General features: G+C 58.7%; 203 protein-coding genes and 11 pseudogenes (2 of these 214 only partly in view). 100 read left to right on the top strand and 114 right to left on the bottom strand.

From position 1 onward, the window contains the following. Positions 1-428, bottom strand: a pseudogene (locus tag ATY80_RS01625) (IS110 family transposase); it reaches 733 nt to the left of the window's first position. A gap of 78 nt (positions 429-506) precedes the next feature. Then, positions 507-749: pseudogene (locus tag ATY80_RS01620) on the bottom strand (transposase); the annotation flags it as partial. 306 nt (positions 750-1,055) lie between these two features. Here ATY80_RS01620 and ATY80_RS01615 point away from each other — a divergent pair. Continuing rightward, positions 1,056-2,405 carry a hypothetical protein gene (locus ATY80_RS01615; protein WP_088690745.1) on the top strand — a complete coding sequence of 450 codons (1,350 nt, stop codon included), beginning with the start codon at positions 1,056-1,058 and terminating at the stop codon, positions 2,403-2,405. A 481-nt stretch (positions 2,406-2,886) separates the two neighbouring features. Here the strand turns inward: ATY80_RS01615 and ATY80_RS01610 are convergent, their stop codons facing one another. From ATY80_RS01610 to ATY80_RS01570, 9 genes are all read right to left on the bottom strand, one after another. Then, complete coding sequence (locus ATY80_RS01610; protein ID WP_088690744.1) at positions 2,887-3,093, bottom strand: hypothetical protein; 207 nt, start codon at positions 3,091-3,093, stop codon at positions 2,887-2,889. 716 nt (positions 3,094-3,809) lie between these two features. Beyond that, positions 3,810-4,577, bottom strand: coding sequence for a fumarylacetoacetate hydrolase family protein (locus tag ATY80_RS01605; protein WP_088690743.1), 768 nt, complete (start codon positions 4,575-4,577; stop codon positions 3,810-3,812). Between the two features lie 80 nt (positions 4,578-4,657). Beyond that, positions 4,658-6,034: an FGGY-family carbohydrate kinase gene (locus ATY80_RS01600; RefSeq protein WP_088690742.1), complete on the bottom strand. Its 1,377-nt coding sequence runs from the start codon at positions 6,032-6,034 to the stop codon at positions 4,658-4,660. Further along, positions 6,031-6,351 carry an L-rhamnose mutarotase gene (gene rhaM / locus ATY80_RS01595; protein ID WP_088690741.1) on the bottom strand — a complete coding sequence of 107 codons (321 nt, stop codon included), beginning with the start codon at positions 6,349-6,351 and terminating at the stop codon, positions 6,031-6,033. The genes ATY80_RS01600 and rhaM overlap by 4 nt, the downstream gene beginning before the upstream one ends. Then, a complete protein-coding gene (locus ATY80_RS01590; protein ID WP_088690740.1) occupies positions 6,348-7,361 on the bottom strand; it encodes an ABC transporter permease in 1,014 nt (337 codons plus the stop codon). The genes rhaM and ATY80_RS01590 overlap by 4 nt, the downstream gene beginning before the upstream one ends. Next, a complete protein-coding gene (locus ATY80_RS01585; RefSeq protein WP_088691457.1) occupies positions 7,358-8,359 on the bottom strand; it encodes an ABC transporter permease in 1,002 nt (333 codons plus the stop codon). The genes ATY80_RS01590 and ATY80_RS01585 overlap by 4 nt, the downstream gene beginning before the upstream one ends. Positions 8,360-8,369: 10 nt before the next feature. Next, positions 8,370-9,905, bottom strand: a complete 1,536-nt coding sequence (locus tag ATY80_RS01580; protein WP_088691458.1) for a sugar ABC transporter ATP-binding protein — start codon at positions 9,903-9,905, stop codon at positions 8,370-8,372. Between the two features lie 73 nt (positions 9,906-9,978). Further along, entirely contained in the window at positions 9,979-10,974 is a 996-nt protein-coding gene (gene rhaS / locus ATY80_RS01575; RefSeq protein ID WP_088690739.1) for a rhamnose ABC transporter substrate-binding protein, read from the bottom strand. Positions 10,975-11,025: 51 nt separating this feature from the next. Then, positions 11,026-11,835 (bottom strand): DeoR/GlpR family DNA-binding transcription regulator, encoded by an 810-nt coding sequence (locus ATY80_RS01570; protein WP_088690738.1) that lies wholly within the window; start codon positions 11,833-11,835, stop codon positions 11,026-11,028. A 201-nt stretch (positions 11,836-12,036) separates the two neighbouring features. Between ATY80_RS01570 and ATY80_RS01565 the strand changes: the two genes are divergently transcribed. Continuing rightward, the gene (locus tag ATY80_RS01565; RefSeq protein ID WP_088690737.1) at positions 12,037-14,133 is read left to right on the top strand and encodes a bifunctional rhamnulose-1-phosphate aldolase/short-chain dehydrogenase; all 2,097 of its coding nucleotides are present in this window, start codon (positions 12,037-12,039) and stop codon (positions 14,131-14,133) included. Positions 14,134-14,197: 64 nt separating this feature from the next. Next, a complete protein-coding gene (gene rhaI / locus ATY80_RS01560; protein ID WP_088690736.1) occupies positions 14,198-15,490 on the top strand; it encodes an L-rhamnose catabolism isomerase in 1,293 nt (430 codons plus the stop codon). 65 nt (positions 15,491-15,555) lie between these two features. Here rhaI and ATY80_RS01555 read toward each other — a convergent pair whose 3' ends face one another. Further along, positions 15,556-16,014, bottom strand: a complete 459-nt coding sequence (locus ATY80_RS01555; protein ID WP_088690735.1) for a carboxymuconolactone decarboxylase family protein — start codon at positions 16,012-16,014, stop codon at positions 15,556-15,558. A gap of 112 nt (positions 16,015-16,126) precedes the next feature. Between ATY80_RS01555 and ATY80_RS01550 the strand changes: the two genes are divergently transcribed. Continuing rightward, entirely contained in the window at positions 16,127-17,005 is an 879-nt protein-coding gene (locus ATY80_RS01550; protein ID WP_088690734.1) for a sigma-70 family RNA polymerase sigma factor, read from the top strand. A 71-nt stretch (positions 17,006-17,076) separates the two neighbouring features. Here ATY80_RS01550 and ATY80_RS01545 read toward each other — a convergent pair whose 3' ends face one another. Next, on the bottom strand, positions 17,077-17,283 hold the full coding sequence (locus ATY80_RS01545; protein ID WP_088690733.1) for a hypothetical protein: 207 nt from the start codon (positions 17,281-17,283) through the stop codon (positions 17,077-17,079). Positions 17,284-17,410: 127 nt separating this feature from the next. Here ATY80_RS01545 and ATY80_RS01540 point away from each other — a divergent pair, with 127 nt between their 5' ends. Then, on the top strand, positions 17,411-18,034 hold the full coding sequence (locus ATY80_RS01540) for a TetR/AcrR family transcriptional regulator (protein WP_088690732.1): 624 nt from the start codon (positions 17,411-17,413) through the stop codon (positions 18,032-18,034). A gap of 195 nt (positions 18,035-18,229) precedes the next feature. Here the strand turns inward: ATY80_RS01540 and ATY80_RS01530 are convergent, their stop codons facing one another. Beyond that, entirely contained in the window at positions 18,230-18,664 is a 435-nt protein-coding gene (locus ATY80_RS01530) for a DUF1810 domain-containing protein (RefSeq protein WP_088690730.1), read from the bottom strand. 70 nt (positions 18,665-18,734) lie between these two features. Continuing rightward, positions 18,735-19,043 carry a hypothetical protein gene (locus ATY80_RS01525; protein WP_088690729.1) on the bottom strand — a complete coding sequence of 103 codons (309 nt, stop codon included), beginning with the start codon at positions 19,041-19,043 and terminating at the stop codon, positions 18,735-18,737. Between the two features lie 223 nt (positions 19,044-19,266). On the opposite strand from ATY80_RS01525, the gene ATY80_RS01520 reads away from it, so the two are divergent. Genes ATY80_RS01520 through ATY80_RS01510 form a run of 3 tightly spaced genes read left to right on the top strand, consistent with a single transcriptional unit; the run spans position 19,267 to position 22,345 of the window. Then, on the top strand, positions 19,267-20,637 hold the full coding sequence (locus ATY80_RS01520; RefSeq protein ID WP_088690728.1) for an amidase: 1,371 nt from the start codon (positions 19,267-19,269) through the stop codon (positions 20,635-20,637). Positions 20,638-20,668: 31 nt separating this feature from the next. Beyond that, a complete protein-coding gene (locus ATY80_RS01515; protein WP_088690727.1) occupies positions 20,669-21,532 on the top strand; it encodes a TIM barrel protein in 864 nt (287 codons plus the stop codon). An 18-nt stretch (positions 21,533-21,550) separates the two neighbouring features. Then, positions 21,551-22,345 carry an aldolase/citrate lyase family protein gene (locus tag ATY80_RS01510; RefSeq protein ID WP_088690726.1) on the top strand — a complete coding sequence of 265 codons (795 nt, stop codon included), beginning with the start codon at positions 21,551-21,553 and terminating at the stop codon, positions 22,343-22,345. A gap of 1 nt (position 22,346) precedes the next feature. Here ATY80_RS01510 and ATY80_RS01505 read toward each other — a convergent pair whose 3' ends face one another. Both ATY80_RS01505 and ATY80_RS01500 read right to left on the bottom strand, forming a co-directional pair. Then, the gene (locus ATY80_RS01505) at positions 22,347-23,018 is read right to left on the bottom strand and encodes a hypothetical protein (RefSeq protein ID WP_088690725.1); all 672 of its coding nucleotides are present in this window, start codon (positions 23,016-23,018) and stop codon (positions 22,347-22,349) included. 98 nt (positions 23,019-23,116) lie between these two features. Continuing rightward, the gene (locus ATY80_RS01500; RefSeq protein ID WP_088690724.1) at positions 23,117-23,410 is read right to left on the bottom strand and encodes a hypothetical protein; all 294 of its coding nucleotides are present in this window, start codon (positions 23,408-23,410) and stop codon (positions 23,117-23,119) included. A 202-nt stretch (positions 23,411-23,612) separates the two neighbouring features. Between ATY80_RS01500 and ATY80_RS01495 the strand changes: the two genes are divergently transcribed. Beyond that, positions 23,613-23,897 (top strand): acylphosphatase, encoded by a 285-nt coding sequence (locus tag ATY80_RS01495; RefSeq protein ID WP_088691456.1) that lies wholly within the window; start codon positions 23,613-23,615, stop codon positions 23,895-23,897. 25 nt (positions 23,898-23,922) lie between these two features. On the opposite strand, the gene ATY80_RS01490 is transcribed toward ATY80_RS01495, so the two are convergent. From ATY80_RS01490 to ATY80_RS01480, 3 genes are all read right to left on the bottom strand, one after another. Beyond that, on the bottom strand, positions 23,923-25,725 hold the full coding sequence (locus tag ATY80_RS01490; RefSeq protein WP_088690723.1) for a PAS domain-containing sensor histidine kinase: 1,803 nt from the start codon (positions 25,723-25,725) through the stop codon (positions 23,923-23,925). Between the two features lie 118 nt (positions 25,726-25,843). Continuing rightward, positions 25,844-26,521 carry a dimethylsulfonioproprionate lyase family protein gene (locus ATY80_RS01485; RefSeq protein ID WP_088691455.1) on the bottom strand — a complete coding sequence of 226 codons (678 nt, stop codon included), beginning with the start codon at positions 26,519-26,521 and terminating at the stop codon, positions 25,844-25,846. 167 nt (positions 26,522-26,688) lie between these two features. After that, positions 26,689-28,023 (bottom strand): aspartate aminotransferase family protein, encoded by a 1,335-nt coding sequence (locus ATY80_RS01480; protein WP_088690722.1) that lies wholly within the window; start codon positions 28,021-28,023, stop codon positions 26,689-26,691. Positions 28,024-28,164: 141 nt separating this feature from the next. On the opposite strand from ATY80_RS01480, the gene ATY80_RS01475 reads away from it, so the two are divergent. Next, entirely contained in the window at positions 28,165-28,713 is a 549-nt protein-coding gene (locus tag ATY80_RS01475; RefSeq protein ID WP_088690721.1) for a cupin domain-containing protein, read from the top strand. On the opposite strand, the gene ATY80_RS01470 is transcribed toward ATY80_RS01475, so the two are convergent. Continuing rightward, positions 28,710-29,489, bottom strand: a complete 780-nt coding sequence (locus ATY80_RS01470) for a pyrroline-5-carboxylate reductase (protein WP_189637061.1) — start codon at positions 29,487-29,489, stop codon at positions 28,710-28,712. The two genes, ATY80_RS01475 and ATY80_RS01470, sit on opposite strands and share 4 nt — an antisense overlap. A 279-nt stretch (positions 29,490-29,768) precedes the next feature. On the opposite strand from ATY80_RS01470, the gene ATY80_RS01465 reads away from it, so the two are divergent. From ATY80_RS01465 to ATY80_RS01455, 3 genes are all read left to right on the top strand, one after another. Next, on the top strand, positions 29,769-30,347 hold the full coding sequence (locus ATY80_RS01465) for a DedA family protein (RefSeq protein ID WP_088690719.1): 579 nt from the start codon (positions 29,769-29,771) through the stop codon (positions 30,345-30,347). 215 nt (positions 30,348-30,562) lie between these two features. After that, positions 30,563-31,873 carry a hemolysin family protein gene (locus ATY80_RS01460; protein WP_088690718.1) on the top strand — a complete coding sequence of 437 codons (1,311 nt, stop codon included), beginning with the start codon at positions 30,563-30,565 and terminating at the stop codon, positions 31,871-31,873. A gap of 79 nt (positions 31,874-31,952) precedes the next feature. After that, entirely contained in the window at positions 31,953-32,237 is a 285-nt protein-coding gene (locus tag ATY80_RS01455) for a DUF1236 domain-containing protein (protein WP_088691454.1), read from the top strand. A 402-nt stretch (positions 32,238-32,639) separates the two neighbouring features. Here ATY80_RS01455 and ATY80_RS29330 read toward each other — a convergent pair whose 3' ends face one another. Then, positions 32,640-32,993 (bottom strand): iron chelate uptake ABC transporter family permease subunit, encoded by a 354-nt coding sequence (locus tag ATY80_RS29330; RefSeq protein ID WP_245306731.1) that lies wholly within the window; start codon positions 32,991-32,993, stop codon positions 32,640-32,642. 358 nt (positions 32,994-33,351) lie between these two features. Between ATY80_RS29330 and ATY80_RS01445 the strand changes: the two genes are divergently transcribed. After that, positions 33,352-33,693, top strand: coding sequence for a DUF6665 family protein (locus tag ATY80_RS01445; protein WP_088690717.1), 342 nt, complete (start codon positions 33,352-33,354; stop codon positions 33,691-33,693). On the opposite strand, the gene ATY80_RS01440 is transcribed toward ATY80_RS01445, so the two are convergent. From ATY80_RS01440 to ATY80_RS01410, 7 genes are all read right to left on the bottom strand, one after another. After that, positions 33,670-34,503, bottom strand: a complete 834-nt coding sequence (locus ATY80_RS01440; RefSeq protein WP_088690716.1) for a ThiF family adenylyltransferase — start codon at positions 34,501-34,503, stop codon at positions 33,670-33,672. The two genes, ATY80_RS01445 and ATY80_RS01440, sit on opposite strands and share 24 nt — an antisense overlap. Before the next feature lies 1 nt (position 34,504). Next, the gene (locus ATY80_RS01435) at positions 34,505-35,563 is read right to left on the bottom strand and encodes a Gfo/Idh/MocA family oxidoreductase (RefSeq protein WP_088691453.1); all 1,059 of its coding nucleotides are present in this window, start codon (positions 35,561-35,563) and stop codon (positions 34,505-34,507) included. Positions 35,564-35,597: 34 nt separating this feature from the next. Next, complete coding sequence (locus ATY80_RS01430) at positions 35,598-36,362, bottom strand: amino acid ABC transporter ATP-binding protein (protein WP_088690715.1); 765 nt, start codon at positions 36,360-36,362, stop codon at positions 35,598-35,600. A gap of 31 nt (positions 36,363-36,393) precedes the next feature. Further along, a complete protein-coding gene (locus ATY80_RS01425) occupies positions 36,394-37,035 on the bottom strand; it encodes an amino acid ABC transporter permease (protein WP_088690714.1) in 642 nt (213 codons plus the stop codon). Positions 37,036-37,044: 9 nt separating this feature from the next. Beyond that, positions 37,045-37,713, bottom strand: coding sequence for an amino acid ABC transporter permease (locus ATY80_RS01420; protein ID WP_088690713.1), 669 nt, complete (start codon positions 37,711-37,713; stop codon positions 37,045-37,047). An 11-nt stretch (positions 37,714-37,724) separates the two neighbouring features. After that, entirely contained in the window at positions 37,725-38,168 is a 444-nt protein-coding gene (locus ATY80_RS01415) for a type II 3-dehydroquinate dehydratase (protein WP_088690712.1), read from the bottom strand. Between the two features lie 105 nt (positions 38,169-38,273). Next, positions 38,274-39,104 (bottom strand): transporter substrate-binding domain-containing protein, encoded by an 831-nt coding sequence (locus tag ATY80_RS01410; protein WP_088690711.1) that lies wholly within the window; start codon positions 39,102-39,104, stop codon positions 38,274-38,276. A 242-nt stretch (positions 39,105-39,346) separates the two neighbouring features. Here ATY80_RS01410 and ATY80_RS01405 point away from each other — a divergent pair, with 242 nt between their 5' ends. Further along, positions 39,347-41,236 carry a sugar phosphate isomerase/epimerase and 4-hydroxyphenylpyruvate domain-containing protein gene (locus tag ATY80_RS01405; protein WP_088690710.1) on the top strand — a complete coding sequence of 630 codons (1,890 nt, stop codon included), beginning with the start codon at positions 39,347-39,349 and terminating at the stop codon, positions 41,234-41,236. A gap of 10 nt (positions 41,237-41,246) precedes the next feature. Here ATY80_RS01405 and ATY80_RS01400 read toward each other — a convergent pair whose 3' ends face one another. The 12 genes from ATY80_RS01400 to ATY80_RS01345 form a co-directional block, all read right to left on the bottom strand. Then, positions 41,247-41,921, bottom strand: a complete 675-nt coding sequence (locus tag ATY80_RS01400) for a GntR family transcriptional regulator (protein WP_088690709.1) — start codon at positions 41,919-41,921, stop codon at positions 41,247-41,249. A 42-nt stretch (positions 41,922-41,963) separates the two neighbouring features. Continuing rightward, positions 41,964-42,650, bottom strand: a complete 687-nt coding sequence (locus ATY80_RS01395) for a GntR family transcriptional regulator (RefSeq protein ID WP_088690708.1) — start codon at positions 42,648-42,650, stop codon at positions 41,964-41,966. 314 nt (positions 42,651-42,964) lie between these two features. Further along, complete coding sequence (locus ATY80_RS01390) at positions 42,965-43,192, bottom strand: hypothetical protein (RefSeq protein WP_088690707.1); 228 nt, start codon at positions 43,190-43,192, stop codon at positions 42,965-42,967. Between the two features lie 169 nt (positions 43,193-43,361). Beyond that, entirely contained in the window at positions 43,362-44,753 is a 1,392-nt protein-coding gene (locus ATY80_RS01385; protein ID WP_088690706.1) for a glycosyltransferase family 4 protein, read from the bottom strand. Further along, complete coding sequence (locus tag ATY80_RS01380) at positions 44,750-47,002, bottom strand: hypothetical protein (RefSeq protein WP_088690705.1); 2,253 nt, start codon at positions 47,000-47,002, stop codon at positions 44,750-44,752. Before ATY80_RS01380 ends, ATY80_RS01385 begins: the two co-directional genes overlap by 4 nt. Before the next feature lie 16 nt (positions 47,003-47,018). Continuing rightward, positions 47,019-47,750, bottom strand: a complete 732-nt coding sequence (locus ATY80_RS01375) for a hypothetical protein (RefSeq protein ID WP_088690704.1) — start codon at positions 47,748-47,750, stop codon at positions 47,019-47,021. An 8-nt stretch (positions 47,751-47,758) separates the two neighbouring features. After that, on the bottom strand, positions 47,759-49,009 hold the full coding sequence (locus ATY80_RS01370) for a glycosyltransferase family 4 protein (RefSeq protein ID WP_088690703.1): 1,251 nt from the start codon (positions 49,007-49,009) through the stop codon (positions 47,759-47,761). Then, positions 49,006-49,845 (bottom strand): class I SAM-dependent methyltransferase, encoded by an 840-nt coding sequence (locus tag ATY80_RS01365; protein ID WP_088690702.1) that lies wholly within the window; start codon positions 49,843-49,845, stop codon positions 49,006-49,008. The genes ATY80_RS01370 and ATY80_RS01365 overlap by 4 nt, the downstream gene beginning before the upstream one ends. Further along, positions 49,842-52,097 (bottom strand): glycosyltransferase family 2 protein, encoded by a 2,256-nt coding sequence (locus ATY80_RS01360; RefSeq protein ID WP_088690701.1) that lies wholly within the window; start codon positions 52,095-52,097, stop codon positions 49,842-49,844. The genes ATY80_RS01365 and ATY80_RS01360 overlap by 4 nt, the downstream gene beginning before the upstream one ends. A 65-nt stretch (positions 52,098-52,162) precedes the next feature. Next, a complete protein-coding gene (locus ATY80_RS01355; RefSeq protein WP_088690700.1) occupies positions 52,163-52,822 on the bottom strand; it encodes a calcium-binding protein in 660 nt (219 codons plus the stop codon). A gap of 272 nt (positions 52,823-53,094) precedes the next feature. Further along, positions 53,095-54,495 (bottom strand): HlyD family type I secretion periplasmic adaptor subunit, encoded by a 1,401-nt coding sequence (locus ATY80_RS01350; protein ID WP_088690699.1) that lies wholly within the window; start codon positions 54,493-54,495, stop codon positions 53,095-53,097. Next, entirely contained in the window at positions 54,492-56,252 is a 1,761-nt protein-coding gene (locus ATY80_RS01345; RefSeq protein WP_088690698.1) for a type I secretion system permease/ATPase, read from the bottom strand. The genes ATY80_RS01350 and ATY80_RS01345 overlap by 4 nt, the downstream gene beginning before the upstream one ends. A 196-nt stretch (positions 56,253-56,448) precedes the next feature. Between ATY80_RS01345 and ATY80_RS01340 the strand changes: the two genes are divergently transcribed. From ATY80_RS01340 to ATY80_RS01310, 7 genes are all read left to right on the top strand, one after another. Next, positions 56,449-57,021, top strand: coding sequence for a MarR family transcriptional regulator (locus ATY80_RS01340; RefSeq protein WP_088690697.1), 573 nt, complete (start codon positions 56,449-56,451; stop codon positions 57,019-57,021). Between the two features lie 44 nt (positions 57,022-57,065). Continuing rightward, positions 57,066-58,301, top strand: a complete 1,236-nt coding sequence (locus ATY80_RS01335) for a glycosyltransferase family 4 protein (RefSeq protein ID WP_088690696.1) — start codon at positions 57,066-57,068, stop codon at positions 58,299-58,301. A gap of 206 nt (positions 58,302-58,507) precedes the next feature. After that, entirely contained in the window at positions 58,508-59,980 is a 1,473-nt protein-coding gene (locus ATY80_RS01330) for a DUF6212 domain-containing protein (protein ID WP_088690695.1), read from the top strand. Beyond that, positions 59,967-62,645, top strand: coding sequence for a glycosyltransferase (locus tag ATY80_RS01325; protein ID WP_088690694.1), 2,679 nt, complete (start codon positions 59,967-59,969; stop codon positions 62,643-62,645). Before ATY80_RS01330 ends, ATY80_RS01325 begins: the two co-directional genes overlap by 14 nt. Before the next feature lie 38 nt (positions 62,646-62,683). Further along, positions 62,684-63,862, top strand: coding sequence for a polysaccharide pyruvyl transferase family protein (locus ATY80_RS01320; protein WP_088690693.1), 1,179 nt, complete (start codon positions 62,684-62,686; stop codon positions 63,860-63,862). A 36-nt stretch (positions 63,863-63,898) separates the two neighbouring features. Further along, the gene (locus tag ATY80_RS01315) at positions 63,899-65,071 is read left to right on the top strand and encodes a polysaccharide pyruvyl transferase family protein (RefSeq protein ID WP_088690692.1); all 1,173 of its coding nucleotides are present in this window, start codon (positions 63,899-63,901) and stop codon (positions 65,069-65,071) included. A gap of 22 nt (positions 65,072-65,093) precedes the next feature. After that, complete coding sequence (locus tag ATY80_RS01310; RefSeq protein ID WP_245306730.1) at positions 65,094-66,215, top strand: glycoside hydrolase; 1,122 nt, start codon at positions 65,094-65,096, stop codon at positions 66,213-66,215. 343 nt (positions 66,216-66,558) lie between these two features. Here ATY80_RS01310 and ATY80_RS01305 read toward each other — a convergent pair whose 3' ends face one another. The 3 genes from ATY80_RS01305 to ATY80_RS01295 form a co-directional block, all read right to left on the bottom strand. Continuing rightward, positions 66,559-67,230 (bottom strand): GGDEF domain-containing protein, encoded by a 672-nt coding sequence (locus tag ATY80_RS01305; protein ID WP_245306729.1) that lies wholly within the window; start codon positions 67,228-67,230, stop codon positions 66,559-66,561. A gap of 438 nt (positions 67,231-67,668) precedes the next feature. Next, positions 67,669-68,856 (bottom strand): mannonate dehydratase, encoded by a 1,188-nt coding sequence (uxuA, locus tag ATY80_RS01300; protein WP_088690689.1) that lies wholly within the window; start codon positions 68,854-68,856, stop codon positions 67,669-67,671. A 41-nt stretch (positions 68,857-68,897) separates the two neighbouring features. Continuing rightward, a complete protein-coding gene (locus ATY80_RS01295) occupies positions 68,898-69,620 on the bottom strand; it encodes a GntR family transcriptional regulator (RefSeq protein WP_088690688.1) in 723 nt (240 codons plus the stop codon). A 204-nt stretch (positions 69,621-69,824) separates the two neighbouring features. On the opposite strand from ATY80_RS01295, the gene ATY80_RS01290 reads away from it, so the two are divergent. The 4 genes from ATY80_RS01290 to ATY80_RS01275 all read left to right on the top strand — a co-directional run bounded on the left by ATY80_RS01290 (position 69,825) and on the right by ATY80_RS01275 (position 73,877). Next, positions 69,825-71,000 carry an extracellular solute-binding protein gene (locus ATY80_RS01290; RefSeq protein ID WP_088690687.1) on the top strand — a complete coding sequence of 392 codons (1,176 nt, stop codon included), beginning with the start codon at positions 69,825-69,827 and terminating at the stop codon, positions 70,998-71,000. Positions 71,001-71,068: 68 nt separating this feature from the next. Beyond that, the gene (locus ATY80_RS01285) at positions 71,069-72,157 is read left to right on the top strand and encodes an ABC transporter ATP-binding protein (protein ID WP_088690686.1); all 1,089 of its coding nucleotides are present in this window, start codon (positions 71,069-71,071) and stop codon (positions 72,155-72,157) included. After that, the gene (locus tag ATY80_RS01280; RefSeq protein WP_088690685.1) at positions 72,154-73,032 is read left to right on the top strand and encodes an ABC transporter permease subunit; all 879 of its coding nucleotides are present in this window, start codon (positions 72,154-72,156) and stop codon (positions 73,030-73,032) included. Before ATY80_RS01285 ends, ATY80_RS01280 begins: the two co-directional genes overlap by 4 nt. A 2-nt stretch (positions 73,033-73,034) precedes the next feature. Continuing rightward, positions 73,035-73,877 carry an ABC transporter permease subunit gene (locus tag ATY80_RS01275; protein ID WP_088690684.1) on the top strand — a complete coding sequence of 281 codons (843 nt, stop codon included), beginning with the start codon at positions 73,035-73,037 and terminating at the stop codon, positions 73,875-73,877. Between the two features lie 58 nt (positions 73,878-73,935). On the opposite strand, the gene ATY80_RS01270 is transcribed toward ATY80_RS01275, so the two are convergent. After that, the gene (locus ATY80_RS01270) at positions 73,936-74,187 is read right to left on the bottom strand and encodes a YMGG-like glycine zipper-containing protein (protein WP_088690683.1); all 252 of its coding nucleotides are present in this window, start codon (positions 74,185-74,187) and stop codon (positions 73,936-73,938) included. Positions 74,188-74,416: 229 nt separating this feature from the next. Here ATY80_RS01270 and pepT point away from each other — a divergent pair, with 229 nt between their 5' ends. Further along, positions 74,417-75,649, top strand: a complete 1,233-nt coding sequence (gene pepT, locus ATY80_RS01265; RefSeq protein ID WP_088690682.1) for a peptidase T — start codon at positions 74,417-74,419, stop codon at positions 75,647-75,649. A gap of 20 nt (positions 75,650-75,669) precedes the next feature. Here the strand turns inward: pepT and ATY80_RS01260 are convergent, their stop codons facing one another. The 4 genes from ATY80_RS01260 to ATY80_RS01245 all read right to left on the bottom strand — a co-directional run bounded on the left by ATY80_RS01260 (position 75,670) and on the right by ATY80_RS01245 (position 79,887). Then, a complete protein-coding gene (locus ATY80_RS01260; RefSeq protein WP_088691452.1) occupies positions 75,670-76,122 on the bottom strand; it encodes a helix-turn-helix transcriptional regulator in 453 nt (150 codons plus the stop codon). 187 nt (positions 76,123-76,309) lie between these two features. Next, positions 76,310-76,582, bottom strand: coding sequence for a hypothetical protein (locus tag ATY80_RS01255; RefSeq protein WP_088691451.1), 273 nt, complete (start codon positions 76,580-76,582; stop codon positions 76,310-76,312). Between the two features lie 114 nt (positions 76,583-76,696). Next, positions 76,697-77,857, bottom strand: coding sequence for a fumarylacetoacetate hydrolase family protein (locus tag ATY80_RS01250; protein ID WP_088690681.1), 1,161 nt, complete (start codon positions 77,855-77,857; stop codon positions 76,697-76,699). 194 nt (positions 77,858-78,051) lie between these two features. Continuing rightward, positions 78,052-79,887, bottom strand: a complete 1,836-nt coding sequence (locus ATY80_RS01245) for an IlvD/Edd family dehydratase (RefSeq protein WP_088691450.1) — start codon at positions 79,885-79,887, stop codon at positions 78,052-78,054. A 115-nt stretch (positions 79,888-80,002) separates the two neighbouring features. Between ATY80_RS01245 and ATY80_RS01240 the strand changes: the two genes are divergently transcribed. Then, a complete protein-coding gene (locus tag ATY80_RS01240) occupies positions 80,003-80,911 on the top strand; it encodes a LysR family transcriptional regulator (RefSeq protein ID WP_088690680.1) in 909 nt (302 codons plus the stop codon). 17 nt (positions 80,912-80,928) lie between these two features. Here ATY80_RS01240 and ATY80_RS01235 read toward each other — a convergent pair whose 3' ends face one another. After that, on the bottom strand, positions 80,929-81,837 hold the full coding sequence (locus ATY80_RS01235) for a helix-turn-helix domain-containing protein (protein WP_088690679.1): 909 nt from the start codon (positions 81,835-81,837) through the stop codon (positions 80,929-80,931). Between the two features lie 86 nt (positions 81,838-81,923). Here ATY80_RS01235 and ATY80_RS01230 point away from each other — a divergent pair, with 86 nt between their 5' ends. The 6 genes from ATY80_RS01230 (at position 81,924) to ATY80_RS01205 (ending at position 88,628) form a co-directional block, all read left to right on the top strand. Next, on the top strand, positions 81,924-83,201 hold the full coding sequence (locus tag ATY80_RS01230; protein WP_088690678.1) for an extracellular solute-binding protein: 1,278 nt from the start codon (positions 81,924-81,926) through the stop codon (positions 83,199-83,201). Between the two features lie 76 nt (positions 83,202-83,277). Continuing rightward, the gene (locus ATY80_RS01225; RefSeq protein WP_088690677.1) at positions 83,278-84,138 is read left to right on the top strand and encodes a sugar ABC transporter permease; all 861 of its coding nucleotides are present in this window, start codon (positions 83,278-83,280) and stop codon (positions 84,136-84,138) included. Continuing rightward, positions 84,135-84,971, top strand: coding sequence for a carbohydrate ABC transporter permease (locus tag ATY80_RS01220; RefSeq protein ID WP_088690676.1), 837 nt, complete (start codon positions 84,135-84,137; stop codon positions 84,969-84,971). The genes ATY80_RS01225 and ATY80_RS01220 overlap by 4 nt, the downstream gene beginning before the upstream one ends. A gap of 15 nt (positions 84,972-84,986) precedes the next feature. Further along, positions 84,987-86,072 (top strand): sn-glycerol-3-phosphate ABC transporter ATP-binding protein UgpC, encoded by a 1,086-nt coding sequence (gene ugpC / locus ATY80_RS01215; RefSeq protein WP_088690675.1) that lies wholly within the window; start codon positions 84,987-84,989, stop codon positions 86,070-86,072. Positions 86,073-86,116: 44 nt separating this feature from the next. Beyond that, the gene (locus ATY80_RS01210) at positions 86,117-88,120 is read left to right on the top strand and encodes an aldo/keto reductase (RefSeq protein WP_088690674.1); all 2,004 of its coding nucleotides are present in this window, start codon (positions 86,117-86,119) and stop codon (positions 88,118-88,120) included. Positions 88,121-88,289: 169 nt separating this feature from the next. Beyond that, on the top strand, positions 88,290-88,628 hold the full coding sequence (locus ATY80_RS01205) for a DUF2147 domain-containing protein (protein WP_088690673.1): 339 nt from the start codon (positions 88,290-88,292) through the stop codon (positions 88,626-88,628). A gap of 37 nt (positions 88,629-88,665) precedes the next feature. On the opposite strand, the gene ATY80_RS01200 is transcribed toward ATY80_RS01205, so the two are convergent. Next, entirely contained in the window at positions 88,666-88,977 is a 312-nt protein-coding gene (locus tag ATY80_RS01200) for a hypothetical protein (protein ID WP_088690672.1), read from the bottom strand. 222 nt (positions 88,978-89,199) lie between these two features. Between ATY80_RS01200 and ATY80_RS29325 the strand changes: the two genes are divergently transcribed. Together ATY80_RS29325 and ATY80_RS01190 are read left to right on the top strand one after the other, a co-directional pair. After that, positions 89,200-89,391: a hypothetical protein gene (locus tag ATY80_RS29325; RefSeq protein WP_088690671.1), complete on the top strand. Its 192-nt coding sequence runs from the start codon at positions 89,200-89,202 to the stop codon at positions 89,389-89,391. 394 nt (positions 89,392-89,785) lie between these two features. Next, the gene (locus ATY80_RS01190) at positions 89,786-92,713 is read left to right on the top strand and encodes an ATP-binding protein (RefSeq protein ID WP_088690670.1); all 2,928 of its coding nucleotides are present in this window, start codon (positions 89,786-89,788) and stop codon (positions 92,711-92,713) included. Between the two features lie 455 nt (positions 92,714-93,168). On the opposite strand, the gene ATY80_RS01185 is transcribed toward ATY80_RS01190, so the two are convergent. After that, entirely contained in the window at positions 93,169-94,425 is a 1,257-nt protein-coding gene (locus tag ATY80_RS01185; protein WP_088690669.1) for an arsenic transporter, read from the bottom strand. 379 nt (positions 94,426-94,804) lie between these two features. On the opposite strand from ATY80_RS01185, the gene ATY80_RS29320 reads away from it, so the two are divergent. Together ATY80_RS29320 and ATY80_RS30100 are read left to right on the top strand one after the other, a co-directional pair. Next, on the top strand, positions 94,805-95,053 hold the full coding sequence (locus ATY80_RS29320; protein WP_245306728.1) for a hypothetical protein: 249 nt from the start codon (positions 94,805-94,807) through the stop codon (positions 95,051-95,053). 116 nt (positions 95,054-95,169) lie between these two features. Continuing rightward, complete coding sequence (locus ATY80_RS30100) at positions 95,170-95,559, top strand: Fic family protein (RefSeq protein ID WP_348626625.1); 390 nt, start codon at positions 95,170-95,172, stop codon at positions 95,557-95,559. 330 nt (positions 95,560-95,889) lie between these two features. Here ATY80_RS30100 and ATY80_RS01175 read toward each other — a convergent pair whose 3' ends face one another. After that, positions 95,890-96,303, bottom strand: coding sequence for a hypothetical protein (locus tag ATY80_RS01175; RefSeq protein ID WP_245306727.1), 414 nt, complete (start codon positions 96,301-96,303; stop codon positions 95,890-95,892). A gap of 1,227 nt (positions 96,304-97,530) precedes the next feature. On the opposite strand from ATY80_RS01175, the gene ATY80_RS01170 reads away from it, so the two are divergent. From ATY80_RS01170 to ATY80_RS01160, 3 genes are read left to right on the top strand one after another with little or no spacing between them, the layout of a single operon-like run. Beyond that, a complete protein-coding gene (locus tag ATY80_RS01170) occupies positions 97,531-98,541 on the top strand; it encodes a Gfo/Idh/MocA family oxidoreductase (protein WP_088690667.1) in 1,011 nt (336 codons plus the stop codon). A gap of 10 nt (positions 98,542-98,551) precedes the next feature. Beyond that, positions 98,552-99,649 (top strand): Gfo/Idh/MocA family oxidoreductase, encoded by a 1,098-nt coding sequence (locus tag ATY80_RS01165; protein ID WP_088690666.1) that lies wholly within the window; start codon positions 98,552-98,554, stop codon positions 99,647-99,649. Positions 99,650-99,677: 28 nt separating this feature from the next. Further along, positions 99,678-99,926: a VOC family protein gene (locus tag ATY80_RS01160; protein ID WP_189637060.1), complete on the top strand. Its 249-nt coding sequence runs from the start codon at positions 99,678-99,680 to the stop codon at positions 99,924-99,926. Between the two features lie 59 nt (positions 99,927-99,985). Here the strand turns inward: ATY80_RS01160 and ATY80_RS30095 are convergent. Then, a pseudogene (locus tag ATY80_RS30095) lies at positions 99,986-100,772 on the bottom strand (transposase); the annotation flags it as partial. 556 nt (positions 100,773-101,328) lie between these two features. Between ATY80_RS30095 and ATY80_RS01150 the strand changes: the two are divergent. From ATY80_RS01150 to ATY80_RS01140, 3 genes are all read left to right on the top strand, one after another. After that, positions 101,329-102,768 (top strand): DUF1254 domain-containing protein, encoded by a 1,440-nt coding sequence (locus ATY80_RS01150; protein ID WP_088690665.1) that lies wholly within the window; start codon positions 101,329-101,331, stop codon positions 102,766-102,768. 123 nt (positions 102,769-102,891) lie between these two features. Next, positions 102,892-104,412 (top strand): DUF1254 domain-containing protein, encoded by a 1,521-nt coding sequence (locus tag ATY80_RS01145; protein ID WP_088690664.1) that lies wholly within the window; start codon positions 102,892-102,894, stop codon positions 104,410-104,412. 312 nt (positions 104,413-104,724) lie between these two features. Further along, the gene (locus ATY80_RS01140; RefSeq protein ID WP_088690663.1) at positions 104,725-105,198 is read left to right on the top strand and encodes a DUF992 domain-containing protein; all 474 of its coding nucleotides are present in this window, start codon (positions 104,725-104,727) and stop codon (positions 105,196-105,198) included. 444 nt (positions 105,199-105,642) lie between these two features. Here ATY80_RS01140 and ATY80_RS29310 read toward each other — a convergent pair. Both ATY80_RS29310 and ATY80_RS01130 read right to left on the bottom strand, forming a co-directional pair. Beyond that, positions 105,643-105,836 (bottom strand): annotated as a pseudogene (locus tag ATY80_RS29310) (hypothetical protein); the annotation flags it as partial. Between the two features lie 200 nt (positions 105,837-106,036). Next, on the bottom strand, positions 106,037-107,011 hold the full coding sequence (locus ATY80_RS01130) for a lysylphosphatidylglycerol synthase domain-containing protein (protein WP_088690662.1): 975 nt from the start codon (positions 107,009-107,011) through the stop codon (positions 106,037-106,039). Positions 107,012-107,557: 546 nt separating this feature from the next. Here ATY80_RS01130 and ATY80_RS01125 point away from each other — a divergent pair. Together ATY80_RS01125 and ATY80_RS01120 are read left to right on the top strand one after the other, a co-directional pair. Further along, positions 107,558-109,204: an arylsulfatase gene (locus ATY80_RS01125; RefSeq protein ID WP_088690661.1), complete on the top strand. Its 1,647-nt coding sequence runs from the start codon at positions 107,558-107,560 to the stop codon at positions 109,202-109,204. A gap of 53 nt (positions 109,205-109,257) precedes the next feature. Further along, positions 109,258-109,584, top strand: coding sequence for a DUF2721 domain-containing protein (locus ATY80_RS01120; RefSeq protein ID WP_245306726.1), 327 nt, complete (start codon positions 109,258-109,260; stop codon positions 109,582-109,584). A gap of 43 nt (positions 109,585-109,627) precedes the next feature. Here ATY80_RS01120 and ATY80_RS01115 read toward each other — a convergent pair whose 3' ends face one another. The 5 genes and pseudogenes from ATY80_RS01115 to ATY80_RS01095 all read right to left on the bottom strand — a co-directional run bounded on the left by ATY80_RS01115 (position 109,628) and on the right by ATY80_RS01095 (position 116,327). Further along, on the bottom strand, positions 109,628-110,416 hold the full coding sequence (locus ATY80_RS01115; RefSeq protein WP_088690659.1) for a hypothetical protein: 789 nt from the start codon (positions 110,414-110,416) through the stop codon (positions 109,628-109,630). Between the two features lie 88 nt (positions 110,417-110,504). Continuing rightward, entirely contained in the window at positions 110,505-112,793 is a 2,289-nt protein-coding gene (locus tag ATY80_RS01110) for a multiheme c-type cytochrome (protein ID WP_088690658.1), read from the bottom strand. A 63-nt stretch (positions 112,794-112,856) separates the two neighbouring features. Further along, positions 112,857-113,472: pseudogene (locus ATY80_RS01105) on the bottom strand (hypothetical protein). A gap of 107 nt (positions 113,473-113,579) precedes the next feature. Next, positions 113,580-114,599 (bottom strand): HAD family hydrolase, encoded by a 1,020-nt coding sequence (locus ATY80_RS01100; RefSeq protein WP_088690657.1) that lies wholly within the window; start codon positions 114,597-114,599, stop codon positions 113,580-113,582. A gap of 60 nt (positions 114,600-114,659) precedes the next feature. Further along, positions 114,660-116,327, bottom strand: a complete 1,668-nt coding sequence (locus ATY80_RS01095; protein WP_088690656.1) for an arylsulfatase — start codon at positions 116,325-116,327, stop codon at positions 114,660-114,662. Positions 116,328-116,608: 281 nt separating this feature from the next. On the opposite strand from ATY80_RS01095, the gene ATY80_RS01090 reads away from it, so the two are divergent. From ATY80_RS01090 to ATY80_RS01080, 3 genes are all read left to right on the top strand, one after another. Continuing rightward, complete coding sequence (locus ATY80_RS01090; RefSeq protein WP_088690655.1) at positions 116,609-118,501, top strand: sensor histidine kinase; 1,893 nt, start codon at positions 116,609-116,611, stop codon at positions 118,499-118,501. Next, complete coding sequence (locus tag ATY80_RS01085; protein ID WP_088690654.1) at positions 118,498-119,127, top strand: response regulator; 630 nt, start codon at positions 118,498-118,500, stop codon at positions 119,125-119,127. The genes ATY80_RS01090 and ATY80_RS01085 overlap by 4 nt, the downstream gene beginning before the upstream one ends. A gap of 90 nt (positions 119,128-119,217) precedes the next feature. Next, positions 119,218-119,589 (top strand): response regulator, encoded by a 372-nt coding sequence (locus ATY80_RS01080; RefSeq protein ID WP_088690653.1) that lies wholly within the window; start codon positions 119,218-119,220, stop codon positions 119,587-119,589. A 231-nt stretch (positions 119,590-119,820) separates the two neighbouring features. On the opposite strand, the gene ATY80_RS01075 is transcribed toward ATY80_RS01080, so the two are convergent. From ATY80_RS01075 to ATY80_RS01045, 7 genes are all read right to left on the bottom strand, one after another. Next, complete coding sequence (locus tag ATY80_RS01075) at positions 119,821-120,159, bottom strand: DUF2147 domain-containing protein (RefSeq protein ID WP_088690652.1); 339 nt, start codon at positions 120,157-120,159, stop codon at positions 119,821-119,823. 29 nt (positions 120,160-120,188) lie between these two features. Further along, positions 120,189-120,563: a hypothetical protein gene (locus ATY80_RS01070; protein ID WP_141105531.1), complete on the bottom strand. Its 375-nt coding sequence runs from the start codon at positions 120,561-120,563 to the stop codon at positions 120,189-120,191. Positions 120,564-120,707: 144 nt separating this feature from the next. Further along, positions 120,708-121,106 carry a hypothetical protein gene (locus ATY80_RS01065; protein WP_088690650.1) on the bottom strand — a complete coding sequence of 133 codons (399 nt, stop codon included), beginning with the start codon at positions 121,104-121,106 and terminating at the stop codon, positions 120,708-120,710. Between the two features lie 53 nt (positions 121,107-121,159). After that, on the bottom strand, positions 121,160-121,963 hold the full coding sequence (locus ATY80_RS01060) for a hypothetical protein (RefSeq protein WP_088690649.1): 804 nt from the start codon (positions 121,961-121,963) through the stop codon (positions 121,160-121,162). 46 nt (positions 121,964-122,009) lie between these two features. After that, positions 122,010-122,798, bottom strand: a complete 789-nt coding sequence (locus ATY80_RS01055) for a hypothetical protein (RefSeq protein WP_088691449.1) — start codon at positions 122,796-122,798, stop codon at positions 122,010-122,012. 117 nt (positions 122,799-122,915) lie between these two features. Next, the gene (locus ATY80_RS01050; RefSeq protein ID WP_245306760.1) at positions 122,916-124,178 is read right to left on the bottom strand and encodes an alpha/beta hydrolase; all 1,263 of its coding nucleotides are present in this window, start codon (positions 124,176-124,178) and stop codon (positions 122,916-122,918) included. Positions 124,179-124,353: 175 nt separating this feature from the next. Beyond that, positions 124,354-126,165 (bottom strand): adenylate cyclase, encoded by a 1,812-nt coding sequence (locus tag ATY80_RS01045; RefSeq protein WP_088690648.1) that lies wholly within the window; start codon positions 126,163-126,165, stop codon positions 124,354-124,356. A 589-nt stretch (positions 126,166-126,754) separates the two neighbouring features. Here ATY80_RS01045 and ATY80_RS01040 point away from each other — a divergent pair. The 12 genes from ATY80_RS01040 (at position 126,755) to ATY80_RS00985 (ending at position 137,439) form a co-directional block, all read left to right on the top strand. Continuing rightward, entirely contained in the window at positions 126,755-128,977 is a 2,223-nt protein-coding gene (locus ATY80_RS01040) for a DUF3604 domain-containing protein (RefSeq protein ID WP_088690647.1), read from the top strand. An 80-nt stretch (positions 128,978-129,057) separates the two neighbouring features. Continuing rightward, the gene (locus tag ATY80_RS01035) at positions 129,058-130,233 is read left to right on the top strand and encodes a hypothetical protein (protein WP_088690646.1); all 1,176 of its coding nucleotides are present in this window, start codon (positions 129,058-129,060) and stop codon (positions 130,231-130,233) included. A 14-nt stretch (positions 130,234-130,247) separates the two neighbouring features. Then, entirely contained in the window at positions 130,248-131,192 is a 945-nt protein-coding gene (locus tag ATY80_RS01030; protein ID WP_088690645.1) for a peptidylprolyl isomerase, read from the top strand. After that, positions 131,189-132,223: a HupE/UreJ family protein gene (locus ATY80_RS01025; RefSeq protein WP_088690644.1), complete on the top strand. Its 1,035-nt coding sequence runs from the start codon at positions 131,189-131,191 to the stop codon at positions 132,221-132,223. Before ATY80_RS01030 ends, ATY80_RS01025 begins: the two co-directional genes overlap by 4 nt. After that, positions 132,220-132,819, top strand: coding sequence for a HupE/UreJ family protein (locus ATY80_RS01020; protein ID WP_088690643.1), 600 nt, complete (start codon positions 132,220-132,222; stop codon positions 132,817-132,819). The genes ATY80_RS01025 and ATY80_RS01020 overlap by 4 nt, the downstream gene beginning before the upstream one ends. Continuing rightward, complete coding sequence (locus tag ATY80_RS01015) at positions 132,816-133,427, top strand: HupE/UreJ family protein (protein WP_088690642.1); 612 nt, start codon at positions 132,816-132,818, stop codon at positions 133,425-133,427. The genes ATY80_RS01020 and ATY80_RS01015 overlap by 4 nt, the downstream gene beginning before the upstream one ends. A gap of 119 nt (positions 133,428-133,546) precedes the next feature. After that, a complete protein-coding gene (locus tag ATY80_RS01010; RefSeq protein ID WP_088690641.1) occupies positions 133,547-133,816 on the top strand; it encodes a hypothetical protein in 270 nt (89 codons plus the stop codon). A gap of 59 nt (positions 133,817-133,875) precedes the next feature. Then, entirely contained in the window at positions 133,876-134,304 is a 429-nt protein-coding gene (locus ATY80_RS01005) for a cysteine rich repeat-containing protein (protein WP_088690640.1), read from the top strand. A 25-nt stretch (positions 134,305-134,329) separates the two neighbouring features. Further along, positions 134,330-134,899: an OmpA family protein gene (locus ATY80_RS01000; protein ID WP_088691447.1), complete on the top strand. Its 570-nt coding sequence runs from the start codon at positions 134,330-134,332 to the stop codon at positions 134,897-134,899. A 33-nt stretch (positions 134,900-134,932) separates the two neighbouring features. After that, positions 134,933-135,625, top strand: a complete 693-nt coding sequence (locus ATY80_RS00995) for a hypothetical protein (RefSeq protein WP_088690639.1) — start codon at positions 134,933-134,935, stop codon at positions 135,623-135,625. A gap of 92 nt (positions 135,626-135,717) precedes the next feature. After that, positions 135,718-136,209, top strand: a complete 492-nt coding sequence (locus ATY80_RS00990) for an ion channel (protein ID WP_088690638.1) — start codon at positions 135,718-135,720, stop codon at positions 136,207-136,209. Between the two features lie 228 nt (positions 136,210-136,437). Then, entirely contained in the window at positions 136,438-137,439 is a 1,002-nt protein-coding gene (locus ATY80_RS00985) for a LacI family DNA-binding transcriptional regulator (RefSeq protein WP_088690637.1), read from the top strand. Between the two features lie 384 nt (positions 137,440-137,823). Here the strand turns inward: ATY80_RS00985 and ATY80_RS00980 are convergent, their stop codons facing one another. After that, entirely contained in the window at positions 137,824-138,741 is a 918-nt protein-coding gene (locus tag ATY80_RS00980) for an isoaspartyl peptidase/L-asparaginase (protein WP_088691446.1), read from the bottom strand. Between the two features lie 540 nt (positions 138,742-139,281). Between ATY80_RS00980 and ATY80_RS00975 the strand changes: the two genes are divergently transcribed. Continuing rightward, positions 139,282-139,845, top strand: coding sequence for a hypothetical protein (locus ATY80_RS00975; RefSeq protein WP_088690636.1), 564 nt, complete (start codon positions 139,282-139,284; stop codon positions 139,843-139,845). A gap of 251 nt (positions 139,846-140,096) precedes the next feature. On the opposite strand, the gene ATY80_RS00965 is transcribed toward ATY80_RS00975, so the two are convergent. From ATY80_RS00965 to ATY80_RS00950, 3 genes are all read right to left on the bottom strand, one after another. After that, on the bottom strand, positions 140,097-140,438 hold the full coding sequence (locus tag ATY80_RS00965) for a hypothetical protein (protein WP_245306725.1): 342 nt from the start codon (positions 140,436-140,438) through the stop codon (positions 140,097-140,099). Between the two features lie 347 nt (positions 140,439-140,785). Next, positions 140,786-141,112 (bottom strand): hypothetical protein, encoded by a 327-nt coding sequence (locus ATY80_RS00960; RefSeq protein WP_088690634.1) that lies wholly within the window; start codon positions 141,110-141,112, stop codon positions 140,786-140,788. A gap of 822 nt (positions 141,113-141,934) precedes the next feature. Continuing rightward, the gene (locus tag ATY80_RS00950; RefSeq protein ID WP_088690632.1) at positions 141,935-142,300 is read right to left on the bottom strand and encodes a VOC family protein; all 366 of its coding nucleotides are present in this window, start codon (positions 142,298-142,300) and stop codon (positions 141,935-141,937) included. A gap of 656 nt (positions 142,301-142,956) precedes the next feature. Between ATY80_RS00950 and ATY80_RS00945 the strand changes: the two genes are divergently transcribed. From ATY80_RS00945 to ATY80_RS00935, 3 genes are all read left to right on the top strand, one after another. Continuing rightward, positions 142,957-143,220 carry a hypothetical protein gene (locus tag ATY80_RS00945; RefSeq protein ID WP_088690631.1) on the top strand — a complete coding sequence of 88 codons (264 nt, stop codon included), beginning with the start codon at positions 142,957-142,959 and terminating at the stop codon, positions 143,218-143,220. Positions 143,221-143,681: 461 nt separating this feature from the next. After that, positions 143,682-144,062 carry a hypothetical protein gene (locus tag ATY80_RS00940; protein WP_088690630.1) on the top strand — a complete coding sequence of 127 codons (381 nt, stop codon included), beginning with the start codon at positions 143,682-143,684 and terminating at the stop codon, positions 144,060-144,062. Between the two features lie 1,106 nt (positions 144,063-145,168). Then, positions 145,169-145,846 carry a helix-turn-helix transcriptional regulator gene (locus ATY80_RS00935; protein ID WP_088690629.1) on the top strand — a complete coding sequence of 226 codons (678 nt, stop codon included), beginning with the start codon at positions 145,169-145,171 and terminating at the stop codon, positions 145,844-145,846. A 36-nt stretch (positions 145,847-145,882) separates the two neighbouring features. Here ATY80_RS00935 and ATY80_RS29300 read toward each other — a convergent pair whose 3' ends face one another. From ATY80_RS29300 to ATY80_RS00910, 4 genes are all read right to left on the bottom strand, one after another. Further along, positions 145,883-147,670: a flagellin gene (locus ATY80_RS29300; protein WP_280950654.1), complete on the bottom strand. Its 1,788-nt coding sequence runs from the start codon at positions 147,668-147,670 to the stop codon at positions 145,883-145,885. A 199-nt stretch (positions 147,671-147,869) separates the two neighbouring features. Next, positions 147,870-148,040: a hypothetical protein gene (locus ATY80_RS00920; protein WP_245306724.1), complete on the bottom strand. Its 171-nt coding sequence runs from the start codon at positions 148,038-148,040 to the stop codon at positions 147,870-147,872. A 412-nt stretch (positions 148,041-148,452) separates the two neighbouring features. Further along, entirely contained in the window at positions 148,453-148,809 is a 357-nt protein-coding gene (locus ATY80_RS29290) for a hypothetical protein (RefSeq protein ID WP_245306723.1), read from the bottom strand. Positions 148,810-149,236: 427 nt separating this feature from the next. After that, a complete protein-coding gene (locus ATY80_RS00910; RefSeq protein WP_245306722.1) occupies positions 149,237-150,679 on the bottom strand; it encodes an FAD/NAD(P)-binding protein in 1,443 nt (480 codons plus the stop codon). A gap of 267 nt (positions 150,680-150,946) precedes the next feature. On the opposite strand from ATY80_RS00910, the gene ATY80_RS00905 reads away from it, so the two are divergent. From ATY80_RS00905 to ATY80_RS00895, 3 genes are all read left to right on the top strand, one after another. Continuing rightward, positions 150,947-151,780, top strand: coding sequence for a MetQ/NlpA family lipoprotein (locus ATY80_RS00905; protein ID WP_088690627.1), 834 nt, complete (start codon positions 150,947-150,949; stop codon positions 151,778-151,780). Between the two features lie 92 nt (positions 151,781-151,872). After that, entirely contained in the window at positions 151,873-152,958 is a 1,086-nt protein-coding gene (locus tag ATY80_RS00900) for a methionine ABC transporter ATP-binding protein (protein ID WP_088690626.1), read from the top strand. Continuing rightward, complete coding sequence (locus ATY80_RS00895) at positions 152,939-153,592, top strand: methionine ABC transporter permease (RefSeq protein WP_088690625.1); 654 nt, start codon at positions 152,939-152,941, stop codon at positions 153,590-153,592. Before ATY80_RS00900 ends, ATY80_RS00895 begins: the two co-directional genes overlap by 20 nt. Here ATY80_RS00895 and ATY80_RS00890 read toward each other — a convergent pair. The 5 genes and pseudogenes from ATY80_RS00890 to ATY80_RS00870 all read right to left on the bottom strand — a co-directional run bounded on the left by ATY80_RS00890 (position 153,593) and on the right by ATY80_RS00870 (position 158,508). Continuing rightward, positions 153,593-154,927: pseudogene (locus ATY80_RS00890) on the bottom strand (LLM class flavin-dependent oxidoreductase). A gap of 63 nt (positions 154,928-154,990) precedes the next feature. Then, positions 154,991-155,845 carry an ABC transporter permease subunit gene (locus ATY80_RS00885; RefSeq protein WP_088690624.1) on the bottom strand — a complete coding sequence of 285 codons (855 nt, stop codon included), beginning with the start codon at positions 155,843-155,845 and terminating at the stop codon, positions 154,991-154,993. Beyond that, on the bottom strand, positions 155,842-156,633 hold the full coding sequence (locus ATY80_RS00880; RefSeq protein ID WP_088690623.1) for an ABC transporter ATP-binding protein: 792 nt from the start codon (positions 156,631-156,633) through the stop codon (positions 155,842-155,844). Before ATY80_RS00880 ends, ATY80_RS00885 begins: the two co-directional genes overlap by 4 nt. A gap of 75 nt (positions 156,634-156,708) precedes the next feature. Continuing rightward, positions 156,709-157,722 carry a taurine ABC transporter substrate-binding protein gene (gene tauA, locus ATY80_RS00875; protein ID WP_088690622.1) on the bottom strand — a complete coding sequence of 338 codons (1,014 nt, stop codon included), beginning with the start codon at positions 157,720-157,722 and terminating at the stop codon, positions 156,709-156,711. A gap of 201 nt (positions 157,723-157,923) precedes the next feature. Further along, positions 157,924-158,508: a HutD family protein gene (locus tag ATY80_RS00870; protein ID WP_088690621.1), complete on the bottom strand. Its 585-nt coding sequence runs from the start codon at positions 158,506-158,508 to the stop codon at positions 157,924-157,926. Positions 158,509-158,575: 67 nt separating this feature from the next. Between ATY80_RS00870 and ATY80_RS00865 the strand changes: the two genes are divergently transcribed. Further along, positions 158,576-158,845 (top strand): type II toxin-antitoxin system prevent-host-death family antitoxin, encoded by a 270-nt coding sequence (locus tag ATY80_RS00865; protein ID WP_088690620.1) that lies wholly within the window; start codon positions 158,576-158,578, stop codon positions 158,843-158,845. Next, entirely contained in the window at positions 158,787-159,296 is a 510-nt protein-coding gene (locus ATY80_RS29285; protein ID WP_348626622.1) for a type II toxin-antitoxin system VapC family toxin, read from the top strand. The genes ATY80_RS00865 and ATY80_RS29285 overlap by 59 nt, the downstream gene beginning before the upstream one ends. On the opposite strand, the gene hutU is transcribed toward ATY80_RS29285, so the two are convergent. From hutU to hutI, 4 genes are read right to left on the bottom strand one after another with little or no spacing between them, the layout of a single operon-like run. Further along, positions 159,230-160,918: a urocanate hydratase gene (gene hutU / locus ATY80_RS00855; RefSeq protein ID WP_088690619.1), complete on the bottom strand. Its 1,689-nt coding sequence runs from the start codon at positions 160,916-160,918 to the stop codon at positions 159,230-159,232. The two genes, ATY80_RS29285 and hutU, sit on opposite strands and share 67 nt — an antisense overlap. Positions 160,919-160,942: 24 nt before the next feature. Then, on the bottom strand, positions 160,943-161,743 hold the full coding sequence (gene hutG, locus ATY80_RS00850) for an N-formylglutamate deformylase (RefSeq protein WP_088690618.1): 801 nt from the start codon (positions 161,741-161,743) through the stop codon (positions 160,943-160,945). 1 nt (position 161,744) lies between these two features. Continuing rightward, on the bottom strand, positions 161,745-163,280 hold the full coding sequence (gene hutH, locus ATY80_RS00845; protein WP_088690617.1) for a histidine ammonia-lyase: 1,536 nt from the start codon (positions 163,278-163,280) through the stop codon (positions 161,745-161,747). Next, positions 163,277-164,539: an imidazolonepropionase gene (gene hutI / locus ATY80_RS00840; RefSeq protein ID WP_088690616.1), complete on the bottom strand. Its 1,263-nt coding sequence runs from the start codon at positions 164,537-164,539 to the stop codon at positions 163,277-163,279. The genes hutH and hutI overlap by 4 nt, the downstream gene beginning before the upstream one ends. A 120-nt stretch (positions 164,540-164,659) precedes the next feature. Here hutI and ATY80_RS00835 point away from each other — a divergent pair, with 120 nt between their 5' ends. Together ATY80_RS00835 and hutC are read left to right on the top strand one after the other, a co-directional pair. Then, positions 164,660-166,021 carry a formimidoylglutamate deiminase gene (locus tag ATY80_RS00835; RefSeq protein ID WP_088690615.1) on the top strand — a complete coding sequence of 454 codons (1,362 nt, stop codon included), beginning with the start codon at positions 164,660-164,662 and terminating at the stop codon, positions 166,019-166,021. A 57-nt stretch (positions 166,022-166,078) separates the two neighbouring features. Further along, on the top strand, positions 166,079-166,801 hold the full coding sequence (gene hutC, locus ATY80_RS00830) for a histidine utilization repressor (RefSeq protein ID WP_088690614.1): 723 nt from the start codon (positions 166,079-166,081) through the stop codon (positions 166,799-166,801). Positions 166,802-167,213: 412 nt separating this feature from the next. Here hutC and ATY80_RS00825 read toward each other — a convergent pair whose 3' ends face one another. Both ATY80_RS00825 and ATY80_RS00820 read right to left on the bottom strand, forming a co-directional pair. After that, on the bottom strand, positions 167,214-167,435 hold the full coding sequence (locus ATY80_RS00825; RefSeq protein ID WP_088690613.1) for a hypothetical protein: 222 nt from the start codon (positions 167,433-167,435) through the stop codon (positions 167,214-167,216). A gap of 351 nt (positions 167,436-167,786) precedes the next feature. Further along, positions 167,787-169,754 (bottom strand): EAL domain-containing protein, encoded by a 1,968-nt coding sequence (locus ATY80_RS00820; protein WP_189637059.1) that lies wholly within the window; start codon positions 169,752-169,754, stop codon positions 167,787-167,789. A gap of 312 nt (positions 169,755-170,066) precedes the next feature. Here ATY80_RS00820 and ATY80_RS00815 point away from each other — a divergent pair, with 312 nt between their 5' ends. Both ATY80_RS00815 and ATY80_RS00805 read left to right on the top strand, forming a co-directional pair. After that, complete coding sequence (locus ATY80_RS00815) at positions 170,067-171,650, top strand: Na+/H+ antiporter (RefSeq protein ID WP_088690612.1); 1,584 nt, start codon at positions 170,067-170,069, stop codon at positions 171,648-171,650. A gap of 611 nt (positions 171,651-172,261) precedes the next feature. After that, positions 172,262-172,450 carry a hypothetical protein gene (locus tag ATY80_RS00805; RefSeq protein ID WP_088690610.1) on the top strand — a complete coding sequence of 63 codons (189 nt, stop codon included), beginning with the start codon at positions 172,262-172,264 and terminating at the stop codon, positions 172,448-172,450. 1,051 nt (positions 172,451-173,501) lie between these two features. Here the strand turns inward: ATY80_RS00805 and ATY80_RS28830 are convergent. Both ATY80_RS28830 and ATY80_RS28825 read right to left on the bottom strand, forming a co-directional pair. Then, a complete protein-coding gene (locus tag ATY80_RS28830) occupies positions 173,502-173,795 on the bottom strand; it encodes a hypothetical protein (RefSeq protein ID WP_189637058.1) in 294 nt (97 codons plus the stop codon). A 97-nt stretch (positions 173,796-173,892) separates the two neighbouring features. Then, a complete protein-coding gene (locus ATY80_RS28825) occupies positions 173,893-174,288 on the bottom strand; it encodes a hypothetical protein (protein WP_189637057.1) in 396 nt (131 codons plus the stop codon). On the opposite strand from ATY80_RS28825, the pseudogene ATY80_RS00795 reads away from it, so the two are divergent. Further along, positions 174,288-175,033, top strand: a pseudogene (locus ATY80_RS00795) (phosphoglycerate mutase family protein). The gene ATY80_RS28825 and the pseudogene ATY80_RS00795 overlap by 1 nt on opposite strands. Positions 175,034-175,083: 50 nt before the next feature. Here ATY80_RS00795 and ATY80_RS00790 read toward each other — a convergent pair. Next, positions 175,084-175,419: a hypothetical protein gene (locus tag ATY80_RS00790; protein WP_088690609.1), complete on the bottom strand. Its 336-nt coding sequence runs from the start codon at positions 175,417-175,419 to the stop codon at positions 175,084-175,086. 325 nt (positions 175,420-175,744) lie between these two features. Between ATY80_RS00790 and ATY80_RS00785 the strand changes: the two genes are divergently transcribed. After that, positions 175,745-176,461, top strand: a complete 717-nt coding sequence (locus ATY80_RS00785) for a DUF899 family protein (RefSeq protein ID WP_088690608.1) — start codon at positions 175,745-175,747, stop codon at positions 176,459-176,461. A gap of 39 nt (positions 176,462-176,500) precedes the next feature. On the opposite strand, the gene ATY80_RS00780 is transcribed toward ATY80_RS00785, so the two are convergent. Continuing rightward, positions 176,501-177,391, bottom strand: a complete 891-nt coding sequence (locus tag ATY80_RS00780; protein ID WP_088690607.1) for an AraC family transcriptional regulator — start codon at positions 177,389-177,391, stop codon at positions 176,501-176,503. 202 nt (positions 177,392-177,593) lie between these two features. Here ATY80_RS00780 and ATY80_RS00775 point away from each other — a divergent pair, with 202 nt between their 5' ends. The 7 genes from ATY80_RS00775 to ATY80_RS00745 all read left to right on the top strand — a co-directional run bounded on the left by ATY80_RS00775 (position 177,594) and on the right by ATY80_RS00745 (position 188,124). Further along, positions 177,594-179,060, top strand: coding sequence for an alpha-glucosidase/alpha-galactosidase (locus ATY80_RS00775; protein WP_088691442.1), 1,467 nt, complete (start codon positions 177,594-177,596; stop codon positions 179,058-179,060). A 121-nt stretch (positions 179,061-179,181) separates the two neighbouring features. Next, positions 179,182-181,269 carry an ABC transporter substrate-binding protein gene (locus tag ATY80_RS00770; RefSeq protein WP_088690606.1) on the top strand — a complete coding sequence of 696 codons (2,088 nt, stop codon included), beginning with the start codon at positions 179,182-179,184 and terminating at the stop codon, positions 181,267-181,269. Between the two features lie 112 nt (positions 181,270-181,381). Then, the gene (locus ATY80_RS00765) at positions 181,382-182,389 is read left to right on the top strand and encodes an ABC transporter permease (RefSeq protein ID WP_088690605.1); all 1,008 of its coding nucleotides are present in this window, start codon (positions 181,382-181,384) and stop codon (positions 182,387-182,389) included. A gap of 1 nt (position 182,390) precedes the next feature. Next, positions 182,391-183,521 (top strand): ABC transporter permease, encoded by a 1,131-nt coding sequence (locus ATY80_RS00760; RefSeq protein ID WP_088690604.1) that lies wholly within the window; start codon positions 182,391-182,393, stop codon positions 183,519-183,521. A 10-nt stretch (positions 183,522-183,531) separates the two neighbouring features. Next, positions 183,532-185,199, top strand: coding sequence for an ABC transporter ATP-binding protein (locus ATY80_RS00755; RefSeq protein ID WP_088691441.1), 1,668 nt, complete (start codon positions 183,532-183,534; stop codon positions 185,197-185,199). Positions 185,200-185,220: 21 nt separating this feature from the next. Continuing rightward, positions 185,221-186,591 (top strand): alpha-glucosidase/alpha-galactosidase, encoded by a 1,371-nt coding sequence (locus tag ATY80_RS00750; protein ID WP_088690603.1) that lies wholly within the window; start codon positions 185,221-185,223, stop codon positions 186,589-186,591. A 603-nt stretch (positions 186,592-187,194) separates the two neighbouring features. After that, on the top strand, positions 187,195-188,124 hold the full coding sequence (locus ATY80_RS00745; RefSeq protein ID WP_088691440.1) for a zincin-like metallopeptidase domain-containing protein: 930 nt from the start codon (positions 187,195-187,197) through the stop codon (positions 188,122-188,124). A gap of 176 nt (positions 188,125-188,300) precedes the next feature. Here the strand turns inward: ATY80_RS00745 and ATY80_RS29280 are convergent. Beyond that, positions 188,301-188,576, bottom strand: a pseudogene (locus ATY80_RS29280) (dihydrofolate reductase); the annotation flags it as partial. 270 nt (positions 188,577-188,846) lie between these two features. Here ATY80_RS29280 and ATY80_RS00735 point away from each other — a divergent pair. Further along, positions 188,847-190,166: a TadE/TadG family type IV pilus assembly protein gene (locus ATY80_RS00735; RefSeq protein ID WP_088690602.1), complete on the top strand. Its 1,320-nt coding sequence runs from the start codon at positions 188,847-188,849 to the stop codon at positions 190,164-190,166. A gap of 145 nt (positions 190,167-190,311) precedes the next feature. Here the strand turns inward: ATY80_RS00735 and ATY80_RS00730 are convergent. After that, positions 190,312-190,689: pseudogene (locus ATY80_RS00730) on the bottom strand (transporter); the annotation flags it as partial. 246 nt (positions 190,690-190,935) lie between these two features. On the opposite strand from ATY80_RS00730, the gene ATY80_RS00725 reads away from it, so the two are divergent. The 7 genes from ATY80_RS00725 to ATY80_RS00695 all read left to right on the top strand — a co-directional run bounded on the left by ATY80_RS00725 (position 190,936) and on the right by ATY80_RS00695 (position 199,443). Next, positions 190,936-191,862, top strand: a complete 927-nt coding sequence (locus ATY80_RS00725) for a cation transporter (protein WP_088690601.1) — start codon at positions 190,936-190,938, stop codon at positions 191,860-191,862. Positions 191,863-192,354: 492 nt separating this feature from the next. Then, positions 192,355-193,281 (top strand): helix-turn-helix domain-containing protein, encoded by a 927-nt coding sequence (locus tag ATY80_RS00720; protein ID WP_088690600.1) that lies wholly within the window; start codon positions 192,355-192,357, stop codon positions 193,279-193,281. Between the two features lie 106 nt (positions 193,282-193,387). Beyond that, positions 193,388-194,899 (top strand): alpha-N-arabinofuranosidase, encoded by a 1,512-nt coding sequence (locus ATY80_RS00715; RefSeq protein WP_088690599.1) that lies wholly within the window; start codon positions 193,388-193,390, stop codon positions 194,897-194,899. Between the two features lie 245 nt (positions 194,900-195,144). Further along, positions 195,145-196,245, top strand: a complete 1,101-nt coding sequence (ugpC, locus tag ATY80_RS00710) for a sn-glycerol-3-phosphate ABC transporter ATP-binding protein UgpC (RefSeq protein WP_088690598.1) — start codon at positions 195,145-195,147, stop codon at positions 196,243-196,245. Continuing rightward, on the top strand, positions 196,238-197,173 hold the full coding sequence (locus tag ATY80_RS00705) for a sugar ABC transporter permease (RefSeq protein ID WP_088690597.1): 936 nt from the start codon (positions 196,238-196,240) through the stop codon (positions 197,171-197,173). Before ugpC (ATY80_RS00710) ends, ATY80_RS00705 begins: the two co-directional genes overlap by 8 nt. Continuing rightward, positions 197,170-198,021 (top strand): carbohydrate ABC transporter permease, encoded by an 852-nt coding sequence (locus tag ATY80_RS00700; protein WP_088690596.1) that lies wholly within the window; start codon positions 197,170-197,172, stop codon positions 198,019-198,021. The genes ATY80_RS00705 and ATY80_RS00700 overlap by 4 nt, the downstream gene beginning before the upstream one ends. A 96-nt stretch (positions 198,022-198,117) precedes the next feature. Continuing rightward, a complete protein-coding gene (locus tag ATY80_RS00695) occupies positions 198,118-199,443 on the top strand; it encodes an extracellular solute-binding protein (RefSeq protein WP_088690595.1) in 1,326 nt (441 codons plus the stop codon). A gap of 339 nt (positions 199,444-199,782) precedes the next feature. Here ATY80_RS00695 and ATY80_RS00690 read toward each other — a convergent pair whose 3' ends face one another. The 6 genes from ATY80_RS00690 to ATY80_RS00665 form a co-directional block, all read right to left on the bottom strand. After that, positions 199,783-200,985, bottom strand: a complete 1,203-nt coding sequence (locus tag ATY80_RS00690; protein ID WP_088691439.1) for an MFS transporter — start codon at positions 200,983-200,985, stop codon at positions 199,783-199,785. A gap of 89 nt (positions 200,986-201,074) precedes the next feature. Continuing rightward, positions 201,075-202,511, bottom strand: a complete 1,437-nt coding sequence (locus ATY80_RS00685) for a M81 family metallopeptidase (protein WP_088690594.1) — start codon at positions 202,509-202,511, stop codon at positions 201,075-201,077. 8 nt (positions 202,512-202,519) lie between these two features. Further along, entirely contained in the window at positions 202,520-204,439 is a 1,920-nt protein-coding gene (locus ATY80_RS00680; protein WP_088690593.1) for a family 20 glycosylhydrolase, read from the bottom strand. A gap of 26 nt (positions 204,440-204,465) precedes the next feature. Continuing rightward, on the bottom strand, positions 204,466-205,242 hold the full coding sequence (locus ATY80_RS00675; protein ID WP_088690592.1) for an SDR family oxidoreductase: 777 nt from the start codon (positions 205,240-205,242) through the stop codon (positions 204,466-204,468). Between the two features lie 22 nt (positions 205,243-205,264). Continuing rightward, positions 205,265-206,128, bottom strand: a complete 864-nt coding sequence (locus tag ATY80_RS00670; RefSeq protein ID WP_088690591.1) for a MurR/RpiR family transcriptional regulator — start codon at positions 206,126-206,128, stop codon at positions 205,265-205,267. A gap of 19 nt (positions 206,129-206,147) precedes the next feature. Continuing rightward, positions 206,148-206,537, bottom strand: a complete 390-nt coding sequence (locus ATY80_RS00665; protein WP_088690590.1) for a RidA family protein — start codon at positions 206,535-206,537, stop codon at positions 206,148-206,150. Between the two features lie 112 nt (positions 206,538-206,649). On the opposite strand from ATY80_RS00665, the gene ATY80_RS00660 reads away from it, so the two are divergent. From ATY80_RS00660 to ATY80_RS00640, 4 genes are all read left to right on the top strand, one after another. Continuing rightward, positions 206,650-207,135: a hypothetical protein gene (locus ATY80_RS00660; protein ID WP_088690589.1), complete on the top strand. Its 486-nt coding sequence runs from the start codon at positions 206,650-206,652 to the stop codon at positions 207,133-207,135. 23 nt (positions 207,136-207,158) lie between these two features. Beyond that, the gene (locus ATY80_RS00655) at positions 207,159-208,619 is read left to right on the top strand and encodes a M81 family metallopeptidase (RefSeq protein WP_088690588.1); all 1,461 of its coding nucleotides are present in this window, start codon (positions 207,159-207,161) and stop codon (positions 208,617-208,619) included. Positions 208,620-208,635: 16 nt separating this feature from the next. Continuing rightward, positions 208,636-209,736, top strand: a complete 1,101-nt coding sequence (locus tag ATY80_RS00650; protein ID WP_088690587.1) for a D-TA family PLP-dependent enzyme — start codon at positions 208,636-208,638, stop codon at positions 209,734-209,736. Between the two features lie 562 nt (positions 209,737-210,298). Further along, the gene (locus ATY80_RS00640) at positions 210,299-210,595 is read left to right on the top strand and encodes a hypothetical protein (RefSeq protein WP_088691438.1); all 297 of its coding nucleotides are present in this window, start codon (positions 210,299-210,301) and stop codon (positions 210,593-210,595) included. Between the two features lie 28 nt (positions 210,596-210,623). On the opposite strand, the gene ugpC (ATY80_RS00635) is transcribed toward ATY80_RS00640, so the two are convergent. From ugpC (ATY80_RS00635) to scpA, 6 genes are all read right to left on the bottom strand, one after another. Next, positions 210,624-211,757, bottom strand: coding sequence for a sn-glycerol-3-phosphate ABC transporter ATP-binding protein UgpC (gene ugpC / locus ATY80_RS00635; RefSeq protein WP_088690585.1), 1,134 nt, complete (start codon positions 211,755-211,757; stop codon positions 210,624-210,626). Between the two features lie 94 nt (positions 211,758-211,851). Then, positions 211,852-213,081 (bottom strand): ABC transporter substrate-binding protein, encoded by a 1,230-nt coding sequence (locus tag ATY80_RS00630; protein WP_088690584.1) that lies wholly within the window; start codon positions 213,079-213,081, stop codon positions 211,852-211,854. Positions 213,082-213,113: 32 nt separating this feature from the next. Beyond that, positions 213,114-213,974 carry a carbohydrate ABC transporter permease gene (locus tag ATY80_RS00625; RefSeq protein ID WP_088690583.1) on the bottom strand — a complete coding sequence of 287 codons (861 nt, stop codon included), beginning with the start codon at positions 213,972-213,974 and terminating at the stop codon, positions 213,114-213,116. After that, positions 213,971-214,855 (bottom strand): sugar ABC transporter permease, encoded by an 885-nt coding sequence (locus ATY80_RS00620; RefSeq protein ID WP_088690582.1) that lies wholly within the window; start codon positions 214,853-214,855, stop codon positions 213,971-213,973. The genes ATY80_RS00625 and ATY80_RS00620 overlap by 4 nt, the downstream gene beginning before the upstream one ends. A gap of 13 nt (positions 214,856-214,868) precedes the next feature. Further along, positions 214,869-216,026 (bottom strand): Gfo/Idh/MocA family oxidoreductase, encoded by a 1,158-nt coding sequence (locus tag ATY80_RS00615; RefSeq protein WP_088690581.1) that lies wholly within the window; start codon positions 216,024-216,026, stop codon positions 214,869-214,871. A gap of 236 nt (positions 216,027-216,262) precedes the next feature. Then, a complete protein-coding gene (gene scpA, locus ATY80_RS00610; RefSeq protein ID WP_088690580.1) occupies positions 216,263-218,401 on the bottom strand; it encodes a methylmalonyl-CoA mutase in 2,139 nt (712 codons plus the stop codon). 278 nt (positions 218,402-218,679) lie between these two features. Between scpA and ATY80_RS00605 the strand changes: the two genes are divergently transcribed. Continuing rightward, entirely contained in the window at positions 218,680-219,063 is a 384-nt protein-coding gene (locus tag ATY80_RS00605) for a hypothetical protein (RefSeq protein WP_141105530.1), read from the top strand. Positions 219,064-219,101: 38 nt separating this feature from the next. Here ATY80_RS00605 and ATY80_RS00600 read toward each other — a convergent pair whose 3' ends face one another. After that, positions 219,102-220,538, bottom strand: a complete 1,437-nt coding sequence (locus ATY80_RS00600) for a DUF1254 domain-containing protein (protein WP_088690578.1) — start codon at positions 220,536-220,538, stop codon at positions 219,102-219,104. A gap of 542 nt (positions 220,539-221,080) precedes the next feature. Here ATY80_RS00600 and ATY80_RS00595 point away from each other — a divergent pair. Beyond that, complete coding sequence (locus tag ATY80_RS00595) at positions 221,081-222,106, top strand: hydroxyacid dehydrogenase (RefSeq protein ID WP_088690577.1); 1,026 nt, start codon at positions 221,081-221,083, stop codon at positions 222,104-222,106. Positions 222,107-222,215: 109 nt separating this feature from the next. Here ATY80_RS00595 and ATY80_RS00590 read toward each other — a convergent pair whose 3' ends face one another. From ATY80_RS00590 to ATY80_RS00575, 4 genes are all read right to left on the bottom strand, one after another. Continuing rightward, on the bottom strand, positions 222,216-222,512 hold the full coding sequence (locus ATY80_RS00590) for a hypothetical protein (protein WP_088690576.1): 297 nt from the start codon (positions 222,510-222,512) through the stop codon (positions 222,216-222,218). Positions 222,513-222,711: 199 nt separating this feature from the next. Continuing rightward, positions 222,712-223,632: an ABC transporter ATP-binding protein gene (locus tag ATY80_RS00585; protein ID WP_245306757.1), complete on the bottom strand. Its 921-nt coding sequence runs from the start codon at positions 223,630-223,632 to the stop codon at positions 222,712-222,714. Between the two features lie 113 nt (positions 223,633-223,745). Beyond that, positions 223,746-224,057, bottom strand: coding sequence for a DUF5335 family protein (locus ATY80_RS00580; RefSeq protein ID WP_088690574.1), 312 nt, complete (start codon positions 224,055-224,057; stop codon positions 223,746-223,748). A gap of 190 nt (positions 224,058-224,247) precedes the next feature. Beyond that, entirely contained in the window at positions 224,248-224,769 is a 522-nt protein-coding gene (locus ATY80_RS00575; RefSeq protein ID WP_088691437.1) for an Hsp20/alpha crystallin family protein, read from the bottom strand. Between the two features lie 371 nt (positions 224,770-225,140). Here ATY80_RS00575 and ATY80_RS00570 point away from each other — a divergent pair, with 371 nt between their 5' ends. Further along, positions 225,141-225,599 (top strand): pyridoxamine 5'-phosphate oxidase family protein, encoded by a 459-nt coding sequence (locus ATY80_RS00570; protein WP_088691436.1) that lies wholly within the window; start codon positions 225,141-225,143, stop codon positions 225,597-225,599. A 470-nt stretch (positions 225,600-226,069) separates the two neighbouring features. Here the strand turns inward: ATY80_RS00570 and ATY80_RS00560 are convergent, their stop codons facing one another. After that, the gene (locus ATY80_RS00560) at positions 226,070-226,966 is read right to left on the bottom strand and encodes an alpha/beta hydrolase (RefSeq protein WP_088691435.1); all 897 of its coding nucleotides are present in this window, start codon (positions 226,964-226,966) and stop codon (positions 226,070-226,072) included. Positions 226,967-227,506: 540 nt separating this feature from the next. Between ATY80_RS00560 and ATY80_RS28480 the strand changes: the two are divergent. Continuing rightward, positions 227,507-227,641: pseudogene (locus tag ATY80_RS28480) on the top strand (transposase); the annotation flags it as partial. 212 nt (positions 227,642-227,853) lie between these two features. Here the strand turns inward: ATY80_RS28480 and ATY80_RS00555 are convergent. Together ATY80_RS00555 and ATY80_RS00550 are read right to left on the bottom strand one after the other, a co-directional pair. Further along, the gene (locus tag ATY80_RS00555; protein WP_088690572.1) at positions 227,854-228,855 is read right to left on the bottom strand and encodes an NADP-dependent oxidoreductase; all 1,002 of its coding nucleotides are present in this window, start codon (positions 228,853-228,855) and stop codon (positions 227,854-227,856) included. Between the two features lie 62 nt (positions 228,856-228,917). Further along, positions 228,918-229,733 (bottom strand): oxidoreductase, encoded by an 816-nt coding sequence (locus tag ATY80_RS00550; protein ID WP_088691434.1) that lies wholly within the window; start codon positions 229,731-229,733, stop codon positions 228,918-228,920. Between the two features lie 89 nt (positions 229,734-229,822). On the opposite strand from ATY80_RS00550, the gene ATY80_RS00545 reads away from it, so the two are divergent. Beyond that, positions 229,823-230,254: a helix-turn-helix domain-containing protein gene (locus ATY80_RS00545; RefSeq protein ID WP_088690571.1), complete on the top strand. Its 432-nt coding sequence runs from the start codon at positions 229,823-229,825 to the stop codon at positions 230,252-230,254. Positions 230,255-230,344: 90 nt separating this feature from the next. Here ATY80_RS00545 and ATY80_RS00540 read toward each other — a convergent pair. Continuing rightward, positions 230,345-230,686 (bottom strand): annotated as a pseudogene (locus ATY80_RS00540) (Ku protein) (its annotated part continues 216 nt past the right edge of the window); the annotation flags it as partial.

Below are 230,686 nucleotides of genomic sequence, written 5' to 3'. Positions count from 1 at the left end.
CGCGGCTCACCCCTCTTATAGGCGAGCAGCGCGCGCACCAACGCCTCGCCGTCGATCTTATCGGTCTTGGCCCTGCGCCGCCGGCGCGAGGTTGCAATCGATGCCGGATCGACGACATGACTTTCGATCCCCTCGGCCCGCAGCACGCGGTGGATCCAGAAGCCGTCGAGCCCGGCCTCCTGGATGGCGATGATCGGATAACACCGCCCGGTCCGCGCCTGGGCCTTCCTGTTGAGTTCGGCAAACCGCGCCAGCATGCCGGCGACATCGCCGGCCGCCACCGCATGCTTGGACATCTTCTCGCCGCCACCCGGCGACAGCGAGGTGATCAGCCATTTCGACCGGCTGAGTTCCAATGAGACGAAAATTGCGCCAAGATCGGTATGGATAGCGTTCGGCGTTTCGGGTCGTTCAGCTGCAACGGGCATGCTCGGCCTCCAGGGTACGGTGTTTCACTTAGCAACCTCACTTTGCCACAGCGCAGGTCGCTATCCACCCCATAGGATCTTGATGCGGTTCTCCATGTCGCCGCGCGCGCAGTAGAGATCCTCGTAGAGCGTCTGTGCCGCCCAGCGCTCTGGCTTCAGGGAGGTGACGATAAAGCGCGGATTGGCCCCCAGTGTGGTCCACTCAGCCTTGGCCACGACCCGCCGTCGGCGTGTCCAACTGTCCTTGGTCGACCACAGGAAGTCGCGGAAGACGCGAGCCGCCTGGGCGCTTGCCTGGGATAACAGGCGTGCTTCCTCCAAAGGGATGCACAACCATACCGCCCACGCTTTAGCCTGTCTATCAGACAACAAAGTGCCTGATGGTCTACAAGCTACTCAAGCAACAAGATTTTGCCGCCCGCGCCAGGAACGTGCCGTGCTACCCGACACTTGCCACTGATCTCCGGCGAGGCTTTTGCTTCATTCGCTGAGAAATCCTAGAGGAAACCTCCAAGTGGCGCGGAAAAGGAAATCATTGATACATTAGGGATGCGGCATATAATGATGAGAATTGGGTTTGCGACGTGAACCTGGTGCAGGCGCAACGTCGGCGGCGGAGGGGTGTTTATGTATCTGCCCTCTAAGGGTATTATAGCCCTTTTTCTTCTTCTTCTCTCTTCGATGATGATCCCGGCCGCGCAAACGAGCAAAACCGGCTCTGTCAGCGGTAAAGATTTCGACCAGGCGGCGGCCGATCAAGCCAGCCGATATCTGCGGGACGGGCGCCAGACATTCCGATACGACACGTTCGGTAGCGAGGATTTTTGGGGCGGCAAACTGAAACTTCATGATGCGATCGCCGGCGAGAAGCTCGGCGGTACGGGACCAGGCCTCAGCCCCAAGAAGGCTCTGGAGCTTGGCCTGAAAGTTGATCTCAACGCTATCCCAAAGGATGTTGCAGCAGCGCTCGGTAAAAGCGAAGTCGATCTCGCCGATCCGGCTAGTACGCTTCTTCTGCTGAAGGCCAACGCCGTTGTTGGCTTGACCGGGTTCTTTGACAAAGACGGAAAGACACTGACGTCGGTCGGCATCCAGTGTGCAGTGTGCCATTCGACGGTCGACGACGCTTATGCCCCCGGCATCGGCCATCGGCTGGATGGCTGGCCTAACCGCGACCTGAATATCGGTGCGATCGTTGCGCTGGCGCCCGACCTGACGGCGCTAACCGAGATGCTGAAGCTGTCGGAAGCGGACGTGAGGAAGGCGGTGGAGGCCTGGGGCCCCGGCAAATTCGACGCCGAACTCAATCTCGATGGAAAGGCGTTCCGACCAGACGGCAAGACGTCAGCCACGCTTAATCCCCCCGCATTCGGACTAGCGGGCGTAAACAACCATACCTGGACCGGGGCCTGGGGTTCCATAAGCTACTGGAACGCGTATGTTGGTAATCTTGAAATGCATGGTAAGGGTGCATTCTACGATCCGCGTCTGGACGACGCCGAAAAGTATCCGGTCGCTGCCAGGACAAAGCAAGGCCACAAGCAGGACGCAGAAGACCGGATTACCGCCAAACTGCCGGCGCTTCACTTCTACCAGCTCTCGCTGCCAACTCCACGGCCACCAGATGGAACATTCGACAGCGACGCGGCAGACAAGGGAAAAACACTTTTCAATGACAAGGCCAAGTGTGCCACCTGTCATGTGCCGCCGCTCTTCACGGAGCCTGGCTGGAACCTGCATACGGCGGAAGAGATTGGGATTGACGATTTCCAGGCGAAGCGATCGCCGGACGGGCGTTACCGGACAGCGCCGCTGAGAGCCCTTTGGAGTCTGGACAAGGTCCACAAGGGCGGCTTTTACCACGATGGCCGGTTCGCCACACTCGATGCCGTCGTTGAGCACTACAATGATCATTTGAAGCTGAATCTAAGCGCCGAGGAAAAAAGCGACCTCATCGAGTACTTGAAGTCGATCTAACTCTGCCGTGTCCTGGGTGGCTTCTATACGGCCATATGGGGGATGGAGAAACATCAAGAGGACCGTTGTGGCGAGGCACTGGACCGCAGCCTGCCGAACACGGGCTTGAAACTCGCCCGGGCCGGCTCGGCCGTCTTAAGTTGCGTCGGCAATGTCAGGCATTGATATGTTTCCGAGGTCGTCAAACCCTTCATGCGTTCGGACGAAAACGACTCTGCCTGGTTGCAACCGCGCTTGATGCTGTCGAGTTCTAAAAATGAGCCTGGCGACTTCGTTCACGATGGATGCCACCGCCCCTACCGAAATTTTCGGATTCCTAACGTGCCAACCAGCCGCGCCTGGAAAAAGGTTACGCTAGATGGAAATGGATATGAAGGTGCGGGTCGCAGAGGCGCAACTGGTGTTCACCCACTACCCTAAATTTGAATTTTCGAAGTTAGCCGAATTCAAAAGAGATCCGCGGGTCCCCAGTTAGATTCGATCAGAGAGTTGAAAGCAGCTCCCGCAGTTGATGAGGTCTACCGACACCGAATTCAAACCACGTGACCAGCTCGCGCGCCGCCTCCTGAGTTTCCGAGTCCAAAATGCCGAAATGGCGGCTCTCGCACCATTCCTTGAGCAAACCATCCAGCATCTTTAGATCATTTGAAGACAATGCGCGTTTTTGCGAGGCCACTTTGTGTGACATTCGATTTCCCCCAAAAAATCATACATTTACCGGCTCCTGATCCGGTGTACATGACCTTAGACTAATGTTTCTCTCTCGGAAATACACTTTGACATGCTTTAGGATGCCGATCGTGTATGTGCCTATTTTGATGGGGAAATTTCTGTTGCGTCAGCGCCGTCGGAATCGGTCGCCTCAGTATGGATCGCAACGGCGAGGGCACAAAGCCCAGTTGGACGATCAGCCGGGCCGACGCAAGCCGCACTTCGAGACCCGGGCGACGACTTGTGTCGGCCGGAAAGCGCCACTGGCGCGGAAATTACGTCTCCTGGCTACGGCTATCCCCACGACCTGGCTTGGCTGGCGAGCAAAATATGGACGACGACAAGCGCCATGAGCGGAAGTGTCAACCCCGGGTAACTCATTCATGCTTGGGATGACGACAGCACCGCGCCTGTATGATAGAAAAACGTCCGAGAGCTGCGATTACGACCTGATCGTTATTCGATCCGCGCCCGGCCGTCTTTCTACAACGACATGACGTCCTCCGGTTCAATACTCGGTAATCAACCTGCGACTCGGATCATCGAATCCGACCGACTCCCAAGCTATCCGAAGGCACGGTGGACGTCGAGGTCGACAACGGCTTCTAGTGGATGGAGGTCTGCTCGATCTCGAACTTAATCCGGAGGCAGATGTGGCTTTGGCACATTTTTTGTGGCTCCCTACACACTCACTCAGACGAGGATCAGGCGGAGAGGAGCAGCATTGCCAAAAGCAATTTCAAGATGCCCAGGCGTGACGAGTTCGATGGCGCCACAAAGCGTGCCTGTCGTGATGAGGGCGCCGGCTCTCAGCGACGTGTTCGGCCGCAAACCATCGTTGGCGTAGTCCAAGAGCCACGTCAGCACATCACCCTTCGGATGCTGGGCTGGTGCGTCGAAGATCGGCTGGCCGTTAAAAGTCACCTTGAGCGGCGTGCCGCCTGCGCTATCGAGGACCGGCTTTTCCACACGAGGACCAAGCACATATCCGCTGTTTCCGAGCCGATCGGCCAGGAAGAGCAGGAACGAGATCCTGCCGCTCTCCTCGACAGCGCTTGCGAGAAGTTCCGCGCCGAGATGAACGGCGTCGACCGCATCAACGATGTCGGCGCGGCTGTAGCTGCCGTCGCGACGGATCGGCAGGTCGCGACCAAGGCGCACAGCGATTTCTGCCTCGAACCTGGTGCCGCGCTGCCAGGGAATGCGTGCCCCCGAATCCGCCTGCACAAAGGGATGCAGCGGTGCCGTCACCGCCTGCCCATCGGGCGAGACGGTCACTTTCCAGGCGTTGCTTTCGATCGCCTCATCGGCGACGAGAAAATTCTGCGCGTCCATAGCATGCCTAAGATCGGCAGGTAGCGCAAAATCCGCCGTCGGCGCCTGGCTGCGTGAACGGCGAAGACCGTGCAGCTTTGCAGCAAGCGCGCGTGGATCAAAGGGGGCGGCGGCTGAAGCTGCCATGAGGTCTCCTCCATTTGGCTTTGAGTGGCGAGCCTATCGCGAACGGGAAGCCGGGGCGAGGGGGTCTGATGGAAAGACGGTTATGCTACCGGGGCATGCCAAGCCTTGCGGTAGGTTTCGAGCCCCGGTATCGCGCTCGGCAGCACCTTTCGCTCGGTGCCGGAAGGCGGCTTGATCCCGGTCAAGAGCGCAGCACCCTGGCTCGTGCCAGTCGATCCGGGGATGGCGATGACATCGCGGCATGTCAAGGCGGCCAGCACCATCAGGTAGGTATCGTTGAGCGCAAACGGCCCTTCGACGATGATCGGGCCTTGCGCGCCGATCAGATCGAGGCAGGCCTGGTTCATCAATGCCAGATAGAGACACAGCACCGCATACCGCTCGGTTCCACTCGCGCCCTGTGCGTTGATCCAGCGCGCGCTTTTGCCGGGAAACGGTCCGGAGCCGGAGACAACGTTCGGAAGCAGCATCATGCCTTTTTCGACGACACGCTCGATTGCTGAGGCAATCTCTTGCGTTTCAACCTGCCCAATTTCACCCGAGATCGTTTCAAATTCGCGTCCACCCATGAACCGGGATGAAGGGACAGCACGGCCATAGGCGTCCACATTGGCAAGTGTGTCGCGCCTGGGATCAAGATGGCCGAGATTTCCGCCGACCCCGAAATTGACCACCCATGTGCCTGTCGAGACCACCGCGAAGGGTGCTATGCGATCAATCAGATGCGGCAGAAGTGATGCATTGGAATCGTGAATGCCACAATAAACAGGGACGTCCCTGGCAAGGCCGATCACTTCTGCAATATGAGGCAGAACTGGCCCGAGCGGATCGAAGGCCGAGCGGATCGGCGCCATCAGATTGCGAATAGCAAGCGTATCGACAAGCGAGGAATAACAGCTCTCACGCGGGTTCCAGAGGTCGGTATGGCAGCCGAGAGAGGTGACTTCATTCGACGCGACACCGGTCAGCCGTGCCGTCCAGTATTGGGGATAGGTGACGATCGTTGCCACCTTGGCAAAGTCTTTGGGAAAGGCGCACTTCTGATAGTGCAGCTGCGCACCGATGTTCAGCCCCATCATCTGATGCGGCGAAAAGGTTTCTTCGAAGGGGGGGCGCAGCCGCCTATAGGCCTCTGAGATGTCGGCGGGATATTCATGCTCGTAATCGAGGACCGGCATGGCCAAATTGCCGGCCTCGTCGAGAAGTGCCGCCGAGGCTCCATGCGTTGTGATCGAGATGGCGTCAAAGCCCGGCTCTTTGGCGAAGGAGCCAAGGGCGTTCAGCGTAAAGGACCAGAGCTTGTCGATATCGTAGTGTGGATATGGGCCGTCCGTGAGGACCCTATTTGGGGTTTTTGCAACCGCGACCTCCTCCCCGGTCGCGCCGTCGAGGACCACCACCTTGGCATTGGTCTTGCCGATATCCAAAACGGCGATGCGTCTTAAGTTCGATATCATGGCAGATGGAAGACAGTGACGAGATCGCTCTGGACAGGAGAATTATCCGGGTTCGTTGCCATGATGTCGGCCATGTACGCCCACCACTTCTTCATGACAGGATGATCGGGCAGCCTCGCCATCGTATGATCGCCGCGACGCGTCAGGACGCCAAAAAGCGTATTCGTTTCGCGGTCGAGATGGATCGAATAATCGCTGGCGCCGGATTGATGCAGCAGTTCGACAAGTTCCGGCCAGATTTCGTCATGCCGCTTCCTGTACTCGGCTTCCATGCCGGGATTGAGCGTCATCTTGAAGGCGTGCTTTTCCTGTATCATTTGGAACTCATGGCTTTGATGCGGCGGGCGATGATCGGGATCGCGATGGTGATGATCAAAAGCAGGCCGATGAAGATCGACATGACGATGCCGGGGACATTCAGCAAGCCGAGACCGAAGGTGACAAGGCCCATGACGAAGGCGGCAATGACGACACCGCCGATCTTGCCCGAACCGCCGAGGATTGAGACACCCCCGAGCACGACCATGGTGACGACCTCAAGTTCCCAGCCCTGGGCAATCGAGGGACGGGTAGAGCCTAGCCGCGAGGTCAGGCAGACGGCGGCAACGCCGCTCATGACGCCGGTCAGCACGAAGAGAATGAATTTCACGCGCTCGACGGGGATGCCGGAAAAGCGGGCGGCGAAATCGTTATTGCCGATCGTGTAGACCTGACGGCCGAAGTTCGTGGCATGCAGCAGGATCGCAAAGGCGATCGCCAGCACGATGAAGAGCACGAATTCGAATGAGAAGACCCACAAGACATAGCCCTGGCCGAAGAAGGCGAAACTTTCCGGATAGCCACCATAGGCCTGATCGCCGAGAACGATATAGGAAATCCCGCGGAACAGGCTCATCGTGCCGATCGTCACGACAATCGACGGCAGCTTCATGACAGAGACGAGAAAACCGTTGAACATGCCGCACACCAGCCCGACCCCGATGCCGATGCCGACGAGGCCGGGTGCCCCGACACCGACCTGTGCGGCCGCTCCCATTGCGGTGGAGGCCAGCGCAATAATGGCGGCAACCGAAAGGTCGATTTCGCCGGCAATGACGAGCAGCGCCATGGCAAAGGCGATCATCGCCTTTTCCGTGAAGTTGAAGGTCGCGTCCGACAGGTTCCATGCATCCAGGAAGTAGGGGGATGCCACTGAATTGAAAATGAAGATCAGGACGGCCACACCGAAGAGCAGAACTTCCCAGCTTGACATGACGCGCTTGAACGGTGTGCCGAGGCGATCGGGAATGACGCGCTTTTCGCTCGGGGTGGAAACGGCGGTACTCATGCTGCCACCTCTGCCGGGATCTCTGCGGCGGCCTTGTCGCGCAAGATGATGCGGCCGCGATTGCGCTCGCGTCGTGCGTTGAAGACGACGGCGAGAATGATGACGGTGCCCGAAATCGCCAACTGCGTGAACGGAGAGATGCCGATGACGGGAAGCGCATTCTTGATGACGCCCAGGAACAGGGCGCCAAGCACCGTGCCGACGACCGACCCGACGCCGCCGGCAATGGAGATGCCGCCAATGACGCAGGCGGCAACGCTGTCGAGTTCGAAGCCGTTGGCGATATCGACATAGGCGACCGCATAGCGCGATACCCAGAGATAGCTTGCAAGGCCGGCGAGAGCGCCAGAGAGAACGAAGGCGAGGAACTTCGTCCAGCCGACATCGATGCCGGCATAGACGGCTGCCGTCGGATTGCCGCCTGCGGCATAGGTCGAGCGGCCAAACTGTGTGTACTTCAGGAGCATGTAGATCAAGGCGACGACGATGATCGCGGCCCAACTGAGAACCGGCATGCCAAGGACAACGGTACGTGGAACGTTGAGGAACGTCGGCGTCATCTGATGCGCGTTGACCCATTCGCCACCCGACAGCACGAAGGCCATGCCGCGATAGATGGTGAGCGTACCGAGCGTGACGACGATCGGCGGAATTTCAAGCGCCCACACGAGGAAACCATTGATCGCGCCGAGACAGGCGCCGATCAGGACAGCCGCAAGGATGAGCAGGATGAGCGGCAGGCCGGGGTAGGCGGCATTCATCATTGCAATGGCCATGCCTGTAAAGGCAAGATTTGCGGCAACCGACAAGTCGATCGACTTGGTGAGAACGACCGTCATCTGCGCCAGCGCAAGGATGATAAGGATCGACGTATCGTTGAAGATTGCAGCGAGGTTGCCGGGCGTTGCGAAATCCTGGGCTCTTGTCGAGAAGACCGCCACCATGACCGCGATGATGACGAAGAGCAGCGTTTCGCGTTTTTTCAGGAGTCTGGACATTCCGATTACCTCAAGCATTGCCGGTCGCAGCGCGAACCAGCGTTTCCGGCTTCAGATCCTTGCGTTCGAAGAGACCGGCAACCAGCCCCTCCTTCATCACCAGGACGCGGTCTGACATTCCGATGATCTCCGGCAGTTCCGACGAGATCATGATGATCGACAGGCCCTCGGCGGCAAGCTCGCTGATAAAGCCGTGCACTGCGGCCTTGGAGCCGATGTCGATGCCCTTGGTCGGTTCATCGAGAATGATCACCTTGGGCAATGTTGCCAGCCATTTGCCGATCACCACCTTCTGCTGGTTGCCGCCCGACAGCGTTCCGACGGGAACCGAGAGTGCTGCGGCGCGCAGATCCAGCCGTTCGGCATATTTTCGGGCGAGCGCAAATTCGTTGGCCGCCTTCAAAAAACCCTTGCGCGAGGTGCGCGCCAGCGATGGCAGCGTCATGTTCTGGTAAATCGGCATGGGCAGCGCCAGGCCGTGACGACCGCGCTCTTCTGGCACATAGACGATGCCGGCGCGAATAGCGTCAAACGGCGAGCGGACCGCAAGCGACCGTCCCTCAAGCTTCAGCGTGCCGGACGCAGGCCTGGTGATGCCGAACAGCGACTGGCAGAGTTCGGAGCGACCCGCCCCGATGAGCCCGTAGATACCGAGGATTTCGCCCTTGCGGAGGATAAAGGAGATGTCGCGAAACTCGGTCTGGTGACAGTATCGTTCGACTTCGAGGACCGGGCCGCCGATTGCCACGTCGATTTTCGGAAACACGTTCTCGACGTCCCGGCCGACCATCAGCCGGACGATCTCGTCTTGCGGCGTCTGCTTGAGTTGGCCGTGGCCAACAGCACGACCGTCGCGGAACACCACGAAGTTGTCGGCAATCTCATAGAGCTCGTCGAACTTGTGGCTGATGAACAGGATCGCTTTACCCTGTGCCTTCAGGCCCTCGACAATCCGGAAAAGGTCATCGATCTCCTTGCGCGACAGCGCTGCTGTCGGCTCGTCCATGATGACGATGCGGGCTTCGATGGAGAGCGCACGGGCAATGGCGACGAGATGGCGCTGAGCAATCGAAAGATCCTTCAAGCGGATCGTCGGATCGATATTGCTTTCAAGCGAATGCAGCAATTCCTTCGAGCGACTGTTCATCAATTTCCAGTCGATCGTTCTAAACTTCGTGCGCGGCGCGTGGCCGAGAAAAATATTTTCCGCAACCGTCAGCTCGTCGAACAGGACGGTTTCCTGATGGATGGCGGTAACGCCCACATCGATGGCGGCCTGCGCATTGGCGAAAGCCGTTGGCTTGCCATCGACGATAATCTCGCCCTCGATGGGTCGGTAGATTCCGGTCAGGATCTTGACGAGCGTCGATTTGCCGGCGCCGTTTTCGCCGATCAGCGCGGTGACCTTGCCAGGATAGAGCGCGATGCTGACGTTATCGAGCGCCTTCACGCCGGGGAAGATCTGCGAAATACCACGCATCTCGAGAATTGCGGGTGCGTCATCCGCCTTGGCGCTCGCGACGGGCTGTTGAAGGGCAGTGTTCATCAGCATCTACCAGTGTTCAATTGGAAGGGCCCGGCGGCATGTGCCGCCGGGTTTTGCTTGCATGGGCGAGGCCTTAGAAGACCTTCGAGAACTGGTCGATGTTCGAGGCATTGTAGACGAAGGGATCGGCCATTGCGGCTTCGCCGTTTTCGCCAATCTTGATCTTGCCCATACGGCCAGCTTCGATCTCCGTGCCCGGCTTGCCGGTCGCGTCACCCTTGACGAGGTGATAGGCGATCTGCGTTGCCGAGTAGCCGAGGTCGATCGGGTTCCAGATGGCAAATTCCTTCGTCGCACCCGACTTGATCGCGCCGGCCATTTCTGACGGCAGGCCGAGGCCAGTCACGTAGACCTTGCCGACGAGGCCCTTGTCTTCAACAACCTTGGAAGCGGCCAGAACGCCGACCGTCGTCGGAGCGACGATAACCTTGACGTTCGGATTCGACTTCAGCAGGCCTTCGGCCTCACGGTAGGACTTGTCCGAAAGGTCGTCGCCGTAAACGGTGGTTACCAGATTGAGCCCGGGGAAGTCCTTGAGCTGCTTCTTCATCTGGTCGATCCAGATGTTCTGGTTCGTGGACGTTGTCGTGGCCGACAGGATCGCAAAGTCGCCCTTGCCGCCGTCGAGGTGATCCTTGGCGAGTGTCAGGCACATCTTGCCGATCAGCTCGTTGGACGACGGGTTCAACTGCAGGATGCGGCCATCCTTATTAACGCCGGAATCCCAGGAGATGACCTTGATGCCGCGCTGCTTGGCTTTCTTCAGAGCCGGAACGACTGCATCTGGATCGTTGGCGGAAATGGCGATTGCGTCAACCCCCTGAGCGATCAGCGAGTTGATGACTTCGATCTGGCCTTCTGCCGTCGTCGACGTCGGGCCGGTGTAGATTACTTCCACGCCGCCGAGTTCCTTGGCTGCTTCCTGCGCGCCCTTGTTGGCGGCTTCGAAGAAGCCGTTGCCAAGCGATTTCACAACGAGACCGATCTTGACATCCTTGGCGCTTGCAGCGCCTGCCATCAAGGCGACGGCAAAGGCGACGCCCACTGCCAATGTCTTTACGAGTTTCATGCTTTCATCCTCCCACGTTGATAAGACTTGACTACATCCTGACGGCGCCACTCAGGCGACCGACGAGGAATCCTCCTTCGCTTGCGAGACCGCGCTCGCAATGACGAGCTTGATGCCCGCATCTTCGATCATTCGCACGCTGCCCTCGGCAATGCCGTCGTCCGTGATAACAGTCGAAACGCGGTCGAGCGGGCACAGAATAAGGCTCGACCGGCGGTGAAACTTGCTGGAATCGACCATGACGACGAGTTCATCGGCCTGGTGCATCAGCTTCTGCTCGCTTTGAATGATCTGCGCATCGGCTTCCATGACACCGAGTGGCCCGACGCCCTGTGCGCCGATAAAGAAGCGGCGGGCATAGAAATTGCGGATCGCATCATTGTCGAAGGGCGACAGGATCAGGCTCTGCTCGCGGTAGATGACGCCACCGGGCACCGTCACCGTGTTCTTCGAGTGCTTCACCAGGTGCTCGGCGATCGCAAAAGAGTTGGTCATCACCTGCATGCGATGGGCGGCCATATAGTGCACCATCTGGAACGTCGTCGTCCCGCCATTGATGATGATGGCATCGCCAGGATCGCATAGATCGACGGCTGCCCGCGCGATTGACCGCTTTTTATCGATGTTGACCGATTCCGAAACCCGGAAGGGGCGTCCGGCGAGATTTCCAAGCTGCGGCGGATGCACGGCTTCGGCGCCCCCGCGCACGCGGCGGATCTTTCCCTGCACGTGAAGGGCCGCGATATCCCGCCGGATCGTCGCCTCGGAAGCCTCGGTCAACTCGGAAATATCCTGGATCGTGACGACTGACTTTTCCTGAACGGCGCTCAGTATGATGCGATGGCGTTCGCGTTCGTGCATGGGGTTCCTCCTGGCTTGCTTATTTCGCAGTTGTGAGAATGTGTCAATCAAAAACGATCATAAAATTTCATATTGCGCTGCAGCATAATCGAATTTGATCGTTTTCGATTGACAATGTCTATTTTGATGAGCGATACCGTCACCGCAAAGGGGCGCTGGAGTTCGTTCGCGCCTCCGGAAAATTTTACATGGGAGGATGACATGGCGGCAACCGTCCGGCTTCTTGATAATCGTTGGGACGAAGAATACGCGGCAGCCCTCGATGAGCCTGGCAAGCTTCTGTATCGCTCGAATCTGCTTGGCGCCGACAAGCGCATCACCAACTATGGCGGCGGCAACACCTCTGCCAAGGTGATGGAAACCGATCCTCTGACCGGCGAGACGGTCAAGGTTCTCTGGGTCAAGGGTTCGGGCGGCGACGTCGGTACCATCAAGCTCGACGGTTTTGCGACCCTTTACCAGGATAAGCTGGATTCGCTGAAGAGTATTTACAAAGGTGTCGAGGACGAAGACCGCATGGTCGGCTTCCTGCCGCACTGCACCTACAACCTCAACAGCCGCGCCGCCTCGATCGATACGCCGCTCCATGGTTTCGTGCCTTTCACCCATGTCGACCACATGCATCCGGATGCCATCATCGCGATTGCTGCCTCCAAGAACTCCAAGGAGCTGACGAAAGAGATCTTCGGCAACGAGATCGGCTGGCTGCCGTGGCGTCGCCCGGGCTTCCAGCTTGGTCTTGATCTCGAAGCCTTCGTCAAGGCGAACCCGCATTCGAAGGGCGTTGTCCTCGAAAGCCACGGTCTCTTTACCTGGGCAAACGATGCCAGATCCTGCTATGAGCTGACGCTCGAGATCATCAACAAGGCGATTGTCTGGTTTGCGCAAAAGACTGAAGGCAAGACGATCTTCGGTGGTGCTGCTGCCCAGAGCCTGCCGGTTGAGCAACGCCGCGCCATTGCAGCCCGCCTGATGCCTGAAATACGTGGCCGGATCGGCAAGACGGAGCGCAAGCTCGGTCATTTCGACGATCAGGACGCCGTGCTTGAATTCGTCAATTCGAAGAACCTGCAGCCCCTTGGCGCGCTCGGCACCAGCTGCCCGGATCATTTCCTGCGCACCAAGATCCGCCCGCTGATCGTCGACTTCGATCCGGCAAAGCCTGACGTTGACGCGATCGTGGCCGGTCTCGACAAGGCACTGGAAGACTACCGCGCCGATTACGCCCGCTACTACAACGACTGCAAGCATGCCAATTCGCCCGCCATGCGCGACGCGAACCCGGTCATCTTCCTTGTTCCTGGCGTCGGCATGTTGTCGTTTGCCCGTGACAAGGCCACGGCCCGCATTGCCAGCGAGTTCTATGTCAACGCCATCAACGTCATGCGCGGTGCTTCGACGGTCTCCGAATATCAGGGCCTGCCCGAGCAGGAAGCCTTCGACATCGAATACTGGCTGCTCGAGGAAGCCAAGCTCCAGCGTTTGCCAAGGCCCAAGAGCCTTGCTGGCAAGGTTGCCTTCGTGACCGGGGGCGCTGGCGGCATCGGCCGCGCAACGGCTGCCCGTCTGATCGGCGAGGGTGCTTGCGTGGTTCTGGCCGACATCGACCAGGACGCGCTTGATAGCACGACGGCCGATTTTTCCAAGCAGTTCGGCGCAGATGCCGTTTACGGCGTCAAGCTCGATGTGACCAAGGAAGACGCGGTGATTTCGTCCTTCGCGGAAGCCTGCGTCGAATTCGGCGGCGTCGACATCCTGGTGTCCAACGCGGGTATCGCATCGTCTGCTCCGATCGAAAGCACTGAGCTTTCGATGTGGAACAAGAACATCGACATCCTGACGACCGGCTACTTCCTGGTGTCGCGCGAAGCCTTCCGCCTCTTCCGCAGGCAGAACCTCGGCGGCAACGTCGTGTTCGTTGCGTCCAAGAACGGTCTGGCCTCCTCGCCGAACGCTGCCGCCTATTGCACGGCCAAGGCCGCGGAAATCCATCTGGCGCGTTGCCTCGCACTGGAAGGCGCAGAAGCCGGCATTCGCGTCAATACCGTCAACCCGGACGCCGTTCTTCGCGGGTCAAAGATCTGGAGCGGCGAGTGGCGCGAACAGCGCGCGGCCTCGTCGAAGATCGAGATCAACGAGCTGGAGGAACATTATCGCAAGCGCTCCATGCTCAAGCTCAATGTCTTCCCGGAAGACATTGCCGAAGCAATATACTTCCTGGCGTCCGATCTTTCCGCCAAGTCCACCGGCAATATCATCAATGTCGATGCCGGCAACGCGCAGAGCTTCCCGCGCTGAATTAAGCCAAGGCGGCGGGCGCAATCGCCCGCCGTGCCCATTTCCACATTCTCGGGAGGAATTCATGGCCGAGTCCAAAATCGCGCAGGATGTCATTGCGCAGGAAAACGATGCGCGCGCGGAGACGCTGACGTCCGATTACGAAGCGCTTGGCGCAAATCTTTCTCGTCGCGGCATCGACATCGAGGCGATAACAAGAAAGGTATCGGAATTCTTCATCGCCGTTCCCTCGTGGGGCGTCGGCACAGGCGGCACACGCTTTGCCCGCTTCCCCGGTGCTGGTGAACCACGCGGCATTTTCGACAAGCTGGACGACTGCGCCGTGATCAACGAACTGACGCGGGCAACGCCGAATGTTTCGCTGCATATTCCCTGGGACAAGGCTGACGCCAAGGAGCTGAAGGCAAAGGCCGACGCGCTTGGCCTCGGCTTCGATGCGATGAACTCCAACACCTTCTCCGATGCGCCGGGACAGAAGCATTCCTACAAGTATGGTTCGCTGAGCCACACCGATGCGGCGACGCGTGCACAAGCGGTCGACCACAACGTCGAATGCATCGAGATCGGCAAGGCGATCGGTTCCAAGGCGCTGACCGTATGGGTCGGCGACGGCTCAAACTTCCCCGGCCAGAGCAGCTTTACGAAGGCTTTCGAGCGCTATCTCGCCTCCATGGCCGATATATACAAGGCACTGCCGGATGACTGGAAGCTGTTTTCCGAACACAAGATGTATGAGCCGGCCTTCTATTCTACGGTCGTGCAGGACTGGGGCACCAACTACCTGATTGCCCAGACGCTTGGCCCCAAGGCGCAGTGTTTGGTCGACCTTGGTCATCATGCGCCGAACACCAATATCGAAATGATCGTTGCCCGCCTGATCCAGTTCGGCAAGCTCGGCGGCTTCCATTTCAATGACTCCAAATACGGTGACGACGACCTCGATGCTGGCGCGATCGAGCCTTATCGCCTGTTCCTGGTCTTCAACGAGCTCGTCGATGCCGACGAGCGCGGCGTCAACGACTTCAACCCCGCTCATATGATCGACCAGTCGCACAATGTCACCGATCCGATCGAAAGCCTGATCAACAGTGCCAACGAAATTCGCCGCGCCTATGCGCAGGCCCTCCTTGTCGACCGCAAGGCACTGGCCGGCTATCAGGACGAAAACGACGCGCTGATGGCGAGCGAAACCCTGAAGCGCGCTTACCGCTTGGACGTCGAGCCGATTCTCGCGGAAGCGCGCCGCCGTGCCGGTGGTGCGATCGATCCGGTCGCCACCTACCGCAAAAGCGGCTATCGCGGGAAGGTTGCCGCCTTGCGCCCGGCTTCGTCTGCCGGCGGTGGCGGCATCATCTGATCCTCAAGCTTTTCACAAGGCTTTTTGTCGGACCGCCATCGACACGAGGGCGGTCCGATACCGTTTTACGGCTTCCACTCCCCGGCGATCTGCCGGGTAGCGATGTTCAGACGGTTCCAGACATTGATGTTGGCGATGGCGATGACGAGGGCTGCCAGGCTCTTGCCGCTGAAATGCCGCGTGGCTTCGTCCCAGATGTCGTCGGGTACGGGGTCTGCACGATCGCTGACGCGGGTCACCGCCTCAGTCAGTGCAAGGGCTGCACGTTCGGCCGGCGTGAAGTATGGCGTGTCGCGCCAGGCACTGACGGCAAACAGCCGTTCATCGGTTTCGCCGGCCTTCTTGGCGATGCGCGGATGGCCGTCGATGCAGACGCTGCAGCCATTGATCTGGCTGGCACGCAGATTGACGAGTTCCAAAAGAATCGGCGACAGGCCCGATTTGGCCGGTATCGTCCCGAGTACGTGGAGCGCCTGCATCGCTTCTGGAACGACGAGGGCTGGATTTCCCATTCTTGCTTGCATCACATGTCTCCTTGCGGTCTTTCTCCAGACTGACGCTGCCGGTCGTGCTTTGTCACATCAGCCGGGTTTCGTCCGTCATGGAGTTGACGAAACAGGCTGGAGGAATGTGACAATGATCGAGAAGAACTGGGTGACGGGAGAATTTGAAGCGAACAGGGCGCATCTTAGCGCCGTCGCCTATCGCATGCTTGGTTCCCGCGCAGAGGCCGACGATGCCGTTCAGGAGGCCTGGCTTCGGCTCGGCCGTTCGGATGCTGAGACGATCGACAATGTCGGCGGCTGGTTGACAACTGTCGTGGCACGCATCTGCCTGGATATGCTGCGTTCAAGAAAGACGAGGCGGGAAGAGCCATTTGATCTCCCCGTTCATGAGCGCGTCGCCGGCCCCTCCGGGGCGGTCGATCCGGAGCGGGAGGTGGCCTTTGCCGACTCCGTCGGGCTGGCGCTCCTGGTCGTCCTTGAGAGGTTGGCGCCCGCCGAGCGCGTCGCCTTCGTGCTGCACGATATGTTCGATCTGCCTTTCGACGACATCGCGCCGATCATTCGCCGCTCATCGGCGGCAACTCGCCAGCTCGCAAGCCGCGCCCGCCGCCGGGTGCAGGGCAGGACAGATGTGCCGGAGGCGGACGCCGCGCGAAAGAAGCAGATCGTCAACGCGTTCCTGGCGGCTTCGCGCCTCGGCGACATCAAGGCGCTGCTCTCGATCCTCGATCCGCAGGTCGTCTTCACCCCTGATGCTGCGGCAATGCAGTATAATCCTTCTGTTCGCGAGCTTCGCGGGGCAGATGCCGTTGCAGACACTTTCAAGGGACGTGCCCAGGCAGCACAGCCAGCAATGATCGATAAGGAATTCGGGCTCGTGGTCGCAGTCGAAGGACAACTGCGCGTCGTCCTGCTTCTTACCTTCGATGGGGAAAAGATTGCTGCGATCGATGCTCTCGCCGACCCCGAATATCTCGGCAACTTGAAGTATGACCTGCTTTGCGAGTAGGCGCCTCAAACGAAAAGAGCCGCCGCTTGATCAGCGACGGTTCTCACAGGGGCAGGGAAGCACCCGAAACGTCAGCAATAGCTGCACATGGCAGCTGGGTTGGAGATCGCGTTCATAAATTTGCCCACTGGAGAGACCCGCTGTTCGCGCTTCTTGGCGGCGGTCTCGAGGAGACGTCTGAAATCGTCGAGTTTCACACCGTCGGCGCGCAGTACCATGGCGATCAGGGGGTCGCGAAGGGCTTCGGCGATGGTCAGGTCTTGTCTGGTCTTGCTCATGGTTTGCCTCCTTTCGTGGGCTGTAGCCCGTGTTCCATTCCGACCGCGCCAGTCAACGACGTTGACTTCCGCGAGGAGTGGTGTTACCGGTAAGTAACAATGCATTTGTTACCGATCGGTCACATGGATGTCAAGGACCTTGTCCGCAAAAAAATCAGAATCGTTGAGCCTGCATTCTCCCGCAAATACTGACGAGAAAATCCCGCCACGGGAGCGCATCGTCTCGACCGCCGCCGAGCTTTTTCGTGAGCACGGCATTCGCGGCATTGGCGTGGATGCGATCGCGGATGCCGCGCTTACCAACAAGATGACGCTCTACCGCCATTTCGGCTCCAAGGACGAATTGGTCTGCGAGACGCTGCGCCGTGCTTCGGAGAAGGCCGAGGCGATCTGGCGTGATCTTGAGACGGCCCATCCAGACGACCCGAAGGGGCAGCTCAGGGCATGGATCGAAGCGCGCACGCAAAGCCTTTGCGGCGAGCATGTTGGCTGTGATCTCGCCAACGCAGCCATCGAGCTGAAGGGTGAGGGGCATCCGGCCTACGGCGTGATCGAACGCCACAAGGCAGAGCAACGCGACAGGCTGGAAGCGCTCTGTCTTGCCGCCGGTGCGCGCGAAGCAAAGCTGTTGGCCGATACGCTGACACTTCTTCTGGAGGGCGCTCGCGTCACACGCCAAGCCATGGGCAACGACACCTGTTGCAATCATTTCTCCAAGGCCTGCAACGCTGCCATCACTGCTTTTGCATGATGGCATCGGTTGACCGCGTAAGCCAAAACTCCCTTCATCGTCTTTATGCCAAGCGTGCCGAACTTCAGCTCAAGCGTGAGCCCCTCGAGGCACGCGGTTATTTCGGTGACGAAGGGATCGGCACCGATCAGCAAGCGGGAGCGCGGATCAATGAGATCTCAACCGCGCCGAGACGCCGCAGCGCCCGAGCGCCGGCTACTTGGCATTGAGAAGCTGGATGGTACGATTGTCGAATTCTCCGTGATAGAGCCGGTCAATCACCTTGTGAAACGGCGATCCGTGTTCGCTGATCGCCGCAAAGAGCGTCATGGAAGAGCGCAGCTTGATATCATCAGGAGAGCCAAAGACGTCGTGTGCGGATTTGCCCTTAATGGCAAGAACGGCATCGACACAGCGCAGCAGCCTGCTGCCTAAAACGCGATCTGCAAGATAGGCTGCGGCCTCTTCCGCTGAGCGGATGGCGTATTTTTCTGCCATCAACGAGGAGCCGAGGCCGGCGATCTGAGGGAAAATGAACCACATCCAATGGGAGCGCTTGTGTCCGTCTTTCAATTCTGAGAGCGCCTTCTCATAGGTGCCCTTCTGCGCCTCTTTAAAACGCTCCAGACTGTAATCGATCTCATCGGGCATCGACAATTCTCCCCTTGCGCATAACTATATCGCGGCGCAGGGTTGTCCATGCCCGGTCGTGGCAGATCCCTCAGCAGGATCTGTCCGGATAGGGGCTGTGCTCACGGCAATAATCGACCGCGGGCAACGAGTCGGAGATCGAACCAACGGTCGCCTTGTCCAGGCCCGATGCCATCGGTGCTGTAAAATGCACCGTGAGCCCCGCAGCGCCAAGAAGCGTGAAGGCCGCAAGGACAATGAGGCGTTCTGATATGGAAGGTTTGTGGGAATTCACATGCTCGGCATATTCGCGTTCACCCGTGCCCTTCAACACGTGATCCGTCGCGCTGTGGTGCACCGCCTCGCCACGCGCCGTGTTCCAACTCTCGCCTTTTGTCATTTTGTTTGCTCCTACACTGATGCGTGCACCGGCATATCGCCGTCCTCAGGCCGGCAAACAACACGCAAAGGCCATGTGTGTTTTCGCAAGCTCCGATGGAAGACCGGATACACAAACGCTGTGTTCATAAAATCGAACCAATCGGTTTGATTTGACTTTAAGGGCTTGGCTCGCCGCGGAAATTCGGCTTAGTTCGGAAGGTCAGTCAGAGTGTGGATACCCCATGACGAAAACATTTGGCGCAATGTCCGTCGCGCAGCTTTCCGGTCTCATTCAAACGGCAGCTGTCGATCCGATCGAGGTGACGGAAGCGGTGATCGAGAGCATTGAAGCATATGCCGATCGGGCGGTGTTCACGACTATTTTGAAGGCTCGCGCCAGAGACGAAGCGAAAGCCTCGTCGAAACGACTGAAGGAGGGTCGCTCGCGCGGCATGCTGGATGGCGTGCCAATTGCCTGGAAGGACCTTTTCGATATCAAAAATCGGATCACGACGGCCGGCTCGAGCGTTCTGGCAAGTGGTAAGGCGGCTGAGGCAGATGCGGCAGTCGTGGCAACGCTGAAGCAAGCGGGCATGGTCTCGATTGGCTGTACCAATATGAGCGAATTTGCCTTCTCCGGGCTCGGCATCAATCCGCACTACGCGACACCGCACAACCCGCTGAGCAGCGATGTTCCAAGAATTCCAGGCGGTTCGTCTTCCGGTGCCGGCGTTGCGGTGGCCGCCGGCCTCGTTCCGGTGGCGATGGGGACGGATACTGGAGGCTCGGTGCGCATCCCTGCCGCCTTCAACGGCATTGTCGGATACAAGGCTACCCGCGGCCGCTACCCGATGGCGGGCGTCTACCCGCTGGCGAAAAGCCTGGACTCGCTTGGACCGCTCTCAAGAACCGTTCAGGATGCTGTTTGGGTCGACGCCGGAATGCGCGGCGCAGCGTTGCCTTCAATTGTCGCCCGTCCGCTCAAGGGGCTCGATATCGTGATCCCCGAAAACGTCGTGTTCGATGGAGCAGAAGCCGGCGTCCTCGCAGCTTTCGAGACAGCGGTTGATTGGCTCGCAGCCGAGGGCGCATCGATCAGCCGGATCAAGATCCCGGCTTTCGATGAAATCCTGGCGCTCATGGCGACACAGGGGGCCATGGTCACAGCAGAAGCTTTTGCGCTTCACCGTGAACGGCTGGCTTCGCCCCGAGCCGCCGAGATGGATCACCGGGTCGTGATGCGCATAAGACTCGGCGAAAAAACAACGCTTTCGAACTATCTTGCGATCCTCGCGGCGCGTGAAGCCTTGATTGCCGACGTCGAGCGCCTTGTGGGCGAAAGCCTTGTTGCCTTTCCGACCGTTGCTCATGTGGCGCCGCCAATTTCGCCCCTTGAAGCCGACGACGATTTGTTTTTCGCAACCAACGGCAAGACGCTACGCAATACCATGCTTGGCAATTTCCTCGATTGGTGCGGCATATCGATCCCCTGTGGAACGGGAGATGCCAACATGCCGGCGGGCTTCCTGCTTTCTGCTGTGGGCAAGCGCGACGAAGCGCTCCTCAGTGCGGCGCTTTCGGCTGAGGAGGTTATCCGCGGAGAGTTCATTTGAGACGGTCGTTTTTGCGCCTGGGGAGGAGAACATGACTGTAGGCGATTTGGAAGGTGGGCGTTTTGCTGTTTCGACGTGGTCGCTGCATCGGCTGCTAGGGGCTGTCTATCCCTATAGCCCGGATCCGGACAAGAGTGCCGCGCCCAAGGAACCATATGGACCGGGGCGCTGCCTGCTGACCGAGATACCGGCACAACTTTCCAAGCGGGGCATCGGGCGGCTGGAGATATGCTCGTTTCATCTGCCAAGCCTCCAACCAGCCTATCTCGCTGAGATGCGTGGCGCCCTCCAGGAGGCTGATATTCTGCTGCAGACGCTGCTTGTCGAAGATGGGGATCCAAGCCATCCAGAAACCTGCGAGCGCGATATTCGCTGGATCGCCAGCTGGATTGCGATCGCCCAAGCGCTTGGCGCCAGGAACATGCGGGTGATTGCCGGCAAGCAGGCGCCCACGGCAGACAACCTTGAGCGATCAGCGGACCATCTTGGCTGGCTTGCGAAGCAGGCTGACAATAGCGGCATTCGTGTCGTCACCGAAAATTGGTTCGATCTTCTGGCTTTCCCCAAACAGACGAACTGGCTGCTCGATACTTTGGAAGGGAAAGTTGGTCTAAATGGCGATCTTGGCAATTGGGCTGCGCCAGAAAAATATGCAGGGCTTTGCGACATCATGCGTCGTGCGGAACTCTGCCACGCCAAGGCCCACTTCACCGGATCGGGGCTCGACAGGCAAGACTATCGCAAATGCCTGGAAGCGTGCCGCTCCGCAGGCTACGGCGGACCCTTTACCTTGATTTACGATTCGCCATTCTTTGCCGAGGAGTGGGATGGCATCCTGCTTGAAAAGTCATTCATCGAAGACTTTCATCAAGAAAGGCAGCGCGCGGCTGGCTGAACCACAAAAGGAGATAGCATGAGTGGCGCAACGACGATCGACGACCTCGCAGGGCGGATCCGAAGCGGAAAGGGCGGGTTGATATCCGCGTGGATCGGCATTGCCGATCCGCTTTTCGTTAATCATTTGGCGCAAGAGGCTTTTGATGCCATCGTGCTGGATATGCAGCACGGTGTCTGGGATATCGGATCGGCCGCCATTGGCGTCGGTCAGGGCAGGCTCGCCGGCAAGGCCGTGCTCGCCCGAATACCGGTCGGCGATTTCGCATCCGCATCGCGGCTTCTCGATGCAGGCGCGTCGGGCATCATTGCGCCGATGATCAACTCGGTGTCGGACGCTGAGGCTTTCGCGAAAGCGACAAAATATCCGCCAATCGGCGAGCGCAGCTGGGGCCCGACACTGGCGATGAATCATACCGGGCTTTGCGCGGCAGAATATCTCGCGAACGCCAACGAAAAGACGGTGGCGATTGCCATGATCGAGACCCGTGCCGCCCTTGAAGGTGCGGACGAAATCATGCGGATAGATGGCATAGATGGCATCTTTGTCGGCCCATCCGATCTGTCGATCGCACTGTCGGCTGGCGCGAAAGTGGCGCCTGACACGGCCGAGGTTGACGGTGTTCTCAAGCATCTGATAGCCCGTTGCCGGGCGCACAGCAAATTCGCCTGCGTTTTTGGCAGCAATGGTGAGCGGGCAGGCGAACTGTTGAAGATGGGTTTTGATCTCGTCATCGCCGGAGCCGACACACAGCAGCTGCGGTCCGGTGCTGCCAGTGCGATCGCCGCCGCACGGCGAGTTCAGGCAGGCTGATCTATTTGATGGCCAGCCAGATGACATGACGCGCGCCGCCGCGCTTGCCGTTGGCGCGCACACTGACAGCCTCGACGGCAAAGCCGCAGTCACAAAGCCGCCGGGTGAAGGATGCGTCCGGTCCAGATGACCAGACGGCGAGAACGCCTCCGGGTCGAAGCGCATTGCGCGCGGCGCGCAGGCCGGCGAAATCATAGAGACGATCGTTGGAGGAGCGGGTAAGGCCGTCGGGACCATTGTCCACGTCGAGCAAGATGGCGTCGAAATGGGCCTTGCTTCGACCTACCAGTTCGCCAACGTCGCCCTCATGGATGGCAACGCGGGGATCGTCGAGACAGCCTTGGAACACTTGCGACATCGGGCCGCGGGCCCATTGCACAACGGCTGGAACCAGTTCGGCAACGATGATTAAGCCATCGTCTGGCAAAACGGACAGGGCAGCGCGAAGTGTGAAGCCCATGCCGAGGCCGCCGATCAGTATCCTGGGGCGTGTATGTTCCTTGATCCTGTCTTGCGAAAGCGTTGCGAGCGCTTCCTCAGAGCCGCTCAGGCGGCTGTTCATAAGCTCGTTCGAGCCGAGCATGATCGAGAATTCATTGCCTCTCTGCTTGAGACGCAATTCACCATTTTCACCAGGAATGGCGGCGCTATCGAGTTGGATCCAGGGGAGCATGTCTGTCCGTGCCTTTCGTTACACGTACCCCCTAGCACAGGCAAAACACCCCGCGAACCGCCAATTCGCTGGCGCGGGGTGCGTCATGCCGGTCTCCTTCAATTGTTGCGGCACGCCTGATTTGTGAGCGTGTTGGTCCGGCCGCGCGCTGCTGCGCGCTGGTCCTCGGGGCAACCTGTCCATTGGATCGAACGGGAAGTCGAACTGGTGGCGCCAAAGTCGATCGGGATAGAGAGCCCTCCACCACCGGTTCCATCGCTGTCGGGCGCGGTCCCAAGTGGCGGCGAACCGTCAAATCGGCCGCTGCTGTCCATCCCCATACTTGCTTGCGCAAAGGCTGAACCGACGAAACTGACGAGGAGCACTGAAGTCACTGCGATAAGCCTGCGCATGATCGAGATCCCTTCAAGTTGAAGCACTTATCAATGTAGCGCATCGTTCGCTGCGGTCCAGCGGTCGGTGCCTTGCGGGCATAAAAAATTCAGCAATTTGGAGCGATGCAGATCAGGGCGACCTACTGCGGCGTGAAAGCCATGCTTGAATTCTTTCCGGATGCGCCAGATTGCTGGAAAGGCAGGTGCACAGGAGGCACGCATGGACGACGATCCCAAGGCGATGCTGGTGCGGATATCCGGGCGGGTTCAGGGCGTCAGCTTTCGTGTCTGGACACGGGCGAGGGCTGAAGCGCTCGGCCTGGCGGGTTGGGTTCGAAATGAAGACGATGGCTCCGTGAGCGCTCTCATCGCCGGTCAGGATGCGGCTGTTTCAGCGATGTTGAAGGAGTTCTGGCAAGGACCACCCGGCGCCTCTGTCGTTGCTGTCGAGGTGCACGCGGCATCGTTAAATACCGTACCCGCGGGATTCCAAATCACCGCATAGGCATGGCGGCGGGCCGCCAAGGAGATCACGGCAGAGACAAGACCGAGCGATCATAATCCGATCCAGCGCCGACGGGGGCGTCGACAACGCAGATCACGCCGGTCTGATCATAGGTGATCTTCACCTCGCCTTTCAATTCGGCTGCCAGGAGGTCTTCGATCAGGCGCGAACCGAAACCTTTGCGCGAGGGCTCGGTAATCTTCGGTCCCCCCGTTTCGCGCCATTCCAGTCCCAACCTCACAGGCTCACCTCTCGTTAAGGACCATGCGATTGAAACCCGGCCTTCCGGCACCGACAACGCTCCATACTTTGCGGCGTTCGTCGCCAGTTCATGCAGTGCCAGCGAAATTGACACAACGGCGCGCGGCGCAAGTTGAATGCTCGGCCCCGAGATCATAAATCTGTCCTGTTGGTGAGGCGACAGCGCTTGTCTGACGACCGTTTCCAGCTCTGCCTGCTCCCAATTGCCATGCGTCAGAAGGTCATGCGCTCTCGACATCAGGGCGAGACGTGCCTCGAATGCGTCTACGCCTGCTCTGTTGGCTTTCTCGCGCCCGAGCGTCTGTCGCGCGATCGCCATCACGGTTGCGAGCACGTTCTTCACGCGATGATTGAGTTCGCCGACCAGAACGCTTTGAAGCCGTTCGGCCTCCTTTCGAGCGCTGATGTCGTGCGCTATTTTCGAGGCTCCGACGATCCTGCCATAAGCGTCGAAAATCGGTGAAACGCTGAGCAGCACGTCGACCAGGCGACCATCCTTGCGCCGCCGCTTGGTCTCGAAGGGATCAACTCTTAGACCGGCGCTGACCTGCCGGATGATTGCCGGCTCCTCTTCAATCCGGTCATCGGGAACGAGCAATACCACGGAGTGGCCGATCGCTTCTTCGGCCGAATAGCCGTAGAGCTTTTCGGCTCCGCTGTTCCAGCTCGAAATCCTCATGTTCAGATCCGTACTGAGAATGGCGTCGTCGGACGAGGCGATGATCGCGGCAAGACGACGCTCAACCTCCTGGGCACGCTTGCGTTCCGTGATATCGACGACGACGGCGGCAGCCTGGCGGAGGTCGCCATTCGTGTCGCGCATCGGAGAGACCGAATTTGCTACCCAGACCAAGCTACCGTCCTTGCGAACGTAGCGCTTTTCGATCTCAAAGCTCTGTCCGGCGTCAAGCATTGTCCTGAAGGCACGAGCGTAGTCGTCGAGATCCTTGGGAAACGTGATGTCCTGTACCCGCATCTTTAAGAGCTCGGCTTCCGAGTAGCCGCTGATTTCGCAGAAACGTCTGTTGACGAGCAGGAATCTTCCCGCCAGATCCGACTGACCGATTCCCGCTGCCGACTGCGAAAAGATTGCGCGAAACCGCTCCTCGCTGTCGCGCAGTGCTGTTTCGGACTTCACGCGCTCCGTCGTTTCGCAGACGATGCAGAACACTCCGCGAACCTTGCCGACCTCGTCCCTGATCGGCGAATAGGAAATATCGAAGTAGACGGTCTCCGGATAGCCGTGCCGCTCGATATAAAACGGTCGGTCCTTTGCGACCATCGTTTCACCATGATCGAGGACACGCCGTAGGAGCGGTTTCAAATCACTCCACAATTCGCTCCAATTTTCGCGCGCGGGGCGGCCGAGGGCCTGAGGATGCTTGCTCCCGATGGTGGTGGCATAGGCATCGTTGTAAAAGGCAACGAAATCCTTGCCCCAGAAGATGACGATCTGAGCTTGGGACGGCAGCATGATGTCGATGGCTGATTTCAGACAGAGCGGCCATGAAGACGGCGGACCAAGGCCGCTTGCTTGCCAGCCTTCACCATAAATGCGATCGGCCATCTCGCCAGATCCGGGATTTTTATCGCTGCCGCGCAGGAGTTTGTCCTCTCTAGAATGGCCTTTGCCATTCAAAGATTTGGCGCGCAAACGTCAATAGGCAAATCAGCGAGGCGATCGGCTATCTTTCAACGTGGCACCAGGCGGCCAGAAGAGGTCGCGCAGTGCACCGCATCGCCACGGTGTGGCCCGCTTCATTGAAGAAAATGGAGCCTATGGAAGCGCGCTGCCATCCCTTGTCGTCACAGGAAAACTCGCAGTCGGATAGTGCCAGAAAAACGCGAGAGCGATACTGGATGTGATCCGGGAAACGACTGTAGGGCGCCATGATCGTCAGGCCGAGAGCGACGTCGTCCCGCTCCTCTATGCCTGAAATGCCCGCCACTACCGCATGCGCATGGGTATGCTCTATGTTGATGCTGGCAAACGGGCCGGTCTTGCTCGCAACCCATTCCAGGCTCTTGGCAACGTCGCCGATGGCGGCAGCCACTTCTGCGAAAGGCTCACCTTTGGAGGCGAGACTGCGCAGTGCAAACTGCAACTGCGGTCCCAATGGCACGGGCGTGGCGGGCTTTGTCGCGATCGCACCTGGCTCCTGCAGCTGGTGAAAGACCTTCCCGGCAACGAATTTTTCCATCAAGGGAGCCGCATCGGACAACATGATGTTGCCCAACGCACCGATCAGGCGCTGCACGGCGGCAGGCCTGCGCGCGCGGCTCACGCGATAATCGCTGCTGGCAGCCCTCGTTCCACGATGCAGAAGGAGATCTGCTTCCCGTCTCAACCGGGGTTTCGACATCGATATGGAAAACTCCTTGATCACACGCAGGGATCCTTATCCCGGCGGGATCAAAAAGCAAACTGTTCGAGGACCTTTTGCGGCGGTGGTGGAACTCTTCGTTGACCAAATCCCGTCGTTTCTGTCTGGCTGTTGGTCGCCAAACAGAAACGCTTGCAACATGGCCGCTAAGCCGCGCGCTTCAGGGCATCCGCCACAATGGCGACGGCCCTGTCGATTTCGTCCGTCTCAATGATCAGGGGCGGCGAAAGCGCGATAATATCGCCAGTTACCCGGATCAGCAGCCCTTTCCTGAAGCAGTCCACGAAGATGTCATAGGCGCGTGTTCCTGGTGCGCCCTCGCGTGGCGCAAGCTCGATCGCGCCGACGAGCCCGAGGTTGCGAATATCGGCGACATGCGGTAGCCCCTTCAGGGAGTGAAGAGCATCCTGCCATCTGTCGGCCAGGGATGCGGCGCGCGTCAAGAGGCCTTCCTCCTCATAGATTTCCAATGTCGCAATGCCGGCGGCACTAGCGACCGGGTGGCCGGAGTAGGTGTAGCCGTGGAAGAGCTCGATCTGGTTTTCTGGCCCGGCCATCAATGCGTCGTAGATGCTTCGGCTCGCAAAGACTGCTCCCATCGGAATCGCGCCATTCGTCAGGCCCTTGGCTGTGGTGACGAGATCGGGAATAACGCCGAAATAGTCGGTGGCGAATGGCGTGCCCAGCCGGCCAAAACCGGTGATGACCTCGTCAAAGATCAGGACAATGCCATGCTTGTCGGCGATCGCGCGCAGGCGCTCAAGATATCCTTTTGGCGGCAGGATGACACCTGCCGATCCGGACATCGGCTCAACGATGACGGCGGCGATTGTTTCGGCGCCGTGCAAGCCGACGAGGCGCTCCAGATCGTCTGCGAGCTCGACGCCATGCTGAGGCAGCCCCTGCGAGAAGCCGTTTTTCTCGATGTCGAGGGTATGGCGCATATGGTCTGCGGGAATCTGCGGAAACACGCGACGGTTGTTGACAAGCCCGCCGACAGAGATGCCGCCGAAGCCGACGCCGTGATAGCCCTTCTCGCGGCCGATGATGCGTGTACGCGTGCCCTGACCAATGGCGCGCTGATAGGCGATCGCAATCTTTAAGGCTGTATCGACCGATTCCGAACCGGAGCCGGTGAAGAACACACGATCAAGTTTTGCGGAAGGTCCGCCTGGCGCGATCTTTGCGAGCTTTTCGGCGAAGTCGAAGGCGACCGGATGGCCCATCTGAAATGTTGGAGCAAAGTCCAACGCCTGTAATTGGCGGGCAACGGCGTCCGCGATGCGTTTGCGGCCATGGCCGGCATTGACGCACCAAAGGCCAGCCGTACCGTCCAGTACCTTGTTGCCGTCGATGTCGGTGTAATACATGCCTTCAGCCGAGGCCAGGAGCCGAGGGGTGGCCTTGAACTGGCGGTTTGCCGTAAACGGCATCCAGAAATTATCGAGGGAAGGCCGGTTGGAAATGCTGATCTGGTCCACCACTGTCGTCTCCGTTTTTTCATGGCGACATGTTCAGTGATTTCCGTCAGGGAACAAGTCCTTTTCTGATTGCCCGTAAGCACTTGAAATTTAGAAACCTGAGCGGAATATGTTTAGTATTTGCAACAGGTGAAACGCGCTATGTCCGTCGATATCGGCAACCGCCTTCGTCATCTCCGGATGACGCATAATCTCTCGCAACGAGAACTGGCCAAGCGCGCCGGCGTCACGAACTCGACGATCTCGCTGATCGAGTCGAATTCTTCCAATCCCTCCGTCGGGGCACTGAAGCGTATCCTCGACGGCATTCCCATCGGTCTGGCGGAATTCTTCGCCTTCGAACCGGAACGGCCAAGAAAGGCATTCTATGCGGCCGAGGAGCTCGTCGAGATCGGCAAAGGGGCAATCTCCTACCGCCAGGTTGGAGACAGCCTGTTCGGCCGGAGCTTGCAGATCCTGAAGGAATGCTATCAGCCGGGCTCCGACACCGGCAAGGTTCCGCTCGTGCACGAAGGAGAAGAGGGAGGAATTGTCCTTTCCGGGCGACTCGAGGTGACTGTCGACGACGAGCGGCGGATCCTTGGACCGGGAGATGCCTATTACTTCGAAAGCCGAAGGCCGCATCGCTTCCGCTGCGTTGGACCTGTTGCCTGCGAGGTCATCAGTGCCTGCACGCCGCCGACCTTTTAGGCGCCCTTTATCCTTGTCAGGACCCGGTCTAGCGCCAGGGTCAGGGCATCTGGCCCGCCGTTTTCATGAAAGTCGGCCATAACCTGTTCGTTCAGGCCGCCTGTTGTCGCAAACTGGCCGCTGAGCGCTTCGAGCGGAATCGTGTTGGAACGCAACGCCGTCTGCGAAAGACTCGCAAAAAGTGGTGCGATGTAGTCGCGTCCCTTGCCTTTGGCGAGCCCTTGCTCCTCCAGCCACGCCGCCGAGACGTCCATGATTTTGAGGACGGTGGACATCAATGAACTCGCCGCAGCCAAAAGGTCGTACTCCTTTCTGGTCTCGCATTCGACAGCCGTGCCAAGAAGCGAAAAGAGTGCCGAAACGTCGGCGTCCGGCGGAAATATGGCGGTCACTCCTTCACGATCCTTAACGAAAGGCAGTGGTATTGCCTGGACGAGATGAACATCTGCCGCGATCCATTCAAGCAGCGTGCGGCGGTTAATTGCGGCAATGACACTGAGAACGGATTGCCCCTCTTTGAACGTCAGTCCGCTCACAACCTCCTTTGCAATCTGTGGGCGCACGGCCAGGACAATCATCTCGCTCGCGTCGATGACGGCCTGGTTGTCGGATGCAATTGCAACCTCCGCAAAGTCATCAGCCAGCCGCTGCGCAATCTCGGCGTTACGGGGCGAAATCGTTGCCCGTGAGACCGCGGCAGGCTTGCTTAGCAGGCCTCTGACCATGGCGTCTGTGATGGTTCCAGTTCCGATGAAGCCGATTTTGTCTACAGGCACGCGGTTTCTCCTCACCAAGCATTTGAACGCAGCCGAATTTGCGCTTGTTCTCCACATTCGCGATAGCGCTGCGCAATATGGGCTGCAAGGCAATCTCACCGTCAAAGGTGCATGAGCCAACGCATTCCAGGTCGTTGCGAGCGTGTCGTTGGCACTGGCGTCTAGCATAATCGAAACAACTTGGCCGGGACCGAGTTATCGATAGTGTGCTCGTTACGCTTGCCCCCGGCACACATTTCAGGGCAGGTTGCGAAGTGTTCGCCACCGGAGGTCAGACATTTGCTGGAAAGACTGATTGGTGAATATGGCCTGCTTGCGGTTTTTCTCGGAGCTGCGGTGGAAGGCGAAACGGCCGCGTTTTTGGGTGGGGTTTTTGCCCATCGGCAACTCATTCCATATTGGCAGGTCGCGCTGGCTGCAAGCCTTGGATCGTTTGCCGCAGATCAGTCCTTTTTTCTGGCCGGTCGCTACGCCACGAACTGGTTTTATGTTCAGCGGCTGCTTGGATCGGAACCAATTGCGAGGGTGACGCAGTTCCTCGAAGTCTATCCGACAAGCTTCATTCTCGCCTTTCGCTTCATCTATGGCATCCGAACGATCAGCCCTGTTGCGATCGGTGTCTCCAATGTCTCGGCGCTAAGATTCGTCATACTCAATGCCATTGCGGCGCTGATTTGGGGCGCCCTGATAACCGCGATCGGGTTTTTCGCCGGAGAGGCCGTCGAGGTCCTGCTTGGACGGCTACAGCTTCACCTGCATGTGTTGATCGCGCTGGCCTGCGTTGCAATCCTTGTTCCGCTCAGTGCATATGCTTTGCGACGGGTAATGGCAAAGCGCTTGGCTCGCCCGGGCACTTAAGGAGAGCGGGACGATCATCGTGTGGTTACGCCGCCGGAAAGGCGTTGATCCCAAAGCCCACGAAGTGCGCGCTGGCGTTTTTGAAGCGATCCGATCTCCTGCACAGCCAATCTTCAAGGAAGTAAAAGAAACGGTGACCGCGATCGCTTGGCGCTGGTGTTCTGCGGGAGAATGCCTATGTTTCGCTTAGTTTCGACACAACAGGGTTCGAATTTTTGCTTCTCGAAATTTCAATCGTTGCTATTCTCACCATCTTGAATGGCGTTCTCGCCATGTCCGAGCTTGCGGTCGTTTCCGCACGGCCGGCTCGTCTCAAAGTCCTGGCCGATCAGGGAAGTCGCGGTGCTGCCATGGCAATGCGACTGGCTGAAGAGCCAGGGCGGTTTTTATCGACGGTGCAGATAGGCATTACCCTCGTTGGCGTGCTGTCGGGTGCATTCTCAGGTGCAACGCTCGGCGCGCGACTGGCAGGTTGGCTCGGCACACACGGCTTGTCACCTGCCGCAGCCGATGCGCTCGGGGTCGGCTCGGTCGTCGTCGCCATCACATACCTGTCATTGATCGTCGGCGAACTGGTGCCAAAGCAGATCGCGCTTCGCGCCCCCGAAACGGTCGCAAGCAAGGTCGCTCCGGCGATGATGTTCCTGTCGCGCATGGCCGCCCCACTCGTCTTGTTGCTGGACATTTCCGGCCGCACCATACTTCGTCTTCTTGGTCAGTCGGGCAAGTCCGGTGACGTCGTGACCGATGAAGAGATCAAGTCCGTGCTTGCGGAGGCCCACAGCGCCGGCGTCATCGAGACGGAAGAATCCGCGATGATTTCAGGTGTCATGCGCTTGGCAGACAGAAATGCCAGGGCCTTAATGACGCCGCGTCGGGATGTAGAGGTGATCGATGTCGAGGACGGTTTCAACGAGATCAGGGATCAACTGCGCCGGACCGTGCAGGCACGTTTGCCGGTGCGCAAGAACAGCTCAGACGAGATTATCGGCGTGCTTCTGGCGAAGGATTTCTATGACGCGCTTGCCTCGTCCGGCCATGTCGACATCACAACAATTGTGCAGGAAGTGCCGATCGTATCTGACCTGTCAGGCGCTCTTGACGTAATCCAAGCCATTCGTCGCTCACGCTGCCATATGGTGCTGGTCTATGATGAATACGGCCACTTCGAAGGCGTCATCACTTCCGGCGACATCCTGGAGGCAATCCTTGGCGCAGTTCAGGAGGACTCGATTGGAGAAAAGGCGATCGTGCGACGTCACGACGGCAGCTACCTGGTATCGGGCTGGACACCAATCGATGAATTTGCGGATTTCATGAGCTTTCAGGTTGACGACGATCGGGACTATCAGACGGTCGCGGGACTGGTGCTGGAAGAGATGAAGCATCTGCCTGATGTCGGCGAGAGTTTCGTCATGAACGGTTGGCGGTTCGAGGTTGTCGACCTTGATGGACGCAGGATCGACAAGCTTCTCTTGACCGCAGAAATGCCCCCCGACGAGGGTTCGAGCCGTACATTTCAATGAAGTCGGTCAATCAGCGCTCCTATTCGTGAGGGAACCTTCACCGGGAAGGGGAGTTCCCCTTTCACTTATGGAGGCAGACATGAAAGCTCTGACAATAGCTGCGGTAGCAGCACTATTCGTAACCGGTACGGCTGTGGCCCAGACTGCGGTGGTGACCGTGCCTGGCGAGGTGAGGACCTACGTCACTGAACAGGACGTCCCACCGGCGACCTATGATGGTGACGTCGTTGTCGGAACGGAACTACCGTCTTCGATCGAAATACACACCATCCCCAGCAATGACGCATACGGTTATACCGTGATCAACAAGCAACGTGTGATCGTAGACCCGCATACGCATCGCGTAATCGAAATCGTCAGATAATCAATCGGTTTGTGACGATAGATGATCCTATGCTTACACTCGGATGCATCGAGTTGGCGTTACGGAATGTAATCCAGCTCGATGCAGCCGCGTCTAGGCGCGTGCGTTTCCCGTCTACCAAGAAGCCAGAAGAAGATACGGGTCTCCGATCAGGGCGGCGAACAGGCCCATCGGCACTTGATAGGGATAGATAATCACGCGGGACACACCCAGTCGACCGGGACGAGTAGGCTTGCGCCGATGAGCATGGCCGCCGTCAGGCTATCGCCCCCCCCCGGAGAAAGCCGACCTGTTTCGACAGGTGGGGTGCTGATCAAGCCGGTGAGGCTTAGCGGTCCAATGAGGTCGGAAGAGCTCCCCGTGATCAACGCTGCGATCGCGGCAAGCGGAAGCCTGTCGATCTCACGCCAAGTCCGAGACTGCGCGCCAAACCAGTGCCAAGCGTAAACCCATACCAAGCGTCAGGATCGCGAACCAGCGCGTCATCAGGTAGCGCGGCGCTTTCAGAACGATCAAGGCAAGGATCGCCGTGCAGGCTTCAAGGGACCCGGCGCGATTGGCGGAGCCCGATATCCAGGTCAGCAAAATGTAGTTGCGCATGTCCCCCTGAGCCAGCACCATGCCGATCACTGCAAAGCAAAAAGCACTGGTAGCGACGCCTGCAAGTAGGAGCGTCTGCGCTGACAGACCGGCGCGCCATGCAATGCCCGATTTGCGATGACAAGGGTTGCTCTGTTCAGCAAGCGAGCGCTGCATGGCGCGCTCTGAGCGATGTCGAGAGCCATTCGCTTCGGCGAGGATCCGAATTGTAGTGGCTTCTGAAACCTGCGCGCCTGTGTTCACGAACCTCGGCCAGGATCAATCCTTTCCTCAAGAGCGCCGCGGCGCTAGACTTGGTGGTCGGAGCATGACCGCGATGAAACGGATAAGATCGATCTGCCCCGGGACGCTTCTTCCGACGGCGGCAACTGTCAATGGCGACATGGCGTTCTGGAAAGAGCAGCGAGGTCACGCTGACGAAACAAGAGCCAACCGAGCGCGCTGGCGGACGCGTCAAACCTGCAACGTCGAGACCTGATCAGAATGAACCGAAATTTCAAGAAAGGAGGCAGTTGTGAGTCTGAGGCCGCCACGATCAATCTCCGGCCAGTCGAGTGCCTTGAATTCACTTGACTATGAGCTTTCCTCAGCCAGAGCGGATGCGTTGGGCCGTCAGGGCAGGAAAGCCGAAGCGGCGCTTGCCAGGCTTGCGGCATGGTCGCCGGGAGACCGGAGGCATGACCGACAAACCCTGCTCGACGAAGCCTCTGAAGCCGTTTGGGCACTGTTTATCCAGCGCGAGATTTGCGGGCTCCACAACGACAAGGATGTTATCAAGCGCTACCAGATTCCCGGCGAGGTCCTTGCAAGGCTCGGCGCCGTGCGCAAGTCGTCATCGTTGAAGCCGTGCGATTGATCGCAGGTCATCTGCCGTTGTCGTTGGGAAGCCGAAGAACTCCAGATAGGCAGGAATCTGCTCAAACAACATATCCGTGCCAACCTGGAACGGGCAACCGCGCGCGCGCGCAGCCGCAAGCAGTGGCGTGATCTCTTCCTTCATGACGACCTCCCCCACGAACGTGGATGCAGAGAGGCGGGAGACGTCCAGTGGCAATGGGTCCTCTTTCCGCATCCCAAGAGGCGTCGCATTGACGACGATATCGAAACCGGCTGGATCGTTCGAACCGGCCGTCACTTCAGTTTGTGGATAATGGATCGCCAGGCGGCTTCTAAGCCCGTTGAGCGTGGCTGTGTTGTCATCGCAAAGCGTCATTCGCCGCACACCAGCACCTGCCAGTGAGGCGGCGATCGCCGACCCGACACCGCCGGCGCCGACGATCAAGACCTGCGTACCTGTAATCGTCCGCCCCTTGCGCAAGAGGCCGCGCACAAACCCTTCGCCGTCGAACATGTCGCCCATCAGATGTCCGTCCGGCCCGAGCCTGACCGCATTGCACGAGCCAGCAACCTTGGCGTTCGTGGACACCTCGTCGATCAGTCCCATGGTCGTCATCTTGTGAGGCATCGTGACAAGCGCACCATGAATATTTGAAAGTCTGAAGACGAGCCGGAGGAACGACGGATAGTCTTCAGCCTTGCAACCCATTGGCACGACGACGGCGTCGATGCCGCTTTTCTCGAAATATGGGTTGTAGATCAGCGGAGCTTTGAAAGACTCTGTCGGATAGCCGAGATGAGCAATGAGGCGCGTGGTTCCAGTTATCATGTCAGTGACCTCGTCGAGCCTGGGTTTTGTCCAGGTGGATCGTCTTGCCCGACCGCGCCGATGCCTTGATCGCCTCAATGATGCGCAGGGCGGCAAGCCCTTCCTTGCCGCTGACAAGAGGCTCAGCCTCGCGGCGGATGACATCGCAAAAATGTTGGAACTGTATTGTCAGTGGATCGCCCGGAGTAAATGGCACGTCTTCTTTGACAAGCGGTTGAAGCCAATCTGGCTTCGAAATGTTGGTCCAAAACGTGAGCTCGGGAATGGCCAGCGATCCGGCTGTCCCGCCGATCTGGTAACAGAACTGATCCCGTTGCGGAAACGCCGGGTTCTCCCCGCTCGTCATCTCCCAACTCCAGGGGGAGGGGGCGGCATCGGATGCATTCAAGGTTGCGAGCACACCGCTTTTGAAGCGCAGCAGGACGACGGCTGTGTCCTCGACCGGATGGCGGCGGACCGAATTTGACTCCATCGCATGGACAGCTTCCACCTCGCCGAAGAAAAAGCGAAAAAGATCAACATCATGGATCAAGTTGACGAAGATCGGCCCCGCTCCTTCCTGTCGGCGCCAGTCGACATCGAAATAGCCGTCTGGCTTGGCGACCCAGAATGTTGCCTGGACCGTCAGGATCTTGCCGAGCCGTCCGCTTTCGAGAACGCGCTTTGCCTCCCGAATCATGGGATTGTGACGGCGATGGTGGCCAATCAGGATCGGTATGCCAGCATTTGCACCGGCGCTAACAAGGGCGGCAGCAGCGTCACCATTGTCGGCAATCGGCTTCTCGACTAGGACCGGAATTCCTGCCGCGATGGCCTCGAGGGCATGGGCGACATGAAGTTGGTTCGGCGTGGCAACGATGACCCCGTCCAGGCGTTGAGCTGCTGTTGCTTCGGCAAGGGTGGCAAACCAAGGGGCTTCCTTGCTTTTTGCAAAGTCCCGCGCTGCGCTGGAGGGATCGATCACGGCCGACAAGCTGGCACGCGGCTCGGCAAGGACGCTTTCAATATGGCGCCGGCCGATGAGCCCGGCGCCCATCACCGCGATTTTCAAGAAAGCCATCTTCGACGGTGCTGACATGAATTGCTCCGCATCCCTAGTTGTGCAGGATTTCGCCGAGGAATTTACGTGTGCGCTCATGGCGGGGACTGGTGAAGAATTCCCCGGGAGGCGCCTCTTCGACGATCGCGCCGCTCGCCATGAAGATGACGCGGTTTGCGACTTGCCGGGCAAATCCCATTTCATGGGTCACGCAGACCATCGTCATGCCTTCGTCGGCAAGGCTGATCATGGTATCGAGCACTTCCTTGACCATCTCCGGATCGAGGGCGGAGGTCGGCTCGTCGAAGAGCATGATTTTCGGTCGCATGCAGAGCGCCCGCGCGATCGCGACGCGCTGTTGCTGGCCGCCGGAGAGCTGCAGCGGATATTTGTCCGCCTGTTCGAGAATCTTTACCCGCCCAAGCAGTGAGCGTGCACGCTCCCGGGCTTGCGCCTTTGCCATGCCAAGCGCGCGCATCGGCGCCAGCATGCAGTTCTGCAGAACGGTCAGGTGCGGAAAGAGATTGAACTGCTGAAAGACCATGCCGACGTCGCGGCGGATCGCGTCGATCGCCTTGGCCTGGTTTCCAAGCAAGATGCCGCCAACGCGGATCTCCCCCTTCTGATAGCTCTCCAGATGGTTGATGCAGCGGATCAGCGTCGATTTTCCGCTGCCGGACGGACCGCACAGCACAATCCTCTCGCCCTTTAGAACCGACAGGTTGATATCGTGTAGAGCCTGAAAGGCCCCATACCACTTCTCGACATGGCTCATCGTGATCATGGTTTCGGCGGTCGATGCGGGCTGAGGATTGTTCATGGTCCGTCTCTTTTGTGATCGGCGCGGGAAATCACCGCAATGCGGCGGAAAACTTCCGTTCCAGGCGGGCGCCAAAGATCGTCAGCGGGCAGCACATCAGGAAATACAGGGCGCCGACGATCCCGAACACCGTCAGCGGCTCGAAGATCTGGTTGGAAATGATGTTGCCGGCGCGGGTGAGTTCGGTGAAGCCGACGATGGAGGCGAGCGACGTTCCCTTGATCAACTGTACCAGGAAGCCGATGGTTGCCGGCAGCGAGATGCGAAGGGCCTGTGGAAGGATGACGTCCTTCATGCGCGAGACATATTTGAGGCTGAGTGCCCTTGCCGCTTCCGTCTGGCCACGCGGGACAGCTTCGATCGAGCCCCGCCAGATCTCGCCCAGATAGGCGCTGGCATGCAGCGTCAAGCCGATGGCAACGGCGACCCAGGCGTCAAGCCTGAAGCCGATCAGGGCAAGTCCGTAGTAGACCACGAAGAGCTGCATCAGCAGCGGCGTTCCCTGGAACACCGCGATATAGCCGGCCATTACCCGCTCCAGCAACGGAATCTCCGAGATGCGCGTGAGCGCGACAAAAAGCCCGGCAATGCATCCGCAGACAAAGCCAACTGCCGACAAGACGACGGTCCATTTCAGACCGATCAGAAGGAAAACGAATTCTTCGCTGCCCATGATTGGCTCCTATTTGACCGGATAGGTGAAATAACGTGCCGAAAACAACGCGAAGAGGCGCATCATCAGCCAGGAAATGACGAGATAGAAAACCGTCACCGTGAAATAGACTTCGAAGCTGCGGAAGCTTTCGGACTCGATGCGCTGCGAAACCGAGGTAAGCTCATAAGCGGAGATTGCCGAAGCGATGCTGGTCGACAGCGTCAGCAGCACGAACTGACTGGTCAGTGAGGGATAGATCGCTCTGAGGGCTGGCTTGAGGATGATCAGGCGGAAAACCTGAGCCTTGTGCAGCCCGAGCGCAAGCCCCGCCTCCATCTGACCTTTGGAGATCGACTGGACGCCGCCGCGGATAATCTCGATGGCGTAGGCGCCGCCGTTGATCCCAAGCGCAATGATCGCTGTCGGCGTCGGATCCAGCCGGATGCCGGCGAGCGGGAGGGCGAAATACAAAAAGAAGATCTGAACCAGGAATGGGGTGTTGCGGATGAGCTCGACAAAGCCGATCACCAGCCAGCGCAGCGCCTTGTAGCGAGAATCTCGCAGCGCGACCCCGCCGATGCCGATGACGATTGCCAAAAGCATTCCGCAGATCGCCAGCAGCAAAGTGCCGAGACAGCCAAAGAGCAGGTTCGGCAGACCATCGATGACAGGTGTAAAATCCAGCGTGTAGGTCAATCACCTCTCCTTTAGGCGCGTGCGACCATGCCGGCCATAGCCTGGATCGCCAATTCATACCCAGCTGCGCCAAAGCCAATCATGATCGCCGTTGCGACGCGAGAGATGAGGGACTTGTGATAGATGCTCTCACGGGCATGCACGTTGGAAATATGCAACTCGATCTTCGGCGGATCGAACGTTTTCAGCGCGTCGAGAAGCGCGATCGACGTGAAGCTATAGCCGGCGGGATTGATGATGATGCCGCAGGCCGCTTTGCGTGCCTGGTGCACGCCCTCCACCAGTTCACCCTCGAAATTTGTCTGACGAAAGTCGACGTCGAATCCCAGCTCATTTGCCTTGGCAAGGCACTTTTCCCTGATGTCGGCCAGCGTCGTCGTGCCGTAGACGGCAGGCTCCCGCTCACCAAGAAGGTTCAAGTTTGGTCCGTTGAGCACAAATATTGTCTTGTTCATGATCGCGCTCCTAAATCGCGCAAAGCCCGTGTTTTGGGCATCGCGATATCGCTGGCGAGCATCGTAGCGCCCGCCAGTTTGCTGTCTTGCAAAGGCATTAGCAGCTCAGTTGGCGGTGAACGGAATGCCCTCGAGGCTTTCGGGGAATTCCGGAACCGGTACCTTCATCCACTTGTCATAGATCTTCTTGAGTTCGCCATCTGCCTTGATCTTGTCGATGAAGGCGTTGATCGAAGCGTTGATTTCCTTCTCGCCTAGCCGTGTGCAAGCGCCGTTGTAGAGCTTCTGGAACTCCAGCTTGTTTTCGAATTCGCCGGGGCGGGCCTTTTCGACGCGATCCATGTAGAAGATGTTGCCGCCAAGCGCCTGCACCTGGCCCGACACTAGCGCCTGGACGCTCGGCGCATCACCGTCGAAGCGGCGGATCGTAGCGCTTTGTGGCGCGTTCTTGGTGACCTGCGTATCTTGCGCTGCACCCTTCGCGACCCCAATCGAGAGATTGGCCATGTCCTCATTCGTTTTGACCGACATCGACTTCGGCGCAATCAGCACGATGGCGTTGGCTACATAGGGCTTGGAGAACTGAACGGCTTTGGCGCGTTCCGGCAGCATGGCCATCGTCGCGAACAGAACGTCGACGCGACCCGTGGTCAAAGCCGGAATACGGTTGTTGACTTCGAGCGGCACAAACTCGACCGAAACACCGAGTTCCTTGGCGTAAAGTGTCGCAATATCGGCATCGAGGCCATCCTGCTTGCCGCCGCTCGTCACAAAGCCCCATGGCGGGTTGTCGCCCTGGATACCAACGATGAGCTTTCCTCTGGCTTTGATTTCTTCGGGCGTGATGGCGGCAGCCGGATTTGCGAGCCCGACAGCAGCTACGAGGCCAGCGACACAAAGCATCGCATTTCTGCGCGTCAGCATCGATTTGAACATTGATTCCTCCTCCTTTTGGTGGTCGCGCGGACCCGGCAGTCATCCTCTCCCGACTGCATGCCCAACTTTTGCCAGAGGAATTGCTACAAATCAACAGAGTTTTTTAAAATCATATGAGACTTTTGATTTGACCAATTGATTTGAAATGCTCACGACATTCGGCATAATGCCATTATTGAGCGCTGGCCCCAGATAGGCCGGTGGCGGCGCTCTCCCGGCGTCGATAGAAAGGGTTTTGGATTATGAAGACCTCGATTGCGACGGTAACGCTTAGCGGTGAACTGCCCGACAAGCTTGACGCCATTGCGCAGGCGGGCTTCGAGGGCGTCGAGATTTTCGAGAACGACTTCCTGGCCTTTGACGGAAGCCCTGCCGACGTCGGCAAGATGGCGAGCGATCTGGGGCTGGCGATAACGCTTTTTCAGCCATTCCGCGATTTCGAAGGCATGCCGGACGCGCTTCGAAGCCGCACCTTCGACCGGGCCGAGCGCAAGTTCGACGTCATGCAGGAGCTTGGGACCGATATGGTGCTCGTCTGCTCGAACGTCTCGCAGGCCGCCCTTGGCGGCATCGATCGCGCGGCCGCCGACTTTCACGAACTGGGAGAAAGAGCTGCCAGGCGTGGCCTCAAGGTGGGTTATGAGGCACTTGCCTGGGGGCGTTATGTCAATGATCATCGTGATGCCTGGGAGATCGTGCGGCGTGCCGATCATCCGAGTGTCGGGCTCATTCTCGACAGCTTCCATTCGCTCGCGCGCAAGATCGACATCAACTCGATACGCTCGATTCCAAAGGAGAAGATCTTTATCGTTCAGTTGGCCGATGCGCCGCTGATCGATATGGATCTGCTTTACTGGAGCCGCCATTTTCGCAACATGCCGGGCGAGGGTGATCTGCCGGTGACTGAGTTTGCCGCAGCCGTGGCCTCGACCGGGTATGACGGCTACTTCTCGCTGGAGATCTTCAACGATCAGTTCCGCGGTGGTTCGACACGCGCAATCGCCGCGGATGGCCATCGCTCGCTGATCTATCTGGCAGATCAGGTCCGAAGCAACGTCGAGACGGCGATCGGCGTGCCGATGCCCAGTCGTGCTGTCGTCAAGGGCGTCGGCTTCGTTGAATTCGCCACGGACGAGGACGAGGCCGCGGAACTGGTCGCCCTGCTCAAGGCCCTTGGCTTTCGCAAGGCGGCCGTTCATCGATCGAAAAACGTCTCTCTCTTTAAGCAAGGTGAGATCCGTATCCTCGTCAATGTCGACACGGCAGGCTTTGCCGGTGCCGCATATGCCGTTCACGGCACATCAGCCTACGCGCTCGCGCTCGTCGTTGACGATGCCAATGAAGCCTATCGCCGGGCGCTCGCGCTCGACGCCGAGCCGTTTCGGCAGCCGGTTGCCGATGGCGAACTGCAATTCCCGGCCATCCGAGGGGTCGGCGGGGGGCTGATTTACCTCATCGACGACAAGAGCCCGCTTGGCCGTTTCTCGGAGATCGATTTCGAGGGTGTGGCTGACGACAGCGATAGCGCCGGCGCCGGATTGCTGCGATTTGATCACATCGCCCAGACGGTCGCCTATGACGAAATGCTGACCTGGCTGCTCTTCTACACCTCGATCTTCGAGACCAGGAAGACGCCTATGGTCGATATCATCGATCCGAGCGGCGTTGTGCGCAGTCAGGCTATTGAGAATGAGACCGGCACGCTGCGCCTGACGATGAACGGCGCCGAAAACCGCCGCACGCTCGCCGGTCACTTTATCGCCGAGACATTCGGTTCGGGCATCCAGCACCTGGCCTTTTCCACGAACGACATTTTCGCCACCTCGAAGATCCTTCGAAAGCAAGGCTTCAAACCGCTCCATATCTCGCAGAACTACTATGATGATGTCGAGGCCCGCTTTGGCCTGGACCCGGATCTGACCGAGCGATTGAAGGCAGAAAATATCCTTTACGACCGCGACGAGCATGGCGAATATTTCCAGCTCTACAGCGGCACCCATGGGGAGGGCTTCTTTTTCGAGATCGTCGAACGACGCGGCTATCGGGGCTACGGCGCGCCGAACGCGATTTTCCGCATTGCCGCACTCAAGAGGCAGATGCGGCCGGAAGGCGTGCCGAAGGATGCCGTCTGATCAGCTTTTCTCAGTCGATGCGACCGCTCTTCAGAACGTGGGCCACGCCACTTTCGATATGGCGACAAATGACGGCTCGCGCTCCCTCGACATCACGCTTCAGGGCGAGTTCGAACAGTCGCTTGTGGTCGTCGACCACGGCCTGGCCGCGAAAGCTTTGGGCCAGCATGTGATAGCGTAAAAACCTGTCGAACACGGAAGACAGCGCAGCCATCAGCGCGGCGGAATTGCAGGCCGATACGATCGCCTGATGAAATTCCCAATCATAGCGAACCCAGGCGATCGTGCGCGACGTATCGCCCGCAAGCAGCTTTCTTTCTGCCGCCGCCAGCTTATGATGGGCTGCGACGATGCGCCCCTCCCATTCGAGATCCCCGGCCGAAAATGACAGGCCGATCGCATGGGTTTCGAGTATGGTCCGCAGATCGGCGAGTTCCTTGAGTTCCTTGCGCGACGCGGGGCTGACTTCAAAGCCGCGCTGGCCTTCCGCCAGCACCAGGTTCTCCGTGGTCAGGCGACTGAGTATTTCGCGCAGCGACGATACGCTGATGGAATAGCGCTCCTTGGCCTGCTCAAGCTTGATTTTCGCACCCGGTGCCAAAGCCCCGGAAATGATGTCCTGGCGGACCTGCCGAAAGACGAGGTCGCTTACAGTTTCAGAAGGTTCACCGGCAGTTTTGAGCATGAGATCCTCTGCTTCAAAGAAGCGCCACGAGGGCGACACCTATCACGCTTGTGGCAAAACGGCCGAAAGCAGGCCTTTTTGAAGGGCATGCTCGACACCGCCTTGTATGTGACGCTCGAGGACCTCCTTTGCGGTCGTGCTGTCACGTTTTAACGCGGCTTCCAAGAGCTGCCTGTGTTCCTGTTCGGCAACGCCGCCGCGATAGGATAACGCAACCATTTGATATCGCAGATATTTATCGAAAACGGCCGAGTGCGTCTCCATCAGCAGTCGCGATCCGCAGGCCGAAATCAGCGCCTGATGAAACTCCCAGTCATAACGCTTCCAGTCTTCCGCCTTGCTCGTGTCGCCCGACGCCATCACCTCTTCCATGCGCGCAAGTTTGTAATGCGCCGACACCAGCCTTGCCTCCCACTCCACGTCGCCCTGTTCAAAGGACTGTTCGAGGGCGTGCTCTTCGAGAAGCAGGCGCAGAGCTGCGATCTCTCTCAGATCGTCGACCGACACTCGTGCAACCTCAAAGCCCCGCTGCCCCTCGGCAACGACAAGCCCTTCGGACGTCAAACGGTTCAGAATCTCTCGAAGGGTGCTGACGCTGGTCTCGTAGGCGCCTTTCAAATTCTCCAGCTTGAGCTTCTGGCCGGGCGCCAGGCGTCCGAATATGATGTCCGCGCGTATTTGCCGATAGCCGCTCTCAGCGACAGTTTCTTCAACAACGTCCTGGCGCACGCTTTGTCTCCGATATTTTGCCTTTCGTCCTATATATCTGAATAACTGGGTTGAATTCAATGAGTGTAAATTTGCGCGCGTGGGCTCCTCTCGGCAATTAGCCGCCGCCGATTTTATCGCCCGGATCCTAGACCGGCGTCACGATCTTGATCGAAAGCTTGCGGAAGAAAGGGAGCGATCGCTTTCGGTTGCCCGCCCGAAGCGGTTGATCGGGGTACCCGTTTTGGCTGTTCGAGTGAACGCCGCTTCGAAAGGCCGATCTTCGTTAAAAGGAGGTCCACGCGTCGTAACTGGAGGATTCCGGTCCAAGTCGTTTAGGCCGACTTCGGCAATTTCGACGTTTCTGACAGAATGCGCGCCTGGGCAACAGAAACGCCATAGGACGCCATCAGCCACAGGCTTAGGGCAACCGCACGCGGCACCAGCTGTTCACCCGACGCCCACCGACGGGTGGTGAGGTCATCGACGCCAAAAAGCTCTGCGGCGACGCTTGCCGTCAATCCGGTGACAGCGAGCGCCGCCCTGTATTCGGACGGAGTCATTTGATGCGTTCCCGGTGCGCTTGGCGCGCGTTTTATTTCGTTATACGCAGATTAACTTTCATTTAATCACGCGATATAGCAACCCGCGACATTTTATATCTGTTTTGCGACATTGCCGGCACAAACGGAAAACATTGGAATCGATTTGCGACCATTAGTCATATGTGGATCACGGATTCATGGCCTCAGGGCCCTGATCGTTTCCTGGTTGCAAGGCTTTCGTGTCGTTCGAGACGAGCGTCGTCAAGGCGCGGGTGAGCTGTGCAGGGTTCTCAACCGTGGCGGCATCGCGTTTCCGGCGCAGCAGCGCGCGGTAGAGCTCCACGTGGTCGCGCGCGCAACCGAGGTGGTCTGCGGGTTGTCGCATGGAAGCGCGCAGCCGATCCCAGGTCTGGTTATCACCCAATACCTCGACGATGCGGTCGGCGAGATCCTGGCTGCTTCCTGCGCGGAAGTGGAGGCCATCCTGTCCATCGCGCACCTTCTCGGCCATCCCACCGATGTCGGAGCAGATCATCGGCCTGCGATGGAGCAGGGCCTCCTGGATCACGACAGGCGAGTTTTCCCACCAGACCGATGGTAGAACCACCCAGTCGACCGAGCGCATCAGGCGCGGCACGTCCGCGTTCTGGTAAGCGCCATAGAAGCGAACGCGCTGGCCGGCGTCTGCGATAAGCTTCTTCATTCGTTCCTGGAATTCGGGCGGCTGTCGCTCGAGGTTGCCGCCGAAGATCATCAAACAGGAGTCGTCGCCCCATGTCTCCTTGGGGATGCGCAAAACAGCATCGATCAGGACGTCGACACCCTTAAACGGGGTCATCTGGCCGAAATAGGCGAGGCGGTTGCGACGTGGCTTCAGGCCCTGCAAGTCGCGCGCGGGCGCAGCCGCTTCGACGGCGATGCCGTTTTCGATCACGCAGAGCTTGTCCTCGTCGATGCCCCATTTGACGTAGCGCTCAGCCAGAAACCGGCTGGGCGAGACGAAGGCGTCTGCAAGGCCAAGCATCCCGCGCGCAAACAGCTCCCGCTTCAAGAAGTGCGACACGGAAATGTCGGGAAAGCAACCGTGGCAGGCGATGGGGGAGGCCGTATCGCAGAGCTGACCGGACGGTCGTTTCACCATCTGCCCGTGATTGTGGCAGATCGAAAGGTATTCGTGGAACGTGACGAGTATGGCCGCATGCGGAAATGCCTCTCTAAGGGCGTAGAGCGCTTCGAAACCGATGCCGAGAACATGATGGAAATGCACGACATGAGGCCTGAGATCGCGCGCGAAGCGCAACAGGTCCCGGCTGATCGCCTGCGTGTCGCCATTGGACAACAAGACGTGGTCGTAGTCGTCCGTGTGAAACAGCAACTCGTCTTCGGCAAGACGAAAGCTCATCAGCGCGGACGCGGCATGCCGCGGTACCGGATTGCCAACCCGAGCCAGGTAAACCGATCTCACGCCCGGCAATGCGTTCAGGCCACGATGCAGGTTATGCGATGCGATTTCTGCCCCGCCGAGCGACACTGTCGGGTGCGCATGCGAGATGACAAGGACACGAAGCTGCTCGTTCATGCAGGCCTCTTTTGACGGTGTTTCTCGCCTGCAAGGGCAGGCGACCATTGGCTCGTGAAGATCTTTCGATCGATTTCTTCCACCAGAGCCGCCATTGCCGAACTGTCCCCCTCGCGTGCCTCGTCGCAGCCCCACATCTGCACCGATGGCAGCAAATAGGAGTCGATGCCGGACCGGCTGAGACGGAGGCCGAGATCCAGGCCTTTTTTCTGCACGCCCAGATAGCCGCCGGCAAAGCCGCCCGCGCACAACAGGGCGTCGCGAGGCATGACGCAGCACTCAAGCGAGGCCGCCGCGATGCGGGTCAGCTTCATTTCGGTAACTGCTTTGAGCGGATATCCGGCATATCGACCCACAAAGAGCTCGTCGCCATTGTCGTTATCGATCCAGTTTCCCGCCCAGCGAATGGAATGGTCCTCATAGGCCAGTACGGGCGAGATGATGCTTCCTTTCAGGGTCGCGGCCGTGGCCAAGAGCTTGCCGTACCAGCCTTTTGCGCGCGGGACCAGTGAGGCGGAGAGCGACACGACGGTTTCACAGGAGAGTCCCTGCGTGCCAGCTTCAAGCATATCGTAGAAGTCGCCTGCTCCATTCGCCGACACCAACCTGGCCGAAAGGCGATAAAACCGCACGAGTTCTTTGAGGCGGGCTGCCTGTCTGCGAAAGCGCTCGGCAGGCATGACGATCACGATCGGCGCGCGCCGGGTCTCCGGATCGAGCGCAAGCAAGGCCAGTAGCGGGGAAATGTTCTCCTCTCCCTCCCCAACGCCGATGACGATCGGCGTGCCGCTTTCCTGATCGAAACAGCCAGCGTCCAAGGTTGCGTCGGTGACCAGCGCCGACCGTCTGGACTGGCTGAGGAACGGCACAATCTGCTCGTCAACGATCGCCGGCAACGCACAGCTGGCTGGATCGATGGAACCGATTTGGCGCCATGCCGCCAAGCACGCCGAAAGCTGCGTTGGTCTGACTGGCAAAAACGCGCGGCGCGAATCGCGCAGCGTCAGCTCGAAGTAGACAGGTGCACCGTGATCTTCACTCGGCAATTGGGCGTGGGCGATGAACCCGTGGGCATGTTGTGCGCCCTGAGTGCTCGGCGCGAAGTGCTGCTGGTCATTGAAACTGTTCGTGACATCGGGGCGATCGAGGCGCGTCCAGCCTTCGTCGAGGCGAGCCGCGCCGTTGCGCCTGCGAAGTCTTACCGCCGTGACGTGGGCGTCGGGATCATAAAGCCAGCCGGAGGCGAGGAGTTTTCCTCCATCGGCCTCGAACATATTGTCTATTCCCATCCGGACGGGAAACGGCAGACTGGAGACGGTTTCCTCGCCAGCAAAGCTGTTAGCGACCGCTCGCAGCAAGAGGAGCACGTCCGGCGTGCCATGTACGCGCGGCAGGATTGACCTGACGTGTTCGGGCGTTTCCAGCGGGCCGATGATGCGCTTTCGGGGGTGGGCCGCGGCATACCTCCAGCCAGCGCGACCCCGAAAAACGAGGCCTTCGATGTCGCGCGGGCGGGCAGCCAGGCCAGCCTCGATAAGGCCAACAAAACCCGGGGCACCATCGGGCGCGTCCGGGCGGGGAAAGACGGCGATGGCGCACTGCGAGGCCGCCGATGACGGGGTGCCGACCACCGACATCCGGCAAGGCCCGGGCGCCATTCCGCGGCTCCAGCCCTGCAGGAACGTCGTGCCTTCATGACTTTCACCAATCAACTCGATGAAACCATCGTTTGCATGGGCTGCCTGCAAAAATGCGGTGATGGTTAGAAGTCTACGCAGGCTAAGGTTGCCGGCCATCAGAACGTCGACGAGACCGTCGATGACGGCGGCTGACTGAGGTCCCGCAGATTCGGCCAGGATCGCGGCTGCTTCCTCCGCGGAGGCCAGTCGGGGCGCGAAGGTATAGCGTGCGCCCGTTTCCTCCTCGCCGAACTGCATTGCAGTCAGGGCGTTGTCCGTGCCGTCTTGCGGCAAAAGCGCCGCAAAGCCGTGCTTGGTGCTTGGCGAGCGAGCGGGCAGCCGCCATTGCGAGACAAACGCGCGTCGCGTGCCCTCTTGATCCCCGTCGACGCCGACCATGACGTCGCCGGCCACCACTTCTCCTGCCAAGACGCGACCGAGACCGATGATCAACAAGGTGGTCTGGTCAACGCGGCAGCCGATAACTCTTCCCGGGCGCATGGCCCTCGTGGCCCCAGGCTTCACCACCGTGGGGTTCGTAACCGCGGGGGACTGTTCGGTAACCAGCATGCCTATCCTTCCCGCGTCAGATCCTGACACTCAGCGCGAGGCCCGCGCCCGCGGCAAATCCCGCAAGTGCGAACAACAGCAGCAGCAGGGGTTTTAACTCGCCGCTCTTGCGCCTCTGTAACGCACTGAGGTTCTTCTCCATTCCTGACACCACCCCATCCAGCCGCATCAGATGGACATCGAGATCATTCAGCCGCTGGCCGATATCATTTCCGAGACGTTCGACGGCGTTGCCGACGTCGGTCAGCCCGACTGCCTCCGTCTTGTCCACATCGATTTCTGTTGTGCGCTGCAGGGAGCGCTGTGAGACCTGCAGTTGCCGCTGCGACGCCATCAGTAAGTCGAGCTTATCGAGCACTCTGGCGAGCGGCGCGGCGATCAGGGCTTCGGCCGCCTGCTCGTCCGGCTGGGGGACGCGCAAGGCCTGCTCGGAACCACGTTCACTTCGCGCCACGACGACGAGGTCGTTCGCGCGCGCCTGGACGGGATCCGGCAGTGCGATTTCAAATGCGTGCTTACCGTCGCCGATACCGTTGCGCCGCAGGTCGGGACGATTGCGATCGGCAACCGTTTCGGCGATTACCTTGCCATCGAGCAGGACACGGATGGTCAGTCGTTGGCTTGGTGCCATAGGATCGAATGCCCAGCCGAAGACGCGACCCATATCGATGGCATCGACCCGGCCGGTCATCGGCTTGGCATCGTCCTGTTCGGATGCGGCGTCCGGTCGTTCAGCGGGACTGGCCATGAGTTCTCCTATGCCTGAAGCTGTGCCGGCTCGAACCGCTTGAGGTAGCGGCGGGCGGTCGTATCGATGTCGTCGGGCTTGCGGGCGTTTTCTGCGAACTGGCGCAGCAGGCCCGGCTGTTCCAAGATGTTACGCATCGCTGCGGCGAGCGCTCGCGCATCGTTGGGTGGCACAGTCAGGCCGTTAACGCCGTGCTCGATCATCTCAGCCATGCCACCAATGTTGCTGGCGATGACGGGACGGCCCTGAGCCTGGGCCTCCTGAATGACCAACGGCGCGTTCTCCCACCAGACGGAAGGAACGATGGTGCAATCGACCGCGGCCACCAGATCGCCAATGTCTTCGCGTCGATAGGGCCCCCGAGGCTGCACGCATTCTGCCGTTTCGGCCAAGCGGCGATCGACCTCGTCGACGAAGGTCTTGCTCTGGAAGGGCGCGCCCCCATGCACTCGCAGCTCGAATTCGAGGCCATCGGCCAGAAGCTGGCGCGCGGCGTCGAGCAGTACGGTCACTCCTTTCCAGGGATTGAGATTTCCGAAATAGCCGAAGACCGGTCGTCCGCCTGCGAGCAGCTCTCGTCGCGCGACGGTGTTTCGGATGGGGATACCGTTCGGAATGACGCTGATCGCATCTTCGTCCAAACCCCACTGCACGAAGCGATCCCTTAAAAAGGCGCTTGGCGATACGAAGTGGTCAACCGTGCTCAGCAGGGCCTTGAGGTGCCGTTCGCGCAAGACAAAGCGATCAAGGGGAATGTCCTTGAAGCAGCCATGGCAGCGATCCGGGTTGGCCTGATGGCAAAGCTCTTTGCTGCCGGTGCGCACCATCAGGCCGTCATGATGGCAAATCGGGTAGTAGTCATGGAGCGTCATGACGATCTGACAGTGAGGCAGGGTGCGGCGGATGATGTGGGGGAACTCAGCGCCAAGCAGCAACAGGTGGTGGATGTGGACCACATCCGGCTGGAACTCGCGCAGCAACTCCGTCATATCAGGCACCACGCCATAGAGGTCGATCTGGCTTAAGAAGAAGTGGTCGAAGTGTCCGGACCACAGCAGGACTTCGTCTCCCGCTTTGCCGATGCCCTGAAAGCTCGTACCCGGCCTTGCCTCGCGATGGATCTGGTTCGTGGCACCAAGAAACAGAGCCTCGTGCCCCGCGCGCTGGTAGGCGCGAAACAGGTCGTGGGCGAAGATCTCCGTTCCACCCGGATGGAGGGACGGATGGTTGTGTGCGGCCACCAGAATGCGCCTGCTCATCGAGCATTTCCCCGGCGCTTCGCCACGACGAAGTCCTGATGGTGGCCCGCATTCGTGCCGCGCCAATGACCAAGCGATTTCAGCGCCACGGAAAGACCTGCCCGTTCGAGCGCCTTGTCCAGAAAACCTTCTTCGAAACCAACCGCGGCAAGCGGCGGCTGGTTGGGTACGAACCAGCATGGCCCTTTGCCATAGCGACGGAAAGCGAGACGCGGATCGCGCCGCCCATTTTCGTTTGCCGCGGCCATGGCGTCGACCACGAACGCGGTTATGAATAGGCGGCCGCCGGGTGAAAGGACCCTGCGGGCTTCGGAAAGGTAGACAAGCACCTCCGCGGGCGGCAAATGCGTGACCACGGACGTCATGACGACGAAGTCGAAATGCTGATCGGGAAACGGCAACGACAAGGCCCTTCCGCTAATCTTGCCGTTTGGATTGTAGAGCGCGTGGGCGATATCCAGTCGCTGAAAGACGAAATTGGGGTAGGCGGGCGTGATCGCACTCTGGCACCAGCTGATGCCGCCCTCGACCGGATCGATGCCGTCGTAGCGGCTCGTTTGTGGATCGAGATACTGGGTGAGCGGCACGGCCATCCGGCCGATACCGCAACCGATGTCGAGCACGCGGCTGTCTTCGCGCAAGCCGCCGACGCGAATAAAGTAGCCGAGAAACTCCGCCCCTATCGCACGAAAATCACCGTCTCCCACGAACAGGTTGTTTGTATCCGGTCGCGGTAGAAAACGATTGGACCGAACGGATTCAATGAGCCAGCGGATACGGTCTTCATCGATCAGCCGGGCCGGCGCGGGGGAGTGGATGAGCGCCGCTTGCGTCACGCCGCGTTCCTTTCCCGGGTTCTACCAGCTGCGGCGACGGGGCGATCTCGGTCTTTGCCGAATTGATTCGCCATCAGTTCGGTAATGTCATCCTCCCAACGCTGCGTGTGCAGCCATGAATTGTATTGGCTCGCAACGCCGCGCATGTAGTCCTGGCTGCGGCGGATCGAGCGACGCTCGAAATGATATAGGCACGCTGCCGGTTCGTAGGCTATCTGGAGCCCGAGACGACGGATCTTGAGGCACAGGTCGCTGTCCTCGTAGTCGCCAATCACATAGTCCTCGGTGAAACCGCCAACGCTCTCGTAAGTCGCCCTGCGGGTCACGAGACAAGCGCCGGTGACGCCGGGAACCTCGCGGGCATGTTGCGCCGGCGCGTAGTCGCCAGGCATGCCCTTGTGAAAATGGTGGTTCAGCCAGATCCCGCGCTGGTCGCGGCCAAAGTAGAGACCGGCATGCTGCAGCGACCCGTCTTCGAAAATCAGCTTCGGGCCGATGGCGCCCAGTTTTGGCCTTTCCAGCAACGGACGCGACAACACCTGAAGCCAGCCTGGCGCTGACGGCACGACATCCGAATTGAGCATCACCAGGATGGCGCCGCGTGCAAAACGTGCGCCGGCATTGCAAGCGCGTGCGTAGCCGCCGTTGCGATTCATCACAACAAACTTCATCGCTAGCCCGTGCAGAAGATGCAGGCCGCCCAGCAGGTGCTCCGTCTCGTCCTGAATTTCCGGCGAATCGAGAACATAGATGATCTCGGCGTTGTCGGCGAGCCACGGATCCGTCGCCATCCCCGACAACTGGAAACGCAGGAAATCGAGAACCCGGTAAAGTGGGACTACAATGGAAACGAGGGGCGCATCTTTGGGAAGGCCGTAATCCTTGGTGCGGTCGATCCCTATGGTCCTCCCCAATCGTCGCTCGACGTCCTGCAAGGCGGGGGCGAGGATTGTACGGAAGGCGCCGTCGACCGCATGCTGCGGGGGCACGGCGCGCAGGACATGGTTTCGTTGCATCGCGGCGTCGAAAGCCTGCGGCTCCGGGACGAGAGGCATTACCGCTCCCGAGGCAAGGCGCATCTGAAATCGTGGCTGGAGCAGCGGCCCGGGCGATTCCGCCAGAGGGACCCAGGCAACGAAACCGGTTACATCGGCCTTACTCTTCTCATCCTTCCCTTGTGCCCATGCCGGGAATTCATAGCTGTTGGCGTCGAGCGGCACGGCCGTTGCGTCCTCTTTGACGTAGTCGATGCCGGCAAACACGGTTGACGGTGCATGGAACCAGCCGCCGGCCAACAGACCGCCTTCGAGCGCCAGAGCGAGATCGACCTCTCCGGACGGGTGCATCGACGACCTGGCGATCCGGCTTGTCGCCAACGGTACGCGAACTTGAAGGTCGATTGCCGTGGCTGGCCCGCTTTCCGGCAACGCAGCGAGCCGACGCACAACCATCTCGCGCAACTCTACCGCCTCGCGGTTTTTTCTCCACCAATTCTGAAGGCTGGAATAGCGAGGCTTGCCGTCAGCGAGCTGGCGGATGGCGAGGCCATTCTTGCTCAGAAGGACGATGAGAAACGGAGGAGAGGGGAAAGGCGCCTCCGTGATGAAATGGCACGACCGCGCGCCGTGTTTCACGTTGCGTCCGAGGACAACCCTTACGGCCATGCGTGTGATCGATGCCACGCCGAGCGCATAGATCGCTATGATGTCACCCAGATCCGCATTGATCGTCGTCTCGATCAGATGGCGCCCTGGCGCAACCTGGCACATGATGCTGGCGGCCTGCGGTTCGGCTACGAGCATGTGAAGGGCGTCTTCAACGACCATGCTGAACAGATCGTCGCCGGCAATGCGGAAGGCGCTTCGCCACACAGTCAGGAGGTTGTTGACGAACTTGATGCGAGCATCTGGCGCAAGACCGGCGAACAGGGCCTCAACATCGAGCGGCGCAAGCGTGCGCGCGGGCTGCATCACGATGGTATCGACGGTGGCGCCGTCTTCTGTGCAGATGTCCACACTCTGCGCCTGGTTTCCCGACCTCATTGCCCAGAACATACGTTGCCCCCCGTTGCCAAGCGGGAGCATCATGCTGACGAGCGGTACCGGCGACTGGTCCATGGACAACAGGCACCTTGTGGCGGCGGGAAGGGATGTGGGGAGATCCAAGATAAGGACTGCCAGCTCGGCGCCGAGCCGAAAAATCTTTGCATTCCTGAAATCGCCCGTGGCGTCTATCGATACGTCGAACGTCACACACTATCCTCTGAATTGGAATAGCGCGCCCCAAGGGAGGAAGCAGGGCGCGCGGGGCCCACGCTTTAGTGAACCGTGAAGTAGTGGTCGGGATTGGCATGGATGTCGTCGGCATCGACGTTGACCAGGGTGAGCGTGTCACCATGTCCGAGATCCACGACGACATTGCCCCCCACCTGGGTGACGCGCGAGGCCAGGTCTTCGGGCGAAGACACGTCGAGGCCATTGATGCCCTTCGAGATCTGCAGCAGATCCTCGCCCGCAGTAAAGTCGAGAATGACGTCGTTGCCGCCGCCGCCATCGAAGACGAACACGTCGTGGCCAGCACCGCCTGTCAACACATCGTTTCCGGCGCCGCCGTCGAGGATGTCGGCGCCATCTCCACCATAGAGGATGTCGTTGCCCTTGCCGCCAGATAGAAGGTCACTTCCGTGTCCGCCGAACAGGGTGTCGTTGCCCTTGTCGCCGTACAGAAGGTCATCACCCCAGCCGCCGACGAGCGTGTCGTGACCATCTTCACCATTCAGCAAGTCGCTGCCTTCGCCGCCGAACAGGGTATCGTTCCCCTTTCCGCCAAACAGCAGGTCGTCGCCGTCATCACCGAACACGAGGTCGTGCCCGTTGCCGCCGCTCACGAAATCATCGCCCCCATGGGCGCGAATGAAGTCGTTGAAACGGGAGCCGAACAGGGCGTCGTGGTATGCACCGCCTTCCAATGTGGCCATCTGCCTCTCCTCTTCAGGTTTCTATGCACGCGTTGTCCGCACAAGGTGCGACGATTGCGCGCCTGAAATGTGCATTGCAAAAAAAAACTGCGCAAGCGTCCCAGGAAGAGAAAGCGTCTGGTTTTGAGAAATAAATTTCTTATTTTGAGTATTAATGGGACATAATTTCAAAAATGACCGTTTTTATGATGTAAAATTTCGATAGTTTACTTTGAAATAACTTCAAAAATTGAAGCAAATTACGCTTGATATGTTCCTATGTTATTAGCGCCCTAGTCTTCTCTGAAGGCGCGATTGAAACTCTCGGCGACGGGAGAGGTAAGGTATTCGATCGCAAGGCGTGACTTGTGGATGATCAGCACCTCTGCGGGCATACCGGGATAGAGGCGCACATCGGGGTTAGCCTTGAACGACGCCGGATCGATTTTGGCGCGCGCCACGAAAAATGCGGAGTTTGACTTCTCATCTACCGACTGGTCGGCTGCCACATATGCGATGGCGCCTTCCATGGGCAGGCGGGAGCGCTGATTATAGGCCGTCAATCTAATTTGCGTTTTGGAGCCCACGGCGATGCTGTCGATATCACGCGGATTGACGCGCATTTCGATCAGGAGTGGCTCATTTTCCGGAACGATCTCGATCAACGGCTGGCCGGGCGTGACCGCGCTGCCAGGAGTGCGCAGGAAGATGTTGCTGATGATCCCGTCTTGCGGTGAGCGGATTTCAAGACGCCGCAGGACGTCGTTCGAGGCGGTGATCTGCTCTTCGACATCCGCGAGCTCGACGCGCGCCGTTGTGATTTCGCCGGCAATCGTCGACTGAAAATCGCTTTCGATGCCAGTCAGCGCAAGCTGTGCGCCGGCTCCGGCTTTTTCGGCCCGGGCCTTGTCGCCGACAAGTTCGCTCCGCTCCCTCGCGAGCGCGCTGAGTTTGGAGTCGAGCTCGATGAGTTGCATGCGTGGTAGGGCGCCTTTTTTCACCAGCGTTTCGGTCGCCATCCGATGCTCTTTGATCAGATCGATCTGCTGGTCTGTCGCCTGGATCTGGATGCCGAGCGATTTTGCTTGTTCGACGTACTCCTCAATGGTCTTTTCCTGAACGTCGATGCGCCCGTCCTTGGTCTCGCGCCGCTTCTTGAAAAATATCGTCTCCGCCCTGACGGCGTCATCGACCGTAGCGTCCCGGGCGTCGCCGAAATCGCCTGGAAAGCTGATTTGCGCCGTGTCACTTTGCTCGGCCTTCAATCGCGCCAGTTTCGCGATCAGGCCGATACGTCGGATTTGGAGCGACCGCAGGCTGGAACGGGCGCGTGTATCCTCCAACTCGATCAGGGCCTGGCCGGCGGACACCTTGTCACCCTCCTGAACGAGCAGCCGGCTCATGACGCCGCCTTCGAAATGGCTGACGGTCTTTCGCTTCGAATCGACGATGACCGTGCCGCTGGCGACTGTCGCGCTGCTGAGTTCGGTCGAAAGCGCCCAGGCAAAAAATCCACCGAAGGACACGAGGATCGTGGCCATCCCCGCGACGACAAGACGGCGGAGCGGCGAGCGGGTCTCAAATTGCTCGAATTCCAAATCGGGAGGGCTGACACTCGGCGACCTCGTCTGAGGCGTTGGCAGTCGCCGCTCGGAAAGGTCGGGGCGGGCTGCAAGAGGCTTCTTCTCGGTCATTTCGCGGTCACCTCGCGGCGGACTTCGCTGGGCATTGTGGCGGGAATCACGTCGGTTCGCGGCCCGAACTGTGTGACGCGGCCGTGTTCAAGCACGAGCAGCTTGTCGGCGACCTGCATGATGGCTGGCCTGTGAGCGATTATGATGACGATGGCGCCGTCGTCGCGTGCATGCTGGATGGCGCGGATGAGGGCCCGCTCGCCAATCGCGTCCAGGTTTGCGTTCGGCTCGTCGAGCACGATGAGGCGAGGCCGGTTGTAGAGACAACGTGCCAACGCTATGCGCTGCCGCTGTCCTCCGGAAAGGGCCAGGTGTCCGTCACCGACGGGCGTGTCGTAGCCCAGTGGCAGGCGTCCAATCATGTCGTGGATGTCGGCCAATCGCGCCGCCTCCAGCACCTTGTACGGATCGCTGTCCGCCATCCGCCCAATGTTTTCCCGAATCGTGCCCTCCAAAAGGGAGACGGATTGCGGCAGATATCCGACCACTTGGCCAAACGAGCTGCGCTCCCAGAGATAGGTGTTGTTGCCGTCGAGGAAGACACCGCCGGACGTGGGTCGCAAGATTCCGACGAGCAGCCGGGCGAGGGTCGATTTACCAGCCGCGGAGGGACCAACCACACCCAGAACCTCGCCTGGAGAGAGGGAGAACGAAATGCCCTTGATGATTGGCACATCCAGCCCTGGGGCTGCGTAAACCAGTTTGTCGATGACGATGTCGCCCGACGAATGCGGGGTGGGCATTGTCTGGCGGATAGCAAGATCGGCCTTCAAGGTGGCCTCGAGGCGACGCCAGCCTGCGATCGCCAGCACCCACTGCCGCCAATTGTCGATGACCGAATCGAAAGGTATCAGGAGGCGTCCGACAAGAATGCTGGAGGCCATCATTGCGCCGGGCGTGATTGCCTGCTCCAGGACGAGGAATGCTCCGGCCGCCAGGGTGACGATCTGGATGGAATAGCGCAGGCTGCGAGTGATGGACGACATCGCCTTGCTCCTGCTCCCGCTCGCTTCAAAGGCGTCGAGGGCCTGCATTTGCAGGGCGCGCCAACGATTTGCCAGGGCCGGCAACATGCCCATCGCCTCGATGGCTTCGGCATGTCGGAGCGATGCGCCGATCTTTGAGATTGCTTCGACATTTGTCTGGTTGGCTTCCTTGGTGAGTTGGCGTGTCAGCATGTCGGTGATCAGGCCGCCGCAAAGGAGCAGCGCCGCGGATACGGCCCCGATGAGGCCAAATAGCGGATGCAGAACGAAAAGGGCGCCGAGGAAGATCGGTGACCAGGCGGCGTCGAGGGGCGCTGTCACCGCTGACGACGTCAGAAAGCTTCGCAATTCCGCGATATCCCGAAGTGACTGGGTGGCGCGCGACAGCCCCTGGTCAACGGAGGCCTGAACGGCGGCGGCCAGGACTGGCATGTTTAAACGGCGCACGAGTGCGCCACCGATCGCTTGGAAAGACAGGGCGCGGATGAATTCCAGGATACCGAGCACCACAAGGGCGCCAATTGCCAAAATCATGAGCATGACCAGCGTCTCCATGCTCTGACTGTTGAGCACCCTGTCGTGAACTTGCAGCATGAACAGGGGCATCGTGAGTTGTAGGAAATTCAGACACACGCTCAGCGCCGCCGCATATAATAACCCCGACAAGAACACGCGCTTTGCTTGCGCGATTAGTACCCCTGGGTTGTATCTGTCGTTGCCTCCCAAAATTTGAGCCTTGCTTCTTGTCTCATTTTGAACAGTATCACGCATGGCAATTTGCCTTGAATTAACGTTATGGCCATCTGCTGGAGGACAGAATTGGTTAGAACCGGGCGGAAGTGTAGTATCGCTTTTGCCAATCTGGCATAGAAGAGGGGGCGCGTGCAAGATCAGGCTGATCAGGGGTGGTTGGCGTATTTGAAGAATACTTCAATTTTTGAAGTATTTTTCCGAAATGGGGAATATAATGAACGAAAATGATTTGCTTAATCTATCAGAACTGAATGACGGTCTGAGAGTTCAAAATAATGGTCAGGCTGCACAAGCAGTTCCCGGCTATGCTCAAGATGTCGAGTCTGGTGACCTCCGGCAGATAACGTATTTTGAGCTCGCTCGCCTCATGGAGCGGGCCAGTAGACGGTTTTCCGGACTGATACGCGCGGAGCTCACCAAGCTCCGTGTAGATGATGTCGGACCTGCACAGGCGATGATACTACTCGCAATCGGCGATTCGGAACTTTCGGTCGCCGAGCTTCTGGAACGTGGGCATTATGTTGGTTCCAATGTTTCCTACTATTTGAAGCAGCTTGCCGACGGCGACTACATTGATCGCGTAGCCTCCCAGCGCGACAAGCGGTCCGCACGCATCAAGCTGACGGCGAAGGGGCGGCAGCTGCGGGCAAACCTCCGCGACGCGGCGATGGCCTACGAGCGTGCGGTAAAACGTGGCGATCAGGATCAGCGCATGCTTGAGACGGCCTTCCAGACACTGCACGAGCTTGAACTGGCCTGGGCCAACAGTTCGCGGTTCGGCGTCTAAGCGGTGGGTGGTGCCGTGGGCCCGGCAAGGGCGGACTAGACGCAATGCATGTAGCGTTTGTTCATCGTAGGGGCTTCGGCCAGTTCGCTGCCTTGGCCGCTCAACTGGCGCAGGCGGGCAATGAGGTCAGCCTGATCACCGAGACCATAGACCGGAAGATCCCATCCGTTCGAGTCGTTCGACATCGAACGGAATCGGGCCCGCGCGCAAATCCGCACATGGCCCGCCACATGGGCATTCCCGATCACCACGCGCGAATCGGCCATCGTGTTGCCGAAACGCTCGACGTCATGGTGCGGCAGGGGCTGGCGCCCGAGGTTGTCGTCGGCCATATCGGTTGGGGCAGTATGATGTTCTTGAAAGACGTGCTGCCACAGGTCCCCGCATTGGGATATTGCGAGTTCTTCTACCGGTCGGAAGGCGCCGACATCGGGTTCTCCCTCGAGGATCAGCCTGATCTGGAGACGCGCAAGAGGCTGCGCCTGCGCAATATCGCGCAACTCTTGTCGCTTGAGGCCATTGAGGCGGGTATCAGCCCCACCCATTGGCAGAAAAGCCTGTATCCCGCCGATGCCCATTCGCGCATTTCGGTATGCCACGAGGGTATCGATACAGCGTGGTTTCGACCGGACCCGGCAGCTTCGGTCACGCTTCCAGATGGACGTATGCTCACTGCCGGCGGGCCTCCCATTGTCACCTTTGTCGCGCGCGACCTCGAGCCGTACCGCGGATTTCCACAGGTTTTGGAGGCTGCCGCCAAGGTTGCACAGCAATGTCGCGATGCGCTGTTCGTTTTCGTCGGCGGAAATGGCGTCAGCTATGGCCTGCCGCCGCCCGGCGGCGGCGCCTGGAAAGACCATCTCCTTCAGACGCTGGACGTGCCTCGGGAGAATATCCTCTTCCCTGGCGTGGTGCCGCATTCGGTGTTGCGGCGACTTTACCAGATATCGTCCGCGCACCTCTACTTGACCTATCCCTTCGTTTTGTCCTGGTCGGTGCTGGAGGCGATGGCGTGCGGCGCCCTGGTCATCGGATCGGATACCGCCCCTGTCCAGGAAGTTATACGCGACGGACGGAACGGCCTTTTGGTACCATTTTTTGACACGGACGCGCTCGCAAAGGCTATTCTCGGCGCCCTGAACGAGCCTCAACGCTATTTCGGGATGCGCGCAGCGGCACGCCGGACGGTCGAATCACGTTTCAGGCTGGCGGATTGCCTGGATCGCCAACGACATATTCTTGAGGGATTGGTCGGGAAATCGCTTTTTCACCAAGGATGAGCGAAAATAATCAATTATTACTTTGATTTTTAAAGTATATCTGAAGCTCTTTTCTTGTATGCCATCGAATTTTATTATTGTGCACCGCAATCTTAGTTGTTAGCCTCTTTAAAATGACGCAATGATGATTTGAGCAAGAGACTGATCGTCGGGTGTCTTTGGTTTGTTCCCAAATAATTCTTCAGAGGCCGTAAGTGCGAGAGTTGATGTCCTCCGGCATTGGAAAACGACTGGCGACGAGAAAGTTGATAGCGGCATCGCATCGGGATCGGTCATGCTTCGAAGGCAGCGATATCGAGCATCTCATCGTTCAACTCGCAGACAATGATCACCCTCCAGCGACATTGCAGAATGCATTTCCATTGATCGCCGTCGCCTTTTCGGACGAGGGTGAGGCGGATCTTGAGGAGCGCCTGGGGCTGCTTGGATCGCTGGGAACGGTCCCAACGGTTCCCCTCCAGCGGCTTGATCCAATCAACAAGTCGGACAGTTTTGCGCTTCTGCGGGCGTTGGCCGAAGGTGGCGTCGGCCGGCTCGCCCAGTACAGCGCCTCGATCACCTCGGAGCTCGCGATCTTGCGCCGGGAGCGCGAAACGTTGCTGGAAAACTACCGGGTGCTGGAAGATGCGTTTCAGGCGCGAAACTGGGAGCCGGTTTCCGAGATTTTCTCCCACGATCCCTATGCCGATCCCAAGGACGACGGGATCGGGCAGTTGCTTGCCACCGCCTTTGTCGAGCAATTGCTGCCGGTATCCAGCCTTGGCGTGGCCGGGTTCGCTCTTCACCTGCATTCGGTGCCCAGGGTCAGTGGAGAGCTTGTCGTCGCGCTGAGCTATCTCGAGAGCGGCGAAGGGGTGGCCGAGTGGACCGTACCCTATGCGCAGCTCGTGCCGAACTGGAACTTCTTCTCGTTGCCCCGTGCCTGCGGTGGGGCGGCGCGCACGCTTCGGCTGCGCATCTCCGCGACCGGACCCGAGACTGCCGGCGTTTCACTCGGCTATCCGATCGCCGGCGAGCGCTATTCGGCGCGGTCGGAACTTCCGCATCCGGATCTCGACCTGCGCCCGCTGGCGTTCAAGGTGTTCACGGGACTGCCCGGCGTCAAGCCCGCCAGCGCACCCAACATGATTGCGCCGAGCAACCTGCTCGAAGGCCAGTTCATCGTCGATTATCGCTTGGCGGTCGACACGTTGAGCCAGATCGCGGACGTTTCGGTCACCCCCATCGTCCCGGAATTCCAAACCGTGCGGTTTCTTCAGCATGAGCATGCCATCGTCTGCCACCCGTTGCCGAGCGGCATATCTGCGGGCGCGGTCAGTCGCGCCGTCGAGCCTGGAACGATATCCTTCTCGGCAAGCGCCGTCATCGATCATCCGGAGGGTCAGCCCGCGGCGGTCAGCTTCCTGCTCGCTCCGGCGAATTCGAACGCGCGTTCCGAAGTGGCCGAGCTTGCGCGAAAGGGCGCGGCCAGGCCATCAGCATTCTTCAGCGGATGGCGCGAAGTCACCTCCAACCAGGTCGTCAACATCAATATCCAGCTGGAGGAGCCGGTCCGCGGTCCGATGGATCTGATGATTCTCAGCCGCGCAGTGACGGATTCGGTCGATTTCTCCTGGCTCAAGGTGTTCGGGTTCAGGCTGGTCAAGCAATCGACGGAGGCCGCCGATGTCCACGCATAGGGAGCTGCCCGATCTGATCGCCGTGGCCATGCCCCTCTATGGTCACGCCGCACTCGCCCTTGAGGCAATCGAATCCGTACTTGCCTCAAATCTAAGCGGCTGCCAGGTCGTCATCGTCATCTCGGTCGATGGGGATCCGAGGCATGAAACGTTCGATCAACTGTTGCTCTACGCCGCGGCCCATCCTTGCGTCCATGTCGTGATCGGCCAGAACGCCGGGCCGGGCCGCGCACGCAATCGCGCAATCGAATACGTTCTCGAGCATTTTCCCGAAACGAAGGCTGTCTATTTCCTGGATGCCGACAATCGCGTCCTTCCAGGTACCATCCAGACGCTTTACCGGCAGCTCCAATCCAGTGGTTGCGGGTGGGTCTACACCAATATCGACACGTTTTCGGTCAGCTGGCGTGCCCATTACGGCAACCGCTATTCGCGGCTGGTCCACTGCATCACCGACAATATCTGCGATACCGGATCGATGATCTCGATCGAGGTTTTCCAGACGGGTGTTCGCTTCAACGACGACAGGCAGAACGGGTTCGAGGATTGGGAGTTCTGGCTGTCCTGCATCGAGCATGGCTTCGTCGGCACGCCCTGCCACGACACGGTCTTCGAATACAGGCTGCGGGCGGAGAGCCGCTTCAAGGAGGCGAACCGAGACCGCGCCACGTCGGTAAGCTTCCTGCGCAAACGCCACAAAATGTTGTTCCAGCGACCGATGCTGGTCGATTTCGAACATGAGGAGTGCCCGCGCTACCTGTTTGCGCGAACGGAAGATACTGCGATCTCCTTCTTCACCGATCCCACCAAGCCACCGACGATGCTTCGTCTCGACGATATCATCCCGGCGTTTTGGGCCAACATAGGCGAACCCGACAATGAACACTTCCCGCCGTTCATGGTCGCCGGAAGCGGCGCGGCGCTCGACCTCCTCCGGCGTTCGCGCATGCTGCCGAACGTGCTCGCCCACCTTGAGCGCTTGAGCGAGAGCAGCAACGTCGTCTTCGTACAGCTCGCCAACGATGCCGCTCAGCGCAAGATTGAGCCGATCGTTCATGGAGCGGGCGGAGAACGAATGGGCTCTGCCGATCTCATCTTCCTTTCGACCCGGCTCATCCAGGACGTGGTCCAGAACAATGCGGTGGACTGGTTCGCTTCGATCGCCAGCCAGCAAGTATGGCCGACATCGACTGTTCTGAAAGTGCGCTTCCCTTTTCCAAGAAGCCTTCCGCGCCGCTCTCTCATTACACCTCAGCAGGTGATGATCAATTGCGTCAACGCGATTGCCGCCAGTCCGCTACGCGAGACGGCGGGCAGGCGGTGGACCTGGCGTCCGGCACGACTCGTGCCCTACGCCGATCTGCACAAGGCGCTGCGCAAGGAAGTCGGGGGGGGGCCCGTTCTGCCCCTCGGGCATAGCGAAGGCAAGCGGACGGTAGCACTGCTCGTGCCGAACGCGTCGTTCGGGGGGGCCGAGAAAGTCGTCTACGCGGCCGCCCGGGAATTGAAGGCGGCGGGTTACGAGACCCATCTCTTCGTGCTCGGCACGTCGCGGATGGACGTAATCGATGAATTCGATTCCAGCTTCGACTACATTCACTTCTGGGACGCGGGAATTCCGGCCTGGGGAGGGTCTGGTTCCTTCCTGGGGCAGGACTTTATTGCCGAGGGGCATTCGGTCGACTGGGAGGCGCTCAAGGGACAGCTTTCCGGCTTCGACCTCGTCATCAACAACCATGTGATGGCCGTCCATCCCATCATCGCGCGACTGCGCTCCGAAGGCACGCGCACCGCTTGCTATCTTCACGTCGTCGACAATACGTCATTCAAGAGGCCCGCCGGGCAGCCCTTTGCAGCGATTGCCCACGAGCATTGCTACGATGCCTTCCTGACCTGCTCCGAACAGCTCAAGATCTATCTGCATAGCTATGGCGTCCCGCACGAGAAAGTTTTCGCCGTTGCCAATGGTGCGAGTTTCACGGTGCCGCCTAAGGCCCTGGCGGAGGTTCTGGCCGTCAGGCGGATCGAGCGCAAGGACGACCGCTTGCGGCTTCTCTACATGGGGCGGCTCGATCAGCAGAAGGGCATCGATCGCCTGGCGGCGACGCTCGCGGAACTGCGGGCCTCCAATGTCTCCTTCGACGCCCGGGCCATTGGCGGGGAAATCCTCGCCGATTCCAGCTTGTCCTGGAGCGAACGATTGAAGGACCTTGGCGTCGACGTGCGTCCTCCCGTCTTCGCCAGCAAGGATCTTATCAAGGCGCTGGGCTGGGCCGACATTCTCGTCATGCCGTCACGCTGGGAGGGCGCGCCGCTGATGATCGCCGAGGCGCAGCAGCTTGGCTGCGTACCGATCGCGACTGCGGTCGGCGCGGTGGACGAACTCATTTCCGACGGTGAGGACGGCATACTCGTCAACGCGGCTTCGGATCCTCAGGTGGTGAGGGAGATGGCGCGCATCATCGAAGAGCTCGCACACAATCGCGACAGGCTCGCTCCGCTCATGGAGGGCTGCCTCCGGACTGCTGCACGCCGGTCATGGGCGTCTTCCTTCACGGACTTCATCGCGTGGAGCGATCGCTGCGTGAACAACTCATCACTGTCGCGCGCTGCAGTCTTTGGCGAGCCGCCAGTGACAAATCCCGTGGTCGCGGCGATCGGCTGATTGCCGGGCCGCTCCCTGAAACAGAAAGGTCTAGTCGAATGCGTCCACGAATTCTCGTGACGGGTATTCCTGGTCACTACACGCGCCTTGCCAATGGCGCCCATGGCCTGTCCGTCTCCTATGCGGAGCGGCAGAAGCAGCCGGAATCGAAAGAGGATTTCCTGCAGGAACTGCGCAACATCAGCAACACCGGCAACTACCTCATCGGTGAGGGTGCCCTGCGCGCGCTTGCGCCGCATGCAAAGCAGGTTCCCTTCTGGCATCTCTACAATTTGAGCAAGAACGGCGGCGGGTTCGACGAGTTCAACGCCAACTTCGACATCTGCGTCTTCACCTGTGCAAACCTGTTGCGCAAGGGGCTCTCCGCGGACGCCGAGGCTGAGGTCCTCAGTCGGCTGAACATGCCGATCGTCATGCTGGGCATCGGCCTGCAAAACCGCAAGGATCTGGAAAACAATCTTCCGGAAGGAACGAAGCGGCTCCTGGCCGTCTTGAAGGAGCGTGAGCACTACTTCCTGACGCGCGGCCACGAGTCGGCCGGCTTCCTGAAGGACCAGGGCTTCTCCTTCGTGCGCCCGACCGGTTGCCCTTCCGTCTATTTCATGCCGGACAACATGCGCCGATCGATGACGAAGCTGTCTAGCGTAAAAATCGGCAAGGCGCGGACGATCTTTTCAGGTTACCTCGGCGGCAATCAGGATGCGATCCTCGACGCCAATGCGCTGGCCCCATACGACACCGTTCCGCAATACGTCGTGCAGGACGAGTTTCTCCACTTCGACATGAAGGTGGAGCCCAACGACGAGGGGCGCGTCTATGATTCCGCATCGGGCCTGATGATCGGCGATCTGGCCTATCCCGGCACGGAGCGGGAGAAGCAGCGCTTCGAGGTTCGCACTTTCTACGACACCAACCAGTGGCGCGCCTGGGCCTCGTCGATGGACTTCAATCTCGGCCGTCGCTTCCACGGATCGATTATCGCCATGCAGGCGGCGGTGCCGAGCCTGATGGTGGCGGTGGACGATCGCATGCGCGAGATGCTCGGCTTCACCGGCCTGCCCGCCGTCGACATCACCGAGATCGACAAGGCGGAAAATCGCGCCGAGTTCGTGGCCGATCATCTGGCAAAGCTCAACACGAGCGAACTTGTCGACCGGTATTCCGACCGCGAACGCGCCTTCCGCACCACGCTTCGTGAAATCGGCATCGGACACTAGCGGCCCCATCATCTCTTTTCGGTTCAAAGGACAGTTATGCGTATCTTGCTTACGGGAATCCCATCCTATCTGCAGCGAACGATTGCGGACGTCGCCGGCACGACCGTCATCCACCGGCCCTATTTCGACGAGGCCCGCACCAGAAAAGACCTGATCTCGCAAGTCAGGAAGATCGCCAACACCGGCAACTACCTGATCGGCGAAGGGGCGGCCGAAAGCCTGCGCGGCCACGACGTCACCTATCTGCCGTTCTGGCATCTCGCCAACAACCGGGATTCGAACGAGCTCTACGAACGCGTGAACCGCGAATTCGACCTGTGCGTCTTCGCCTCCGCCAATCTCCTGCGGCCTGGCTATTCCGCTGACCTTGAAGCGGAGATCTTCGCCAAGCTGAAGATGCCGGTCGTGGTAATGGGCATCGGCATCCAGCGCAAGGAGGGTCTGAAGGAGCAGCTGCCGGCTGGCACGCTAAAATTCCTGGAGGTCTTGAGAAACAAGGAAAGCTTCTTCCTCACACGCGGCTATTTCACCGCCGAGTTCCTGAGGGAGCAGGGAATGAAGTTCGTCAAGCCAACCGGCTGCCCATCGCTCTACTTCTCGCCGAATGACATGAAGCGCTCGCTTTCGGCGCTTGCCAATCCGGGGCTGGCGGAAGCCCAGAAGATCGCCTTCGGCGGCTATCTCGGCAGCGTTGCAGACACGATCGTCGATGCCCACGCGCTGCTCAAGCCAGACAGCGTCGCAAGCTATGTCGTTCAGGACGAAGTGGTTGCCTACAATCTCTCCCTGACAGGAGACGACAACGACATAGTCTATGACCGGGCGAGCGGGCGTATCACCGGGAGGACCGAATACAAGCATTCGGAGAAATGGCAGCGGAACTACGAGCTGCTGGTCTATTTCGACACGAACCAGTGGCGCACCGCAATGTCGGCGCGCGATCTCTGCTTCGGTCGTCGCTTCCACGGCTGCATTATCGGCATGCAGGCCGGCACGCCCGCGCTCATGATCGCGGTCGACGACCGAATGCGGGAAATGCTGGAGTTCATCGGCTTCCCATATATCGAGGCGGCCACTTGGAACAGGGAAGCGGACAAGCGCGCCTATCTCGCCAATTTCCTCGGCAAGATCGATACACAGGCTGTGATTGACCGCTATTGCGCCTGCGAGGCGAACTTCCGAAATGCTCTGGGGCAGATCGGACTTTGAGCAGATGACGGTGAGGCCACGAATGCGTGCGCTCCTTGCTTGCGCGCTTTCGACACTTTGGGCCTTAGCCCCGGCACCGCCGGCGGACGCGGCCGATGGGCTCCCCGATCGCATCGGCATTAACCGGGTAAACCTTGCCTGGCTTTCGCGCGCCGATCAGGAGCGCATACTGAAGGAGATAGCGGCAAGCGGCATCACCCATGTCCGACTTTCGCTGTCGAGACCGGTGGACAAAAGCATCGAAGCGCTCAAGATTGCAAACCGGCTCGGCCTGAAGATCCTCCTCGAGATCCAGCTCGAAAACAGGGACTACTATCCGCCGGAGACGCGCCCTCGCACCGGTTTCGGTCACGTCTGGGACGTTCATCGGCTTTCGGATCTGGACCTCGATCGTTACCGTGAGCACCTGCGCGCGGCGCTTCGCCGTATTGACGGCCTGGGCATCCGCATCGACGCCGTCGAGCCCGGAAACGAGATAAATTACAGCGCCTACAATGGCGACCTCCTCGTCTATCAAAACCCTGGACGGCGTACGCCACGCAAGGTTTCGGACGTCGCAGATCGCTCGGCGTTCGAGCGCGGCCTCGACACCTATATAGGCACCGTCCGCGTCACCCGGGAAGAATTGCGGGCGACGGTGCATAGCGGCGACGCACTTCTGATTTCAGCCGGGCTTTCCGATGCCGGCACTGCCGAGGCAGATCGCCGTGGCATGGAACGGCTCGATCCGTCGGTACTTATCTCGCTTCTGCGGGGGCGGGGCATCGATGCGCTCATCGATGGCTACGGCATCCATATCTACCCTGGGCGAAAAGGTGAGGCGGCGCTTGCGCGCTATGTGACGAGGCTCCTCGATTTTTGCCAGCCTGAAGGGCAGGGCAGGCCGTGCTGGGTGACCGAATGGGGTATTGCCAACACCGCGCTTTCCTGCCCGCTCGACGACGGTGAGCGGGAAAAGGCGGTCCGCGCCGTGCGCCGCGCCTTCTCAAAGATGATGGAGGAAGGGCGGCTGGAAGCAGCCTTCTACTACGACTGGGATACACAACCGGTCTATAGCGTCTGGCGCTGCGGCGTCTTAAGCGCAGCCGGAGTCGCGGCCACCGAAACGATTGCCGGCGGTGGGGTGGCAAGAGGGTCGCCGTAACTTTGAACCGGGGCCAGGTCGCCGTGGATGTGATGGAGCGGGTATGCCCGTCGCCTCAAGGCCCGGCCCGAGACCTGCTGCCCAGCACTCTCGACGAACCGATGCCATTCTGCGCGTTGCCGTTGCGATACCTCGAAGGAAGCGCAGGCGCGAGCTCATGAGCCAATTTCGTGCTTCACCTGTTTTCCTCAATCTACGCTCGCAGCGGGCGTAGGCCGCGCCGCATTGGAAGTGGTCTCTTGACAGGTCCTCGGACGGATTTTCCTGGGTTGCTGCTCGTTGGCGCATGCCGACACCTGCGCGGCACGTTGCCGACAGATTCTGGGCAGGTGCGAAAGCTTCTTTACGAAAACAATTCCCGCAAAAGGACGGGACCGGCCTTTTCCTCCGCGAGGGCGGCGCTGTTGGCAGCCTCGCGGAGTGCCTGGAAGGCGGACTGGTCCCCGACCCTGGTGCCGCCAAACCGCACCGTTACGGATATCTGCCGCTCTTGTCCAGCTATGAAGGTGGTTTCGTGCACCCGAGCGCGGATGCGCTCGCAGATGTCGCTGACATTGTCCGTTGTTGTGCTTGGCAGATAAATCCCGAGTTCGTCGGATGCAAGGCGGGCAACGAGATCACCATGGCGCACGGAAGAATGGACGATCCGAGCAACCGATTGAAGCAGCGTATCCGCCCATTTTGGTCCATAGCGGCGACCGATGTCATCGAAATTGCCGACCTTGACGACGAGCATGACGCCATCCTGGCTTTCCGTGGTGCTTACGCGCCGGCGGTCTATTAGACGCTCGACCGAGGTCGCAAATTCGTCGGCGCACAGTGTCACTGTGGCGGGATCATGATGGAGGTCGTGTTGAAGTACTTTCTGGAGATCACGAAGCGCTTTTTTGTTTCGGTGAAGGGCAAATTGCAGGGGAAATGTGGCAGCCGCCGATATCAAACCCACAGCGGCCAATTCTGCCCAAAACGGGCGTTCGGGAACGAGCACGCTTAACAAGCAAACGACCCCGGTCATCACACCTGCCGAGGTCAGGGCGCCGAGCGTTGCATTCTTGAGATGCGGGACTATTGCGTCTGGGCGAAATCGAAATTGCGGAGTCATCGATTTAACGGAGCTATTGCAGTGGTCACTATATTTGACAGCTTCGGCGCAAATAACCGGTGAATTAATCTGACGGCATTTTAGATATAGCGACTCTGAATTTTATGGCTGCATGGCGCAAGACCCATGCGTTTGTTTAACAAGCCATCTTCCGCGTCGGCATCCGAATTGCTTCCAGCACTTAAAAGTCCTGGAGACCCGCGGTTCGATTGACATGATTTGCATACCGCCTGAAGTGCCTACTTCAGGCGATTTACCTGCGTCTGATCGACGTCGAGCAGCAGCCATGTCACGGGCAGCAGGAAACGCCTTTATCTGCAAAGATCTCTTGTCGTCCTAGAGCAGGCGCCATCATGTCGGCTGCGCGCCGAGCGCGTAGAGTATGCCGCGAAGCTCCGCCAGGCCGCGCAAACGCCCAATTGCAGGATAGCCGGGCGTCACGTTCTTGTTGAGGTCATCGAGCATGCGATGGCCGTGGTCGGAGCGGAACACGATCGTCTCGTTTGCCGGCCGTCGCCGATCTTCGGCGACAAGTTCCTTGAGAACCGCAACCATGTCGACGTCGCCCTCCAGGTGTGCGCTTTCATGGAAGGTGCGGCCATCGCCCTCGCGCTTGGTTGCGCGCAGATGCGCAAAATGGATACGCGACGCAAAGCGACGGGCGATTGCCGGCAGATCATTGTCGGCGCGCACGCCAAGGCTGCCGGTGCAGTAGCACATGCCGTTTGCTTCTGAAGGGACCGCTTCGAACAGTGCGGCATAGTCGTCAGCTGTCGAAGCGATGCGTGGCAGACCGAAGAGGGAGCGCGGCGGATCGTCCGGATGCAACGTCAGCTTGACGCCGCGGGCTTCGGCCGCTGGCGTCACGGCCTGCAGAAATTCGATCAGGTGCTGGCGCAGCTTGGCAGCGTCGATGCCGGCGTAGGCGGCAAGCCTTTCACGAAACTGCGGGATCGTCAGCGGTTCGGTTGTCGATCCGGGCAGGGCGGAGGTTATGATCCGCGTGATCTCCGCGACCTCGGCTTCGCTCATCGCATCGAACACTTCGCGCGCACGGGCCATGTCCGCAGGAGAGTATTGCTGTTCGGCGCCGGCACGCTTTAAAACAAAAAGATCAAACGCGGCGAACTTCTCATGATCGAAACGCATGGCGGTCGCACCGCTATCGATCACATGGTCGAGTTCGGTGCGCGTCCAGTCGACCACAGGCATGAAGTTGTAGCAGACGATGGGTATACCGCAGGCTGCAACAGCCTCAAGGCTGGCAATCCAGGCCTCGATTTCTGCCGTCGCGCGTGCGCCATTGCGCTTCACCGCATCGGGGATCGGGATGCTCTCGACGACCGACCAGGTCAGTCGCGAACGCCCGGCCGGCGTCGTTTCGATCAGTGCCTGACGCTCACGGACCTCGCCTTCCGTCCAGGCGCGGCCGATTGGGACCTGGTGCAGCGACGAAACGATATTCGTGGCTCCGGTCTGACGCACCTCGTCAAGCGTTACGGGTGCCTCCGGCCCAAACCATCTCCAACCTTGGCGCATCTGTTCCTCCCTACGTTCTATGTCGTTGTTTTCCGATCTGCTCAGCAGAAATAGTCTGGATATTGGGTGCGAAGCTCGGCGACGTCAGGGATGACGGCGCTCAGATGGTGCATCATCGCCCTGCGTGCTGTCTCCTGGTCATGGGCAGCGATCGCGTCGCGGATGAGCTCGTGCTCGTGCACGACATTGTCCATGCGGCCAAGTGCCGGCAGCGTCAGGCGCCGCGCCCTGTCGATCTGCACCTTGACGCTCTTGAGGATTGTCCAGATGCCGGGATAGCCGGCAATGCCGGCAATAGCCTCGTGAAAGGCCTCGTCCTCTTCGTGAAACGCCGAGGTCTCGCCGAGGGCGGCAAGCGATTGCTGTCGCGCAATGATGGAGTTCAGGCGGCCAATATCGGCTGTCGTCGCAATTTCGGCAGCGCGCTCCACCGTCGTGCCCTCAAGTGATTTGCGAACCACGACAGCCTCGGGGATCGCAGAAACCGGCACCCGCGACACGACCGTGCCGGATTGCGGGTAGATGTCGACAAGTCCGCCCTCTGACAGCCGCAACAAAGCTTCTCGGACCGGTGTGCGACTGACCGCAAACTCTTCGGCAATCCGCTTTTCCTGCAACTGCATTCCGGGCGGTATCCGCAGAGCGAGAATATCCGCGTAGAGTCGATCGAAGATGGCGTCGGCCGTTGTCACGCGGCGAAGCTTGGCTGGCCTTTCGGCTGAAAAAGCTGCGGCGGGAGGAACGGAAACAGCTGCTGCCTGCATAAGGTGCCCTGACGTTGACTTGGTCGTGCATACTAGTATATCAATTTGTTGCAGCTGCCAAGGCGCACTGTGGAGGAATGGTGTTTTTGGCAATCATTTCAGGGAGGCTTCAGACGTTAAACGGATACGGTCGGTCCCCGTCGTGACCAGCCAAAGGACGCCTGTCATTGGCGCGTCCGGCAACAAAGAGGAGGAGAAACAGAAATGAAAATCACCCGCAGAACATTTGTCGGCACAACCGCAAGCGCCGCCGTCGCGACCATGTTGCCGCTCAAGGTCTTTGCCCAGGCAAAGAAACCGGCAAGCCCCGTCACCATCACGATCGCGGACGTTGCCGGCAATCTGGCGCTGACCCAGGGCATGTTCGAGGCCTATGCCGCCGAAAAGCCCGAATGGGTCTCCAGCTTCGCCTTCACAAAGGCGCCGGCCCCGGAGCTGCCCGGTAAAATCAAGGCCCAGCAGGCCGCTGGAAAGGTCGATATCGATCTCGTTCTGACCGGTACGGATGCGCTGTCAGCGGGTCTTGATCAGGGCCTCTGGATCGATCTCGCAGCACATAAGTCGGACCTTCCCAATCTCGAGCAGATCCTGCAGCCGCAGGCTTTCAAGATGCAGGCTCTTGCCAAGGATCAGGGCGTCGTCATCACCTATTACCCATCCGGCCCACTCATCGAATATATGCCCGACAAGGTACCGACGCCGCCGAAATCGGCGCAGGAGCTGCTTGACTGGGCAAAGGCGAACAAGAACCGCTTCATCTATGCCCGGCCAGCCAATTCCGGTCCGGGCCGCACCTTCCTCATGGGACTTCCCTATCTGCTTGGGGATAGCGACCCTCGCGATCCTGCCAAGGGCTGGGCAAAGACGTGGGACTATCTTGCCGCGCTCGGCGAGCACATTGAGTACTATCCGACCGGCACTGGCCAGGTGATGAAGGAACTTGGCGAGGGGACGCGCGATATCGTCGTTTCGACCACCGGCTGGGACATCAATCCGCGCGCACTCGGCATCGTTCCAGCCGAGGCGAAGGTGCAGAAGCTCGATGGCTTCCATTGGGTCACCGATGCCCATTACGCCGTGATCCCGAAAGGTGTTTCAGACGAGAAGATCGGCGTTCTGATCGACGTCCTCAACTACATCCTGCAGCCCAAGCAGCAGGCGATCGCCTATGATGCGGGCTATTTCTACCCGGGTCCGGCCGTCAAGGACGTCACCCTTGATATGGCGCCGCAGGAAAGCCAGGACACGATCAAGGAATTCGGCCGGCCCGAATATGCCGAGTGGATCGCCAACAATCCGCTGGAGGTTCCGCTGGAGCCGAAGCAGCTCGTCGAAGCCTTCCGCATCTGGGACGAGAAGATCGGCGCCAAGAAGGGCTGATAATGACATCGGTCGGCCCGGGATCGGATCTCGGGCCGACAACCTCATTGTGCAGATGGAGATTGGTTTTGACCTCGGTATCGAATGCCGTCGCGCCGACGCGCAAGAACGTACGCCTGGAACTTGATGGGATGCGACGCGCATTCGGGGCGTTCAACGCCTTGAACGGCATCGATCTTGCGATCGAGCCTGGAGAATTTGTCGCCCTGCTTGGTCCGTCCGGCTGCGGTAAGTCGACAGCGCTGAACTGCATCGCCGGTCTGTTGGCGCTGACCGGCGGCGAAATTCGCCTTGGCGGCACACGCATCGACCAGCTCGAACCCGAACGCCGCGGCTTCGGCATGGTGTTCCAGAGCTACGCACTATTTCCACATATGAGCGTGCGCAAGAACGTCGGATTCGGGCTTTCAATGCAGGGTATAAAAGGTCCGGAAGCCGATCGGCGCATCCGCGATGCCCTTGCGCTCGTGCGCCTTGAAAGCCAGGCCGACAAGTTGCCAGGCCAGCTTTCCGGTGGTCAACAGCAGCGCGTGGCGATCGCGCGCGCCATCGTCATTCGCCCACCGGTCGTGTTGATGGACGAACCGCTCTCGAACCTCGACGCGAAACTTCGGCTTGAGATGCGCGCCGAAATTCGCGGCATCCATGACCAGATCGGCTCCACGACCATCTATGTTACGCATGACCAGGACGAGGCGCTGTCACTTGCCGATCGCATCGTCGTCATGAGCCAGGGCAACATCGAACAGATCGGCTCACCTCAGGATCTCTATCAGCGTCCCGTCAATGTCGAAGTTGCGGATTTCATGGGCTTCAGGACGCGCGTTGCGGGCCGCATTACACGCGTGTCGATCGACGAAGCCGAGATTGAGGTTGCCGGCGCCCGGATGGTCGGAACAATGCGCGCGCCGCTTAACGTCGGCGACGCAGCCATCCTGTCCGTCCGCCCGGAAGATCTTGTCGCCTCGAGCGGCGAGGGGATCGCTGCCACGGTCAGCAGTATGGAATATCGCGGGCGGGCCTTCTTTGGAATGGCGCAGGCATCCGACGGTTCCGAACTCTATTTCCGGGCAGATGAGCCGTTGGCGCGCGGAGCATCGACCAGACTGCAACCGGCTGCCGGCCGGGCCCTTATCTTTGCAGGGGCGGCGCGATGAGCGGACCGTCGCTGCAAACACGGCTTGGCGCGCGAGGTCTCGATGGCACGACGCTCCTTTTGCTGCCTGGGTTGATCTTCATGATCGCACTGTTCGTCTACCCGTTTTGCTACGGGGTGGCCGATTCCCTCCTGCCAAAGGAGGGCGCGTGGTACGCCAATTACGCGAAGTTTTTCACCGATCCGTTTCAATACCAGACGATCGCCGCGACAATGTGGTTGGCGCTGCCGGTGACTGTCATCAATCTCGCCTTCGCCGTGCCGGTCGCGCTGCGGGTCCGCCTGATGCGCAGACAGCGGCTGCTCACCACCATTCTCGTCCTGCCGATCACGCTCGGTACAGTCTTCGTCGCCGACGGGCTTTTAACGTTTCTCGGGCCGCGCGGCTGGTTCAATCATACGCTACTGATGCTCGGCATACTCGACGCGCCGGTAAAGCTGACAAACAATTACTGGGGCGTCTTTGCGTCGCTGCTGATCACCGGCTTTCCGTTCGCCTTTCTTTTGACGCTGTCTTACGTGACCGGCATCGATCCGGCGATCGAGCAGGCGGCGGCGACACTGGGTGCCGGACCGCGCCAGCGCTTTTTCCGCGTCTTTCTGCCACTGCTCGTCCCGGGGCTCGCCGTCACCTTCTGCCTCGCCTTCGTGCAGGCGTTTGCAGTCTTCCCGTCTGCTGTCCTACTCGGGGCGCCCGCCGGCCCGACACGCGTCATCTCGATTGCCGCCTATCAGGCAGCCTTCGAACAATATGATCATTCACTCGGTTCGGCGATTGCGCTGATCATGGGCGGCGTGGAGCTGGTCGTCGTGCTTGCTGTTTTGGCCACACGATCCCTCTTTTACCGCGGCCCCGCCGGCGGCACGAAAGGCTAGTCATGATCCGAGATCAGGGTCTCACCTCGAAGATCTGGCGCTTCACCATTTGGGCGCTCGCCATCCTCTTTATCCTCAATCTGCTTGCCGTCATCGCCGCCGTCATCGTCAATTCCTTTGCGACGCGCTGGCTTGGCACATGGCTGCCGGCCGGCTGGACGACACGATGGTATTTCAGCGCCTGGAAGGAATTCCAGCTGTCGAGCGTCGTTCTTGTCACCTTCGAGATCGTCTTTACCGTCGTTCTTATCTCCGGAATTTTAGGCGTTACGGCAGCTTACGCGCTGGCACGCCGCGACTTTCCGGGAAAGCGCCTGGTCGTTCTGCTGTTCCTGTTGCCATTGCTCATTCCGCCGTTGACCTACGGCATTCCATTGGCAACCGTCCTTTACCAGCTGGGGCTTGGCGGTACCTTCTGGGGCGTCGTGCTGATCAATGTCGTGCCGTCGCTACCCTTTGTCGTGCTCGTCATGATCCCCTTCATTGAACAGATCGATCCGCGTATCGAAGCAGCCGCGAGGGTCTTTGGTGCGGGAACGACAAGCCTGTTCCTCCGCATCCTGTTGCCGCTCCTTCTGCCGGGGATGCTGGCTGCATTGCTGCTCGTGCTGGTGCGCACGATAGCGATGTTCGAGTTGACCTTCTTAATCGCCGGGCCGACAACCCAAACGCTGGTGGTTTCGCTCTATTATGCGGTTTTCGCCTCTGGCGTGCGCGCCGGGCAGTCGATCGATGCGATGGCGGTGGTCTATATGGTCACGACATTGTTCTGGCTGGTTCTCGCCTTGCAGTTCGTGAACCCGACGCAGATCGTCGCAAGGGCGAAACAACAAAGCGCCCATTAGTTCCTTGTCTTGCGAACGATTGGCCGCCTCACGAGAGGAGGCGGCCTTCAGCGGGCTTCTAGCAGCGTGCCTCATACCTGCGGCCGTAGCGATCACGATAGACACAATAGCCACGGCGCTCGGTCGAACGCCCGATCAGAGCGCCTGCCACACCGCCCGCGACAGCGCCAATGGCTGCGCCTCCCCAGCTGTGGCTGACGGCGCCGCCGATGATGGCGCCAGTGCCGGCCCCGATTGCGGTTCCCTTTTCAGTGGCTGTGCACGACGCCAGTGCACCCATAAATGCTGCAACGAGAATGATTTTTTTCATTCGACACTCCTGCCGTTATGCTTTTGGTTTACCGGGCTAGAATAAGATAGTCGCGTTCAGGTTTCATCGGACTTAAGTCCGACCACCGTTCGGGTCGTCGCGTTGCTTCCTCCCATGTGGCCAGGCCGTCATTGTTGGCGAGTGACCTGTCGGATACCGATGCCCCTATTCATAACGCGTCCTCGAAGGCTATACCAGGGCAGCGCCCCAAACATAAGATGGACCCAGCATGACCGATACCGTCCTCGATCGCTTTCTTCGCTATGTCGTCATCGACACCCAGTCAGACGCTGCATCGTCGACGCAGCCGTCAACGATGAAGCAGAAGGAGCTCGGTCGGTTGCTGGTCGATGAGCTATTGGCGATGGGGCTGTCGGATGCTCACCTGGACGAACACGGCTATGTCTATGCAACCGTTGCAGCAAACACCGACAAAGCGGTTCCGGTCATATGCTTTTGCTCGCATATGGACACCGCACCCGACTTCACCGGAAGAAACGTCAAGCCTGAGATCGTGCACAACTATCAAGGTGGAGACATTCAGCTTTCCGGTGACATGAAGCAGATCATCCGGGTCAGCGACAACCCGGCCCTCAAAGACCAGATTGGCAATGATATCGTGACAACCGACGGAACGACCCTGCTTGGCGCCGACGACAAGGCAGGCATTGCCGAGATCATGACCGCAGCGCAAGTCCTCGCAAGCCATCCGCACATCAAACACGGGACTATCAAGCTGCTTTTCACGCCGGACGAGGAAATCGGTCGCGGCGTCGACAAGGTCGATCTGGCAAAGCTTGGCGCACAGTTCGCCTATACGATGGACGGCGAAACGGCCGGTTCCATCGAAGACGAGACGTTCTCTGCTGATGGTGTCGAGATCACGATTAACGGTGTCGCTATCCATCCGGGCTTTGCCAAGGGGAAGATGGAAAATGCGATCAAGATCGCGGGCACGATCCTCGACCGGCTGCCGAAGAATGCCGCGCCAGAGACGACTGAAGGACGCGAAGGCTTCATCCATCCGACCGGCGTCACCGGCTCGATGGAGAAGGCAGCGATCAGTCTCATTGTCCGCGACTTCGATGAAACAGGCCTCGTCGACAAGGAGAAACGACTTGAAGCCTTGGTGCAGGAGGTGATGGCCGACTATCCCGGTTCTTCCTACACCTTCCTCGTCAAGCAGCAGTACCGCAACATGAAAGTCGTGCTCGATCGCCACCCTCAGATCGTCGAGAACGCCATCGAAGCGATTCGGCGCGCTGGCATGTCGCCCATGCGTGGCAGCATCCGAGGCGGAACGGACGGGTCGCGTCTCTCCTTCATGGGATTGCCATGCCCGAACATCTTCGCCGGCGGTCATGCCTTCCACTCGCCACGCGAATGGATCAGCAAGCAGGACATGGAAAAGGCGGTCGCCACCCTCGTCGAACTCGCAAAACTGTGGGAAGAGCGAGCGTAGGCGTCACGAGCGCATCGGGCTCAGGCGAAGGTCTCGCCAGGCTTGGATCGTCCAGTCGCAACGTCACGTCCCTCCTGCGCCTGGGCCATCGCCTTGACCAAGGCGACAATCTTCTCGCGCAGCTGCGTGTCCGTGATTTGCAGGAAGGCGCGGTTGAGGGCAAGGCCTTCCTTCGAATGCAGGAATTCGGCAACAGGGTCGGCTGCGACCGTCATATCAGGTCGGGCCAAGTTCTGTGGTTCAGCATCGTCCTGCTGAAAAAAGAAGCTCGGAGACGTGCTCAGCACGTCGGCAATCCGTTGCAGTCGGCTGGCACCGATCCGGTTCAGGCCCTTTTCGTATTTCTGCACCTGCTGGAATGTAACACCTATCTGATCCGCCAGCTTTTCCTGGCTAAGACCGAGCAGTTGTCTGCGCATCCTCACGCGAGAACCGACATAGGTATCAATGGCATTCGGCGTCTTTGCATTCATCGTCAGTGTTTCCATGTGCCGGGCTGGCGTCGCGATCATCGCTCGACCTCCGGTATATAGTACCGTTATGAAATGTGTATTAGCCGTCGACCAAATTCAATCGTTAGTTCGTATTACTTGCGGAATATCATTTGACAAAAAGGACGAGAGGCTCGCCCGACCAGAGCCTAACCCAAAAGACGCGGCATCAACGGTTGAAGCGAATTGGTCGGATTTCCCTGTGCACGATCTTCAGGGATCTGTCGGGTTGTATCATATAGGTCTCATCGACCTGGCGGCCCCACTCGTCAATGAAATTGTGAGGGAAGGTCGACCCAGGCGGCGATTTCTCCAGTTTGGTGCGCGGCTGACCGCCAAAGGTGACGCTGCCGGGAATCGGATCAAGACCCGGCGAGGAAAAGTCCTTCGTCGTGCATCCGATAAGTGCGAAAACACCAATCAATGCAAGGGCCTTCTTCATGGCGCACCCAAACAGTTCAGCTTCAAGAAAAAGCATATATGCGACCGATCGCGTCGGAACAGACGCCGTGCGGCTCAAGAATTCCTGATGTTTGCCGTAGCACCTGTATCACGCCTACAAAAGCGCCCGCCTTGCAAGATTTGCCATCAGTGAGGTGATGCCGAATGTCCAGGCAGGGCACTCGGTCGAAAGCCGCACTGTATTGACGAGAAAGCCGAGGCCCGCCGACGAAATCTCAACGACGTCGCCCACCTTATGGGTGAAACCCTGGTTTGGTGCATCACGATCCTGTGTCGGGGCAAACAGCGTCCCCAAAAACAGCATGAAGCCATCCGGGTACTGATGGTGGGGCCCGCAGGTCTGCTTGACGAGATCCGTCGGATCACGGCTGATCTTCGACATCGAACTCTTCCCGTGAAGAACGAATCCGTCCGTCCCTGTAACTTTCAGATCAAGTTCGGCCGTGCGCACCTGATCAAGGCCATAGCGCTCATCAAGGAGACGAATGAATGGACCTATCGAGCAGGATGCATTGTTGTCCTTTGCCTTGCCGAGCAGCAGCGCAGAGCGGCCTTCGACATCGCGCAGGTTGACATCATTGCCGAGCGTTGCGCCCTTGATCTCGCCACGGCTATTGACAGCAAGCACGATCTCCGGCTCCGGGTTGTTCCAGGTCGAGATCGGGTGCAGGCCCACATCGGCACCCCAGCCCACCGCCGATAGCACCGGTGACTTCGTGAACACCTCCGCGTCTGGCCCGATGCCGACCTCGAGATATTGGGACCACATGCCTTCTTCGATCAGCGCCTGCTTGACCTTTGCGGCTTCCGGCGAGCCTGCCTTCAGATTGTTGAGGCTGCCGCCGATCAGGGTGCTGACGCGCTCGCGGATCTCGGCGGCGCGATCCGGATTGCCCGCAGCCTTCTCTTCGATCACCCGTTCGATCATCGACTGAGCAAACGTCACCCCACAGGCCTTGATCGCCTGGAGGTCGGCTGAAGCAAGCAGATGGACGCGGGATAAGTCAGCCTTTCCTATCCCAATAGCCTCGACCTCCTCCAGCGTGCCGAGCACGGGGCCAGGCGCGGCGCGAACGAAGCCCGCAGGGTCGGCTTGCTCGAGCAGCGCACTCAGCGTCGGCACTGCCTTGGAGGTGATGTCGACCAGCTGATCGTCCCGAACCACCACGACGCTCGGTCCTTGGACAGCAGGGTTCCAGGCACGACCGACAAACAACCCGCCGGCGGCGGCAGAATCCAGAAGTGTGTAAGACATCGATATCTTCCGTGACGCGAGCGATGGAGGTGCTCTAGATCAAAAACGAATAGATGCGGGTCGGCAAGGTCAAAACCAGAATCTCGTCCTCGTTTGAAAACGACAAAAGGCGCAATGCCGGAGATGACATCGCGCCCCTGGTGGCCAATCAGACCAAGTTCGATAACGCTTGCTGCGGCCAGCGCGCCAATGACTTAGTGGTTGTCGCGCGGAATGCCCTTGGTCTGGGCAATGCGCTGGTACTTGACAGCAGGCTCGAGCACGGCGCCGGTTTCCATCTGGCCGACATAGGTGCGCTGGATTTCCTGCCAGGGCGTCTGGCTCTCCGGATAGACATAGCCGCCGGCGGCCTCTAGCGCCTTGCGTCGTTCTGCAAGCTCCTCGTCGGCGATGAGAATGTCGGCGGTGCCCTTCTTGAGGTCGATGCGAACCTGGTCACCGGTCCTGAGCAGTGCAAGCCCGCCACCGGCTGCCGCTTCGGGCGACGCGTTGAGGATCGAGGGGGAACCAGAGGTGCCGGACTGGCGACCGTCACCAATGCAGGGCAGGGAGCTGATGCCCTGCTTCAACAAATAATCGGGTGCCCGCATATTGACGACCTCGGCAGCACCCGGATAGCCAATCGGGCCAGCTCCACGCATGAATAGGACCGTCGAAGCGTCGATCGCCAGCGACGGATCGTCGATGCGATGATGGTAATCTTCCGGTCCGTCGAAGACGACGGCGCGGCCGACGAAAGCTTCCGGATCGTTCGGATTGGAGAGATAGCGCTGACGGAACTCCGGCGAGATCACGCTTGTCTTCATGATTGCCGACGAGAAGAGGTTGCCGCGCAGCACGCGGAAACCGGCGCGCTCCTTGAGCGGACGCTCGAACGGGCGAATGACCTTGTCGTCTTCGATCGTTGCCGTGGTGTAGTTCTCGCCGACGGTCTTGCCGTTGACGGTCATCGCCCCAGTATGGAGGTGGTCATGCTTGATCAGTTCACCCATGACGGCGGGAACGCCACCGGCATGATAATAATCTTCGCCGAGATATTCGCCGGCCGGCTGCAGGTTGACGAGCAGCGGGATTTCTTCACCATAGGTCTGCCAGTCGTCGACCGTCAGCTCGACACCGACATGGCGCGCAAGCGCGTTGAGATGGATCGGCGCATTGGTGGAACCGCCGATCGCAGAGTTGACCTTGATCGCGTTGATGAAGGCTTCCTTGGTCAGGATATCCGATGGCTTCAGGTCTTCGCGAACCATTTCGACGATACGCAGGCCGGTTTCATAGGAAACTTCCTGACGGTCGCGATAAGGCGCTGGAATTGCTGCGCCGCCCGGCAGCTGCATACCAAGCGCTTCGGCAAGCGAGTTCATCGTTGTCGCAGTACCCATGGTATTGCAATAACCGGTCGATGGTGCGGACGATGCGACGAGCTTGACAAAGCCCTGATAATCGATTTCGCCCCGCGCCATCATCTCGCGCGCCTTCCACACGATCGTGCCAGAGCCTGTGCGTTCGCCGCGGAACCAGCCGTTCAGCATCGGGCCGACGGAAAGCGCGATTGCCGGAATGTTGACCGTCGCCGCCGCCATGAGACAGGCCGGTGTCGTCTTGTCACAACCGATCGTCAGGACAACGCCATCCAGCGGATAGCCGTAGAGAACCTCGACGAGGCCGAGATAGGAAAGGTTGCGGTCGAGACCCGCGGTCGGACGCTTGCCGGTTTCCTGGATCGGATGCACGGGAAATTCGATCGCGATACCGCCAGCATCACGGATACCTTCGCGGACGCGCTTGGCGAGTTCGATGTGGTGACGGTTGCACGGCGACAGATCGGAGCCCGTCTGTGCGATACCGATGATCGGCCGTCCCGACTGCAGCTCTTCCTGGCTGAGACCGAAGTTCATGTAACGCTCAAGGTAGAGCGCGGTCATGTCAGGGTTTGCGAGATTGTCGAACCACGCCTTGGAGCGAAGCTGGCGCGATCCGTCCTGCGCTTGAACTGCATTCTGATTCGGGGAGGGGGTCTTCTCTACCACGATGAATTTCCTTGCGTTGACGCGGTTGCTGTCATGCACTTAGCTGATCGATAAAGGAATGTATAATCAGTCTTTCGCATTTTGATATGCAAATTGCTTATATCGAGGAGGCACTATGGGATTGGACGGGTTCAGGCTGCGGCACTTGAAGATGCTCGTGGCGCTCAGTGAACACGGAAAGCTTGGGGTGGTCGCGGAAATGTTTGGTGTCTCGCAGCCGGCGCTGTCCAGAACCTTGAACGAGCTGGAGCAGATGTCCGGTCATCAGCTCTTCGAGCGCCATAATCGCGGCCTCATACCGACCCTTGAGGGCGAGGTGATCGTTCGCCATGCGAAGATGCTGATTTCCGAAGCGCAGCGCGCAGAATATGAAATGGTGGTCGCAGCCGCCGGGCAGGGCGGCAGTGTCGCATTCGGTACGATCATGACGCCAGCCGCCGATTACGTTGCCCCTGCGCTGAAGCGCATCTTCGAGACCCACCCGACGATCGACATCAGCATCTCCGTCGGCAGCAGCGACGTGCTGCTTGAAGATGTCTTGAGCCGCAGGCTGGACTTTGCCGTGTGCCGTGTACCAAGTGGAATGAACCCGCTCTGGTTTGACTATCTGCCAGTCGGGCAGGAGACGCTGCGCGTCATCGTAGCCGTGGATCATCCGCTAGCGGCCAAGCCCGTGGTTACCGAGAATGACCTCAGGCACCAAAGCTGGGTGCTGCAGCCCCACGGTTCGTTCCTGCGCCAGGTCATAGATGATTTCATACGCCGCCACGGCATCGTTCCGGCAAGCGTCGTTTCAACCTCCGATGCACTCTTAACCATGCTGCTGATTCTGCAGAGCCAACGGCTCGGCATCTTCGCCGAGCCGGTGGTCGCACTTCTCGAACGGCACGGTCTCGTCAAGGCGTTGCAGATCGAGGGAGACATCTCCGTCCCGGGCTTCGGTCTCATCAAACTCAAGGACCGCGAGCTGTCGGCCTCCGCCGAGCTTCTCTACAAAGTCTTCGCCACAACGCGAAACCCATGAGACAGCGCCATCACCGCTTAAGGCGCATACTGGGTGACCATGCGCGCGTCACGGCGAAAGTCGGAAGGCGACATGCCCGCGATATGACGAAACGACTTGTTAAAGGCGCTGATCGAGCCAAACCCGCTATCCATGGCAACCTGCAAGACATTTGCCTCATCGTTCATCAACATGGCCTGCGCCCGCGACAGACGCAGCAGGTTGACATATTTGTTGAGTGTCATGCCGGTCGTCTTCTTGAACAGGTTCATTGCATATTTCGGATGAAGGTCGGCCGCTCGCGCGATATCGACCGAATCAATTTCCTGCAGGAAATTGACGGCGATGAAGTCGCACATACGCGCAACGCTGCGAGAAGACTGCGGATAGCACTGCTCGATATCGTCAGCATCCGTTGGTCCGAGTGTTGACAGCATCAAATAGGGTTCCAGCGCGATCCGCTCCACCCGCAACAGCATCTCGTCGACGGCATGTTGTGCCTTGGCGGCATCGCCGGACCTGGCATAGCGAACCCAGCGGGGAAAGTTCTCCCTGTCGGCAGCGTCCGTTGCCGAGGTGAAAAGGATCTCGCCTTTCATCAGGCGGCTGGAAATATTAATCGGCAGACGCATGCGGAAGAAGTAGACGAGCGGAAGGTGCCCACCGGCATAGATCGCGTCTTCGGAGCAATCGTCCATCTGGTGGGGTTGTCCACCCCAAAACAGGCACATGTCGCCTGCCTTCATGGAGATCTTCTGGCCGTTGATGCGGTAATGTACACTGCCTTGCATGATATAATTGACTTCGACCTGCACGTGCCAGTGCGGCATCAGCATCACAGGTGGATGGTTGTGAAACATCTGAAGGGCCGTCGGCATCCCTTCGATACTGCTCGCTCCCGGCTGATAGACAGCCCGCTTTACGATCTTACTTTCCGCCAAATCCATGTTCCCTTTTTAGGAGACAGCGGCTCCCTTCCAGATAGTCTAGCCGCGTTCGCTAAGGGACGGCAATTGAAAAGGGAGGATTTTCAATGCGCTTCAAGCTTATCGCTGCGACCGCTGCAGTCGCACTTCTTGCTTCCGGTTCTGCATTCGCGCAGCAGTCGGGCAATCTCACCATCTGGAGCTGGAACATCGCCGCATCGGCGCTGAAGTCCACGCTTGAGGGCTTCAACAAACAGCATCCCGACATCAAGGTCACGGTCGAGGATCTCGGCAACCAGCAGGTCTTCGACAAGATGCTCGCGGCTTGCGCAGCCGGCGGCGAAGGACTGCCTGACATCGTCAGCGTCGAGAATTTCGAGGCGGAAATCTTCTGGAGTCGCTTCCCCGATTGCTTCGCCAACCTGAAAGAACTTGGCTACACGCCGGAGATACAGGCAAAGTTTCCGGACTTCAAGCGCACCGAGCTTGAGGTCGGCGACGTCGCCTATGCCATGCCCTGGGATTCCGGCCCGGTCGCCGTATTCTATCGCCGCGACATTTATGAGAAGGCAGGCGTTGATCCGTCGACGATCAAGACCTGGGACGACTTCATCGCGGCTGGGAAGAAGATATCAGCGGCCAATCCCGGTGTCGTCATGGCACAGGCCGACTTCAATGGCGACAGCGAATGGTTCCGCATGATTTCCAACGAGCAGGGCTGCGGCTACTTCTCGACGGATGGCCAGACGATCACCATCAATCAGCCAGCCTGCGTTGCGACGCTCGAAAAGGTCAAGCAGATGAAGGACGCCGGCACGCTGACGGCAGCCATCTGGGATGAGAAGATCCAGGCCAATACCGCAGGCAAGGTCGCCAGCCAGATGTATGGCGGCTGGTATGAAGGCACAATCAGATCCGGCTCGCCCGATCTTGCTGGCAAGTGGGGTGTCTATACGATGCCAAGCCTGACGGCCGATGGCCCGCATGCAGCAAATCTCGGCGGCTCGTCGCTTGCAATCGCCGCCAACTCGCAGAATAAGGAGGCCGCCTGGACCTACATCAACTACGCTCTTGGCACCAATGAAGGCCAGGTGACGATGCTGAAGTCCTTTGGTCTGGTTCCGTCGCTGTTGACCGCCGTTCAGGACCCGTTTGTCAACGAGCCGCAACCTTTCTGGGGTGGGCAGAAGGTCTGGGTCGATATCCTGTCGACCCTGCCGAAGATCGTTCCAAGCCGCGGCACGGCCTTTCAGACGGATGCGGACTCGATCTACAGGGCCGCGCAGACCAAGTACTTTGCCGGCGGTTATCCTGACGCGAAGGCCGCGCTTGACGATGCCGCAAAGCAAATCGCCACAGCGACAGGCCTTCCGCTTGCGAAATGAGTAACGGTGCCGGGCGTCATGTGGCGCCCGGCCCCCATCCTAAGGGATGGCTCGTCTCGTCTGTGAGGAGAATGGAATGCCGATCCGCAACCGGAACGCCTACGCTTTTCTTGCGCCTTATCTCCTGGTCTTTGCGACCTTCTGGATATGGCCGATCATCAGTTCGTTTCTGACCTCGTTTCAGAATACCCGTGTCAATCCGTGGAAATTCAGTCTTTCCGTCAACTGGGGCCGTCTCTTCGGCGATCCGGCCTTCTACAATGCGCTTTATAACACCCTGATCATCCTGGTCATCCAAGTGCCGGTGATGATCGCCATCGCCACCGTGATGGCGGTGCTCTTGAACTCTCCACTCCTAAAGGCGCGGCCGCTGTTCCGTTTTGCCTTTTTCGCCCCTGTCGTCGTTGGCGAGGTGGCCTATTCTGCGGTCTTTCGCCTGATGTTCAGCTTCGATTTCGGCATCGTCAACAAGATCATCACCTTGGTCGGCCTTCCAGCCGTTTCCTGGTTCGACAATGCCAACGCTGCCATGACCCTGATCATCATCGCTGTGACATGGCGCTGGGCCGGCTACAACGCGATCATCATTCTTGCGGGCCTGCAATCCATTCCCGACGATGTTTACGAAGCGGCAACGCTCGATCGCGTCAGCAAGACACAGCAGTTCTTCCACATCACCTTGCCGCTCTTGAAACCGATCATCCTGTTTTGCGTCATCCTGTCGGTCATCGGCACGATGCAGCTCTTCACCGAGCCGTTTCTCATCACCAACAGGGGCGGTCCGGGAGGTGGAACGGAAACGCTTGGCCTTCTCCTTTATCGAGAGGGCTTCCGCTCGCTGAATTTCGGCTATGCCTCGGCTGTGGCCTACACGATGGCGGCGCTTGCAGTGGCGATCTCTCTCTTTAACCTTTGGATTGGAAGGGAGCCGAAATGAGATCGAAGTCCCAATCACTGCTGGTCAGGCAGATCGCCCTCCACGCCATCCTGACGCCGCTCGCCATCATCTGGCTGTTTCCGCTGTGGATGATGTTCGTCTTCTCGACGATGCCGGATTTCGGCATCTTCAGTCCCGAGATCGTGCTATGGCCCTCGACCAACTTCATTGCGAATTTCAATAACTTGCAGGCCGATACCGACTTCATCCGCGCGATGTTCATCTCAATTGGCGTTGCAGTGATCTATACGTTCCTGTCCGTGCTTCTCACCTCCATGGCGGGTTGGGCGCTGGCGCGCTATCGCTTCGTTGGGCGCTCGATCGTCATCGGCATCATTCTCGGCACCATTACGCTGCCCTTTGCCGTCGTCGTCATCCCGCAATTCATTATGGTGGCACGCGAGTTCAAGCTGGCAAACACCTGGATCGCCTTGATCGTCCCGCCACTCTTCAACTCGCTCGGCGTTCTATTTATGCGTCAGGCCTTCTCGATGATGCCAGGGGAGCTCTTCGATGCGGCCCGCGTCGAAGGCGTCAAGGAATGGCAGATATTCCTTCGGATCGCGCTGCCGCTCGCAAGGCCGACGATGGCGGCGCTTTCCATTATCCTCTTCCTGCACTCCTGGAACAATTATCTCTGGCCGCTGCTTATCAACTCCAAGCCGGGGATGATGACGGCACCCGTGGCACTCGGAACCCTCATCGGCCTCACCAAGGTATCCTGGGGAGGGATCATGGCGGGCGCGATTATGCTGACGGCGCCGATTCTGGTCGTCTTCGTGTTCTTGCAGCGCCACTTCATCGCCGGCATTGCGGCCGGCGCAGTCAAATAATCGGGAAAACGCCTGATGTCTGAACTTTCGTTGAAAAATGTCGTCAAGCGCTTCGGTGCGCTGGAAATCATCCATGGCGCCAGCCTTGAGGTCAGGGATGGCGAGTTTGTCGTCTTCGTCGGTCCATCGGGCTGTGGCAAGTCCACACTGCTTCGCATGATCGCCGGTCTTGAGGATATCTCGGGCGGGGAGATCAATATCGGCGGTAAGGTCGTCAACGACGTGGAACCTGCCGACCGTGGTATTGCGATGGTCTTCCAATCCTATGCGCTCTACCCGCACATGACGGTCGAGGAGAACCTGAGCTTCGGTCTGCGCATGAACGGCAACCCGAAACAGGACACTGAGAAGCGTGTCAGGCACGCAGCCAACATCCTCCAGATCAACGAGCTGATGCAGCGGCGTCCGAAACAACTTTCGGGCGGCCAGCGCCAGCGCGTCGCCATTGGCCGCGCCATCGTGCGCGAGCCTCAAGTCTTCCTCTTCGATGAGCCGTTGTCGAATCTCGATGCGGAACTGCGTGTACAGATGCGCGTCGAGATCTCGCGACTGCACAAGCAGCTCGGCACGACGATGATCTATGTCACCCACGACCAGACCGAAGCGATGACGCTGGCCGACAAGATCGTCGTCCTGCGTGCTGGCAATATCGAGCAGGTCGGCGCTCCGCTCGACCTTTACGACGATCCCGCCAACCAGTTCGTTGCCGGCTTCGTCGGCTCGCCGAAGATGAACTTCCTCAAGGCCGAGATCATCGAGAGGGATGGTTCGAGCGCAACCGTTGCACTGGCTGGCGACCGCAACGTGCGCCTGAGCATGCCGATCAGCGGGCCGATCGTGCTTGGGGCCGAGGTCACGCTCGGCATCCGGCCGGAGCATTTTGTCGATGCCGGGCGAGGGCAGGCGGATCTCACCGTCACGATCGACGTCGCCGAGCACCTCGGTAACACAAGCTACATCTACGCGACAACGGCAGGCGGCGAGCCGCTCATCATCGAGCGCCCGGAATCGCGCGCAGCCGGTAATCGAGACACGCTTAGCGTCGGTCTGAGCGTCAGCCACATTTTTCTGTTCGACAGCCACGGCAAGCGCCTGCGCTGACTGCACCTTCACCCCAAGACCTATGCAATGAAGAGGAATTTTCTATGAGCACAGACCAACCGATCCGTTGGGGTATCATCGGCCCGGGCACGATCGCCCGCACATTTGCGGACGGTATTGCGCATTCACGCACTGCAAAGCTCGTCGCCATTGCTACCCGCAACCCGCAAAAGCCGGAGCTTGGAGACAACTTTCCCGGCGCCCGCATCGTCAAGGGATATGACGGGCTGCTGGAGGATGCGGAGGTTGACGCGATCTATATCGCAACGCCTCATACCGGTCATGCCGAATGGGCGATCAAGGCTATCCGCGCCGGCAAGCATGTGCTTGTCGAAAAGCCGATAGCGCTTTCCGCATTCGATGCCGATGCGATTTATCATGAAGCGAAAAAGGCCGCTGTCTTTGCCGGCGAGGGCTTCATGTACCGGGTCCATCCGCAGACGGCCAAGATCGTCGAACTGGTCAAGAGCGGCGTCATTGGCAACGTGCGCATCATCCGTTCGAGCTTCGGCTTCAATATGGGCTCGTTCAAGCCCGAACATCGGCTCTTTTCCAACGAGACGGCCGGCGGCGGTATCCTCGATGTCGGTGGTTATCCGGTCTCCATGGCGCGATTGATCGCCGGGGCTGTCGAGGGCAAATCGTTCATCGAGCCAGAAAAGGTCTCCGGCGTCGGTTACCTCGGTCAATCCGGCGTCGACGAGTGGGCTTCCGCCGTATTGAAGTTTCCAAATGGCATCATCGCCGAAGTGTCCTGCTCGATCATGGCGCAGCAGGACAATACGTTGCGCATCATCGGTTCGGAAGGACGCATCGAGGTCAAGGACTTCTGGTTCGCCTCCGGGCACAAGGGAGGTGTCGGCAGGATCGAGATCTTCAAGGGGAGCGAACAGCAGACGATTGAGGTCAAGGAAGAACGTTGGCTCTATTCCTTCGAGGTCGACGCGGCAGGCGATGCAATCCGCGCCGGTGAGAAAGAATTCCGCGCCCCCGGGATGAGCTGGGCCGATTCGGTCGGAAACTTGCGCGTTCTCGACCAATGGCGTGCCTCGATCGGGCTGGAATACGGGGTCGAGAAGGCGGATAAGCGAACGGCCAACCTTGCTGGCGATGTCGTGCGACGCGGCAACAGCATTCCGCAGCGCCGGATTCCGGGCATTTCCAAGCCAGCCTCGGTCGTCACGCTCGGTTTTGAATTCTTCCCGAGCTTTGCTGCCGCATCCTTGACCCTTGACGCGTTCTATGAAGCTGGTGGCAACATCTTCGACACGGCCTTCGTCTATGGTGGCGGCAAGACCGAGAGCATCTTTGGCGACTGGCATACCAGCCGAAAGATCCCGCGAGAGGAAATCGTCCTGATCGGCAAGGGTGCTCATTCACCGCTTTGCTATCCCGATGTCATCGCCAAGCAGCTTGATCAGTCCTTGAACCGGCTGAAGACCGATTACGTCGACATCTACTTCATGCATCGCGACAACACCGATATTCCTGTCGGCGAATTCGTCGATGCAATGGATGCAGAGGTCAAGCGCGGTCGTATCCGCGGCATTTTCGGCGGGTCGAACTGGACGCGCGAGCGCATCGATGAAGCTTCCGCCTACGCCGCCAGGAACGACAAGACGGCGCCGGCTTGCCTGTCCAACAACTTCTCGCTTGCCGAGATGCTCGATCCGATCTGGGCCGGATGCGTTGCGGCCTCCGACGACGACTGGAAGACATGGCTGAATGAAAAGCAGATTCCGAATTTTGCTTGGTCGAGCCAGGGACGCGGCTTCTTTACCGACCGGGCCGGACGCGACAAGCGTGGCGATGACGAAATCGTCCGTTGCTGGTATTCTGATCGCAATTTCGAGCGCCGGGACCGGGCAATCGAGCTGGCAAACAGGCTCGGCCGGAGCCCGATCCACATTGCACTCGCCTATGTGATCGCTCAGCCGTTCCCGGTTATTCCGCTGATCGGACCACGCACCATTGCAGAGCTGGAAGACAGTCTTTCGGCGCTCGACATCAGGCTTACACCGGAACAGGTGAAGTGGCTGGAAGCGTGACGCGATAGCAACGATCGCTCGGGGCTGTGAGAGGCAGTCCCGGGCGCCTGACAGTTCTTCCAGCGCAAAGAACACTGAACGCTGGAGCACGACGCCTTTGCAGCGTATAGTCTTGCGCTTCAGGCCGGACCAGCGGCCACACCCTGACTGTCCATAGGGGGCGAAAATCATGAACCGGCTGGTATTGATCACGGCGTCGGTGACGCTCGTGGCCTTCGCTGTTTTGGCTCAAGAGCCTGTCGTCGGCACCTGGAAAACACAAGTCGGTACCACCGCCGCGATCGACGAATGCGCCCAAGGCTACTGCATCACCATGAAGACCGGCAATAGTGCAGGAAAACGCATAGGCACCTTCCAGGGCAGCAATGGCAACTTCACCGGAACAATCGTTGAGCCGGAGAGCAAAAAGACATTCACCGGCGTACTCACGCTCAGCGGCGACACCGTGCACATGCGCGGCTGCACGATGAAGGTGATTTGCGTTTCGCTGATCTGGACGAGGTTGTGACATTCGTGCGCAGCCGTGACGGCTTTTTTATACGCTGCTAGTTTCCAAGTTTCAGCCTGTCGATGACCTGCCGATATTCCTCGGCAATGGAGATTGCCGCTTTTGCGACCACGGGATTGACTGATTTACGATCAATGGCATGCGAGCAGGCTTCGAATACGCCGCGCAATTCGCGCTCGATCGATGAGAGTTCCGGGTATTGTTCTACCAGAACATGAGGAAGAAATTTTGCCTTCTCCTTCATGGACTTGGAGCAAACGAGGACGTTTGGACCAGGGGCGGTAACATCGAGAATGGCTGCTTCCAGCTGTCCAGCGGCGCTGACAATATCGGTAACCAAGGCCGTCATCTTTCCCTCCTGACAAAGGAACCCTTGGAAAATGCCATGCATTCCTCGTGCCAAACTGGCGAGCCATGAGTTCGATGACCGCCAAAGCTGACTGGCGGTCGATAAGTTCCCTTTGGCAGCGATTGATGATGAAGTATTGATGAAACGCGATGTTTTCGCGGTTCTATCGCGAACTAGGTAGGTTCTGTCGCAATTGGTGACAGGCTATGTCGGGAGAATGGCATGAAAGCGCTTCGCAAGATGATGTGCCTTGGAATGGCCGTTGCACTCGCGGGTATCTCAATGGCGTGTTCGACAAGCTCAGAGGCGCCTCGAACAACGGGGTCGGCCGGATACGGCGCCCATAATGCCGACTTTGCACTGCGGCCGGCGTGCAGCGGTGGATTTGGCAACGATCGCCCCTGCAGTTACTAAGTGTCAGATGCAATTGCTGCGAGCCGTCGAAAGCAGCGGGGACAAGGAGACCTGCCATAGCCCTGGTCATCGGCGTGCATGATCTTGGCTTCGGCAGGAGTGATTCATGATCTAAGGAGTGGCCAAGCGCCCCTGCTCATCTTCCTTATGAGCGGTGGTCTTTTTCGTTCCGACCAGAAAGCGCGGCAACAGCCTACAATCAGGCCAACCCATCCGCGCCGTGCCGAACGAGGGTGCTCTTTGTTCGCTGGCGGCTTTCATCATCATTTGTTAACCATTTGTTAACCATTGTGGCCGAGCTTGCCTGTTGAGGCATTGTTAACGATTCTCGCGTCGCGACGACACTAGAAGACAGTCTGGTTCGGGCCGATTGCATTGATCGCGAAGGACCTAAATGGCAGACACCCCAGGCAAGCGACCACCTTACGTTACCAAATACGGCAGGGAAATGCATCAGCAGGTCGCGCGCATCCTCAACTACTGGGAGCACATCGAGCACTATAGTCCACCTGTTCTGGAAAACGATGGCGCTAAAAGCGCCTCTTATTCAGTCGCACACATCGCCGATAAAAAAGATCCCTGGCCGCAAGCGGAAAACGGCAGAGCAATTCGCCATTTTATACGCTTCGGCGTGGCGGCTATGCGGGAATGTGATAATCTCCTGATCCGTCGCTGGACCGGTCATAACAACGCCCCTTACGATGGGACGTGCGAGGAGCCACAATTTACTTTTGCGGGCACATTCGCTGTATCCGACAAAAAAACCGCGGACCGCGGCTCGCTGGTCATCAACCGCTTTCTCTACGATCTTGCCATAGCGACCGAGCGGATTACGATGAGTTTTACCGAGTACTCAGAGGCGCTGGCGACGGAATACAACGCGCGAATGAAGGCACAGTCCAATCCGGTCGCTATTGCAGAAGCCTTGGCCGACCTGGCTTTTTCCACGCTTTCACTGCCCATCGAGCTTCGAACCAAGGTGAAGTGCGTCGTTGTCACGTCTTCCAAGCCGACCATAGCAGGCAAGGCAAGTCGCAAGCCGAAGGACGCAAGACCGTTCAACAATGTTTACCCGAGCCTGTTGCGTGAGTTGCGAAGTGACGTCGAAAGTGGCGTGGTGATCGGGGCAGCCTGGGATCTACTGACGAAGTCGTCGGCAGAATCCGACTTCGATGCCACGAGTGATGCAGCCGTCACCAACAGTCTCGAAACAGGCCGCTATCCTGCCACCAGGTGGCCGTCAGACTTCTCCTTGTCTCCCCAACAGCAAGTCGCTGTGAACGAGGTTTTCGCCAGCTTGTCGAAGGAGGGGGTCTTTTCGATCAACGGGCCGCCTGGAACTGGGAAAACGACCCTCCTGCTGGACGTTGTTGCTGGAATTCTTGGCCGTCGTGCAGACGTCTTGCTGGGCTATGACGATCCCCAGTCAGCTTTTACGCCCGTACATGATGAAGAAGGTGGTACGCATTTCAGGATCGACCGGGCGCTGCACGATTTTCTCGTGGCTGTCGCCAGCTCCAATAACGGCGCTGTTGCCAATCTTACACTCGAGCTTCCCAAGCGATCCAAGTTGGGAAAAACATACTCCGATACGGTGAGTTTCCTCCCCAAGCTTGCTGAGCGACTGATGGCCCAGCATCAGCTTGCCTCCGACACCTGGGGGGCGATATCGGTTCCGTTGGGAAATCGACAAAATCGAGACCGCTGCCTGACGGCACTGGCACAGGCGATCGACGATGACACGCTGTTTGAGGGCGGGGACCTAAATTGGGATGATGCCAAAGCGGCTTATCGAGCGGCGAAGGCGAAATTGGATGAAATAAGGGCAAGGCACCTAAGCCTGTCCGAACTTGTGAGCGCGGCAAAAAGCTTCGAGGCTGTTTACCAAAGCTTCAATCAGAAATGGGCGTCACCGGTGCGCTCGACAACAGGCACAACCGCGATCGCATTGGAATTGAGCCTTTCGCCAACGCATCCTGTCCTCGTGCAAGCACGAGAACAAATCGCAAAGCTTAGAGAAGAGCTTGGTGACGTTGTTCTTGCCGACGAGTTCATGGAAGCAAACTTGCAGGCCCAGGCTCAAATGCTTCCCGGTACATCAACAGCGCTCGAACGTGCGCGTTGCGAGATGTTCATCGCAACGATGCGGTTGCACCAGTCGTTTGTGGCTCATGCCTGGTCATCGATTAGACCCAACCTCGCGGCATGGATCGATCTCATGTCGGCAAAAGGGCGATCCTGGTCGCAGTCAGCGGCTCGCGATCTATGGAGCACATTCAGCCTCCTCGTTCCCGTCGTATCTTCGACCTTCTGCTCTTTTTCAAATGCATTTGGCAGCATGGGACGTGGCTCGATTCCATGGCTGATTGTCGACGAGGCTGGACAGGCTTCCAGCCAGCACGCGATTGACGCATTGTCACGCGTAAAGAGGGCGATCGTGGTCGGTGATCCATTTCAGCTTGAACCGATCTCCACGATCAGCCACGCGGTCGAGACTGCGCTCGCAAATAGATTTGGCATCGCGCCGCAGTTCCGAACGAAAAACACGTCACTGCAAACACTCGCGGATCGGATCAACCCGTTTGGTGCAAAACGAAAAGGCAAGTGGGTTGGCGCTCCCTTGCGTGTCCATCGTCGTTGCGTCGAACCGATGTTTTCGATCTCGAACGGCCTTGCCTATGATCAAACGATGATCCTCGCAGACGAGATTCTCCACGCTGATGCCTTGGATAATGTTCGCCGGCCGACTTTCGGACCCAGTGCATGGATCAATGTCATCGGCGCGGCCGAGACAGCAAACGATTTCTACATTCCAGAAGAGGGTGCGTTAGCAGCGCACATGATGTCGCAATGCTTTGGACCTATGAGCCAGTCACAACCGGTGATCGAACGACCCGACGTTCTGATCATCTCTCCTTTCAGAAAAGTCGCCGACGGCCTCAAGCAACACTTGCGCGATAATGCTCCTGCTGTGTTTGGAAAGACCGCCGCAGGGCTTGCGGAGGAATGGATCGAGAGATCCATCGGAACGGTGCACAGCTTTCAAGGGAAGGAAGCTGACACAGTTCTTTTGATCCTGGGGGCGACGCGCCCCGATAGCATTGACTGGGTGCTTGCCAAACCGAACATCATGAACGTTGCCGTCACCCGCGCCCGCAGGCGCCTCTACATTATCGGCAACCGGGCCAATTGGTATCGCGAACCCATTCGCGACGCGTGGATGCTCGGAACCGGGGCCGACTGGTTAATGGAGGAAGGCGAGGCGAGGCGGATGTTCGACTCCAGCCGGAGCCGAAAACCAATGCTTCACCTCGTCAAATGACCAGCATTGGCAAACGCTAAACCGCCTGCCGGGGCGTGCCGAAGCACATCTCGGATCCCGCAAACGAACACTTCGCTTAAACGCAGCGATAGGATTTTGATGAAGCGCCGGCTTATGCCGGCGAGGCAACTGGAATGCTCGCATCGTCACGCAACGCTGAACTGCGCTACGAGTTCACTCCGGTCGGGCCGAACCGGCTCCGGCAAGAAGATTCGGCCGTCTGCATGGTTTCGGTCTCAGAGCTCGCAACAGTTTGTAAGGCTTCCTTGCTATGGCTTCCGACCTTGAGGGCGTGTCAGGTCCAACGCTGCACGCACGGCCTGTCATGGGCACCACCACATAACCGAGACTGACGCCGATCACGTTGCTCCAATGGCTGCACCCAGCACATTGCCGAGACCAAAGGCCCCAAGGTGATCGACGGAGCCAGCGCGGGCTTCGCATGGAACACGAGACTACTGGAAGGCGAGAACGCCAAGCGACGCGACGAGCGCGGGCACCATGACGATGACACCGAGCTTCAGGAAGTCCCAAGCGCCCATATGAAGGCCTTCGCGCCTCAACGCCGTCAGCCATAGGATCGTTGCGAGGGATCCTGTCACCGACAGGTTGGGCCCGAGATCGACACCGATCAAAATGGCGCCGGCGACTTTGTCGGATACGTCTGCCGCCTGAACAGCCCCTCCTGCCACGAGACCCGCTGGCAGATTGTTGACAAGGTTGGAGACGACAGCAACGATCGCGCCTGCGAGGGCAGCAGTCTGTCCCTGGGCGCGGGAAGCGCCGCCTGAAATCAACTCTGCCAACGTCTCGATCAAACCCGTCCGGTTCAAAGCCTCTATGACGACGAACAATCCGGCGACAAGTGGAAGCACGCTCCAGGACACTCCCTTCAATATCCGAACAGGACTTTGGCGCGTTACGAGCAGAATGGCCGCGGTGGTCGCACATCCAGCCACGAATGTCGGGAGACCAAGATCGAAATCGAGCGCGGATGCGACAAGCAAAATGAACGCGGTTGCGACGAGGCCAAAGCCCGCAAGCTTTGCGCTCGGCGATAAGCGGATGTCCCGAACGTCAGGGGAGACGTAATCGGAAGCAACTGAAGATCGCTGGGTCCAGTACAGCAGGAGGAAAGTCGTCGCTATGGAAGCTGCGGACGGCAGTGTGAATGTGGCAAACCAACGCCATAGCGGCGGCATTGTCCCGCCTCCAAATATCACGAGGTTGGCAGGATTGGAGATCGGCAGCAAGAAGCTTGCAGCATTTGCGATGAACGCGCAGATCAGCAGGTAGGGCATCGGATTCTTGACCCGTGCAGCTCGGCAGGCCGCACACACCGCGGGCGTTAGGACGACAGCCGTGGCGTCATTCGACAGGAATGCTGTCACCATGATGCCCACACCATAAATCAGCACAAACAAACGCTTCGCAGAGCCCTTGGCTTGCAAGGTTGCCCAGGACGCCAACCAATCGAACAGGCCTTCCTGCCGGGCAAGTTCCGACAACAGCATCATGCCAATCAGAAAAAAGTAGACATCAGCTCCTTTGGACGCTCCTGTCCATGCGTCATGGACGCCAATCAATCTGATGCCAACGAGCAGGAGCGCTCCTAGAACGGCCCAGATCGCCTCGGGCCATGCGAAGGGCCGGGTGATGACACCAAGTGCCGTCAGCCCGGCTATCCCCCAAGTCATTGTCAGTGCGTTCATGTTCATTCGCCCATAGTGTGGGTTGCTAAGGTGCCGCAACCGGGTTGCGATAGCTCAATAGTGTGGCGCATGAGCAGGACGACCGCGGCGACGGGGCGAACCGCTACACTGCCACCGACCGGTCGGCAACGCGGTGTTCTCCGAGACACCTCGGCCAGCCGGAGACGCTATTGTTCAGGAGGCACCGCCAGGCCCACATTGCGGCTTGGTGCCGGAAAGAATAGATTTCACCGCAATAGCCGAAACAGCGACCGACTGCAACCATCCCGATGTGCAGGTTGTGAAAACCAAATGCTCACCGGCTGGATTGAGCAAGATCTTAAGCGAGGTGCCGCCGCCGCGCTCGGTCTAGGCCTCCCATCCCGACGCAGCCTTCGAATTGTCCGATCTCGTTCGGGTCATGAACTGCTACTATTCGAACTTGATCGAAGGTCACAATGCTCGGCCCCAGGACATCGAACGAGCTTTGGCGGGAGCCGAGATCGAAGAAGCCACATGCCCACTTGCGCTGGAAGCTGCAGCTCACGTCTCTGTCCAGAGAGAGATCGACAAGCTCACAACACGAAAAGGCACTGCCGCCGCCTACTTCGGTCGAATTCATTTCATGGGTTCATCGCCGGTTCTCTGAATCGTTAGACCCGATGGCAGCAAGACGGAGATTATCCCTGGCGCATTTCGGTCGGACAAGAAAGATGACGTTGAAGTCGGACGACGCCTGCCGCCAGCGTCAGACCGAGTCGGCGCATTCATGGATGTTTCTCGAAGCGCTATGAACAGGCTCAGGGCGGAGCCACGAACCGCATCATCGCTATCGCTGCTGCGCATCACCGACTGAACTACATTCATCCGTTTCCTGACGGAAATGGCCGTGTCATCAGGCTGATGTCTCATGCAATGGCCCAGAACGCAGCCATCGGCGGTAACGGCTTCGTCGCCCCACTTGTTTCCAAGGTCGGAGTTTCTGTGATCGTGCCGCGCCGGTCCAGCTCGAAGCGGATTTTGACACTGACGCCATGGGCGGCCGAAACATTCGGCCGCGATAATTTCGCAATGATGGCGTGTCCAGACAGCTCTTCGGGGCCGTGTTGGCTGGCCCATCGGCAAGCACCGGATGCGCAAGTAGCGTTGCAATGAATAGGATACCGATCGACCGGTTGCACCATGAAGCGTCCCTCGACTTCGGCATCCCCAATGCGCTTGCGGCAGTCGATTAGGCAAGTGCGGTCCTCCTTGAGGCAGATCAGAAATTTGTTCCAATTATTTCCGAGATCGCTAATGTGCCGGCATGGCAACGGTGCGGCTTAAACAGGGCGCAACGGGGACCGAGCATCCTGTACGGGACGAAATCTCGAATGCCAGAGGGAGAGAAGCTTAGCTCTTCGGAGGCAACGCCTGAGCTTCTCTCCCGATCCTGAAACCCGCTCGAAGTAATTTTCGATTTTCACCGCGTCAGGTGCCTCACCATCAAACGGGCGCTCTCGGACGGGTAGCACTCGTGCTGGGCCTGGCTGCCGAGTCGACGACCTTTGGAACCTTCTGCGACAATTCCTCGAGCGTCGCCATGACGCGGTTCACCTGCGACAACGCAGCAGTCATTTCAGGACCGTATCTTGTAATCAGGTACTCCCGCTTCAAGGTCAGGGTCTCCAGGTGCTCGGCCGTACGCTTGCGCAAGTTCAACCCGGCATCCAATGCCATTCTCGATCGTTCGCCAATATTGTGCTGAAGGCCGCGAACGGACGAAGGGTCGAGAATTCCTTTGGCGAGCAGAAACACATTCAGGTAAAGCTCGATCGAGTGCAGAGCGAGAAACCGACGCGGAATGTGAGACTGTGGCTGGCCCCGTGGTGATCGTTCTCCAAGCAAGATAGCGGCCATTCGGTACTGCGATGCCAGACCAAGAATCTCGTGAATGCTTGCTTTATCGCCTGGGTACGCTGCATCCAAGGCGGAACCTCCCTTTACCCTCAGTGTCGGTGGCGTAGCGTCGCAGACCAGACGGTTGTAGCAAATTTATCCGAAGGGAGTAGGCTTGCCAGATGGCGTCAAGCCCGCCGCTTCTTCTTCGGCTTCTCACGCTCTTGGGGAGGCTCAAACAGTTCCGGAATCCCGTTAACGTCGATGCACGCATCTTCGGCTGCTGCCATGATGAAGGCAGCTCGCGCGGCCTCGGCATTGGTCTGGGTTGCCTGGTTCTCAAGCGAAAATCGGGTCGACGCGCAAGCATTGTACAATCAGTTGAGAGATGATCGAGCCAACCGGGACGGGATGATGCATTTCCGCTGAGGGACCCAGAATATGTGCAATGGTAAAATAAAGTGCGGAAGAGAATCGCAGCCTAAGGGGAAACCAGGCAACAGCGATGGATCTCCGCCAAGTCGATGAAGTCGTCTTGGCTCGTGTCAATACAAGCCCGGATGACCTCCGACTGATCTTCCTCGGCTTCGGTTTCACGACTGAGACTCTCAAGCTTCTTTCAACAGTGGAAAGCTCGCGAACCCCGACATCAAACACATGATGCTATCGACTGGGGTCGACACAAAGCCGCAGGTACCTGCATCGAAGCAGAAGATGGCTGCCCTTTTTGCCAATCCGAACGGACCCAATGGCAGCATGGGTCATCGGTGCTAGAGAGGCTGGAATGGGCTGCGCCACCCTGGTGAACAGCTTCTGTATGGCGCTCCAGCGGTGACGGAGGATCTCGACTTCCTCCAGCGACGACCCGCATTGACGCTATCCCGTTCCGCCGGCGGAGGTGATCGGAGTAGGGCGCGCACAGCGAAAGCGCACATTTTGTAGAAAGCGAAATTCCTTATGAAGAATCTACACACGACCTATGGCCGTAGCGAACTACCCCCCCCCGGGTTTACCACCATGTACCCACCCACCCACCGAAACCGCGACATCAAGAGGAAAAACACATAAATAACTATTTAGATACACAAAATTATCTTTTGTTTTCCACGCCTTAATGGGAATCTGCCGGACTCTTGTCGGTTGTCCAGCCTTGACAGCGTGTGGTTTTCGCAGTCTGTTCCCGCCTGAGGAGATCGCCCGTAACGCAAGACGCCGGGCGTAAGGAATTCCCAGGAGGTCACTGCTGTTATGTTGAGATTTGCCGTCGTAGGAATCGATCATGGACACACGTTCGATCACGTGAAGGGCCTGCTTGCAGCGGGTGCGGAGTTCGTCGGATATTGCCCGCAGACCTCAGTGCCTGCGCTAGTGGAAACCTTCAAGAAAACCTATCCAGACGCCCCGCAGATCGATCGCGACACGATCTTCACCGATCCGTCGATCGACGTCATCTGCATCGCTGCGATCCCACGCGACCGTGCAGGATTGGCTGTGCGCGCGATGAAGGCGGGCAAGGATGTGATGACCGACAAGCCCGGCGTGACGACATTTGCGCAACTCGAAGAGGTCAAACGCACGGTTGCCGAGACCGGCCGCATTTTTTCGATCTGCTTTTCCGAGCGCCATTGCGTTCGTTCCGCCGTCAGGGCTGGCAAGCTCGTCAAGGAAGGTGCGATCGGTACGGTGATCCAGACGCTTGGCATGGGCCCGCACAGGCTGCAACTGCCAACACGCCCGAATTGGTTCTTCGATCCGGAGCAATTTGGCGGCATCATCGTCGATATCGCCTCGCATCAGGTCGATCAGTTCCTCTTTTATACGGGGTCGACCAGTGGTGAAGTCGTGGCAAGTTCAGTCGGCAATTTCGGCATGCCCGACAAGCCGGCATTCCAGGACTTCGGCGAGGTTCTGCTGCGCTCTGAAAAGGCTTCAGGCTATGTACGGGTCGACTGGTTTACGCCGGAAGCCCTGCCGACCTGGGGCGATGGCCGCCTGACCATCCTTGGCACAAAGGGCTACATCGAACTGCGCAAATACATCGATATCGCTGGGCGCCCTGGTAAGGACCACCTCTTCCTCGTCAATGGCAAGGAAATGACGCATATCGATTGCAGCAGCGAAAAGCTCGACTATTTCGATGCCTTCGCCGCCGACGTTTGCGAGCGTACCGAGACAGCGATGTCCCAGGCTCATGTCTACGAGGTCTGCCGCCTTTCGCTGGAAGCACAATCAAGGGCCGCGCACCTGGGTCTCCGCTAAGGAAGCTATCATGTCCAAGAAGTTTCGCGTCGGCGTCATCGGAGCAGGCATCGCCTCACGCCATTTGACAGGCTTTGCCTGGAACAAGGATTTGTTTGACGTCGTGGTCCTTTGCTCGCTCGACGAGGACCGTGGCCGGGCTCTTTGCGAGGAATTCGACATACCCGAATATTCCCAGGACGCCGAGACAATGATCGCTCGCACCGATCTCGATATCATCGATATTTGCACACCGCCGAGTTCGCATTTCGAGCTGTGCCGTCAGGCAATCGAAACCGGAAAGCACGTCATTTGCGAGAAGCCGCTGTTCGGCTCGATAGCTGAAGTCGACGAGATGGCCCGCATTGTTGCGCGCGCCGAGGGTCCGCAATTGATGCCGATCTTTCAGTATCGCTACGGCTCCGGACTTCAGAAACTCAAAATGCTGATCGATCTCGGGCTTACCGGCGCTCCATTCCTGACCACAATCGAGACCCACTGGTGGCGGGGGCCGGACTATTATGCCGTGCCATGGCGCGGAAAATGGGTGACGGAACTGGGTGGCGGCCTGCTAGGACACGCGATACACGCGCATGATATGCTGAATTACGTGCATGGCGCATGTGCCGAGATCTTTTCCTACGGGGCAACGCTGGTAAATCCGATCCAGGTCGAGGATACGGCAGCTCTCTCGGTAAAAATGAAGAACGGTTCGCTTGCGACGCTGTCGATGACCCTCGGTTCCCGCAGGGAAATCTCTCGCCTGCGCTTCTGCTTCTCCGATCTCGTCGCAGAAAGCATTCTCGAGCCCTACACAATGGGTCGAGACCCCTGGAGCTTCATTGCCGGGACGGAGGAGCACCAGAAGCGTGTGGATGAGGCGCTTGCCCGTTATGTCGCCAAGGAAGACGGGTACACCAGACAGTTCGAGCTCTTCCATCATGCGCTGACCACCGGCAGCGAGCCGCCGGTGGCGTTGGAAGATGCACGCAATTCCCTGGAGCTCGTCACGGCGGCCTACTATTCGCAGCGCACGGGCAAGCCGACGACACTGCCCATCCTTTCTGACCATCCGCTCTATCGTTCCTGGTTGCCGGAAGAAGAGCGACGTCTGGCCGCCGGAGCCTGAACCATGATCAAGAGCTTCGAGTGCATGCATGGTGACCGGGGAGCTGGAGCGGTCGCCTGCCATTTACCGCGACTTCTTGGGCCTGCGCCTTCATTTGCGCAAAACCATGGCCAATGGCACGGAAGTGGCGTTCCTCGATACTGGTACTGGTGTGCTTGAGATCTTCGCGCCGCCAGGCGGTGCTGGGTCTGCCTTTGATCTGCCACACGCCACATCGGGTGTGCTGCATACTACGGATGAGATCGACAAGCCTTTTTCTTCTATGGTAAATTGCTAATGTGCGGACGACCTCGAGGTGAAGCGTGGTGCATCGGCTGAAAGCGCCGCCGGGCCACCTCATTCGAGCCTTGCCGGATTGAGGCGTCCGCGCGCCTTTTGATTTGGCCGGCGCGGACGCCAAGTCTCGACGAAGCGTTCGTAGCTCTTCTGTGCTTGCTCGGCGAGACGCTTCTCCTGGTTACGCAGTTTCTTGATGTTGTAGGCATAGGCGGGACCAGGCGTATTGCCTTTCTTCTGCGGTTTTCCCGCTGCAATTCCATCGCTCGCGTTTTGTGGGCGACGAGACTGGGCGGACCCAGAGATAATCAGGTCTCCTTGGTCAACATGTGCCAGACCAGAACCGTTAGTTTGCGAGCGGGCATGCTACGGCCAATTTTGCTGATGCGTCCGTGATGCGCAGCGCCAAGTCCGGACTGGCGAACTCGCGGATTGAGGCCGAAGCAGCTGACCAGCTTCTGCGGGCTCTTGAGCGCCTGATATCGCCGATGGCCGCCATCAACCCACTCGCAACGGCAAGGTTGACGCCGGTGATCGTGAGCAGCCGCCTGACCACGGAATCATCCATCGTGCTTTCGGCGATTTGCCGATCGAGAACCGCAAGATCTTCACCGAGCCGGTCGAGTTCGCGTACATGCCGCTCGATGGCAATCTGCTCATCCTCAGGTACAGGCTGGCGTTTAAGCCAGTCCCGCCCTCGACCGTTGAACAGATCGGCATGCGGGCACTTCGGAATCAGGTGGGCGTGCAGGATGGAATGGACCTCGTTCTTGATCCGCGTCCGATGCCGCACAACCTGGTAGCGGCGCGCCGTCAACCGCCGCATGCGCTCGGTGGCGGCGTCCGGCCTATCGGAAAAGTTGATCGCCGGTCAAACGGGCCTTGGCGTTTTCCAGACAGGTCGCCGCCGCTGCAGGGCTTCGATACTCGTATACTACAGTAACATACTTGCGCTTTTCCAAGCGCCCAAGGCAGCCTTCTAAGCGGGTCGAGACGGGAGCCGCTCGCAACAATGGGGCATAACGTGACAGCGCTGAAAAGATCAGTCTTGTTACTTGTTCGAAAATCCGAAGCTGGGACGACCGGTAGTGGTCGAACAGCCGCTAAAGTTTCTTGGCACGATCAAAGATGCCGGGTGCCTTGCAGGTCACGGACGGATCTCACGCACAATGACCCGAAGCCTGCCGTGAACCGGATCAAGGACAGCTTCAAGATCACACTTCATGCAGTGGAGCCTTGCACCGAGCTCGGCACTCGGAGGCCGGCGCAAGCCGGAAGTCAATTCAGAGCGTCGCGATGGGCCAAGAGTGGACACCAAGGGAGCTTCGATCAACCACCCCGGTATTAGCTTCTCCCGCCACTTACGCGCGCTGAACGCCACGAATCGAAAGGAAGTTGTTCAGATGCTTACGAAACGCACTCTGCTTCGCTCTGCTGCGATGGCCGCACTCGTCGCCACCACGAAACCCACCCTGCTGAATGCAAAAAGTAGCGCCGATTGGCCTCGGCTGATAGAAGCAAAGGACATCGCCGAGGAAGGCTTCATCTACGGTCTGCCGATCGTGCTGAACTACGGCACCATGTACGAATTTGCCGTTGCTCGAAATTCGGGGCAGTTCAAGGCGCCGTTCAATCAGATCAAGAACCTATCCCACGTCGCTACGTATAAAGATACCGCCGTCGTTACGCCAAATAGTGATACGCCCTATTCGATTTTGTGGGTGGACCTGAGGGCGGAGCCGATCGTAGTTTCGGTTCCGCCGGTGGACCCAAAGCGCTATTACTCTGTCCAGCTTATCGACGGCAACACATTCAACTATGGCTATATCGGCAGTCGCGCCACTGGCAGTGATGCCGGCGACTACATGATCGTAGGACCGGAGTGGAAGGGACCAACTCCCGCCGAAGTCAAGAAGGTGTTCCAGTCGACCACGCAGTTTTCGCTCGTTCTCTTCCGCACCCAGCTTTTTGATCCGGGCGACATCGACAAGGTGATGAAGGTGCAAGCCGACTACAAGGCCCAGCCGCTTTCCGCCTACTTGAAGCAGCCGGCGCCGCCCGCTTCGCCGGCCGTGAATTTTCCGAAGATCGACAAGGAACTCGCGAAAAAGAACTTCTTCGAATATCTCGATTTCTGCCTGCAGTTTGCGCCGGCGCTCGAGAGCGAAAAGGATATCCGCGCGAAGCTTGCGCGCATCGGGGTCGGCCCAGGAAAGACCTTCAGCTTCAAGGATCTCCCGCTTGAGCACAAGGCGGAGATTCTTATCGGAATGAAGCAAGGCGAACGAAAAGTCGACGAGGCCGTCGCGAAAGGCGGCGTGTCGCTCAACGGATGGCAGGTCAACTCCTTCTTTGGCGATGCCCAGTTCTACAATGGCGACTGGCTGAAACGCGCCGCGGGCGCCCAGGCGGGCATCTACGGCAACGATTCGGTCGAGGCGGTCTATCCGCTGACACGCGTCGACGATGACGGCAAGCCGCTCGACGGCAGCAAGCACAACTACATGCTGACCTTCCCGGCCGATCAATTGCCGCCGGTCAACGCCTTCTGGTCGGTAACGATGTACGATGGCAAGACGCAGTTGCTGATCAAGAACCCGGTCAATCGCTACCTCATCAACTCGCCGATGTTGCCGGGTATGAAGAAGAACGCCGACGGATCGCTGACGCTCTACATCCAGCACAAGTCGCCGGGCGCGGAGAAGGAATCGAACTGGCTGCCGGCGCCGAACGGCCCAATCTATACGGTCATGCGCCTCTACTGGCCGAAAACAGAAGCGCCTTCGATGCTGCCGGTCGGCAAGGGAACGTGGCAGCCGCCCGGAATTCATGTGGCGAGATAATCCCCAATCCGCCGATGCGGCGGTGCCGCGCAGACCGGACTGCAACAAAGGATGAAGCACGATGAAACGCTACCCGAGGGTGGTTAGCGCTGCTCTTGCAGCGATATCGATGAGGAGAGAGCAATGATACGCACGACGAGACTGCTTTGCGCCACCGTTGCGCTGGTCTTGATGGGCTTGGGCGCCGCTTCCGCCGAGACGGCACCGAAGATGAAAATGACGACACCGATACCGGATTCGATCGTCACGCCGGAGAGTGTGGACACAAGGCTTGGCAAGCTGAACTTTTTCGATGGCTTCCCGGATGATGCCACGTCGGAGAAGATCTACGACAACCTCGATTTCATGCGTGGCGTCGAGTCATTTCTCAATGCCATGCCCGGTGCATCGGTTGAAGCCATAAGGGTTGGATTGGCCAGCCAGGGCGCCGACAACAACCAGACCATCCTCATCTTCGAAAACCTTATGGACTCGCATTCGCTGTTCCTGACCGGCAACACCGAAAGCATCTACAATCTGATGTGGCTGGACACCAAGGCCAGTCCGCTGGTCATCGAGACACCACCCAATATTCTTGGGATGATCGACAATCACTGGTTCGAATATGTTGGCGACGTCGGCAATGCCGGTCCGGACAAGGGCAAGGGCGGAAAATACCTGCTTTTGCCGCCGGGTTACAAAGGCGATATACCCAAAGGCTATTTCGTATTGCGGACGTCAACCTACGGAAACCTCTTCTTCTGGCGCGGCTTCCTCGACAACGGCAGCACCGCGACTGCTGTCGAAAACACCAGGAAGTTCGCCAAGGTTTATCCCCTTTCTAAAGCCGGTAATCCGCCGCCGATGAAGATCATCAATTCGTCGGGCAAGGAGTACAACACCATCCATGCCAACGACTTTCATTTCTACGAGGAAGTAAACGACATTGTCCAATACGAGCCGAACGAGGCCTATCACCCGGAGGTGCTGGGACAACTCGCTGCCATCGGTATCGAAAAGGGCAAACCCTTCGCACCCGACGAGCGGATGAAGAAGATCCTCACCGAAGCCGTGGCTGTCGGCAATGCGACAGCGCGCACCATCACCTTCAAGACCCGAATGAAGGACGCCTATTATTATCCGGGCAGTGCCTGGTTCACCGGCTTTGTCGGCGGTAGCTACGAGTTCCTTATGCAGCCCGGCGTTCGCTATCTGGATGCCCGTGTCCTCTTCCACTACTATGCGACGGGCATCACGCCGGCCATGGCGATAAAGCGCGTCGGCATCGGCTCGCAGTACGCCGGCGCCACGACCGACGGGGACGGCAAGCCATTCGATGGCGGCAAGACCTATAAGGTGCACCTGCCGCCAAACATTCCGGCAAAGGAATTCTGGTCGTTCGTCGTATACGACAATCAGACGCGTTCAATGCTGCAGACGGACCAGCAATTCCCCAGCATCGGCAGCGACAAGAAAGACATTGTGATCAACGCGGACTCCTCAGTCGACGTCTGGTTCGGCCCGACAGCGCCGGAAGGCCATGAGGCCAACTGGGTCCAGACAGTTCCCGGCAAGGGCTGGAACGTTCTTCTTCGCCTCTATGGCCCGCTCGAGCCATGGTTCGACAAGACCTGGAAACCGGGCGAGATCGAACTGTTGGAGTGATCAGAAAACGCGCTGCTTGATTAATGCCAAGGTTGCTTGTGTTCAGCACTCGACGAGATCGAAATTGAAGCGAGGCGAGTGAGGAACTCGCCGCCCGCATCCTGAGGGGGCGAGCACGTCGCCGAGTACCAGGAGCTCATAAAAAGCATGCGGATCGAGATCGAGCAGGCCCTCGCCAGAGCAGCATCGTGCCGTTCAGACCAGCCGAAACCCGAGGCGGTTCTGGCTTTCGCGGTGCCGCCTCTGCTCGCACATTTAGGAAACGGCATTCACTCTCGTGGACATCCACGGTTCAAACGGAAAGGAAAGATAATGTCTAAACAATGGATGGCTTGCCTGGCAATCACTGTGTTTCTCATTCCATTTTCCGCGAGCACGGCACCGCTCGAAGTCGGAAAGCTCGACTGTGACATATCCTCAGGTGTCGGGATGATCATCGAAACAAAGCAGACTGTCTCGTGCACGTTTACGCCGTCGCCATCATTTCCCGGCCCGGCGCTGACCTACAAGGGTTCGATCGACGAGTTCGGCCTTGCTATTGGCGACGTCAAGGCGGGGCGGATGATCTGGCTAGTCTCAAGCGTCAACGGTCAGCCGTTCACCGGTCTGCAGGGTACCTACCGGGGAGTAGACGCAGATGCCAGTCTGGGTCTCGGCGGCGGTGCGAAGATACTGGTCGGCGGAAGCCAGGACAGCCTTTCACTTCAGCCGCTGTCGCTGGAAGGTGAAGAGGGCGTCAATGTTGCGATTGGCGTGGCGTCGCTGAAACTTTCGGCGGTTGAGTGAACGCAAGGTCTCACGAAAGGATAGATACCCATTCTTGCGTCAGCAGAGCGACCCGATGTCGTCACCACGGTACCGGCCTTCTACCGCACACCTCGTTTGCCGCCAATGGGCGCTCCAACGTGTTGTCGTGGACGCGCTTTCTTATCCAGATGAAATGCTCACGGTAGTCGAAAACGCCGCTCCAGCCGGTCTCTAATATGATGGATCGAGCCTTCCGGGGCGCCGCCCCACGCGCTTCCAGACAACCTGCGAGACGCCGGGCGAGGTCGACCGCCTCCTCAACGGTTTTCTCTTCGCGTCGGTCGTGCGTGCATTGAATGCCTTCACCTTGATACCCGGTCTCGTCTAGGTCGAAGGCCTGCAGAAGATAGAGGTGAACGTGCCTTTTATGGGGTTCTTGCCCTTAGTTCCTGTCCCAAGCCAACAATGGCTATGGCGCGGCGATCAGGATGAGAGTCTCACCTTGATTGTCGCCGCGCACAATGGCCGATAATGTCGCTGGGCGATAAGCAGGGTTCGATCCGGTTGGACAACTCGACCTCGGGTCTGATCCGCAAATTTATGGGGGAACGAGGAGCCGATCGGCGACCTCCTTAAATTCGGTGGCCGCGATAGGTGATGCTGCCGGGAATCGGCGCATAATAGTACTCGAAACGGCAGTTCATTCCTCCCATTCAACCATCATGCTCCGCCCACAATGCCGCCCTCAAGCACCAGGTAATGACCCGCGGCCGTACCAAGGTCGGCTCCGCCAGGGGCTCGCCGAAAGGTCGAGCGGCGCGTCGAGGAGACGTTCGCGAAGGGGTGGCTTGCGGTGGTAATCCCCGCAGGTTGGCCATTACAGAAACTGCGTCTGCGGCCGGCGCGGTTCCTGAGCACTTTTGTCTGAGGTGGTCGCTCTGACGCGCCTGCGCAGAACCACTTCGCTGACTGCAAAGATCGGCAAGCCGATCAATAATGGGAGCAGAAAATACACCAACCGAAACGCGACTAGCGCGCCGATAGAGGCGGTATTTGGGAGCACATGACTAACAGTTGCTTCCAGTACGCCGAGGCCCCCGGGGACGTGAGTGACGAGGATGGCGATGTTGGCAAGCACATAAGCCGTCGCGGTCAGGACAAAATTTGAACCGGCGCTGGCCGCGAGCATCTGATGCAAGCACGCCGCGACAAAGATGAAATTAAGTGTTCCGAGCACCACCTGGCCAATCGCGAGCTTAAGGGGAGGCAACTGAACCCTCCATTTCCACATGCGAAGCGGGGCTTGCACGGTACCGGCAAGAATAAGGTAGCCGCCCGGGCCGAAAAGACAGCAAAGCCCAAGCCAGAAGAGACCGCCGGCATCGACCTGTAGCAAGTTGCTGGCATCCTGCGGATTGGCCAGAAGGATTATTCCGGAAAGAGTTGACATTCCGATCACGACGGTCACGCCGCAAAACAGAATGACCTTGGCGACCTCCTCCGCATTCAACCCCCAACGGGAATAGTATCGATAGCGAACGGCGCCGCTGCTGAGAGCTGCGACACCCAGGTTATGTCCGATCGATAGGGCCGTAAATGACGCTATCGCTGCCTTCGGATAGCTTAGTGGCTTGCCAGCATAGCGCAGGGCCATCAGATCAAAGCAGGTTAGGCAAACGTAGGAAAGGGCGCAAAAGCCGATGCCGAGGGCTAGTCGGGCGAGGGGGATGCTGCCGATGGATCGTGTGATTTCGTCCAGAGAGTACCGGCTGAAGACCTCGTGGAGGAGATAGGCGGCAAGGAGCAATCCTAGAAACATCGTTACATTCACGATAACCCGTTTGCCCGACATGGGACCCCATTTCGTCATCATCCGTCATTGTTGAAACGAAATATCCGTGGGTGGGTTCCCGGAGCATGAACCGTCCGCGCAGCTGTCGCGTCGCGCGCTAGGAGTGCTCACCTATAACCGTTCACTGACCGACCGGATCGGTCAGGGGATCGTTGACGCCATTTCTGGCCTTCGATGATGCGCTTAGACAACCGGCAGATCGGATAACAGGTCCGATGCTATTCTCGCAAGTTGGGCCCCGTCGTGACTTTGCCTGTGTTGTGCAAGGCAGTCAGGTGCCGGTGTGTCACGCTTCTGCGGCAAGGCTGATCAACGAACGTACTCCAGGCACCATGGGTGTTCCTGCCGGGCCGGAACCCGCCTGAACCGCGACGCTCCGAACGGCTGCCCGATACGAGCTGGTGGTGGACAAGGCGGGATCAGTGGCGCGCGAAGCGGTGCCTCAGTTGCCCCTAAGGGCAACTTACTTCCCCTTCAGCACGGTATAGGTTGGCGGTGCACGTTCCCGAGCGGAATGCCTGCATCAACGCGGCAAGGGAGGCCCGCATGAAACTTCGTGGGAAAATCAAAAAAGCCTGCAGCGCGATAGCGGGAGGGTTGGTGCTCGCCGCTGCGGCGTGGGCTCCGGTTCAGGCGCAATCCACAACACAGCCAAACATCCTCGTCATTATGGGCGATGATATCGGCATGTGGAACATTGGTGCCTATCATCGCGGTCTGATGGCCGGGCGCACGCCCAACCTGGATAACGTCGCTAAGGAAGGCATGCTCTTCACCGACTACTATGCGGAGGCCAGCTGTACGGCCGGTCGTGCCAACTTCATCACGGGACAACTGCCGATACGAACCGGCATGACCACGGTTGGGCAGGCTGGCGCGGCGATAGGTCTGCCGGCCGAAGCGGTGACTATCGCAACTGTCCTGAAGTCAATGGGCTACGCCACTGGCCAGTTCGGTAAGAACCATCTAGGTGACAAGAACGAGTTCCTTCCGACCGTTCACGGCTTTGATGAGTTCTTCGGCTACCTCTATCATCTCGACGCTATGGAGGACCCGGCGCATCCCAACTATCCGCAGGATCTGTTGAACGTTGTCGGGCCGCGCAACATGGTTCACAGTTGGGCAACCGACAAGGATGATCCGACCGAGATGCCACGCTGGGGCAAAATCGGGAAGCAAAGGATCGAGGATGCCGGGCCACTCTATCCCAAACGCATGGAAACGGTCGATGACGAGATCCGCGACTTTGCCATGGGCTTCATGGAAAAGGCCAAGCAGGACAACAAACCCTTCTTTGTCTGGCTGAACCCCACGCGCATGCATATCGTCACACACCTGTCTCCCAAATATGAAGCAATGCGAAACTCTGAAAACGGCTGGTCGGAAGAGGAAGCCGGCATGGCGCAGCTCGATGACGATATTGGACTCGTGATGAAAAAGATCAAGGACCTGGGGGAGGACGACAACACCATCGTCCTCTTCACGACTGACAACGGCACTGAAGTGTTCACCTGGCCCGATGGTGGTCAGACGCCGTTCGCCCAGTCGAAGGGCACTGTGCTCGAAGGTGGCTTCCGCGTGCCTGCAATCATACGCTGGCCTGGTCATGTGCCGGCCGATACGGTGCAGAACGGCATTATCTCCGGCCTGGACTGGTTGCCGACCTTTGTTGCCGCAGCTGGTAATCCGAACATCACCAACGAACTGCTCCAGGGCAAGACCATAGGAGACCGGACCTACAAGAACCATCTTGATGGCTACGATCAGACGGCGGCCCTCACCGGAAAGGGTCCGTCTGCGCGCCACGAGATATTCTACCTCGGAGAAAGCACGGTCGGCGCAATCCGAATTGACGACTACAAGTTCCGTTTCATCGATCAGCCTCAGGGCTGGATTGGCGAAAAGACCCATCCCGACGTGCCATTCATAACCAACCTGCGGCTCGACCCATTCGAGCGGACCGGTTGGCCCAACAACGGAACGAAAGAGGGAGGGCAGCAATACTTCGACTGGTTCAAGTACCAGTTCTGGCGTTTCGTATTTGTCCAGCAGTTGGTCGGAAAAGAACTCCAGACCTTCCTCGATTTTCCTCCGATGCAGCGCGGCGCAAGCTTCAACCTCGACGCCGTGAAGGCAGAGATGCAGAAGCGCATGGCCGAGGCTGAAGCAGCAGCAAAAGGTCCGGGCAACTGATCAATCCTCGATGGCGGGCGGTCCCACAGGACCGTCCCCGGGGGGCTGCAGTCTTGGTCAATCGGATTTCCAGGGTCACGGAGCGCATCAGAAAACTCCGCGAGATTGACGAGAACGACGTTTCCCGAGCGTCGCTGAAAAGGGAAATCGCGCAACTAAGGCGGCGCGAAGTTCTGCTGAACGGTGCGTTGCGCCTCGCAATAGTGGCTGGCATCGGCGCATTACTTCTGCTTCTGTTCGGTTTTGTGATCGCATTCTTGGGCTATCGCCACGAACCGGGCGCTGCCTTGCTGTTCACGGCGGCGCTTTGCTTCCTGGCGGGGTCGTTCATCCGACTCCTGCGAGACATCAACCTGTCACAACATGAGCATGGCGACTAGCGGAGAGAACCGTCAAAGTCCGTCAAGTCGCCCAGTCTGACGATCAGAAGCGGAAGGATACTCCTATGATCGGTCCTTGCTGGACGACGTCAAAGACAAACCCGTCATTCTCGTAGTTGACGCCGAGCGCTCGGTATCCGGCTACTGCCGATATGGTGTCGTTGAACTTGTAACCGAGACCGAGGCCCACGTCCCAGTCGACGTCGGCACCGCCGCCGCCCACTAGCCCCCATCCGGTGACATAGATCTCAGGGGTAAAGAAGTAATTCCCGCGCAGACCGACCACCGCGTCGACCCAAGTGGCACTGTCTTCCCGCTCCACACCGCCAAGAAGCCCGCCGTTGAAGGAGATGTCAGTCTTCACCGACCATACCTTCACGCCGCCGAACACGTCGAGGTGCCCGTTCCGGTCTTCGAGGACGGCGTAACCCACGCCCAAAAGTCCTGCAAAGCTTTGTGAGGTCACGTCGACGCTGTTGGCCAAGATGCCGCGAGGCGTGTGCGCATCTGTACCGAGCTTCACATAGACCACGTCGCCGACGATGCTGTAGCGGTCATACCGTGCCTCACCTGTAGCCATGAAGGCGAAGTCGAGATTGTCGAGGATGTCGCCGAAATCGGCATCAATGTCGACTTCGGGAAGACCGAACTGCCGCACATTCCCGGATATACCCGCCGCCCAGAAGTATGGCGCCACCGTGAATTCCCATCCGCTACGGGTCTCCACGGTCTTCGCGTCCGGCACGAGGGGAGTGAGATCGGCGGCATTGCTGATCGATGCGGCAAAGACGCCGGATAGCAAGACAATCATATGCAACTGAATGGTTTTCATGAGAATCCCCCGATCTCGTTTGGAACCCAGCATTGCTCTTCGAGTCGGGACTGTGCAACAGCAAGTGAATTTCGGCAAGTCAGGACGCCTATTTTTGGTTGACTGCCCGGCGCAACTGCTTGAGCAGATCCGAGATGTTCTGGTCCTGCGGTGCCAATTGGGCCATTCGTTCGGCAAATTTCAACGCGTCCGGCAGCCGCTCAAGCTTCAGACTGTACTGCATCGCTAGGCTTGTGATGTCAGCGTCTGCGCTTGCGGCGGCCCAGGTGTCGAGCCTGTCCAGTGCCTCTGTCGTCCTTCCGACGGAATCCAGGGCGACTGCAAGGGTTATCTTGTAGCGGGAGTTTCCGGCGTCCAGTCGGACCGCTTCCTCGAACTCTGAAATCGCATCGCCCAGTGCCTTCTTGCGGACCAGGGCTAGAGCATGTCCGTAACGCAGATCCGCCCTATTGGGCGACAGCGATATCGCTTTGACGTAGGTTTGTTCCGATCTGTCGTTTTGTCCGGTGGCACGGTAGAATTCCGCGAGATTGACGTGTGAGCCCTCAAGTGTCGGGTCGAGCGAGATCGCAAGTTTAAAGGCAGCTTCGGCATCTGCCACGCGCTGTTGGCCGAACAGGAAGAAGCCATAGTTGCTCTGCACTTCGGCGACGTCCGCGTTTGTCTTGACGTAAGCGCGCAGGTCTTCAACCGCGGTCTTAAAGTTAGCTCGGCGATTGCCGAAGAGGTCGGCAGGAGTGCTCCCAAGGGCAGTGGCGGCGGCGACACGCACGGCGCGGGTTTTATCACTGAGCAGGTCGCCGATCGCGTTCAGCCTGCGCTCTGGGGGGATGTTTGCTGCTGCTTGTGCCGCGCCGAGCCGGACGAGTGGATCGGTATCGAGAGACGCGGCTTGAATGTCGGCGGCAACGTCTGCTCCCCTCATCTGGCTCATTCTGGCGATGGCGCTGCCCCGGACGATCCCGGACTGGTCACGGTCGTTGACGAGCTGGCGCAGCGCCTCGACCGCCTTTTGGTTATCGGTGGCGGGCTCCGTGAACCCATGGGCGATCGTCGCGCGTTTGCGCCAGTCGGTTCCGTACCACTTGTCCATGGTCTCTGCAGCCCAGGCATTGTCCTTTCCAGTATGGCAGGTCGTACACGCGTTTGGAGTTCCTGATGTCGTCGATAGGTCAGGTCGGGGAATGACGAACGAGTGGTCGCGTCTCGGATCCGCCTTCATGTATGTGCGCTCGGGCATGTGGCAGTTGGCGCATTGGGCACCGGTCGAGCCGACAAGGTGGTGGGTGTGACCAGGGGTGTCGAACAGGCCACTCGGGTCCTGCTTGACAAAGCGCTCAGGTTTCGTTTGCGAGTGGCATTGCGTGCAGAGCGCATTGCCCTCGGCCCTCAGGGCGGCATCGTGCGGGCGATGGCAATCGAGACATGTCACTCCCGCCCTTGCCATTTTGCTCTGAAGAAACGAGCCATACTCGAAGACCTCATCGAGTATCTGGCCGTCAGGATAATAGAGCTCCTCTCGCAAAAGTGCCGGTGAGAAGTAGTCGAGAAAAGGCTTCCCGGCTTCGTAACCACCCAAAAGGCTGGTCCGTCTTGCATGGCAGGCGAAACAGACATTCGCATCTATATCAGGCAAGCCGAGGTCTTGCTGGTCGGCTGCGGAGGCGTTACCGGACCGTGCCCATGCGACGTGCTTGGCGCCCGGACCGTGACAGGACTGACAGCCAATGCTGGTGGCAACATAGGTCGACTTGTATTCGTTCGTCGACGGTTGAAAGTTCGCTTGCGGATCGGTTGAATGACAGTCGATGCAGGTGCGGTTCCAGCGATAGAAGGGACCTGTCCAATGATAGGTCGAACCGGACTGGGCCGGTGTCCCATTTCCAAGCCAGAACCACTGGCGCTTGGCCGTGTCCCAAGCGATGTCGAGAGCCTGCAGCCGTCCTCCTCCAATATCTGCCAGGTACTGCTGAAGCGGTTCGTAGGCGAAGGTGTACTTGACCTCGAACTCGCCTTGCTTGCCATCCGACCCTTCCGTTTTGACGAAAAAACGGCCCTCGCGACGCGAGAAGGTCGCAACAACACCGTCGTGTTCAAATCGGGTGTTTTCGAAATTGCCCCGCACGGTCTTGTCGTCCGCCAGCGCCATGGCCTTGGCATGGTGGGATTTTGCAAAAGCTGAAGCCTCATCGTCATGGCATGACTCGCAGGTCTTTTCCTCGACAAAACCCTCATGAATCGAAAGCCTGGGATCCAGAGCGGGTGTCGCGATCTCCGCGCTAGCAAGGCTCTTCCCGTTGACCGCCAGCGCCAGAAGCGAGAGCGACAGGAGGAGGATCAATCGCTTTCCCGCTGCTAACCGAACAGATGCTGCCACTTGATCGCTCCATGTAGTGGTGGAAGGCGCCACGCTGCCCTTCCGGCGTGACGCCGATGGGGATCAATAGCAAGGCGGGAAGGGGTGGTAGCCGCATTGCCGGTTGTTGTAGTAGGAATTGTAGTAGTAGTTGTAGTAGTAGTAGTTGTAGTAGTAGTAGTAGTAGGGGCGGGTTGCCGCCGCTCCAATCGCCGCGCCGGCGACGACGCCCGGCCCCCCGCACCGCTCAGGCTTCCTTCCAGAATGGTTACGTCGAACGTCAGCGTCGTGCCATCGAGTTTCGGAGCCTTCAGTGTCACGACAGCGTCACTGACGTCGGATCCGTCGCCACCCAGCACTGAGACCGTCGCGTTCGGCGGATCGATGGCGAAGTTGTCCTTGCCGTCGTCCCATTGCATGATGAACTGATCGGTCGTCACATGCCCGGCGGCGCGCACCGGCCGATCGGCAAAGACAATCGAATCGGCCGAGACGCCGGTCAAAATGAGCTTTCCGTTCTCGATTCTGGCGCAGCCGAATTGAGGACTGCCAGTGACGGTACCGGCCCCGTTGGGGTGACAACGCCAATGGTATTTTCCAGCGGTAGGCTCGGCTTCTTGGGAGGGTCTTGCGCAAAGGCGGCGGAGGTCAGGGCGAAGCCTCCGGTAAACATCGACGTGGTGAATTGGTCGACTTTCATAGCGGTTATCTCCCAGCTGGACAGACACCAGGCCCGTCACCTTTGGTGAATGTCGAAGTATGATGACACAGGCATTTTACACGCCGCCCGGTCCGCGAGGCGCGGCCCTAATCCTTGAAGATCTTCTTCCAGTCGGCTTTCATGTCGATGACGGTCCAGCCGGTTATCGAGGCCGCATCGAGCGCCTTGTCGAGGCGGCCGAATTCGGTGTTGCGGTCATACGCGTATTCGCGCTCCTCGTCGGTGTGATGAACAAGCACGCCGAGACGCGCTGGTGCACCCGCCATCGTCGTCCACTGCAGCATTTCGAGATCACCATCGGAGTTGCCGAACGCGGCTATGGGGCGGCGGCCGATCTGCTGGTTGATTCCGACAGGCTTGCCCGCCTTGTCGTCGATGAAGTTTACTTCGGGCAGACGATAAAGGGTCGGCGTGTCGTCCTGCATCCTGAATTCGGTCTTGATCGAGGACCCGATAACCTGCTCTGGCGGGACACCGTAAACCTTCTCCGTCCAGGGCCGCATGAATTCCACACCACCACCCGACACGATGAAGGTCTTGAATCCGTTGGCGCGCAGGTAGGCAAGCAATTCTACCATAGGTTGATATGCGAGTTCGGTGTAAGGCCGATTGAATCGAGGGTCGCGGGCGGAGGAAAGCCAGTCTGTCACAACTTTCTGGAAATCGTCGACAGTCATGCCCGCATGCGTCACCATTAGAAGTTGCAGGAGGCCTTTTTCGCCGGATGCGGCGACGGTCTTCATGTCGCCTTCAAGCACTGCCTTGAACGGCTGGACGTCTTTCCATTCCGGATGCTGCGGAGCCAGCGTCTTCACCCGATCCAGGGCGAAGGCAAGTTGCGTGTACATGGGATGCTCGACCCAAAGCGTCCCGTCATTGTCGAACACCGCCATCCGTTCCGGTTCCGGGACAAAGTCGGACGATCCCGCCCTTGTCACCTTCTCGACGAAAGCGACGATGGCAGCCTTCGGAGCGGTATCGTTCCAGGACGGAAGAGGATCGCTCTGGGCTCGCGTGATTGTCGGCGAGGCAAACACAGCGAACAAGCCGATCGCCAGCACCCCCTGGCGCGCCAATCTGAGAAATTCAATGCGAGTGACCAGCATGTCGGAGCCCTCCTAGGATAGTTGGCGATGGCGGCTTGAAGCTCAGGCCGCCAATCAGCTTCAATTGCCTGTCGGCAGCGTGATCGAGACGCCCTCCTTAGCAAGTTCGTCTCGTACCCATTGGAATCGTTGATAGTTTGAAATCGTGATCGGGCCCGTGTAGCCCATGCTCTGCAGCTTCCGCGGAGGATACTGGACATATGTCGCCATGATCTTCTTCAACTCCTCGCCCATGACCACGCCCATCCAGGTCCGCTCCGTGAAGTTGTTCATGAAAATGTCGTAGCGTTCCTGCGGGTCCTGCCACAGATCGAACACCTGGGGTACCGTGGCAACATATTTCTCCTGGCCCTTCCAACCGAGATTCGAATCGACCGCCAGGCCGCCAGTTTGATCTCCGTCATCGCCACGCAGATTGAACACAAATTTGTAGTTGTTGACCCTTATGGCGCCGGGGGAGAGTTCGTTTTCGGTAAAGTAGAACCAGGATTTACGTTCGGATTTTCCGGTGCCGAGCAGGATCGGCGACATGTCATAGCTGTCGAAGATAATTGGTTTGTCTTCCCGGTCCTTGTCGGGCAGAGGCACCCCACCGACTGCCGCGAATGTTGCCATCAGGTCGAGGCCGCCGACGATATCGTGGTTCTTGGTTCGAGGTTTGACCTTGCCCGGCCAGACTGCGATCGCAGGAACACGGTTGCCGCCCTCGCGCACGGTACCTTTGGTGCCGCGAAACGGAGTGTATCCGGCATCCGGATAGACGTCTTGCCATGCGCCATTATCCGTCGTGTAGAAAACGAGCGTGTTCCGGTCCATGCCGGTTTCGCGCAGTTTGTCCATGATCCGCCCGATGCGGGTGTCGAGTTCAACTACCGAGTCGGCATACTTGCTCTTCGACAAGGACTTATGCTCGAATTCCGGCGCAGGCATGTTCGGCTGATGAACCTTCATGAAGTTCACGTTGATGAAGAACGGCTCTTCCGGCTTCTTGGCGGCTTCATCAAGAAAGCCCAATGCGGCCTTCTCAACGTAGCTGTCGAAGAAGGGAATGCCGACGACGCCTTCCCTGCCGTCGATCACCGGGGTATCGACATATTGTCCGTTGATCTTGAACTCTTCGGTCACCGGTCCGCCCGCGTTTCCTGACAGGGCGCCCTTCGTCACCTTCTGAAACATCTCTCTAAGTTTCGGATCCATATCCGGGAACCACGTCGGGTCGCCGTAAGTATAGGCGTTAAGATGATAAAGGCCCGCGTACCTCATTTCGTCATAGCCTTGGGCATTCGGCAACGCATAGTCCGCCTCTCCGAGATGCCATTTCCCGGTAAAGTAGGTGTGATAGCCGCCGCGTTTCAGCACGGATGCGAGCGTCCATTCCGCCGCGGGCAAGCCGCCGCCCTGACCTTGGAAGGCAACAGTGGTCATACCGCTGCGGTTCGGAATACGTCCCGTCTGCATCGCCGCGCGCCCCGGTGTGCAACTCGGCTGGGCATAGAACGAGAAGAAGGTCATCCCTTCGTCCGCAAGCTTGTCGATGTTCGGGGTCGGCATCCCGCGGCCCTCTCCTCCACCATAGGGGCCGAGATCACCGTAACCGGTATCATCCGAAACGATGAACAGGATGTTCGGCTTTCTTTGGGAATCCTGCGCTTGTGCAGGTGAGGCTGCACACCAGAGCATAGTCGAAGATGCCAATGTTCCGATGCAGCCAATAAGGATCCTCTTCATTTTCAACCCTTCCCTTGGTTGTTCATTGGATGATGACGCCAAAAATGGACATCGCAGACCGCCTCGGCCCATCAACTCAACCGGCCAGCTTCAACAATGATGCGATATGCCAGCGGCAGGCACGCCGCGGCTGGACAATGGCTAATTTACCCGAATGTGTTCACCTTCCGATATTGCACTTTGGGGAATCCCGAGATTCCCTGGCAATCAACAGTGGTGTTTTGAACGGATGACACCACACCAAGAAAGTGTTATCGTCGCAAAGTTTTGAGGGTGGACCAATGGCCTTGGGCAAGGGGGCAGGTCGATTGCGATGCGCTGGCCTCTTGCTGGCGGCGCTGTTACTGAATGCTTCTTACTGCTACGCCACCTCTTACCTTATGTCTCCCGCGCCCTTCGATCGGGCGCCGCGGGTCCTCATCTTATATCCCTATGATGAGCGGATCGCGGCAACGACCGCTGCCGGTGAAGCATTGCGCAGCCGTCTTTTCGAGGCGACGGGTGCCAAGATCGACGTCTTTTCAGAGTTCCTTGATCTGTCGAGGTTCCCGGAAGCCGATCATGCCGCGCGTATGGGTCGATATCTGGGGGAGAAGTACGCTGCTCGTCGCCCGGATGTGATCGTCGCACTCGGCAAGGAGTCTGCCAGCTTCGTATCGAGGAACCGAGGACGCATCGCTCCCGATGCGAAGATAATCGCGGCAGGCTTTGGTAATTCGAGTGCTGAGAAAATCGATCTGCCGAATGACGTGATCGGTGCATTCTCGACATTCGACATCTTGAAGACAGCCGAAATGGCCCGCAGCCTGCAGCCAAATGCCCGTCACCTTTATATCATTGGTGGATCGTCGGACTTTGACCGGCAATGGTTGGCGACAGCACGTTCCAAGCTCGAGGAGTTCTCCAAGTCCTACGAAACGATATATCTCGAAGGTTTGACGATCGAGGAATTCATCGATCGTGCATCTCATGTCCCGCCCGACAGCATCATTGTGGCATTGACAGTATTCAAAGACGGGAAAGGGCGGAATTTCATTCCTCGCGAGGCGATCAGGCAAATCGCGGCCACGGCTGGTGCCCCCGTCTACGGACCCTACCAGACCTACATCGACTACGGTGTCGTTGGCGGCAACACCGTTACTTTTGATAGTCTGGGACGAACGGTCGGGGATCTTGTCCTCGATGCCATTGCCGGCAAGCCTGTTTCGGATATCCAGGCGCCTCAAACCTATGTGGCAGACGCCCGGCAACTTCGAGCTTGGGGGCTTTCGGAGAAAGATCTGCCGCCTGGTACCATCGTTATGTACAAGCAAAGGAGTTTTTGGGAAGATCACTGGCTTGCGACGACGGGGATGATCGGCGCGCTATTGCTGCAGGCGGGTTTTATCGCCGCATTGCTGTTCGAGCGGAACCGCCGCTACGATGCCGAGCGCAGATCTCGCCTGCATCTGCTCGAAGCAGTTCATCTCAACCAGTCGGCAACGGCAGGCGCCTTGTCTGCATCGATCGCGCATGAATTGAACCAACCACTGTCGGCCATTCGAAATAACGCCGAGGCAGCCTCGATACTGCTTCGAGGCGGCAGCCCGGATATGGTTTTGATACAGCAGATACTGCTCGACATCCAGGAGGACGATAAGCGCGCGGGCGACATCATTGGCCGGATGAGGGGACTGCTGAAGAAACGACGAGAGATCGAGTGGCAAGAATTCGACCTGGGTGATGTTACGTCGAGCGCGATGCGCATCATTCATGGCGAGGCCGAACGCAGAGGTATCGTGCTGCACTCAAATAGGCCGCCGGCTGAGCTGCCTGTGAGGGCCGACAAAGTTCACGTACAGCAGGTCATCCTCAATCTGGCGACCAATGCGATGGACGCCATGTCTGAGGCTGTCGCAATCAGTAGAACCCTCACATTTGCGACGGGGGTGGCCGACGAAAAGGCGGAAATCTGTGTCGCGGACACGGGCGACGGCATTCCTGAAGAGCACCTGTCCAGCATCTTCGAGCCCTTCTATACGACCAAAAAGGCGGGAACAGGGTTGGGGCTCTCCATCGCGCGCGCCATTGTCGAGACTTATGGCGGCACGATATCCGCCTGCAACCGGCCTGAAGGCGGAGCCATCTTTCGGGTTTCCTTGCCTCTGGCCCGACATGAAGGACGAAAGGGATGAAACCGGTCATTCATATCGTCGATGACGACGAGTCCTATCGGACAGCAACTGCAAGGCTGCTCTCTGCATACGGTCTGAAGGTCGAAGTCTATAAATCCGGCGACGAGTTTCTCGAACGCGTGCAAAGTTGCGAGCCGGGCTGCATCCTGCTTGATCTGCACATGCCTGGCCGGTCCGGCCTGCAAACACAGCGTCAATTGTGCGAGCAGGCGCACCTGTTTCCAATCGTGTTCCTCACAGGCGAAGGGGACATAAAGACCAGCGTCGAGGCCATGAAGGCGGGCGCACAGGACTTTCTGGAAAAGCCAAGTTCGGCAGCGGTTCTGATGGAGACCCTCGAGCGGGTCTTGCTTAGATATGAGCGACAGCGAACAGAGCACGAGCGTCTCGACGAGCAGAGGGCGCTTGTGGCGAGTTTGAGCCACCGCGAAGCCGAAGTCTTTGGCTTGCTCATTCGTGGCCGACTCAACAAACAGATTGCCTATGCCCTCGGTATCTCAGAAAGGACGGTGAAGGTGCACCGCCATCAGGTCATGGAAAAGCTCGGAGTGAGGTCGGTCGCGGAAGTCGTGTCGATCGCAGCCGGCATTGGTCTCGACCGCAAAACCCGCTCGGTCTCGGAGTGATCGGACCTTCCCCTTAGGACAATATCAATCAGGCACGAACGGCCCTACGGTGACCAGAACCGCGGATCTCTCATCAAGGAGGGGGATGGAGTGGACACGCTGCGCCGCACCGTCGCTGTCATCGATGATGATGCAAGCCTACGGCGGAGTGTCGTGCGGCTCCTCAATGCCTACGGATTTCCTGCCATCGAGTATTCGTCCGCGGAAGCCTTTCTCCGTCGCGATTTAGCGCCTTCGATTGATTGTCTCGTGTTGGATATCGACCTTGGCGGCATGTCCGGATTGGAGCTGCAGGCCAGGCTGAAAGTAACAGGCTGGAACCTGCCCGTGATCTTTATCACCGCGCTGGAAGACGAACGCCTGAGAATCCGTGCCGAGCGGACAGGGTGCGTCGCCTATATGCGAAAGCCGTTCTCGGGAGCCGAGCTCATCTCCGTCATCGTCAGGGAGCTCAACCGGTGAACTCACGCGGGCGCGGAGACCAAGTCCTTGGTGGCGCAGAGCGAGCGGCAGATGCCCCGCCGCCTGACGCCGAAACTCGAGACCGTTTTCTCTTTCGATGCCAGAAAGTTGTGCGGCCAATTGAATGCATAGCTTGCACGGCAACAAGAGGTACGTACCCTCGTGGAATGGGCGATTGAGATGAACGAGCCCATGTTCACAATCTTCTTTTCGTGGTGGCTCCTGTTGATCTCAGAGGCGCGGCCAGGTCTGCGATTCACACACGACCTTAAGGACGCAGCCCCTCAGCTTCAGTGCATTGCCTGAGACCGTCAGAGAGCCGTCATATGTCTTGTTGGCGTCGGGGTCGGTAATCTTGCCTTCATAGCTGCCATCCTTGCCCCTGAAGGTACCGATCTGCTTTCCAGCATGCTTGCCGGACTTGAGTGTAATGCAGTAGCCGCCGCCGCAGGAGCTGATCGCGGCGGTGTCTCCAAGCTCCGTTTTCCAGTTTCCCACGATCGGATCCTCTGCACAGGCAATGGTGGGGATGGCTGCGAGCGCGGCGATGACAATGAACATGAGCTTCATGATGGTTTCCTTTGCGTTTGAAAATTCTTTCAGTTTCGATGCCGGGCACGATCGTTGTTGTCCGGCGTTCGCTCCTGACCTCGAAGCGCCAGGCCAAGGCGTTCCAATTCGGTGGTGAAGCAGAAAACCGAAAACAGGACCGCAAGAAGGAGGAGCCCTCGCCAGACGAACCCGCTCCCGTTCCGGCCGAAGTCGATCTCCGGAAGATGACGGAAGAGCACCAGCGAAAACAGGGCGCTTGCGATGATAAAGGCAAGGCGGCTGATGAAGAGGACCAACTGGCCCAACACAACGCGGGTGTCGCCGACTGGCAAGGGAAGCTTGAACACCCGATACCAATGCGCGCCTTGCACCAGCGCAACGCTCAACGCAATGACCGCGACCATCGGTGTATCGGCGTACACCTGCACGTGACCTGGATCGTCCAGCAATCGAGAATACAAGGGATAACATTGGCTCAGCAGAGCTGCCGACCCAACCGCCTGCATTGTCAGCAGCCATGAATATCGTGCCCACGAAGTCTTCATCCGAGCTACGTCCGAACCGCTTTACGAGGGGCACACGTCCCAGAAGCCAGTCGTTTTGGCAGGAGTAGTGTAGTACCAGCAATATCCAGGCTTTGGAGGCGTGCCTGCTATCGATACCGCTGTCGCCCCGGCGATGAAGCCTATCGCGGCGCCTGCAGCGATGGCGCCGCCTGGCCTCCAGTAGCGATGTGGAGCGACGACGACGACGCCACGGCGTGGTACCGGATGATAGGCCGGAGCTGTTCTTGCCCCGGCAGCGCAGCCGCGCGGTCCGCACGCCGCCGCCGCACAACCCCTTGGTCCGCACGCGGCCGCCGCCCGTCTCGCCTCCGCGGGTGAGGGACCGAATAGTGGCGCAGAGATCAGCATCAGGATCGAAATCGTTGCGATTAGATTGGCTGCCGGTTTGAGAAAGTTCATCGGTGATCTCCATTGGATTTGCGGGCGCTCGACCGGCACCGCGACAGCAGGACTTACTTCGGAAACAGGAACGTCAGAGCCACACGGAAGCCGAGACCACTGGGGCCGTTGTCCGGCGCATCCGCCCAATAGCGAATGCCAGCCGTCAGACTGATCGGCTGTTTATCGATGGTGATCAGCTTGGCGACGGTGAAGTTGATCGGAACGGACCAGTCGTTGGCTTCCCAGTCGTACGTGGATTCGGTATTCAGCGAGAACGTCCAGGCGTCCTTGGTCGTGTAGGAGATGAACGGTTGAAGGAATGTGGAACTCACGTCCGGCCGATCGCTCTGACCTGCGAATGACCAGATGTGGTTGCCGAGCATCCCGACCGTCCATGGCCCTTCCTGCTTGAGGACGACAGCCGTCGGACCTGCGCCCCACTTGCCGGTACCGAGCAACTCGTCCGTCGCCGTCGGAATGAGGAACGCCGGTCCCGCACCCCAGATAATGCCGCTCTCGGTTGGTTTAGAAGGAGAGAAGAAGAAGCTTTGTGTCGTGTCGCCGAGGCCGAACTGCGTTCCCGATGGGCCGGCGATGTCATTCTGCCACGTGACCGGAAGAATGGTGCGCGAGATGACGTTCCAGTCCTCGTTGATGGCGAAGGGAATGACAGGCTGAATATTCAGCGTCGCCTTGTCGCCATCATCAGGTCCATAACCGTGATCGTAATTGAACTGGAAGGGAACGCTGATCAGCGAGGCGATCGGATTGGAGAGCTTCTTTGCCAGATCTTCGTTCGACTGGGCATGGGCAACTCCTGCGCCCAGCCCGAGTGCCACGATGGTAGCCACCGCCCGATATGTCACGCCCTTCATTGCGATACCCCCCTCCACTGAACCCAGATGTCATCTAGACTGCCGCCTAGAAGTGAAACGCGACGCCGATAATCGGTCCCTGCTCGACGACGTCGAAGACAAACCCGTCGTTGTTATAGTTCACACCGACCGCCCGGTAGCCAGCGACTGCCGAGATCGTGTCGGTGAACTTGTAGCCAAGCGCCAGGGCGACATCCCAATCGAGATCGGCGCCACCGCCGCCGACCAGGCCCCATCCAGTCACGTAGATTTCGGGCGTGAAAAAGTAATTGCCCCGGACACCAGCGAGGGCATCGACCCAGGTCGCGCCGTCGTCCGCTTCACGGCCACCGAGCAGGCCGCCGTTGAATCCAATGGTTGTGTCGACCGACCACACACGGACGCCGCCGACGATGTCGAGATGCCCTGACGGGTTCTCGAGTACCGAATATCCAGCCCCGAGCAATCCGGCGAAGGTCTTCGACGTCACATCGACACTGTCGGCCAGGATGCCCCTTCTCGTGTGAGCGTCTGCTCCGAGCTTGGTGTACATGATGTCGGCAAAGATGCTGAAACGCTCGTACCGGGCTTCGCCAGCCGCCATGAAGGCGAAGTCGAGATTATCCAATATGTCGCCGAAGTCGGATGAGATGTGAACTTCCGGCAAACCGAATTGCGCCATGTCTCCGGAGAGCCCCGCCGCCCAGAAGTAAGGCGCCACAGTATAGGTCCAGCCGCTTTCGCTCTCGACCACCTTGGCTTCTGGAACCCCCGGGGCGATGTCGGCCGCCTGAACCGAAGACGCGATACCAAGGCCGAAACACAAGGCGGCGGCCTGCAACCATAGAACTCGCATGTATTCCCTCATTTGCTTAAGACGGAACTGCCCCGAACCGCCGTCTTTGTTCCTATCGAAATCATGCTGCGAAAAGCTCTTCATGACGATGTATGTTACGGTCCTCTATCCGCGAAATCAGTGCTTGCAGCCAGGCGTCGGTCGGGTCTGATCGCAATTTCTTGAGGCGGTGGACTGTGTGCTGCTGCCTTTACCCGCCAGGCTTCCGACATGGGTTGCGTAGTTGTCGCGGGTGTCCTGGTCGACGACAGCGACGGGTGCGGCCAGAACGAGGCCGGCGACGTTACCGGCAGCAGTCGCGGCCCCCGTCGTTGCAACGAGGATCTGGTCGCCCAGTCCGACGTGGCTATCGGTCAGCGTCTGCCCCTCGGAGATGCGCTGGCCGATAAGTTGGACGATCTGCGGCGACTCGGCAAATTTCCCGTGGTTCATGCTGTCGCCGGATTTGATCTTGGTGAGGTCGATAACCATGATCTTGTTGTCTTCCAGTTCTTTCTTGTAGGGCGCTTGCTCCGGATCGATGGCACCAAGTCTTGAGACGTCACCCCAGACGCGACGGGAAAACGCCAGCGCCTTGTCGTCTCGGGACACGAAGAGTGTGAACTGCGGGTGCTGCTTGCCCATGTCGACGATCTGCTGGCTGAAGACATCAACGTCGACGTCGGGGGCCGCGAGCATTACGTTCTTGAACTTCTCGGGCAGGCGCCCGTTGCGGATCGCCATTTGGCGCAAGGATTCCAGTGCCAGCCAGTTCCCCATCGAGTGAGCAAGGATTGACACCTCCTTCACCTCGGGGTCTTTAGCGAGATATTGGAAAAGCGTCTCCAAGGCGTTGCGTGTGTAGTTTGTGCTCTCACGGTCGTAGCCGTACGCAAGCAGGCTGCCACGTGAGGGCCATGTCACCAGGACGGGTGCGCTATGGACGCCGGAGTCGTGAACAATCTGCGCGAAGCGGTAGACCGCATCTTCGAACCGATTATTGAAGCCGTGAATGAAGACCAGCACGCTTCCGTCCGGCGTCTTCCTGACGCTCGCGCTCAGCCACTTCTTGGCTTCGTCAACGTTTAGGTCGTCGGCCCTGATGGTGGCAAAGTCGGTGGCGGGATTGGATGGTAATCTCTTCGGCCAGGCGACCTGTCCTTCCTTGCGAACCTTGCTCGGTGGAATGGATATCGTCATGTCGGCAAATGCAGGGGTCCGCGCACGTTCTCCGTTAAACATTTCACCTGGCACGCTCGAACGGGTGCGGGTGGTGGCAATCAGCAGGTCCACTTTCGGCGACTGCGGGGACGTGTCGGCCACCGGTGTCAGCACATCTTTCGGGTGGCCACCACATGCCGGCAAGGCCGAAAGTACAGAAAACAGAACAATCCAACGCAGCCAGCTCTGTCGTGCTGACGGCCACGCACTCTTATTATGACTGCCCACCGATCGCCCTCTTCCAGATGTTCTCACCAGTCCCTCGATGGATACATGCGGATCTGGTTGTGGTCGCGTAACATCGGGTATGCTCTGTGCTGTATCTGCCTGGCGTTGTGGCCAATCTGCCACATTCTCAGCGGGGCTGAATGGCCGAGGAATCTGCTGGAAGCACCATTGATGCCTCAACTTCGTCCACCGCAGGCAGCCCGGCCTTTCGGATGTCCGCGATCAATCGAGCCCGGTCAGCGGGTCGGAAATTACGCGATTTGAGTTCTGCAACGATGTTCGGGATGAAGTCAGGGCGCAGATTGTTGAACAATGTGGCCTCGCGACGGGCCTCGTCGGTCACTCCGGCGTTGACGTAAATGACTGCAGCGACGGCGTGATATAGCGGAAACTTTTGTAGGTCCGCGTTCTTGATCTCGGTCAGAGCGGTCTCGGTGTCGTTAAGCATGTAGGCGGCCAGCGCGCGCGTCCCGTGATAATAGCCACCTCCGCCAGGATTAAGTACCAGAGCCCGATCCAACAGATCGGCTCCACGCCGCCACTGTCCGCTCATTGCGACGCGAGTCCCAAACTCACCGAGCAACTCGGTGTCGTTCGGATTGATGGACAGAGCCTGCTCACCGACTTTGAGTGCTTCTGGAACCTGATTGCTGAAGAACAATGCAGTCATCAGTGCCTGCAGGCCTCGGGTGTTGTTCACATCCTGCTGCACGGCACGACGAGCCGCCTGAAGGCTGCGTTCGATCGGTGTCGAGGCATCGTGCCTGGTGTTGAACTTGAAACGGCTCTCGTCGAGGTAGACCATGGAGAGCATCGCCCACGCGGTCGCGAAAGTGGGATGGCTCGCTACAGCAGTTTCGAGGCAATCACGGACCGCTGCGTGCCGCTCGGCACTCAATTCGGCTCGATAGCCGTAGAAGGCCAACATACATGCCTGAATACCGAGATCGTCGGGTGGGGGATTGGCGGCATCCGCCTGCGCCATGATCCCATAGGGCTGCGCGATGGCGGACGCAACCTGGTTGGCGATATCAGATTGAATGGCGAACTGATCGCGTGTCTGAATATCGTTGTCGTAAATCTGTGACCACAGGATTTCCCCGGTTTGGGTATCGAGGAGCCGCGCCGTGACACGCACGAGATTGCCGGAAACGCGGACCCCTCCACCAAGCAGAAAGCGAGCGCCCAGTTCGTTTCGCACAAGCGAGATCGCGATTTCAGGAGACAAGGACTTCGATGTTTCTCGCCCGAACACCCTGATTTCTTTGAAGCGGGGTAAGGCGGTCAACATTTCTTCAGTCAGCCCGAGCGCGTAGGTTTCTGCGCTGGGGCCTCCTCCGAGATTGGCAAACGGCGCGATGGCCAGCGTAGGCTCATCAGATACTGGTCCCCCAACCGACGGAAAAAGGGAAAGCTGGAGAAAGAACAAGATACCTACCGCAGCGAAAACAACCGGTGCGAGGATCAGCCATCTCCGCCTGAAAAGGCGTGACCGCCACGCTGCAGTCGACCCGTCGCCGCCCTTAGCTGCCTCGACACTTCGCGTGTCTGGGCTTGGATCAAGCCAGCTTATTACCGGGACATAGCCACCTTTAGGGATGTCGATCCTGATGGGGTCACCATGACCAGCAATAAGGTAGTAGCGCTCCAGTATTCGGCGCAGCCTGCCGGCCTCGATGCGTACCACCGGGTCGTCCTGCGTGAAACCCGCATCACGCTTGAATACTTCGACCGCAACGGAGTAGCCCTTGATCCGATCTGCGCGACCGGCAAGCGTCTCTTCTATCACATACGTGAGAAACGCGGCGCCCCGACCAGTGGGCGGAAATTCTGGACTGGTAATAATGCGATTGAGCTGGGCGCGAATATCTTCAGCGCTTGGCGTAGCGCGCAAAGAAAGTGGCGCAGCACCGGGCTCCGGTGGCAGTTCATTCTGCAAGGCTAGCTCCTCACCCACTCTTGAGGGACGCTTCTATCAGAAATTACATTACATGCGCTTAATGAAACCTACTGCAGAAACTGCTTGTAGTCTACAAAGACGAGCCTTCCTGCACGCATTTCTTGTAGCGCGACCTCGTACGGCCGCGGCCCCGTCCTGTTACCAGAAGAATTTCGACCAGTGACAGCAACTACGGACGCCATACGCTGTAGTTTACAGTTACATACTTGCTGTTTTCCGATCTCTGCTCACCATACGCACCTGGTGCAACCCAATGCCTCGGAGGGGCCGTGCGGCGTAATGGGGGGCAAGCAGGACATAACTTCAAAGATCAGCCTCGTTACTCGTGATCGCCAGTGCCGCAGCTCAGAGGGCGTTCGAAACCGACAGACCAGTCCAACAAGCGCGGATCCGGATCGCACACTCGAGTTCAAAGACGGTGCTGTTCGCCTCTACAGTTTGCCGGAAGGCGTTCTTGGGCGTGACGTCCGACCGAGATCGAGGAAGTTCACTGACATTCCCTTGCCCGAGGGGTGCCTACACCCCTGTTGTTAGAGGATTTCAAATCATGCGCAGATCGAACCAACTCATGATTTTGCTGTCGTCAACGGTTCTGACATTCTCAGCCATCACGGCGTCGGCACAGGAAAGGCAAGCATATTTTGGCGAAACGCACGTCCACACGGGGTGGTCGTTTGACGCCTACATCTTCGGCAACACCAAGAGCACGCCAGCCGATGCCTACAGGTATGCCAAAGGCGAAACAATCAAGCATCCGCTCGGATACGACATCAAGATCGAAACGCCGCTCGACTGGATGGGCGTCACCGACCATTCCGAATATGTCGGGACCGTCGCCCTTGCCAACACGCCGGGTTCTGCAATCAGCAAGCTTCCGATCGCGCAGAAGCTGATCGTCAAAGACCCGGCCGATATCACACGCATCTACCTCTGGCTCGGAGGCACGATCGTCGACAAGGACCCGATCAAGGAACTGATATCGCCTGAGGTCGCCGGTTCCGTGTGGAAGCAGAACAACGACATGGCCGATCAGGCAAACGAGCCCGGCAAGTTCACCGCCTTCTGCTCGTATGAGTGGACCTCGACGCCGAACAACCGCAACATGCACCGCAACGTCTTCTTCCGCGACTGCGCCAAGGTCCCGGAAGCGCCCTACAGTTCGATCGATTCAAGCGACCCGTCGGATCTTTGGAACTGGATGGACGGCCAGCGCAAGGCGGGCAATGAGCTTCTGGCGATTTCTCACAATGCCAATCTTTCCGACGGGCACATGTTTCCAACCGACGTCGACGAGAAGGGACGTCCCATCGATGCTGCCTGGGCGGCGTCGCGTGACCGTAACGAGCGTCTGAGCGAAATCAAGCAAATCAAGGGCGCGTCCGAGACCCATCCGACCCTGTCTCCCAACGATGAGTTCGCCAACTTCGAAATCCTGACCTATCTGCTCGGCGATCCTGCCGGCCGCTTCCCGACCGTCTCGGGTAGCTACATACGCCAGGCGCTCAAGGACGGGCTCTCGATGGCGGAGGCAAAGGGATTTAACCCTTACAAGACCGGGTTCGTCGGCGGATCGGATTCTCACAATACCGGCGTTCCCTATCGCCAGGACAATTTCTACGGTGGCCATGCGCGCAACGATGGCGAGATCAAGCAACGTATGTCGGGCTACGTTTTTGCAGGCCTTGATGTCAGGCTTGAAAATCCGGCAGGTCTGACCGGGATATGGGCCGAAGAAAACACCCGCGCCTCGCTTTTTGACGCCATGCAGCGCAAGGAGACCTTTGCCACCAGCGGTCCGCACATCAAGGTACGGTTCTTCGGGGGGGCCAATACAACCGATGTTGCCAAGCAAGACTGGGTGAAGAGCGCATATGCGGGCGGGGTGCCGATGGGCGGCGACCTGCCGCCGCTTGGGGAAGCCAAGGCGCCATCGTTTGCCGTCTGGGCGGTCAAGGATCCGACCTCGGGCAATCTCGACCGCATTCAGATCGTCAAGGGCTGGTCGAAGCATGGCCAGAGCTTCGAGAAGGTCTACGACGTCGCCTGGGCTGGGAACCGCACGCCCGATCAATTCACCGGCATCGTCCCGCCGATCGGCAGCACCGTGAACATCTCCGACGCCAGCTACACCAACACGATCGGCTCCGTAGAATTGAAGGGTTCGTGGACGGACCCAGAATTCGATCCTGGCCTCGACGCCTTCTACTATCTGCGTGCGCTCGAAATCCCGACACCCCGCTGGACCACGATCCAGGCAAAGGAACTCGGCATTGCGCCTCCCGACAATGTCGCGGCGAGCGTTCAGGAACGCGCCTGGAGTTCGCCGATCTGGTATACGCCGACCCAGGAATTGCGGGCTGCCGCCAACAAGGGCATGACCGTAGCCGACCTGAAGCAGCAAGGTGCCACGGCCCTTGATAGCAAAGCACTCACCGACCTCATCGTCGGCAAGTCGAGCTGGGTTCGTAATAACGTCACAGGAGAAGTCTTCAACATCGCCTGGACCACATCGGGCCAGCGCCTTGTCGGTAACGTCAACGGTTCGATCCCGAAGCCCAGCGAGATCGGCGACGTGTTGCATGGGGGCCTGACGGGGCAGGGTACCGCCTACGCCATCAAGGACGGGGCGATCGTCACCACCCTCAACAACGCTCCGTATGAGGCAACCGTCTACAAACTCGGCGACAAATACTACGCCGCCCGCAGCAACGAGTTCGGCTTCGCGAACTACGAAGTCGTGCCAACGCCGCGGATGCTCGATCCCTTGTCCGAGCAGAAGGCACCGTTCTGACCGGTCTTGGTCTTCATTGACCGCGCGCCGACCGAAGTCGGCCGCGGTTGGACAGTTGGCTGGAGGCAATGGAGAAACCCATGATAACGAAGGCGTCCGTCCGGCTGCTTTTGAGCATCGGCAGTGTGATCCTGACCTTCGCTGGGAATGCACAGGCATGCGCCATCTGTTTCTCGGGACTGGTGGTCACACCCGGGCAGAAGCTCGATGCCGCAGATCAGGCGGTGCTAGCCGCTCGCGTGGATGAGCAAGGACGATTCCGCGTCATCGAAGTCGTCAAGGGGAAGGCCACTGTCGGCGATGTTCTCGTGCAGCCCGGACTGACTGCTCCGGCCGCTCAGGCGGTGATGTCGGTCGACGGTCTGACCGTCGGGGACAAAGAGGCAGCGAAACTCGACAAGAAGCCCTTGCTTCTCCTCCACGACACGGTTTCCGAGAAATGGACAAGCTTGGGTGCAATGCCGGCCGACTTTGCCGGGTGGCTACGACAACTCGCCCGGACGAAGCAAAGCGCAGCGACGCCGAAGAGAATTTGGCCACAACTGACCCTCACATCCTCGTATCTGACGGACGACGAATGGCGCGAACGGATTGTCGTCGTCGCGTCGCAACTTGAAAGCCCTGAACCTTTGGTGGCCGAGATCGCTTATGGCGAGTTGTCGCGCGCGCCCTACGGCGTGACGCGGCTGCTCAAACCACAGCTCGATGCTGCCAAACTGGTGATTTGGACCAGCGATCCGAGATTGGCTTCTCGACGTCCAGCCTATACCTTGCTGTTGGGGATCGCGAACGGTCCCGGTACAGCCGTTGCGCTCGAACAGCAAATCGACACGGCGTTGACGTCACGGGACGCCACCAACCTTTCGGCGTTGCTGGCAGCCGATCTGGAATTGCGGGGTGCAAGCCGCGTCGACTGGCTGGAGACAACCTTCTTCGCCGATCGCCAGCGGACCCTGCCGGAAATTCAGGCGGCTCTTCTCGCACTGAGCGTCCACGGCGGAGCCGACGGCACCATCCCCCGCCGGCGGGTGATCGAGGCCTATCGCTACTTCATCGAGGCGCGCAAGCCGATGGCCGGGTTCGTCGCCACAGAACTGGCGGACTGGGAGGCGTGGGATGCGACCGCGGACTATGTCGCCATCATCAGATCGAAGGCGGTGCGCGATCCCGCCGAGCAGTTTGCCATTCTCAGCTATCTCAAACGCAGTCCGCTGACCACTGCTCAGGCAGCTTTGGGTCCTCCTGCCGATCAATGACAATGGGTGTCCCTATGGAGGTTTTCTCCGACGTCAGAGAAAAGAAGTGGCAGCGGTTTTTCAGCGAACCGCTCCTGCACTTCGTCGTTGTCGGCGTGGTTCTCTTCGGTGCCTATCCGCTTCTCACCCCCGCAGCTGAGGAAGCCGCCGACCAGCAGAAGATCATTCTGACGAAGGACGATGTCCGTCAACTCGCGGTGACCTGGCTGGCCCAGGGCCGACCGCTACCGACGCCGGATGAGATGCGTAGTCTGATGGATCAGAAGGTCACCGAAGAGATCTTGTTCCGCGAGGCCGTTTCCCTTGGCCTTGATCGCGACGACGAGATCATCAAGCGACGGCTGGCCCAGAAAATGGACTTTTTGGCCGCGGACTTGGCGACGCTGGACGAGCCAAGCAGCGCTCGACTCAAGGAGTGGTATGCGACCCGCTCGGACCGCTTCGCGCTTTCGCCACACCTCAGCTTTCGTCATCTTTACTTCTCATTTGACAAGCGCGGCGAGGCCGCTCGCCAAGCCGCCGAAGCCGCCATCTCTTCCGTCGCTGGCAAACCGTTTGACTCGCCGCAGGTCGCGTCGGTCGCCGACCCGTTCATGTTCCGGAATTACTATGGCGACGCCACCCCCGATCAGATGGCCAAGGAGTTCGGACCCGACTTTGCCAAAACGCTCTTCACCCTGAAACCGGGATCCTGGCAAGGACCAGTACAGTCCGGCTACGGCTGGCATCTCATATGGGTCGATTCCATCGAGCCAGGACGGGTTCCTGCTTTCGAGGAAGTAGCGCCGGCCGTCAAATCGGCATGGCTCGACGAGCGCTACGTTGAGGTGAAGAACAACGCTCTGAAGGAGATGCGTTCACGCTACGTGGTGAGCTTACCCGCCGTGACTGCGGATGACCTTCAAGGCCTGGACGCTCCCAAAGGCGCGAGCACCCAGATTGAGTTGTCAGCCCAATGAGCGCTCGATTGAACTTGCCCATCACGCTTTGGGGTTTACTGTTTGCGGTCGTCGTGGCAGCCGTCGCGTTCGCCTCGGGCGCCGTCGCCCACGAGATACGGCCCGCCTATCTTCAGATCGATGAAATGGCGGCAAACCATTATAAGGTCGTTTGGCGGACTCCCATGCTGTCAGGCATGCGGCTTCCGATCGCCCTGCGGTTTCCCGAGAGCGTGCGCAACGTGACGGAGCCGGCCGAGCGCGACCTTCCGGATTCGCTTGTCCAGACGCGGGTGATCGAGACAGATGGCGGTGGCCTTGCCGGCAGCCGAGTGGAATTCGTAGGGCTACAGGCGACGATCACCGATGTGCTGGTCCGCGTTCATCTGTTGGACGGTACCGTCGAGACGACGATGATCCACCCCTCCCAACCATGGATCGAGTTTTCCGCCACCCGCAGTCCACTTGCCGCGGCAAGGGTCTACTTCGTGAGCGGCTTCCAGCACATCCTTCTCGGTATCGATCATCTGCTGTTCGTTTTCGGTCTGCTTTTCATCGTTCGCTCGCGGTGGATGCTGGTAAAGACGATCACCGCCTTTACGGTCGCCCATTCCATAACGCTTGCCGCCGCGACGCTGGGCAAGGTCGAGATTCCGGCGCTGCCGCTCAATGCGATGATTGCCCTGTCCATCTTGTTTCTGGGTCCCGAGATCGTCCGGGTGTGGCGTGGACAGACGAGCTTCACGATCCGCCACCCTTGGATCGTCTCCTTCGCCTTCGGGCTGCTGCATGGTTTTGGTTTTGCCAGCGGACTGACGGCGCTTGGTCTTCCGCAAGGCGACATCCCTTTCGCCCTGCTGATGTTCAATCTGGGCGTTGAGGCGGGCCAGTTGGCGTTCGTCGGGCTCATTCTCCTGCTGATCGCCGCCCTGAAATCGATCGAGATCAGACTGCCACGCGGTCTGGAACTGATGCCCGCCTACGTGGTCGGGATATTGGGCGCGTATTGGACCATTGATCGCATCGTCGCAATGTTTGGGGGAATGGCATGAAACATTCGGCAAATCGCGGCATTGGCCTTGTCTTTGCAGCACTGCTGTTCTCAACCGGGGTCGCCGAAGCTCATGTCGGGACGGGCGGCGCCTCAGGTTTCGCCGCCGGGTTCTTCCATCCGGTCACGGGGCTCGATCACGTCGTGGCAATGATCGCCGTTGGGCTGTGGGGCGCACAACTGGGAAAGCCCGCCATCTGGATGCTGCCGATCACCTTCCCCCTTGTCATGGCATTCGGCGGCTTCCTGGGTCTTCTCGGCATTCCTATGCCCGGCGGTGAAATCGGCATCGCACTGTCCGGCGTCTTGCTGGGGGCGGCAGTCCTGGCCGAAACTCGACCGCCCTTGTTCGCGGCAGCGATCCTCATTGGAGTTTTCGCGATCTTCCACGGTTACGCACATGGTGCTGAATTGCCGGTCGGAGAAAACGCGCTGTTCTTCAGCCTCGGCTTCGTGATCGCCACTGGCCTGTTACACGCAGTCGGCATCGTCATCGGTCTGCTGTATCAGTGGCCATGGGGCAAGATCACCGTCAGGGCGGTCGGCGGCATGGTTGGAGCCGTTGGCGCGTTCTTCCTATGGAATGCATTGGCATGACGGCGGCAATCCAAAAGAACAGTCCTTTGCGCGCCCTACTGGCGTCGGTCGGGATCGCAGCAATTCCAGTCGGCGCCAGCGCACATCTCGTCGATACGGGGCTTGGGCCGGTCTACGACGGGATCGCGCATTTTTCGATGTCGCCCGAAGCCATCTTGCCTGTTGTCGCGCTTGGTGTTCTCGCCGGGCTCCGGGGACTTGCCCATGCTCGCATCGCTGTCCTGTTCCTGCCCCTCGCATGGACAGCCTTCGGCCTGGTCGGAATGCGGCTTGGCCCGCTTGCTATCAATCCGGCTTATGAAGGCCTGCCGTTGCTCATACTGGGATGCTTGGCGGCGGCCGACGTTAAAATACCGGCATGGACGACTGTATCCTTGGCGATCCTCCTTGGATCTTTCGAGGGCTTTATCTTCGGATCGGCCTATGCCGCTGGCCGTGACGGCCTCTCTGCGATCATAGGCTCCGCCGGGCTTGTCTTCGTCTTGATCGCGCTCGTCTCGGCTGCGGTGCTGAAAGCGAAATGGGACTGGACACGCATTGCGATGCGTGTGGCAGGCAGCTGGACTGCCGCGAGTGGCCTGCTGCTTCTGGGATGGGGGCTGCGATAACGGCCATCGCAGCTTCTGCACCGTTTGTTACAGTAACATACGGTGCAAAGGGAAAGATTTAGATCATCCTGTTCTGAGATCGCCTGCTGTGAGGCGACGTACGCAAATGGATAAACCGGATGGAGAACGGTGTTGCATTCGTAAAGAGCTGCTTCAGGGAGCGCACCAAGGCGATTGAGGAACTCGCCCCCCGCAACGAGGGGTTTCGCGACCTTTGCGACGACTTTCTGACTGCGCATGAGGAGAAACTGCAATGGGAACGGTCATCCGATCCTGAGCGGGACGAGCGCATCGCCGAGTACCAGGAGCTCATAAACAGCATGCGGATCGAGATCGAGCAGACCCTCGCCAGAGCAGCGATCGTTCCGTTCAGACCACCACGGCGATAGTCATCACGACGCAATCAGCAAAATGACCACTTGAGATCAATCGCTCCAAGAGAGGAACAATGATGATAGAAAGAATTGGCATCTTTGCCGGAGCGGCGCTCGCTGCTTTCCTGTCCATAGCAGCCGTTGGTCGAGCAGACACAATCAGCTACGCTGATGCGGTTACGACCCTTGCCAAGGAATGCGGGTCCGACATCAAGAAATTCTGCAATGGCCAAAACCTCGGAAACGGTCGCATTCAGGCCTGCCTCGAGAAAAACGCATCGAAGGTCTCGCCGACCTGCACATCGACCCTTGGCAGCGTCATGACGTCGATCGCTCAGCGCCAGGAAGCGCAGGCGTCGGTATTCAAGGTCTGCCAGCACGACATCTCCCAGTACTGCAACGGCGTGAAAGGGGACGGGAACATTCTCTCCTGCCTCGTCGAGACGAAGCGCGTCGACAACAAGCAATGCAACGAGGCAATCACCGACGCAGGATGGCGTTGATATGGCCAACGACAGGGGAAACAAGATGATAGTTCGCAGCTTTCGCATTTCATTCGCACTCGGCCTGATTCTGGCTCCGTTGGTCGCTTCCGCCCAAGAGCTCGACAACAGTCAGATCATGGGTACTCTCGCACAGGTGCGCTCGGCGGCACCTGCCGTCGATGTCGCGCTCCTCGTCGAGGAAGCCAACGCCAATGTGGGAAAGGGCGTTGCAGCGCTGCCCAACTGGGGCAAGCTGTCGGAGCTCTCGCAGTTGATCGTCGAGATCGATTTCGAAAACAACTCGACTGCCATCGAGCCGAAATCCTACCGGACGGTGGGGCTGATCGCGGACGCGCTGCACCATCCGGACCTGTTCCGGTACAAGTTCCTCATTGTCGGACACTCGAGCGCGACTGGAACCGCCAAGCACAATCTCGAACTCAGCCAGAAGCGGGCCGACGCTATCAACGAAGCGCTGTCGACCACCTTCGCAGTTTCGCCTGATCGCCTCTTCTCAGTCGGTGCCGGAGAAGAGTGGCCGATTGATCCCGGCCACCCGGAGTCGGCCGACAACCGGCGCGTACAACTGATCAATCTGGGGCTTCTGAAATAGTGCCACTCAAGGAAAATCCAGGGAGTAAGACCAATGCCTAGATTATTCGACATATGTTTGGTCGTCGCGGTAGCGGGCCTATTGTCCGCTCCTCCAGCGCTCGCACAGGACGCCATATCAGCGCCCGCGCAGAAGACCATTGGCGCAACCAAGTCAAAGATGGTGCCGTCGCTGGCCGTCCTCAATTCCCAAGGTGCAAAGCTCGAGAACGGCAAGCTCACAATGAGCGGCATCTCAGCGACGTCGATCGTTTTCGCCGACCGCCCGGTGCGATCCGCCGGCCATGTCCTCACATCAGAATTCATCAAACAATGGGATGAGGGCCCCGACAGCTTTGCCAAGGATCCTCCGAACGCGACGATCTCGGTCTTGAGCGGCAAGGGCGATAGCGTCGCCGATGCCGTCGTCGTCCTGAAGACGCCCAAGCTCGAGGGTGGAAACCTCACCTTTGAGGTCGCGATCCTTGAAGGTGATCTCGCCGGTGCCGATGGTCCCGCGTCCCTGTTCATCGACTGGTTTGCCGCGCGTGGCCCGTACGGCGGCGTCGCCGTCGGGGGTATTGGTCGTGCAGCGGTCTGGCGTGGTGGATGGTACGCGCATCCTGGCGCATACTACGGCGCAGGCGTCGTAGCAGGCGCAGCGTTGGGCGCGGCTGTCGCTTCCGAACGTCATTACTATTACCCGCCTCCGGCCTGCGGCTATTATCCCTATCCGCCCTGCTACTAGCACCACGAAAAGCAACAGGTGGTGCTATTTTTGGCCAGAGGGAGGTGCAAGAAAGCCTCCCTCTGGGTGTGACAAGACTGAGGATGCACAGAGTGGACGATTTATCGACGCCAAAACCCGTCTTGGAAATTCTTGTCGGCACCGTGTTTCTGATCGTCGTCATTTTCGTGCACGGGGTCGGTATCAGGCGCATCAGCCGGCAGTTCAGCAAATCCTGGGCCAATGTGACCGGTAGCACGCCGCACTGGCGGCTGAACTTGATGCTCGCCGCAACGATCGCCGCGTTGGCGGCGTTGCATTTTGCAGAGACACTGGTCTGGGCGGTACCGCTTTACATGAGGGCGATTATCCCCTCGATGCGCGACAGCTACTACTACGTCCTGGAAAACTATACGACGCTTGGCGAGGGCAATGTCACCCTTCCAGACCGATGGCGTCTGCTCGGGCCGATCATCGGCATGTCGGGATTATTCACCTTTGGTTGGACGGGGAGCGTCCTGGTCAGCATCATGACCGATTTCGGAAAATTCGACATGCTGCAGGCAAGGCACGAGCGTATGCGGGAGGAAAGCCGAGAGCAATGAGGTGCGACAATAGCCGTCTCGCATCGCTCCTCAGCCTCAAATCAGCTGGTCCGATCGATCGGCAAATGGTGGAATCCGCAAGGCCCGGCAAGCTTGGTCAAGTGGTCAGCCGGCCTTATAAGAAAAATTCATATAGGGCGGCTCGCCCGCCCGCACGAGTGAAGAATGACATAGCGGAAGCAGGCGACGTTGCGTTATTAAGCTTCCAAAGGTGGAAAGCTCTCGATCATGAATCACGACAATAGCCGCGACGCTTCCCCGACGATTGCCGATGTTGCGCGCTTGGCGGGGGTATCGCGAGCCGTCGCGAGCCGGGCGCTTTCCAACCAAGCGCGGCCGGTTTCCTTTGAAAAACGAGAGCGCGTGATCGCCGCAGCTGCAGGTCTTGGTTATAAACCGAACCTGCTTGCGCAGAGCCTGACGACCAAGACCGTCAATCTTGTGGCTGTCGTCGTCAATCACATCCATGATCTTTCCGACCTTGACCTGTTCGACCGGCTCATCGATCAGGTCCAAACTATTGGCAAACAGGTCATTCTGATCCGCATCGGCTCGGTTGCGCGCGTCGAAGAATTTCTGCGCACTGGCGTCGCCTATCATGTCGATGCGGCGCTGGTTTTTTCCGATTTTGCCAACGCGCTGACCGTGCGCCGCATGTTCCGCTCCGACCATGTCATCATGCTGAACGGCCTTCACGACGAGTTTTCTCCCGTCATCATTCCCGACGAGAATGCCGGCATCGTCGAAGCCGTCGCTCATGCCGCATCCAAAAAAGTGCGCAACGCCGTCTTTGTGACAGGACGGGCATCCTCTCAGGTCGAGCAGGCACGGATCCGCTCCTACGAGGAGGCCTTTTCATACTATGGGATCGATCTCATTCGATCTATCCAGGGCGACTATTCCTATGAAAGCGGCCATGCTGCAGCCAGAGCCCTTGCGGGCTCTGACCCTTGCGATGCTGTATTTTGCACATCCGATGCAATGGCCATGGGCATCCTGGACGTATGCCGGGCCGACTTTCCCAATGGCCGTCCCTCACGTTTTCGCCTCTACGGCTTTGACAATCTGTCTCTGACCAATTTCGACGCGTACCCGATTTCTTCGATCGGCTATGACAAGGCCCTCTATGTTCGTCATATCGTCGATGCCGTTGCCAATCCCGGCAATTTCACGCCAGGCCAATCGCCCGTGACAGTGCCGACACGTTTTGTGCCGCGCCTGACCGCGTAACATAAACAGGCCGCCCGAAGACGGCCCGCAACAAACTTACCGCTGGGGTGAGGGCAGGGAATTGGAAATCGGACCCGCCACTTCTTGTGGTTTGCCGCAGGCGCCAGACCGGACGTAATCGGAAACGAACAAAGTCGAGCCAGCGGACGAACTCCGCGTCCTCCTTGGTGAGGCCGCCGCGGTCACGAACTGCGGGTTCTTGGTCGCGCCGAGCAGGGCAGGCTCTTCGACTGCTGCTTCGAGCCCCTTCCGCTGCACTCGCAGGAAGCCGCCAGCTGTAAATTGATCGAAACAGACGCGCTGTGTCTTCTGGAACGGCGGTCTTCAAAAAGCGCTTCAGGGCTACAAGGGAGAATGCATTTGATGGTTCATTCCCTCTTATGATCATGCCATTTTGGCTGCCCGCAGTTCCGGTTCGGGCATCGAGTCCTCCCAGAGCCAGTAGCGAATCTCGCCCTCGCATCTGAAATTCACGACTTCATGGTTTCCCTTGGAATCGACAGCGTGGATCACGACGCCGGCCAGGAATCCGCAGGAGAGTTCATTCAGCTCATCGACGGCGAGCTTCACCGCGTCGGAAAGTGAATAGCCAAGTTTCATCGCAAGAACGACCGTGCGCGCTGTCGAACAGCGCATCGTCATTTCGCCAGTATGCGTGCACGCCGCCGCGCCGTAGCGGCTGTCGGCGTAAAAGCCTGCACCTGGGATAGGGCTGTCGCCAATCCGGCCGGGATATTTCCACGCCCAACCGGAGGTCGACGTCGCTGCATGGATGCCGCGTTCGGGATCGGCCGACAGGAAGACGGTCGTGTCGCGAACGCGCTCCGGATCGGTGATGGCGCAGCTGAGAGGAGCCAACGGAATGTTTGGAAATTTCGCCAGATCCGCAGGTGAGAGTTCCTTTTCCAGTCGCTCCCACCAGACCCGCTTGCTGTCCTCGAACAACACGTCATCGTCTGGGAAGCCGATTTCGCTGGCAAAGCGCCGGGCTCCTTCGCCCGTGAGCATCACGTGCGGCAGACGCTTCATGACCTGATGGGCAAGGCGCGCCACGGCAAGCGTATTAGGAACCGCGCCCACCGTCCCGACCTCGCGCGTGTTGCCATCCATAACGGCTGCATCGAGCTCCATATGGCCAAGCATGTTAGGCCAACCGCCGTAGCCGACGCTTCGCACCCTCACGTCGCTTTCCACCTTGCTGATCCCGGCGACCATTGCATCGAGGCTGATTGTGCCGTCACGCAACATTTCGACGGATGTCAGAAAACCCGGCCAGGCTTCTTTGTTGGCTAAAAGGAGCATCTTGAACCTCAATCCTTGCGCATCTTGAAAGAACTGGCAGCTGACGGCTGTCCATGCCGCGGCGCAGAAGAAGCCTTTGGTCGGCAAGTCGACCAGCGACTTGCCCTTTGTCGAGAAAGACGATGCGATCGGAACGCATGCCTGGCAAACTCGACCTCGTGAGTGACGAACAACATCTTCGTGCCATCCTGCGCGCGCTATCACCGCGAACGCGCCCAGGATGGCGTTGCCGAAAAGCGCGCACACGCATGCTTCTGGCGTCAGAAGGGAAGCTTGCCGAGGACGCCGAGATGCGGCAAGAAAATTGATAGGTCGAACACGCAAGATCTCTCCACGGGTGCGAGTGAAACCGGTTCCATCGTGTCGGGCCGATCAAATGCTGTCAAGAATGCAGGAAAGTTTCCTTATGAAATCCCGGCGCCCATGAGCTGCTGGATTGGGCTCGGGAGCCGATAGTGCAAAGAGCAATGAAATGCTACGGAAGCGTGGTTTCCTGTAACGCAAACACCAAGCACTTGCCCCCATGAAGCGAGCATCGCCATGAGCCATATCCCACAGATCGATTACGCAACGTCTTCCGAAGAGATCAGGGCCGCACACGACGAGGAGGTGAGGGCGCGCGGCCGGATGACGAACATGAAGCGCACATTGCTGCATTCGCCCGTCGCCCATCGCGTTTACGCCGAATGGTTCACGCTTCGCGCCGAGCTCTCTTCAATTGCGGATAGATCGATTTTTGTCTTCTCGCACGCCATTTCAGAATCCGCGGGCTCGATGATTGCCATCACGTTCTTTCGCCGGGCGCTGATCAATGCGGGGTTCGACCCTGACGATATGATATTTTCCGAAGAAGAAATCCTTCTCAACGCATTCGGCCAGGCAATCGTTGACGGTTCCAACGCCATCCCCACAGAGATCTGGACGAAGCTAAAGCATCGTTACGATGCCAAGACGCTCGTCGATCTCGTGGCCTTTGCTGGCATTATGCTTGCAACTGCGGTCTTCAATAATGTGGTCGACATTGACTTCGATCCAGAGCTCGAAGCCTTCGCAAAGAATGCAGATCAGGCGTCTGGCGAGTTGGCGTGCGCCGCTATTCGTTAGCCTCATCTGTTATGTTGAAATAAATGATAATGCCTTCTTTTCCATGCCTGTCGCGATGAATTCGCTTTGCCCTAAAAGCTTTGAAGGAAGACGGCATAGAAAAAAGAAAACCCTCGCGGAGCAGGCGATGGAAGTCAGTGACGATGCGGTGCGCCATGGCATCATCGTAGAAGTTCAAAGGAATTGAGAGGCGCACTCAGGAGCGCACGCCCGGCTGGAGAACACTTGAGCTCCGCAGGATCTATGCCCTATTAGAATGTCTTTGCAACCTGGTACTCGTTCGCTTCCCAGGAGCGCAGTTCTCCGGCCTCGCAACTGTAGTTCTCGTCAGTTTCAGCTATCCCGATACCGATACCGTCGATATTCGGATCATCGAATGTAGCAAGAATGTCTGACTTGCGTATTTTTCGCTCCTGAAAGTCTTTCAGTATGAATTCGAGGCACTGAACGTTCTTCTTCGTGTTGCTATGTTGGATGTGGCTCTCAATTTTCCGGTTGATTTTGGAAAGCGGGAGCGTGTCTGCTCGGGCTGCTTCGGATACCAACAGCGTCGACAACGCCAGAATGACGATCCGCATCACATGCAATGTCATCTCAGAGTTCCTCCGTCTCTACCAGGTAGATCCAACCCACGCGGCGCAGAACCTCGCGCCGACCCGTCGGGTCCGGATAGGTCATCTAACGAACCATCCGATGGTTCCGCTTGCCGCGTCAGGACTTTATTACCTTCGACTGCATCTGGGCGGCCACTTCCACCTCTCGGTGTTTCGTTCGGTAATGATCTGGATGTCATTGTCCTGCCCATGCTTTTGCGAGCCCGGCGGGCCTCAGCCCTGCACATCCGACCGGTAGAGGGTCATCCTTCCCGCGCTTCCATTCGGGGGTCGCCGCTTGGGCATCGAAAGGAACTGCACTGCAGCCAGAAGCTCGGATGCACGCGTCACGGCTCACCCCTTTTGGGCGCAGAAGCGGTTTCACAAACCTTTAGCAGGGTGTTGATTTCGTCGCACAAAACCATGAATGCGGCGGCGACGAGTTCGTCTGGTGTATCGTCCATCTCCTCAATCAATGTCCCAATCTCGCTGAGCGCGCGAGAGGCCATGGGGGTATCGGCTCCACTTCCGTCAAGTGTGTGCCGCAGCTCGTGGATCCTGGCGATGCCGCGAGCGACCATCTCTTTTCGCTCGTTGAGCGTCAGGAGGTGAATTTGGTTTACGGCGCGAACGAGCTCGGAGATAAAATCTGGTGTTGTTGAAATGCTTGCCATGCCTCACCCACCTCCGAACTTAAGCGGATTAGTTGTGACCAAAATATCGAAACTGCCGTTTGTTGACGAGTTAATTTTTCGGTTGACCTACGGGGCCGCGGAACATGGTCGCAGTTTTTAACGTCTGCGAACCAAAGACTTCGTCGGCCTTCCTTCAATGCCTCCTCCCGGGACGAAGTTCAATCAACACGGCGAGCGGGATTGAACGCAAGTGCCGCGCCGGTTCCAAATCAATGTGCGGTGACGCTATATCCGTGATTGCGTCCGTTCCCGTGATGTCACGATCATCTTTACCCGTGCCTTGTTCCGGTCAGATGGGGTCCCAAGTTTTTTAGCTCTGCCCCCATGCGGCGGTATGTCATTGGTGGCGGTAGACGTGTTCGTGTTTCACCTCGCGGACGGGCGATGGGGTGGTAGATTGTTCCCCATAGCTCGGCCTGGGAGGAAAACACCTATGAGCAAATGTCGCGCTTTCGTTGCAGCCGCAATGTTGATCGGATTGGCCGTGATTGTTTCGGCCTGCACGACCGAGGACAATTCAAATCGCGCTGATTTTCAATATCAGCCACGGCATTCCGTCAATCCCGCCTGCAGCCATGGCTTCAGACCAACCAATGCGCTCTCGTGTGCCTACTGAGGGCCCCGCCAGTGCAAACTGGGCATCAAGCAGCCACTGGCAATCCAATCATGAAGAAGGGTTGGGAAGCCTGCGAAATAAAGCTGCGCTATTCGCGCTATGCCCGCAATTCCGGCGCCGATTGGTGGGAGATCCAGCGGCAGTTTGGAATTGACAGACTCCTGGCATCGGTGAACAGGAGGAGCTCACTTCTTCTTGAACTCGAACAGCTCGATGATGTTGCCTGACGGATCTTCGAGCAGGATGGCGCGGCCGGCACCACCGTCGCTTATATCACCGCGGAAACTTGCATCGGCGAGGCGCAACCGCTCAACCAGCGCGTCGAGTTCCTTCGTGACGATCATAAACCGGTTCCATCCGCCAGGCTTCGGATTGCCGCCGGCCTGACCACCGCTTCCTGCACCCGGGGCGCTCAGATAAAGCGTCAGCTCGTCACGCATCAGTGCGGCGAATTTGCCTGGATTGTGCTTGTCGAGCTTGAAATCGAGATTGTTTCGATAGAACGCGACCGCCTCGTCAACGTCGATGACGATATATCGGACGGAGACCATTGCGGCTTCTCCTTTGTCTGAGAGCGACGCGAGCTAATCTATATCAAATTCCGACAGACAGACAGCTGAATCGGTCCCGCTGCCTCCGGCAGCCAGCGTTAGATTTCACCGCTAGAACGTGGTTTCCTGTACCAGCCACCACACCGGAAGGAATGCCAGCGCAATAGCCGCCAACCAGACCGAGACGAATTTGATTAAATGTTGCCTTCTCGCTTTCGCTTCGTTCCACTCGTAGTACATCGCCAACTCCCAACTTCAGGCTTCGCTACTGAAACACTGCGGCTGCCGCGAGTCGAGTGCGCAACTGCAACACTGACCATAGCTCTTTCGGCCCGTTTCCTTAGTCTGCTTTTTTCGCAAAAGTTGAAGTTCGCCCCTCTGCTTCCTGAAGAGTGCAAACCGGGTTCCGGAAGGCTCCGAGGGGATACGCGAGGGGCGTCCGGAGCATTCCGGTGTCCGAGGGGTTGGGACACCGCAGATTATGCAGCGACCAGCCGTCTTGAACAGTTGGACCAAAGTCCTGAAACGAACCAGAGCTGAAGTCCCGGAGCGGTCGGACTTAGGTCCGGTGTTCAAAAACAACGCCAATGCTATCAGTGTTCGAGGCAACGAGCTGCAACTCGCAGATCTGTGCAACTCGGATTGGGAAACAAGACATGAAAAACCTCGCTATCGCAGCGCTGGCACTTGCGACTGTATTGTCAGCGTCGCCGGCATTCTCTCAAATCTATTTTGAGTACGGCGCTGGACCTCGTTACTACGACGACCCGCCACCCCCACGGTATCATCGTTACCCGCCTCGCTACGCATACGATGACGATGGCGGCCCGTATCGCTATCGCCAACGGTGCTGGACACAGAAATATTACGGATACCGCTATGGCCACCGGGTGGTGCGATACAGGAATATCTGCGAGTAGATGTGCGCTGTCCTTTTTGGCCCGTCGTTTCGCGCCAGGCGCGCCGGGCGCGACTGGCCATGCGGTCGCATGACCCCGCAAGCCAGGACGCACGCACGAACCTCGGCCCCATCTCAGCGGCTGCAGTCACGGCGAGGTCTCAGCGGGTTAATGCCTTGCTCATCACCGGGAAGCCATATACCGCAATGTGTCGCGCCCATGCCGTAAGCAGCCCCAATTTGTGAGTAATCCGGATACTCAACGACGAACTGGCGCGCGCGTTGGATTATCATGCCCCGACTAGCGCCGTTGTGCTCTAAGGCACACGGCGGTCAATAATTGCTGCAGTCAGGGACATTCGGCGCGAGCGGGAAGTTCAACGGGCGACGATATACGTCGAAATAATGCATTGATTTAGCAATCGCTTGAGGCGAGCCTTTCAAGGAGCCATGCGGCCAGCGACCTATGTCGAGGGGAGTTCAATGAAGAAAATCGTGGTTGTCAGTATGCTGATGCTTGAATCCTGCACGGGCGTCCCGCAGCCGGAACAGGCGATCCCCTACACCCTTTCGAAGGCTGAGCTTTCGACGGTTCAGGATGGAACTCGCAAGTTCCTGAAAGATCCTGCCAGCGCGACTTTTGAAAACATCAGGGCCTCTCAGAAAACATCAGGGATTTATGTCTGCGGCGTTGTGAATTCCAAGAACGGGGCGGGCCATTTCACTGGCGGTGAGCCTTTCGCAGGTGTTTTGACAACGACGAGTGTCGGAGGGAAAGCCAAGCCGTCGTTTGCCCTGACCACACAAGGCAACGTACAAAATGATCTTGCTTCCGTGTGCCGACAGAACGGCATCGTCAGTTAAGGTTCATTCTCGCACTGGTCGTAAGCATTTGCGAGAGGCGCGGGCCGGTATTCCTGTCGCGTTAGCGTTTGATGTCGATTATTTCGGCAGCACTACGGCAGCATACCGACGAGGCTTCGACGCATGGCGGGGGCAAGGCGGGCGCCGCGGAGCGGCCTTCGCGTGGGTATTGAAGAGACGGAGATCCAAGAGCGAGTGCACCGGACGGGAGAAAGTTCGAACCATTTATGGTCAGCGCTTCTCGAAATGTCCGATTGGGTGAGTGTCCGAAAAAAGTTAAGCCCGCGATAGGACCATCAGCCATTCGGGAGCTAGAGCCGCGAGGCTTCGGTTGGTTTCACTTCCGATCAACTCCCCGCTCTCCTACGTTTTGATGGTGGAATATTCTTGAGGCCTTTCAACTTCGCCGGATCGGCTTTCGTGGAGTAATGGAACAGTCCCCAGGCTCTGCCATCCGTCGGCGAGACGAATCTATTCCTTGGTCTTCATAAAAGCGCTGCAGCGACGTCACTCCGCCAGCTCGGTTGGCCGACGCGCTCACGCAGCCTTCTCTCGCTTCGTGATCATAACCGTCAGCCGAGCCCGATCCAAGATTAGTTCTCGAACGGGGGCGATCTCAACAGCCACAATTGGCGCAGAGCGGTCACCTGCCGATGGCCGGGAGGGGCTATGAAGATCTCATCAGGTGCCCTAGAGGGCAGGAATGGCACTGGATTGTTGCGCTAGGACAAGTGGAAGATCTTTCGCATTCTCGCGGCAAACGTTGTTGCCCCGTTTCCGTGCGCCATCGATCCCTTCGTCTGAAGCCGCTCTGCTAAAGTCGTCGCGACAGAATAAGAGCCAATTCGTCTGCCAGCGCAGGGCGGTCCCGCATGAGCGCGGCAAGCCGTTCCTGCTTGATTTCGGTAGAACTCGATCAACGTCATTCAGGTCGATTTGACTGAGAATATTACACACGCCTAAATTGGCGTGCGCAGTTCCCCAACTTCCGGCTTTTTGTAGTGGATAGAAGTCGTTAAGTTCGATCTCGGTGGTTTTGCGATGTTGCCTCATCTTCGGCTTTAGGTTGTGTATGGCAACTGCGGTACGATCACGAGATAATACACATGGCTAAAGAAACACCCTTCAGCGCACTCACGCGCAAGATGCTCGACAACTGGCTCAAAACGGATCCGGAACGACCGGTTTCGCCAGACGTAGTGTACCGCGACGTACTCGACCTGTTGTCGATCAAGATGCGTCTGACGGTGTTCACGATTAAGGGTGACGATCCGAAACGATGGTTCATGAAAGCCATCCGCCACTCGGGCTTCACGTCACGGGTGCTCAACATCAACAAGATATTCACCGATTCCTACATTGGAGATTTCAAGGACCAAACCTACATGGACGAAGCCGTGATCCCTCGGCTGCTGCAGGTGCTCGACAGCCAGCAGCCGTCGATGGAGTTGGTGAAGACAAAGCTCTTCGGTATCAATCTCGGATACGATCGCATCCTCCTGCCGCAGCGCAACGTCCGTCGCCCGGAGTGGATCATTTCGTCATCGTATGCGCAGTTCTTGCTCAGTCCGCCCCAGCAACAGGAAAAACTCGACGTGGGCGATGAGGCGATCGTTCAGCTCCTCATTGAGGGTGCCACAGCGAAAGAGATCGCCGTCACGCTCGATGTCTCACACCGGACGATTGAGCATCGATTGGAGCGATTGAAGCAGCGATATGGAGCCCGGAACATCGTGCATCTGGTGTCTATGCTGATCGCAACTCATCTGGATCAATCACGCTGACTTAGGATCTATCCCGTGGAGATTTCAGCGGCGGCATTACCGGAAGAGGGCCACGACGTTGGTCGGCGCGCTATTCGCGATGCTGAGCGACTGGAGCGCCAATTGCTGTTGCGTTTGCAGGGCGACGAGACGCGATGACTCCGCCTCCATGTCGGCGTCCACCAAGCGCCCGATCCCCGACGAAATGTCGTCGATCATGTCTTTCGCGAATTCGGCCTGAATATCGATGCGGTTTTTGAGCGAGCCGAGAGTGGCTGCCCCATCGATGACGCGCCCGAGCATGCTCTCGACGCTGACGAGATAGGCACTCACCATGCCGGGATTCTTTTCGACGTCGACGGCCTTCAAACCGCTCATCGGCAAGGGTTCGATGTTCACGATCATATTCTTGAAGCCTATTTCGGTCTTCGCGCCGTTCAAACGATCGTCCAGGGGGTCTGATCTAACGAGAATTTGCGACCCGCTGGCTTCGATAATTGTATTGGGACGGGTGATCAGCGCTTTCAGAACCGTCACCATGTCGTCGGCCGTGTTGATCCAGCCGTCGGTCGTCCCGAGGATGGAATTGATTGTCGCGCGATCGATGGTGTGGGTCTCGGTTGCCTCGCCGTTCACGCCAAACGTGAAATCCAAAGACACGTCGCGATAAATTTTGAAAGGCGTGAAGTTAAGCGTCTTAACCGAACCGAGAACCCCATAGGCGTTGGCGTTCCCAAGTGTCCCAGCGTTCAAAGTCGAGCTGAAACTAGTAATCTGGACTTGAGAACCGTTGAGCCCGGATTGCTCCGTTGTATCGATGTCGTACTGCACCGGGTCGGGGTAAGCGGGAGCGCCGATAGGATGGTGCCAGACAGGGGCGGCTGAGACGTCCGTGCTTATTCCCGCCGCCGCAAACGCCGCGTTCAACACTTGCGACATTTCGGTTGCATTGCTGATCGATGCTTTCCCCAGTTGCGAGATAACCAAAGCTTGGTTCACGGTAACGCCAACGGTTTCGCCTGGATTTAAAGGCGCGGACAATCCTTGTGACGGGTTGTCGCCGTCGAGCGTCATATCAAACGTTATTTTGTCCGTAGTGGAAAACAGTATGGCGTCGGGGATCTGCTGACCGGAAGTAATGTGAAAAGGCAGAGAGTTTGAAATCGTTGCGACAGAGCCCCGTGAGAGGTTTTCAGTTAAATAGTCGTTTGTGATGACATCCGTGGAATAGTTCTCGCCTCTCATGCCGCCAATCGTCAGCGGACTGCGCGGATCGCCGTCGAGGATCCCGCCGCCTTCCTTGTTGTAGAGAGAGGTCATGATCTGGTCGAGCAACATCGTGTCGACCTTGACCGTGCCATCGGCATTCCGGACGAACGACGAAACAAGGCTGGCGGACCGATCCTTCGGGTCCGCTTCGTAGAGGTCATGGACGTCGGTGTTCAGCCAGTTCACGCCGTTGAAGGAGGCCGAATTTGCTATCGTGACGGTCTGCTGGACCAGTTGCGAAATTTCGTCCTGGATTTTTGCCTTGTCGACACCGCTCTCGGTCGCGGCGACCAGTCTCGCCTTGATCTGGTTTAGCACGTCTCCTGTCTGCACCATCGCCTCGTAGGCAGTATCGACCTTGGCCGCTGCCAGTCCCAATGCATCTGACACGGCCGCAACTGCTCCCCGATCTGACCGCATCGTCGTGGATATCGACCAATAGGCGGCATTGTCGGATGCCTGCTGTATCCGCAGTCCCGAACTGACCCTGTCTTGGGTGCTGCTCAGTTTGGAATCGAGCGCACGTAAAGCTAGTAGGGCCGCCGTGGCGGCGGTATTGGTCAAAATGCTTGTCATGACGTACCGCAGTGGGATTAAGAACTGGCAGGATCATCATGATGCCGTTGCGGGCCTCCTGCCCGCGTCGACTATGGTTTCCAAGAGTTAAACAGTCAGGCGAAGCTGAGGGGTAGAAATACCCGAATGCCGTGAACTCATGCCGGAAGCGAAGGGGCGGTCAAAGACGTCAGGGTTTGAGTGGTGCTGGCGTCCACGTTCATTGCTGATTGAAGCCAGGCGTAATAACGGGCGAGGCGTCGCCCGCCAGCTTACCGTCAGCGCTTTCGCCAACAGCTTCCCTTCGCCGATTCTTGAGATAGTGCGCGATGTTGCCGCCACAGGCTGTGCTGAGATCTGCCGCTGAATAGCCCGCGGTTGGCCTCCGCACGGATGATCTCCGCTTGCTGTTCCAAACCCGCTGCCGCAGTCGCCCTCCAGTCAATTATCCTGGAGTGAATAAATGCAGAACCGTGGCTAGCGACGGCTCCTGCCGGGTTTTAGCAGGGGGCTTGTAAGCCTGCACTCTATGGCAACGGTTTCCACACTCACTCGCACTACCGTTCCGAGGAGTTTCTCGCAAGTCCCTATAAATTATGGGAAACAGGAAACGTCGAGGACCGACGAGCCGTACGAGAACTGGTTTTTACCGCATCTTCAATATGCCCGGGAATTGGGCTTTCTAACTGCCGAAATGTCTTTCAAGTGGTTAGCACGAATCGATCATAAAGATTTAGAAATGGTGCATCGGCGGGGTTTCGAACCGCATTGTTCGAGCACCTGGAAGAAGAGCTGCTCGGCGCTCAACCTTCCCCATTCTCGTATTCCAAATTCAAATTACCTTTAGCAATATGTTCTGGTTCATCAGGGCAGCGCGTGTAATCGACCGTGAGCGGTCGCAGCATCTCGAACATGTCACGCACGATTGGAGGAGGGGAAATCGTCACTCTTGCAGGCCGCGTCCTTTTCGCTATCGATGCCGACTTGCGAGACGCGCTCCTGACGCGATCAATGCCCTTTAGAATAATCAGCATGTGCCTGGCTTCCTCTGCTTCCATGGATGAAAGTGGAACGCCATCAAGCCGTGCTGGCTCGAGCGTTGCTTGATCGATGATGGACCAGGATTTCCCTTCCGAATAGAGGCGATATTCCCCAGCCATAGCTCCCCCCTTACAGATGAACCAAGCTTGGCAGACCGCCACAGCATCTACCATTCGTCAAATCTGTCGGTTTCCTCACTCAAACGTTGTATATTTTTGATCGCTAATTCTTTAGGGGCCCCATTGAGCGCACAACCTGCTCCCTCATGATGATGCTTGTCCTTTGCTGGCCCGAGAAACTCGACAGGTGTCCAATGATCCGGGAGGAACGCATTATTGCTCTGGATCGCGTAGACGACTACCTACGCAATGCGCCCCGTAAGGGGCCGTAGACACGGCGGGCGTTCCGTTGGAGGTCCCTGACCTCAACGCCGAAAGCGAAGATGCTGGCCGTGCTGGAAAATCGCTCTAGGCGCAATGGCGGGTGAGGTGAGCCCCACGCCCCTGTGTTACAGCTTGGCGCTTCGGGGGCGGCTGCGCGCGGGTCCTAGGTATGAGCCCTCATTGTCCTTACCTTCGCGGCCAACTCGATGGCTACGAAGACCGCATGTTCGGCAATCTGCGGCAGCCCCATCAACTCTCCGAACGTGCCCCGCGCCAGAGGGCCGGAAATAAGCAGGCTTGGATCGGGGTTTCCATCGGCACCAATCGCCTCAGAGCGTTCGGAACAGGCAATGCCGAGACCGGTAGGATCGAGCCGCAAATGCGATTGATCGCGAAGCCTTAGCAGCCAGTCTTGACTTTCGAGAATGCCGCCATGAGAAGGACCGGTTGTGACGACCACGGCATCGTAGCTCCTCTGCAACGGCGGCCCATGTCGCTGCTTAAGTTCCACATGCATGACCTCGCCCTCGCGATAGACGCGAGCGACGGAAGCTGCGAGTACCTCCATTCTGCCGTCCGCAATTGCCTGTTCCAGCACGTCTTCGACCTGCGGCGCGATCCGGAACCGATGGACGTCCCAATAGGGCCTCACATGGCGCACAATTCTGCGACGCTCTGAAATCGGCAGGTTTCGCCAGATGGCGTGGCCGTGGCCGCGTACCTGATCGATCACGGCGTGCCATGTCAGCCCGGCTGTCTTTGCACGCATAATGGCTTGGCGGATGCTGCGTAACAGTGCGGTCGCGCTATGAGCCGGCGCTGCCTCGAACTCGCCGAACGGGTCCTGCGGACAAGGTGCATGGCCCCTGGATCGCAGCCCCCGGCGCGAAATGGATGTTATCTGGCCACGATGGCCGGTCCGCGCGAGCGAGGCAACGATGTCAGCGGCGGTAAGCCCATTGCCGACGATCAGCAGCCGGTCGTTTGCGTTTATGGTGTCAAGGGCCCCGGCACAGGTGGAATCCGGCACAAACCGATCGTGTCCTATAAGCGCGCGCAGAACGGTGGGCGTCGATGGCGACGGATGGCTGGTCGCGATCACCAGAAAATCGGCAAACAGCTGTCCGCCCTGGCTATCTGCTATATGCCAGAGAGCACCGTCACGACGCACCCCGGTAACAAGGGCGCGGCGGTGGCGCACCGCGCCGCTGCGTACAAACGGGGCGAGTGCCGACGCAATATAGGCGCCGAAGACATGACGTCTGGGAAAGAGGCTGCCATCTGGCCGGCAGGCTTCAGGGTCATCGGCGATCGCGTCATTGCGTGCGATCCATTCGAGGAAATCCGCCGGATGGTCCGGCAGCAGGCTCATGCGGGCGGCTGGAACGTTGATGCGGTGCGCCGGATCGGTCGTATCGTAGGCAAGCCCTCTGCCGAGCTCGCGCCGCGGCTCAAAGACGACGATTGCTGGCGCTTGGTCAGTCATGGCGTGCGCCAGGTGGTACGCGACACCGGCGCCCGAAACCCCGCCGCCGATGATCGCCACCACGGGTCGGCGCCTTCTGTCGCGGGGGAAACGCTGTGATGTCGTGCTATCCTGTTTCAATGCCCGCGGTCCACATCGTCTGGGTTTCAGGAGCGCATGTTTGTTCTTCGCGCTTGGATGGCTTAACTTAGAGTCGCTCGAGGTGCCCGGCAATGGCAATATTCTACTAAATCAGTAGAATTTTCATCCCACGATGGCGTTAGACGCCGAAGAGTTTTTCCATGCTGCAACGCAATAGAGATCGGCTTGCTTGGTTTACGATCGCCAGTTTTGAAATTATCTGACCGCTCGAGCTCGCCTCATCAATTCAAGACGGGAAACACCACAATGAACAAGAAGACGTTCACATCAAGCCTGACGCGTCGTGCAAGCCTTGCCGCAATCGCTGCCTCGACGGTCGCCCTGATTGCCTTTGCAGCGCCTGTTGCATCCTTCGCGCAGGACAAGTCGATCAAGGTCGGCATCATGAGCGGCGAGGACGAAGACGTCTGGCGCGTCGTGACCGCGCAAGCCGCCAAGAAAGGTCTGACGATCGAAACGGTCGTCTTCAACGACTACACACAGCCGAACGAGGCCTTGGAACGCGGCGAAGTAGACGCCAATGCCTTCCAGCACAAGCCCTATCTCGACAATCAGATCGCGCAGCACGGCTATCACATCGTGCCGGTCGGATACACGGCCGTTTGGCCGATCGGTCTTTACTCCAAGAAGCACAAGACAGTCGCCGAGATCGCCGAAGGTGCGACAATCGGCGTGCCGAATGATCCGTCGAACGAGGGTCGCGCCCTTCGCGTGCTGCAGAACGAAGGCATCATCAAGCTCAAGGACAAAACGGGCATTCTCGCTACTGTCACCGACATCACCGACAACCCGAAAAACGTCGAGATCAAGGAACTTGATGCCGGCGTCGTCGGTCGCGCCATCGACGATCTGGATGCTGCAGTCGTCAACACCGACTGGGCCCTGAAGGCGGGTTTGTCTGCGGCCGACCGCATCGCACAGGAGCCGATCGCCGACAATCCCTATCGCAACTTCATCGCCGTCAAGCAGGGCAGCGAGAACGAGGCCTGGGTGAAGACACTGGTGGCGTCCTACCAGAACGACGCCGTTAAGGCGGAGTTCGACAAAATGTATAAGGGAACCGGCGTCAGCGCTTACTGACCGACATTCGCGCCGAGGGTTAGGCGCGTTGAACAAGGCGGCCCGGGCGTTCCTTGCCCGGGCCGCCTTGGGCGTTTGCGAAGGGAAAGACCATGAATTCTATCGTATCAGGCTGCGCCATAGGAGCCACGCCGGAGGCGGTGTCGCAAGAGGTAGTCCGTCTTGTCGACGTGCATCGGCATTTCGGTGCCACTCCCGCGCTCGACGGCATATCGCTCACCGTCCACAAGGGCGAGATCCTCGGCATCATCGGACGCAGTGGCGCGGGAAAATCCACATTGATCCGCTGCCTCAACGGTCTGGAGCGTCCTGATGGCGGCGAGATCGAGATCGAGGGCGGTAGCATTGTTGGTCTCGACGAAAAGAACCTGCAGCCGCTTCGCCGCCGCGTCGGCATGATCTTTCAGCACTTTAATCTGCTGGCCTCGAGGACGGTGGAGGAAAATGTCGCGCTGCCGCTGAAAATCGCCGGCGTGGGGAAGGCTGAACGCCTGGCGCGCGCCCATGAATTGCTGGAGCTTGTCGGCCTCGCCGGCAAGGCGAAGGCCTATCCATCGTCTCTTTCGGGCGGACAGAAGCAGCGCGTCGGCATTGCCAGAGCGCTTGCCGCGCGTCCCGCATTGCTGCTCTCGGACGAAGCGACATCGGCACTCGATCCAGAAACGACCCGAGCAATCCTTACTCTTCTCAAGGACATCAACCGCAAGCTGGGCCTGACGATCGTCCTCATCACCCATGAGATGGAAGTCGTGCGCAACATTGCCGATCGCGTCGCTGTTATCGACGCCGGCCGTATTGTCGAAGAAGGCCAGGTCTGGTCCGTCTTTGCCGATCCGAAAGCGCCAATCACAAAGAGCCTTTTGTCCGGCAGCCGTCCGCAATTGCCCGAACATGTCGCCTCCCGGCTTTCACCGACGTCTGGTGACGAGGCAATCCTCAGCATCGACATGGCCGGACCGGCAGCGCAAGGAGCGGTTTTTTCCGATCTCTCCGCAGCACTGCCGCAATCTTTCCGGCTCGTTCATGGCGGTATCGATCACATCCAGAACCAACCGGTGGCGCGTTTCTTCATTGCTGTCCCGATGCGTGACCCAGCCCTGAAAGACAAGGTTCTGCAGTTTTTAGTGGCACGCTCGGCAAGGGTGGAGGTCCTCGGCTATGACACCGATCATGTTTAATCTCCTGCTTCGTTCCCTCTGGGAAACGATCCTGATGACGGGCGCATCCGGGCTGATCTCGCTAGTCTTCGGCCTGCCGCTTGGTCTCGCGCTGGTTCTCACGAATAAAGGCGGAATCGCTGAGAATGCCTGGATGAACGGCATCCTTGGCGCCATCATCAATGGCTTTCGCTCCGTACCCTTCATCATCCTCTTGGTCGCGCTGATCCCTCTGACGCGCCTGATCGTCGGCACCGCACTTGGCACCTGGGCGGCCATCGTGCCGCTCGCTATCGCCGCAACACCCTATTACGCCCGCATTGCCGAAGTGTCGTTGCGCGAGGTGGACCGCGGTCTGATCGATGCCGTGCGTGCCATGGGCGGCAATCGGTGGACGATCATTCGCGAAGTCCTCGTTCCCGAAGCGCTACCGGGCATCGTCGCAGGCTTTACGGTCACGCTGGTAACCCTGATCGGCGCATCCGCGATGGCCGGCGCGATCGGCGCGGGCGGCCTCGGTGACCTCGCCATCCGCTATGGCTACCAACGCTTCGAGACCGCCGTCATGGTCGCCGTCGTCGCCGTACTGATCGCCCTTGTCTGCGGCATACAGTGGGTCGGTGATCGAGTGGTCGCGAAGCTCGACCACAAGTAGTCAGCGGCGAAACACAGCGGCAGGGTGCGAGGATGGCAACCTGCCGCTGCCGCCGAACAGTTTCTGTCGAAGAGGGCCTTCGGCACAGTCTGCCTTGAAGAGCCGCGCTCCTGCAGCACCGGTACGACCAGATCGACAAAGTCGCGCAGGCTTTCAGGTGCCACCGTGCGCCCCAGATTGAAGCCGTCCACACCGCTATCGCAAACCCACGCTGCCAGGGATCGGCCACCTGCTCGGCCCAACCGACGATCGGTCTCATGCGGCTGCCAAGCACCATTTGGTCGATGATCTGGCGCAGCGTCACCGGCTTTGATGCCTGTGTCGTGATCGCCGCGAGCGCGGACTGATTTGCATTGGTTGCCTTCTGCTCGATCGGGTCGTCAAGGCCGTACTTTGATAAATCGACGCCTATAGAAGCCGAGTAATGTGCCAGGAATGCTTCCACGCTTGCATGCCGGCGGTAGTCTTCGAGCTTGCCAACTGCTTCCTTTCCGGTGCGTCCGACGACGACCGTGATGAGGCTAAGAACGCGCACGTCGTCCGCTTCGCGCCCGAAAGCCCGGGCCTTTTGCCGCAGGCCTTTCACTGTCGGCCGGGTGGTCTGCGGGGTCGGTGCGGCAAGAAAGACGCATTCGGCGTGGCGGCCCGCGAAATTCTGTCCGCGCGCGGCGGCGCATGCTTGGAAAAGCAGGGGCGTGCGCTGTGGCGAAGGCTGAGAAAGATGAATGCCTTCCATCTTGTAATATTGGCCGTCGTGCTTGACGGCGCGGATTTTCGAAGGTTCTGCGAAGATGGCCCGGTCCTTATCACTGAGCACTGCATCGTCGTCCCAGCTTGCCTCCCAGAGCTTGTAGAGGATTTCGAGATATTCCTCGGCCGCATCGTAGCGTGCGTCGTGCTCCGGCAGTCTCTCAAAACCCATGGCGCGTGCCGCACTGTCGAGGTAGCCGGTCACGATATTCCACCCGATCCGACGTTTCGTCAGGTGATCGAGCGTCGACATGCGCCGCGCCAAAAGATAGGGCGGCTCGTAGGTCGTGTTGACCGTGACTGCGAAGCCAAGATGCTTGGTGACGTAGGCCATCGCCGAGATCGGCATCAACGGGTCGTTGACCGGAAGCTGGGCGCCGGACTCCCCTTGTAGACGTCGTAGACGCCGAGGATATCCGCCAGGAATATTCCGTCCAGCTTGCCCCGCTCGGCGGTGCGGGCAAGATCCACCCAGTAATCAAGATCAGTGTAGCGGCTGGACACATCGCGTGGATGCGTCCACATGCCGTGGTTGATATGGCCGACGCAGTTCATGTCGAATGCATAGATCTGCATCTGCTTCATATCGTTCCCTGTGCCGTCAAGACCCGGCAGGTCGTGAGCGACAAGGGCGCTCGTGTGCCCTTGTCAGCTCTTACCTTTCCATGGAACGAGGGTGGCTTCCAAGAGCCGAACGGCGGCACTGAAGGCGAATGCACAGGCTGCAATGATGCCGATGCCGACGAAGACGACGTCGGTCGCCAGAAACTGGGAAGCTGACATGATCATGTAGCCGATGCCGCGGTTTGCGGCGATCAGTTCAGCGGCGACCAGCGTCCCCCAGCCGACCCCAAGAGCAATGCGGATGCCCGTCAGGATTTCCGGCAGAGCTGATGGCAAGACGATGCTGACAAGAAGCTGCCACGGCCGGGCGCCGAGGGAGCGCGCCGCATTGACGCGCTCGATCGGCAGCGAGCGAACACCGGCCTGTGCCGAAAGGCAGATTGGTGCGAACATCGCGAGCACGAGAAGCGCTACCTTCGAAGTCTCGCCAATGCCAAGCCAGATGATCATCAGCGGCAGATAGGCGAGCGGTGGCAGTGGCCAGTAGAATTCGATCGGCGCGTCGAAGATACCCTTGGCCCAGCGATTGAGCCCCATCAGCAGGCCGATCGGGATTCCTGCCGCGATGGCGATGGCCGCCGCTGTCGCGATTCTGAAGAGGCTTGCCGAAACATGTTCGCCAAGCGAGGCTCCGGCATAGCCGTCGCGATAGACGGCCCCGATCTGCGTCAGAACCTCCTGCGGTGTTGGCAGGAAGAGCCGCGGCACCAATCCGAGCTTTGCGACGGCCCACCAGGTGCCGATCAAAACGACTGCCGTGGCAAGGCTGATCAGGGCTGTGTTGCTTTCGCTGGCGCCGAACCCCTTCATATGAACAGGTTTCGGCTGATCGGGCTCGATCCGGACGACAATGCCTGTCGTTTCGATGACATTGCTCATTCCGCCGCACTCCTGATCTCCTCGGAGCCATGAAGAATGGTCCGGATCTCTTCTCGCAAACTGGCAAAGTCTGGCGCGGTCTTGATCGATCGCGCGTCGCCCGTTCGGGCAAACTCCCTGACGAAATCGAGATCAAAGCGCGCGACGACACGGCCTGGACGCGGCGACATTACCACGACTTGCGTGCCGAGGAAGAGCGCTTCCTCGATCGAGTGTGTAATGAAGAAAATGCGTTTTCCCGTGGCTTTCCAGATTGATACGAGCAGTTCTTGCATCTGTTCCCGAGTCAGGCTGTCGAGCGCACCGAACGGCTCGTCCATCAGCAGGACTTCGGGATCGGCGGCAAGGGCGCGGGCAATGCCGACGCGCTGGCGCATGCCACCGGACAATTCGTATGGAAATGCTTTTGCAAAGTCTTCCAGACCGACGAGAGACAGAAGCTCTCCGGCGCGCTCGCGCCGCACAGCCCTTGGAACGCCTGCAAACTGCAAGCCAAGCGCGACATTGTCGACGACGGATTTCCAGGGCAGCAGCGTGTCCTTCTGAAAGACGACGCCGCGCTCCGCGCCCGGACGTGTGACCGGTTGTCCATCAAGAGTGATGGTGCCTGACGAAAGCGGCATAAAGCCGGCAATCGCGTTCAGCAATGTGGACTTGCCGCAACCCGAGGCACCGAGTGCCACGACGAAGCTGTTGTCTAAAATATCGAGGCAAACGCGATCGAGGGCATGGACCGTGCTGCCGTCCCGCGTCCTGAAATAGACGCTCGCGTGATCGACTTTGAGCATGTGCGGGTCTCTTCATATTGTGACGCTGGCGCGACATCGCGCCAGCGGGAAGGATTGGACGATTATCTTTTTGTTTCAGTTGCTTGCGTTGATAACTGCATCCGGCGTGACAAAAGCCGCATAGCTTGGCAGCACTTCGCTTACCTTGCCCTGGTCCTTCAGGAAGGCGGCCGTATCCTTGAGGATCTTGGCAGCGCCCGACTTTTCGCCGCCGCCGAGCCAGGCTCCGGAGGCTTGCACCTCAGGCGTCAGAAGGGTCAAATTCTTGAGTGCGGCAGCCTGCTGATCGGGTGTTCCGCCAAGTGTCTTGGCGAGCAACCTGGCGTTCTCGCTGTCGCCATCCCAAGCCTTCTTATCGGTTGCGTAGGAGGCGTAGTACTTGTTGATGACGCTGGCGAAGCTCTTCAGGAACGTGGGGTTCTCATCGGCAAACTTCGAGGCGGCAACCCAGGCGGAGAAGGTCGGAGCGCCCTTTTCGGCGACATCCTTGGAGGTGATCAGCACCTTGCCGTTTTTTTTCAGTTCGCTCAGCGCCGGATCCCAGACGAAGCCGCCATCGATGTCACCTCTGTTGTAGCTGGCGACAATTTCCGGCTGCGGAATTGCAAAGACCTGCACATCCTTTTCGCTCAGCCCCAGCGACTTGATCAACGCCAGCAGCTGATAGTGATCGGTGGAGACCGGCGCGGCAGCAAGCTTCTTGCCCTTCAGGTCAGACAGGGAGGATATGCCTGAGCCGTTGCGAACGACGAGCGCCTCGTCGATGCCGGAGATCGAGGCGAGGTAGAACGCCTTGACCTCCAGTCCCCGGGATGTCGCAGCCGCAAACGGGCTCGAGCCGACATAGCCGACCTGCACATCGCCAGAGGCGATGGCCGCAAAGATTTCCGCCCCTGAATTGAACTTGCGGAAGTCGATCTCATAGCCGGTTGCCTTGGCGAGCTCGCCATTGGCAATCGCGACCGACGACGGCAGTGCGTCGGTCTGATAGGCGACGACCACCTTCTTGTCTGCTGCCTGCGCAACAAACGGTGCCAGGAAGCTTCCGGATCCGAGAATAATCGCCGCCAATAATGTTCTGATAGTCATGTTTCGCCCCTCTTGCAACTAAGCGTCAGCTTCAGCGCTTGACCTTGTTTCGACGCTAAAACCGTAGGGCGGATGCTCCCGCGCAAATAGAGAAAACTATCTATTTAATAGAGTATATCGACAATATTGTTTTGTGATTGATTTGAGGTTCAGACATTCGAGCCTTGGCGGGTCGGCCTCCGCCGCTCTTGCTTATGCCCGTCAGATCGGATCGATGGAGATCAGAAAGCAGCGCGCTTTGCCACTCACCACGACGTCGGTGCCTTTGGCTTGCTCAAGCAGAAGTGCGTCCTTGGGGCCAAGATCGGTGTGTTCACCGCTGCAATCGACGGTGAGGGTGCCCCAATGACACAGGAGAAACCATGTCGGCGCGGCCGGATGCACCGTGACCCTGGAATCGACATCAACCCTGTCAACCCGATTGAGGAAGCCTTTGCGCCGGGTCATGACGTTCAGGTCCATGATTGGTCCATCGGGAAGCGTTGCCGAAACTGAGACATCGGCGGGAAAGGCGAGGGGAGCACTGTCCTGTGTCAGCAGCACCGGAGCCTCGCCGTCTATCGTCAGCGACATGCCATTCCCGTCGAGGATTGAAAGTGTGCGGTCGATGCCCGCAAAAATCGAGAACGGGCCGTCGGTCGCAACCGTCGCCATGCTGAGGCGCCAGCCGAAGTCCGACAGTGTCGCGCCCTCAGGCGAGATAGCAATTTCGACGGTCTCCCCGCAGCCATTCTTCCAGGGCATGCGGCGATAGGTGCTGGATCTGAGGACGGTGGCGCGGATCATTCCTGGCTCGGTGTTGCAAAGGAGGAAGAGAAACTAAGTTTAGTGGACTAAGTCTAGCGAGGCTGCCGTGCAGACTGTGAATATACACGAAGCGAAGACACATCTGTCGCGGCTTATCGAGAAGGCCGCGAAAGGTGAAGCATTCATCATAGCCGAGGCCGGCAAACCCTTGGTGAAAGTCGTCCCCCTGGAGGAAGCCGATGCCCCGAAGAAGCAACGTATTGGCTTCATGAAGGGCATCATCTCGGCTCCCGACGATTTCGATACCATCATGGCGGATGAGATCGAGGAGATGTTCAGCGAGGCGAACCGTTTCCCGAATGAGGCTGCTCCTTGATACTCACATCCTAATCTGGGTGGCCGGCGACAGCGGGCGGCTTCCTGATCGTTTACGGGCGCTGATCTCCGACAAACAGAACGAACTCCTATTCAGTCCCGCCAGCCTGTGGGAGATCGTGATCAAGCAAGCGCAGAGCCGCCCGGATTTTCGCGCCGATCCCACGATGCTGAAAGAACGGCTTCTCCAAAACGGCTATGTAGAGTTGCCAATCAACGGCGAACATACGCTTGCATTCGCGGAACTCCCGCCGATCCACAAAGGATCCCTTCGACCGTATCCTGATTGCCCAGTCAAAGATCGAAGGCATTCCTTTGGTTACGGTTGCTCGAGCAGCGCTGCAGTATCCGGGCCTCATGGAATTTTGAGGCCCGGAGCAACAGATCAATTTCCGAGAATTGCCGGCAGACGCAGGCCCTGCTCCTTGGCGCAATCGAGGGCGATCTCGTAGCCCGCATCGGCATGCCGCATGACGCCGGTGGCAGGGTCGTTCCAGAGCACGCGCTCCAGGCGCCGCGCTGCTTCGTCCGTTCCGTCGGCGCAGATGACCATGCCGGAATGCTGCGAGAAACCCATGCCGACGCCGCCACCATGATGGAGCGACACCCAGGTCGCGCCCGACGCCGTGTTCACGAGCGCATTCAGAAGCGGCCAGTCAGAGACTGCATCCGAACCGTCCTTCATCGCTTCCGTTTCGCGGTTCGGCGAGGCGACCGAGCCCGAATCCAGGTGATCGCGGCCGATCACGATCGGTGCCTTCAGCTCGCCGTTCCTGACCATCTCGTTGAAAGCAAGACCGAGGCGATGACGGTCGCCGAGGCCAACCCAGCAGATGCGCGCCGGCAATCCCTGGAAGGAAATCCGCTCCCTGGCCATATCCAGCCAGTTGTGCAGGTGCTTGTTGTCGGGCAGAAGTTCCTTCACCTTGGCGTCGGTCTTGTAAATATCTTCCGGATCGCCTGAAAGCGCCGCCCAGCGGAACGGACCGATACCGCGGCAAAACAGCGGTCGAATATAGGCCGGCACAAAGCCGGGGAAGGCGAAGGCGTTGTCAAGACCTTCGTCCTTGGCGACCTGACGGATGTTGTTGCCATAGTCGAGCGTCGGGACGCCGGCATCCCAAAACGCGACCATGGCTTCCACGTGCTGCTTCATGGAGGCGCGAGCAGCAGCTTCCACTGCCTTCGGATCGCTCTCGCGCTTGGCCTTGGCTTCCTCGACCGTCCAGCCGGCCGGCAGGTAGCCGTTGCGTGGATCATGCGCCGAGGTCTGGTCGGTGACGATATCGGGACGCGGGCCACCGGCCATCATGCGGCGAACGAGCTCCGGGAAGATCTCGGCTGCGTTGCCGAGCAGGCCGACGGACTTTGCCTCACCTGCCTTCGTCCACTTGTCGATCAGCGCCAGGGCTTCATCGAGCGTCTTTGCCTTTTCGTCGACGTAGCGGGTGCGGAGACGGAAATCGATGCGCGTTTCGTCGCTCTCGACCGCCAGGCAGCAAGCGCCTGCCATGACCGCTGCAAGCGGTTGGGCGCCGCCCATGCCGCCAAGACCGCCAGTCAGGATCCACTTTCCCTTGAGGTTGCCATTGTAGTGCTGGCGGCCGGCCTCGACGAAGGTCTCGTAAGTGCCCTGAACGATGCCCTGCGTGCCGATATAGATCCACGACCCGGCCGTCATCTGGCCATACATGGCAAGGCCCTTCTTATCGAGTTCGTTGAAATGATCCCAGGTCGCCCAGTGCGGCACGAGGTTGGAATTTGCGATCAGGACACGTGGAGCATCCTTATGGGTGCGGAAGACGGCGACCGGCTTGCCGGATTGCACGAGGAGCGTTTCATCCTCGTTCAGCGTCTTCAGGGTCGCTGCAATGCGATCGAAGTCGTCCCAGGTGCGGGCCGCGCGGCCGATACCACCATAGACCACCAGCTCGTTCGGGTTTTCTGCCACGTCGGGGTCGAGGTTGTTCATCAGCATGCGCAGCGGCGCTTCGGTCATCCAGCTCTTGGCATTGAGCTCCGGCCCGCGCGGCGCGCGGATTTCGCGAATGTTGTGGCGTGGGTTTGAGGTCATTCGTGTTCCCCTGTCGAGTGATCGTTATCGTTTCAGGCCAGGCGCGATTTGTTCGATGCGCACCAGAATATCCTTGAGATGAATGCGAAGGCGCTCCGCCTTGGCGGTGTCATAGGCAAATGGCGGTGCCTCGGTTTCAAGATGCGTCGATTGCGCAAGCTCCATCTGGATCGCATGCACACCTGTCTCGGGGCGCCCATAGTGGCGGGTCGTCCAGCCGCCCTTGAAGCGGCCGTTGAGCACGCTGTCATAGCCTTCGGCAGCCTCGACGGCGGTGAGCGTCGCCTGTTCGATAGCGCCGTCACAGGTCTTGCCCATATCAGTGCCGATGTTGAAATCCGGCAACCTGCCTTCAAAGAGGAAGGGAATATGCGAGCGGATCGAGTGGCAGTCATAAAGGATCGCGACGCCGTGGATTGCTCTGACGCGCTCGACCTCGGTGGCCAGTGCCGCATGGTAGGGAGCATGAAAGTCCCGCAGCCGCACCGCAATGTCGGTATCGCCAGGTGCCTGCCCATCCTTCCAGATCGCCTTGCCGTCGAAATCCGTTTCAGGAACCAGGCCAGTCGTGTTCTGGCCCGGATAGAGGCTGAAACCTGCCGGATCGCGGTTTGCGTCGATCACGTAACGGTGAAACACTGCACGCACTGTGGTCGCGTCCGCCAAAAGGCCGTCATAAAGGTGATGAATGTGCCAGTCGGTATCGGCAAGAATTCTGCCGTTCTCGTTCAGACGCTCCCAGATGTCAGCCGGAACTTCGGTGCCTGTGTGGGGAAACCCGAGGATAACAGGAGATGAGCCCTGTTTGACTTCGAAGATAGCCATGTCAGTTCTCCAGAACGGGCAGGATGCCGGGGGAGACGGATGCATTGAGCTGGCCCGTCGCGATCAGATCGCCTGCCGCCTTGAGATCGGTTGCCATGTAGCGGTCGAGCTCCAATGTCGGCACTGCGCTGCGGATTGTCGCAATTGCCTTCTGCAGCTCGGGGCTGGTTGCCAGAGGCGCGCGGAACTCCACACCCTGAGCCGCCGTCAGCGCTTCGATGGCGACTATGTTGAAGAGGTTGTCGGTCATCGCCAGCAGGCGACGGGCACCATGGCAGGCCATGGAGACGTGATCTTCCTGATTGGCCGATGTCGGCGTCGAGTCGACGGAGGCTGGGTGCGACATCTGCTTGTTTTCCGACATCAGTGCCGCCGAGGTTACTTCCGCAATCATCAGGCCGGAGTTGAGCCCCGGCTTCTTTGCCAGGAATGCCGGCAGGCCGTAGGAAAGCGCAGGATCGACCAAAAGGGCGATGCGCCGTTGCGCGATCGCGCCGATTTCGCAGACGGCAAGGGCGATCTGGTCCGCCGCGAAGGCAACCGGCTCGGCATGGAAGTTGCCACCCGAGACCACCTGGTTGTCCGAAAGCACCAGCGGGTTGTCAGTAACGGCGTTCGCTTCGATTTCCAACGTCCCTGCCACCTGGCGCAACAGATCCAGGCAGGCGCCGTCGACCTGGGGCTGGCAGCGAATGCAATAGGGATCCTGAACGCGTTCGTCGCCTTCGATATGGCTCTGCCGAATGACCGAGCCGTCGAGGAGGGCCCGAAGTGCTGAAGCCGTATCGATCTGGCCTTTATGGCCGCGCAGCGTGTGAATGTCGGGATGGAAGGGCGCCGACGAGCCCATGGCCGCGTCCGTCGACATGGCTCCGGTAATCAAGGCTGCCTGCGCTGCCCGATGTGCCCGGAAGAGACCGGCAAGTGCCAGTGCCGTTGAGGTCTGCGTACCGTTGATCAGCGCCAGGCCTTCCTTCGCAGCGAGCACCACGGAGTTCAGTCCGGCCCTTTTGAGAGCCTCGCCGCCAGAAAGACGCTCGCCGGCAAAGAAGGCTTCGGCTTCCCCCATCATCACGGCGGCCATATGAGCAAGGGGCGCAAGGTCGCCAGAGGCGCCAACCGAACCTTTTTCCGGGATGACCGGAATGACGCCCCTTTCCAGCATGCCTTCGATCAGCCGAACCAGCTCAAGTCGTACGCCCGACGCGCCACGGCCGAGCGAAACCAGTTTCAAAGCCATGATCAGACGGACGATGTTTTCGGGCAGTGGTGCGCCGACGCCGCAGCAATGGGAAAGAATAAGGTTGCGCTGAAGAGTCGCCACATCGGCGCTATCGATCTTGATCGACGCGAGTTTTCCAAAGCCCGTATTGATGCCATAAACCGGCGCATTGCCAGCGGCAATCTCGGCAATGCGCGCGGCCGCCTTGATAATGCCGGCATCAAAGGAGGCGTCGAGCCTTGCCGGCGTCCCGGTCCAGTAGATCGTCTCCAGATCCTTGAGCGAAACGGAGCCGGGATGAAGGGTGATGGTCAACGGTCGATCCTTTCGCCTTTGAAGACATGCGCATGAAGTGGGTTGAAGCCGATGCGGTAGACGAGTTCGGCAAGGTTCTCGATATTCCAGATCGCGAAGTCGGCTGACTTGCCGTTCTCAAGCGTTCCGGTCTCATGCAAGAGAGAAAGGGCGCGTGCGCCTTCACGGGTCGCGCCGGCGATGCATTCCTCGACAGTGAGGTTGAACAGCGTCGCCGACATGTTCATCGTCAGCAGCAGTGAGGTCAGCGGTGACGTTCCAGGATTACAGTCCGTTGCGATGGCGATCCGGGCGCCGGCCTCACGCAACCCCTGAACTGGCGGCTTCTGCTTCTCGTTGATGGCATAAAAGGCGCCAGGAAGCAGGACGGCGACGGTACCCGCCGCAGCCATCGCGGCGGCGCCTTCCGTATCCAGATATTCGAGATGATCGGCAGACAGCGCATTATAGGATGCCGCGAGTTTCGCACCGCCGAGGTTCGACAATTGCTCGGCGTGCAGCTTGACCGGAAGGCCAAGCGCCGCGGCCTTGTCGAAGACCAGCGCGATCTCGGCCGTCGAAAAGGCTATTTTCTCGCAGAATCCATCGACAGCGTCGACGAGACCCTCGGCATGGGCATATTCGAGAGCCGGGATGACGACGTCTGTGATGTAATCTTTATTGCGGCCCCTGTACTCGACCGGTGTGGCATGAGCGCCGAGATAGGAGGTCACGACCCGGACCGGACGGAAGCGCTCGAGCTGGCGGGCAGCGCGCAGCATCTTCAATTCGCCCTCGGCGTTCAGCCCGTAGCCAGACTTGACCTCGATTGTCGTCAGACCTTCGGAAATTAGCGTATCCAGACGGGGAAGAGCCGCATCGACCAGGGCCTCGACCGAAAGTGCATTTGTTGCCTTGACGGACGAAACGATGCCCCCGCCGGCCCGTGCAATCTCTTCATAGGTCGCGCCTTCCAGGCGCATTTCGAATTCGCGGGCGCGATTGCCGCCATGGACAATGTGAGTATGGCAGTCGACGAGGCCAGGCGTCACCCAGCGACCTTCAAGATCCGTGATCTGGGCTCGCTCGATCGCCGATACCGGCAAGTCGGCTTCCCGGCCGACGTAACTCATGCGGCCGCCCTCCGTTACGATGGCGCCTTTTTCGACGATGCCGAGACCCGGCTCGTGTGGGTCGAGCGTCGCCAGTCGCGCATTGCGCCACAGATGTGGGCGCAGACTTCCGGTTGTCTCATCGCTTGAAAATTTGTTCCCGTTCATCAGCTTTGCGCCTTCCTTTATGTGGAAACATGTATATACATAATAAGCCGGTGACAAGTAAAATTTTGTGCGCTTCCATGGAAAAGAAAGATGCGCGGCACCAAGAGGAGAAAAAGCGTTATGGCTCAGACGGTAGCGACCACACTGCACTCAAGCGCAGCACTTCTGCCGCACGGATGGCAAAAGGAGGTGCGCCTGACGATCGCCGATGGCCGTATTGCCAGCGTCGAAACGGGGGTTGGGGCCGAGCCGGGCGATGAGCATCACGACACGCTTGTCCCTGCGATGAGCAATCTCCATAGCCACGCCTTTCAGCGCGCAATGGCTGGCCTTGCGGAAGTGCGCGGGCCGGCGAACGACAGCTTTTGGAGCTGGCGCACGGTCATGTACAAGTTTGCCCTTTCGATGACGCCTGAGCACGTCGAGGCAGTTGCCGCCCAGCTCTATATGGAAATGCTGGAAGCCGGCTTTTCCCGTGTCGGTGAATTCCACTATCTGCATCACGACAAGGACGGCACGCCCTATGCCAATATTGCAGAGCTCGCCGAGCGCATCGGGGCCGCAGCGAGCATCAGCGGTATAGGCTTGACCCTGCTGCCGGTCTTCTATGCCCATTCCGGTTTTGGGGGGCAGGCACCGATCGACGGCCAGCGACGCTTCATCAATTCGCTGGACAGCTTTGCTGCATTGATGGACGGCTGCCGCAAAATGACGGGCGGGCTCCCGGGTGCCAAGCTCGGGATTGCCCCGCATAGTCTGCGCGCCGCAACGCCCGAGGAACTCATCAAGGTCATGCCGCTGGCCGGTGACGGGCCAATCCATATCCATATCGCCGAGCAGGTGAAGGAAGTCGAGGACTGCATCGCCTGGTCGAACGCACGGCCCGTTGAATGGTTGCTTGCCAATGCTCCGGTGGACGGCCGCTGGTGCCTGATCCACGCAACCCACATGAGCGATGACGAAACCCGCGGGATGGCGCAAACGGGCGCAATTGCCGGCCTTTGCCCGATTACCGAAGCCAATCTCGGCGACGGCACCTTCCAGGCGCCGCTGTTTGTCGAAGAAGGCGGCCGCCTCGGCGTCGGCTCGGATTCCAACGTGCGGATCTCGCTTGCCGGCGAACTGCGCCAACTCGAATATTCCGAGCGTCTGGCGCTCAAGGCTCGCAATGTCATCGCCGCACCAGGCGGCTCGACTGCTCGCAGCCTTTTCGATCATGCGATTACAGGCGGTGGTGCGGCACTGAAGGCACCAGGAGGGATCACCGTCGGTCACACTGCCGATCTCATTTCGCTCGACAAGAGGGCCGTGCCCTATCTTTCCGGCGACCAGCTGCTCGATCACTGGATCTTCGCCGGTGGCGTTGTCGTTGACACTGTCTGGTCGCTTGGAGCCAAGCAGGTTTCAGGGGGGCGCCACGTTGCGCGCGACCAGATCAACCGCCGCTTCCTGAAGGCGATGGGCGAGCTTCTGTCGGCATAGGGCTTTCCAGATCGATACATACAGATTAGAGCGGGAGGTATTAAACGGAGCGTGACGATGAACCAAAGCAAGGAGGCAACCTTGCATCAGCGGATCGTGAGCGACATCGAAGGCCGCATCGTTTCTGGCGAGTGGCCACCGGGCCACCGCATTCCGTTTGAGGTAGACCTCACCAGGAAATACGACTGTTCGCGCATGACCGTGAACAAGGCGCTAACCCAGCTTGCAAAGGCCGGCCTTATCGAGCGTCGCAAGAAATCCGGCAGCTTCGTCACGCAGCCGCAGGCGCAGTCGGCCGTTCTGGAGATCCACGACATCAGGGCCGAGGTCCAGTCACTGAACCTTTCCTACGCCTTCAGTGTCTCGAAGCGTGAGCAACGCAAGGCGAAGGCAGATGACATTAAGCGTCTGGACGTCGCGCCGGGATCGTCCGTCGTCGATGTTGCCTGTATCCATCAGGCGGGTGGCAGACCGTTCTGCCTGGAAGAGCGACTGATCAGCCTGTCGACAGTGCCTGAAGCCGCCGAGGCAGATTTTTCCGAAATCGCGCCAGGGGCCTGGCTGATCAATCAGATCCCCTGGAGCAGCGCCGAACATCGCATTCACGCCGTGTCGGCAGGTTCGGACGAAGCGGCAGCGCTCGATATCCCGCGCAACAGCGCTTGCCTGGTTGTCGAGCGCCGCACCTGGAGCAATGTCGGGCCAGTGACCCATGTACGCTTCACCTATCCTGGTGACCGGCACGCGCTGGTGGCGCGTTTCACACCGGCTTCGCAGTAGACAGCGCGTCAATCGCGGCAGGCGCAGAGCAGCCCCAGTCGCGAACCAATTTTGTCGGCGACCGCGGCCATGGTGTTCACTGGGAAACCAGGCTCTGTAACGAGCAAATTGGCACAAAGTTGCGCTAGTATCGCCAATCTGATCCGGATTGGGAGATCTTTCGGTTCAATACTATTCAAGCCCCAGGGCTGATAAAAAGGAAAGCCGTTCCTGGCAGATTGCTTCCAGGAGATGCCGCCTCAGGCGTATCGCCACGAAGAGGAGGCAGGCACAGAGCATCGAACGCCCGCGTCGTCACACGTCCATGAAGCAGGCTTTGCGCAAGTCCATAGTCGCAAAAGGTCTCTTCGCCTGCCGATCACCACGGCAATATTTCAAAGCGGATGGATGACGGGCTCGCCCTGCCGTGAACTCATTGCGCAGATATCACGATGTCGTTGCGGATCAGGTCCGTCAGCTCGTCCTCATCGGTGACCCCAAGTTCAATCCATTGAACGAGACTCTTTTCCTTTTGGCTCGCCTCTGAACTTCCCTTTTGATGCCCATTTTCATCGCACCAGTTCCTGAGAATGCGCTCGATCAGATCCGTGATCTTAGATGCCAGCACCGGTCGCTGCCACGAAATCCATTGCATGGCCTGTCTCCCTTCGAAACCAGAGCCTATGCGGAGGCAGGTCTGACAGGCAACCTCCTAAATGTAAGAGCATGCTCATATACCGGCGCAAAAAGCGGAAGCGTTGCTAAATGGCAATAGTGCTCGTGTCGGAGATGGTGCGCCATCCCTGATGGCTATGGTGAGCAAGACGAAATGCCTATACGAGGCGCAACAGCGGCAAGGCAATGAGCAATACCCTGTCCGTGCTACGCAATTGCGCAAAGCCGCGACAGGACGACTTTGCCGGCGTTTGGCGTCGGCCACCGGGTCATTGTCAATCTCGAAGCGGATAGGCCCGGCCCAATCGACAAATGTTCTCCAGGCACCGGATTATCGCAATCCTATTTGCGTCAGATAGCGGCGATCCTGATCGGGTTCTCTTGAGAGAAATTTTTCGACATCTTCTTCACCAAGCGGTGGCGAATAGAGGTAGCCTTGTACCAGTCTGCCTCCAAGGCCTGTAAGAGCCGCAAGCTCCTCTTGCGTTTCAACCCCTTCGACGACGCATTCCACTCCCATATCGCGGCTGAGTGTTAGAAGCGATTTCACGATTTTGTAGCTTGCAGGCTTTTCGTGCAGTTCCGTGACGAAGCTGCGGTCAATCTTTATCTTGGTCAGCGGCAAGGCGTGCAGCCGCGTCAGGCTGGAATAGCCGGTGCCAAAATCGTCGAGTGAAATGCCGCAGCCGAGCCGTCGCAGAACTTCGACAGACTGCTTGACCTGTTCGAAATCGAGCGTGAAGGCAGTCTCAGTGATTTCAAGATCAAGGCGTCGTGCGTCAAAGCCACTGTTTTCGATGATCCCGATCAATGACAGTACGCCTTCGCAGGAGTTGAGGTCGTGCGCCGAGAGGTTGAACGACAAGCGGAGGTGCTCGTCCCACTTCGATGCGCAGGCAAGTGCTTTCTTAAGAAGCGGCCGCGTCAGTGAACTGACGATACCGGCACGTTCTGCAATGGCGAAGAATTGTGCCGGCGAGACACGTCCAAGCGCCGGGCTGGACCAGCGGGCCAGCGCCTCAAAGCCAACCGTTTCTTGATTGCATACATCGACGATCGGCTGAAACACGACTGAAAGTTCGTTTTCGAGATCGGCTTGCTTGAGCAGGTGCTCGATGCGGGCTTCGATGTTGATCTGCTTTTCATGCTCCGCATCAAACAGGACCGCACCGCCACGCCGGGTTTTCTTGGCGTGATAAAGGGCGTAGTCGGCTCTATCGAAAAGCTGTTCGAGAGTTGACGCGAGGTTTGGAAAGACTGCTATGCCCATGGATGCAGAGACGTGCATTGTCCCTTCCGGCATATGGTAAGGTGCCCTGAGCTGCTCGGAGATCGCATTAGCGTTTGCGACAAGCTGTTCATCTTCGGGCACGATCGGAGCGACGATCGCAAACTCGTCACCCCCTAACCGAAACGCCCGGCTGGCTTTCAGTGCAGTCGCAAGGCGACTGCTGACCTCAATCAGCAGTCGATCTCCCACAGAGTGGCCATAAAGGTCGTTGACCGGCTTGAAGCCGTCGAGATCGATGACGCCAAGGGCCAGCCGTGTACCGTCAACCCTGGCCTTTTCGAGTTCGGCTTCCAAATGCGCGAAAAACGCGCGACGGTTGGGCAGTTCCGTCAGACTGTCGATATTGGCAAGCTGCAGATTCTCATTGCTGAGTGCTTGCGTACGCTGTTGTGAAACAACCATGCGCTCAAAATTGCGGTAGTTGGTCAGCAGGATGGACATCATGCCCGCGCAGACCAGCAGCACGTTGATGGCAATGGCAATAAAGGTTGGTTGCTTCGACGCCGCGAAGAAGACGACAAATGCTCCGTTGACAATCAACGCGACCATGAATGCTGCCGAACGAACATACATCAGGCAGAAGATGCAGGAGATGACGGTGATCGCCATATAGAAGGCGACATGAGATTGCATATACGCATTGCCGTAAGGAACCAACAGAAAAGACCAGAGGGTGAATGCAGTGCCAATGGCAATTGCCAGGCGATTGGCGCGGACAAGCGCCGCGTGGGCGACACCAGGCGTCGGATCGAAATTGCGCGTTCTCCACCAGAACGCGACGCGAAGCATGCAGCCAACCGTGAAAAGAGCAGGAATCGCGACGGTGAGCCAGAGCGGCGCAACGTACATATGCGTGACAGCCACCGCCCATGTACTTGAAAGCAGGATGAAGTACATCATCGGCATCTGACGCGTAAAAGCGCGATACTGCGCTCTGACGAGGTCCGGATTATCGGACCGAACGGACATGACATCCTGGAATTTTTGTCTGGCACTCGATATTTTCATTGCACGTCTCATCAAGACAGATCGCCATGCATAGCGTAGTTCCCGTTACACCTGTGGAAATACAAACAGTTAACTGAACGACAATCGTATCAACCGCAACGTGCAGATCTTTCTTGGCCGACCTTCTCAAGGTGCGCTGGCAAAGTCCTCTCAATGATACCTTTCGCCAACCTCTTCAAAAATCCGGTTGCACCCCGTCAGTAACCCTCATAGCCGTCTTCGTAAAATGGCGAAGGCCGCGCTTGGGCTGGTTGCCTTTCCCGTCAAGCCGTCATTTCATACTGGTCAATTCAGCCCGTGTCGGGGAGACGCATGAACGGCACCCACCTTTTCGAACTTGTGATCGCAATGTTCCTTGCGATCATTGCTCTTCACTACCTGGCCCACAGGCTAGGCCTTCCACCCTCTGTCGCTCTGCTCGCCGGTGGAGCGATGCTGGCGTTCGTGCCCGGCCTTCCAGCGATCACCGTGGACCCGCAGCTCGTGCTTGTGATCTTCCTGCCTCCACTTCTGCTCGACGGCGCATGGTCCATCGCCGTGGGCCGGCTTCGACGTCACATGTTCGGAATAGCGTCGCTCGCAGTTGGTGCGGTCTTCTTCACATGCGCGGTTGTGGCCGTGGCGACCCATTTGATGTTTCCGTCGCTATCCTTGGCCGCGTGCGCAGCGCTTGGAGCGATCGTCTCGCCGCCAGACGCCGTGTCGGCGCGAGCTGTTTTGGAGAGGGTAAAGCTGCCTCGCAGGGTTCAGATCCTGCTTGAAGGCGAAAGCCTGCTCAACGATGCGAGCGGTCTCGTCCTGTTCCGCTTTGCGGTCGCGGCGGCGGCAACTGGGACTTTCAGCGCTCCGGCAGCCGTCGCCACCTTTCTGGTTCTTGCAATCGGGGGCGCTGCGGTAGGTGCCGTCGTCGGCTATGCCTGGGTGAAAATGGTGCGGCGTCTGGGCGACGAGTACTTGATCATTGCTACGACGACATTGCTTGCCTGGATTTCCTATCTTCTGGGGGAAGCCCTGCACGTGTCCGGTGTGATCGCCACCGTCACCACGGGACTGATTGCGACCTGGCATCAACATACAGTTTTGTCGGCCGCCACGCGCATGCGCGGAACGTCGTTTTGGACCGTTGTCATATTCCTGATGGAAGCTGCGGTGTTCATATTGATCGGTCTTTCGCTCCGCGATGTCGTCGAACGCGGCGGAGGCTTTGCAACGGTCGCCGCGACGATGGGCCTGCCTGCCGCCGTCATTCTCGTCACGCTTGCGATTGCGCGCCTGGCATGGGTGTTCGGCTCCGAAGTGATGGTCAAGCTGTTCAATTCCTTAGGCCTTGCTCAAACGCGGCCGCTTGGCGTCGGTGCTTCCACAGTGTTGAGCTGGGCGGGCATTCGCGGGGTCGTCACGCTTACCCTTGCGCTCAGTTTGCCGGAGGACTTTCCCGCCCGCGACCTCATCCTCGTGACGGCGTTCGCGGTGATCCTCGGAACTGTGCTCTTGCAAGGCACGACGCTCGGACGCGTTATCGAATGGGCGAAGCTGAGCGAGCAGGAATCCGAAAGGGCGCCGATGACAATGAGCCAGGCGGAGGCGGCGATGGCACAGGCCCAACTCGTCACGATCAAAGACCTCGCATACGATCGTGACGGTACCCTCATTCATCCGCAGCTCCTTGCAAGATATGAGCGTCGGGCCACGGCGATCGTCGATTACGCAGCGCGCACGGAGGAATACATCCCAACCCTCCATGCCCACTTCGACGTGGTGTTGAGTGCGGTTGCGACGGGCCGCCAGGAGCTCATTCGGCTGCATCGAGCAGGCGAGATAGACGACGAGACCTTGCGGGAACTGGAAAGGGACCTGGATCTGGAGGAACTGGGCGCCATTTCGGCAAAGGCGTAGCATTGGCGAATGCCCGACGACCAGGAAGGCCCCGACTGGGCCTCAACGAACAGGCCCTATCGACGCAGAAGTCAAGCGCCAGCCGGGCGCGTGGCCTTCGCCGCGGCGAGACAGACGCTCGTCCCAATCGGTTCAAGCGTTGCTCCGGCGATCCGCTTTCGCGTGGCAGACAGCGCCTTGGCAATATCTCCATACGAGGCTCGTCCGGTTTACGACAATAGGAGATCTGCAATCGAGCGAACCTTGAGCAAGTGCTGCACCTATTGATGTATGTCAAAGGCGGCCCATCCTCGTCAGGAAACCCAATGAGGCGCGTTTCGGAAACTGATGCAGCAGACCGAGGCCGGCGGAAATTGTGTAAGCTGCTTGCAGGCCGGGACGCGGCATCGTCGCCGCCGATGGCAGCCTTCGAGACGAATCCTTTTGTTGATGAGGTTGCGAGTGTTGCGCTGCAGGAAGTGATTGCCGATGCGCCGTGCTTGTAGTTGGTGGAGGGGCAATGATACGCTTCCACCAAGATCGTAGTGGTTTTTCGTACTGATCCCCAGCACCATTGCCGTAGTTGGTCTCCCCGCCGGCGTCTAGAATGCGCAGGCTTGGGGGGCAGTGGGGTGACCGATACAACTGCAGAACAACTGGTCTTCACGTTGAGGGTCGCGCAAGAGATTGCGTCGCTGGAAAGCCCAGACTACGACCTCGTTCTACTTCTTATTCAAAAGGCCCTGCAGGTGGCAAAGCAAGAGGCATTGCGCCATGGGATCGTCATCGACTTCGATGACGTCTCGGAGCGAGAGCACTAAGAGCGTACGGTCGAAGCAAATTCGCCTTAAGCCCCAAACCGCACGCCCGTTGATCGAGGAGGGGCTGGGGTCCGGCTCCAAGATCAGCGCAAGAGAAGCTAACGAGGCATAATTAATTTAGTGTATCCGCAAAAGCTAAATTACGGCATTGCATTTGCCAGGGGCGGTGTTTGCTGGCAGAGGGCGTCGGTCTTGGCAGGGGAAGCGCGGCGGCAAGCCATCTCGGGCGTCTCTTCCGCCTTTGCGCAAGCAAAATCGCCGAGACCGCCGCCACAGCGGCGGTCTGGCCGTAGACAGAGGCTCAGCAAGGCTCGATGGGGTTCTGACCGGCCTTGAGTTAACCCTGCTCACAGAGGATCTGCGAGCCATTTCAACATAACCTCTTTGGGTGAAGGACAGTATGCCTCTGTTAGAAGAGGAGGGCTTAACCATTCGGGGGACATCGGCAAACTCGAGACCCGCAATGGGTTGTCTCCGACCTCGGAGCAATGTCGCGAAGAGTACCCCGCATTTCTGGCCGCCCACATGAAGCACAGCCGATCATCGGTCGCACGGACGTCAATGGTGATGGTTGCGCTTGACCATTGTTGAACCTTTGCGAATCCGAACAGATCTAGGCGTTGCGGCTTAAGCAATCTGCCAAGGATCCAGGAGGGCGGTGCCTTTAGCGTGCCGGAAGGTGGGTTCCTGAGCCATTCCCCGGCTGGAACCGCAAGCGCAATTTGCGGCGCCCATACCGAAGCGTGCTTTTGCGCGGCGACTGCCGTTCCCTTTCGGCTTCATCCCAGAGAATGGTGTTTAAACTGGCGTCTCAACTATCATGTCTATCACGCGGTTAATATTGGATGTATCCATATTGGATGGTGGCTTTATTTTGCGTCGGCGCGGCCAATGTTCCATGGGCAAGTCTAGTTTCACGGCTCAGCCTCGGATCGCTGCAGCCGCTGATTGGATCCGCAGATTTGCCGTTCCTTTCGGTCCCTGGCATGCCCTGGTCAAATCGAGTGTCTTGCCGATTGAGTTTGGGGCGACGGCTTCGACGTTCTCGGAATTATTTTCGCAGATTTTTTCCTGAGGCGCTCGTTGCACCCCGCATCAAGCCGACACCCGCATTGCGAAACGTATTGCCATAGGCATCATCGTTGACGCCATCGATCTCTTCGTCGCTGCCAAGGCCAACGCCCGTCCCAACCACGTCATAAACAAGATTGTAGCGAAAGACATTGTTGTTGCCGCGCGCGTCAAAGCCGCCCCAGTTGGGTCCTTGTCTGCCCGTGCAACAGTTCTTTTCGACATTGCCGCCCGAGCCTTCCCTCGATGTCGATGCACTCAGCCCCGGTGGCAATCACATTGTCGTGGATGCGGTTGCGACCGGAGCGGTCGCTTTCCTTGTTAGGGGAGCGCCACGCCCTCTGGCGCGGTTCCGGTTTAAATTACCCTCGTCATTTTTGCGCGCTCTCGTTAAACAAGAAGTCGAAGCGACCGCAGGAACTTATTCTTGAATTAGCAATTTCATTCTTCCGGCTTGATCTTTGGTGAACGCACTCGCCGCCAGCGTTGCGAATGACATCCCGAGCACGCGCAATCCCGTCAAACCCTTCCCAGCTGTGTTCCCGATCGTAGAGAAGCCTGTCTCGATAGCTCTTCTTCATATTCGGTTTCTCAAACTGGCCATTAACGGCAAAATTCCGGAGCTCGATATTAGTGTGATTGATTTCAATCACGCGCGATCGGCCACCACCTTTTATGACCGATCCAAGTGAACCCTCTATCGTGATCGGCTTTGCGAGCTCACCATCGCGCCCATGATGGTCCCATCTGATATAAAAGGCCGCCAATGCGCATCTTTCTCCTCCGACATGGCGAATCGCTTGGTAATATCAATGAGAAAGCCTGCGCAGTTCGGCGATCACAATGTCCCGCTGACGCAGTGGGGCTATTGACAAGCGCTGGTCGCCGGACGAGCGCTTGCGTCTTATCTTGCACAATGGCCCGAGCGTGAAAATCAAGGATTGGATATATGGCATTCACCCTATCTGCAGACGCGACAAAGCAAGGAAGCGCTTTTGGAAGCGCTGCCGCCGGAACGGGTGAGGGACGTTCGGGAGGACTACCTCTTGCGCGAGCAGGATTTCGGCCTCTTCACCGAAATCTACGACCATGCGGAGCGTCGACAGAAGTCTCCCGATGAAATTCGAGAAGTGGGCAAGGCTGCGAAACAACAGCGGGAAATTTTATGCAAGGCGACCCGATGGCGTAAGCCGTGCCGATGTGGCCCAGCGGCTTCGTCTCTTCCTGCAAACCGTGATCGATACTGTGTCCGATAAAGACAATGACGTCATCATCGTTGGTCACGGCGTCACCAATCGGGCGTTTGAAATGAACCTTCTCCACCACCCGGTCGACTGGTTCGAGCGTTCCGACAATCCGGGAAATGCCGACGTGACATTAATCGAAGGAACGCGTCTTCAGGGCTACAGATCGATCCTCTTGCACAAGGCAACCGACCGGCAGCTGGGCGACGACGAGTTGCAGGTCGCGCATGGATCGGAGTTGACAATCGCACCAAAGTCTCACATCTGACCGATCGCTTCTCAACTGCGGGATTAGGAGTTTCGGTCGCAAGCTCGCCGCTATTGTTGAGCAGGTGCAAGACCGCACTCGATAACCTCGGGCTCGTCCTTGACGCTTGCCTTGATACGCAGCTCCCAGTTCGATCCTAGTTGAAAGCCATGGGCCCGCAGCATGTCGACGACTTTAGGACAGTCCGCGGGGCTGTCGTATTGTCCCGCCAGCGAAACCTCAATGAGTGTCTCCCTGGCGTCGACGGCGCAATTGCCGTTCAAGCCGGTGCTTTCGAGAAACGAGCAGACGGCCTCGGCACGCTCGAGACCCTTGCCGTCATCCGATGCTACAGGGGAACCGGCCGCAACAACGGCTGCCTCGATCAGCGATATGAAGGACCTCATTGTTTTCTCCATGGAGGGAGGCTTCGACACCGGTTGCCACGATGTCTTGGAGCCTCCCTCGTCCTTCCAGGAGATGAAGGATCAGGGGGACATAGGCCTCAAATCGGGGCGGGGAAGGGGAAAAATCGCTGAAGCAGAAGAATATGCGCGGGAGCTGCAACGGCGGATGGTATCGCAACAAATTCAAGCGCCTGGAAAGTGCAGCTGCTCGGGCCCCACAAAAATTCAGATTGGTCTTGTCGATTTTCGCGCTCTTCAGACGTCTATGGTATGGCGGTGGACATCCGCCGCATTCTCCGGTCAAAACCAAAAGGAGCTTCACGTGATGGATGCAAATGATCTTGTTTCCGCAACCGAGCTGGCAAGAAGAAACGGCCTTCGTTTTCCGAACGAAAGCGCTGAATATCGCCGCGCTCGCGACGAGTTGCTTGCCGAAGAAATCGAGCTGCGCCGGCATATCGAGCGAGTGGCGAAGCAGCGCCGTGCGCTGCCACCAGGTGGCCAGGTCGATAAAGACTACCGCTTCCAGGGCCCCGGTGGCGAGGTGACGTTGCGCGATCTCTTCAAGGATAAGTTCACACTGGTCATCTACAATTACATGTACGGACCTGAGCGTGAACGACCTTGCCCGATGTGCACATCCATGCTGTCGGCGCTCGACGGAGAAGTGCCCGACATATGCCAGCAGATTGCCTTTGCCGTGGTTGCGCGTTCGCCGATCGAGCGATTGCTTGCGTTCAAAAAGGAGCGCGGTTGGCATCACCTGCCACTCTACTGCGACCCGACCGACGAATTCAGTCGCGACTATCACGCCATCGGCCCTGACGGCAGCGATGACGCTGCCTACAACGTCTTTACGCTCAAGGACGGTGTGATCCGCCATTTCTGGAACCCGGAAATGGGGCCGGCAACCGCAGATCCTGGCCAGGACCCACGTGGCGCGCCAGACTTCATGCCGCTTTGGACCGTGCTCGACACCACGCCGCAAGGACGCCCCCCGACCTGGTATCCGAGGCTCAATTATGAAGCCGCACAATCGTGATTATGACGCCGCACGATAATGCCGCCGCCCATGCGGGCATCAGCGGACCTTGCCGACGCTCGCATACATGCCAGTTGTACGGAATTCCGTCGGATTGGTGCCATAGACCCGCCGGAACACTTTGGAAAAATAATTGGCATCCTCGAAGCCCGAGCGGATCGCCACTTCCTTAACAGGCATGTTGGCGGTCTTGGTCAACAGCGTCACAGCTCGCTTCAACCGCTTCTGCAGGACGAATTCCGCCGGCGGCAGGCCTTCGTTGGCGGCAAACATTCGGGAAAAATGCGCCCGACTGAGGCCGGCGACCCGCGCAAGATCCTCGACGGGCAGCGGTCGTTCGAGATTTGCCATGATGTAGTCGATGACATGCTGCATCGTCCGGTATTCTTCGCTGAAGACTGGATGCGAGCCGAAGACGTCGTCGTAGAGCGCCATGGCTGCCTCATAGGCAATGGCCGAGGCCAGTCCCGGCGTTTCCGCATCATTGATCAGCCGCAGACTGCAGTCGGCCAGATGTTCGATTGTCTGCGGCTGCAGCTTCAGGATCGGGCCGGTCACGGCGAGGATCGAGCGGTGGATGCGCAACGCCTCTTCTCCGTTCATTGAAATCCAGAAGAACTCCCAGCGCTCTTTATCCTCGAGCCAGTAGCGGTGATTGTGCGGAACGAGGACCAGCAGCGTCTCTCCCTCCTTCACCCGAAGCCGACGATTTTCGTAGCGCAGGTTTCCCGCGCCTGCGATTGTATGCTGGAGAACTGTAAAGGGTGTTTGCCCGCGCTTTCTGCCATCCCAGTCATAGGTCGCGTTCTCGCGGATCTCGTAGCCAGTGCTGGTCGGCATCGTGTGCAGGCTCTGGCGGCCGCGCGGCAGTGATACCGTCCGCATAATTGGACCATTGTCGATCAATTTCTGCAGCACAGAATTACCCATGAAAGCATAATCCTTCTCTGGCGGCCTCGCCGAATATGCGCATAATCGGCTCTCAAGAGAGAGAACACCGCCAGCATAGAGGAGCGGCGGGGAGGAGAACAGGCCGGATTTCTTGCCTTTTTTGGCGCCGAGCGCAAGCCCGCGTCTTATTCTTCTTCTCATCCTTCAGCGCCGGCAATTTGATCGCATCGAGGCAAAGGTCATGAGTTTCAAAATCGCTATCATCGGCGCAGGCAGCGTCGGCTTCACGAAAAAACTGTTTACCGACATCCTCTGCGTGCCGGAGTTCCAGGACGTTGAGTTCGCGCTTACCGACATGAGCGAGCACAATCTGCAGATGATCAAGCAGATCCTCGACACGATCGTTTCTTCCAACAAGCTGCCGACCAAGGTGACAGCGACGACCAACCGACGCCAGGCGCTGACGGGAGCGCGCTATATCATCAGCTGCGTGCGCGTTGGCGGCCTGGAAGCCTATGCCGACGACATCCGCATTCCGTTGAAATATGGCATCGACCAGTGCGTCGGCGATACGATCTGCGCCGGCGGCATCCTCTACGGCCAGCGCAATATTCCAGTCATTCTCGATTTCTGCAAAGACATCCGCGAAGTGGCCGAGCCGGGTGCAAAGTTCCTGAACTATGCCAATCCGATGGCAATGAACACCTGGGCCGCGATCGAATACGGCAAGGTCGACACGGTCGGGCTTTGCCACGGCGTCCAGCATGGCGCCGAACAGATCGCCGAGGTACTCGGCGCAAAATCGCCTGCCGAGCTCGACTATATCTGCTCTGGCATCAATCATCAGACCTGGTTCGTGGATCTGCGTCTGAACGGGCGCAAGATCGGTAAGGACGAGCTGATCGCAGCGTTCGAGGCACATCCGGTCTTCTCCCAGCAGGAAAAGCTGCGTATCGACGTCTTGAAGCGCTTCGGCGTCTACTCCACCGAAAGCAACGGCCATCTGTCGGAATACCTCCCCTGGTATCGCAAGCGCCCGGAGGAGATCACCAGGTGGATCGACATGTCCGACTGGATCCACGGCGAAACCGGCGGCTATCTCAGGCACTCGACTGAGACCCGCAACTGGTTCGAAACCGAATTCCCGCAATTCCTCGAATCGGCGTCCAAACCGATCGATCCGTCCAGGCGTTCCAACGAGCATGCAAGCCATATTCTCGAGGCACTGGAAACCGGACGTGTTTACCGCGGGCATTTCAACCTGAAGAACAACGGTGTCATCACCAATCTGCCCTCCGATGCGATCATCGAATCGCCAGGCTTCGTCGACCGCTTTGGCATAAACATGGTCTCGGGCATTACCATCCCGGAGGCATGTGCTGCCACCTGCATGGCCTCGATCAACGTCCAGCGCATGTCGGTTCATGCAGCTGTTAGCGGCGATATCGATCTGTTGAAGCTTGCCGTCCTGCACGACCCGCTGGTCGGTGCGGTCGCCACCCCGGAAGAGGTCTGGCAGATGGTCGACGAGATGGTCGTCGCCCAGGCCAGATGGTTGCCGCAATATGCCAATGCCGTTCAAGCTGCCAAGGAACGGCTTTCGAAGTCGACCGTCGAGACCCGTGAGTGGGCAGGCGCAGCTCGCCGCAACATCCGCTCGATCGAGGAGTTGCGTGCCGAAAAGGCTGCCCACAAGCAGGCGGTATGAAATGCCGGCAAACAGGCGACGATAGGCTCCGGGAGGGAGCCCATCGCTCACAAGCCTGTCGCCGGATCGTTTGAGGAGAAGCGGGGCCGCTGAAGGCGCCCTGAAACAAGAGGGAGAAACGATGAGAAATTTCCGCAACATTGGCATTACGGCCGGACTGGCGCTCAGCGTCTCCGTTTCGGCCCTGAGCGCCTACGCCTCTGAGCCAACCGTACCGCCTGCACCGCCGCCGTTCCCGGCGGAGGGCAAGATCAAGTATGTCTCCAGGGATTCCATTGAGGAATTCAAGGCCTTGCCTGAATATCACGAGCCGGATTGGGTGACGAAGAACTTCGTCGCGACTGGCAAGCTGCCCCCCGTCAAGGACCGCCTTCCCAAGGAGCCGCTCGTCTTCAAGACCGAAAACATGGCCGACGGCGTCGGCGTCTATGGCGACACCATGCGTCACGTCATCGGTGGTCGCCCGGAAGGATGGAACTATGGTGCTGGCCAGACCCAGGGTTGGGGCGGCATCGACATCGGCCTGTCGGAATGCCTGACGCGCACGGCGCCGCTCTTCCAGGTGCAGGCGAAGGATACCGAACCGCTTCCGAACCTCGCCAGGAGCTGGGAGTGGTCAAAGGATGGCCACACGCTGACCATGCATCTCGTCGAAGGGGCGAAATGGTCCGATGGCGCACCCTTTAACGCTGACGACATCATGTTCTACTGGGATGACGAAGTCATCGATCCGAACGTCTCGCCGCTCGGTGGCGGTGCGTCGCCGGAAGCGTTCGGCGAAGGAACGACACTTAAGAAGATCGACGATTACACGATCGAGTGGACCTTCAAGGATGCCTTCCCGAAGCAGTATCTCTATACCATGGCCTACCCGAGCTTCTGCCCGGGCCCGTCGCATATCTTGAAGCCGCAGCATCCGAAGTATTCCAAGAACACCTATGACCAGTTCAAGAATGCCTTCCCGCCGGAATTCATGAACATGCCGGTGATGGGCGCCTGGGTGCCGGTGGAATATCGTCCCGACGACATCATCGTGATGCGTCGCAACCCCTATTACTGGAAGGTCGACGAAAAGGGCAATCAGCTGCCTTATCTCAACGAACTGCACTACAAGCTGTCGACCTGGGCAGACCGTGACGTGCAGGCTGTTGCCGGCTCCGGCGATTTTTCCAACCTGGAGCAGCCTGAGAACTTCGTGGCATCGCTGAAGCGCGCTGCCGAAAAGTCCGCGCCGGCGCGTCTTGCCTTCGGCCCTCGTCTGATCGGCTACAATCTGCGCATGAACCTTTCCGCGAACGGCTGGGGCGATCCCGATGCGCGTGGTCAGGCGGTCCGCGAACTGAACCGCAGTGAAGACTTCCGAAAGGCGGTCACCATGGGCCTCGATCGCAAGGCGATCGGCGACTCGCTGGTCAAGGGGCCGTTCACGGCGATCTATCCCGGCGGCATCTCGTCGGGCACGAGCTTCTACGATCGCAAGTCCGTGGTTTACTATCCCTTTGACTTGAAGGGCGCCAAGGATTTGCTCGCCAAGACAGGCCTGAAGGACACCGATGGTGACGGCTTCGTCAACTTCCCGGCAGGCACTGAAGGCGGCAAAAACGTCGAGATCGTGCTGCTGGTCAACAATCAGTACACCACCGACAAGAGCCTTGCCGAAGGTGTCATCGGACAGATGGAAAAACTTGGCCTGAAAGTCATTCTGAATGCCCTGGACGGCACGAAGCGTGACGATGCCCACTACGCCGGCCGCTTTGACTGGCTGATCCAGCGCAGCTCGCCCGAACTTGCCTCAGTCGTGCAAAACACCGAACAGCTTGCGCCCCTCGGTCCGCGTACAAGTTGGCAGCATCGTGCTGGCAAGGATGGCAAAGTCGACCTGATGCCCTACGAAGAAAAGCTGGTCGATATCGTCACCAAGTTCCAGGCCAGCCAGGACAACAGCGAGCGCGTCGAGCTCATGAAGCAGTACCAGAAGGTTGCTACAGAAAATGTCGACACAGTTGGCCTCACGGAATATCCGGGTGCGCTGATCATCAACAAGCGCTTCTCGAATGTGCCGGAGGGTACCCCGATCTTCATGTTCAACTGGGCCGAGGACTCCGTCATCCGCGAACGTCTGTGGGTGGCCGCCGACAAGCAGGGCAAATACGAGCTGTTTCCAGCTCAACTGCCCGGCAAGCCCGGTGACAAGGGTCCGGTTAAGTAAGAGTCACCTCCCAACTGAAAATGCCGGTCGCGCGTGAAGCGCGGCCGGGCAATATCAACAAGCCGGCAGCACCGACAGGCGCAACTGGCGGCAAGGAGAAGCGAATCGTCCGATGTTACGTTTCCTGCTCGTGCGCATAGCCTCTGCGATCCCGGTTCTCATCATTTTGAGCATGGTGACCTTCGTGATTATCCAGGCTCCGCCCGGTGACTATGCTGACTACATCCGTTCGCAGCTGATCAATCAAAGTGGCGCCTCGTTTGCTCAGGCTGACGAACAGGCTCAGGCCTATCGTATCGCCCATGGCCTCGATCAGCCGATGGTCATCCAGTATATCAACTGGATCAAAGGCATCGTGACCCAAGGCGATTTCGGCTACAGCATGTTCTACAACAAGCCTGTCGCCGACGTGGTGGCCGAGCGCCTGCCGCGCACGCTGGCGTTGGCCTTGGTCTGCCACATCTTCGCATCAGTGCTCGGCATCGGTTTCGGCATCTGGGCAGCTACCCGGCAGTACAGCTGGATCGACAGTTTGCTCTCAGGCGTTTCCTTCCTTGGCATGACGGTGCCGCGCTTCCTCATGGCGCTGATCATCGTCTATCTGCTTGTGTTCCAGTTCAACGTCTCGGAAATTGGCAGTTTCTTCTCGCCGCAATTTGGTGGAGCGCCATGGTCGTGGGCGAAATTCGTCGACCTCGTCAGCCATGTCTGGCCTGTCGTCGCGATTGCCACCTTCGGTGGCCTCGCCTACAACATGCGCGTCATGCGCGGCAATTTGCTCGATACGCTGAACGCCCAGTATGTCGAAACGGCTCGCGCCAAGGGATTGTCGGGTGGGGCGGTCGTCATGCGCCATGCCGTACCGAACGCGCTGCACCCGCTCGTCATGTACCAGGGTGTCGTGCTTCCCTACATGCTGACGGGCGAAATCGAGACGGCGATCATCTTTTCGCTGCCGACCGTCGGGCCGGCGATCGTCGGTTCAATGGCGGTCGGCGATGTCTATGTCACGGCCACCTTCATGATGGTCCTTTCGGCAACACTGATCGTTGGCAACATTATCGCCGATATGCTGCTTGCCATGCTGGACCCACGTGTCCGCCAGTACGCAGGAGCCTGATATGCTCGCCTTTGATTCCGCACCACCCCCGCCTCATGAAGTCGCCGTCAACGCGCCGCATGGCAACGAAAGCTATCTTGCGCTCGTCTGGCGCCGGCTGAGACGTTCCTGGACCGGCATGATGGGTCTCGTCCTCGTTGGCCTGCTGCTTCTTATGGCAGTCTTTGCGGATTTCTTCGCGCCGATGGATCCCAAGACGACCGACGTCGGTTTTGCACCACCACAGCTTATCAGCTTTCGCGACAAAGACGGCACCTTCGCCTATCCGGCGCGCGTCTATGCGCTTGGGGAATCCGAAGAACTCGATCCCGTCACCTTCCAGCCGATTGTCGGGCCGGACTATGACAATCCGCGTTATCTCGGCTTTTTCGTCAAGGGAGCCGAGTACGATCTGCTCGGCCTCATCCCGGCCAATCGGCATTTCTTCGGGTCTGTCGACGGCCAGCCGGTCCACTTCCTCGGAACCGACAAGTTTGGCCGTGACATCCTGTCGCGCGCCGTCATCGGCTCTCGCATCTCGCTGATGATCGCACTGACGGTGGTCTTCATCGTCACGCTTGTCGGCACGACGGTCGGCATGGTTTCCGGCTATTTCGGCGGAACGTTCGATGCCTGGGTACAGCGCTTCGTGGAGATCGTTCTGGCCTTCCCGCAATTGCCTCTCTATCTGGCTCTGACGTCGCTTATTCCGGTTACCGCTCCAACGAACGTCTTTCTGGCTTTCGTCATTGTCGTTATGTCCGCACTCGGTTGGGCGCAGATGTCGCGCGAGGTCCGCGGAAAGACGCTGGCGCTTGCCCGCATCGACTACGTCCGTGCGGCCATGGCGGTCGGCGCAACTGACCGGCGCATCATCTTTCAGCACATCTTCCCCAACGTAATGAGCCACGTGATCGTAGCGGTCACATTGCATATTCCAAGCGTCGTGCTGCTGGAATCGTTCCTCGGCTTCCTCGGCTTCGCCGTCAAGCCGCCGTTGATCTCCTGGGGCCTTATGCTTCAGGACACCGCAAATTACTCGGTCATCGGGACCTATCCCTGGATTTTGGCCCCCGTCGGCTTCGTGCTCGTCACCGTCTTTGCCTTCAATGCGTTGGGTGACGGTCTGCGCGACGCGGTAGATCCCTATTGAGGTGATGAAGATGGCTCTCTCTCTGGTCAATTCCTTCGCGCCGCCCGTTCGTCACGACCACGAGGCGCATTCGGAAAAACCCGTTATCGACGCGCGTAATATCGGCGTCAAATTCAAGGTCGAGCACGGCACCGTCGATGCGGTGAAGGACGTTTCCTTCCAGCTTTACCGCGGCGAAACCATTGCTATCGTCGGTGAGTCCGGCTCCGGAAAATCCGTGACGGCCCGCACGGTCATGGGGCTTTTGTCGAAGCGTGCCAGCGTCTCGGACAGGTCGAGCGTCCAATATGACGGCAACAACATCCTGACATTTTCCGAGCGTCGGCGCCGCAAATTGCGCGGCGATCGGATCTCGATGATCTTTCAGGAGCCGATGAGCTCGCTCAACCCGATCTACACGGTCGGCAGCCAGATCGTCGAAGCGATCCGCGTCCACCGCAAGGTTAGCCGCAGCCGAGCCGAGGCAAGGGCTCTTGAACTCTTGAAGCATGTCCAGATTCCCGATCCGGAAGCCCGCCTGATGCAGTATCCGCATCAGTTGTCTGGCGGACAGCGCCAGCGTGTGATGATCGCCATGGCCCTTGCCAACGATCCTGACGTGTTGATTGCAGACGAGCCGACAACCGCGCTCGACGTCACCGTACAGGCACAGATCCTCAATCTCATTCGCAATCTCCAGACCAAGCTGCGCATGGCGGTGATCCTCATCACCCACGACCTCACGGTGGTGCGCAAGTTCTCCGACTATGTCTACGTCATGCAGCATGGTGAAATGCGCGAGCACAACACGACCGAACAGCTCTTTGCCAATCCGCAGCACGCCTATACCAAGCATTTGCTCGGCTCCGAGCCCCGCGGCCAGGCCAATCCGTTGCCGGAAGGCTCAGATGTTATTCTCGATGCGCGCAAGGTCCGCGTGTCGTTCATGATGCGCCATGGCAGCTTCTTCAAACCGCAGCTGAAGGAACTGGTCGCCGTCGACAGCCTGAACCTGACGCTTCGTCGTCACGAAACGCTCGGTCTTGTCGGCGAATCTGGCTCTGGCAAGACGACTTTCGGACAGGCTCTGTTGCGACTGAACGAACCGGAAGGCGGCGAGATCTTCTTCGACAGGGTCCCAATTCATGGCAAGTCGCGGGCCGAGATGCGGCCATTGCGCTCGCGCATGCAGGTCGTCTTTCAAGACCCGTTCTCGTCGCTCAATCCGCGTATGACGATCGGCCAGATCATCGAGGAGGGCTTGATCGTCAACCAACTGGGCGCGACCAGGGCAGAGCGGCTCGAGCGTGTTCGCGAGGCGCTTGTCGCAGCCGGTATGCCAGGCAATATCCTGTCGCGCTTTCCACACGAGTTTTCCGGGGGGCAGCGCCAGCGCATCGCGATCGCTCGCGCCATCGCGCTGGAGCCCGAGTTCATTCTGCTGGATGAGCCGACGTCGGCGCTCGATCTGTCCGTCCAAGCGCAAATCATAGAACTGCTGCGCAAGCTGCAGGACGAACGCGGCCTCAGCTACCTCTTCATCTCGCATGACCTCAAGGTCGTGCGTGCCCTCTGCCATCGTGTGATCGTCATGCAGCATGGCAAGATCATGGAAGAGGGGCCCGTCAACGACGTTCTCACCAATCCCAAGACTGCCTACACCGAACGGCTCGTCAAAGCCGCTTTCGAGGTAGCCTGATTGCCCATGCCGGAGGTTATTATGGCAAGAAATCCCAAGATCACATTTATCGGAGCAGGCTCCACCGTCTTCATGAAGAACATTGTCGGTGACGTATTGCAACGTCCGGCGCTATCGGGTGCAACAATCGCATTGATGGACATCAATCCACAGCGCCTGGAAGAAAGCGCGCTTGTCGTCAACAAGCTGATCTCTACGCTTGGGGTTAAGGCGAAGGCACAGACCTATTCCGACCAGCGCAAGGCGCTTGATGGTGCCGACTTCGTCGTCGTCGCCTTCCAGATCGGCGGTTACGAGCCCTGCACGGTGACCGATTTCGAGATCCCCAAGAAATACGGACTGCGCCAGACGATTGCCGACACACTTGGCGTTGGCGGTATCATGCGCGGTCTGCGCACCGTGCCGCATCTCTGGAAGATCTGCGAGGACATGCTTGCCGTCTGCCCCGAGGCGATCATGCTGCAATACGTCAACCCGATGGCGATCAATACCTGGGCAATTGCGGAAAAATATCCGATGATCAAGCAGGTCGGCCTCTGCCATTCGGTACAGGGCACCGCGATGGAACTCGCCCACGACCTCGACATTCCTTACGAGGAGATCCGCTATCGCTCCGCCGGCATCAATCACATGGCGTTTTATCTGAAGTTCGAGCATCGCCAAGCGGACGGGTCTTACAAGGACCTCTATCCGGACCTGGTGCGCGCCTACCGCGAAGGCCGTGCGCCGAAGCCCGGCTGGAACCCGCGTTGCCCGAACAAGGTGCGTTATGAGATGCTGACGCGCCTCGGCTATTTCGTCACCGAAAGCTCGGAGCATTTCGCCGAGTACACGCCCTACTTTATCAAGGAAGGCCGCGAGGATCTGATCGAAAAATTCGGTATTCCGCTCGACGAATATCCGAAGCGCTGCATCGAGCAGATTGAGCGCTGGAAAGGGCAGGCGGAGGCCTATCGCTCGGCGGACAAGATCGAGGTCAAGCAGTCGAAGGAATATGCGTCGTCGATCATCAATTCAGTCTGGACCGGCGAACCCTCGGTAATCTACGGCAACGTCCGCAACAATGGCTGCATCACATCGCTGCCCCATAACTGCGCTGCTGAAGTGCCGTGCCTCGTTGATGCGTCCGGTATCCAGCCAACCTTCATCGGCGACCTGCCACCCCAGCTGACGGCGCTGATCCGCACCAACATCAACGTCCAGGAATTGACGGTTCACGCGCTGATGACGGAAAATCGCGAGCACATCTATCATGCCGCGATAATGGACCCCCATACGGCTGCAGAACTCGACCTCGACCAGATCTGGTCCATGGTCGACGATTTGCTGTCTGCCCACGGCGACTGGCTACCGGCATGGGCGCGCAGTGGCCGCAAGGTTCAGGCCGCCTGACCATCTCTCTCCCGGTCACGGCTACATGAGGTCCCGCGGCGTTGCCGCGGGACCTTTTTCGTACCGTCACTTGGAGCGGACATACACGATGCGCGCCGTGCGGGACCGAAAATCAGATGTCATGAGCTTCTGCGCGTGAAGGAAGCGAGCCTCTTCCTGTTTCCGACCGAAGCTGTAAAGGCGCTCGTTTCCTTGCGGGAGGCCATCCTTATCCGTGCATCTGTTCAGATCGGTTGATGTCTCGGCCCGGTCAGGCTGCTGATGCTGCCTATAAGCCAACGGGAGAATGAGCCCAGTCTGCGCGCCCAGGTGGGATGGTTATCCGCCTGAAATGCAACTATTCGTTTGCGGAATGACTGCGTCGCGGGCTCCGCCTCCGACCCGAACACGCTCGTCTGCCTGCCTGTCGTATCCGCCCTGATCCCGCGCCTCGCGTCCTGCCCCGGCTTTGAGGTCCTGCCGGGCCCGTGCCGGCCGGCAACGGCTTTGCCGTCCTCCACTGTCGTTGCGGCCCTTGCGGGTGCCGGCCGGCGCGCAAGGCCCGGCTTTTGGACCGCCGTAGCAGGTCGCGATGGTCGCGACCTCGAACCGGAGGTTTCGAAGATGACGAGGCAGACCCCACACCAGCGATCCGATATCTATAGCCGTATCACCGACACGATCATTGCCGAACTCGAACAGGGCGTGCGCCCCTGGATGCAGCCCTGGACCACGGCTCATGCGAACGACCGCATCACCCGGCCGCTGCGCCACAACGGCCAACCCTATTCCGGCATCAATGTCCTCATCCTCTGGTCAGAAGCGATTGCCCGCGGCTTTTCCTCGGCCACCTGGATGACGTTTCGCCAGGCGCTCGACCTTAGGGCTGCGGTCCGCAAGGGCGAGACCGGCACCACGGTCGTCTTTGCCAGTTCCTTCATTCGCAGCCAGACCAGCGACAGCGGCGAGGAGATCGAACACGACATCCCGTTTCTGAAAGCCTACACCGTCTTCAATGCCGATCAGATCACCGGACTGGACGAGCGGTTCCATCAGCTCAAAGCGGTTGCCGATCCGCTAGCCCGCATCGCCGCTGCCGACCGCTTCTTCGCCAACACCGGCGCCTTGATCCGGCACGGCGGATCATCGGCCTACTATCAGCCGGCCCGCGATTACATCCAGATGCCGGCTTTCGAAGCCTTCCGCGACGCTCAATCTTACGTCGCCATCATGAGTCACGAGCTGACCCACTGGACGGCGGCTGCGCATCGTCTTGATCGTGATCTCAGCCGTTATGCCAAGGACAATAGCGAACGCGCCCGCGAGGAACTGATCGCCGAGCTCGGCAGCTGCTTCCTCTGCGCCGATCTCGGCATTGTTCCAGAGCTTGAGCCACGCTCCGATCATGCCAGCTATCTCGATGGCTGGCTGAAGGTGCTTGCCGGCGACAAGCGCGCGATCTTCACAGCCGCCGGCCATGCCCAGCGCGCCGTCAGCTACCTGCATCATCTGCAGCCAGGCACCGAATCCGAAGGCGAGGGGGAGGCGGCGTAAGGGCCGCCTTCTCTTTGTGCGTAGCATTCCTCATGCCTAAGGTAACCGTCGTGAGCTGCCGCGATCTGCGTGACGCGCGGAATTGGCGCAACGTGTGAGACCATCCGCAAGGGTTCGAAACAGGGTGGTTTTCGTCAGGACGATCATGGGTCGCGACTCGGTTGGTGCGTTGGCGTGACGGAAAATCCGCGCGCCGGCAGGTCAATACCCGCGAACATCGCTTCGCCCTGATGGCAAACTGCGTCTCGTCGATCAGACCTGCCTTAAGGAATTGGCGCACAGTGGCGACGCCGCCGTCGATCTTGACGTCCTTGTCGCCAGCCGCAGCCTTTGCCTTTCGCAGCGTTTGCTCAATGCCGCCGGTAGCGAAGTAAAAGAAGTCCCCCCCTCATGGCGATAGGATCACGGGCGTGATGCGTGAGAACGAGGGTCGGTGCATGATGGGGCATCGAAGCGCTGTCCAAACCAGTCGGACACGGGAATGCTCCGGGCGCAACTGCGAATCGTTAAAACGGTCTTTTGTCCGACAGCTGGACCACTGCAAGGGGATCGAGCCAGCGCGCAAGTGGTGCCGGTCATGGAAGGCCAGGAGAGCAAGATCGCGACCCGGCGTTCCGGGGCGATATCTTCGAATGCATAGAATTCGCATAGTTTAAGCAATAAATCGTTATATCGCTATGTCGTAATGTATCCCTGGTCGTATTGGATCTGGGGACGCAAAGATGCTTGAACTTCTCAATCGGCATGCCCATCGATTTCTTTGTAATAAAGACGGCAACTTCGCAGTGCTGACTGCGCTGGCAATGGTGCCGCTATTGGCGGCCGCTTCCATTGCGGTCGATTACACCAATGCCGGTTTCGAGGCGGACAAATTGCAGGAGGCATTGGACGGCGCTGCGCTCAGGGCCGTCCGGCTTTACGGCGAGGGCCAAACCGAGGCGGAAGCCACTCAAGTGGCAAACGATACATTCTTCGGCAACTGGGACCGCTCTCAAGGCAACGGGGAAGCCGGAGCGGCGATGCCCCCGTCCGTCAATATCCTTTATTCGGAGGTGGGACAGCAGATAACGGCAGCAGCCGACTATTCATTTGACTACCAGCCTGTGTTCCTGACCCGCTTGTCATTTCCCATCTCCCGCCACAGCAGCGCCTCTTACCAGACGGGCGGCGAAGCCTGCATCCTGGCGCTCAATCGGACAGCTGACCGGGCGTTCGAGGTAAGCGGCAGTTCCATGGTCGATACCTCGGGCTGTACGATCACCGCAAACTCAAACAGCGACCAAGCCATCTATGTTGGCGGGTCGGGAACCCTGAAGACGGAATGTCTTTATACGCCGGGCAAGGTCCAGGCCTCTCCAAACAGCATGACTCTCGCCTGCGGCCAGGCGCATGAAGGAAGCTCGGTGGCCATCGACCCGTTCAAGCGCAAAACAATGCCGGCAGCGGGACAGGCGGTGGATCTGGCCGGATGCGGCCAGAACTTTGTCGGCGGTGGTGGCGGCGGCGGCAACTGCAATGGCACCGGCAAGACCCCAAGCAAACCTGCCGCAGGATATGCCGTGACGCTGAAGCCGGGGACGTATGACGGCCTCGAAATCAAGGGCAATGTGAAGCTGCAGCCCGGCAACTACATTATAGACGGCGGCACTTTGAAGTTCGACAGCCAGTCGGTCATCACCGGCGATCAGGTCACCTTCTTCCTGCTGAACGGCGCTGCAATCGACATCCATGGCGGCTCGACCTTCAACGTCACCGCCCCGACGTCGGGCACCTGGGCGGGATTCTCGATCGTTGCTGACCGGAGCAACACAGCTGCTGCCGTCATCAACGGCAACAGTAATTCGCACCTCAACGGCATCATCTACATGCCGGCCGCCCAGGAGGTCCAGTACGCCGGCAATGGCGGAACGGGTGGCGAATGTGTCCGCATCGTCGCCCAGGAGATTACCATGATCGGCAACAGCACGTTCAAGCTGGATTGCAAGTCGGAACTGGCGAACAACCAGATCAACAGTGCCGGAGCCGTCCGTCTCATCCAGTGAGGATGGGCGACAGGCGGTCTGCTCGTTTGAGGTCCGATGGTGATGTGCAAATCTCCACCGACTGGAAGCGTCACTCGTACCCGATCATCACCTGCATCGTAGTGATCGGTTCTCTGAACCGGCGCGGCCCCTGGGGCAGGACTTGCTTTCGAAACAAAAGGGTCAAAGCTACCCTCCCACCCAGGCCACTGGAGCCGTTTTCCCGAGCGTCAGCCCAGTAGCGATACGGGCCGAAGGGGTGATCGGTTGCCTGTGGATGGTCGTCAGCTTGGCGACAGTGAAGTTGATCGGAACGGACCAGCCGGTCGTTTCCCAGTTGTAGGTGGAGGCCGTATTCAGCGAGAATGTCCACGCGTCTTTGGTCGTGTAGGAGACGAACGGCTGCAGAACCGTCAAACTTACCTCCGCCCGATAACTCTACCCTGGCCGAGCATCCGACCGTCCACGGCGGGTCCTGCTTGAGAACGACCGCCGTCGGCCCTTTACCCCACTTGCCAGTACCGAGGAACTCGTCGGTCGCGCTCGAGCCATTCTTCGAAAAGTCGTGGCGACCCAAGCCTTGACCAGGAGCGCCTCACAAATTGCATTTCGTGCTGTCGCATCTATCCATTGTGACGAATATTGACACTATGTGATGCGCGCAGTGGGGCATCCGGCCGTTTGAGGCTCCCACGCCGTCACAGGTCGAATTCGACGCGTCATTTGACGCTGTGCTTGCGCGATAGGGGAGAATTCGACTTTCAACGCCATGACCGTGGGGAAAAGGCCGATGTGGAGTGAGCAGGGATTTTTACGCGTCTCGATCGCAGCCACGGTCATAGTCGCCGCGCTCGGTGTCGTCTTCGGCATATTGTCGGGCTCGTTTTCGATCGCCTTCGACGGCGTCTATTCGCTGGCGGATGCGGCAATGACGGGGCTTGCGCTCTGGGTTTCGAGCCTGATCGTCAAGTCGGCGCAGACAGATGCGCTCTCCGGCAGAATTCGCAACCGCTTCACCATGGGCTTCTGGCATCTGGAGCCGATCGTCCTCGTCCTCAATGGCTGTCTGCTCATGACGGTGGCGGTCTATGCGCTGATCAACGCCATCATCAATATCCTCAATGGCGGTCACGAGCTGCATTTCGGTGTCGCGATCGCCTATTGCGCTGTGACTTTCTTCGTCTGCATGGTCATGGCCGCAATGGGCATCAAGCTGAACCGCCGCCTGCGATCGAATTTCATATCGCTTGATATCATTGCCTGGATCATGTCCGGCGGGATCACCCTCGCATTGCTGATCGCGTTTGTCATCGGCCTTGCCGTTTTGCAGACGCCGGCCGACTGGATCGCCAATTATGTCGATCCAGTCGTCCTGGCGCTGGTCAGTCTCGTGATGATCCCACTTCCGATCAGCACCGTCTGGAAAGCGCTGACAGAAATTCTGCTGATCGCGCCGGTCGACCTGAGGAACCATGTCGATGTTGTTGCATCGGATATAGTGCGCCGCTTCGGCTTTCTCTCCTATCGCGCCTACGTCGCCCGTGTCGGCCGAGCAACGCAGATCGAGCTTTACTTTATCGTTCCGGCAGGGCTGCCGCCGAAGACTGTAGAGGAATGGGATGCGCTGCGCGATGAAATCGGTGAGGCGATCGGCGACGAAAGTGCTAATCGCTGGCTCACCATTGCCTTCACCGCCGATGTGGAATGGGCGGAATAAGTGGTCTTTTGACTGTGCGCACTTCGGGCAACTGTCTCTGCTTTGATTGCGAACAACGCCCAGCATCCCACCCGTGCTATTCTCCGGGCTGGGACGAAGGCGCCGCCGACCGGTCTTAACATGATTGTTGCGGCCGTCGCCGGCGCTGACATTGTGTGGCCGGTCACGGAAAAAGAGAGGGACTTCGCTGGGATCCAATTCGTCGTCCCATGAAAGGTCTGGCAGGACCACTGGGCCGCCGTGGCTCAGGCTGGTGCACCCGGCGAAGAATAGGGGTGTTCGTTTGCGGCTTGGCAGATCGGCCGTTCCCTCAGTCGGCGCCGTAACGCTTACAATCCTCGCTGGCATTTGCCGCCCTCAAGCAATGGCGTACACCGGCGCGTTCCCCGCAACCGCTCTCCAATCGCTCTCGAAGCTTGTGTCTATCAGCAATTGATAACATCACATTTTCTGATATAGAACAGAGATTACGCTATCGTAGATTGGAGCCCCATGAGCCGCAATTTTCTTGTCGTTGACCCCGAAGAGGGAATGCCTATCCTCAAGGGGCTCGCATCGCCGGCTCGCGTCGCCGTGCTGAAGCTCCTGCACGAGAAAGGCGCGCTGAACGTCAACGAAATCGCTGAAATTCTTGACCTTCCCCAATCGAGCGTCTCGACGAACGTGCAGATGCTGGAAGAGGCCGGATTGATCCGGACAGAGACGCACAAGGCGCGTAAAGGCAACCAGAAAGTGTGCCGCAGCGTCTATGATGAGATACTCGTCGTCTTCAAGAATGAAATCAAGGAAACCGAACCGGATGCGATCGAGGTTTCGATGCCGCTTGGTCTCTACACGAGTTTCGAAGTGACGGCCCCATGTGGTCTGTGCTCAGCCGATGGAATCATCGGGCTGCTCGATGTTCCCAACACCTTCCTCGATCCCGATCGCATGAAAGCGGGGCTCATTTGGTTCACGCGAGGCCATGTCGAGTATCAGTTTCCCAACAATGCGCGACTGACGAATACCAGCATTCGCGAAATTGAATTCGTCATGGAGTTAAGTTCCGAGGTTCCTGGAACCAGCGCCGACTGGCCTTCCGACATCAGCCTCACGGTCAACGGCGCCGATATCGGGACCTGGACATCTCCGGGTGATTTCGGCGACAAACGTGGGGTTTTCACGCCGGACTGGTGGAAGCTGAAGGGCTCGCAATACGGAAAACTGAAGAACTTCCGCATCAATGATGACGGCGCCTTCGTCGACGGGCTGCGCATTTCCAACATCACGCTTGCCGATCTGAAGCTCGACGATCACCATTCTGTGCGCCTGCGTATCGGTGTGCGCGACGATGCCAAACATCCTGGCGGCATCAACATCTTTGGTCGCGGCTTCGGCAACTATGACCAGGACATCTTGCTGCGCCTGAAGACCCGCTAACTCTATCCGCATTTCTGAATTTAATGCTTGACCGGGCCTCGAGCTTCCGCTTTATTGATCTCAAATTGTGATATAAATCACGAAAGACGATATAGTGGAGGACGACATGAAGGCCGCGGTTACAGCGCATAGAAAATACACGATCTCTGACATCGATCCGCGCCTGTATGGCTCGTTCATCGAGCACCTTGGCCGTGCTGTCTATACCGGCATTTACGAGCCCGATCATGCGAGCGCTGACGAAAACGGCATGCGCAAGGATGTCATCGAGCTCGTCAAGGAGCTGAATGTTCCGATCGTGCGCTATCCCGGGGGCAATTTCGTGTCTGCCTACAATTGGGAAGACGGCATCGGCCCCAAGGAAAGCCGCCCGACGCGCCTCGATCTGGCATGGCACACCTCCGAGAGCAATCAGGTCGGCATCCACGAGTTTGCCGATTGGTGCACGTCGGCCAACACCGAGATGATGCTTGCCGTCAACCTTGGGTCGCGCGGTCTCGATGAAGCGCGCAACTTTCTCGAATATGTCAACCATTCGGGCGGCAGCGAGTGGAGCGACAAGCGCATTGCCAATGGCCGCAGCGAGCCCTGGGATGTCAAGCTCTGGTGCCTCGGCAACGAAATGGACGGTCCCTGGCAGATCGGCCACAAGACCGCGGACGAGTATGGCCGGCTGGCACATGAGACCGCCAAGGCCATGCGCGCCTTCGACAGCTCGCTCGAACTCGTTGTGTGCGGTTCGTCAAACGCGCACATGCCAACCTATCCCGAATGGGAAGCAACGGTACTCGACCACACCTACAATGAGGTCGACTACATCTCACTTCACATGTATTTCGAAAATCGCGCCAAGAACACCGCCAACTATCTCGCCCGCAGTATCGAGCTCGACAATTACATCGGCACGGTCGCCGGCGTGATCGACTACGTGAAGGCGAAGAAGCGTTCGTCCAGAAATGTGTACATCTCCTTCGACGAATGGAATGTCTGGTACCATTCCAAGGAGCGCGACAAGGCAACGCTTGCCGGGGCGAATGGCTGGCCACACGCCCCTGCGCTCTTGGAGGATGACTATAACTTCGAGGACGTGCTGCAGGTCGGCTGCATCCTCAATACCTTCATCAATCGGGCTGATGTGGTCAAGATTGCCTGCCTGGCGCAGCTCGTCAACGTCATCGCCCCGATCATGACGCTCCCGGGCGGCCCGGCATGGCGCCAGACTATCTTCTATCCCTACTATTTCGCTTCCGTCTACGGACGCGGAACGGCACTCAAGCTGATGGTCGATAGCCCGAGCTACAAGGTCGACGACCTTGGCGATGTGCCTTACCTCGACATATCCGCGGTGCATGATGCGGACAACAAGACCGTGACCTTCTTCATCGTCAACCGGCACGGCACCGAGACGCTGGATCTCGATGCGAGCCTGCTTGAATTCGGCGCCTTGCGGGTTATCGACGATCAGGTCGTTTCCCATGCGGATCTCACCATCACCAATACTGCCGAAAAGCCCGACAACGTCGTGCCGAAGGCCGTCACTGGCACCATCTTTGGTGATGGCACGCTCAGCGCCAAGATCGCGCCACTCTCCTACAGGATGATCCGCTTGCAAGCATAATAATATAAATCCGCTTTGCTGATACATATCAAACGATGTGTTGACAAAGCAATTGTATGATTTAACGTCAGCACACCGGATTTGACGTGCCACTGGGAGGAAGAGATGGGAGCAATAGCTTCTGTTCTGGCACTATCATTGACTGAGAGGCATCTGCTCACAGCGGAGCGCGTTTCGGTCGCAGCATGCCTGCCAGATGTCCATATCGGGTTTTCGGGTTCTGACTGCATTCCAGGAGCAGCCGGATGACCGCCAATATCGAAATCCAGAATGTTACCAAGCGGTACGGCTCGATGACCGTCCTTGACGGCTTGTCGCTGTCGATCAAGGCCAATGAGTTCATGGTCTTCCTTGGGCCGTCGGGCTGCGGAAAATCGACCCTGCTTCGTATGATCGCAGGGCTGGAGAGTGTCGATGAGGGCACGATCTCCATCAACGGCGAGCGCATCGATACTTTGCCGCCCGGCCAGCGTGATATCGCCATGGTGTTCCAGTCCTACGCGCTCTATCCGCACATGACGGTCGCCGACAACATGGCGTTTGGACTGCGCAACATCAACGTCTCGAGCGATGTGATCTCAAAGCGAGTGGCTGAAGCTGCCCGCATGCTCGAGATCGGCCATCTGCTTGAGCGCAAGCCGGGGCAGCTGTCCGGCGGGCAGCGCCAGCGCGTTGCGATAGGCCGCGCCATCGTTAAGGAACCGAAGGCGTTCCTCTTTGATGAGCCGCTGTCCAACCTCGATGCGGCGTTGCGCGTTCGCACCCGCGTCGAACTCGCCCAGCTGCGCAATCGGGTGAGGTCGACGATGATCTTCGTGACACACGATCAGATCGAGGCAATGACGCTCGCCGATCGCATCGTTGTCATGAACAATCGAAAGATCGAGCAGATTGGCACGCCGATGGAGATCTACTCGCGTCCCGCCAGCCGCTTCGTCGCCACCTTTGTCGGCTCTCCAACAATGAACTTCCTGAGCGTCGATCTGTCGGACGAAAACGGTTTTCTGCGCGCAAAGCTCCCCGACGGCACGCAACTGCAAACGGCCATTCGCGCCGCTGGGGTCGAAGCCGGCAAACATTCGCTCGGCATCCGTGCCGAGGCCGTCAAGCTCGCCAACGGCGTTGCTGCAACGACAACGGGCAAGGTGGATGTGCTCGAGCGCCTTGGCGATCGAACCCTTCTTTATACCCGCCTCAAGGATGGCAGCGTCGTCATTGCCGAGGATATCGGCAACAGCCGCGTCGCCATCGGCGACGAGGTGGCGCTGACGCTCGACGGGACGCGCACGCACCTCTTCGATGATGCTGGTCGCGCCTGGCACAATGAGGAGGTCGGTCATGGCTGAGGCGGCGCTCGATCGCGCCCACTCAACGGCGAAGGCCGTCGAACGGCGCAACGTTCAGAACATCCATGCGCCGCAATGGCGCAACGCCCTCTTTGTCGCGCCGTTTCTCCTGGTTTTCGTCGCCTTACTCGTGGTGCCGCTCTTCTGGGGCATCTGGCTGAGCTTGCACAAAGCGGACGCCTTTGGCGTTGGCAAGTTCGTCGGTCTGACCAATTATATCCGGCTCTATAACGACCGCATTTTCCTGCAGGCGATCGGCAACACATTCTATTTCGTATTCCTAACGGTGCCGGCGCTTGCGATCATCGGCCTTTTTCTGGCGCTGGCGCTGAACCGGCGCACCCGCACCGCCGCCATACTGCGTGCCTTTTATTTTTCCTCGTCGGTGCTGTCGGTGACGATCGTGACGCTGATCTGGCGCATCGTCTTCATCGCCAATTTCGGCCTGCTGGCGACGGTCTATGGCTGGTTCGGGGCGACCGCACCGGCTTTCCTGTCCGATGCGCGGCTTGCCATGATCGGCATTGCGATCGCCACCGTCTGGTGGTGCATCGGCCTGCCGATGATGCTCTTCCTCTCGGCGCTGCAGCAGGTGCCGGGCGAGATCTACGAGGCGGCAGCCCTGGACAATGCCAGCCGCTGGCGCACGCTCAGGTATATCACGCTGCCCTCGATCCGGCGTACCTTCGTGCTCGTCCTCATCATCCAGATCGTGTTGCAGTTCCAGCTATTTGGCCAGGCAAAGCTGATGACGCAAGGCGGGCCGAACAATGTGTCAAAGCCGGTCGTCCTCTACATCTACGAGGCCGCTTTCACCAAGTGGGACCTCGGGCTCGGTGCTGCGGCTTCCGAAGTCCTGTTCATGATGATCCTGATTGCCGCCATGGCGCAGTACATCGCCTCACGGCGCAAGGGAGAAGAGGGATGAGCGGATCTGTCTCGGGCAATATTGTCGGCCGCACCATGGGTGACCGCATCATCCTCGGCCTCGTGATCGCACTAGCGCTTGTCATGGTGGCGCCGGTGGTCTGGGTGATGGCGCTCTCGCTGAAGGACAACAAGGAATTGATGGAAAACATGAACGCCGTTTTCCGTGCGCCCTACACGATCAAGAACTATATCGATGTCGCCGGCACCTCCTCGGTCTTCCGCTGGGTGCTGAACAGCACCATTGTTTCCGGTGGCCTGACGCTCGCGACGCTGATCCTTTCCTCGCTTGCCGGCTATGGTTTCGCCCGGCTGAACTTTCCTTGCCGCAACCTGCTTTTCGTGATCGTGTTGCTAGGGCTTGCTGTGCCGGAACAGGCGGTGCTGATCGCCCGCCAGCAGATCTTTGGCTGGCTGAAGCTGCACAATACCTATCCGGGGCTTATCCTGCCGGGGCTTTCGGCACCCTTCGGCGTCTTCCTGATGACGCAATATTTTCGCGCTATTCCAAAGGAACTGGACGAGGCGGCCCTCCTGGACAACGCCAGCCGCTTCAAGATCTTCTGGAAGGTGCTCTTGCCGCTCACCATTCCCGCGCAGGCGACGCTTGGCATCTTCACCTTCTTCGGCGCCTGGAACGACTACCTCTGGCCGCTGATTTCAGGAACCCGCAAGGAGATGTTCACACTGACCGTTGGGATCGCCTCGACCCAGATGAACTTCGCGCAGTCTCAAGGTCTGGGCTTCCTGATGTCTCAGGCTGTCTTCGCCAGTGCGCCGATCCTGATCCTTTATCTGTTCTTCCAGAAATACATCGTGACGGCCGTATCCGGCGCCGCCGTGCGCTAGAGAGTTCGCGACAGTGACCACGTCTTAAGTGCAACCGGCTCCCGAGGAGGGGGTCTAAGTCAAGGGGTCGGGAAACCCCGAAGAGGAGGAGTTGGAATGACGCTTACCCTTAGAAAATATATCCTGGCGGCAGCCTCGGTGATTGCGCTTGCGGGTGCAAGTCCGGCCCTTGCCGCCACAGAGTTGACCGTACAGCGCTTCTTCGGCGCGTGCGATGCTGATTTCGGCACCAACACCGATGTCAGCAAGGCTGTTGGCGAATGCGGCATCATCACCTCGCTCATCAACAAGTTCAACGCCGACAATCCAGATGTTCATGTGACGGTGACCACCGTCGAATGGCCAGGCTATGATCAGTTGACGGCACAGTTTGCTGCAGGTGACCCGCCCGATATCGTCACCATCCATCAATCGGTCCTTGCCGACTACCAGTCCAAGGGTCTGCTCATGCCGCTCGACGACGTGTTGAAGTCCGTCGGCGTTGCATCCTCCGACTTTACCGATGCCAGCCTCAACGGCGTGACCAAGGACGGCAAGATCTACGGGTTGCCGATCGACAACTGGACCATGCTGTACCACATCAACATGGATCTCTTCAAAAAGGCCGATCTGGTCAATGCAGACGGCACTCCGAAGCTTCCAACAAGCGTCGAGGAGCTGCTTGCGCAGGCCAAGCAGTTCAAGGAAAAGACCGGCAAGCCATACTTCGTCCAGAACCTTGCGAATGAAGTCGCTCTTTACACCCGCAATCTCTATACGTATCTCTTCCAGCAGGATTCAACCTTCTTTGCCGATCCAAAGCAGGTAAAGATCAATACACCCGAGGCCAAGAAGGTCCTCGAGATGTACAAGGCGATCTACGACAACGGCTACACCACGAAGGATCTCGACTACGCCGCCGGTATCAATGCATTCCTGGCCGGTGAGGGCGGCGTACACCTCAACGGAACATGGGTCATCGGTGACTATACGGCCTCCTCGGAAAAGGCCGGTACCGCGCTTAACGCGGGCGGCTATGCCGTCTATCCCTATCCGCAGCTCTTTTCGGGAAAGAAGGCGCAGTATGCCGACGGTCATAGCTGGGCAGTGTCGCAGAAGGATCGGACGGACGAACAGACCGCTGCAATCGGCAAGTTCCTGAAGTTCTTCCATGACAACGACTTCGACTGGTCGCGCACCGGCCATCTGCCGGCCGTCAAGGCAGTTCTGGAGTCCGACAAGTTCAAGGCTCTGCCGCATCGTAACACGATTTCGGCCGTTGCCACGCTTGGAACGTCGTTGCCGTCGACCGTTCAGCGCCAGTTCGCCATTCAGGACATCATCGGCCAGGAAATGAGCGCTGCGATCACTGGTCAGAAGGAAGTCGATGCAGCACTGGCTGACATGGAACAGCGCATCAACGAATTGCTCGCCAACATCTGAGGCTCAACTCTCTCCCGAGCCCCAGTAGCAGATGCCCGTCGCAGGTCTCGCGGCGGGCATTTCTGTTGTGCGCCCAGCATGAGCGCACTCTTGTGGGTGGAAGTCCCACCGTAAGCTGGTCACAGCGAATGAAGAGAAGCGCGCAACAGCGGCAAGCTCGTCAATACCGTTCTCACGGATCAAATGGGCCGACCAACTCGGAATGCCCAGGCTCGCATAACCTCAATCCCTCGAACCGCCCGGTGCGGACCCGCATGCCGGGTGGTGTGGCAGAGGAGCGATCAAATAAGATCGCCCCCTATGCCGATTTTGGTACCGCACGCCAGGACTTGCCCGATTTTAGCGTGGTCGCCCGGTTCGGTCGAAAAAAAGCAGCAGTGCAAGCCCGATCAAACCGGCTAAAGCACCAACAATTGCCGTTTCGCGATAGCCGCCGACACTGTTTCCGAGCGCAAACAAAAGAGCGCTCAGTCCAGCGCTCACGAAGATGTTGACCGATATGAGTGCGCTGCCGAGGCCCGGGCGTTCTGCGATCAGATCCTGCAGATAGGTGATCGGGATGGAGATGAGGGCCGCAGCGCCGGACCCGCTGATGATCGTCAATGCGTAGACATGCCAGGGAGCAGAGGCAAAGCCGAGCAGAACGAGGTAGACGACGTAGATGATCGTGCCGATCGCCAAGGCCGTGACATGGCTCATGATCCGCTGGGCACGCCCCCACACGACGATAAAGACGACCTCGAGGAAGGCGACGATGCCGACCAGTATTCCGACATCGCCAACGGTCGCATGCACGGGTCCGGTGACGATCAGCGGCAAGATCGCGCCATTCACGTGAAGGGTACTGCTGATCAGCGACACCGCGATCACGCGAATGAAGATGCGTGGCGAGATGACTTCTACAAGGGCTGCAAGGTGGGAAAGATGGCGTGTGGCCGCCTTGTCCGTCCCACTCTGGCGCGGCAGGAAGATTGCAATCAGACCAAGGCACACCGTGCAGGCAAGGCACGCAAACAAATAGGCTTTCAGCATGCTTGTCGACCGCGACAAAGCGAGCCCGACCAGGCCCGGTACCAGTACCCAGGAAAGCGAGATCATCGCCCTTGCGCCTGCGTTGATTGTTGCCACCTCACCGCGCGGCATTGCATTGGTCCTGGCGCGCACATTGGCAAAGAGCAGCGAATTGAGTGCGTTGTAGACCGGCAGCAGCAGGAGCCCGCTGGCAATGAAGGTCGCCTGAACAGGAACGAGATAGACCGCGCCGTAACCGAAGATTCCGAAGACGGTAACCGTGACCATCACCGCCCGATACTCGCCAAGCCGGTCGGCAAGATTGCCAAGCAGGATACTGACCATGACGTTAACGGCTGCGGCCGCAAATATCAGCGACGCGTAAAGAGTGTTGCTAAAACCCAATTCGCGAATGGCAATAACCGACTGGTACGGCGAGGTTGCCGCTCCAGCAAAGCCAAAGGCAAAGATTGCAAACATGCTGACCCGGATCGTCGGGTCGCGAAAAACTTCGGGGAAAGGACGGCTCATGACATCGATCACGCGGAGAAAGGCACCGGTATTGCGGATGAAGGCGCATCAAGGTTCGGCGTGGAGCCGAGACCTGCTAACGCAAAAGATCAGTCCTGCCAGCGTGTCGACAGGCGCGCACGCGGTGCGTAGTCGAAGTTGCGATCGAACGGGAAGGTTGGTCGCGCGCGTCGGTTGCTGACCAGGCTTTCGATGTCCTGGTTCACGACGCCGTCGGTCAACGCCATAAGGTTCGGATTGGCGATCGGGGCCAGTTCCGGGGAAAGATAACCGGACTTGACGACGAGCATCCTGACTGACTTCGGATCGAGCCCCAGTCGCGTAAAATCCGCGATAGCATGATAAGGGCGCCGGCGTGCCGCGAGCACCACGACAAGACCCGCGGTGCTTATGACCGCCTGACGCTCGGCCTCCGGACCCGGGTCGTCGAGAAGAATGACTTCGGCTTCAATGCAAACGGCCGAGCTCGACTGGTCGAGTGCGGCACCAACGTCGAGTGCGATCGTTGCGCCCTTGCCGGCTGCAAAGCATGCGGCGACGGCCGGTGGATCGGTGATGCCGGCAACCAGCACGCCTTCAAAGCCACGCGCCATTAGTGCCTTTAAAACGTCCGCCCTGTCGCCAACGCCGCCGCCCGTCGGATTGTCGGCCGAATCCGCGAGAACGAGGGGCGCTGTTGACGCCGTCGCCGCTATGTCGAGCATGGCATCGAGCGGACCGGTAACAGTCCCAAAGACAAAATCGTCGCGCGCGTTCCAATAGGAAAGCGCAATTTCCTCCGCAGCTGTCAAAGCCGCCCGCTTGTCTGTCGCGGTCACGACCGCACAGGCGGTCGCCCGTGGTTCGTCCGCCCACACATAGCCGATCATCAGATTGGCATCGAGGATTGCCTCGCGCCGGCCGATTGCCAACAGGGCTCCGTAGAGGCTCTTTGCGGGCTCGTCCTCGGTCGATGTCCGTTCGCCCGGCCATAAAACCGGAACAGGGGCCCAGGCGATACCTGGCCGGATGCCTGACGTGAGCGCGTCCACCAGCAAAGACCAGGCACGCACCATCGTTTCGCGCACATCGATATGCGGCGCGGTCCGGTAGGCGGCGAATATGTCGAGCTGGTCGACGATCCTCTGGCTGACATTGCCGTGCAAGTCATAGCTCGCAGCGATCACGCAATCCGGTCCGACGACAGAACGGGCCGCGGCAATCCAGTCGCCCTCGGCGTCGTCCATGCCCTCCACATTCATCGCCCCATGCATCGCAAGATAAAGGCCCTCGACTGGCAAGACAGCCTTCAACCGATCCAGAAATTCTGTCTTGAATGCCTCGTACGCCACCCTGAAGACCGGTCCCCCGGGCACTGCGCGTGCATGCAACAGCGGTAGGTGCTCGACCCCATCGGCTTTCAAAAAACCAAAATAGTCAGAAGCCAGGAGCTCCTGACCGCGCAGAACGCGGAAGTCGTCGACTGTCATCAAGACCGGCGAATAGGTGCTGCACTCGGTGTGAATTCCGCCCACTGCAATTCGCATCATTGACCTCACAGTTTCGGGCAAAGGGGCACGATCGCGGCGAAGCGGTTCCAGTCCTTCATCGCCCGGGGCGTCCATGCGGCTTCCGCAATCGCTGGCAGGCGGGGGAAAACGAGCCGGTTGAAATAGCCGCGCGACAGAAAGTGCTCGGACCATATGCAGGCCTGAATGCCCTTCATCCTGTCCTGCAATTCCTCCGGGAAGTCGCCCTCTGCCTCATAGGCGTAGGTATGTGCCGGCGGCACGGTTCCAGCCCAGCTTGCACCAGGCTCCTGGAACGCTTCCGCCTGTACCATGTCGAGATAGTAGGCCTGGCCGGGGGTCATGACGACCTCGTAGCCTTCCTTGGCCAGATCGATGCCGACCTGCGGGTTCTCCCAGGCCATCAACAGCGTATCCCTGGCTGCGACACCACCACCATGGGCCACTTCGTTCCAGCCGGCGAGCTTGCGGCCGCGCACCGTCAGCATGTCCTTTACACGCTTGAGGAAGTAGGATTGCAGCGCAAACGTGCCCGAGATTGCTTCCTTTTCCATCAATGCCCTGGCAAGCGGTGAGGCAAGCCACGAGCCGTTTGCCACCTCGTCGCCGCCGATATGGAGGTAGGCACAGGGAAAGAGCTCTACCATTTCGTCCAGCACTTTTTCGAGGAATTCATAGGTCAGCGGCACCGCGGGATTGAGCGCGTTGTTGGGGTATCCCTGTACCGAATGGTAGCTCTCCGGCGCTTCCTGGCCGTCGGCGAGGTCGGGCAAGGCCGTCAGTGTCGCCGTGCTGTGGCCGGGAATATCGATCTCGGGAACAATCTCCACATTCAGTTTGGACGCGTGGCCAACGATATCGCGCACATCGTCCTGGGAATAATAGCCACCGACCGCTTCGGCACTGTTGCCGAGTTGCGGCAGGAGCGGCTGATCGGGTCCGCGAAGGGCGCCCGTAGTCGTCAATTCGGGGTAGGCCTTGATTTCAAGACGCCACGCCTCGTCGTCGGTCAGGTGCCAGTGGAAGATATTGAGCTTCAGCCAGGCAAGGATATCGATCAGCCGCCTGATGTCGGCCTTGGGATAGAACTGACGCGAAACGTCGAGATGGCATCCGCGCCACCCGTATCTCGGCCTGTCCGCAATCGTCCCTGAGGTCGGAAAGAGAAACGTCTGCGATTGGTTTCGGGCTCCGTGCAGAAGCTGCGCAAGCGACGTCAAGCCATATTGACGCCCAGCGGCATCGGCAAAGGATAATGTGATCTGCGTGTTCGAAAAACCGAGCCTATAGGCTTCCGGCGCAATTGCCGCATCGACCAGAAACTGCACCGGGCGTCCCTGCGGCGAGGGGGCGAGATTGAACGGTGCGTGATCGCTCTCGAAAAGCCGCCGGTAAAGGCCAAGCACCATCGATACTGCCCGCACATCGTCTTTCGACGATCCTTCTGCGGGATAAAGAACGACCGGAACATCGTCTCCTGGTCTGGCATCGATGTCTGCTGGCCAGGGTTGCAATGAAAAGGGCAGTGAAAGCCTGCCTTCCGGAAGCAAGGCCGGCGGCGGCGCGTTCACGCGTCCTTCAAGGAGCAGATCGGAAACGGCAACCGTGATGTGCGTGCCATCGTGAAGCGTCACGTAGGCGGACTTTGCACCATCGGTGCAATGGCGAGCTGGCCGGTGGAGGCCGCCGACGGTGAAGGTCCAACTGCTGCCCGGATCGAGCGAAAATCCCTCTGGGGGAGCAAACTCATGAAAATTGGCGTTGCGACGCAGAAAGGTTGCATTCTCACAGGCCTGTGCATCGATGACGCGCGTCAGCGACGTATAGGCGAGCGTGAAGCCAGTAAGCATAACGTCGCTGAGGTTGAAAAGGCAAAAGGTAAAGCGGCCGTTGGCGCCGCCATCCGGCTGCCACGAACCCTCCAGGCGATAAGGTGCCAACGTCATGTCCGTTCCTCTTTCTAGTGTATCTCTTAATAGTGCTCGGACTGCGAAAATGTCCGGGCAAGCTCGGCCTGACCGGCTGTCAGACCGCAATCGACCGGCAGGCAGACGCCGGTGATTGCAGCCGCGTGCGATCCGGCCAGAAACGCTACGGCGTTGGCCACATCCTCGGGGTCGACGATCCGCTGGAGCGGGTACCAGCGGCGGGCCTCCTCGAAGACGTTGGGGTTTTCTGCCGCGCGCGCCTCCCATGCCTGCGTGCGCACAGTTCCGGGCGCAACCGCGTTCGAGCGGATACCAAGCTTTCCATATTCCACCGCAACCAGCTTGGTAAAATGCAGCAGTCCCGCCTTCGCCGCGCTGTAGGCGGGGTGACCAAAGACGCTCATGCCGTTAACGGATGCGATGTTGATCACCGATCCCTTCGACGCCGCAAGCAGATCTTCAACGGAGCGGAAGCACAAGAAGGCAGCCTCGAGATTGAGCGCATTGTCCATCCTCCAGATCTCGGGCGTCGTATCGTGGAGGCTGACGGCGCGTGCTGCACCGGCATTGTTGACCAGTGTGCGAACCGAACCAAAAGAGGCGGCCTGCCGGGCCATTGCGGCGACACTCGTTTGGCTGGTCACGTCTGCGCCGTGCGCGACAAAACGCTCGCTCGGGCCAAGAGCATGGGCAGCCTTTTCGACTGCGGCGAGGTCAATATCGACCATGAAGACGACATCGTGATCGTCTGCCAGACGCTCTGCAATGGCCCGTCCAATATCGCCCGCAGCACCGGTCACGATCGCTACCGTCTGTGTCATGCAGCATCCCTTCTTCAAACGGTTAGTCCCCGAGCAGTTGCCGATCGTCGCCATCGCGGTGGGCAACAAGCTGCTGCTTGATGCGGCGAAGCGCGACCGCGGCCTTTGGCTGGATCGCATAGGCAACGAGACTGGCAAGAATATCGACGACTGCCAGATAGGCGATGCGCGTGGAGGTCGGACGGAAGATATTGCTTCCTTCCTGCAGGTCGATGGGAACAACGATTTCAGCTACTTGTGCCACCGGGCTATTGCTTTGGGTGAGCGCAATCGTTGTTACCCTGGATTCGCGCGCAAGTGTAAATGCGCGCACGAGTTCGCCGTTGCGACCGCTAAAGGACGACCCGATCAACACGTCCGTCGACTTGGCGGCAGCCGCCATCATCAATTGCATCCCATGGTCCGAGCTTGCCGTCACATGCAAGCCAAAGCGAAACAGTCGGTTCTGCAATTCGTTGGCGATCATCGACGAGTTGCCACCGGAGCCGAAGGCATAGATCATGTCGGCGCGCGAAAGTCGCTCGGCCGCCAGCTCGATTGCAGCAAGATCGAGCGAACGATGAAGCAGGAAAAGTGCGTTTTGCGCCTTGGTGATGATGTCCTGCGCGACATCACCCGGGTTGGTGCTTTTGGGTTCCGGCTTCAGGTAACGCATGCCGACATATGCTGTCCTTGCGAGCTGGACCTTGAAGTCGGAAAAGCTCTCACATCCAAGTCGGCGGCAGAAGCGCGTCACCGTCGGCGGCGATACGTCGGCCTTTTCGGCAAGCTCGATGATCGAGGCGTTGACCGCAAACTCGAAGTCGTTGAGGAGGATGTCCGCGATACGGTTTTCGGACGGCGAGAGCCTGGCCTTTTCGTCCTGCAATGTCGAAAAAATGTCCATCCCCGTCCCCTCGTTTGCCCTAGCGATCCTTCGCCTTGTACGCTACGCAGTCGATTTCGACCTTGCAATCGACCATCATCGAAGACTGAACACAGGCCCTGGCTGGCGGATGGCCGCCGAAGTACTGCTGATAGATCGCGTTGAAGGACCAGAAGTCCCGCGGATCATCAAGCCACACGCCGCAACGTACCACGTGTTCTGCGCCGTATCCGGCTTCCTTGAGAATAGCCAGCACGTTCTCGATCGTCTTGTGCGTCTGCGCGACGATATTTCCATCGATGATCTCTCCATTTTCCATGGCGACCTGACCAGAGACATAGAGCCAGCCGTCTGCTTCGACGGCGCGCGCAAAGGGCAGGGGCTTGCCGCCTGCACCTTCTTGAATAGCGCCATAACGTTTGATGAACATTCGGACCGACCTTGCAAATTATTTTCGTAATAAGTTGACAACTGACCATATAAAGCAGAATTTGACCAGTGAAAAACACCGATCATGAAAAGAATTTTAATAAGGGAGAGAAATGCGCGATCCGTTCAAGAATCCATTTCCCGCGTCCGACGTTGCCCGGCACGCGATCTGGGAGATGCTGGTGCCTCGTGACATCGATGCCTTCCTGGCCGCCGACTGGTCAATGGTCGAAGATGATTTCGTAGATGAAGGCTTCATCGGCATCGACGGGCGCAAGCAGGCGAACCCGGACAGGTGGTGTCTGGCGTTTCCGACCTTGTCGGCCTATCGCGACGAGTGGCTGCGCCAGGCGAGGGACTTTGCAACACAGTCCTTCCTCGAGGACACCCGCGCCGCGATCTTCATCACCACAACGCTCGAGGATATCGAGATCGAAGCTGACATGGCACTGGTGCGCAAGAAGTTCGATGGCGGACTTGCCAAGGCCGACGGCACGCGCGATGTGATGCTGTGGCAGACGCTTTATTATTGCCGGCTGCATGAAGGTCGCTGGAAGATATGCGGCTTTACCGGCTACTTGCCGAACCCGATGGGTTGATCAAAACTTAAAGGCCAGAACCCTTGCGCATTTTCACGGCGGCGCTCGCAACCGAGACCAACACCTTTTCTCCCATTTGCGTCGATCGGCGCGCGTTCGAGGCGTCTCTTTATGCGCCTCCCGGTCAGCATCCGCAAACCCCGACATTGTGCTCGGCACCCATGACCGTTGGGCGCCGCGTCTGCGCAGAGAAGGGATGGGAGCTGATCGAGGGAACGGCTGCCTGGGCCGATCCGGCCGGACTGGTCAGCCGCTCGACCTATGAGGGGCTTCGCAACGAGATCCTGGATCAGCTCAAAGCTGCGATGCCGGTCGATGCCGTTGTCCTCGGCCTGCATGGCGCCATGGTTGCGGCCGGCTATGAGGATACAGAAGGTGACATATTGGCGCTGGTGCGCGAGATCGTCGGGCCCGACATCCTTGTCTGCGCCGAGCTTGATCCGCACAGCCACCTCACGGCCAAGCGGCTCGCAGCGGCGGATTTCTTCGTCTACTTCAAGGAGTTTCCGCACACGGACTTCGTCGATCGGGCCGAGGACCTCTGGCAGATTGCGGTCGAGACACTGGAGGGCCGGCTGCATCCCGTCATGTCCGTCTTCGACTGCCGGATGATCGACGTCTATCCGACGTCGCGCGATCCGATGCGCTCCTTTGTCGACAAGATCATGCGACTGGAACAGGAAGATGCCGACATCCTGTCAATCTCCGTCATCCATGGCTTCATGGCGGGCGACGTGCCGGAAATGGGCACCAAGATGCTTGTCGTCACCAACGACAGGCCTGATAAGGGAGAGGCTTTGGCGCGTGAACTCGGCCTCGAGCTGTTTTCCAAACGGGGCACCTTCATCATGCCGCAGGTGGACGAAGTCGAGGCTGTGACACAGGCGGCAGTCGCGACCTCCTGGCCCGTCGTCATCGCCGACGTCTGGGATAATCCAGGTGGCGGCACGGCCGGCGATGCCACGGTTCTCCTGCAAGAACTCCTGGATCGAAACGTGACTGGTGCTGCGATCGGGACGATCTGGGATCCGATGGCGGTGCAGATCTGCATGGCAGCCGGTGAGGATGCCGAGATTCCATTGCGCTTCGGTGCAAAGTCTGCGCCGGGCACCGGCAACCCGGTCGATGGGGTCGTCAGGGTCGTGAAACTCGTCGAGAACGCCGAGATGCGTTTCGGCGAGAGCTTGGCGCCGTTCGGTGATGCCGTACACATCACGCTAAACGGCATCGATATCATTCTGAATTCGACGCGCGCCCAGAGTTTCGATCCAAGCCTTTTTTCCGTCATGGGGATCGATCCGACCTCCAAGAAGATCCTGGTCATCAAATCGACCAATCATTTCTACGCGTCCTTCTCGAAAATTGCTGCGGAAATCATTTACTGCTCGGCTGGAACCCCTTATCCCAACAATCCAGCCAAGACACCTTACCGTCGGGCGCCGAAGACGATCTGGCCGATGGTCACCAATCCCCACGGTCACTAACGCGGAGCAGCGTCATATGCAGGAAAATCCCTTCGCCGTCGTCGCCAGGTCGGGCGACAGGGTCGCCGATCTGTCGACACCGCGCCCGATCATCGATGAGGATCGGCTGGCGGCCAACATCGCCCGCGCCCAGGCCTATATGGATCGACATGGCCTGAATTTCCGGCCGCATATCAAGACGCACAAGATCCCAGCGCTCGCAGCCGAGCAGATCGCGGCCGGCGCCAAGGGCATCAACTGCCAGAAGATCAGCGAGGCGGAAGCCTTCGCCGCGGCCGGTTTTGAAGACATCCTGATCACCTTCAACATTCTCGGTCCGCAAAAGCTCGAGCGGCTCGGTGCGCTCAACGAGCAAATCTGCGATCTCAAGGTGGTTGCCGACAGCGGGGTGACGATCGATGGACTGTCGTCCAAATTTGCATCTTCCAAGCCACTGACCGTCCTTGTCGAATGCGACACGGGCGGCGGGCGCTGCGGTGTCCAGACGCCGGAAGAAGCACGAAGCCTGGCAAGACGGATTAGCGACGCACCGGGGTTGATCTTCGGCGGGCTTCTCAACTACCCAAAGCCGGGCGCTGCCGTGGCGGTTCAAGCGTTCTTCGAAAATGCACTTTCGCTCCTTGAAAGGGATGGGATTGCGTGCCCGGTCGTCAGCAATGGCGGCACGCCGAGCCTCTTTGAGGCACATCTCGTCAGTGCTGCGACCGAACATCGCGCAGGGACGTATATCTATAACGATCGCTCAATGGTGCGCGCCGGCCATTGCAGCGAGGCCGACTGTGCCATGCATGTGCTGGCAACAATCGTGTCTTGTCCGACGGCCGATCGCGCGGTGATCGACGCCGGATCAAAGGCCCTGACCTCCGACCTGCTCGGCTTTGCCGATTTCGGAACCGTGGTCGGCTATCCCGAGGCAGTGATTACAGGACTGTCGGAGGAACACGGTGTCATCGACTTATCGAGATGTGGAGGCAGCCGTCCTCAGATCGGCGAGAAGATTCGCATCATCCCCAACCACACCTGCGTCGTCTCCAATCTATTCGACACGATGGTCTTTCATCGTAACGGCGTGGTTACGCGCGTCGAGGCTGTGGCCGCCCGCGGCCTCGTCTGGTAGGAGGCCAGGGGCGCTTTGCCTTTGAAAGACACTTCGCCTCGCATCGTGTGAAGCTTTGCTCACGCATCAGCCTCGGTGCGCGCACCGCGCCAGCCCATGCACGCGATTGCTTGGATTGCATCCGGAGGGTCAAGCCCTTGCCCTGGGCGTTATGAAGCTCAGGCAGATCAATGGAGGGCCATGAATAACATGAGAAATCTTTGCTTTGGTCTATTGGCTTGCTCACTGACATCGGCGCTGGCCGCGCCAACTGTTGCGCAGCAACAGCAGCCCAAACCCAATATTTTTGTGATGGGTGATGACATTGGCTTCGAGTTGCACAGCAGGAGGGCGATCTGCAAGGTTGCCCTTTGCCTCGACAACAACAACATCGTCCGGCAGTGAGCCAACGCTGATGGCTGAGCAAAGCACTCCTTTTCATGGGCTGCAATTCGAGGCGCCTCGCAATGTGGCACGTCCAAGGCCCATCGGGCGCCTTCCTTTGATGTAGGACCCTTGACCTTACGCAATTGAAAAACATCTTCTTTTGCGCGGGCGTTTGGCGCGCGGGGAGGTCAAGTCGATGAGAATTTCGGTTGCAGTGGGAGTGGCAGCAAGTCTATTGGCCGTCTCGGCGGCTGAAGCGCCTGGACAATGGCAAACCTTTCACGGTGTCAGGATGGATTCCGATCCGCTGCTGTTGGCGCGGTTCGATAGAGCGTATCGCTATTGCGAGCCCGAGGCCGTCTACCGCGGCTCGCCCTATCCGACGAATCCTTGGCACGTCACCGCACTGAGGAGCTGCATGTATCGGCTGGGGATCGTGGATCGCGGCGCCTATGCTTACCCCGCCAACCGGCTGTTTTATCCTTTGTATTGAAGGGCGAGGGCGTAAGCATCGTAAGCGGTCAGGCGGCCGTCGGGCTAATGAGGTTCATGTCGATGTCTGTCAGTTCCACATGACGATCGAATGATTTGCCCGCCTCATCGAAGAGATGGCAGTCCGCAACATTGATCCCGGCCGCCAACGGCTGATCCGGACGAACTGCGGCGCTCCCGGGAAGCGTTGCACAGAAATTCTCGCCCTCGCCGTCAAGCGCCGCGTAGGCAACTGTCTGTGCCCCAAGGCGCTCGATGACCGTTGGCGTAACGGTGAGGGTAATGTCGCCCTGGCCGACCTTGATGTGCTCGGGGCGAACACCCAATATGAGCGGCTGGCCGACAACGTCCTGGCGCGGCGTGACCGGAATGATCGCCATCTGTCCTTCGTATTCAACTGCAACGCCGGCGTCGCTGACGCCCGTGCAGGTGACGGGCAGGAAATTCATCTTCGGATTGCCGATGAAGCCGGCGACGAAGATGTTGGCGGGTTTGTGGTAAAGCTCCAGCGGAGCGCCAGTCTGTGCGATCTCACCGGCATTCAAAACGACAATCCGGTCCGCCATGGTCATCGCCTCGATCTGATCGTGCGTGACGTAGATCATCGTCGCCCTCAGCTGGCGATGCAGTTTTGCGAGCTCGATGCGCATGTCGGCACGTAGGGCCGCATCGAGGTTGGACAGTGGTTCGTCGAACAGAAAGATCTTCGGCTCGCGCACGATCGCACGGCCGATCGCGACGCGCTGGCGCTGACCGCCTGAAAGCATCCCGGGCTTTTGCTGCAGGCGCTGATCAAGGTGAAGGATGCGCGCGGCATGTTCGACCTTGGCCTTCAGCTTTTCTTCTTCCATCTTTTCGACGCGCAGCGGGAAGGCGATGTTTTCGAAAACGCTCATATGCGGGTAAAGCGCATAGGACTGGAAAACCATGGCAATACCGCGCTTGACCGGGGGAAGGTCGTTGACCCTCAGGCCATCGATGACGATGTCGCCCGCCGTCGTCGCATCGAGGCCAGCAATCATGCGCAGCAACGTCGACTTGCCGCAGCCCGACGGCCCGACGAAGACCACGAACTCGCCGTTTTTCACTTCGAGCTGTACGCCCTTCAAGACCTCGTAGTCGCCGTAGAATTTTTGAACGTTACTGAGAAAAAGCTGTCCCACGGTATTTTCCCCGGCCGCCTTTAAGGCGGCTTGCTATTTGATGTGACAGACAAGGGGGCGCACCGAAGTTTGCGTCCCCTTGCTGAAGCAATGCTTATTTGTACTGCTCGAGATCGGCCGCGGCCTTCTTCAGCGCGTCCGCCGGCTCGGCCTTGCCGGTGACGACCGACTGCACCATCTCGATCATGACGTTCTGGAAGCCCTTGTAATCCTTGAAGAGGGGCTCCGGCCCACCATAGGAGATGCCGTCGATCAGCGGCTTCCAATAGGGATCCTGCTTCACGAATTCGTCGACCTTTGCTGACGGACGCAGCGGCGTGAGCCCCGCACCGCCCTGGAGCTCGTATTCGCCCTGCGGGCCGGGCGCAGTGATGTACTTGGCGAACTCGACCGCTTTGTCCTCGACCCCCGACCCCTTGAAGATCGCCAGGCTGTCGGTGATCAGCAGCGTACCTTCGCCCTTTGCCGACGGGCCAAGCGGTAGCGGTGCGATGCCCCAGTTGATCTTGGTGTCCCTCAAACGGGTGGCTGCGCCGGAACCGGCCTGGATCATGCCGACCTTGCCGTCGAGGAAAATGGCGCGGATTTCGTTCTGTTCGTAAGCCGTTGCGCCCTCGACGGAATAGGGCGTGATGTCCTTGTAAGCCTGCAGCGCTGCAAGAACTTCGGGGCTGTCGGCCACGATCTTGTCGCCATCGATGATCTTGCCGTTGTTGCTATAAACCCAGTGCATGAATTGGTGCATGGTGTTGTCGAAGGTCTTTGCCGGCAGGCCATAGCCTGCAATTCCGGTCTTTTCCTTGATTGCCTTGGCATCAGCGATTTCTTCAGCCCAGGTCTTCGGCGGCTTTTCGGGGTCAAGACCGGCCTGCTTGAAGAGATCCTTGTTCCAGTAAAGCGCCTTGGTGGAGAAGGCGATCGGCACGCCCCACTGGGTGTCGTTGAAGGTGACGGTAGAAACGATGTTCGGATAGTAGCTCTTTTTTTCTTCGTCGCTCATCGGTACCGGAACGATGAGGTCGTTCTCCGCGAATTCCTTGAGGGTGCGTGAGCCGACATAGGCCATGGCGACCGGCGTGCCGGCTGCAGCCAGCGTCGTTGCCTTGTCCTGGCACTGCTCCCAGCCAACAACCTCAGGCGTGACCTTCCAGCCCGGGTTCTTGCCTTCCCATTCCTTGATGTATTTTTCATGGATGGGGTCAATCTTGTCGCCGCAGTAGATCCAGCTGATCTCCTTGTCAGCGGCGTGGGCGCTCATGGTGCCAAGCGCGGTGGAGCCGAGCAGGGCAAGGGCCATCAGCCCGGTTTTAAAGTGCATCGTCAATTTGTTAGCTCCCGTTTTCTCTGGTGGTTGACTTACTGTTTCACCGCGCCGGCGGTCAGGCCGCTGACGAGATACCGTTGAAGGAAGAAAATCACGATCATCGCCGGCGCAATACCGACGAAGCTGGCTGCCATCAGCTCGTTCCAGACCACTTCCTGACGGCCGAAATAGGCAAAGAGCCCGACCGGCAAAGGGGCAAATTCGGTCTTGGAGTTAAAAGTGAGCGCGAAGATGAACTGTTGGGCATAGGAGCCGATGAAGGTGGTGATGGCAACCACCATGATACCGGGCATGGCAATCGGCAGGATGACGCGGCGAAGCGTGTAGAACTGGCTGGCACCGTCAACGAAAGCAGCTTCGTCCAGTTCCCTCGGGATCCGGATCATGTAGGTTCTCAGCAGCCAGATCGCGGACGGAATAAGGAAGGCGACGCCCGGAACCATGATGGCAAAATAAGTATTGAGCAGTCCAAGCGAGCGCATCAACCTGAACAGCGGAATGAGCAGCACTGCCCCTGAAAACATGTTGACTGCCAGGAACGCGCCAAGCAATAGCCCGGCGCCCTTGAATTCATAGCGGGCAAACGCATAAGAAGCCGGGATGACAAGGACCAGAACGACAGCGGTCACGACGGTGGAGATAAAGAACGAATTGAAGATGTAGCGCGCAAAACCCGGCACACTGACCCACATCGTCCGATACGCCTCGAAGGAACCATTTTCGGGAATGAACCGATAAGGTGAGGAGAAGAGCTGGCTGAGCGGTTTCAGTGATACCAGAAAGCCCTCGACGAAAGGTGCGAGCACGAAGGTGAGGAAGACCAGCACGCCGGCATAGATGCCGATCATCTCATACCATTTGTACCGATTGATGAGCAGATGGGTTTGCTTCATCGCTTGTCTCCGGCGGCAAGACGGCTGGTTAGTCGGAAGTAGCAGACACAGAAGATCGACAGGAAAATGCAGATCAGCACGGCGCGTGCGGCACCTTCGCCATACTTGTTCGACCCAATCGCCGTGCGGTACGTATCGATGATCATCGTCGTCGTTTCGCCGCTTGGACCACCTCGCGTCAGGATCCAGATGATGTCGAAGGAGTTGAACGTCGCAATCAGCGAGAGCATCGACATCGTGATCATCGAAGGGACGATCAGCGGCAGGGTAATGCGCCGGAAGCGGTAGAAACGACCGGCGCCGTCCGTCCAGGCGGCTTCATAGAGATCCTGAGGAATGGCCTGCATGGCCGCCAGCATGTAGAGGGTCACCAGCGGGACACCGATCCAGACGTCCGTGATAATCGTCGCCCAGAACGCCGTCGAACCCTGTGCGAGAAAAGCAACCGGCGCATCCACCAGGCCAAAGCGCTGCAGCATGCCCGAAATCATCCCGAACTGGCCGTTATACATCCAGCCCCACATGAAGATGCCGATCGCCATCGGAACAATCCAGGGCGGCATCGTCAAGACGCGGAAGAGAGCCCTTCCTGGCACTGCGGAATTCAGCATGGTGGCGCCGAAGACGCCGATGATCATTTTGATCGATACGGAAAAGAAGGTCCAGATGAAGGTGCGGATAATGACTTCTGCAAATGTGGCGTTGAAGATCTTCTCGTAATTTACCCAACCGATCCAGTTCGTCGTCTTCTTCAGCGATGCATCGGTGAAGGATAAAATGAACGTGTCGACCAGCGGATAGGCGACAATCGCCAGCACATAGAGCACTGCCGGAAGGAGAAGGATCCAGGCGAAGATGACTGCGTTGCGTTGGACGTTCATCTTGCCGCCCTCCTCAAGCCGCTCTTGCGTGCAGGGCTTCGTCGAACCTGTCCCACACGGGACGCAGCTCGACAACCGCCTTCTTCATGCGCGCCTCGTCCATCGACAGCGCGAGAATACCGGCCTCAAGGGCGTTAAGCGTGGAGACCGGAAGCTCGGTGCCCGTGCGCACACTGTCGAGGAGGTCGGCGGCCATCTGCTCGTCGGCGCCGTAATGCTGCGACAACTCTGTCGCCGCGTACGTGTTCTCGACCACCTTCCTGCCGGTCAGCTGCTCGTGAACGTCGAGATAGCCGCGGACGAAATCACCCTCCGCCATCCCGCGCGATCCCATGATGGCAAAGCGTCGAAACTGGTCAGGAACATTGAGATTGGTATGGAAATTCATGCCGACGCCGTTGGCATACTCGACAATGGCAACCTGATAATCGATGATGTCGGCGTCGCTGTCGAACACCTTGTCGGAGCCCATCCAACCGCTCGGCTTGCGATGAAACAGCTCCAGGTCGTTGATCCCGTCTCGTGCAGGATCGTTTGCCGGCGTGAAGCTCTTGCGACCGCCGAAGCTTGCGACGCGTTCCGGTCGAACCCCGACGACGCCATTGTAGAGATCGAGATCATGGCAGCACTTTTCCAGCATGAAGCTGCCTGAATAGCGCTCATAACGGCGCCAGTCGCGCATGAAGAACGCGCCATGATAAGGCTCGATATGCTCGGCGGCTTCGATCGACACGATCTGGCCGAGTTTGCCGGCGGCCTGAATGGCGCGCAGGTCCTTGTAGAGCGGTGAATAGCGCAGCACCAGTCCGACCATCAGGCGCTCATGGCCGAACTTCGCCATCAGACGCGCGAGCTCTATGCTCTCGGCGATCGTCGTGACGATCGGTTTTTCGCAAAACACCTTCAGGCCGCTTTCGAGACCCAGCCGGATGTGGTCGAGATGCATGTGGTTGGGGGAACCGATCATCAAAAGATCAAGCTTTTCGCGGGCGATCAGCTCTTCGGGGGAGGCATAGGCGGTACCGGTAGAAATGCCTTTTTCGACCAGACCCGGAAGACCCGCCGGATCGGGGTCGACGTAACCGACAATCTCGAAGCTCTCATCGACCGACTTGAAGACATAGCCAAGATAGCCGAGCCGGAAACCGAGCCCGATAATTCCCACTTTCATGCTATTCTCGTTCCCAGTTACGTAATTTATTTTCGTCAGGTTGGGACAAAAATTCGAACTCGTCAACACGAATCGCGCGAAAAGTTCAGACGGTGAAATTAATTTTCATACCGGCCCATTTCGCTGGGCTCCGGCTTTTAACCTGGGAAAACGGAAATTCACCTTCGCCGACAAGCGCGGCGAAGGATCTGGTTTATGCTTGCCATCCCGGCAAAAGCTGCGCGCGGGCGCGAAATCTAGCGGTTTCGACGCCTGCCTTCGAGCAGATCGAGAACCGAATTTGCCGCGTCCAGGACATTGGTGCCCGGGCCAAAGACAGCTGCCACGCCATGGTCCGTCAGGAAGTCATAATCCTGCCGCGGGATAACGCCGCCGACGACGACGATGATGTCCTTTGCGCCGCGCGCTTTCAATTCCTCGACAAGTTGTGGTGCCAGTGTCTTGTGGCCCGCTGCAAGCGACGAGATGCCGACCACGTGCACTTTGCTGACAACGGCGAGATCGGCTGCTTCCTTTGGTGTCTGGAATAGGGGCCCCGCCAAGACGTCGAAGCCGATGTCTCCAAACGCCGAGGCAATCACTTTGGCGCCGCGGTCGTGGCCGTCCTGACCGAGTTTTGCTACCATGATCTTCGGCTTGTGTCCGAGGATCCTTTCGACGTCGGTCATGCGGTCCTTCAGCACCGCCAGCTCCGGCTCGTCGCGATAGGCTTGACCATAGACATCCTTGATGACCTCAGGCTCCGCTGCGTGATCACCGAAGGCGCGACGCATCGCATCCGAGATCTCGCCGACGGTCGCGCGCGCGCGCGCCGCTTCGATGGCTGCCGCAAGCAGGTTGCCGTGGCCGCTGCTTGCCATTTGCGCAAGCGCATCGAGTGCTGCCTGCACAGCGGCCCCATCGCGCCGGCGTTTCGTCGCGTCGATACGCTTGATCTGGGCGCTGCGTACCGCGGTGTTGTCGATCGCCAGGATTTCGATCTCCTGCTCTGTCTCAAGACGGTACTTGTTGACGCCGACAATGACCTCGCAGCCCTTGTCGACGGCCGCCTGGCGCCGTGTCGCGGCTTCCTCGATCAGCCGCTTTGGAAGACCGTCATTGACCGCCTTCGTCATTCCGCCAAGCGCCTCCACTTCCTCGATCAGATCCCACGCCCTGTCTGCAAGCTCCTTCGTCATGCTCTCGACGTAGTAGGAGCCTGCAAGCGGATCGACGACCTTTGTCACACCCGTTTCGTGCTGCAGAATGAGCTGCGTATTGCGCGCGATGCGCGCTGAAAACTCAGTTGGCAGGGCAATCGCCTCATCGAACGAATTGGTGTGCAGCGATTGTGTACCGCCAAGCACTGCCGACATCGCCTCAAAAGCGGTCCGAATGATATTGTTGTAGGGATCCTGCTCCTGCAGCGATACGCCCGATGTCTGACAATGGGTGCGCAGCATCGAGGACGAAGCCTTCTTCGGCTTAAACTCTTCCATGATACGCGTCCACAAGAGACGTGCGGCACGCAGCTTTGCCGCCTCCATGAAGAAGTTCATGCCAATGGCAAAGAAGAAGGAAAGGCGACCGGCGAAATCGTCGACGTCCAACCCCTTGGCAAGTGCGGCGCGAACATATTCGCGGCCATCGGCGAGCGTAAACGCAAGCTCCTGCACCAGGGTCGCACCGGCCTCCTGCATGTGGTAGCCGGAGATCGAGATGGAATTGAATTTCGGCATCTCCTTGGCGGTAAATTCGATGATGTCTGCGACAATTCGCATCGAGGGTTCCGGCGGATAGATGTAAGTGTTGCGGACCATGAACTCCTTCAAAATGTCGTTCTGGATGGTTCCTGAAAGCTCGGCCCGCGACACGCCCTGTTCCTCGCCGGCAACGATAAAACTCGCGAGTATCGGAATGACCGCGCCGTTCATGGTCATCGAGACCGAGACCTTCTCAAGCGGGATGCCGTCGAACAGGATTTTCATGTCCTCGACGCTGTCGATCGCAACGCCCGCCTTGCCGACGTCGCCGACAACGCGCGGATGGTCGCTGTCATAGCCACGATGCGTGGCAAGGTCGAAGGCGACGGAAATGCCCTGCTGCCCGGAGCCAAGTGCTTTGCGATAAAAGGCGTTGGAAGCTTCCGCGGTGGAAAAGCCAGCATATTGGCGAATTGTCCATGGTCGGCCGGCATACATCGTGGCACGCGGCCCACGGGTAAAGGGCGCAAAGCCCGGAAGCGATCCGAGGTGCTCGGTGCCTTCGATGTCGGCCTCGGTATAAAGCGGCTTGACGTCTATCCCTTCGGGGGTGTTCCAGACGAGCGTTTCGGGCGCAGCCTTCAGCTCTTTCTCGGCTAGGGCCCGCCAATCCCCAAGCGTCTTCTTCCTCATGTCATCCTCCGGCATCTTCCTTGCCGCAGGCTAGCACTTTAACCGCGCGCTACGCGATAGAGCCTCACGATATTTTACAGAACGGCCTCTTCGGAAGATTGAATAGCGCCCCAATCGGGCCGTTCCCGACTTTGACGAGTGATCTGATGTGATGGTCTCAAGGCTATCTGGTTTGCGGCATTGTGAACTTAATGCCACCAGGACGAACGTATGACGGCAATCTTGTCATCGCTCGTGCACGCGCGATTGTCGTCCAGAGGTTCATCGCCGCGACCGGCATGATATATTTTGCTCAAGAGCAGCAGGCGCTTATTGCGCAAGACGAAAGCTTCGCGCTTCCGCCGGTTGCCCAGCAAGTAACGCTCAGATTTGCAATTTTCTCGTTTGCGGTCTGCCTGTGCGGTCAAGCTGGAATCTCGCTGCATGAGCGTTTCCTTGACAGCTTCGATAAAAAGGTCGTCTCCATCGTGATCGACAGCCGCCATGAAACGCACTCGGCGACTGAATCAATCGACGACGCGTGCTTGGCAGATTCGCAGCATTTGCGGTTATTCAGCCGCACGGTATCGCTACCGGTCTGCATGCGGGTCGACGTCAACCCGCATGCCATAGCGGACGTGTCCGCGGCCACAGGTCAGGTAGCGATATCGGAGATACTGTGACGGAGCCAAGCAAGCGCCGAAGAACCGCGCGTCTACTGCTATGCCTTCTTTGCCGGTGGTATTACCCACGATCCATCAAGTATCGAAGGCGATTTGTCATCGGGCCAGTAAAGCCTCATCATCAGGATGAACGTGCCCTTCGGCGCTGGTAGCCAGTTGGACTCCTTGTCGACGCCGGGCGACTTGTTCTGGATGTAAATGTCGACCGATCCATCGGCATTGGGCTTCAAGTCCTGTCGTGCGCTGATCGAGTAGCGGTTGATCGGATTGTCGACGAAGAAGTATTTTTCGTTGTACATCGTTATCGACCAAAAGCCCTTTACAGGCGGCATGTGTCCCTTTGGAAACGTCAGGACATAGTCCTCTGACCCCGCATAGGCGCGAGGAAAAAGCCCGTCCTTGGACTTGGTCGACGTCGGATAGATGGCATCCTCTGGTCGATTGGCTCCAAGGCCGATTGCCGTAATCAGTGCCCGTTGCAGATAGTTGGTCCCATAAATGCCTGTCTTGGTGGTATAGCCCCAGCCGTTTATGTCCGCGATATCGCCATCGCTGAACTTGAAGTGAAGCATGATGCGGTCGAAGGCGATCTCGGGGATGCGCTTGACGAAACGGGCGTCCAGCTTGCTTTTGTCAAAATCCTTCCCGGGGACGATTCCGATTTCCGCCATCTTTTCGACCATCGGTGCGTCCTCCGCCGTTGGCGGGTTCGTCTTCATGAGTTCGCTAAGCAAGGTGAAGTACTCGACGGCGTCCATGCGGTTCACCTGTTCGCGTACGGCCGTCTTCATGTCGATCTTGGGGTCGACCTTGCCGACCGATGGCTTCCAGTCCTTGCCATAACTGCTCAAGGGCACCAGCTTGCACTGGTCTTGCAGCTGATGAACGGCCTTGTAGTCCTCGGGTGTTCCCGTGCAGTAGATACGACCGAGAATCCAGACGATACTGGTCGGGGATTTATACTCCGTGACACCATCCGGAAGCTTGCCTTCCCAGCCGGGTCCGGTGATCGCATACGCCTGCGGTTCGCCGCCGGTCGTCCGTTTTCCGGGAACCTGGAATACTGTTGTCCAGCCGTCGAGCATCGGGAATAGGTAGTATCGATCCTTCATTTCGGGGATAGAGAAAACCCATGGCTCTTTGCCGACATCGACAAAGGCAGTTGTGTAAAGCGTGTCTGCATTCGGTGCAGTAACGTCGGTGAACGACGCGTCCGGATATTCTCGAAGCTTGATGATCTGTCCCATCGGACCCTTTGTGCCCGCAACCTTGGCGACGTTGGTGATGACGCGGCGGGTCATCTCCATGGTGACCAGCGGGTAGCCGTAGATGTAGGCTTCGACCGCCAGCCAGAAATCACTTTTTCCCTCGAAGGGATCGCGGAGTGGATCGTCTAAGGCGTGTACCGGTGAGAGTGAACTGGCGGCAAGCAGACCAAGGGTGCCGATCGACGCGGTGCGACGTGTGACTTTCATATTTCCCTCCACAGAAATGGCCTCTCCCGGTCCTAAACCATCCCTTTGCTGATGGCAGGCTATGCAAGTCATGCAGTTAGAACCTACTAATATAGCATGATATCAAGTAGCAAGTACAACAAAAGGTTAGTTTCGAGTGCGCAGATCAACTTCGACGTCTCCAATGAACGGAGTTGGTCTTCCCAGACCTGTGGCCCGGCTTTGGCCGCCATGCAGCATAATCGAGGCGGGTATCCACTTAGCAAAACGCCCGGAACTGTTCAGACAAACCGAGCCACCTCTAGCCGGCCATGTCGGAAAGCTTCTGTGCAACGAAGGATGCATCAGCAAGGCTGACTACATCTCATCCAGAAACGAATGCTGGATCATTTGACGCGAAACAAACAATAATCCCTGCACCGCCAGCATGTCTTCGGCAACCCGCGGCGGAGAGGGAGACATTCAAAGCCACATGACGGGCGATGATCTCGCGCCAGTTCGCTTGACGTGTCATTCTGGCAGCATTCGACTATTATGCCTGCTTTGGTTGGTAGGGAGGAAGCATGAGCCGCGCCGTTATCATTGTCGATCCATTGCCAAGGACCCTTGACCTCATCATGGAGCCCGACGTCCGCGAAAGGTTGGAGAGGCTAGGGGAGGTCGTCGTTTCCGAGGAACAAAAGATGTCTCGGGAACTCGTAGACGAGCTGCTGCCAGATACCGTGCTGATCTTCGGGCAGACGGACATGCCAAGGGAGCGCTTGGATCGAGCGCCGAGATTAAAAGCGATCATCAACGTCGAATCCAACTTCTTGCCGAATATCGATTACAGGACATGTGTGGAGCGCGGAATTTGGGTCATCACGCCTGCCGCGGCATTTGCCTCCCCAGTCGCCGAGGCAGCTTTGGCAATGGGCCTTGATCTCGCACGCGGCATCACTCAGGCGGACCGGGATTTTCGGGCAGGGGCCGAACAATATGGGTTGGCCGGAAACGCAACAACATTCAGGTTCGCTGGAGCGACGGTCGGCATCATTGGGTTCGGCGACCTTGGGCGCCAATTCAGAGAGCTGATCCGGCCGTTTAAAAACACGGTTCGGGTTTTCGATCCGTGGCTTCCTCGGGAGATCGTCACCAATGCAGACTGCGTTCCGAGCTCTTTGGAAGAGGTGTTGACGGAAAGCCAGCTGGTCTTTGTCTTTGCCAGCGTGACGAGCGAAAATCAGTCATTCCTGGGCAGGCGCGAGTTCGCGATGATGAGGAAGGGGGCTGCTTTCCTCCTCATGAGCCGCGCCGCGGTTGTGGACTTTCCGGCCATGTTGGCCGCCGCTCGATCCGGTCATATCCGCGTCGCTACCGATGTCTTTCCAGAAGAGCCGGTGCATGCAAATGATCCGGTGCGATCCGTACCAGGAATGCTTCTTTCGGCGCATCGCACCGGTGGAACGCGCGACGCGTTCTATGCTCTGGGCTCCATGGCCGTTGCCGATGCCGAACTGATCATGGAAGGCCTGCCCCCGCAACTTTGCCGGCGGGCAGACCTGACGACCGTCAGCCGGCTCCGGTCGAAACCTGTGACAGTCTCCTAACCTCCGGTCTTATCGACCTTTTCAGCCGAACGTGGTCGCTTGGCGACGGTGCGATGGTGAATGATCGAACCTGGCCCCGTCTTTGCAATGTGGAAGGCGTCTTTGCCGGTCAGAGGCCAGGAGCGCCAGCCTTTGACACCGCGCACTTCAGGATCTGCTCCGCATATTCGACGACGGACTTCTTGTCGGTCGCACATAGTTTCAGCCCTTGGCATCCATCTTCGAGGTTACACAGGACGCGTCGGCGGATCCTGGCGATCGCGGCTGCGTCCTGTCGTTTCATAAATTCCTCAAGACAAGCCACTGCAACGATCTCGGACACGAGCAGCTTGCCCTCGACCTCTCCTTGGGTTGGAATGGCGAAGCGCTCACCGCCACGTTTGGAATCTCGATCGGCTGACAGCATGGCAACACTCCTGAGGACCTTGCTCGACGAGCCATGAGGCTGATAGCTACACCGCGGCCGACAGCCCCATGGAGAGCCGCGCGATCGGGCGCAATTCGATCCTCGATCCTGTAAGAGTAGACGATCGCAAGGCATACGTCATTGACCAAGGTCAAAGATGCCTATCGCTTTCGTTGAGCCTCTGGGGTGCACCTGGAGGCTATTGTGCAGGCCCGACGGTGCTCGCATCGCGGATCAGCTCGTACTTGACCTGCGTCGTCTTGAGGTCGCGGTACCAATCGACGAGCGCTCCCCAAGGGTCTGCGATCTTGTTCAGACCGGCGATGAAGGCGACGACGGTCCCAATCTCGATTTTTCCAGTGATAACGTAGTAGCCACCGAGAGCGAAAATCCCGGCATAGCCCAGCTGGAACATCAGGTTCATCATGAAGTTGAGTGAATACTTCAGCCTGTAGATACTCATGTTCGTTGAAAACAGCCGCTGGACGCGGGCGGCCTGATGCCGCGGTCCCTTCGGCGAGCCGTGATCGACCATTTCTTCGCTCAGATGTCGCATCACTGTGATCTTCGTCTTGACGCGTTGGTTGATCAGGCCTTGCAGAATTGGAACTAGCACGGACTGAGGGACGAACACCGCGACGACAGCAAGCGCGAGGAAGGGCTGGAGGTAAATCATGTAGCTGCCGACGGCCAGAAGAATGCCCGCCTGAAGAATGGGCTCGGAAATACTTGTCCCCACGAAGGCTCCGACCGGTTCTGCCTCGGCCAGCACGATCGACGTCTCGACGCCCTCTGCCAAAGTGGGCGCCTCACCAATGTGCTGTTTGCCCACTTCCAGTACCGCGATGCGCAACCAGCGAATGGCCACTTCGCCGATCCAGCCCCTGTAGATATTCAAGGCGAGCTTTATTCCGCCTTCGCTCACAACCAATGCGAGGTAGATGGCGACCAGGCCAAGAATAGCATTGAGCCTGGCACCCTGCGTTGCTCCGTTGACGATGCGTCGCTGAATTTCTAACGGAAGGATGCCGACGGCAAACAACAAAACCGACAGGCCGACCAGCGCCGCCTGGTGCCTGCGTCCGATAACGACGACGAATCCGGCAAGCTTGTGCGGGATGGCGAGGTCTCGGCGGATCGTCGCACTTGCCGTGCGTTCTTCCGACGCAAGCGGAGCGCGCATCCTGCTACCAGCTTTCATTCCTGACATCCTCCAGACAGGACATGAGCACCTCATGCGAAGGTCATGAGTTGATGCCGTTCTGCGCCGTCGATTACGTCAATGGCGAAGATCTCTCCTTCGTTTTCTTCAACCGAGATCTTCTGGGGCTTGTCGACGACATGTGTCATTCCGTTCGTCAAGATTTCGAGAGACTCCTGCTTCGGTTCGTAGGTGGCGCCGAGCAGATGGGCAGAATCGACGAGAACCTGATCTCCGATGGTCGGCCCCATCACTTCAATTCGCATTTCCTTTCCCTCGACTTGCTTGTGAAGCTGTAAGAAGAAGACCTCCCATTCGGATTTTACGAGCACCCTGGTTCCCATCTTGCGATCTCCTCTTTCGCTACGCCGGACAGCAGGTTTTCGCGGCGAGCATTGGTTCGCGTGATCCGTGAGCATGAGGTGCGAACCGTTGGCTCTGCGACCCGCCTGTCCGGGTGCCTCGGCTCAAAAGGGGGCTGTCTGGCCAGCCCCGAGATTGTTGGTCGGGACATCCCGGTCCGTCGTGCTCAAATCATCCGGCTTTGATCTCGATCTTGCGGTCGTTCGTTCCCGCGTTGGACGCCTTCGGAATTGTAACCTTCAAGATGCCTTTCGCGAAGGCCGCGCTCACCTTATCGGCATCGACGTAGTCGGGCAGCCGGAACGATCGCTGGAATAAGCCATAGTGGCGCTCTGAAACGTGGTAGGTTTTTTCCTTTTCTTCCCTTTCCTCGGTCTTTTCGCCACGAATGGTCAGAATGCCGCTGGCGAGCCGGATGTCGATATTCTTCTCGTCCAGGCCGGGGATTTCTACCGTGATCTCGAATGCGTCGTCTTTCTCGACAACGTCCACCGCAGGCGACAGCACCCAGTCGGGAGCAGTAGGCTGTGTGCGTGCGAGCAACTGACGTGAGAGCGGACGCCAGGGTGAAGGGCCGAAGTCGTCGAACAGGCGATCGATTTCGTTGCGAAGCGTGTCAAACGGGGACCACGTGCCGCCGGGTACCGGCATCGTGGCCTTCTGTTCTTTCTGAGCTGGGCTTGTGTCGGGCATGATCATCTCCAATCTGCCAAGCAGGTCCGGAAGCCGGATCTAATCATTGCGTTGCGCTCGAGATCGAGCTTGGTGATCAAAGCACGCCTGTCGGCAAAAAACTTTGATCAATGTCAAAAAGAGCCTGAACGATGGGCGGAAGCCGGCAAGCTCTAGGAAGAATGTCTTCTCTTGGCTGAACCGCTTGCCAGTTGGCATCGCTGCAGATCGCATTCGCCCCCATCACCATGTCGGCCGCTGGCATCATTTACCTGATCGCCGTTTGCGAGATGGAGTTTGATCAAGAGCAATGCAGCTTCATCAAAAAAGGAGGAGCCTGGCGCAGCAGCTACCTGATGCTGCGGTCCATCGGAGGAATGGGAGAGACAGATATGTCAATGGCACTCAGAACGATGACCCATGCCGAATGCCTGGAAATGCTGGAACAGGCCCACTTCGGTCATCTGGCATGCTGCAACGAAGGACAGCCTTACGTCGTCCCGATCTACTTCGCTTTCCGATCAAGAGTGGCCTACAGCTTCTCGATGCCGGGACGAAAAGTCGAGTGGATGCGACGCAACCCAAAGGTATGCCTGCAGGTGGAGGAGCATTGGGCCAAAGGCGGATGGAGGAGCATCGTGCTTGCCGGCCGCTTCCAGGAATTGCCGGACGACGCTGCCTGGCACGAGGAGCGGCTTCATGCGTGGTCACTGCTGGAGAGACACCTGGACTGGTGGGAGATCGGCTCACTCAAAACTGCCGAGCTGCCGCCAGCAGCGGCGTCCTCACACCTGTTCTACGGAATTTATATGGACGATGTCTCCGGCCGGGTTGCAGCGCTGGCAGGATAACAAGAAGACGCCATGTCCATCAGGGACGCGCTGAAGTACGAAGCCCCGCGATGGTCTGCGCTCATGCTCATTCTCGGCGATTGGGAAAACCGTGAGCGGCACCGTCCGCTGCCGCAAATAACGTCCCATTCTTCCAGGAATGGGGCTGCCGCAGAGGGAGGCAAGGAGATGCGAAAGCAGACCGCTGCCCGCGGAACCGCCTTTCTTCATCCCGCGTCCGGGGGCACCGTGTTGTTCCAGATAGCGGGGCGCTGCGACGAGGAAGGCTCTTGTCCAACCGGTCGCGGGCACATCAAGCTGCTGTCTGACACTCGACCGAGCCGCCTTCGAGATCGATATCATCGCCAATCAGATCGGAGGCTCCTCGCGAACGATCAGTTCGATCGACAGTCTCGAATGGTGCTCAAGTAGTCGCGCAAGGCGATCGCTGAGATAAAGGCGGAGCGATGCGTCGTATGCATGCCTCAACCTCAAACCGAGGCGATGAGAGGCTGTCCCTGCCGATCTAACAACTGCTGCTCGGTGTTGACGAGATTACTGAGCATTCGCCGCGTGAGACCCGGCGCGACATGATGGGGAAGATGCCCGACGCCCTCGAGCAGCCCGACGATCACCTCGGGATGCTTCCGGCTTAGCCATTCAAGATGCCACGCTGGCTGAATGATCCGATCATGCGAACCGAACAGGACGTGGATCGGAAGATCACCCGGCAGATCCGGCAAACGCTCCATGTCCTGGTTGAAAGCGCGCAGCTCATCGGCCATCGTCTCGATGGCGCCTGGATTGACCACGTGAGCGGCCGGCAACATCGCCAGATGGCGCGGCAGTGGATTGGGAAAGCACGACGACCTCAGGGCGCGATCCAGAAAGAAATCTGCCCATCGACTGATCACGTGCTGACGGATCATTGGCCCAACCCCGGCTATTGCCGAAAGACGCAGCAACGGAAGCGGTTTTGGGGGGACCGGTCTGCAGCAAGGCGAAATGAGCAGCAGTCCTTTCACCAGTTCGGGCCGACGCGCAGCCAGATGTAGTGCCGGCGCGCTGCCGATGGAGTGGGCGACAATGACGATGGCATCCGCACCGATGGCTGCGAGCAAACCCTCAAGCCAGAAAGATTGGGAAATCGGTCCTCTTTCGGGTCGAGGAAGCGGGCTACTGAAGCCGTAGCCCGGACGATCGGGGGCCAGGATCCGAAACTCGCAGGTCTCAAAGGGAAGCAGAACCTCTTCGGCCAGGCTGCCGCAGCCGTGCAGGACAAGGACCGGATGCCCAGTTAAATCGCCGGTTTCCAGAACATGAATCTGGTGCTGGTCAACTTGATATACCTTACCGATCCGGGGCCGGAGTAACTTTGTTTTCGGCATGATCCACAAAACGTCCGCCAGCCGTCCTCGGTTCCATGAGGGGTCTCTCGTGCAATTATCATTTCGATCACCGCTCAACTCGGGGCGTGTCTGAGGCAAGCGTTTTGATCGGCGACTTGCTGCAGTCGGCGCAGAAGGGTTGAGGAAGTCACTCGAGGGGCTAAAAGGTTGTTCGGTCGATCGAGCAACAGCGACGGTTAGAACCTCTTCGGCCAGACCTTTACAAGGCGTTCTCGCCTCAAACGGGGATAGACATGTTCCGGCGGTGCCTGGGGCTGACCCCGAGAAGCGGCCATGTCTGGGGAGCCATTAGAATTGTCCCAGCACCCTAAAAGAAATCGATGGGTTATCGGTACACTGCGCCAGGGTAAAATGTCCCAATTGAAAGTTTGGTTTACCACAAACTTCTAAGGCAATGATTCTATTAACGTTTTTGAACTGCCAGGGGCGGCGCCGGGCGCCGGTCCATCGACTACTGTCGAAAGACGCACGACGATCGTCATCGAACTCACACCGAGCAGGATGTGCGGTGGTCCGTGCTGGCTGGCGCGTGATGACCGTCCATGCGGCGGCGCAACTCCGGGCGTTGCCTTCACCTGCGCCGCTGGTCGCGGAGGACAGCATGCCGAACAGATATTGCAGGGCTTCACCGGCATTCTTCAGGTGGACGGCTGGTGAGCTTCCCGATCTGCACATTGATACGCTCAGGGTGAAGGCGAGGAATTTTCACTAGGCTCAGGACTCGATAATCGCAGCCTGACGAGTACGGCAGCCGCAAATGCACACGCTTGAGAAGAAGCGTGTGTGTGCAGCGATCATGCCGGGCTTGAATACGACGCGAGTCCTTGAGTTTTCCCAACATGTTTTCGATTTTTGGTCCCAGGACGTCACTTCACTGCGATGACGACTTTCCCCTTTGCACGACCCGTTTCCACGTAAGTCAGCGCCTCGTTGGTCTTCTCGAACGGGAAGACACGGTCCATCACCGGGCGTATGGCACCCGCCTCGATCAGGGAGGTGATCTTTCCGAGCTGCGCGCCGTTGGCTGTCATGAAGTGAAACGAATAGCTGATCCCTCGGCGTCTCGATTTTCGCCTAATGCCGGAGCTCAGCAGGCGCATGACCTGTTGAAGCAGCCATCCGGAGCCGTTCTGTCTCGCGAAGTCCGGATCGGGCGGACCAGAAATGGAGATCAGCTTCCCGCCCGGCTTCAGCACATCAAGTGATTTCTCCAGCGTATCCTTCCCGAGGCTGTTCAGCACGACGTCATAGCCCTGCAGCACTTTCGCGAAGTCATCAATCTTATAGTCCACGGCGACATCCGCCCCGAGGCTTTCCACCAGAGCGATATTTGCGGTGCTCGTGGTCGTCGCCACATGTGCGCCAAGATATTTGGCAAGCTGAATCGCAAGCGCGCCTACGCCGCCCGAGCCGGCATGGATCAGGACTTTCTGTCCTTTCCGCAGGTTAGCCCGCTCGACAAGCACCTGCCATGTGGTCAGGGCCACAAGCGGAATTGATGCTGCCTCGTTCATACTCAGATTGTTCGGCTTCATCGCAACATCGGCCTCATCGATGGCGATGTATTCTGCAAATGTCCCGATGCGATTCTTCGCCGGACGGGAATAGACCTCGTCACCAGGCTTGAATTTCCGGACATTGGCGCCGACCCGGACAACGATGCCCGCGACGTCGTTGCCGAGCACCAGTGGAAGGCGGTAGGGCAGGATGAGCTTGAACTCTCCGTCCCTGATCTTGCTGTCCAAGGGGTTCACGCTGGCGGCATGAACTTCCACCATGACGTCGTTGTCCCGTAACTTCGGCTCGGGAATTTCGCCGAGCCGCAGGGCGCCGCCTTTCGCATAGCGATCGATCAGGAATGCTTTCATCAGGCTAATAACTTTCGTTTCTATGGTGAGCCGGCAGGGGGCAGCCGTGCGGCGGTCAAACCTCAATCGGGAAGCTTGTTGAACTTCCGCAGGCTCTTGTCGACCAGGGACTCAGGCAGGAAGCGGCGAAAGAGGCGGATCTGTCCTGCGGCTTTTCCTGCAGTGTAGCGTCTTTTGGGCGATACCACATTGGCAGCCCTTATTACGGTTTCGGCGACCACCTCCGGGGCGTCACCCTTTGCGACGATCTCGCGCATCAGCCTTTCCGCGTTGGTGCGAACCTCATCGTGGATGGCAAGTGGCCGGTCGGGTCGCGTGATGTTGTCTTCGAAGGATGTGCGGGTCACGCCCGGTTCGACAAGCACGACGCGGATGCCCTGCGTTCGCACTTCGTGGTCGAGTGATTCCGAATAGCCTTCGATGGCGTGCTTGGTCGATGCATAGAGCGCGTTATAGGGAGCAGGGATCAGCCCGAGTATGGAGCTGAGGTTGACGATCCGGCCCCGACCTTGCCGCCTCATCACCGGCAGGACTGCATTTGTCGTCCGTATGATGCCGAACACGTTCACGTCGAATACGGCTTTCGCCTGTGCCGTCGTGGATTCGTCAGCAGCGCCCAGCAATCCGATACCGGCGTTGTTGACGAGAAGATCGATCCGCCCCGCGCGGGCCAGAACCTCATCGACGACACTCTGCACGGATGCATCGTCGATCACATCGCAGACCAGCATGGTAATCCCATCCGTTGTGTCGGGCAGCGGCTTTCGGCTGGTGCCGAAGACACGGTAGCCATCGCGCCGCAGCGCTTGCGCCGTCACCAGGCCGATGCCGGAGGAGGCGCCAGTAACCAGCGCGACGCCGCGTTCTGTCTTGTTCATCTGCATCTGCTTTCATTTTGTCGTGGAACTTCGATGAACAATCAGTTACTATCATTTTAGTACCAAGTCACTACTAAAAAGATATCGACATGAAAAATCTTTCTGATCAGCCCTGCCTCATCGCCCGCAGCCTAGGGCTTGTGGGTGACGCATGGAGCATGCTGATCTTGCGCGACGCCCATGCGGGGCTGACCCGCTTCGATGATTTCCGCAAGAGCCTCGGGATCGCGCCGACGATGCTGACCGGACGGCTTTCAGCCATGACGGAGGAGGGACTGCTGGAAAAGCGCCGTTATTCGGACCGCCCGCCACGCGACGAATACATATTGACGGAAGCCGGCCGCGACTTTTTGCCCGTGCTGTTTGCGATCGGCGCGTGGGGACACAAGCATCGGGGCGGAGGCAAAGTGACCCGCTTCTTCGACGCCGAAACCGGAACGGAGATCGATCCCGTCACCATCGACCGCGAGACCGGCGCTCCGGTCGGAACACGTCCCATTCGCATCGCCCCGCCCGAATGAGCATACGACGGCCGATCAGCGGCGCCCCGCCACCGATTGAAAGCTCCGCTTTCGGCAACAGAGTGACGGTGCAGGTGCTTTCATCGCGGGAAGCTTCGGCATCCCCTCGAAGGCCTTCTTCGACGACCGAACCTCGTTAGTCGTAGTTCATCGTGGTGGCGATCAGACCCTTGCCATGGGGCCGCATCAGGACTGTTCGAACACGGCGGAACAGGACCGCGCGTGCGATGGCCGCGACGTTCAACTTCTTCATGCCGTCACGCAGGGCGACGAACGCATCGCCCCCCATCTTGTCTGGTGTCAGGCAGTAGGGCTTGTCGAAGTAGACGTCATCGACTTCGGCGCAGGGGATGCAGGCCTGGATCTCGAGCGTCTTGTTGCTCTCCGGGATCGTCGCTGCCACCTCCTCGGGATCGATGATGATGTACTGGC

The sequence above is a fragment of the Rhizobium sp. R711 genome, assembly GCF_002211365.1.
Taxonomy (GTDB): Bacteria; Pseudomonadota; Alphaproteobacteria; order Rhizobiales; family Rhizobiaceae; genus Rhizobium.
Note: the sequence above shows the minus strand (reverse complement) of the source record. Positions and strands in the feature narration are given on the sequence as shown.

Excerpts from the sequence above, each read along its gene's own strand:
- ATY80_RS00885 (WP_088690624.1), bottom strand. The coding sequence starts at position 155,845 with ATGAGCAATGTCATCGAAACGACAGGCATTGTCGTCCGGATCGAGCCC.
- ATY80_RS01125 (WP_088690661.1), top strand. The coding sequence starts at position 107,558 with ATGAAACTTCGTGGGAAAATCAAAAAAGCCTGCAGCGCGATAGCGGGA.
- ATY80_RS00935 (WP_088690629.1), top strand. The coding sequence starts at position 145,169 with ATGGCTAAAGAAACACCCTTCAGCGCACTCACGCGCAAGATGCTCGAC.
- ATY80_RS00680 (WP_088690593.1), bottom strand. The coding sequence starts at position 204,439 with ATGACGTTGGCACCTTATCGCCTGGAGGGTTCGTGGCAGCCGGATGGC.
- ATY80_RS01260 (WP_088691452.1), bottom strand. The coding sequence starts at position 76,122 with ATGAATGCAAAGACGCCGAATGCCATTGATACCTATGTCGGTTCTCGC.
- ATY80_RS01145 (WP_088690664.1), top strand. The coding sequence starts at position 102,892 with ATGATACGCACGACGAGACTGCTTTGCGCCACCGTTGCGCTGGTCTTG.
- ATY80_RS01190 (WP_088690670.1), top strand. The coding sequence starts at position 89,786 with ATGGCAGACACCCCAGGCAAGCGACCACCTTACGTTACCAAATACGGC.
- ATY80_RS00975 (WP_088690636.1), top strand. The coding sequence starts at position 139,282 with ATGAGCCATATCCCACAGATCGATTACGCAACGTCTTCCGAAGAGATC.
- scpA (WP_088690580.1), bottom strand. The coding sequence starts at position 218,401 with ATGAGGAAGAAGACGCTTGGGGATTGGCGGGCCCTAGCCGAGAAAGAG.
- rhaI (WP_088690736.1), top strand. The coding sequence starts at position 14,198 with ATGGCCGAGTCCAAAATCGCGCAGGATGTCATTGCGCAGGAAAACGAT.
- pepT (WP_088690682.1), top strand. The coding sequence starts at position 74,417 with ATGACCGATACCGTCCTCGATCGCTTTCTTCGCTATGTCGTCATCGAC.
- rhaM (WP_088690741.1), bottom strand. The coding sequence starts at position 6,351 with ATGATACAGGAAAAGCACGCCTTCAAGATGACGCTCAATCCCGGCATG.
- ATY80_RS01400 (WP_088690709.1), bottom strand. The coding sequence starts at position 41,921 with ATGCTCAAAACTGCCGGTGAACCTTCTGAAACTGTAAGCGACCTCGTC.
- ATY80_RS29325 (WP_088690671.1), top strand. The coding sequence starts at position 89,200 with ATGAAAGCGCTTCGCAAGATGATGTGCCTTGGAATGGCCGTTGCACTC.
- rhaS (WP_088690739.1), bottom strand. The coding sequence starts at position 10,974 with ATGAAACTCGTAAAGACATTGGCAGTGGGCGTCGCCTTTGCCGTCGCC.
- ATY80_RS00880 (WP_088690623.1), bottom strand. The coding sequence starts at position 156,633 with ATGCTCAAAGTCGATCACGCGAGCGTCTATTTCAGGACGCGGGACGGC.
- hutU (WP_088690619.1), bottom strand. The coding sequence starts at position 160,918 with ATGACCTCAAACCCACGCCACAACATTCGCGAAATCCGCGCGCCGCGC.
- ATY80_RS01060 (WP_088690649.1), bottom strand. The coding sequence starts at position 121,963 with ATGAAGGGCGTGACATATCGGGCGGTGGCTACCATCGTGGCACTCGGG.
- ugpC (WP_088690598.1), top strand. The coding sequence starts at position 195,145 with ATGACCGCCAATATCGAAATCCAGAATGTTACCAAGCGGTACGGCTCG.
- ATY80_RS01075 (WP_088690652.1), bottom strand. The coding sequence starts at position 120,159 with ATGAAGCTCATGTTCATTGTCATCGCCGCGCTCGCAGCCATCCCCACC.
- ATY80_RS00755 (WP_088691441.1), top strand. The coding sequence starts at position 183,532 with ATGGCTCTCTCTCTGGTCAATTCCTTCGCGCCGCCCGTTCGTCACGAC.
- ATY80_RS01305 (WP_245306729.1), bottom strand. The coding sequence starts at position 67,230 with ATGACCGGGGTCGTTTGCTTGTTAAGCGTGCTCGTTCCCGAACGCCCG.
- ATY80_RS00670 (WP_088690591.1), bottom strand. The coding sequence starts at position 206,128 with ATGGACATTTTTTCGACATTGCAGGACGAAAAGGCCAGGCTCTCGCCG.
- ATY80_RS00940 (WP_088690630.1), top strand. The coding sequence starts at position 143,682 with ATGAAGAAAATCGTGGTTGTCAGTATGCTGATGCTTGAATCCTGCACG.
- ATY80_RS01545 (WP_088690733.1), bottom strand. The coding sequence starts at position 17,283 with ATGAGCAAGACCAGACAAGACCTGACCATCGCCGAAGCCCTTCGCGAC.
- ATY80_RS01240 (WP_088690680.1), top strand. The coding sequence starts at position 80,003 with ATGGGATTGGACGGGTTCAGGCTGCGGCACTTGAAGATGCTCGTGGCG.
- ATY80_RS01230 (WP_088690678.1), top strand. The coding sequence starts at position 81,924 with ATGCGCTTCAAGCTTATCGCTGCGACCGCTGCAGTCGCACTTCTTGCT.
- ugpC (WP_088690675.1), top strand. The coding sequence starts at position 84,987 with ATGTCTGAACTTTCGTTGAAAAATGTCGTCAAGCGCTTCGGTGCGCTG.
- ATY80_RS01495 (WP_088691456.1), top strand. The coding sequence starts at position 23,613 with ATGGACGACGATCCCAAGGCGATGCTGGTGCGGATATCCGGGCGGGTT.
- ATY80_RS00615 (WP_088690581.1), bottom strand. The coding sequence starts at position 216,026 with ATGAAAGTGGGAATTATCGGGCTCGGTTTCCGGCTCGGCTATCTTGGC.
- ATY80_RS00720 (WP_088690600.1), top strand. The coding sequence starts at position 192,355 with ATGAGCCGCAATTTTCTTGTCGTTGACCCCGAAGAGGGAATGCCTATC.
- ATY80_RS00750 (WP_088690603.1), top strand. The coding sequence starts at position 185,221 with ATGGCAAGAAATCCCAAGATCACATTTATCGGAGCAGGCTCCACCGTC.
- ATY80_RS01095 (WP_088690656.1), bottom strand. The coding sequence starts at position 116,327 with ATGAAGAGGATCCTTATTGGCTGCATCGGAACATTGGCATCTTCGACT.
- ATY80_RS29300 (WP_280950654.1), bottom strand. The coding sequence starts at position 147,670 with ATGACAAGCATTTTGACCAATACCGCCGCCACGGCGGCCCTACTAGCT.
- ATY80_RS01270 (WP_088690683.1), bottom strand. The coding sequence starts at position 74,187 with ATGAAAAAAATCATTCTCGTTGCAGCATTTATGGGTGCACTGGCGTCG.
- ATY80_RS01520 (WP_088690728.1), top strand. The coding sequence starts at position 19,267 with ATGACGAAAACATTTGGCGCAATGTCCGTCGCGCAGCTTTCCGGTCTC.
- ATY80_RS00775 (WP_088691442.1), top strand. The coding sequence starts at position 177,594 with ATGAGTTTCAAAATCGCTATCATCGGCGCAGGCAGCGTCGGCTTCACG.
- ATY80_RS01130 (WP_088690662.1), bottom strand. The coding sequence starts at position 107,011 with ATGTCGGGCAAACGGGTTATCGTGAATGTAACGATGTTTCTAGGATTG.
- ATY80_RS01375 (WP_088690704.1), bottom strand. The coding sequence starts at position 47,750 with ATGGCCAGTCCCGCTGAACGACCGGACGCCGCATCCGAACAGGACGAT.
- ATY80_RS01065 (WP_088690650.1), bottom strand. The coding sequence starts at position 121,106 with ATGAACTTTCTCAAACCGGCAGCCAATCTAATCGCAACGATTTCGATC.
- ATY80_RS01220 (WP_088690676.1), top strand. The coding sequence starts at position 84,135 with ATGAGATCGAAGTCCCAATCACTGCTGGTCAGGCAGATCGCCCTCCAC.
- ATY80_RS01210 (WP_088690674.1), top strand. The coding sequence starts at position 86,117 with ATGAGCACAGACCAACCGATCCGTTGGGGTATCATCGGCCCGGGCACG.
- ATY80_RS01610 (WP_088690744.1), bottom strand. The coding sequence starts at position 3,093 with ATGTCACACAAAGTGGCCTCGCAAAAACGCGCATTGTCTTCAAATGAT.
- ATY80_RS00545 (WP_088690571.1), top strand. The coding sequence starts at position 229,823 with ATGAAAAATCTTTCTGATCAGCCCTGCCTCATCGCCCGCAGCCTAGGG.
- ATY80_RS00605 (WP_141105530.1), top strand. The coding sequence starts at position 218,680 with ATGATATATTTTGCTCAAGAGCAGCAGGCGCTTATTGCGCAAGACGAA.
- ATY80_RS01150 (WP_088690665.1), top strand. The coding sequence starts at position 101,329 with ATGCTTACGAAACGCACTCTGCTTCGCTCTGCTGCGATGGCCGCACTC.
- ATY80_RS01515 (WP_088690727.1), top strand. The coding sequence starts at position 20,669 with ATGACTGTAGGCGATTTGGAAGGTGGGCGTTTTGCTGTTTCGACGTGG.
- ATY80_RS00650 (WP_088690587.1), top strand. The coding sequence starts at position 208,636 with ATGCAGGAAAATCCCTTCGCCGTCGTCGCCAGGTCGGGCGACAGGGTC.
- ATY80_RS01165 (WP_088690666.1), top strand. The coding sequence starts at position 98,552 with ATGTCCAAGAAGTTTCGCGTCGGCGTCATCGGAGCAGGCATCGCCTCA.
- ATY80_RS00965 (WP_245306725.1), bottom strand. The coding sequence starts at position 140,438 with ATGACATTGCATGTGATGCGGATCGTCATTCTGGCGTTGTCGACGCTG.
- ATY80_RS01040 (WP_088690647.1), top strand. The coding sequence starts at position 126,755 with ATGATTTTGCTGTCGTCAACGGTTCTGACATTCTCAGCCATCACGGCG.
- ATY80_RS00725 (WP_088690601.1), top strand. The coding sequence starts at position 190,936 with ATGTGGAGTGAGCAGGGATTTTTACGCGTCTCGATCGCAGCCACGGTC.
- ATY80_RS01020 (WP_088690643.1), top strand. The coding sequence starts at position 132,220 with ATGAAACATTCGGCAAATCGCGGCATTGGCCTTGTCTTTGCAGCACTG.
- ATY80_RS00665 (WP_088690590.1), bottom strand. The coding sequence starts at position 206,537 with ATGTTCATCAAACGTTATGGCGCTATTCAAGAAGGTGCAGGCGGCAAG.
- ATY80_RS00825 (WP_088690613.1), bottom strand. The coding sequence starts at position 167,435 with ATGCAATGGATTTCGTGGCAGCGACCGGTGCTGGCATCTAAGATCACG.
- ATY80_RS29290 (WP_245306723.1), bottom strand. The coding sequence starts at position 148,809 with ATGGCTGGGGAATATCGCCTCTATTCGGAAGGGAAATCCTGGTCCATC.
- ATY80_RS01565 (WP_088690737.1), top strand. The coding sequence starts at position 12,037 with ATGGCGGCAACCGTCCGGCTTCTTGATAATCGTTGGGACGAAGAATAC.
- ATY80_RS01370 (WP_088690703.1), bottom strand. The coding sequence starts at position 49,009 with ATGAGCAGGCGCATTCTGGTGGCCGCACACAACCATCCGTCCCTCCAT.
- uxuA (WP_088690689.1), bottom strand. The coding sequence starts at position 68,856 with ATGCGCCAAGGTTGGAGATGGTTTGGGCCGGAGGCACCCGTAACGCTT.
- ATY80_RS01140 (WP_088690663.1), top strand. The coding sequence starts at position 104,725 with ATGTCTAAACAATGGATGGCTTGCCTGGCAATCACTGTGTTTCTCATT.
- ATY80_RS01250 (WP_088690681.1), bottom strand. The coding sequence starts at position 77,857 with ATGTCTTACACACTTCTGGATTCTGCCGCCGCCGGCGGGTTGTTTGTC.
- ATY80_RS00700 (WP_088690596.1), top strand. The coding sequence starts at position 197,170 with ATGAGCGGATCTGTCTCGGGCAATATTGTCGGCCGCACCATGGGTGAC.
- ATY80_RS00620 (WP_088690582.1), bottom strand. The coding sequence starts at position 214,855 with ATGAACGTCCAACGCAACGCAGTCATCTTCGCCTGGATCCTTCTCCTT.
- ATY80_RS00820 (WP_189637059.1), bottom strand. The coding sequence starts at position 169,754 with ATGAAAATATCGAGTGCCAGACAAAAATTCCAGGATGTCATGTCCGTT.
- ATY80_RS01590 (WP_088690740.1), bottom strand. The coding sequence starts at position 7,361 with ATGAGTACCGCCGTTTCCACCCCGAGCGAAAAGCGCGTCATTCCCGAT.
- ATY80_RS00600 (WP_088690578.1), bottom strand. The coding sequence starts at position 220,538 with ATGAAAGTCACACGTCGCACCGCGTCGATCGGCACCCTTGGTCTGCTT.
- ATY80_RS01600 (WP_088690742.1), bottom strand. The coding sequence starts at position 6,034 with ATGATATCGAACTTAAGACGCATCGCCGTTTTGGATATCGGCAAGACC.
- ATY80_RS01530 (WP_088690730.1), bottom strand. The coding sequence starts at position 18,664 with ATGCCCGATGAGATCGATTACAGTCTGGAGCGTTTTAAAGAGGCGCAG.
- ATY80_RS01175 (WP_245306727.1), bottom strand. The coding sequence starts at position 96,303 with ATGGCCGCTATCTTGCTTGGAGAACGATCACCACGGGGCCAGCCACAG.
- ATY80_RS01385 (WP_088690706.1), bottom strand. The coding sequence starts at position 44,753 with ATGAACGAGCAGCTTCGTGTCCTTGTCATCTCGCATGCGCACCCGACA.
- ATY80_RS01500 (WP_088690724.1), bottom strand. The coding sequence starts at position 23,410 with ATGCGCAGGCTTATCGCAGTGACTTCAGTGCTCCTCGTCAGTTTCGTC.
- ATY80_RS01235 (WP_088690679.1), bottom strand. The coding sequence starts at position 81,837 with ATGGATTTGGCGGAAAGTAAGATCGTAAAGCGGGCTGTCTATCAGCCG.
- ATY80_RS01615 (WP_088690745.1), top strand. The coding sequence starts at position 1,056 with ATGTATCTGCCCTCTAAGGGTATTATAGCCCTTTTTCTTCTTCTTCTC.
- ATY80_RS01415 (WP_088690712.1), bottom strand. The coding sequence starts at position 38,168 with ATGAACAAGACAATATTTGTGCTCAACGGACCAAACTTGAACCTTCTT.
- ATY80_RS01350 (WP_088690699.1), bottom strand. The coding sequence starts at position 54,495 with ATGACCGAGAAGAAGCCTCTTGCAGCCCGCCCCGACCTTTCCGAGCGG.
- ATY80_RS00745 (WP_088691440.1), top strand. The coding sequence starts at position 187,195 with ATGACGAGGCAGACCCCACACCAGCGATCCGATATCTATAGCCGTATC.
- ATY80_RS00715 (WP_088690599.1), top strand. The coding sequence starts at position 193,388 with ATGAAGGCCGCGGTTACAGCGCATAGAAAATACACGATCTCTGACATC.
- ATY80_RS01540 (WP_088690732.1), top strand. The coding sequence starts at position 17,411 with ATGTCAAGGACCTTGTCCGCAAAAAAATCAGAATCGTTGAGCCTGCAT.
- ATY80_RS00950 (WP_088690632.1), bottom strand. The coding sequence starts at position 142,300 with ATGGTCTCCGTCCGATATATCGTCATCGACGTTGACGAGGCGGTCGCG.
- ATY80_RS01345 (WP_088690698.1), bottom strand. The coding sequence starts at position 56,252 with ATGCGTGATACTGTTCAAAATGAGACAAGAAGCAAGGCTCAAATTTTG.
- ATY80_RS00780 (WP_088690607.1), bottom strand. The coding sequence starts at position 177,391 with ATGGGTAATTCTGTGCTGCAGAAATTGATCGACAATGGTCCAATTATG.
- ATY80_RS00690 (WP_088691439.1), bottom strand. The coding sequence starts at position 200,985 with ATGAGCCGTCCTTTCCCCGAAGTTTTTCGCGACCCGACGATCCGGGTC.
- ATY80_RS01005 (WP_088690640.1), top strand. The coding sequence starts at position 133,876 with ATGATGATAGAAAGAATTGGCATCTTTGCCGGAGCGGCGCTCGCTGCT.
- ATY80_RS01035 (WP_088690646.1), top strand. The coding sequence starts at position 129,058 with ATGATAACGAAGGCGTCCGTCCGGCTGCTTTTGAGCATCGGCAGTGTG.
- ATY80_RS00590 (WP_088690576.1), bottom strand. The coding sequence starts at position 222,512 with ATGCTGTCAGCCGATCGAGATTCCAAACGTGGCGGTGAGCGCTTCGCC.
- ATY80_RS01055 (WP_088691449.1), bottom strand. The coding sequence starts at position 122,798 with ATGCGAGTTCTATGGTTGCAGGCCGCCGCCTTGTGTTTCGGCCTTGGT.
- ATY80_RS00705 (WP_088690597.1), top strand. The coding sequence starts at position 196,238 with ATGGCTGAGGCGGCGCTCGATCGCGCCCACTCAACGGCGAAGGCCGTC.
- ATY80_RS01410 (WP_088690711.1), bottom strand. The coding sequence starts at position 39,104 with ATGTTCAAATCGATGCTGACGCGCAGAAATGCGATGCTTTGTGTCGCT.
- ATY80_RS01440 (WP_088690716.1), bottom strand. The coding sequence starts at position 34,503 with ATGATAACTGGAACCACGCGCCTCATTGCTCATCTCGGCTATCCGACA.
- ATY80_RS01320 (WP_088690693.1), top strand. The coding sequence starts at position 62,684 with ATGCGTCCACGAATTCTCGTGACGGGTATTCCTGGTCACTACACGCGC.
- ATY80_RS01325 (WP_088690694.1), top strand. The coding sequence starts at position 59,967 with ATGTCCACGCATAGGGAGCTGCCCGATCTGATCGCCGTGGCCATGCCC.
- ATY80_RS01380 (WP_088690705.1), bottom strand. The coding sequence starts at position 47,002 with ATGCTGGTTACCGAACAGTCCCCCGCGGTTACGAACCCCACGGTGGTG.
- ATY80_RS00980 (WP_088691446.1), bottom strand. The coding sequence starts at position 138,741 with ATGCTCCTTTTAGCCAACAAAGAAGCCTGGCCGGGTTTTCTGACATCC.
- ATY80_RS01255 (WP_088691451.1), bottom strand. The coding sequence starts at position 76,582 with ATGAAGAAGGCCCTTGCATTGATTGGTGTTTTCGCACTTATCGGATGC.
- ATY80_RS00675 (WP_088690592.1), bottom strand. The coding sequence starts at position 205,242 with ATGACACAGACGGTAGCGATCGTGACCGGTGCTGCGGGCGATATTGGA.
- ATY80_RS01090 (WP_088690655.1), top strand. The coding sequence starts at position 116,609 with ATGGCCTTGGGCAAGGGGGCAGGTCGATTGCGATGCGCTGGCCTCTTG.
- ATY80_RS01200 (WP_088690672.1), bottom strand. The coding sequence starts at position 88,977 with ATGACGGCCTTGGTTACCGATATTGTCAGCGCCGCTGGACAGCTGGAA.
- ATY80_RS01275 (WP_088690684.1), top strand. The coding sequence starts at position 73,035 with ATGATCCGAGATCAGGGTCTCACCTCGAAGATCTGGCGCTTCACCATT.
- ATY80_RS00815 (WP_088690612.1), top strand. The coding sequence starts at position 170,067 with ATGAACGGCACCCACCTTTTCGAACTTGTGATCGCAATGTTCCTTGCG.
- ATY80_RS29285 (WP_348626622.1), top strand. The coding sequence starts at position 158,787 with ATGAGATCGAGGAGATGTTCAGCGAGGCGAACCGTTTCCCGAATGAGG.
- ATY80_RS01010 (WP_088690641.1), top strand. The coding sequence starts at position 133,547 with ATGGAGAACGGTGTTGCATTCGTAAAGAGCTGCTTCAGGGAGCGCACC.
- ATY80_RS00960 (WP_088690634.1), bottom strand. The coding sequence starts at position 141,112 with ATGGCAAGCATTTCAACAACACCAGATTTTATCTCCGAGCTCGTTCGC.
- ATY80_RS00555 (WP_088690572.1), bottom strand. The coding sequence starts at position 228,855 with ATGAAAGCATTCCTGATCGATCGCTATGCGAAAGGCGGCGCCCTGCGG.
- ATY80_RS01605 (WP_088690743.1), bottom strand. The coding sequence starts at position 4,577 with ATGGCAGCTTCAGCCGCCGCCCCCTTTGATCCACGCGCGCTTGCTGCA.
- ATY80_RS01315 (WP_088690692.1), top strand. The coding sequence starts at position 63,899 with ATGCGTATCTTGCTTACGGGAATCCCATCCTATCTGCAGCGAACGATT.
- ATY80_RS01570 (WP_088690738.1), bottom strand. The coding sequence starts at position 11,835 with ATGCACGAACGCGAACGCCATCGCATCATACTGAGCGCCGTTCAGGAA.
- ATY80_RS01355 (WP_088690700.1), bottom strand. The coding sequence starts at position 52,822 with ATGGCCACATTGGAAGGCGGTGCATACCACGACGCCCTGTTCGGCTCC.
- ATY80_RS01505 (WP_088690725.1), bottom strand. The coding sequence starts at position 23,018 with ATGCTCCCCTGGATCCAACTCGATAGCGCCGCCATTCCTGGTGAAAAT.
- ATY80_RS01310 (WP_245306730.1), top strand. The coding sequence starts at position 65,094 with ATGCGTGCGCTCCTTGCTTGCGCGCTTTCGACACTTTGGGCCTTAGCC.
- ATY80_RS00945 (WP_088690631.1), top strand. The coding sequence starts at position 142,957 with ATGAAAAACCTCGCTATCGCAGCGCTGGCACTTGCGACTGTATTGTCA.
- ATY80_RS00760 (WP_088690604.1), top strand. The coding sequence starts at position 182,391 with ATGCTCGCCTTTGATTCCGCACCACCCCCGCCTCATGAAGTCGCCGTC.
- ATY80_RS00900 (WP_088690626.1), top strand. The coding sequence starts at position 151,873 with ATGAATTCTATCGTATCAGGCTGCGCCATAGGAGCCACGCCGGAGGCG.
- ATY80_RS00770 (WP_088690606.1), top strand. The coding sequence starts at position 179,182 with ATGAGAAATTTCCGCAACATTGGCATTACGGCCGGACTGGCGCTCAGC.
- ATY80_RS01025 (WP_088690644.1), top strand. The coding sequence starts at position 131,189 with ATGAGCGCTCGATTGAACTTGCCCATCACGCTTTGGGGTTTACTGTTT.
- ATY80_RS01425 (WP_088690714.1), bottom strand. The coding sequence starts at position 37,035 with ATGGGCAGCGAAGAATTCGTTTTCCTTCTGATCGGTCTGAAATGGACC.
- hutC (WP_088690614.1), top strand. The coding sequence starts at position 166,079 with ATGAACCAAAGCAAGGAGGCAACCTTGCATCAGCGGATCGTGAGCGAC.
- ATY80_RS00550 (WP_088691434.1), bottom strand. The coding sequence starts at position 229,733 with ATGAACAAGACAGAACGCGGCGTCGCGCTGGTTACTGGCGCCTCCTCC.
- ATY80_RS00995 (WP_088690639.1), top strand. The coding sequence starts at position 134,933 with ATGCCTAGATTATTCGACATATGTTTGGTCGTCGCGGTAGCGGGCCTA.
- ATY80_RS00765 (WP_088690605.1), top strand. The coding sequence starts at position 181,382 with ATGTTACGTTTCCTGCTCGTGCGCATAGCCTCTGCGATCCCGGTTCTC.
- ATY80_RS01085 (WP_088690654.1), top strand. The coding sequence starts at position 118,498 with ATGAAACCGGTCATTCATATCGTCGATGACGACGAGTCCTATCGGACA.
- ATY80_RS00985 (WP_088690637.1), top strand. The coding sequence starts at position 136,438 with ATGAATCACGACAATAGCCGCGACGCTTCCCCGACGATTGCCGATGTT.
- ATY80_RS01225 (WP_088690677.1), top strand. The coding sequence starts at position 83,278 with ATGCCGATCCGCAACCGGAACGCCTACGCTTTTCTTGCGCCTTATCTC.
- ATY80_RS01525 (WP_088690729.1), bottom strand. The coding sequence starts at position 19,043 with ATGACAAAAGGCGAGAGTTGGAACACGGCGCGTGGCGAGGCGGTGCAC.
- ATY80_RS01455 (WP_088691454.1), top strand. The coding sequence starts at position 31,953 with ATGAAAGCTCTGACAATAGCTGCGGTAGCAGCACTATTCGTAACCGGT.
- ATY80_RS01340 (WP_088690697.1), top strand. The coding sequence starts at position 56,449 with ATGAACGAAAATGATTTGCTTAATCTATCAGAACTGAATGACGGTCTG.
- ATY80_RS00595 (WP_088690577.1), top strand. The coding sequence starts at position 221,081 with ATGAGCCGCGCCGTTATCATTGTCGATCCATTGCCAAGGACCCTTGAC.
- hutI (WP_088690616.1), bottom strand. The coding sequence starts at position 164,539 with ATGAACGGGAACAAATTTTCAAGCGATGAGACAACCGGAAGTCTGCGC.
- ATY80_RS01580 (WP_088691458.1), bottom strand. The coding sequence starts at position 9,905 with ATGAACACTGCCCTTCAACAGCCCGTCGCGAGCGCCAAGGCGGATGAC.
- ATY80_RS00895 (WP_088690625.1), top strand. The coding sequence starts at position 152,939 with ATGACACCGATCATGTTTAATCTCCTGCTTCGTTCCCTCTGGGAAACG.
- ATY80_RS00570 (WP_088691436.1), top strand. The coding sequence starts at position 225,141 with ATGTCAATGGCACTCAGAACGATGACCCATGCCGAATGCCTGGAAATG.
- hutG (WP_088690618.1), bottom strand. The coding sequence starts at position 161,743 with ATGGCTATCTTCGAAGTCAAACAGGGCTCATCTCCTGTTATCCTCGGG.
- ATY80_RS00785 (WP_088690608.1), top strand. The coding sequence starts at position 175,745 with ATGGATGCAAATGATCTTGTTTCCGCAACCGAGCTGGCAAGAAGAAAC.
- ATY80_RS01475 (WP_088690721.1), top strand. The coding sequence starts at position 28,165 with ATGTCCGTCGATATCGGCAACCGCCTTCGTCATCTCCGGATGACGCAT.
- ATY80_RS01585 (WP_088691457.1), bottom strand. The coding sequence starts at position 8,359 with ATGTCCAGACTCCTGAAAAAACGCGAAACGCTGCTCTTCGTCATCATC.
- ATY80_RS01390 (WP_088690707.1), bottom strand. The coding sequence starts at position 43,192 with ATGACTCCGTCCGAATACAGGGCGGCGCTCGCTGTCACCGGATTGACG.
- ATY80_RS00905 (WP_088690627.1), top strand. The coding sequence starts at position 150,947 with ATGAACAAGAAGACGTTCACATCAAGCCTGACGCGTCGTGCAAGCCTT.
- ATY80_RS01550 (WP_088690734.1), top strand. The coding sequence starts at position 16,127 with ATGATCGAGAAGAACTGGGTGACGGGAGAATTTGAAGCGAACAGGGCG.
- ATY80_RS00870 (WP_088690621.1), bottom strand. The coding sequence starts at position 158,508 with ATGATCCGCGCCACCGTCCTCAGATCCAGCACCTATCGCCGCATGCCC.
- ATY80_RS01490 (WP_088690723.1), bottom strand. The coding sequence starts at position 25,725 with ATGGCCGATCGCATTTATGGTGAAGGCTGGCAAGCAAGCGGCCTTGGT.
- ATY80_RS01205 (WP_088690673.1), top strand. The coding sequence starts at position 88,290 with ATGAACCGGCTGGTATTGATCACGGCGTCGGTGACGCTCGTGGCCTTC.
- ATY80_RS00685 (WP_088690594.1), bottom strand. The coding sequence starts at position 202,511 with ATGCGAATTGCAGTGGGCGGAATTCACACCGAGTGCAGCACCTATTCG.
- ATY80_RS01330 (WP_088690695.1), top strand. The coding sequence starts at position 58,508 with ATGTCCTCCGGCATTGGAAAACGACTGGCGACGAGAAAGTTGATAGCG.
- ATY80_RS01510 (WP_088690726.1), top strand. The coding sequence starts at position 21,551 with ATGAGTGGCGCAACGACGATCGACGACCTCGCAGGGCGGATCCGAAGC.
- ATY80_RS00735 (WP_088690602.1), top strand. The coding sequence starts at position 188,847 with ATGCTTGAACTTCTCAATCGGCATGCCCATCGATTTCTTTGTAATAAA.
- ATY80_RS01290 (WP_088690687.1), top strand. The coding sequence starts at position 69,825 with ATGAAAATCACCCGCAGAACATTTGTCGGCACAACCGCAAGCGCCGCC.
- ATY80_RS01185 (WP_088690669.1), bottom strand. The coding sequence starts at position 94,425 with ATGAACGCACTGACAATGACTTGGGGGATAGCCGGGCTGACGGCACTT.
- ATY80_RS01430 (WP_088690715.1), bottom strand. The coding sequence starts at position 36,362 with ATGAACAATCCTCAGCCCGCATCGACCGCCGAAACCATGATCACGATG.
- ATY80_RS01295 (WP_088690688.1), bottom strand. The coding sequence starts at position 69,620 with ATGCAGGCAGCAGCTGTTTCCGTTCCTCCCGCCGCAGCTTTTTCAGCC.
- ATY80_RS29330 (WP_245306731.1), bottom strand. The coding sequence starts at position 32,993 with ATGCAGCGCTCGCTTGCTGAACAGAGCAACCCTTGTCATCGCAAATCG.
- ATY80_RS00560 (WP_088691435.1), bottom strand. The coding sequence starts at position 226,966 with ATGCCGAAAACAAAGTTACTCCGGCCCCGGATCGGTAAGGTATATCAA.
- ATY80_RS00695 (WP_088690595.1), top strand. The coding sequence starts at position 198,118 with ATGACGCTTACCCTTAGAAAATATATCCTGGCGGCAGCCTCGGTGATT.
- ATY80_RS00835 (WP_088690615.1), top strand. The coding sequence starts at position 164,660 with ATGGCTCAGACGGTAGCGACCACACTGCACTCAAGCGCAGCACTTCTG.
- ATY80_RS01000 (WP_088691447.1), top strand. The coding sequence starts at position 134,330 with ATGATAGTTCGCAGCTTTCGCATTTCATTCGCACTCGGCCTGATTCTG.
- ATY80_RS01100 (WP_088690657.1), bottom strand. The coding sequence starts at position 114,599 with ATGCTGGTCACTCGCATTGAATTTCTCAGATTGGCGCGCCAGGGGGTG.
- ATY80_RS01335 (WP_088690696.1), top strand. The coding sequence starts at position 57,066 with ATGCATGTAGCGTTTGTTCATCGTAGGGGCTTCGGCCAGTTCGCTGCC.
- ATY80_RS01555 (WP_088690735.1), bottom strand. The coding sequence starts at position 16,014 with ATGCAAGCAAGAATGGGAAATCCAGCCCTCGTCGTTCCAGAAGCGATG.
- ATY80_RS00625 (WP_088690583.1), bottom strand. The coding sequence starts at position 213,974 with ATGAAGCAAACCCATCTGCTCATCAATCGGTACAAATGGTATGAGATG.
- ATY80_RS00575 (WP_088691437.1), bottom strand. The coding sequence starts at position 224,769 with ATGCCCGACACAAGCCCAGCTCAGAAAGAACAGAAGGCCACGATGCCG.
- ATY80_RS01280 (WP_088690685.1), top strand. The coding sequence starts at position 72,154 with ATGAGCGGACCGTCGCTGCAAACACGGCTTGGCGCGCGAGGTCTCGAT.
- ATY80_RS01485 (WP_088691455.1), bottom strand. The coding sequence starts at position 26,521 with ATGTCGAAACCCCGGTTGAGACGGGAAGCAGATCTCCTTCTGCATCGT.
- ATY80_RS01115 (WP_088690659.1), bottom strand. The coding sequence starts at position 110,416 with ATGAAAACCATTCAGTTGCATATGATTGTCTTGCTATCCGGCGTCTTT.
- tauA (WP_088690622.1), bottom strand. The coding sequence starts at position 157,722 with ATGACTATCAGAACATTATTGGCGGCGATTATTCTCGGATCCGGAAGC.
- ATY80_RS01160 (WP_189637060.1), top strand. The coding sequence starts at position 99,678 with ATGGTGACCGGGGAGCTGGAGCGGTCGCCTGCCATTTACCGCGACTTC.
- ATY80_RS01015 (WP_088690642.1), top strand. The coding sequence starts at position 132,816 with ATGACGGCGGCAATCCAAAAGAACAGTCCTTTGCGCGCCCTACTGGCG.
- ATY80_RS00640 (WP_088691438.1), top strand. The coding sequence starts at position 210,299 with ATGAGAATTTCGGTTGCAGTGGGAGTGGCAGCAAGTCTATTGGCCGTC.
- ATY80_RS00660 (WP_088690589.1), top strand. The coding sequence starts at position 206,650 with ATGCGCGATCCGTTCAAGAATCCATTTCCCGCGTCCGACGTTGCCCGG.
- ATY80_RS01030 (WP_088690645.1), top strand. The coding sequence starts at position 130,248 with ATGGAGGTTTTCTCCGACGTCAGAGAAAAGAAGTGGCAGCGGTTTTTC.
- ATY80_RS01435 (WP_088691453.1), bottom strand. The coding sequence starts at position 35,563 with ATGGCTTTCTTGAAAATCGCGGTGATGGGCGCCGGGCTCATCGGCCGG.
- ATY80_RS00790 (WP_088690609.1), bottom strand. The coding sequence starts at position 175,419 with ATGAGGTCCTTCATATCGCTGATCGAGGCAGCCGTTGTTGCGGCCGGT.
- ATY80_RS01170 (WP_088690667.1), top strand. The coding sequence starts at position 97,531 with ATGTTGAGATTTGCCGTCGTAGGAATCGATCATGGACACACGTTCGAT.
- ATY80_RS01405 (WP_088690710.1), top strand. The coding sequence starts at position 39,347 with ATGAAGACCTCGATTGCGACGGTAACGCTTAGCGGTGAACTGCCCGAC.
- ATY80_RS00580 (WP_088690574.1), bottom strand. The coding sequence starts at position 224,057 with ATGGGAACCAGGGTGCTCGTAAAATCCGAATGGGAGGTCTTCTTCTTA.